The organism is Leptolyngbya subtilissima AS-A7 (assembly GCF_039962255.1).
GTDB lineage: Bacteria > Cyanobacteriota > Cyanobacteriia > Phormidesmidales > Phormidesmidaceae > Nodosilinea.
On the sequence record NZ_JAMPKY010000008.1, the window covers coordinates 1 to 230,686 of the forward strand.

Consider the following 230,686-nt stretch of genomic DNA (forward strand, 5'->3'; position numbering starts at 1 on the left):
ATCAGGATGTTGTGCTCAGCCTGGAACACCAGCATGAAGTTGAAGGTACCGGAGATACCCAGAGGCATGCCGTCGGAGAAGGAGCCTTGACCCAAGGGGTAGATCAAGAACACTGCGGTTGCAGCCGCCACAGGGGCGCTGTAAGCGACGCAGATCCAGGGGCGCATGCCCAGACGGTAGGAGAGTTCCCACTCACGACCCATGTAGCAGAAGACGCCGATGAGGAAGTGGAAAATCACTAGCTGGTAAGGGCCACCGTTGTACAGCCACTCATCGAGGGAAGCCGCTTCCCAGATGGGGTAGAAGTGCAGGCCGATGGCGTTTGACGAAGGCACAACGGCACCAGAGATGATGTTGTTGCCATACATCAGCGAGCCAGCAACGGGCTCACGGATGCCGTCGATGTCAACGGGGGGTGCTGCGATGAACGCAACGACGAAGCAGGCGGTGGCAGCTAGCAGGGTAGGGATCATCAGCACGCCGAACCAGCCCACATACAGGCGGTTCTCGGTGCTGGTCACCCACTGGCAAAACTGCTCCCACAGGGAGGCAGTTTGTTGTCTCTGTAACGTCGTAGTCATAATAAAAATAAGTGCAGTTAGGTTTGCTTTGTGCCCGTCCGCAAAGGACAAGCGAGTTATGTATGTACTTACATTAACTAAAATGTTGCAGATTGTAAACAACCTTGGGTAGATAACTCCCCAGCAAAGCCTGGTAATTGCGCTACTTCCGACTTAGCTCGGTTGGCGTATGGCCTTAGTTCGGTACTGGCTGTTGCATCCAAGCTTGTTTGGCCCTGGCGATCTGCTGGGGCGCAGGGATGGCTTGAAACAAGTTAAGGGCTTTGTATAAGTGGGCCTCAGCTTCGGCAAGTTGCGTAGGCAGGCAGGCCAAGGTGAGGGCGTACTGGAGGTGGGCAGCGGCAAGATCGCAGTGGGCACCGACTTCGTCAAGCAAGGCGAGCGCCCCGCGACAATCTTCCACGGCTCCTGCTACATTTTCCCGTTGATGATTTAGCCTAGCCAGCCCAATTAGCGCATTGGCCTTGATTTGCAGGTAGTGACCGGCCTCTGCCGCCTGAATGGCAGCAGTAAACAGCGATTCTGCCCTATCGAGATCGCCCAGGTTGAGATAGGTGTGGCCTAAGAGTTGGACAAAGAAGGCGTGGCGACCGCTTTGGCCTCGGCCCCGCACCTGCTCGATAATGGAATCGGCTAGGGTTTGTGCAGAGGCGAGATCGCCCTGATATGACAGCACCAGAGCCAAACAGGTTGTGGCTTTGTCGGCCCAGGGCTGGTGGCGAGTGCCGGTGGCCGTGGCGATTACCTGGCTGAACCAGGTGGCGGCGGCCTCAAGATTCCATAGATCTAAGTGATAGAGACCGAGGCTGAGTTGGGAGTCGACCACCAGCATGGTGAGGTAGTACCAGCGGTGGGTGGCGGAGTCGGGGGCTTCGGTATGCAAGCAAGTTTGGGCGATCGCGATCGCATTCTGCTGACAGGCGATCGCTTGCTTCAAACGCCCCTGTATCCAATACAGATCGCCCAAGATGTTTGACAGCTCGCTGGCATCGGCATTCTCGGTGGGAATGTGGTCAATGATGGCGTTGATCGCATCGGTGACCGGCTGCACCAGGCCCATACGGTAGAGGGTGCTGCCCAAGGGCAAAAACTGCTGCCACTGATTGTCGCGGCTGTGGAGAATGACCCGCGCCGCCGCACCATAGTCACCAATGGCAACGTAGTGGTAGTAGGCTTCTAGCGCTTGAATGGCATCGTCGAGGGTGCAGATGCGCTGGATGCGATCGCTCCAGCAGCGGGCGGCGGCGCGGTGGGCAGATTCCCACTCGGAGGAATCCTGAGCATTGGCGGCGAGCTGAGCTAAGGCCCCTGCTCGCACTACGGGATGCAGCCAGTATTGACCCTGGCGGCACTCCAACAGCGATCGATTCCGTAGGGAAGTCACGATCGCCTGGTGGCGCGCAGCAGGAATATCGACCATCAGGCACTGCACCGATTGCCAAGGAATAGTGGGCACGTCTTGGTAGCGGTAGACGCCCAGACGGCAGAACAGGCGGTGGGCATCTAGGTCAAGGTCACGCAGGCGGTAAATTTGGCTTTCGACCAGGTTTTTGAGATCTACCGGGCCGAGCAGATCTTGACTGTGGGCCTGCCAGTAGAGCGCGAGGCTGCCTTCGAAGTCGGCCTGTACCGCCCCAGCCAAAATTTCCATCGCCTTGGCATTGCCGCCGTAGGCACTGTGCATCGCGGCCAACACCTCTTCATTGGCAGGGATGCCTCGGTGGGCGAAGTAAGTCGCCCAAGCGGGAAGCTCTAACCCTGGCAGACGGTAGTGGGTGATGGGAATGCCGGGTTCGCAGAGGCGATCGCGGCTCGTCATGAGGGTTAGCGTTTGGCCTCGACTGTCAGCTAAAACTCTGAGCAATTCGCTGTAGCGGCGGTGGGGCGCAATGAACTGGCCCTGGGCATTCAACGCGGGTTCTAGGTTGTCGATGAGCACGGCGACGCGCTGTTGGCGCAGGTGTCGACGCAAGCGATCGAGCGTCACCCCAAACTCGCGCCCTGGCTCGACGCCAAAATCCTGCCGCAGCCATTCCTCCACCACCCATTCAACTGGAGTAATGTCAGCGGGATCCTTGGCCATCAGCAATTCCAGCGTCAGATCTACTGACTGCTCGGCGACGAAATGCTGGGCTAGGGTGGTTTTGCCGAGGCCACCTTCTCCCTGGATGAGAATGGTGCGGTGACCTTGATTAATCAGAGCGGTGAGGCGGGCGACCGCCTCCTGCCGCCCCACAAAGTTAGGATTTTTTGGGGTTGTAGGCGCAGACTGTGCACTGTCACAAGAGGCGACCTGAGACTCTAGATTCCCCAAAGTTTGAGGAGCTTGGGAAACCAAAGGCAACGCCTCCCGCTGTCCCACCAAATCTGCAAAGCCAAGGGCAGCGCTGGCTCCTGAGACATCAATGCCCATTTTGAGCAGCGATCGCTTCAGCGCCGACTTTAGAGTAGATTTCGTTACTTTCTCACCAGTCACCCGTGACAGCAGCCGCCACATTTGGTAGGCCACGTCTTTGATGTGGCCCTCGGTGTAGCCAGCAGTGTTAGCAATGTCGAGATACTTTTGGCCATGCCACACCTGGTGCAAGATGGTGCGCTGCAAATCGTTCAGATGCCGTCCGGTAACGGTGAAGACAAGTCGATCTGCCAGTTCTACCGCATCTGAAGCCATAGCTGCTGGTATCCTCCACGGCCACAACTCTAGCCGAGATTTAGATTTCTTTCATCCCCGGTGGACGGTTTCCGCCTTTTTCCGCCTCTGGTCTATTGGCCACTGAGTGAATGGCCGACCCTAGCCGACCGACGACAGCAATCCCTAGAGCTACGGTGAACTTACCCAACCATAGCTCACGCAAAGGGTATCAAATATGACCGCCACACTTTTATCACCGCTAACTGCCTCGGCGGACGATTTAGCTGGCCCCTGGCAGCTGCCTCTTAGCTCCAGGCTAGCAAACCAACGCATTGCGACCCTAACTCGGCGGTATGTGACGGTGGAGCATCTGTGCGATCGCCTCGCCGACCTACCGCACCAGTTTCAAGATCCCCAGCCGCGCCGATGGAATCCGGTCAATTGGGCCGCTATTTCTCCCGATCAGATCAGCGGCATTGGCCTCGACACCTTCTGCGCCATTCTATTGGGCACGATCAATACCGAAGCCCCGATTCGTGGCTACACCCAGGCCAGCCGTCAATACCTGGAGCAGTTCTATCCTCAGATGGCCGAGTTTGTCGGCGGCACCGTGGATGCTGCCGGAGTGATCAAGCCAGGGCTATGGGAACGAGAAGAGAAGCGTCACACCCCTATCTTGACCATGCTCTACCATCGTCTTTCTGGGAAACGCCCCCATTCTGTTCCGCACAGCGCGCGGCCCTACACTCCCAGCGGCAACCCCCGCGCCGATCTCTACCGCCACGGGCTGCACCGCATCGCCACCGAGTACGGGGCCGCCTGCCTCTACCTGTGGATGATGGCCTACACCACCGGCCCCCTTCAGGCGGCACTAGGGGAGTTGCTCATTGACGAGATCAACCACATGACTAAGTTCTGGGGTTTTGGGCGCTGGGCCTACCCTGACACTGGTTTGGGAATGATTGCGGGTACCCTAACCCACGCGATGGTGAAAAAGTGGCAACAGCCTTGCCTTCAGGGCAGCCTCATTCACACTCTGCGCCGCATGACCGCTGAACTTGCCTGGAGGCAGTGGAGCCTCAGCCACCGGCTCACCTTTCTCTATACCTTTGACCAGGTGATGCGGGTGCTGTGGCAGTGGGATCGATCGCTAACTCAGCCCTATTTAGAGGAGCTATTTGGTCAACATCCCAGCCATGGTTAGAGAGAGTTGAGGGCTAGAAAACCCAAATTTTGCTCAGCTCAGACAGAAGCTAACAGCGATCGCAAAGGACTGTTCCCCCCGACAAGAACCGTTGGTTGTTTGAACTCATATTGTTTAGCGACTTATGTATAAGGAGTATTTGAAATGGCCCAGATCATTGATTTTGCGACACTGCCAGCGGACCTTTATGCCGAAGCGCTGCCTCAGCACATAGCAGTGATTATGGATGGTAACGGTCGTTGGGCTACCCAAAGGGGCATGCCGCGCATCGCGGGTCACCGCCAAGGGGCCAAAACGGTAAAAGACCTGCTGCGCTGTTGCAAAGACTGGGGCATTGGGGCACTGACGGTTTATGCCTTTTCGACCGAGAACTGGCAGCGACCGATGGAGGAGGTGAACTTTCTCATGCGGTTGTTTGACCGGCTGCTGCGCCGCGAGCTGGCCGAAATGCAGCGAGAGGGCGTGAGAATTCATTTTTTGGGGGACCTGTCGCCGCTGCCGGAGCGGCTGCGATCGCTGATGACAGAGGCTATGGCCCTGACCCACGACAATCAGCGAGTGCGATTTAACGTAGCGGTGAACTACGGCGGACGGCAAGAGCTCGTAATGGCCACGCGCCACATCGCTCAGCAGGTGGCCTGCGGGGCTCTATCCCTAGAGCAGGTCGACGAGGAAGCTCTGGGCCGCGCCCTGCTGACCTACCCACTGCCCGACCCCGACTTGCTGATTCGCACCAGCGGCGAACAGCGGCTGAGCAACTTTTTGCCCTGGCAGATGGCCTATACCGAGCTGTATTTTACCGATCTGCTGTGGCCTGAGTTCGATCGCACCGCCTTTCACCAGGCCCTGCACTGGTACCAAAGCCGCCAGCGCCGCTTTGGGGGACTGGCTACACCGCCCCTTGCCCAAGGACTTTAAAGCAGGAACTTTTAGAACCGGGCGCACTGGTCTTCTTTGTTGCCCCGCACCATGTTGCCGTTGCCGCTGGGAACAGGGCGATTTTCTTTGCACTGCAAGTTGCCGTCAATGCGATTGCTAGAAACGCGCAGGCCGCCCTCATTCTTAAAGGCCTGTAGGTTGCCGCCGATGGTATTGCCCTGGCTGAGCAGCGATCGCCGGTTCTCCTCAAGTTGCAGGTCGCCGCCAATGCGGGTGTCGGCTACCATCACGCCGCCCGACTGTTTAATCTGAATGTCGCCACCGACCATAGAGCGGGTGGTCACTGTCACCTGGTCAGCGTCTTCGGCCTGAATATTGCCCTCAACGCGCACGCTGCGGGCGATGAGCACAGCCCCCGATTCCACTGTGATGTTGCCTTCGACGCGGGTGCCGTTAAGAGTGCAGGTGGCATCTTCGGGCACCCGCAGGTTATCCACAGTGGTGTTGCCCAGATTGCCCTGGCAAGTCAACTCATCGGCATAGCTAGGGAGGGGAAGGGCAGCCGCGCTAGACAGCCCAATTAACCCCGCCAAAAGAATCTTTGCGGCTTTCATCAGTGCGCTTCCTAGTTGTAGTGGGGCAATGCAAACTACACCGAAAGACGCCGATGGGGACCCGTTTGTTGCTGAGCAAAAAAGTGAGCCAAATCTGGTTAAAGATCTTGGCTCACCGGCAGGAGAATCGCTTAGAAAAAGTTGTTAGCCCACGTAGTCTGAGCCCAGCCTACGCAGCCTCAGCCAGGGTAGGATAGTCGATGTACCCTTCTCCCCCACCGCCGTAGAATGTGTCGGGGTTGGGCTCATTCAGCGGCGCATTTTTCGCGAAGCGCTCGGGCAGATCGGGGTTGGCGATGAACAGCTTGCCGTAGGAGACTAGGTCGGCGTCGCCGCTGGCGATCGCCGCATTACCCGCCGCCTGGTCATAGTCCCAGTTCACCATTAGCAGACCGTCATACAGAGGCCGAAACTCTTTGGTGGGGATGGGGGTGCCGCCGTAGCGCAGATCGGCCTCGCTGGGTTCGAGCAGATGCAGGTAGGCCAGGTTAAATCGGTTGAGCGCCTGAATGGCATAGCCGAAGGTAGCTCTGGGGTCAGAGTCGGTCATGTCGTTGAAGGTGCTACTGGGGGAAAGGCGAACGCCGACGCGATCGCTTCCCCAAACTCCCACCACAGCCTCGGTCACTTCCAGCAGCAGGCGGGCGCGGTTTTCGACCGGGCCGCCGTAGGCATCGGTGCGGTGATTGCTGCCATCGCGCAAAAACTGGTCGAGCAGATAGCCGTTGGCTCCATGCACCTCTACTCCGTCAAAACCCGCTTCTAGGGCATGCTTGGCGGCATGGCGATATTGATCGACAATGCCGGGAATTTTATCCAGCTCTAGGGCTCTGGGCGTGACAAAGCGCTGCATACCCTCGTAGGTCATGGCGTCGCCCTTCGGCTGAATGGCGCTAGGGGCGACTGGCGTTGCCCCATCGGGCTGTAGCGACGGATGGGAAATGCGGCCTACGTGCCACAGCTGCAAGAAGATCCGACCGCCCTTGGCATGGACGGCTTGAGTAATCTTCTGCCATCCAGCAATCTGTTCAGCACTGTGGATGCCGGGGGTAGCAGGATAGCCCTGCCCCTGGGGTGAGACCTGACTCGCTTCGGTGATGATCAAACCCGCCGAAGCCCGCTGCTCGTAATAGGTCACATTTAGCGCCTGGGGCACGTTGCCTTCCCCGGCCCGGTTGCGGGTGAGGGGAGCCATCACAATGCGGTTGGGGAGGTCGTAAGCGCCGAGCTTGATGGGGGTAAACAGGCTTTTTTCAGTGGACATAAGGATCTCCTTTGAGATAGTTAGCGCTAAAGAATTCCGCAGAATCGCATGAGGTTCCGAAACGGGACAATGGGTTCAAGATGCTCTAGGCTTGGCATCTAGTGATGTAAAGACTGGCTTAGAGGGCGATCGCCCTTACTGAATTGAGGCTAGGGGAGGTCTAATAGCGGCATAGCTTGAGTAGGGGCAAACGGTTGTTTGCCCCTACGAGCGGCTGTGACCGGTTAGCTCAGAAACGGCTCAACAGCTTTATCTAGGGTGGCTTTGGACACGGCTCCGACCACCTGCTCCATCTTTTCGCCGCCCATGAACACCATGAGTGTGGGAATGCTGCGAATGCCGTAGTGGGAGGCAATGCCCGGCTGCTCGTCGGTGTTGACCTTAACCACCTTGAGCTGCCCTTCGTACTGCTCGGCCACCTCATCGACAACTCTCGCCACCATACGGCAGGGGCCACACCACGGTGCCCAAAAGTCGACTAGCACCGGCACGTCACTTTTCAGCACTTCGGTTTGAAACGTATCTTGGGTAATGCTTGCAACTGCGGACATAGAATACCTCCGCCAACTAGGCGAATTTCAGTTATTCGAAAACTTCGAACAATCAAACTATAGCGCCTGCCGTGGCATAATGCAACTATGCGACCCATTAACCATCCCAACTGCCAAGACATCGCCCTCGAAGGGGTTTTGTACGCCCTCGGCGACCCCGTGCGACTCGAAATTGTGCAGCGCCTTGCCAGCAATGACGAGCTCTGCTGCTCTGATTTAGATTTGGGAGTGGCAAAGTCAACCCTCTCCCACCACTTCAAGATTTTGCGCGAGGCCGGGGTGCTGCACTGCCGCAAACAGGGCACTCAGCACATGAATTCTCTGCGCCGCGACGATTTAGAAGCAGCGTTCCCAGGCCTGCTGGACAGCATATTGAAAGCGGCTCGCAAAAGTTAAAGGCTAAGGCAGAGGATTGGACAGCCGAGACGGCTATCTCACAAGAATTCTTTTAGAGCCCCTAAGACTTGAAAGACTGCCCTTTTGTGAGATGGGCCTCTGGCCCGTCCTGGCATAGTTGGCTTAGGATCATGAACAATTCAGGTGTTCCTAAAGTGGCTTAGATTCCAGAACACCGCTTTGAAGGGGTTCTATCTCTGGCTCGCATCTCGGATCGCGCACCGCATCAACAATCTTTTTGATGAAGCTGGCGGTGGGTACGGCCAGCAGCAGCCCTAAAAATCCGGCAAATTTTGACCCGATTAATAGTGCCACGATAATCACCGCTGGGTTGAGCCCGGTAATGCCGCCCATTAGGCGCGGGGCCACCAAGTTGTCGTTAACTTGCCCCAGCAAAAACGCTACCCCCAGCACTTTTAGGGCCAGCCATACATTTTGAAAGGCTAGCAGCGTGCTGATTCCCACGACCGCTACCGTGCCACCAAAGGGAATGACGCTGACCAGGCCAATCACTAGGCCAAACAGCAGACCAAAGGGCACATTGAGCAGAATGAGGGCCGTTGACTGGGCCACAGCCAAAATCAGCGCCAGGGTAGCCTGCCCTGAAAAATAGCCCTGAAAGCTGGGCCGTAGCGCATTGCGAATTTGCGATCGCCAAGGAGCAGGCAACCAGCTGAGCAGACCTTCCCAAAGCGAGTCGCCGTTGATCACCAGCAGCAGGGCCAAGACAGCAGTGATCAGCAAGTTTAGGGCACTGTCGAGGGTGCTGAGGGTGACGCTAATGGCTTGGGTGGTGGTCGCTTGCAGCGTGTTGGTGAGCTGATTGGCAGCTTGCTCCGTCAGCTGGTCAAGGTTGACAGGTAGAGTTTGAAAAATCGCCCGGTCTTCTAACAGCAGCAGCTGAGTTTTACCTTGATCAATCCAGCCTGGTAACCGTAGGGCAAACTCGTTGAGCTGCTGCCACACCTGCGGCCCCAAAAAGACGACCAGAATGGTGGTGAGCAGAACGGCCAGTAGCACTACCAGAGCCACCGCCAACCCTCGGGCCAGCCCTCGCTTTTCGAGCCAGTCGATGGGGTAGTCGAGTAGAAAGGCTATCAGGCTAGCGGTGATGACGATGCTGGGAATGGGGTGCAACACTCCCCCCAGTTTGTAGAGCAGCCAGCCATTGAGACAGATTATGGGGAAGGCTAGGCCGGCGATCGCCCATTTGGGCAGCTGAGACAAAGAGACCATAGGTTACCGTTCTAATGCCGAAATATCTAGCTCAGCCAGGGAAGAGAAAAACGCCTGAAGGCGCTGCGCTATTTTAGCCACTCCTTCTGGCACATTCGACTCAATATTCAGCACCATCACCGGGTCGTGGAGCGACATGCGTACCATGAACCAACCATGCTCGGCGGGCAATTGGCAAGCGACCCGCACTCCCTCGTAGGTGTTGGGCACCACTGCCCAATCGGCCTGGGCAGCGACAAACGCTTGCAGCTGGTTCATCACCTCCGCGCCGTAGGCTTGGGCGTTGGGGGCCAGAATTGTGAGCCGATACTCTTGGCTGTCGTGGGGGTCTTGTAGGGTGGCGATCAGGTCGGTGAGGCGTCTGCCGGTGAGGCGAGCTTTGGCCAGTTCGACGAGCAGCTTGCTGACAAGGTAGGCCCCATCATCTAAGAAGTAGTTCTCTTTCATTGCTCCGTGGCCCGAGGCCTCAATGGCGAGCCAGCTGGGTTGACCGATCGCATTGAGCCGGATGGCCTCATTGATCACATTCTTGTAGCCTCGCTTAAAGCGATGGTGAATGCCCCCCAGATCGCCTTCGATGAACTGGGTGAGCCCGTCGGAGGTGGTGGAGTCGGTGACGATGGTGGTGCCGGGGTGCTCTTGCAGCACGATCGCAGAAATTAGCGCGATCAGGCGGTTGCGGTTGAGTTCACGGCCGTCGGCGTCGACCGCTGCACCGCGATCGACATCGGTGTCAAAGATCAGGCCAAAGTCGGCCCCCTGAGTGACTACCGCTTGGCAAATCGAGGCGATCGCCGCTGCATCCTCGGGGTTGGGCACGTGGTTGGGAAAGGTGCCATCAGGGTCAAGGAATTGGCTACCGGTGGTGTCAGCGCCCAAAGGTTCGAGCACCTGGCTGGCGAAAAAGCCGCCCGCCCCATTGCCTGCATCGACAATGATTTTGAGCCCTTGCAGCGGTTGGTCAAAGTTGTCGGGATGGTTCACCGATTGGCGAATCTGCTGCACCAAGCCCGCTGCATAGGCACCGATTAAGTCGCGGCTTTCTACCGAGCCAAGAGCTGTCGCAATCGGGAAATTGCCCTGCTCAGCCAACTCTAAAATGCGCGAGATATCCTTTTTGCCGAGGCCGCCCTGGCGGGTGAAAAACTTGAGGCCGTTGCGGTTGAAGGGCAGATGGCTGGCGGTCATCATAATCGCGCCGTGGCAGCTAAACTCGGGCAGCACGGTGGCCATAAACATGGCCGGAGTCGAGGCCATAGCCACATCCAGTACCCGACAGCCCAGGGAAGCCATGCCGTCGATCACCGCCTGCATTAGGATGGGGCCAGAGAGGCGGCTGTCGCGACCTACGGCGATCGCTAATTCTGCCACTGGAATGCTCAACTCGGCAGAAAGCCAAGTGGCAAAGGCTTTGCCCAAGGTGGTGGCTACCTCAGGGGTGAGGTTAACTGCCTGACCCGCAACCCCCTCCAGGGCCACGCCGCGAATATCGGAGCCGTTTTGCAGTGTGGCCCAGTTGATGGATGTGGTGGATGGGGGCATGGGGGGCGATCGCTCCTGCTGTCGTCCCCTTCACCATAGAAGCAGCCCCCGGTTTCTGCCGATTTCTTCAGCTTTTTTGCACTTGAGAACGCAAACCCCAGCCTATTGAAGCAGCTTCCCCCAAGGAACCCTAAACTTAAAACAAGCCCATCGGTACCTGCTATGGTCGCTTACTCCCAACCTTGGACTACCCGCGATCTAGCCGCCATGCCCGACGACGGCGGCTGGAAGCGCTACGAAATCATCGACGGAGAACTCTACGTGACCCGTGCTCCCCACATTCGCCACCAAGGTGCCGCCGGAAAGCTGCATGTGCGTTTAGAAAACTGGTCTGAGCAGACAGGGTTAGGCTCCGCATTTCAAGCCCCAGGGGTCGTTTTTACCCCTACAGACGCTGTGATTCCCGACGTGGTGTGGATTAGCCAGGCGCGCTTAGCTGATGGTGTAGACGATGCAGGGCACCTCATCGTAGCTCCAGAGCTGATGGTGGAGGTGCTGTCTCCTGGCGACCTCAACGAGCAGCGCGATCGAGAAGTTAAGCTCAAACTCTATTCTCGCTACGGGGTGCAGGAATATTGGATTGTCAACTGGCAGCTCAAAACCGTGGAAATTTATCGCCGCGCTGAAGCCCAGCTCCAGTTGGTCGGTACGCTCTTAGTTAACGACTCTCTCTCGTCTCCGCTGCTTCCAGGATTCAGTACTCCCATGGCTGAAATCTTCCGCTAACCCAGCACGGCCTCAGTGAATCGAAAGCAAACCCTCGCAATGGGATCTGGCCCACCCTGCAGGAAGCAAGCTACACCCTCAATCCCTCTACCCAGTTGGGAGAGGGACCTTGAACAGAAAGTGTGTGTTTTAGGAGTCTATTGAATGATTTTGGGTGACAGCATGGTTTGGCTTAGTGCCTGCTACGGTCATCAAAGTTCGAACTAAGCGTTCTGGCTCCAGCGGTTTGGCGACATGGTTGGCAAAACCACTCTTGATGGAGCGCTGGCAATCTTCCTCTCTGGCATAGGCAGTGAGGCAGATCGCGGGAATCTGTCCCCCTTTTGCAGCCGGTAAAGCTCGCACCTGCTGGATCAGAGCATAACCATCTACGTCAGGCATCGCAATATCACTGACTAACACATCCGGTTGAAACGACTCTAAATTAACTAGCACTTCTGATGCGGAGGCCACCGCTAGAACTTCTGCTCCATATTCAGTCAGTAATACCGTTAATAGCTCACGGGCATCGGGTTCATCATCGACGGCCAGCACTCGAATCCCTGTGAGATTAAGTTCCTGTTGTGGCCCTCCATCTACCTGTTGAATTGCCGGGGTGACGTTCAGGAGAGGCAATCTAACGGTAAAGGTAGCTCCAAACCCGTCACCGGGGCTGGCGGCCGTGATTGTGCCATTGTGAGCCTCGACCAACTGACGAACTATAGCCAAACCTAGACCTAACCCGCCATATTGGCGCGTGATCGAGGCGTCCTCTTGCCGGAAGGTCTCAAAGATATGGGGAAGAAACTCTAGGTTAATCCCTTTGCCGGTGTCTTTTACAATGATTTCTGCTTGATGGCCAACCCTTTCCATGTAAATGTCAACCTGGCCACCCTTGGGAGTAAATTTGACAGCGTTGGACAACAGGTTCCAGACAACTTGCTGCAAGCGAGCACCATCACCCAACACTTGCCCAATGTTGGGCAACGTGGAATGTAGCGAAATTGATTTAGCGGCAGCGTTTGAGCTAACTGTTTCGATCGCCGATTTAACTACAAAAGATAAATTGACAGAATCAACATTTAAGCTGAGTTTGCCGCGCAGGATTTTGGCAATATCCAGCAGATCGTCAATCAACTCTGTCTGCAACTTCGCATTGCGTTCGATCGTAGCCAGCGCTTCAACCGTTTTGGCGTCATCAAGCTTCCGTATTTGCAATAGCTTGGCCCAACCCAGGATGGGATTTAGCGGCGATCGCAGCTCGTGGAAAAGCACGGCCAGAAACTCATCTTTGATCCGGTTGGCGCGTTCAGCTGCTTCCCGCGCGGCCTGCTCTTGGTGAAAGAGCTGTTCGCGGGCGGCTTCGGCTCGCTTGCGATCTGTAATATCGGTCAACGTACCCAGGTAGCCCGACACCTCACCTGTTTCGCGCTGTAGGGCGGTCGCAGTTCCTTGAATCCAGGTCACTTTGCCTTGCGACGTTTGAAAGCGGTATTCAGCCGCGAAAACTTGTCCATCTCGACTAGCTTGATACCAAACATCAGCAACCCGCTCGCGATCGTCAGGGTGGAGGGCAGACACCCATCCTGTGCCTTGAGCTGCCTCGAGTGACATGCCTGCCATCTCACACCAGCGTTCGTTGACATAGAGGCAGTTGCCGTCTGGATCGGTCATAAAGATGCCGACAGGGGCGTGACTGGTGAGGGTGCGGAACCGGTTTTCACTCTCGCGTCGCGCTTCTTCCGCCTGTTTGCGAGCGGTGATATCCATCACCGTGCCAATGAACCGCAGCGGCTTCCCGTCCACCTCAAAATAGGTTTGCCCTTTGGCGGCAATCCAGCGCTCAATACCATCTTGAATGCCAATCGTTCGATATTCTGTGTCATAGCTGCCGCCGCTGGCTGGGTTGAAGGACCACTGCACGACCTGTTCTAAGCGTTGACGATCAACAGGATGCAGTCCCTCAAAAAAGACCTCTACGCTGCTCTCTGCCTCGGTTGGCAACCCAAACATCGCTTTGCAACCCGCATCCCAGGTGAGTTTGTTGGTGATCAAATTCCAGTCCCAGGTGCCTAGCTGAGCAGACTCGATTGCCATGCGGAGGCGGTCTTCACTCCGGCGCAGAGCGGCTTCGGCCTGCTTGCGCTCGGTCGTATCGCTATGGACACCGACCCATTCTCGAATCGCGCCATTCTCCTCAAACACGGGCACGGCTCGCACAGTCATATGACGATACACGCCATCGTGCCGCCGCAAGCGATGCTCAAATTCATACAGGGCCCGGTTCTCTAAGGCAATTAACCAGGCTTGAGTGGTGGCCGTGCGATCGTCGGGATGCACTGCATCGAGCCAGCCCCAGCCTTTCAATTCGTCAAAAGTTTGTCCGGTGAAGGCGCTCCAGGCAGGCTGCGGGGTCTTAAACTCGCCCCGATCGCCTAGCTCATTCCAAATGATTTGAGCGGTAGCTTCGATCAGCGATCGGTAACGCTCCTCACTGGCTTGCAAGGCGGCTTCTGTTTGTTTCCGCTGACTGACATCCTCAAACAAAATGGCAACTTTGCGGCTTTCGGGTTGCTCAATGCGGAAGGCAGACACACCAAACCACCGACCTAACGCTTCCGAATAGTTTTCATAACGGACCGGTTCACCTGTTAGGGCGACCCTGCCATAAAGGTCGATCCAGTACTGTTCCAGTTCTGGGTGCAGCTCGCGGGCTGTTTTGCCCCTGGCGTCTTTCAAACCCGAGTGCTTTTCAAAGACTGAGTTAATTTCTAAGAACCGGTAATCGATCGGCTGATTGTCTACGTCAAACAGCACTTCAGCCAGGCAGAAGCCTTGATTCATGTTCTCAAACAGGGCGCGATAGCGCTCCTCCGAGAGCCGCAATGCGTCCTCGGCCTGTTTGCGCTCTTCTTCAACGCGCACGCGATCGCTAATGTCAATCACAGAGCCGATATAGCCCTTAAACTCCCCGTCCTCGCCAAACCAGGGATTTGCTGCATCGATCGCCCAGCAATATTCTCCATCTTTGCGCCGCAGGCGATACTCCAACCGAAAAGCTGCGTGACGTTCGTTGGCCTGCAAGAAAACGTGTTTGGCAGATTCGCTGTCGTCGGGATGCACGACATCGAGCCAGCCCAGCCCCAAACCGGTTTGCTCCGTTTGCCCGGTGAAGTCATACCAACCCCGGTTGAGATAGGTGCAGCAGCCCGTGGAGTCTGTCACCCAAATCGTCACTGGCGCATGGTCTTCCATGTGACGAAGCTGATTCCGATAAGCGTTCTTCACTTTGACGCAGGACTGCTTCTGCCTCAATTCGTTCCGTAATTTCTTCGCAAACGGTGCTGATGCCAACGACTTCTCCGTTCACCTTTAGGGGCAGAAAATGTTCTAGCCAGGTGCGCTGTACGCCAGGTTGCGCCGGAGTTTCACCCTGAATTTTGACATTGAGCAGCGGTTCTCCCGTTCTCAAAATCGGGCGTAGCAGTGGCTCGATCGTGTCTCCCAGATCGGGGAACAGTTCTCGCACCGTGTGCCCAATATGGGCTTCGGCGGGTAGTCCGTTGATGTCTGCTAGCCGTTGGTTAATCCGCACAAAGCGGAAGTCTGTATCTAGAACATTCAGGCCAATGGGGGCAGACTGATAAATCGCTTCGATTTCTGCCAGCTGTCGCTGCAACAGTGCCTTGCTGCACTTGATGTCATCAATGTTTGTCAGGGTGCCAATCCAGCTGGTGATTTGGTTTTGACTATCACGGGTTGGGTTGGCCCGACAGATAAACCACTGATACTCCCCATCCCAACGGCGAAAGCGGCACTCAGTCTCAAAGGGCTCTTCATTGGCGATCGCCTCTTGCCACTGTGTCAAGGCGCGATCGCGATCGCTGGGGTGAACGATATGGGCCGTCGGGATGCCCATCGACTCCGCTTCACTCAACCCGGTGTATTCGTACCAGCGCTGATTCCGATAGTTGACCACTCCGGCTGCATCAGCAGTCCAGATCATTTGCGGCATAGCTTCCGCTAGCTCTTGATAGCGCTGCTGGCTGGCTTTGAGCGCCGTGGCATCGCGGCTGCGCTCGGTGATGTCTAAAAAGGCTCCGACAACCCCTCTAATTTGGTTCTGCTCATCTCGCAGGGGGGTGGCATAGGAAAGTAGCTGGTGTACCTTGCCATTCGACAGCAGAATGTCAAACTCTGCGTCTCGCACCTCTACCCCGAGTCGGGCAGCCATCTGCATCGGCAAATCAGCCGCAGGGATTTCCTGACCGTTTTGAAGCACCCGATAGGCAGGTTGCTCGGCGGCGGGGGCGCTCTTGGAGATATTGCTGTCAGGGCTAACGCCGAGCAGCTGCCGCAGGTAGGCGTTGTTGTGCATCTGGGCACAGGTGGGGTCTGTGGCGATCGCAATCCCCACCGGAAGGATGTCTAACAGGCTGTGTAGTTCAGCAACCCGATTGGTCAAATCTTGGTTGAGCTGTTGAATCGCTGTCTCTTGTTGCTGAAAATTGGCGATGGTCTGGCCCAACTGCAGCTCTAGCCGCCTGTGCTCCGTCACATCTCGCCAGGAGGCAACAAAGCCATCCTTCAATTTGGCGGCGCGAATGTCAAACGCCCGCACTAAATGCTGTTTATCGCCATCGCCATAACTATCCTCGTAGACGAGGGCGTCTTTAATCAACGGTTCAGCCGTCTCGACGACCTGGCAATACTCCCCAAACAACCCCGATTCGCGATGGGCGGGCAGTATCTCGCATAACCCTCGACCAAGCTGCATCTCTTTGGTCATCCGGTTGTTTTCACAGGCGGCTTGGTTGAGATAGTCGATGCGAAAGTCTGCAATCTGCCCCGACTCGTCTCGCAGGGCTGAAAAGATGCCGAAGCAGTCCAGCATGTTTTCAACCGAGGTCTGAAACTGCTCCTGGCTGCGCTGTAGTTCCCGGCGTAGTTCAGCGTTTTCGATCGCATCTCGCATGGCCAGGCGCAGGTCCTCGGGCGTCATGCGGTCTTGCACCAAATAGTCGGCAGCCCCGTGCTTGAATGCCCGCACGGCTAGCTCAGCATCGTCGCGGTCTACTACGACGATAGGGGGGCAGCGATCGCCCATTTGCTCCTGCAAGAGCTGCAGTACCGTGACGCTACTAGATTGAGGCTGGTGAAGGCCCAGCAAAATGCCATCAACCGGCTGCGATGACAGCATCCACGCTGAGGGCTGATACGGCTCTGACAAGATGCTGTACTCAACACTCCTATCCTGCTGTAATTGCTGCCTGTAACCTCGGTCCCCTTCCTCTGAGTCAGCAATTACGCGAAGTGTTCGGTGAGTGGGCATGTAGAAACCTGACCTGCAAAGTACCGTGAAACGAAGCTACAGAGCTTGAAAATATTTTGAGTAGAGAAAATATTCTAAATATGAAAAGTATTATCAAACATGGCAATTTTAGGGGAGAACCTGCTCAGACCTTGTCAGTGCGATCGCTTCCCTAGTCCCCCTCCAATGGAACCCTGAAGCGCGGGGGTCTTAAGATTATAATCATTAGGCTGTAGGAATAGGTGAGTAACGCCTATAAAACGCTCCCGCTGTCGTCCCCTTCACCATAGAAGCAGCCCCCGGCTTCTGTCGATTTCTTCAACTTTTTCGCACCTGATCGCGCCAATACTGCTAGGCCTTAATACTTCCCATGTCTGAGATTTTTTGCTAAGCCAACACAGCCTCAATTGTTGTACAATTCAGGGCAATCGGACGCAGTAACTTTTTTAGTCCAGCAATTTTCGCTTTGAAAACCAGGCGTGAATAAAAAGGGTTTGAAAAAACAGTACCGGAGTATCAAAACCGCCCGCTGCAATGATGGCTTCAATTTCAGACGGGATTAAAGCCGTGATATGCAGACGCCAGGCAGCGCGAACCTTCTCAATGTCGTCTTCACCCCAACCGGAGCCTCCGAGCATTCGCAGCCAAACTTCAAACAAGCTTTGATGAACCACAGGCGACAGGCCTAAAACTAGATCAGGACTGATCAGAATTCCGCCTGGGCAAAGGCGTTGGGCTATTTGACTGAAAAAGTGGCTCCGCTCGTCCGCTTCTTTAAAGAATTGAGACACCAACAGGCAAGTCGCCGCATCGAACGGGCCAGAAGCGGGCAACGAGTCAAGATAGCCTTCGTGGAACGTGCAACGCGAAACGATGCCGTTTTCTTCAGCCTTTTGACAGCAGATGTCCAACATCGCAGGCGCAGGCTCGACCGCCGTGAATTGACACTGCGGAAAGGCTTGTGCCAAAGCAATGATCTCCGTTCCAGTTCCGACGCCGACACACAAAATCCGCGCCTCAGCCGGAAGCTCAGCGAAAATCAGGCGTATTAACGAAAAGAGTGCATCGCGTCCCGATACCCAAAGAGCGGTTTTCCCGTCGTAGGAAGCCGCAACCTTTTGGTCAAACAGAATGGGTGACTGTTGATCTTCCATGATGAAAGCGAAGAAGGCCGCAGTAGCTGAGACGCGTCACGCAAAGCAATGACAGTACATTATCACTTTGCTTTCGCCTCCAAGGTTTCTAGGCGACTTTTGAGGTCCTGGTTAGACTTTTTCAGGTCGTCGAGCTCTTGGCGCAGTTTTTCCACCGCTTTGTCTTTGCCGATCGCTTTCTGAACATCCTGCACAGCTTCCTGGGCACGGCGACGCACCCGGCCATCGGGGGTGTGCTCGGCCAGGTTTTGCAGAATGCCCATCGATCGCCCAGTTTCAATGCCGCTCAAGCCCGATACCGCAGACACTTGGGTGAGAAAGAATGGTTCGCTGGCAATAGTTTCTAGTCGATCCAGAATGCGCTCTACGTTGGGTTTGCTCTGGCCTTTAGAGATCGCCCCGAGAGAGCGAATTGCAGCTAGTCGTAAGGCTTGGGGGGTGCCGGGTTCGGTGTATTTGAGCAACAGATCCAGCGCTTCTTCGGAGGATTTGAACTGGCTGAGGGCGGCGATCGCCCCCGATCTCACCGTCTCATTCCACCCCTGGCGCTCTTTGAGAATGGTGTCTAGCAGCTTGAGGGTTTTCTTATCTTTAGTTTTGCCCTCCAGATCAGCCGCACCAACTTTGCCAAGGGAGCGAATGGCGGCGGCTTCAACGTAATAGCTGAGGTCGCCTTTTTCCGCGATCGCCTTCAATGCCTTGAAGCTATCAGCAGTTTTAATGTCGCCGAGGGCTTCCACCACGGCTCGGCGCACACGGGCTTCAGGGTCTTGCAATCCTTTTAACAGGCCCTCGACGGCTTGGTCGAGCTTTACGGAGGCAAGCTGTTCAGCCACTTCGGCGCGAACGCCCCAGAAGGGTTCGTCGGTGAGGGCGGCGCTCAAGGCGGTAACGGCTTCAAGGTTGCCTTTTTTAGCCAAGGCGATCGCCGCCTCAATCCGCGATAGGGGGTCGGGGTCATGCTTGAGCTGCGCCTTGAGTTCTGCCACCGGATACTCCAGCTCTACGGTCTTGAGGTAGTGGTTGCCGATGTCAAAGCTAATAAAGTCGGGCTTTTTGTCGAGGGGGAAGAACAGCGCCTGCTCCCGCTCGTGGATGCGCACGGTGAACGGCTTGACCTCAACTTTGGCAGACTTCCCTTTGCCCAAAAACCCGAAGCCGATAGGAATTTTCAGATCGAACAAGCCGCTGGTGCTGCTGGTATCGCCGTCTTTGGCCTGGGTTTGGGTGATGGTGATTTTGGCCAGGTTGCTGTCGCCATCCCAGCTGTAGGCTACTTTGTAGTCGGGGTGACCACCGCGCAGCACGTACTGATCGAACAGGGGACGCAGGTTGCGGCCGGTGGCTTTGTCGATCGCTCGCAGCAGGTCGATGGTTTCCACTGTCTGGTGGGCGTTGTTCTGCACAAAGGTGTGGATTGCCTTCCAGAACAGGGTATCGCTCAGCTCGGCGCGAATCATGTGGTAGACGCAGGCCCCTTTCTCATAAATGTGGCGGTCATACAGCTCGATCGCCTCCCGATAGACATGGGTAACCATGGGGCGGCGGTAGCGGCTCTTGTCTTCGCTCAGATAGCTGCGGGCCTCGCCCAGGCGGTAGTAGGCGGCATCGTCGGGGCCATATTCCTGCTCGGTCCACATTACTTCGGAGTAGGTGGCCATGCCCTCTTTGACCCAGGCATGGCTCCAGTGGTTGATTACCAGCAGATCGCCAAACCACTGGTGGGCCAACTCATGGACGACCAGGGATTCAGAGTTGCGATTGTCGATCGCAGCGCGTTCATCCAGCAGGCAGCGATCGGTGAGAATGGTCACCGACGTGTTTTCCATGCCGCCAAAGATGAAGTCGGCGGCGCACACCTGGGCGTACTTGGGGAAGGCGTAGCGGTAGCCGTACTTTTCGCTTAAGAATTCCACCATGCGGGGCGTTTTGCCCATGGTGATTTGGCCCTGGTCTTTGCGGCCCTTCTCGACGTAGTAGGTGACCGGAATATCTTGCCACTGGTCTTGAATGACATCGAACTCGCCTACGGCCAAGGCCATCAGGTAGGTGGGATGCACCTGCTGCTGGTGCCAGTGGTAAATCTTGTGGTCACCATCTTCGGTCGTGCTCACCAGTTCGCCATTGGAAACGACCTGGTAGGCGGCGGGGACTCGCACTTTAATCTCTGAGGTCGAGAGCATGCCCGGATAGTCGAAGCAGGGAAACCAGAAGCGCGAGTCCTCGTCTTCGCCTTGGGTCCACACCTGCACGGGTTTGTCGGGGTAGTGCCGGTCAGGACCAATGAAATAGATGCCGCGCTCGGGCTGAGTGAGGCGGTAGGCGATCGCTACCGTAAAGCTTTCCCCGGCGATCGTGGGTTTCTTGAGCCGCACTATTAACTGTTCGCCATCGTAGTCAAAATCTTGCTTGGCGCTGCCCACCTTTACCGATTCGATCTGCTGATTCACTGCATCCAGTGTCAAACTGTCGACGCCGTCGCGCACGGGGTTGATGCGAATTTTGCAGGTGCCTGCGCAGACCTTTTGCTCCAGGTCGAGGCTGAGGTCTAGGGCAATATGCTCGACCTGACCAGGGCGATCGGGGTTGTAGTGGGGTTTGGCCCCCGGCATTTCAAACGATTTGTAGCCGTTGTTGTCGGTCTGCAAGCTTTCGATCTGAAACGTGCGGCGGGCGGTTGACATGGGCGCAATAAACCTTTTGGTGACGTTAAAGCTTCAGGGCCAAGGCACCGTGCTACCGAGCTGCACACACCTTGGGCCAAACAGTCTAACCCTGACTGGCATAAAGCCATCCTACTCTGAAACGTCTAAAACGTAGTCAGATTGACATTGCTTAAGCAATGTCAATCTACGAGCAGCAGTTAGGTAAGGGACGAGACATTTAACCCGAAACGTCAAGCGTTTGCTCCAAGCATTGAGTAATTTACTCGGAACGTTGAGTCTTTTGCTCTCAGAGCCGAGTAATTTTCTCGGAACACCGAGCAATTCACTCTAGCTTCTGAGTAATTTTCTCTAAACGTTGACTGATTCACTCTGGGTCTCAAGTAATTTGCTCGAAACGCCGTGTTTTTGATCCAACGTTCGAGCTGCTGACTGCGATCGCCAGTGCACAACCGCTCATCTCACAAAGCCCTGTTTCGAGACCGATATTGTGTAGGGGCATTGCACTGCAATGCCCCTACCGCTGAGTCGATCAGCCGTTCGACACAGAAGATGGCTCTGCCCAAAGTGGGATTTATGTCATGAATCGCCATCACCGCTGACAAAGTTTCTTACTATCAAAGAGCAAGCCCAGAAGAGTAAAAACTTAAATCAAAAACCTCGATCTAAGCAGCGCTGTAGGTTGTGTTTTAGCAATAGCCCAACGCGCCATCGGGGTTGGTTTTAGTATGTCAAGCTGCTTTGCAAAAGCAGCCTACGATCGACCTCGTTACAGTACTGTTTGGACTCCAAAACCATGCCTACCTTAAATTCTCAACAAGAAAAAACGCTGACAGCTTTTATCACCGCCCTGGGTCAGCAAGACGACGCATTGCCAGAGGGATTGCAAAAACAAATTCACGCCATTGGTCAAAATCTTGAGGCTCGCATTTTAGAACTGCCTACGATCGCGGCCAGCTTGCCGCATTTAAACCAGGCCTACCAAACGGCTCTGTCTGATACCCAAGCCGACGCACCGGCTGCCACCTTTGCGTCTAGCACCAGTCAATCTGACAGCGACAAACGGTTCGATCGCGCCGTTGACATTCTCACCGCTGATGACCCCGTTCAGGCGGCCAAGCGCAGTCGCACCCCGCTGGGACAGATTGCCTCAAATCCGCTGAAGCGGCTCTTTGGCAGAGGCTAAATCTGTTGGCACGCTGCCCCACGATTGCCGGTCCCCAGCGATAGACTCAAACTATTGATGGGTAATCACCATGGCTCACCTCACCGCCCGCCGCCCCCAAAACGTAGAGGGCGATCTCTACGTCGATAGTTCCTGCATTGACTGCGACACCTGCCGCTGGATGGCCCCCGATGTGTTTACCCGCGAGGCTGGACAGTCGGCGGTAGTGCATCAGCCCGAGACAGCGGCAGAACGGTTGGCTGCTTTGCAAGCCGTTCTGGCCTGCCCCACGGCCTCCATCGGCACCGTTGCCCCACCCAAAGATATGAAGGCGGCGCAGGCCAGCTTTCCCATCCCCGTCACCGAAAACGTTTACCACTGCGGCTACCACTCCGAAAAGTCCTACGGGGCGGCCAGCTATCTTATTCAGCGGCTTGAGGGCAACGTGTTGGTCGATTCGCCCCGCTTTGCCGCGCCCCTGGTGAAGCAGCTCGAAGCTTTGGGCGGCGTGCGCTACCTCTACCTCACCCACCAGGATGATGTGGCCGACCACCAGCAGTTTCATGAGCGGTTTGGCTGCGATCGCATTCTCCATGCCGACGATGTCAGCTCCAGCACCACATCAGTAGAGATTCAGCTTCAAGGCACTGACCCGGTAGAGCTAGCGCCCGACCTGACGGTTATTCCAGTGCCGGGGCACACCAAGGGGCATACGGTGCTCCTGTACGACAACCGGGTTTTGTTTACTGGCGATCACCTGGCTTGGTCTGTGCGGCTCCATCAGCTCCACGCCTTTCGCTCTGTCTGCTGGTATTCCTGGCCTGAGCAAATCAAGTCGATGGAAAGGCTGGCCGCCTACGACTTTGAGTGGGTGCTGCCCGGCCACGGTCGCCGCCACCACGCCGACAAAGCCACCATGCGCCAGCACATGCAAAAGTGCCTCGACTGGATGAAGGCGCAGTAGGGTTGGGGGTGCCGTAGGGAGAAAAGAGCCGACCGCGATCGCAGTCTCAGTAAATCGCAAAGTCCCTGATAGCCCTCTCCCCCAGCCCCTCTCCCAGGAAGGCGAGGGGAGTTGGATAGCCTTTCGAAGTTCCTCTCTCGGTTTGGGAGATGGCTAAAGCTCGTCATGAGAGATTGTTTTCAATCTACTGAGTCTCTATAGATCGAAGACGTAGCGCACTGCTCCAGAGTCTGGATCGTTGGTGACGTCGGCGTAGCCGCAGCGCAGCGCCTCATGAATTAGGGCGTCTACGCGATCGGTGCTCAGGCCGGTGTGGAGCGCTACCTGTGCCTTTGAAAGCTTGCCTCCGTTGGCGTAGGCTACTCTTAGCAGCTGCTGCATCGAGTCAGTTTGAAGCTGGGCAACGCCCTGGGCCGCAACCAAGTTTCGCTCCATCGGCACTGGCATTACTAGACCTTCTTCGCCCCACTCGGTTAAATATTGTCGCCGCAGTTGATCGTTGCGGTTTTTGACCATACCAGGCACCAGCACCAGATCGATGAGTTGGCCCATGCCAAACAAGCCAAAGGTACACAGGTAGACGATTCCCAATACAATCTGCCCGGTATAAAACCGATGTAACCCGCAGATACCGAAGAAACCCAATGTCCAGAGCATGTAGGCTGTTTCAGTTTTTGCTCGTGCCATGGTGTGTCTCGAAAAGACCAATTGTGGGGGCAGCAAACCTGAGATTGGCTCGCAGCAGTTACCTAGAGCCCATTATAAACAGCCGATTTTTGAGAGTGCTGCCCCTGTAACCGTCCCGTAATACCGTTGCTCTCGGTCAACAGCACTGTAGGGTGGGCACTGCCCACCTTCCCACCCCGTTATCACCAACCCATCGGGAACACTACCTTAGAGCCTTTTCCCCTACCCCAAATGCCCGATTATCGACGCGCCTATACTCCCGGCGGGGCAATCTTTCTCACTCTGGTCACCTTCAACTGCAGACCAGTCTTTGCAGAAGCCGATAACGTAAAACACCTGCGCCAGGCAGCAGCCGCTGTTAAAGCTGAAATACCCTTCGATATTACAGCCGCCGTTGTGCTTCCTGACCACATTCATTTTGTGTGGACCTTGCCCCAAGGCGATGATGATTACTCAAAGCGAGTCGGACGGCTAAAGGTGTTGTTTACGCGATCGCTGAAGGGAAGTTATGCGCTACCACAGGATGTTTGTATTTCTCGTCAACGGCGACGGGAAAGCGATGTATGGCAACGACGATTTTGGGAGCACACCATTCGCGATGAGGCTGATTGGGCAGGGCACATCAATTATTTGCATTACAACCCGGTGAAGCATGGGTTGGTAAAGTGCCCCCATCAGTGGGAGTTTTCAAGTTTTCGGCGGTTTGTTAGGAATGGGTTTTATGGAGAGGATTGGGGATGCACGTGCGGAGGGAAGGAGGCCGCGTTTAAGTTTGAGGGGGAGGAGTTGGTGGTGAGTGAATAGATGGGGTGGTGGGCAGTACCTACTCTACTCGGCTAGAAATAGAAACATTAGCTAAAATTCAGTGAGCAATAAGGCTACAACAGTATAAGGCCGGAAACAATGATGGAAAACTCAAGTGCATTGCAAAGGCTCACTCTAATACTGGAAGAAGCAGTAGAAGAATGCAAAAGGGACGCACCAATGGGTCCGCTCTTATTGAAAGTCATGGGATATGATCAAAATGAATCTAATAAACTTTCTCTATTTTTCACGTTACTTGATTCAGCAGAAAGAGAGGCAGAAAAGCTAAAAAACATAAGAAAAAAGGAAGATTTTTTAGAAGTTCTAAAAGATATAAAGACTGTTTTCATAAACAATCATGCTTGGGCAGATAATTGTAGCGTATTTGCAAGCCATCTGAGGAATAAAAACTCCCTGATCGTGCTCAATTCATTGGTTTCCTTTCATTCAGATCAATATCCTAACCTAAAAATAGAAAAAGAATACTTAGATAGTTTCAAATCAATATTTGAAAATCTTCAAAAAGAAGTTGGAAGCTCAGATCTGTCACGAGAGTTAAGAGATTTTATCTTAGATAAAATTAAAGAAGTATTGACAACAATCGAAAGATATAACACAGACGGAACTGAAGGACTAGAGAGAACAGCAAAGGACTTTATAGGCGATTGGATAATTATTGAGAACAAAATCAGCCAAGAAGACAGAAGAAAACCGATTGTTGAAAGGGTTAAAACCCATTTTGGAACCTTGAACGCATATATCGGATTAAATCTTCTTGTTCTGATAGGGTTAGTGCCTGATATATACAATTTCTGGGTACCTTCAATTGATGATTGGAAATCTACTCAAGAGAGTATTGAGTTAAAGAGCATCAATCAGCCAATGACAATACAAGAAATTTTAGAAGAAGCATCAGCACAGTTTGCTCTAAAAGAAATGAAAGCGATAGAGGGAAAAGAAGAACCTAAAAGATTACTACCTGCTTTGGAAGAAGAAAAAGCTAACTAATTTTTTCAGAAAGTAATTGTAGGGTGGGCACTGCCCACCTTCTCAACCAGTTATCACCAGCTAATCGAGAACACTAACTTAGAGTGTCTTCCAAAGTTCCCAAATGCCCGATTATAGATGCGCCTGCATTCCTGGTAGGGCAATCTTTCTCACCCTAGCTACCTTCAACCGCAGACCCATCTTTGCAGAACCCGACAACGTAAAACGCCTACGTCAGGCTGTAAACGCTGTTGAAACTGAGGTGCCCTTGAGTTTAAGAGGAAGGAGGTGGTGGTGGGTGAATTGATGGGGTGGTGGGCAGTGCCCACCCTACTTGGCTACTTGACGCCAAACAGGGCAATCGTCCCAGTGATCGCGCCATTATTCATATACTCCAGCGTTGTGTTGGCGAAGCCTCCCGGAACAGGAATCGCCGCCGTGCCGGTCATTCAGTTGTGAACCAAGCCGCTCTAAACCAAGGAATTGAGGAAATCAAGTTTCACTCAGGCGTTACCTGATTAGCAAGACCCATTCATAAGTAACACTATAACGAAATCAAGTTTCGCTTAGGCGTTACTTAACTATGGCATCCCATAGATAAGTAACCTTGCCGGAGAATCAAGTTTTCTGCGAGCGTTACTTATCTATCGCCTGTCGTAATTGAGTAACGCAGCTCAATAATCAAGTTTTGTGCCCAGGTTACTCGATGCGCCCCCTGAGTTTATCGATGCTCCAGGGCGCTAAACCCTCGTCCCCCTTGCAGTAGTTGAATGAGTAGACAGACTACTCAATGCTCAGCATGAGTCATCAAGCTAGCTGAACCCTAAACGCCTACCGCTCGTTCTGCTACTTAAAAATACGCAGAATCCTTGTTTATTTGTGCTGAACAGAATCCGTATTGCTTAGGAGTTCACGAATTAAGCCCATTTGCCATAGTCGAAAGGTAAACCGTTAGGGGGTATTTTACCAATGGGCAGACCAAAAAGAAGTTCGAAAGCAGTGGAGCAGGCCCAACGTCGCGCTGCCGCCCTGCGATCGCTTGGGGCCAATTTAGATTTGGGTAATGGCCTCACCCTGGCCGAGTATAACCAGTTGATTGAGGCTGTGCGAGCCGATATCGCCTCCTACAACGAAGTCCTATCTCAAGTAGACAACGCCTCAAATAGCGTGCAGGCAGGCGAGAAAAAACTGCGAGATTTGTCTGAGTTGATGCTGATGGCCGTTGCCGCCAAGTATGGCAAAGACAGCTCTGAATACGAAATGGCAGGCGGCACCCGCAAGAGCGATCGCAAAAAGCCAAAACCCCGACAAGTTCAAGCCGCTTAGCTTATTTGGAATTCTTGAAAATCGCTGCAACTCAAACCCCTTTTGTCTCAACCACATTGCGAAGACAGAAGGGGTTTAGCTTTGGAAATAAGCAACACGCTAACCGATGGTTGTGATACCAAATGGGATTTGGTATCACCCGATTTGTAGGGGCATTGCAGTGCAATGACCCTACCATTGGGGCAGCTCTCTAGGCCTGCGATCGCCAAGGTCCCGTGTCATTCAAAAAGGGCGAAAGCTCTGGGGTTAACCAGGCGAGAGGCAAACTACCCTCAACGCGGTAGCCCTGCTTTACATAGAAACGCAGCAGACGTTCAGCCCCTTCGTAAGTCACGACTTCAGGACCATCCCAAATCACTTCGGCGGTGCCCGTGAGGTAGAGCAAGTCACCCCGGTCAAAATCGATGAAGATCAGTCCAGCGTGCGGGTTGAGTTCTAGATTGCCAAAGGTGTTGAAGTGAAAGTTGCCCAAAAAATCAGGAATAGTGAGCGTCTGCGAGTCGTCCATGCGAACAAAGCCCGGTTTGCCGCCTCGGTGCGACACATCCACACCGCTGGCTGATCCCGCTGCGGCATCTTGGTAGGCAGTAGCGATAAAGAAGGTATCGGCAGCGGCGATCAGCGCCTTCTCGGCAGCTCCCAGCACCGTGAGGGCATGTACGGATTTAGACGTCGCTGCATCAAAAGATTGCAGATCAAACCGCCGCGCCTGAATGTATTGGGGGCAGTTGCCAAAACTCTGGCCCACCGCTACCGTAAATCCTTCGGGCTGAATGGCCGTTATGGTGCCGTTCAGGCGGTTGCGGCGGCGGGTGTGCAGCTCAATGCCTAGCAAACCAATGTCAGCTCCCACCACTAGGGTAGTATGCAGCGGGTCGGCAAACAGGGGGTGAGCAGCAATGTGCAAGGTGTGGCGATCGGGGGAAGTAATGAACCCCGGTTTCCCGACCAAAATTGAGGCCCAGGGCTGACCGTCGCTAGCCACTGTGCCAACCAAAATGTAAGACAGCTGGGCAAAAAATTCGCGGTGCTGGTCAGGCAAGTAATTACGAATAATCCGCCGCCCTTGTCTGTCCATGCGCTCTTGCACCCCCAGCCGGGTCTGAATCGCCAGCTCCCCGACATGGAAAGGGGAGTCATCCTGAGGCCAGCCTAGATTTGTCATGGCGTTTTATACCCCAGCCATAGCGATGAAGCCAGGCAGCTGCTTGACGCGCTCAATCCAGGCGAGCAGGTTAGGGTAGTCATCGAGGTCAATGTTGCCGTCGCGAGCCAGGGCCACATAGGGGAACACCGCTATATCGGCGATCGTGGGGCGCTCAAACTCTAACCACAAGCGGCTGTGGAGGTGCTTGTCGAGCTGGGTGAGAATGTGCTCGGCTTTTTGATGCGATCGCTCAATGTTGATATTGGCCACCTTAAATAGATAGAAAAGCCGCGCATTCTCAGGCCCCTGGCGCACTTCTCCAGCAGCGGTTGAGAGCCAGCGCACTACCTGAGCCAGGGGCAGCGCCTCGGTGGGCAACCAGGTGTCACCCCCAAACTGCCGCGCCAGGTAAACCAAAATCGCCTGAGCATCAGCCAGAATGACCTCGCCATCCACTAGCACTGGCACCTGGCCAAAGGGGTTGAGGGCAAGAAATTCGGGAGCTTTGTGGGCGCCCTGCATCAGGTCAACCTTGACCCATTCGTAGTCGAGGCCGAGCAGTTCTAGAAAGAGACGAACCTTATAGCTGTTGCCAGAGACTTCGTGACCGTAGAGCTGAATCATGGTGAGTTCCTTAGGAAAGGGGAGCGGGGGAGATCAAAAGACTGAAGGACTCATGCCCTCACGATTTTGCTGGTGAGCAGCAGAGCGACGTTTGCCCTGAACTAGATACCGAACGTTCGGTACATGGTTACTGTACTGATCGTTCGGTATAATGTCAACAGGTGAAAACTACTTTCTTGGAGACGCGCGGTAATGGTTAAGCCAACTGCGGCTAAGCAGACCTATGTGCCGCCCCTACTTGACCTATTTCGGCAGTACGGCTACGACGGGGTTAGTTTGTCAAAAATTTCCCAGGCAACGGGTTTGGGCAAGGCCAGTCTCTATCACCACTTTCCGGGCGGCAAAGATGACATGGTGACGACGGTGCTAGACACCCTCGATCAGTGGCTGCAAGCAACGGCGCTAGATGCTTTGGAAAGTGAAGGAGATGCGCTGGCCCGGTTGACGCATATGGGCGATCGCATCTGTGAGGCCTACAGCCACGGCCAAAAGCCCTGCATGCTCGCCTCGCTAATGCTGGGCTCTGCCAAGGATGACTTTCAGCCCCAGGTGCAGGGCATGCTGCAACGGTGGATGGGGGCGATCGCCACCGTTCTAACCCAAGCTGGTATGGCAGAATCTTTGGCCCAGGAACGTAGCGAAGAGGCTCTAATCGCCATTCAGGGCGCACTGATCATGGCGCGGGCTATGAACGATGCCGCCATCTTTGAGCGCACCATGCAGCACTTGCCCCAGCAGCTCTGCCGCTAGACTTCTGCAAACTGTACCGGCTTGCCGTCTACAGAAATCAGGCGATCGAGGCGAATTTCGGTGCCGTCCTTTAGCCGCAGGTATTCAGCTTTCTCAACCACAAAAAAATCAACAATTTGGCCTTCAGTGCGCGCCTCATCACCGCCCTCGGTGCGGTAGTGAATTGGGCAAGTGCAATGCAGGGTGGCTAGGGCCTCTAGCTCATCGTAGAAATCGCAGCTAACCGACTGATACTCGTTCATGGGTCAAAACCTCTGAATGAATGTGCGGTAAAACCTCTCGACCAATTTCTTCCAGCACGTCACCTGCCGATCGCTCACCATACTTGAGGTTGAGGCCTACGTGGTTAACACCGATGTCGCGCAAGTGCAGCAGCAGGTCGAGCAGGCGATCGCGCCCCAGCCGATAGCCCAGATGAATTGGCGTCGCCGCAGCGGTGGGGTCATCCACCAGATCGACATAGAGCGACTGGGCATAGGGTTTGAATCGGCCGGGGGCAACGCGATCGACTAGGGCACGCCAGTCTTGAATCATGCGGGCCTGCATGTGGGGATGGCGCGGGTAATAGAGCCAGCCGTCGGCGTGCTCGGCGATCCATTCGGGGGTTTGGCGGCTGTGGCCCGTCACCAGCAGGGGAATGCTGCCGTGGACGGGCTTGGGCAGCAGATCGGCCCCCTCTAGCTGGGTAAGGGAGGAACGAATTACAGGAAATTCTGATGCCAGCGCCTGTCTGAAGTCGGCAAAGGTCTGGCGAAAGCGATCGCCTCGCGTCTCAAAGTCAACCCCAAAGGCAGGAAACTCCACCGGGCGATCGCCCGAGGCCACCCCCATCACCAAGCGCCCTCCGGAAAGCTGATCGACCGAAGCCGCTGCCTTAGCCAAGTGTAGCGGGTGGCTTTGGCTAAAGATAATGCTGCCTGTGGCCAGGGCAATGAGATCGGTCTGGGCCGCCATGTAGCCCAAATACACCCAGGGGTCAAAAATCTGCCCTACATCCCCAAAGGTGGGATCGTAGAGCGGCACATCTCGCACCCAGAGGGCGGCGTATCCTAGGGCCTCGGCCCGCTGAGCCAGCTCCACCTGATACTGCATAGTGGGAATGCTGCCCCTGTAGGCTTCGATGGGAAAAAACACGCCGACCGTCAGCTGATCGGGCTGGAACATGCGATCGAACCCGGTCTGGCTGGGGGATGGGTTCATGGCTTATAACGACGGGATAGCGGCAGGGGTCAAGACGGTCTGAATGGGGGTGCTGGTGCTGAGCAAGCGGTGCACGGGGCAGCGATCGCTAATCTCCAGCAGGCGATCGCGCTGTTCAGCAGTCAGGTCGCCCACTAAAGTTAGGTAGACCACAATTACTGTCTGTTTCTCCACGGTTTGCAGCTCCGCCGCGACGTAGACATTCTCAACCGGCCAGCTCTTGCGCTCGGCATACATTTTGATGGTGATCGCTTTGCAACTACCCAACCCCGCTAAAACTAGCTCCGTTGGGGTCGGCCCCTGGTCGCTGCCGCCGAGGTGGGTTGGCTCGTCGGCAACCAGCTGAAACTTGCGGATAGCCACGTCTTGGCCATAGCGCGATGCGTTCGACGAAACCTGAACTGAGGCCATGGCGATTTCTCCATAGTGCGACTGAGACTTACGGCTAGGAACCGGGTTGCCAGGGTGGCGTTTAGAGCTGCTGCTCTCCAACCCGATTCCTGCACCGTTAAACCTACTGATTACACCGGCTGGGATACCGTCGCCTACATGCCACGCCGCTTACACCAGCGCTGCGGTAGGTGTCACCACTCCCGAGACAATCCGCACGGAGTCTGGGTCGGCCCAAAGCACCAGTTTGGGGTCGTATGGGCTGTTGAGGTATCGGTGGCGGGGCAAGATACGCAGCGACAGGCCCTGCAACCCGCTGGCGGTATACTCCATCTCTAAGGCGTAGATGCTCCTGCCGTTGGCATCCGGCCCCTGGTGGGCCATGGGCACCGCCACCCCCGCGTGAATTTCGCCATCCACTGAGACTGTGCCTTGGTAGAGTTCGACCTGTACATCGTCAGGGGTGAGGGCACCAAGTTGAATGGCGGCGGTCACCTTAAAGGGCTGGTTCACCTGGAGGTTGGTCGTGTCAGAGATCGCCACTTCTTCAAAGCGTACGTCGTACCAGTGGTCAGCCATGCGGGCCTGCCAGGTGGCCAGCTCTTTGCCGGGGCTGTAGCTGGCCGAAGCCAGGGTAGAGGCGCGATCGCTGGCGGCAAAGTACCCTAAATTCGCGTAGTCCTTCACCATGCGAGCGGTGTTGAACTGGGGCGTGTTGAAGTAGATCGCCTCCTTCATTTTAGCCACCCAGCCCCGAGGAATTTCGTCTTTGTCGCGATCGTAGAAGAGCGGCACCACCTCTTTCTCCAGAATGTCGTAGAGGGCGTTGGCCTCCACGTCGTCTTGGTAGTTGGGATCGTCGTAGTCTTCGCCGTGGCCGATGGGCCAGCCGGTACGAATGTAGTCGGCCTCATCCCACCAGCCGTCGAGCACGCTGAGGTTGGGCAGGCCGTTCATCGCCGCCTTCATGCCGCTAGTGCCGCTGGCTTCGCGGGGGCGGCGGGGGTTGTTGAGCCACACATCGCAGCCGGCCACCATGTCCCGCGACAGGTGAATGTCGTAGTTGGGCACAAACACAATGGATTTACTCAACCCCTGATCGCGAGTGAAGTGAATGATGCTGCGAATCAGCTCCTTGCCGGGAATATCTTTGGGGTGGGCTTTGCCCGCAATCACAAACTGCACCGGGCGATCGCCGCCACTGCCATTAATGATATTGCGGATGCGTTCGAGGTCGTGGAGGAACAGGGTGGCGCGCTTATAGGTGGCAAAGCGGCGGGCAAAGCCAATGGTGAGCACAAAGGGATCGAGGCACTCCTGGGCTTCGGTTAGCTCGCGGGTTGAGCCGCCGCGATCGCGCGTGCTCTTGGCCAGGCGATCGCGCACCGTCACCACCAGGTGCGATCGGCACTGTTCGTGATTGCGCCACAGCTCATCATCGGGGATGGCATGCACCCGTTCCCACAGCGATGCGCCGGGGCTGGCTTCGGCCCAGTTGGGACCGAGGTAGCGATCGTAGAGTGCCTGGGTCGATCTAGCCACGCAGCTGCGGGCGTGCACTCCATTGGTGATGGCGTAGATCGGCACCTCGCCCAGGGGCAACCCCGTCCACAGCTCGCCAAACATGTCGCGCGACACCTCCGCGTGGAGCTTACTCACCCCGTTGATAAAGGTCGCCGTCTTAATCGCCAGCACCGCCATGCTGAAAGGGGCCGAAAAATCTCCTGTATCGGTGCGGCCTAGGGCTAGAAACTCAGCATCGCCCAGGCCAAATCGCTCACGGTAGGGACGCAGGTAGTGCAGCACCTTCTCCGGCGGAAACAGGTCGATGCCGGCGGGCACTGGGGTGTGGGTGGTAAACATTTGGCTGGCTTGGGCCACCTGGAGGGCTTCAGCAAAGGTCAGGCCCTGTTCTTCCACCAGCACCCGCATGCGCTCTAGAGCCATAAAGGCCGAGTGGCCCTCGTTCATGTGGTAGGCGGTCGGCATCAGCCCTAGCGCCTTCAGCATGCGAATGCCGCCAATGCCCAGCATCACCTCCTGGTGAATGCGCATGTCGATGTCGCCGCCGTAGAGGCGATCGCAAATATCCTGGTCGTACTGATTGTTGGGTTCGATATTGGTGTCGAGTAGGTACAACGGTACCGTGCCCACCTGCACTCGCCACACCCGCGCGTACACCACGCGTCCCGGGTACTCCACCTCAATTCTAATCTCCTGACCCTTGGCATCCCGCTCTAGGTGCAGGGGCATGTTGTAAAAGTCATTGATCGGGTAGCGCTCCTGCTGCCAGCCGTCGGCGTTTAGATACTGGGCAAAGTAGCCCTCCTGGTAGAGCAGGCCCACCGCCACCAGGGGCAGGCCCAGGTCGCTAGCCGACTTGAGGTGATCGCCCGCCAGCACCCCCAATCCCCCCGAGTACACCGGCATGCAGGTGGTGAGGCCAAACTCCATGGAAAAGTAGGCGTAGCATTCCCCCGAGACAGGCGACTTGCGGTGTTTTTTGTACCAGGTGCGATCGCGTAGATAGTCCTCTAGCCGCTGGGCCGCCCGGTCCATCTGAGCCAAAAACCCCTCGTCTTCAGCAATCTCATTCAACCGTGCTTGGCTGATGGTGCCCAGCATCAGCACCGGGTTGTAGCGGCTCGACTCCCACAGATCGCCATCCAGTCGCCGAAACAGGTCTACCATCTCCACATCCCAGTCCCAGTGAAGGTTGTAGGCCAGGGTGCGCAGCGCCTCTAGCCGCTGGGGCAAGGCCGGAGTCACATTAAACGTACGAATGGGGCGCATAGGAGAGAGTTTGCAAAGATTTCATATAGAGCCATTCTGCCCTCTATCGTCCTGGGGCGGTCGTGAAACCATGGCTTTTCATACTCTTTTAGCCCTCAACCCGGCCTACAGCAGCGATCCTACCGCCGCAGTTATCGCTTCTCCCCCAACTCCAGGTTATGAAATCCCTACCCGGGGGCATAGCCTAGGGAACTGACCTCAGGGAATAATGGTCTAGGTCAGAAAAATAAACCTAACTTCTATAAAGACAACAAGGACAAGGCTATGACGCAGGACAGGAATAACCAGGGATTTGGAGCCACCCTCGACCAAGACGCTCGCCCCGCAGTTGAGTTTGACCAATGGGCTAGGGCCGTGCGCCAGCAGATGGTTGCTGCCCTCAAGCGTCGCGGCAACAGCTAAAACTGCGGTGGTCAAAGACCGGCCCTAGGGCAGTCTTAAACTACCAAAGCTAGTGGGTGCAAGGTTTAAGTTGTCAGATCCTGTGGTCAAACCTTGCACCCTTAACCTTAACTCTTGCGCTCAACTCTCCATCTCCACAAATTCCCGTCCATAGTCTTGGTAGACTACTGGTGCAATCCCCCTCACAGCACCTGTACCCCTCATCGCCAACTCTGTGGCCACCAAAAAAACCACCGGCAAAAGCAGCGGCCAACCCAGCGAAAGCCCCATCTCGACTCCTACCAATGCGGGCCAGGGGTTTAAGGTTCAGGTGTTTTATCTGGCAGCTAGCAGCAACAGCCCCAGCGCCCCCACCAAAGACGCCCTGTGGTTTGCCACTTACCCCATTATTCCGCGCATCGGTGACTGCGTATTTAGGGATGGCGTGTACTACCGAGTAGAGCGCGTCTTTTTGTACGAAAATTTGGCCGCCGGTTGGTGTGCTGACGTTGAGGTTACCTTCTACGGCAGACGCTAATCGAGCCCTAGCAAGCGCTCTGAACAGCGTGTTACAAAACTTATGAGAGACCCCGGTCTCAATGGCTGTAACGACTGCTGTCACAGTGTTACAGAACGATTAATCTCCAGAAACCTTATGCTAAAGTAGGCGGGTAACATGTTTTGCTTTCGGTAGGCTGGCAATCACAGTCTGATTTCAGTTTTCGGGTAATCGATGTGTACCACTCCGAATCGAACTTGTCTACATTACATGTCAATTTTGGAGTTGTGCCATGTCGATCTATGTAGGAAACCTCGCCTACAATGCTACGGAAGGAGACATCACTGAAGTCTTTTCCGAGTACGGGGCCGTTAGCCGAGTAACGGTGCCCACCGATCGCGAAACCGGTCGCCCCCGGGGCTTCGCGTTTGTCGAGATGGAGAAGGAAGCTGACGAAGACGCTGCCATTGAGGCTCTCGACGGAGCTGAGTGGATGGGTCGCGAGCTGCGCGTTAACAAAGCTCGTCCCAAAGAAAAGCGCGCCGGTGGTGGTGCTCCCCGCGGCAACTTCGGCGGTGGCGGCGGCGGCCGAGATGGTGGCAACCGCGAGTTTTCCCGCTGGTAAATCGCCTAGACACAACTAATTTTAGTTGCAATGGCAGAAGATGATGATCTTCTGCCATTGCAGTTTATGGGGGTAGGGTTAGGGGTCACCGAGTTAAGCGAGCTAAGCGCAGGCAGGAAACGGTTTACTACAACAGCCCTAGCGCTTGGCCAACGGCACGGATTGCTGCCAAACAACGGAATTGTCGCGACTCAATCCTGAGAAGACCAGGGTATCTATTTCGGGGAGACCTAGGGAGGCCAAGGTTTGAGGCATCAGCAGTGCGTGAACCTGCTGAGCCGCATCTTCAGGATTGATCACACGAACCGCTAGCCAGGCGATCTGGAGCTGATTCTCGACCGTGTTCACCTGGGCTGAAACTCCCCGTTCTTTCAGCAGTGCTTCAACCCGCTCCACTGCAGGAAGAGATTCGTCCTGGGAGGCCAAAACAGGGGCCTCGATGTTAGCAGAAGCCTTTTCTGCTTGTTGCCGGGGGGGATTTTCTATGTACTCTTTGAGCTGGCGGAACGCCTGTTTTAAGTCTTCTACCTTAGCGCGATCGCCCTCGCGTAGGGTCTGGGCCTTGAGCTTAAAGTAAGTGTCCTCGACTTTCTTTAGCGAGTCCCCCTGCTCTAGGCCAAGCAGGGCATAGGCATGGGCAATAGTGCCTGGAGCTAGCGATTCAGAACCGGCGACGTCGGGCTCTGTCAGCTCTTCAGACGCTTCAGGCTGACGATCAAACTCGCTCTCTAGCGTTAAAGGCCGAACCTCATCCGTAGCCGCACTAAGGTCAACTTCGACTCCCCAGCCAGGCTCTCGCTGATCGGCCTGTTCTGCGTAAATTTGAAGGACCGTAATTGAGGTGACCTGTAACCGCTCTAGCCCCCGTCGCACATAGGAAACAGTTGCTGTTTGGGGAGGTAAGGTTTGACCCGTGAGCCATAGCTGTAGGTAACCATCTTGGCGATCGCAGCGCACTGTAACACCCTTGGGCTGTAGGGCTTGATTCATCAGCGTGGCGATCGCGGCGGCGTTGCCGTCTTTGGCCTGTTCTAGCAGCGAGGGGGGTGCCATAGGCAATCTCCAAACCAGCTTGTCTAGTCTAGGTTACTCAATTTACCCCTCTTCGGTGTTTAGGATCCATAAGCAATCTCAACAACTCGGGTAGTTGGTTTAGGACTCTAGAGGATTAGTTTGGGGCCACTCCAGCACCCATGGCCCCAGTAGCCCAGTGCGAAAGTCGTTGAGAATGCGCTTAGCCGTACGTTCTACATTATCCTGAAATTTCTGGGTCGCCACCTGAATCACAAAGTCTTCCCCGGTGCAGTCATCCAGCGTCAGGCCATAGCGAGCCTGCAAACCATCGCGGTAATCGTCTAGGTAGCCCGTCTGCTGCAAGCCCTTGATCACATCCAGAAACGCGGCGGCGGTGCGTTGGGTATCGTAGGAGGCTTCGCCAATGTCGTCACAGATGGCCAGCTTTAGGGCGGCGGCCTGGTCATCCATGCGGGAGGGGATAACGCCCGGTGCGTCGAGCAGGTCGAGATCGCCCGACAGACGCACCCACCGCAGCTGGCGAGTAACTCCGGCTTTGCGGGCGCTCGCTACTACCTTGCGATTTAGCAGTCGGTTAATCAACGCCGACTTGCCCACGTTGGGAAAGCCGATCACCACGGCGCGGATAGGGCGGGGCTTCATGCCGCGAGCCTGGCGGCGCTGGTTAACGGCCTCGCCAGCGGTTTGAGCGGCTTTTGCGATCGCCTTCACCCCCTTACCCTGCTGCCCATCGGTGAAGTAGGGCACCTCTCCCTGCTGACGAAACCAGGTCTCCCAAGCGGTGCGGGCCTCGGTTGAAATCATATCGACCCGATTGATCACTAGCACGCGAGGTTTCTCACCCACCCAGGTATCAACCTTGGGGTGCCGCGTCGATACCGGAATGCGGGCATCTCGCACCTCGAGCACCACATCCACGCGGTTGAGCTGATCGACCAAGGCTTTTTCTGCCTTGGCGATATGGCCGGGATACCACTGGATTTCGGGGGTGGACATGGGGTAAGGGGGTAAGGGAGATGAGGAGGATGAGGGAGATGGAGGAGTGAGGGAGTAATGGGGTGTGAGTGAGGACAGCTCTTGGCGATCGCTGAGTACATCACGCCAAAAGGTGAGGCGAGGCCAATATGTAGCTATGCAACTAATCCCACGGCGACGCACCTATTGAGAATAAACCTATTTTGGGAAACGGCTTCCCTTACCTAATATCGCTCTTTTGGGGAAGGGGTTCTTCGCAGGGTTCTGCCGAGGGCGCAGAGGCGTCCTGGGTGGGAAGAGTGCTGAGGGTGGCCAATGTTTCGTCGCACCAGGTGAGCCAGCTGGTTTCGTAGTGGATGCCGTTGCGCAGAGTGATGTACTGGAAGCGCGCCGCTAGGGGCATGGCCTCGGGATGGGAAAAATATTTTTGCTCAATATCTCGATAGGCTTTCAGCGTCGCCACATGCTGGGCGCGCTCATGCTTAAGGGTAGCCTCCATGGTTTCGGGCGGCACCAGGTAGCCCACAAAGAGCTTAACCAGCAGGTCATCTTTGGTCGGCACACATTTGGCAGGCTGGGCGATCCACTCTTTGAGTTGGGTTTTGCCCACTGTGGTGACGCAGTAGATTTTTTTGTCGGGCTTGCCCGCCTGGGCGATCGCTTCGGCAGTGACCAACCCCTGCTGCTCTAGCTTGGTCAGCTCGCGGTAGATCTGCTGGTGGCTGGCGTGCCAGAAGAAGCCCACTGAGCCATCAAACTGCTTGGCCAGATCGTAGCCGCTACAAGGGCGATCGGTGAGGGCCGAGAGAATTGCGTGGGAAAGAGCCATAGAGCAAGTCGCAAAACTAAATATGCAAAATATTGACTATGCATTTAAGTGCATATAGTATTGGGTTTATTGGGAATGCAGAAAATTGCATATTCACTCAATTGCATTTTCATTATGTCTGTTTTGGGCGATCGCCCCTATCTGCGATCGCATTTGTTCACATCCTTTCCTCACTGGAGAAACGCCGTGGTTAGCCAAATTCAGCCATCTTTCTATTATCGACGCACGCGATTGCCCCTAGCTGGCATCAACTGGCCAGAGTTAAGGGCTGCCTACCGGGCTTTTTTGAGCAATCCTGCCACCGGTATTCGACACATTCTCGCCGCTGGACGCCGCAGCCAGTGGCAGCGCTGGGTCGAGCAGCGCCTGGAACGACAAGCATCTCACCTAGCCCATCGCACAATTTCAGTCGATCTCAATGCCCTGGTGCAGCTACCGCCCGACACCTTAGGCGGTGCCTACGCCCGCCATATGATCCGCTACGGGTTTGACCCTGAAACGTTTATTGCCGATGAGGCCCAAAGCGAGTGGCTGCGCCAGCGCATCGCCATTAGCCACGATATCTACCACATCTACACTGGCTTCGATGCTGCCCCGATTGGTGAGTTTGGGGTAGCCGCCTACACCCTAGTGCAGTATCGGGACTTACTGAACGTGTTTGTGCTCTCCTTTGTGCCATTGAGTTTGACCAACCCGCTGTGGACGATGCCACTGCTGCGGGCGCTGTGGCGCGGCTTTCGCATGGGAATAAGGGGGCGGGCCGCGATCGCCTACCCACCCGAGCTCAACTGGAACAAACCGCTAGCGACCGTCCGCCAAGAACTGGGACTGGGAAAGTTCTTCGACAACGATTAGCAGCAAAAGGTGAAAGGCATTCTAGCCTCAGACAGCTCAGCCCAGGTGCTGGGAGAGGCGCAGGGCCAAGGCGGCGAGCGTACGCACTGGGTTAGCGGCAGAGCTAAAGGGCATCACCGACATATCGCAGACGTATAGGCCCTGGGTGCCGTTGACGCGCAAGTCTTCATCCACTACCGAGTTGGCTGCAAAAGGAGCGTTGAATTGGGGTCTGTAGGGCATGCGCAGAGTGCCGGCGGCATGGTGCACGGTGCCCCAGCCAAACCCCTTACCGCCCTGGCCATACCAGACCTCGTTGACGGGACGAGCCGGTTGGCCATTGTCGTTAAACTGCGAAAAGAGTTGAAAGGTGACCTGGTTGAGCACGGCCCAGATCTCCGGCGTGCTCTTGTTCCACCCCGCTAGGGCCGAGAAGCGCGACTCGGCCAGGCGGTCGGCCCAGCTCAGGTTACCGAACTGGACCTCTGGCACGTAGCCAAAGGGAGGCGCAGGCTTGACCTCGTTGGCGTCATCAAGGCAGTTGCCAAAGCTGAACTTGATGTCGATGCGGGCTGGGCCAGCGGGGGTGATAGCGGAGGAAGTGGTGGGGTCATTTTCCCGCAGGTGCCAGTATTCGTGGTTGATGTTCATTTCAACGTTGAACGGATAGCGAATCTGGCCGTTGGCGTCGCGCAACCCGCGGGAGTAGAGCACGATTTTGGCGTGGTGGTCGGAGTTAAGACTGACGTTGCCGATGCCCGTGGCGAAGGTAGTAATCTCGCTAGAGGTGGGGTGATCGGTTAGCCCGCGCCCCACTAGAGCCTGGGTTTCAGCGGGCAGCGATGGGTAGAGGCTAGATCGGCGCAGCAGCTTCGGGCTCTCAATCGACCCAGCAGCGAGCACTACCTTACCCGCGTTAAAGACGCGCACCTGCCCGGTCAGGGTATTGCGGGCCACCAGGACAATTTGGTTGCCCTGCTGCTGAATGTCTTCAACAAAGTGGTTAAGCAGCAGGTGCAGCCCTGGCCCATCGCTGTCCCTGACCCCAGGGGTGAGGCCCATTTCGTTAATCAGCAGCTCCGCCGTGTTGAAAACCCCGGTGGGCTCGGTGAAAAACTGGTCTTTTGGGGTGCCGTCGGACTCCAGATAGGGCTGGTGCAGTGCCCGAGGGGTTTCTTGAATAGAGAAGTCGAGAGCCAGGGGCGATCGCCGCAGCTGGGTGACGATCGCCTGGGCAGTGGCCCCCATCGATCGCGACTCGTTCATGAGTTCGCCCGCCTGGTTGAGCAGCCCTCCAGCCAGGGCCTGACGCACGCGATCAGGGAAAAAGTCTAGCTCCCACTCCTGGACGCTGGGAATCAGGCCCGACCAAAAGATTGAGCGCCCACCGAAGTTGAGCTGAGGCTTTTCGCCGATGAAGTTTTGGGAGTTGGAGTTACCGTTTTGCCAAAAGGTGTCGCAGGCAAAGTGTTTGGCTACGCTGGCGTTGGGAAATCGGCAGAGGTTATAGGTGTGAGTCGGGTAGATGAACGACCCGGCTTCTAAAACAAGAATGCGCTTTTGCCGGCCGAAGCGATCGGCCAGGTCGTCGGCCAGCAGGCCGCCGCCGATACCAGAACCCACCACGATGATATCGAAGTCGTTGCGCGAACCCGTGTACTGCAAAAAGAGGCGCTCCTGCGCCGGGGTTGCAGCGGCGACAAAGTTGGCGTAGGTAGAGGCTGTGAAAGTCATAGGTTGCCCTTGGGGTTGAGGCCAGCGGTGCCCAGCAGATATTTGCCAAACTCCAAGGAAGTTTGGCAAATATCTGCTGGCGAGCCTATTACCCAAGCGGGTACTTTTGTGGGTCAGGGCAACCATCTAGGGGCAATCGCCTACCCACCCGAACTCAGCCAGGAGAAGTTGCTCGCGATCGTCCGTCAAGATCTAGGGCTGGGAATTTTTCTAAGGCCTATGGAGATAGGTGGGCCAAGATGATCTGAATGACGATAAAGAGTCTGATGGGCATTGCCCACCCTACAGGCTGACAATGCCCCTATGTGCTGTCCTTCTCTAGGGATTGTGGCGCCTACCGCCCATCTACCCATCTACCCATCCACCCGCCTACCCATCCACCTCTTCCCCTACGGAATAATCAGCACCGGGCAGGGCGATAGATTAATCACCCGCGTAGTGACGCTTTCGTCTTGCACGTCTTCGATCAGGCCTACGCCGCGGCAGCCCATCACAATTAGGTCGGCATTGAGCTCGTCAGCTACATCGCAGATGACAAAGGCCGGTTGACCTTCTCGCTCAAGCACTTCGGTGTCAATCGATTGGGCTGCGAACAGGGCTTTGGCCTGCCCTAGCAACTTAGCCACCGCCTCGGGGGATGACTGAGCCGAAGGCTGACTCGCCTCCCTCGGTTCGACGACCGACAGCAAAACCAGCCGACTCTGGTGAGCCTTGACCAGTTCTGCCACTTTGGGAGCCGCCTGCTGCGCCTCAGAACTCATGTCGATGGGAAATAAAACCGTCTTGAACATGGCGTATCGAAGGGAACTCACACTCCGGTAAAATGAGGGCGGCAATAGGTAAATATTACGACAGACACAGCACCTGGGCTGGGCTGCACCGCTCCCTCAAATCTACCTTAGTCAAGGTTGGGGCCGCCGCCACCCGCGCGCTGCATAACGTAATAAATGCAGAGTCTTAAACCGTTTTAGGAGGTATATAGCGTGGTTAAAAAATCGGTAGCGAGCCTGACGGCAGCCGACCTTTCGGGTAAGCGGGTACTGGTGCGGGCCGACTTCAACGTGCCCCTCGACGACCAGGGTGCGATCACTGACGACACCCGCATTCGGGCTGCTCTACCCACGATTCAAGATCTCACCGGCAAAGGGGCTAAGGTAATTCTCACCAGCCACTTCGGTCGCCCTAAGGCCCAGGTGGTAGAGAGCATGCGTCTCACCCCGGTTGCCACTCGCCTGAGCGAGCTGCTGGGTCAAGAGGTCATCAAGTGCGACGACTGCATTGGTGACGAAGTTGCCGCCGCCGTAGGCGCGATGGAAAATGGCCAGGTGGCCCTGCTCGAAAACGTGCGCTTCTACGCGGGCGAAGAGGCCAACGACCCTGAGTTTGCCAAGCAGCTCGCCGCCAACGCTGACCTCTATGTGAACGACGCCTTTGGCACCGCCCACCGGGCCCACGCTTCCACTGAGGGTGTGACCAAATACCTCAGCCCCTCTGTGGCCGGCTACCTGATTGAGAAAGAGCTTCAGTATTTGCAGGCGGCGATCGAAAACCCCCAGAAGCCGTTGGCAGCAATCATCGGTGGCTCTAAGGTCTCCAGCAAAATCGGCGTGATTGAGACCCTGCTCGACAAGGTCGACAAGCTGCTGATCGGTGGCGGCATGATCTTCACCTTCTACAAAGCGCGCGGCCTCAACGTGGGTAAATCCCTCGTTGAAGAAGACAAGCTAGAGCTGGCCAAAGCTCTCGAAGCCAAGGCCAAAGAAAAGGGCGTTGACCTGCTGCTGCCTACCGACGTGGTGCTAGCCGACAACTTTGCCCCCGACGCCAACGCCCAAACCGTCAGTGTTGACGCGATTCCTGACGGCTGGATGGGTCTCGACATTGGCCCCGACTCGATCAAAGTGTTCCAGGACGCGCTGAAGCAGTGCAAGTCGGTGATCTGGAACGGCCCCATGGGCGTGTTTGAGTTCGACAAGTTTGCCGCTGGGACCGAGGCGATCGCCCATACCCTAGCCGAACTCACCGGCCAGGGCGTCACCACCATCATTGGCGGCGGCGACTCAGTGGCGGCGGTCGAGAAGGTGGGCGTGGCCGAGAAAATGAGCCACATCTCCACCGGCGGCGGTGCGAGCCTGGAGCTGCTCGAAGGCAAAGAGCTGCCCGGCATCGCTGCCCTAGACGACGCCTAGGCCCCAGATTTGCTAGCTGAGGTCTAAACAAAAAGGGATTGGGGTTCGACAACACCCCAATCCCTTTTTGCTGAATAACGGTCCTTAGCCCGCCGACAGCTTCGGATCGGCCTTACCACGACCGAGCTGCGCCACCACGGCCTCCTTCGCCATGTCAAGCCAGCTGTGCCAGTAGCCTAGGCTCCAGCCCAGATTGAGAAACCAAAGGAAAAGCGTGGGGCGATCGCGCACCCGCACCACAAACTTCACCGGCACTAGCGGCAGCGACAGAAAACACTTGAACAGCATCCCCTTGGGAAAGCCATAGGCCCAGTGCTTACGGTATAGCCGGGCAGAGTAGTAGCCAAACTTCTTCAGCCGCCGAAAGTTAGACCTGACATCGCCCCGAAAGCGAAAATTCACCACCGCATCTTTGACTTCGTGCAGCGTCACCCCCAGCGCCTGAATGCGCCAGCAGTAGTCAATGTCTTGCAAGGCCAAAAACTGCCCATCAAACCCGCCCACCGCCTCATGGTGCACCCGCTTAACCGCTAGGTTGCTGGCTGAGCCAAAGGGTCGAAACGGATGGTAAAGCTTCCCGGTGCCCTCAATGCTGGTCAGTGCGGCAGAAAATTCGTTGCGATCGTTAAGCTGCGCCATCTCGCGCCGGCCGCAGACCAGGTCGTGCTGTTCTAGAGCAGCAGCCATTGCCGCCAGCCAGCCCGGAGCTACCGCATCGTCAGCATCACAGAACAGTAGCGCGTCGCCCTGGGCCTGGGCACAGGCCATGTTGCGGGCGTGGGCAGCCCCCCGGCGGGCCGAAGCATCCACCACCTTGAGGTGGGGCATTGTCTGCTGATAGCGCCGCACCACATCTAAGGTGCCGTCGGTCGAGCCATTGTCGCCAACTACAATCTCCCAAGGTCCAGCGAATACTTGCTGATATAGGGCATCTAGCTGGTCTGCGATCGTGGTTGCAGCGTTGTAGGCCGGGATAATAACGCTCAGCATAGGGCTGTCGATATGACTTTATATAGATCTTAAGGAAGCAGGTATAGCCATAGACCAAGCCTGCTTGTCTACGTACACCCGTCAATGGCGAGACGTAGGTCTCTCCGCAGCAGTTCCTAGCTAGTCTATGAAGATCCCCTCAGGCTGACAAGTCTCTACCGTTGTCAGTAGCAGGCGATCGGCCTTGATGTCTTAAATTATACTTCTCACAGCAACTGCGGCCTCCCCAACACTTAAGGCGGCTTGGTCTGGGGTTAAAAGTCTGAAATCTGAAAAATGTCAGGTCGGGCTATGGGAAACTTGAGGCGGGAGGATGGGTATAAAAACACCTAGTTGAGCCCAAGCTCAAGTTGCCTCGAGTTAGCTGACCTAGACATCCTCAGAGGTCAAAGGTTCCGCAATCGGTTCCAGGCCTTCGGGCGACTTAGATAGGGGCTCAGCCGCACTGCCTCTGGGGCGATCGAGCACGTCGATAATCCAGGCTTCTTCAATCCAGGTTTTGCAGACCACCGCCAGGGGCAGAGCTAACACCAGCCCCACGGGGCCTAGGAAAGTAGCAAAAAAGATTTGAGACACCAGGGTAGCGGCGGGCAGTAGTGACACCTGCTTCTGCATCACCATTGGCGAAAACCAGTAGCTCTCAACGTTTTGAATCAGCACGTAGAGCACAACAACGGCTAGCGCTTTACCCGGCGACTGGAGAAGCGCCACAAACACCGGAAACACCGCGCTTAGGGTCGGCCCTAGGTTAGGAATAAAGTTAAACACCCCAGCCAGCACCGCGTGGGCAAAGGCGTAGGGCACTCCCAGCAGCACCAGACCGGTGAAGCTGATTGTGGCCACAAAGATTGAGCTCAGCGCCACCCCACCCAGCCAGAACATCAGAGAATGCTCGCACTTCGTCAAGATTTCGTCGGCCCGGTGACGGTAACTCGATGGAAACAGGCGCAGTAGCAGTCTGCGGTAGGCCGGGGGGTTAGCCAGCATCATCAACGTCAGCACGGCCAGGAGCAGCAGCTGGAGCAAAATCGCCATCGAGCTAGAGAAAAACGTCAGAAAGTTGCCAAATACCGTGGAGCCAATGGAAGCCACCTGACGCAGCAGGTCGGGCAGGGGCGGCAACACCCGCAAATCTTGCTCAGGGAACCATTCAGGCGGGTTCTCCTGGAAGGCATCGAACCAGCCCCCCAGTTGCTCAAACCCTTTAGGTGTCAGCAGCAGCAATTCTTGAAACTGGTTGATAAATAAAGGCAGCACCAAACCCAAAAAAACCACGCCGCCCAACAGCACCAGCGCCCCAGTGACCAGCACGGCGCGATCGCGCGGCCAGCCGTACACCCGCGATAGAAGTCGCACCAGGCTGTTGAGCGCGATGGTAATCACCACCGCGGCAAACATCAGTAAAACGATCTGGCGAAACTGCCAAATAATGACGAGGACAATGCCCAGAGCAACCAGGTTGATCCAATCAATGAGCTTCACGGCAATGGCACCTTATGCAGTTAACGACGCCCGTGGCCAAATTGTAGCTGGCTGTAGTGACAGAGAGCTCTAGTATCTATCCTGACTGCGACTGGTATGCTGAATACTTATCGCTCTTTCTTCGGGTGTCATGGTAGCCCCAACTCCAACCTCCCTGCGCGATCAGCAGCACCCGATGATTCGGGGCCTAGCCGATCGCATTGAAGCCACCTGGCGGCAATATCTCGACCTATCGCCCTACCACCTGCCAGAGGATCTCGGCTACATCGAGGGCCGCCTGGAGGGCGAACGGCTCACCATTGAAAACCAGTGCTACCAGACCCCCCAGTTTCGTAAGCTGCACCTGGAGCTAGCCCGCGTGGGCAAGAACTTGGACATTTTGCACTGCGTGATGTTTCCCCGCCCCGAGTACGCCCTGCCCATGTTTGGCTGCGATCTGGTAGGCGGACGCGGGCAAATTAGCGCCGCGATTGTCGATTTGTCGCCTGTGGGCAACGTTCTACCGGCGGGCTACACCGCTGTTTTGGAGGCTCTGCCGGCTCAGAGCTTTAGCGAGGAGCGCGACCTGCCGGGGTGGGGCACCATTTTTTCGCCCTACTGTCGGTTTATTCGCCCAGCCAGCCCTGAGGAAGAGACGGCGTTTGTCGATCTGATTGCCACCTACTTGGCTCTGCACTGCCAGCAGGCGATCGCCACCCCAGCGACTCCGGCTCAGCTAGAGAGCATTCTGGCTGGCCAGCGCAATTACTGCGAGCAGCAGCAGAAGAACGACAAAACCCGGCGAGTGCTTGAAAAAGCCTTTGGCGACGCCTGGGCCGAGCGCTATATGACCACCGTGCTGTTTGATTTACCGACGGTATAAAGTCATCTGGAATTTAGCCCTTCCATAGGCTCTGGGTTCACTAGAATAAGAAATCTTAGCCATACAGCCGTCGCCATGACCGTCAGCACTCCAGCACCCCTAGAGACCCTCAGCCCAGAGGCCCTTAGCCTAACCACCGAGACCGACCTCGCCCCGCGCCGGGGTCGGCTGATCGTGTTTACCGGCCCCAGCGGGGTGGGCAAGGGGACACTGCTGCGGGCGCTGCGCCACCGCTATCCGGCGCTGAAACTATCGGTGTCGGCCACCACGCGATCGCCCCGCCCCGGCGAGGTCAACGGCCAAGACTACTACTTCGTCAGCCGCGACGAATTTCGCACCATGGTCGAGCAGGGAGAACTGCTGGAGTGGGCCGAGTTTGCGGGCAACCTCTACGGCACTCCCAAGACCCCGGTGCTGAAGGAGATTGAAGCTGGCCAGTGGGTGATTTTAGAGATTGAGCTAGAGGGTGCTCGCCAGGTGCGTACCACCTTTCCCCATGCGCTCCAGCTGTTTGTGCTGCCCCCCTCGTTAGAAGAGCTAGAAAGCCGCATTCGTCTGCGGGGGAAGGATGCTGACGATGCCATTCAGCGACGTCTCCAGCGGGCACTGGTCGAGATCGATGCCGCCTCAGAGTTCGATGAGCAAATCGTCAACGACGACCTAGAAGTGGCCCTTCAGCAGCTAGAGAACGCGATCTTTAGAGACTAAATCCAGCCTTCTCTAACTCTTCAACCTGAAAGAGATACCAAAAAGGTTCCCCTAACCTTATCGAGGTCAGGGGAATCTTTTTGGCAAGTGTTAGAACGGATCTGGTCTATTCAACGACCGACGCTGAGGCTAGGGCCTGGCGAATAGCTTCTATGCGCTTGCGGTTTACGCCCCCATCAGACTGGCCGAGGCGCGACGCCGATCGCACTTGAATGACGGGCGTTGATGGGTCGAGGTAAAACTCCACATCGTCCACAAAACCCATCAGCTTGCTAGTGAACTCGGCGTAGAGGTAGCGATCGGTTTTCTCAATGATTTTAGTGCGAGACATGGCGTTGACCACGGCCTCTAGCAGAGCCATAGCCTGAGCGGGGTCGCCACTATAGGCCAAGGGTGCGATCGCATGTTTTGGATCGGCATCACTCTCGCTGATCACACAGTTAGAGGTGTTGGGGCAGGGAGACAGCTTACCGTCTTTGACGCCTAAGTTTGTGGGGCGCTTACCTGCCAAACTGCCCATAAACGGTAGTACTCCCATCGAGCCATCATCCAAAGAAACAGCAGCGCTGGGGTATGCATTGCCCAGCAGAGTAATCATAACCAGAGCAACCCCAAAGACAAGGCGAAAAACTGATTTCAACATGATGAAACGTCCAAATCCTTAGGTAGCTCTTTAGTAGGATAGAGCAGATGAGTTAGCTCCGAAACCAGCCCCCCTGCCAGAGGTTAACCATGACTACCGTTGCCGCTACCGCTCCCATCGCCGACCTGCTGCAACGCCAGCGAGCCTACTGGGCCACCGGGGCCACTCGTGGCCTCGACTTTCGTCTCGCTCAGCTCAAAGCGCTGCGAGCAGCGATCGTCAACTATCAGGCAGACATTATTGATGCGGCTAGGCAAGACCTGGGACGCCCTGAGTTTGAGGGCTACTTTGAGGTTGGCACCATCAGCGAGTTGGACTATGCGATCAAACATCTGCACCGCTGGGTCAAACCTCGTAAGACCTCGCTGCCCCTGAGCCAGCTGCCCGGCTCTGCCTGGGTTCAGCCCGAACCTCTGGGAGTAGTGCTGATTATCGGTCCCTGGAATTACCCCTTTCAACTGATCGTGTCGCCGCTGATGGGAGCGATCGCCGCTGGCAACTGCGCCATGCTCAAACCCTCGGAGCTGGCCCCAACGACCTCTAAAGTGCTGGCTCGGCTGATAGCAGACACCTTTGACCCAGCCTACGTGGCTCTAGTGGAAGGCGGCGTAGACACCGCCCAAGCGTTGCTAGCCGAAAAATTTAATCACATCTTTTTTACCGGCGGCGAGCGGATCGGCAAGATCGTGATGCAGGCAGCGGCCCAGCACCTAACGCCAGTCACCCTAGAGTTAGGCGGCAAAAGCCCCTGCATTATTGATACCGATGTCAACTTGGAGGTGGCGGCCCGGCGCATTGTCTGGGGCAAATTTCTCAATGCGGGGCAGACCTGCGTGGCTCCCGACTATCTGCTGGTCGATGAGCGGGTTAAAGACGGTCTGGTGACCGCACTTCAGCAGCGCATTCAGGTCTGCTATGGGGAAGACCCCGCCACCAGCCCTGACCTCTCGCGGGTGGTGAACGATCGCCAGTTCGACCGCCTAGTGGGCCTACTGAACCAGGGCAACATTCTGGCGGGGGGCCAGCACGATCGGAGCGATCGCTACATCGCCCCCACCCTGATCGACGGCATCGGCTGGGATGCCTCGATTATGCAGGAGGAGATCTTTGGCCCCATTCTGCCAATTCTCACTTACAAGGATTTAGGGGATGCGATCGCCGCTGTTAACCAGCGGCCCAAGCCTCTGGCGCTTTATGTGTTCACGCGCGATCGCCAAGTGCAGGAACGGGTGCTCGATCGCACCACGGCGGGCTCAGTATGTATTAACGACGTAATTTTGCAGATTGCCATTTGGGATTTGCCCTTTGGCGGCGTCGGCAGCAGCGGCGTCGGCAGCTACCACGGTCAACACAGCTTCAATACCTTCTCCCACCTCAAGAGTGTGCTCAAAAAGCCCTTCTGGATGGATATGGACTGGCGCTAACCCCCCCTACAGCGACAAGGTAAAGCTATTTCAAAAATTTATCGGGCTGTCCTAAGCTGGGGCCATCGGTCCTGCCATAACAGGTCAAAGTCTAACTTTGCATGGGGGAAAACATTAGCTTGAGCGAGCGACCTGCTATAGTCCGCTGCTAATGCTGTGCTGCGAGGCCCTCACCGTGCCAACCCTTCTGGTCAAGAACATTCACACCCTGGTCACCATAGATGACCAGCGGCAGGAGATTCGCTCGGGGGCGCTGTTCATTCGCGACCACGTGATTGAGCAGGTGGGCACTACTGAAGAACTTCCCCGGACGGCTGACCGGGTGCTCGATTTAGGCGATCGCCACCTAGTGCTGCCCGGCTTGGTCAACACTCACCACCACTTTTTTCAGACCCTCACCCGGGTGGTGCCGGGGGCACAAAATTCATCGCTGTTTGACTGGCTCAGCACCCTCTACCCGCTGTGGCAGCAGCTCACCCCCGAGGCGATCGCCCTCAGCGCCCAGGTCGCCGCCGCCGAGCTGATCTACTCGGGCTGCACCACCGCCAGCGACCACCTCTACCTCTTCCCCAACGACTGCACCCTGGATGACGAAATCGAGGCGGTGCGTCAAACCGGACTGCGGTTTCACGCCAGCCGAGGCAGTATGAGCGTGGGCGAAAGCAAAGGCGGCCTGCCTCCTGACTCAATTGTGGAAGCCGAAGCCGACATTCTCAAAGACTCCCGGCGGCTGATCGAGCAGTACCACAACAACGACCCCTACGCCCTGGTGCGCATTACCCTGGCCCCCTGCTCCCCCTTCAGCGTCTCGACCGACCTGATGCGAGAGTCGGCAGCTCTGGCCCGCAGCTACCCAGGCGTGCGGCTGCACACCCACCTGGCCGAAAACAAATCTGACGTCACCTACAGCCTCGATACCTTTGGCCTCACCCCTGGCGACTACGCCGCCTCTGTGGGCTGGCTAGGAGAAGATGTGTGGCACGCCCACTGCGTCAAGCTCGACGACAAAGCCATCCACAGCTTTGGTCAGACCGGTACCGGGGTGGCCCACTGTCCCTGTAGCAACATGCGCTTGGCCAGTGGCATGGCCCCAATTCGGAAAATGCTGGATCACAACGTGCCCGTGGGACTGGGGGTGGATGGGTCGGCCTCTAACGACGGCAGCCACCTGCTGGCCGAGGCTCGCCAGGCCTTTCTCATGGCTCGTGTGCGGGAAGAAAATGCCGGGGCACTGACCGCCCGTGAAGCTCTAGAAATCGCCACTCGCGGCGGTGCTAAAGTGCTGGGTCGCACCGATATTGGCTACCTAGCCCCCGGTATGGCGGCGGATTTTGTCACTGTGAATCTCGATCGCCTGGCGTTGGCGGGCACCGCCTACGACCCCGTCGCTGCACTAATTTTCTGCACTATCGATCGCGTCGACTACAGCTTCATCCATGGCAGAGAAGTGCTCAATCCCGAGGGTTTACTGACGCTCGATTTGCCGGTGGTGCTGGAAAAGCACGGGGCAGTGGTGCGATCGCTGGCCGCCTAATACTGGGCAATAGAAATCTGCCAACTATCGCCGCCCAGGCGAGACGCCTGCGGCAAGCCAGGGCTGGCGTGACAATGGATGCATTTCCGCCGTGAAGTGCTAGGGCAGCGTCAGATATTGGCACAAGCAAGGGGCATATACACTTTGCAATATGCTTCTGCCGTCAACAAATGCAGGGGATAAGCTGTGGGTAATACCTATAGCCTTTCACTAATTATGGTTACGGCCCCGCAGGTATCCTCTGCCGCGTCCCTAGTTCATGCAGCTACCCTGGCCGACCTGGCTCAAGAGGGTAGCCTTCGGGTTCAGTTGCAGGGGCACGCTATTGCCCTGTTTTATACCGACGGTCAGGTTTACGCCATTGACAACCGCTGCCCCCACATGGGGTTTCCGTTGCAGGGCAGTGTTTGCAAAGATGGCATTCTCACCTGTCCGTGGCACTATGCTCGCTTTGATCTGGCCAGCGGTGGCACCTTCGATGCCTGGGCTGATGATGTGCGGGCCTTTCCGGTGCACCTTCAAGACGGAGAGATTTGGCTGGATTTGTCGCCCCGGGTGGATGGGCGATCGCACCAACGGCAGCGTCTCCAGGACGGTCTGGAGCAGACCCTGTCGCTGGTGATTGCCAAATCGGTAATTGCCCTGCTGGCGGATGAGGTTTCCGCCCGTGAGCCCTTTCGAGTGGGGCTAGCATTTGGCACTCGCCACCTCAAATCTGGCTGGGATACGGGGTTAACCATCCTGACAGCCCTGATGAATCTGCTGCCCACCCTGGAGGAGAGCGATCGCCCCCGAGCGTTGTATCAAGGATTATCTGCCGTAGCCCGAGACAGTGCTGGAGCCCCGCCCCACTTTCCTGTGCATCCCCTACCCCAAACGCAGCCAGACTTTGCCACCCTCAAAGCTTGGTTTCGACAGTTCATTGAACGGCGCGACAGCGAGGCGGCAGAACGCTGTGTATTAACCGCCGTCCGGGCTAAACTTTCCCCCGCCCAAATTGCCGAGATGCTGTTTGCTGCCGCCACTGACCATCGCTACCTCGACGAGGGCCATACGCTAGATTTCATCAATAAGGCCCTGGAGGCGTTAGATCAAGTGCAGTGGCAGGAGGCCGAGTCCGTGCTCGCCAGCCTGATGCCGAGCTTAGCCCAGGCTACTCGCATGGAAGAGGCCAACGCCTGGCGCTACCCGGTAGATTTGGTCGCCATGGTAGAGGCCGCCTTTGCCGACCTACCCGCTGCCCTAGAGACTGGCCAGGCTCAACGGGGGCAATGGTCAGGGGTATCTGAGCTGCTGCCTCTGCTCCTGGGGGATGACCCTCAGGCCACCGTAACCGCTCTGGTCGACGCCCTCCGCCAGGGCTGCACCGAACCCCAACTGGCCAGCCTCGTCACCTACGCGGCGGCCCTGCGGGTGGCCCAGTTCAACACCAACAACGACCACGGCGACTGGAACGCGGCCCATCACCCCTTCACCTACGCTAATGCGGTACTCCAGGGGCTGACGCGCTGCCCTAGCCCCGAGCTGCTACGGGGGGTCTTTGATGCCGCCGTGGCGGTATACCTAAACCGTTTCCTCAACGTGCCCCCGGCCCGCCTACCCGACGGTGACGACACCGTAGACGATCCCGAGGCGTTGCTCACGCAACTGTCAGATTTGTTGGATCGGCAACAGCAGGTGCAGGCTATGGGCAAGTTGGTGGCCCAATACCTCTACAGCGGTGGCAATCCGCAGCGGTTGATGGCGCAGCTGGGTCAGTTGATGCTGCGAGAAGATCGCAATTTCCACGTGATTCAATCCCTAGAAGCCGCCTTTCAGCTCTATGCGGTCCTGGGTCATGGCCCTGAGGGCATCAATGCCCTGGTAGCTGCGGCTCGGTACTTGGCGGCCCACTCGCCAACGACGCGATCGCAGGCTCAAACCTACGACATTGCCTACCGTCTGCACCGGGGCGATCGCCTGTTTGAGGTCTGACCTATCGGTCTACACCAACTCGGGCAGGGCCAACGATGGTTGGATTGGAAGCCTGAAATAGTTAGCTACCGCGCCTGCACCAGCAAAAACCCCCGCGTCTTGCCCGACACCGAATCTACTGTGTTGGTGGACTGCCACAGTCTCTCTGCCTGCACCCACACGGGCGGATATTTGTAGCGCGACACGTCCAAAATCAAAAACTGGTCAGTATCAGCATCGTAGGCGGCAACGGGCGAAATGTGGCCACCGCTTTCCTGGCCGATCGCCCGGCGCAGGTAGTTGATCAGCACGTAGCTGTTGGAAGTCTCTAGGTTGGTGCGAATCAAGCTGCGAAACTCCTCTAGGCTTACATCGCCGCCGTGGTGAGTTTCAGCCTGCACGGGGTAGGTTTCGAGAATCCCTTCCAGCTCTGACAAGGTGAGGCCCTGACGGGCGATCGCATCTTTAGCAATAATCGCCTCGGTCTGCTCGTTAAACACATTCTCCTGGGTGAAGTAGTTGCGCTCCCACTCCGGGGCCAAGGGGGCCGGAACCCCCAGCGCGTTGAGCACCATCACCGTGCTAGCCACCCCGCAAAACGCCTGGTTCACCTGAGTGACAAACTGGCTCGTGAGCGGCACATAATCCGCCAGAGCTTCGCTGTCTCGCAACAGCATCTGCCCCTCTGCTGAGGTTAGCGGAACCAGGTGGTCGGGCAGGGGCAAGGTTTGAGAAGCCAACGGTCGGGCTATTAGGGTTACGCCCAGGGCCGTTAGCAGAGCCATGATTTTGCGTTGGCGGCGGGCGATCGCCAGCGATCGACGCGGGAAATTAGTTGCAGGTCTCATCGGGGCTGCTCCTGGGTCAATGTTGTCATTTGCTGACTGAACCAAGCTGCTGCGCTGGTATTAGTGCCCTGGGCCAGCCGTTGCAGGGTTTCATCCAGCAGGGCAATGGGCAGACCTGCCAGCGCCTGAGAGGTTTCGCAGGGCAAGTACTCACCATTCTCCTGCCGCAAAAAGGCAAACACCCGCTGCCCCCGCACATCTACTACCCAATATTCCGGAATGCCGAGGGCGGCATAGAGGTGCTTCTTCTCATCAAGATCGCTGGCCAGGGTGGTGTCAGAGATTTCGCCCACCAGATTAGGCACTCGGATTTGGTTCAAATCAATTCGACGCGGCTCCCCCGGCTGCCACTGAGGATAGTCAGCGCCGACATACAGGACAAGATCGGGCGCACTGGCCCTCACCTCTGCCCGTTCCAACAAGCACCGTCCCAGAGAGCTGAAAACCTCTTCTGGGTGCTGAATAGCCCACAGAAAAAGCAAGCTGGTGAACAAATCGCTGACTGCCGCGTGGCTAATGCCTTCTGCACCCATCGTGACCCACAGCCATCCTTCGTTAAAAGCCAGTTTTGTGTGCTCTCCGCTCGGGTCATCCCGCAGCGCTACATAGTCGGCCCAGGTTGCTCGATGCCACTGGTTTTGGGGAATTGTGCGCGGAGCAGTTTTTGCCGGAGACGTTGCGGTCATAGGTTTAGCCCAATCCTTAATGACCAATGTAAGTCATAGACAGATAGTTATCTTTCAACGCTCTCATTCATCAAAAACAGGTGTTATTCGAGCAATTTCAGTACCAGTCAGACAACCTGTGGATTTCCTACAATTATCAAGAGGGGAGCACAGTCGAATTTGCCAGTATTGGGTTTACCTGTGCGATCGCAACCCTCTACAAAAATATCAGCCAACTCCTGTAACCGTCCTCAGCCAAGCAAGGCCGCCATTATGCCGACCCTCAACCAGCCCAGCACCGCTAAAACCCTGCGCAGCATTCAGCGATCCCAAGGTCGCCACTGGGTGATGGTTTTCCGGTACGGACGCTAATGGCCTACAACGGTCTGGGCCAAACCATTAGCCCCTTTCTGCTGCTCGACTATGCCGGGCCAGCCGATTTTTCGCCGACCACTGCCCGGCGCGGCGTGGGCGAACACCCCCATCGGGGCTTTGAGACCGTCACCATCGTCTACGACGGCGAGGTCGAGCACCGCGACTCGGCCGGGGGCGGCGGCATCATCGGCCCTGGGGATGTGCAGTGGATGACGGCAGCGGCGGGCTTGGTTCACGAAGAATTTCACGGGCCGAACTTCGCGCAGCATGGCGGCCCCTTTGAGATGGTGCAGCTGTGGGTGAATCTGCCTGCCAAAGACAAAATGTCTGCGCCCCGGTACCAAGGCATTACGAGCGATCGCATTCCCACCATCGAGCTGCCCGAGGGCCAGGGTAGCCTGCGGGTAATTGCTGGAGAGTTCCAGAACACCCAGGGGCCAGCCCAGACCTTTACCTCGATCAATATGTGGGATTTGCGGCTGAGCGCTGGTAAACAGGCGACTCTTGAACTGCCCGAGGGCCACACTACCCTGCTGGTGGTGCTGAAGGGCTCGGTGCGCGTCGACGGATCGCAGCCAATTTCTGAAGCGGAGATTGGCATCTGCGATCGCGCTCACACCACCCTCATCCTCGACTGCCTGCAAGACACCAAGGCCCTGCTGCTCTCGGGTGCCCCCATCGACGAGCCCATCGTCGGCCACGGCCCCTTTGTGATGAACACCTCTGCAGAAATCTACCAGGCTGTAACCGACTACCAAAGCGGCAAAATGGGGGCATTGACAGCTCAGTAGCCCGGCACAAAAGGTTTAACTTTTGTAAGATCCCCAAAGCACCCTTAGCGCAGCGGGAGATTTTGCACCGGCATGGAACGATTTAACCTAAAGGGGTTCAGACGGTTTTGGGCGATCGCCAAGTCCTACTGGTTTGGCGACGAAAAGTGGAAAGCCGGGGGCCTGCTGCTGCTGATTGCGGTGTTTTTGCTGGGCTACACCGGCCTCAGCGTGGTGCTCAACAACAAGCGCGGCGTGCTGATCTCGGCCCTCTCCGCCAAAGACGAAGCCCGATTTTGGGAGACGGTGCTGGTGTTTGTCGGCGTGCTGGTGGCCTACGCGCCGCTAATGGCGGGCTACGACTACCTGCAAAAGCGCCTGGGGCTAGAGTGGCGGCGCTGGCTGACCGGGCGGTTTGTGGCCGACTACTTTGGCGATCGCGCCTTCTACGACATTCAGCAGTTCCACCCCGATATCGACAACCCCGACCAGCGCATTGCTGAGGACGTGAAGAACTTCACCCAGCAATCTTTGGCGCTGCTGTTAGTCGTAGTCAGCTCTGTCTTGCAGGTAATCGCCTTCAGCGGCGTGCTGTGGGGTATTTCCAAAAATCTGGTGGGATTTCTGGTGCTCTACGCCGTTTTAGGAACGCTAGTGACGGTAGGGATCTTTGGTCAGCCCCTGGTACGCCTCAACTTTGAGCAGCTTAAGCGCGAGGCCAACTTTCGCTTTAGCCTGGTGCGCATTCGTGAAAATGCCGAGGCGATAGCGTTTTACCGAGGCGAAGCCCAAGAGGCCAGCCAGGTAAATAACCGCTTCATGGCCGCCTTTGAGAATTTCAAAAAGCTAATCATCTGGGAACTCAACCTTAACGCCCTGACCAACGCCTACGAGTTCATTCCCTTTGTGCTGCCGGCCATCGTGGTGGCCCCGGCAGTGTTTTCTGGCGATCTCGAAGTGGGCAAGGTCTCCGAGGCCCAGGGAGCCTTCGTGCGGGTGTTCTTTTCTCTCAACGTTGTGGTGGCGCGGTTCTCAGAACTGACCTCCTTTGGAGCGGGCATCGACCGTCTCTACAGCTTTGCCGAAGCCCTCAACCACTTAGAGCCCGAGGTTGAAGCGGTAGCAGAGCCATCAGCATCCATAGACGGTTCCACAGCGGAAGACTCTCCAAAATCCATAGACCATCCCACGATCGCCATTGAGACCTCAGCTTCCCTAGCGCTGAAGCAGTTCACTCTGCAAACCCCCAACTACCAGCGCACCCTAGTCGAAAATCTCTCTATCGATATTCCTGACAAAACCGGGTTGCTAATTGTGGGGCCGAGCGGCTGCGGCAAAAGTTCGCTATTGAGGGCGATCGCAGGCCTGTGGCATTCCGGCAGTGGCACCATTTACCGCCCCGAGCTAGACAACATTCTCTTTTTGCCCCAAAAGCCCTACATGATTCTCGGCACGCTGCGAGATCAGCTGCTCTACCCCAACACCAGCCAAGCGGTAGACGATGCTAGCCTTCAAACTGCCCTAGAAAAGGTTAACTTGGCGAACTTAGCCGAGCGCTTTGGCGGCTTTGATGCCGTAGAAGAATGGGGCGACGTGCTCTCCCTAGGTGAGCAGCAGCGACTTACCTTTGCCCGAATTCTAGTCAGCCAGCCCGAATTTGCCATTCTCGACGAGGCCACCAGCGCCCTCGATTTGGCCAACGAGGCCAAACTTTACGACCACCTGCATCACACCGGCACCACCTTTGTCAGCGTGGGGCACCGCGAATCGCTAGTCGACTATCACCAAGTCACCCTAGAGCTTGCAGAAGACCACTCCTGGGCTATCAAACCCGCAAGCCTAGCCACCGCAGATCTATAACATTGCATGACATTGTGGCCATAAACCGCCATTTAGTTGTGACGGCTACCATGGGGTCTCAATTTACTGTCTAACCTATGCAATGTGCATTTTCAGATTCCGCTAAAGCCCACCTTCACGCTAAACGCACAAGTTCTCAAGTTTTCACAATCTACACAATGCTTTCACAGCTTACGTCTGCGGGGGCGTGACAACCAGTGAAGGATAGATTTAGCTTTGGAGAGGGCAGATCTGCGCCAGGGTAGCTAAGATGGATGGATTGCTTAACCAAAAGGTGAGCAACATATTTAGTATCTTAAGAATTAATTAATTTTTGGGCTACAATTTCTATGGGTAACGAGGAGTGTCGTTATGTTTGTCAGACTAGCCGAGCAGCACCGTCAATTTGTTAGAGACCTGGTTATGAACCTGCAAGCACTGGCCACCGTGCTTGAGGAAATGGGCTATCTAGCCTCCTGCTACACCTGTGGCGGCCAAATGAATAGTGCTTCCTTCATGGTGAGCCTGGGTGATGACCACCTGATTCGCTTTTTGGTGTCCGACTACGGTATCACGTGGACCGAAATGCGCGACGATCGCGAGCTGATGAAGCTGGAAGGCGCCGAGGCTATTCATCAACTGCAAGAGTTGGCCAACCTGGTCAAGTTTCGCGTTCAGCCTGCTGGGGCTAAGAAAGTGGTTCCTAGCAAGGTTTAGCACCCCTCGGTCGTGTAGAGCCTTTTGTGAAAGTTATACTTTTGCCCCCCTTAGGGGACTAGCACCGCTGTGAGCATCGGTGTTTTTTAGTATTTAGGCCAAGCAACCCTTCAGAAGGGTTGCCGAATTTGCGCTGAAATTTCCAAGGAGCAACGGCCTTTCTTTGGACGACGCTGCCTGCGAAGCCTTCTGCAAGGCAAAGATGCCCCTCAGCCCAGCTATCTATAACCTGAAGGGTGCTGCCAAGTGTAGACAGATGGGATTAGGCCTATCTTCTCAAGCGGACACCACTGTGCGCTCTAGCCCCGCTAGGCCAAAGGCGTTGTGCACAGCCCGCAGAGCCGTAACGCCCTCATCTTCGGTCACTACGCAGCTAATTTTAATCTCTGAAGTGGCAATCATTTGCAGGTTAATGCCCTGCTCTGAAAGCGCTTTGAACATGCGCGCGGCCACGCCGGGAGCATAGATCATGCCGGTGCCGACAACGCTAACCTTGGCGATCGCCTCATCCACCGCCACATCCCCCAAGCCCAGCTCGGCGGCGGCAGACTCCACTACGGCTTTGGCGGTTTGGGCATCGCCCTGGGCCACAGTAAAGGCAATATCGCGGGTGGCATGGCCATTCACCAGCCGGCAGCGCTGTGACTGAATAATCATGTCTACGCTGACCCCGTGGGTGGCTAGCAGCTGAAAAATGTGGGCCGCCATACCAGGGCGATCGGGCACGTGGCGAATGGCTACCCGAGCCTGCTTGGTGTCTAGGGCCGCGCCGCGCACCACTGGGGCTGCAGCGGCCGTGGGCGATGCGCCCTGGGGCATGGGAGACGAGGTGACCTCAAAGGCACCACAGAGGACCGCAATGGCGCGATCGCAGTCGGCCACATCAATGGTGCAGCTAACCTTCACCTCTGATGTCGAAATTAGCTGAATGTTGATCCCCGCCGCTGCTAGGGAGGAGAACATCTTGGCAGCCACCCCAGGGCGACCAATCATGCCCGCTCCAGCGATGCTAATTTTGGCCATGCGCTGGTCAATCATCACCTCCGCCTGCGTGGTGTCGGTGGGGTTGCTGCGCAGCGCTGGGGCAATGGCCTCGGCCACCGCCTCCGCTCGGTTGAGGTTCGCCCTGACCATGGTGAAGGCGATGTCGTTGGTATTGCCCTCATGAATCGACTGAATGATCAAATCGACGTTTAGCGCCTGAGTGGCCAGTTCGCCAAACAAGCGGGCGGCAATACCGGGGCGATCGGGAATGCGCAGCAGCGCCACCTTGGCCTGGTCGGTGTCAAACTCTACAGCATCCACCGGCTGGGCCAGTTCTAGCCCCTCCAGGGGTCGAGGTTGAGGCCGCGGAGAAACTACGCGGGTGCCGGGCTCGTCGGTCCAGCTCGATCGCACCACCAGGGTAACGCCGTAGTTGCGGGCAATCTCCACCGCCCGGGGGTGCAGCACCTTGGCTCCCAGGCTAGCCAGCTCCAGCATTTCATCGCTGGTGATCTCATCCATCAGCTGGGCCTCGGGCACCAGGCGCGGGTCGGTAGTGAGAATGCCCGGTACGTCAGTATAGATTTCGCACTTTTCGGCCTGGAGTGCCGCCGCCAGGGCCACCGCTGAGGTATCAGACCCGCCTCGGCCCAGGGTGGTGATCTCTAGATCGGAGGTTTGGCTTATTCCTTGAAAGCCAGCCACCACAATCACTTTGCCTTCGTTAATGTGGCGCTGAAGGCGATCGGTTTTGATTTTTAGAATGCGGGCGCGGGTGTGCTCGGCCTCGGTGACAATGCCCACCTGGGCACCGGTCAGGGAAATAGCCTCTTGCCCCAGGGCGTGCAGGGCCATGGTCAGCAGGGCAATGGTCACCTGCTCGCCGGTAGAAAGCAGCATATCCATCTCGCGGCGGCTGGGCTGATCGGTGATGTCGTTGGCGAGCTTCACCAGGCCGTCAGTGGTTTTGCCCATGGCCGACACCACCACCACTACCGAGTGCCCGGCCTCTACTGTGGCTTTCACCCGCTGGGCTACCGCCTGAATGCGCTCCACGGTGCCTACGGAGGTGCCGCCATATTTCTGTACGATCAGCGTCATAGCCCTATTTCTTGTCTCCCTGCGATCGCGAGGTCGGCCCTTCTCACCCCATCGTCGAGGCGCAGAAAAGCTCCCCAAATTTTAGCCCCCTTACCGCAGCCCAAACGCGATATTGTCCAGATTGATCGAGTAAGGCCTACAAAAATCAGATCTTTTAATTTATTAGCCCGGCCCCTGCGATCGAAACCCCTCAGACTCAACTTGTCATAATCTTGGGCAGGCTGCATGAAGCTGCACGGATATAGCACAGCGCACAGTATTTAGCGGTATCCTGCTTTATAACGAAAAGTAACGACCTGCTTCCCTGGTATTGCCATGCAGACTGTCTCACGCTCCGACCAAGCCGCTAGGGCCCAAGATACAGCCCGTGAAGACGCCTCCCCCACCGTTGAGGTGCCGCCCGTCACCTCCGGCAAACATCAGGTGGTAATTATTGGCGGCGGCTTTGGTGGTCTCTACGCCGCCCAGCAGCTCGGTCGCGCTGACGTGGAAGTCACCCTAATCGACAAGCGCAATTTCCATCTGTTTCAGCCGCTGCTGTACCAGGTAGCCACCGGTGGCCTCTCCCCCGGCGACATTGCCTCTCCTCTGCGCGGCATCCTCAGCGCCCAAAAGAATACCCGGGTGCTGATGGGGGAAGTCACCAATGTCGACCCTGGCCAGCAGGCGGTCAGCCTCGCCGATGGCCGCGTTGTGCCTTACGACAGTCTGATTGTGGCCACGGGTATGAGCCACTTCTACTTTGGCCGCGACGACTGGGCCGAGGTGGCCCCCGGTCTCAAAACCGTAGAAGACGCTTTGGAAATGCGGCGACGCATCTTTGCCGCCTTTGAAAAAGCCGAGAACACGGCTGATCCCGAGCTTAGACAAACCTTGCTCACCTTTGTGATTGTGGGCGGCGGCCCCACTGGGGTAGAGCTGGCTGGAGCGCTGGCTGAGCTGGCTTTTCATACCCTACCCAACGACTTTCGCCACATTGACACCACCGATAGCCGCATTCTACTGATTGAGGGCATGGATCGGGTGCTGCCGCCCTTCCCACCCGAGCTATCGACCCGTGCCAACACTGACCTCGAAAAAATGGGTGTCGAGGTGCTGACCCAGTCTTTGGTAACGGATATTTCGGGTCACCAAATCACCCTCAAGCAGGGGGATGAGGTCACTACATTGCAGGCGGGCACTGTGCTTTGGGCGGCCGGAGTGCGCGACCCTGGCATGGGCGGCATTTTGGCTGAGAGCACTGGGGCAGAGCGCGATCGCTCAGGCCGAGTTATCGTTGGCAACGACCTCAGCCTGCCCACCCACCCGAATATTTTTGTGGTCGGTGACCTGGCCCACTTTGCCCACCAGGGCGATCGCCCCCTGCCCGGAGTGGCCCCCGTCGCCATGCAGGAAGGCAAATACGTAGCCAAGCTCATTCAAAAGCAGCTCAAAAACGATACCCTGCCCCCATTTGAGTACAAAGACACTGGTAGCCTGGCGGTTATCGGTCGTCACGCCGCCGTCGTCAACCTACCCTGGGCCAAGCTCACCGGCTTCTTTGCCTGGTTTGTATGGCTGTTTGTGCACATCTTTTACCTAATTGAGTTTGACAACAAGCTCGTGGTAATGACCCAGTGGGTAGCCAACTACTTCACCCGCAAGCAGGGGTCACGCCTGATTACCGAGAAGGTGTTTGAGAAAGGTGAAGCCCGCGCTCCAGCAACCCCTGGCTAGGAATTCGGGGCTAGCAAGTGATGCAAAGAAGCACCGGACAGCTTGTCGGGTGCTTCTTTGCATCACCCTACTCTGAAGGACTAGGTGGCAATGAGGCGATCGCCTTCTGGACCGCTTTACGGGCGAACGGGTAGTATCAGAGGCCAACGCCAACCCTCAGCGGTTTCTGTCCTAAGCCATTCCTATTCACCTCGCCATGCCCATCGATCCCCAAACCCTGCCTGACTACGAGCGCGATCTGCTAGCTGCCCTAGCCTACTTTTTGGGGCGCGATTCAGAGGCCCAGGCGCGGGCCTGCCTCTGCATGTATCTACGCCAGGCCGAACCGCGCATTATGGCCCAGTTGCGCTACTACGCCCATCGACTATCGGCACAAACTGGCAAGCCCATGGATGCCTACGACTTATTGACGATGATTGCCGAGTCACCCAATGATGTCAGCGCTCTGCTGCCCAACCTGGGCCAGGTGCATGACCCCGATCGGCCCGATGTGTTCAGCTAGCTTTCTGGCGAGTTAAGTTTCGCAATCTATGCTGAATTTGGGATGTTGCCTGTGTATAGATCCTATCTAGGCAACTCAGTGGAATTTATGATGGCGTCTTTTAGGTTATCGGGGCTCAGACTACAGTCCAGCACAAGCTGGGGACGTTTTGCACGACTTATGGGGGCGGCGCTAGTGGGCAGTAGCCTGCTAGCCATACCGGGGCAGCGGGCCCATGGCCAGTCGATTTCTGCTGCTACCGTGACCGAAATTTTAGACAGCAACCAGGTCTACATTCAAAACCGTGCAGCCCAGGTCAACAGTGTGGCCCAGCAGCGCCAGCAGGTCAGAACTAGGGATGCCCGAGCATCGCTGCGGTTCAACACTGGGGCCGTAGCGCGCCTGGCCCACAACTCTAGTTTGGTGGTGGGGCAATGTGCCCAGCTCACCCGAGGCACGCTACTAGTTAACGGCAACCTCAACGGCTGCTCGACCTCAGTCGTCGCTGGAGTGCGAGGCACAATTTATACCATCGAAGTCACCGAGACTGGGGAAACTATTGTTCAGGTGTTCGAGGGGGAAGTGGTGGTAGCGCGCAACCCCGAACCCATTGAACCAATGGCCGACGACTTTGACCCACGCAACCCATCCCTAGACCCGGCGGTGCCCTCTACCGACCCGGTAGTACCCTTCGTTAATCCTATGGAGCCATCTACGTCTCCGGCTGAGCCATCACCTGTAGGCTCCCCTGACCCTGTCGTTACCCCTGACCCTGTCGTTACCCCTGACCCTGTCGTTACCCCTGACCCCGTCGTCACCCCTGACCCTGTCGTTACCCCTGACCCCGTCGTCATCCCTGAACCAACTACGCCAACAACTACGCCAACTACACCGACCGGCGGGCCATTCACTGGACCGTCTCTTTTCCTCACTGCCCCTAAGCAGAGCAACTCTTCACCGGTCGATAGCGAAGACGCTAAACCAACTGATGAAACCCAGTCAGAAACCGTAGACTTTGCGCCAGCGGATTCGATTACCCTGGCAGAGGGGCAGCAGGTCATCGTGGATGCCGAAGATGACGAGGCGGTGATTACACCCCTAAGCCCAGAGGATTTTATTGACCTTTTAGAAGGTCCGCTGATTGACGGTTTTGCGGTAGAAATACCTGGCATGGCTAACCTGCGCCGCTCCTTTGAGCAACTGTTTCCAGGAATACCATTGCCCTACTATTGGGTGCCCGCTATTCCCACCCCGCCAATCCGATTTCCCTTTCCGTTCTAGAGGTAAGCTTCCAGCATGGGAAGCTTGCAGACAGTGGGGAATAGGGGTGCTGCCAGGCTCTGGGATGTGCCAGGGCCACTCATTCAGCGTTGGCGTCTTAGGGAGCGGTTGCCATGGTTAAATCCTATCGACGTATCTTTCAGATTGGGCATGGGCTGATGGTGAGCTGGGCGGTGTTTGGGGCGATCGCCCTCACCTCCCAGCACCCGTGGATTGTGCTGATTGAGGGCCAGGCTCAGTCGTTTTTGCTGCGGCTGCGGGGGCCGGTGTCCCCACCCGAGGAAATTGTGATTGTGGGCATTGACGAATATTCGCTGACCCAGGGCGATCTGTACCAGGCCGATCCAGAACGCTATCCGTTTTTGGAACCCCTGGCGATCTGGCCCTGGCAGCGCCAAGCCTATGCCCAAGCTATCGAGCAGCTGATGGCTGCTGGAGCTAAGGCCGTAGCCCTTGATGTGCTACTGGTTGACCCCAGCGGCTACGGCCCCGACGATGATGCGGCTTTAGACGCAACCCTAGCTCGATGGGGCGATCGCGTGGCTTTGGCCGCCGCCTACGACGTGTCGAGCAGCGACTTTGGTCTATTTACCAACCTGTTAGAGCCCGTCTATAGCAGCCAGACCCAGGTAGGCCTCATTAACCTAGAGGTCGATGTTGATGGCAAGCATCGCGCCTTTCCCGATCGCGGCATTGAAACCCTGCGGCAGGCCCACCAATTCTCAGATGATCTACCGTCTCTGGCACGAGCCACTCTGGCAGCAGCCAACTACCCCAGCCCTGAGCGCCAGAGCCAACAGCTCTTCTTTTACGGCCCGGCGGGCAGTTTTCCGGTGGTGTCGTTTGTGCAGTTGCTTGACCCCACTAACTGGCCCCTAATCGCCGATCAGTTTGAAGGCAAAATCGTGCTAATTGGCCCCATGGCCACGTCGTTTCAAGACCGCAAGCGCACCCCCAGCGATGAGGCTATGCCGGGGGTTGAAATCCATGCCCACGCCCTAGCCGCACTGATGGAGGATCGGGTGGTCAACGCGGCGATCGCCAACCCTCTAGCCCAAGGCTTGCTAACGGCGATCGCCATCGGCGCCATCGGCCTAGGGCTTGGCTACCGCTTGACGCAGCCCGTGCCTAGGCTGGTGGGCTTTTTGGGTGCGATCGCCTCCTGGGGCGCGCTGGCCTATCTGCTGATGGTGCATGGCGATCGCCTCATGCCAGTCGCCATCCCCGTCGCCTGTCTGGGCATGGGCGGTGTCACCTATATAGCCACCGGGGCGGTCAGCAACCGGCTCGAAGAACAGCGCCTGCGCCGCACCCTAGAGCGCTATGTGGCCCCGTCGGTGGCCCAAGAAATTCTCAACCAGCCCGAAGACTTTACCAGCCTCACCGTGGGGCAAAAGTTTCAGGCGGCGGTGCTGTTCTCAGATATTCGCGGATTTAGCCGCATCTCGTTTCAGCTAGGGGCGATCGAAACCGTCAGCTTGCTCAATACCTACCTCGATGTGATGGTGGACGCCATTCTGAAGCACCGAGGCACCATCGACAAATTCATTGGCGATGCGGTGATGGCCGAGTTTGGCGCTCCCAAATCTCTTGGCCCAGAGCAGGATGCTCTAGGGGCTGTCTCCGCCGCCCTGGCCATGCGGGAAGCGCTCGTCACCCTGCGCCTCTCCCTCAAAGCCAAAGGACTGCCGCCGCTCTACAACGGCATCGGTATCAGCTATGGCGAGTTGGTAGTGGGCAATGTAGGGTCGATACAGCGGCTAGAATATACCGCTATTGGCGACACCGTAAACGTGGCCAGCCGCATTGAGGGGCTCACCAAGATGATTGGCACCGATCTGCTCATTACCCAGCCCTGCTACGACCTGGTGAAAGACCACATCATCGCCGTCGACCACGGCACACACTTTTTGGCCGGGCGCGAGCAAGAATCGGTTCAGGTGTACGGCGTCGTGGCTCTCAAAGGGGAAAGCGATGATCTCTACCAGCAGGTTCAAAAAGACCTGATTCAACACCTAAGCCAGCCAAAAGCCATAACCTTAACCAGCAGAAAAAACCCAACCTGATGTAGCCACTGCCAGATCGGACAAGAGATGTAGCAAAAGAACAAAAGGGAAAAACATACCTAACAGGATTCAATCTTGGCCGTTTGAGCGCTGTTCTAATTAGAGTTCGCTTGCTACAGACTTGAGTTCTAGAAGCTCTTAATTGTCTCAACCATGCTGCCTCTACAACAGCACCAAAAAGGGTGAGTCAGCTTAAAGCTAATCTCACCCTCAGAGTCTACGGACCAAGGAAGTAGACGGTGTTAAATTTCACCCTTCACTGACTAAACGGCAGCTAGTTCGGGGGCGGGGCGCTTGCTGTTGCGAATGCCTTCGATCGCCGCCGCATAGTCGGGCGCATTAAACACCGCTGAACCAGCCACGATCGCATTGGCTCCAGCCTCTAGCACCTGCCAGGTGTTGTTGGCCTTCAAACCACCATCTACTTCGATCCAGGGGTCTAGACCGCGCTCGTCGCACATGGTGCGCAGGGCGCGAATTTTGTCGACCATGGTGGGGATGAAGCTTTGGCCGCCAAAGCCGGGGTTAACGCTCATGATCAGCACCAGGTCGCAGAGATCGAGCACATTCTCGATCAGCGACAGCGGGGTACCGGGGTTGAGCACCACGCCCGCCTCTTTGCCCAGCTCCTTGATCTGGCCCAGGGTGCGGTGCAGGTGGGGTGAGGCGTTGTGCTCGCAATGAACAGTGATGATATCAGCGCCAGCCTTGGCAAAATCGGCCACATACTTTTCAGGCTCGACGATCATCAGGTGCACGTCGAGGGGCTTTTGGGTTACGGGGCGAATCGCCTCGACGATCAGGGGGCCAATTGTAATGTTGGGCACAAAGCGACCATCCATTACATCCACATGAATCCAGTCGGCACCGGCTTCATCAGCGGCCTTGATCTCTTCGCCCAAGCGGCTAAAATCCGCCGAGAGAATGGAGGGAGAGATAACAACGGACTTTTGAGAAGAGGTGTGAGGCATGGGGAATGGTTCTCCTGTGCGTTTGTGTTTATCGTAACAAAGTCTTAAAATCTCTTCTCACAAAAGTTCTGAATTTGAGAGAATTCACCATCAATATATGATGAAGCCCTGGCATGGCCTATGGGGCAGGGATTTCATAAAGTTAAAAATCAGCTCCTCATAGGTTGGTGAAATGCAGTAAAGTCCAGCGCCGGACTGGGTTTTGTTGAATTCTGCGATCGCGCCATTCGACTTCAGTAGATTGCAAAGTCTCCGCAGGCCTCACCCCCGGCCCCTCTCTCAGGGAGGAGAGGGGAGCCGGAATCAGACTTCAAAGTCCCTCTCCCAGCTTGGGAGAGGGATTTAGGGCGAGGGAGGGCTAGATGACGGCAAGAGAGCGTGTCTGTAATCTACTGAACCTACATATTCAATTGCGACCAGCCATTAGGCATTCGACAGTCGAGCCATCGCTTGACCGGCCAATGCGGCATGGGTCTCGGCCAGCAAATGCGGAATTTTCTCGGCGTGGGGGCTGCGGCGTAGGCATTCGGTTAGATCTACCTGACTCAGGTTCTCGGCCTTTTCGCCGGGGAACCAGTGGCCCGCGTTGCCTAGCATGTTGTAGCGGGCCTTGGCGTAATCTTCCATATCAAACGCGAGCAGCAAGTTGCGCAGCCGCAAAATAGCGGGGATATTGATGTTGCCAGGGGTGTCGTCGGGGCTGGGCAGACCAATTTTCCAGGTGCGCAGCCAGTCTTCGCCCAGTACGGTTTGGGCGTGGCGGTGCAGGCAATCGAGCACTGGTTTGAGGTACAAATCTGCGTCCTCTAGCAGTGGCAAGGTCTTGAGGTGTTCGTCAAAATCGGTAGGGCGCGCCGCTCCGATGCTAAGGGTGTGCACCTGGGGATGGCTGAGGCAAAACAGATCGTTGAACACCATCGGGCTGAGCGGATTGCACAATTCCACTAGCTTTGCGGGGGGGCTGTAGAGGTGGCCCCCTTTATCGGACGGGCTAATGATGAAGACGCCGACATCGTGGCGTTGGGCGGTGTCGATCGCAGCCCAATTATCCTGGTTGACGTAGTACCAGTGCAGGTTCACGTAGTCAAACTCACCGGAGGCGATCGCCTGCTGAATCACCGCTGTCGGTGCATGGGTCGAAAAGCCAATAAACCGCACCCGCCCCTGCCGCTGAAACTCGCGGGCCACATCCATGCAGCCGCCGGGGCGCAGAGTCCAGTCTAAAATTTCGGCGGTGTTGATGCCATGGAGGCCGAGCAAATCAACGGTGTCCAACCGCAGGTTAGCCAGCGATTGAGTCAGGTTTTGGCGAAACTCGGTGGGGTCAGCCGTGGGGGAGACTTTGGTCTGCACAATCAGGCTCTCTCGCTCTAACCCCGGCAAAATCTGGCCCAACTGAATTTCAGATGTGCCGTAGCCCCGCGCGGTTTCAATATGGTTAATGCCTACTTCCAGCGCCCGGCGAATTGTGGCCTCTAGATTCTCCTGATTCTGGCGAGGAATATCGGTTGGCGGTACATCTTTCCATGAGTGCTGATACCGCATGCCACCGCAGGAAAATACGGGCATCTGAAGCTCAGTGCGACCAAAGCGGCGGTACTGCATAGGAGAATTCACAAAAGAGCAAAGGGCTATCCCTCACGGTAGTCAAGGGATTGCTGGTTGTAAAGGTTCGCTTGAGGCAGGGGTGAGAAGAGAGGAGGTTGTAGGAATGCTCAGCCCGTTGAACGATAACGTAACTACAGCAACTAAAGCGTTCTACTAATTTAGCAGGAGGAGCAGATAGACCTTTAGCACGAGCCTCTCTACAGCTATGGGGGCAGATTGATCAAGAGTGCATTTTAATGACCCCTTTGAGAGATAAGAAACCATTTTCATTTCGCAACCATGTGTGCAGTAGAGGAGCAGACTTCTAATGCTCTTTCCAATGCTGTTCACCAAAAGAAATTCATGTTTTACCACAAGAAGCGCCTGCAATATTTCACTAAGCCTGAAAAGCCCGATCCAGTTTATGCAAAACAGTTACAAGAGCTGATTGGCGGGCCTTTTGGCGAAATGTCGGTGATGATGCAATACCTATTTCAAGGCTGGAACTGCCGAGGTCCTGCAAAATACAAAGACATGATGCTCGACATCGGCACCGAGGAAATTGGCCACGTTGAGATGTTGGCCAATATGATTGCTCATTTAGTTGACAAAGCCCCTGCGGATGTTCAAGAAAAATCCGCTTTGGACCCCATTGTAGAAGGGGTAATGGGTGGTATGAAAACCGAAGATATCATCATGTCTAGCATGAACCCCAAACATGCCATCGTGGCTGGCGGTGGTGCGCTGCCCGCCGACAGCACAGGCTATCCCTGGAACGGAAACTACATCGTGGCCTCGGGCAACCTGATGGCTGACTTTTACTCCAACGTGCAGGCTGAAGCTCAGGGCCGTCTCCAGGCCGTGCGCCTGTATGAAATGTCTACCGACCCCGGCGTCAAAGACACCTTGAGCTACATGATTGCCCGCGATACCATGCACCAAAATCAGTGGCTAGCGGCGATCGAAGAACTCAAGGCCGATGGCTTAGAAGACGTGCCGGTACCCAGCCGATTCTCGCGATCGCAGGAGAAGCAGGACGTCTCTTACCAATTCTGGAATTTGTCAGAAGGCACCGAAAGCGAGCAGGGGCGTTGGGCCAAAGGCCCCAGCCCTGACGGCAAAGGTGAGTTTGAGTATCTGGAAAATCCAGAACCCCAAGGTCCTGAGGGTGAGGCTCCGATTCCCAATCCCAAACTTTACTCCACGCCTAAAAAGTAGGGTTTCTTAAAGTAGGGTTTCTTGACGCTCAATCGTAAGTATTGCTGAACGTTGCACCCTGCGGCGCGCCGACGCGCCGCAGGGTGCAACTGTGCTGTTAGATTGTGCAATTGAAGACTCTGGCAATACCTACCTAAATCCGGCAGGCGAACGGAACAAAGCACCAGGATAATCAGCAACATACTCTGCATTGCCTCAATCGAAGCTGTTTGCAAAATGCCTACGAGCCCAAGGTGAGGTTTGAGGTAGTGGGCACGCCGTTTTTGGAACAGTTCTATGCGATCGCCATGTCCGAGGGTAGCCCCTTACCGCACCCCAGCCAATCAGACATTCTGACCCTGCGCAAGAACGGCACTACAACGAAACCTATGGCAGGTGGTTTGGCCTGAGGGATGCTAAGCCACTGCTGCTTAAGCTCTGTGGACGTTAGCGGCGATTTTTTGAGATTTATCGTTTGCTCTTGAGTTAGGGATGCTGGGCGATCGCCCAGCATCCCTGACCTCAGTCGGAACCCGCAAACAGAAGCCCTAGGTTCGCTTTACAGCTTGCGAACGCTAGCCTGACCGTCTTTGACTTCGCCCACCAACACTTCGGTGGCCACGCCCACAAAAAGGCCGTTGTCGAGCACTCCGGGGATGTTGTTGATGGTCTTTTCTAACCCTGCAGGGTCGTCGATCGCATCAAATTTCACGTCTAAAATCATGTTGCCCTGGTCGGTGATGACGGGACCGTCTTTTTTAATGCCCATGCGCAAGTCGGGCTTGCCGCCGAGGGCTTCCAAAGCCTTAGAGACAGGGGTAACGGCCAACGGCATGACTTCAACGGGCAGCGCGAAGGTTGTGCCCAGTTTATCCACTAGCTTCGAGCTATCGACAACGACGATAAATTCTTTGGCGAGGGAATCAACGATTTTCTCGCGGGTGTGGGCAGCGCCACCTCCCTTCACCAGGTTCATTTGAGGGTCAACTTCGTCGGCCCCATCAATAGCCAAAGCAATCTCGTCGCCTTCGTCAAGCGTGGTGAGGGGAATGCCGTACTGCTTAGCCAGCACCGACGCCTGAAAGGAGGTGGGCACGCCCTTGATGTTGCTAATTTCGCCGCTGGCCAGCCGCTCGCCAATGAACTGGATGGCATAGGCGGTAGTTGACCCAGTACCTAGGCCTACCACGGTGTTTGACTGCACCCGCGCTGCCGCCTGGCGCCCCACTTCCTGCTTCATCAACTTGACAGGATCCATCTCGGTCATGGCTCTAGTTCCTCTTGCAAATCACTGCGTTTTCGGGATCTAGCATGACCTAAAGCGGGGCGGCTGCATAGGGAGGGTGGGTGGGTGGGTAGAGGGGTAGATGGGTGGGGGATGTTCCAATTTGTTGGGGTTCTTGATGCTTGGAAGGGGGTGATCCGCTTTGAAGCGGGAGCCTCTAGCTCGCTAACATCGTAGAGTGGGTAGTGCCCACCATCCTCAATTGGGCTTTGTGCTGTGCCTCAACCTCCGACGTTACTCAGCAGTTTGTCTTCTGGCCTCAGCGAGGCGGGCTACCAGCGCTTTTGGCACTGGCGGGGCTGGCGCATTCGCTACTGGTTTCACCCTGGGCCAGGAGATGCAGCGGTGCCGCCAGTGTTGTTAATTCACGGGTTTGGGGCCAACCTTAACCAGTGGCGACACAACCTGCCGGCCCTGAGACGGGTGGCTCCGGTGTATGCCATTGACCTGCTGGGTTTTGGCGATTCTGAGAAGGCGGCGACGCTCTACGGCGCAGAGCTGTGGGCGGCGCAGGTGGCAGATTTCATTCGTCAGGTAATTGGTCAGCCAGTGGCGCTGTTGGGCCATTCACTCGGGGCATTGATAGCGCTGACGGCTGCCCACAACCATCCCGACTGGGTGAAGCAGCTGGCGCTGATTACCCTGCCGCTGGAGGCCAACCGCGAGGATCTGGTGGCGGGCTGGGTAGCGACTCTGGCACTGCGGGTCGAGAGTTGGGTGGCCAACCCGCTGCTGATGCGATCGCTCTTTGCTCTGGTACGTCGCCCTAGCATTTTGCGGCGAGCGCTGGCGGGCATCTACACAGTGGCTGAACGGGTGGACGATGACCTAGTGAATTTATTTGCGCTGCCCCCCAACGATCGCGGTGCGGCCCGAACGCTGTGTTATCTGGTGCGATCGCGCACCGATTCCAGCTTTAGCCCCTCGGTCAAAGACATGGTCGCCACGCTGCCGGTACCCACGCTGCTGCTTTGGGGCGACCAAGACCGCGTCATTCCTGTAGCGCTGGCCGTAGGGTTAACGGCCCTAAACCCGCAGCTTTCCCTAGAGGTGGTGCCTGACGGTGGCCACTGCCTCTATGACGAATCCGACGTTGACTTCAACGCCCGCATACAGGCGTGGCTGAGGGAAGCAGGCCCATCTTTGCAGCAGTCCTAAGATTACCTAGGGCAGCGACACCGGCCCTGCCGAACGCCCCTGCTCTTGGGGCAGCGCTCGCTTTTTGCGCCACTTACGAATCGCCTGGGCCTCTCGTTGAATGGGGGTTAGGTAGGCATCGCTGGACAGATCAGCAGACTGATCGCCAAATTCGTCAGGCGGGTGCTGACGCGTATTCATGCAGCCAGCCAGCACGTCGAGGTGGGGCTCTAGTTCTAGGGCGCGCTCTAGCTCGTCGACGGTGGTGTAGCGATCCTGGGAGTCGGGCAGCAGCATGCGATCGAGCACCATGGTCAAGTGGGGGCTGACGGTGACCGTGTGGTGCCAGCGAATCACCCCGCTGTGGGGATCTTGGTCAAACTCGATAGGGGTGCGGGCGGTGAGCAGATACAGGCAAGTCATGCCCAGGGCGTAGACGTCGCTGGCGTAGCAGGGGCGCAGGGCTAGCTGCTCGGGCGGGGCAAAGCCAGGGGTGCCGACAAACTGGGTGGCCGGAGCCTGCATCGAGCCTTGCTCCTCCACGTCGGAAAGGAATTCGCGCACGGCCCCAAAGTCAATCAGCACCAGGCGGCGATCGCGCTCACTGCGAATAATATTGGGGGGCTTAATGTCGCGGTGAATGATGCGATTGCGGTGAATGAACTTCACCACCGGAATAATTTCGCGCAGAAAATATTTGACCTGGGCCTCGGTCAGCCGTCCGGCGCGACGTACCTCTTGGGCCAGGGTTTCGCCGTGCACGTACTCCTGCACCAGGTAAAACTCGCCCCCGGTGGTGAAGTAGTCAAGCAGCTGTGGAATCTGCGAATGGCTGCCAAGATTAGCCAAAGCCCGAGCCTCGCGGCGAAACCGCACCTTGGCGCGCTCTAGGGATAGCTCACTGCCCGCCTTGGGGCAGAGTTGCTTAATCACGCAGTAGGGTTCCCCCGGCAGGGTGGCGTTTTGAGCGAGATAGGTAACGCCAAAGCCGCCCTGACCCAGCTTTTTCAGCACGCGGTAGCGATCGCGAAACAGCCGATGCGACTGGTAATAGTGGCGAATTTCAGAATTGGCTGCCCGGTCGAGGGCTTGGCCCGGTGAATTGACCATATATGCTTGTCCTGGCCTCAAAAGAGGGGAAGATGCCTGTTTCCCGGTTCAATAATGAGCCAACCGAGCCGTAGCCCAATGGCAGCTAAAAATGCGCAGGAACACAAAACGCTAGTACATCCAGAGCTAACCGCAGTGCAGGGTTATCCACTACCTTAGCAATTCTCCCAACAATACTTAGAAACTTAATAGTTGAGTGGCGGCAATACTACATTAGTAGCAACGATTAAAAATTAGGGTATCACGACAGGCCAGCTCTACTCAGCTATAGGTCTCATCTCTATCCAAAGGCGGATTTTTCCTCCGGAAGGATTTGGCTCCTGTATTAATTTGGGCGATGCAAGGACATTTTTTTACGCATTGTCCTTTAGGTGCATGCCCCAAAGCGGCCTCGCCGCAACGGTTGTAGCACTTCCAGAGATCTGACGCCAACGGACCCCTCTCCTGCCTAGCCTCTAAAGTTTTCTTAAAACCCCAAGTCGGCGCGGGCCATTTCTGAGGCTTTAAACACCACCTCGTCAGGCAGCTCTTCCCAGGCAGTAGCTCCTACTTGAGTATAAAAAGTGCTGTCATAGGGACGGGTGCGCACCACCACGGGCATGGGCACCGCATGGCCCAGCACCAGCGCCTGCTGCTTAGAGTCGAGCTTGGCCAGCACCGATCGCAGGCTCTGTCCCCCCGACACGCCGGTAAAGATGGCGTCGATATCTTTCTCGTCGTTGAGCAGGGCGGTAATGCGGGTGCCGATCTGCGACATCACCTCGTTGTCAATGCCCGAGGGCCGCTGGTCAACCACTAGCAAGGTGACAAAATATTTGCGCATTTCCCGAGCGATGGTGCCAAAGATGGTCTGTCGGGCGGTGGCCGGGTCGAGAAAGCGGTGAGCCTCTTCGATAGTGATCATCAGCTGGCGGGGTCGGTCCACCACGTTCTTAGTCTGCAAGAAGCGATCGGCCTTTTTGACGTAGCTGGCGTGAATGCGCCGGGCGATTACGTTGGTGGCCAGCATGTAAGCTAGCATGTTCGACTGAGAGCCAAACTCCACCACCACATGCTTGCCCTCGTCGATGGCCGCGAGAATCTGGGTGATGTAGTTGGTGCCGCTGGCCGCCTTCATATATTTAATGTCGGCCAGCCGCGTCAGCTTGCGCTGCAGCGCCATGATCGACGACTTGCTACCCATCTTGGTCTCGCAGAATTCCTGAATTTCCTCGTTGGTCATGGTCAGCAGACGGTTGATCCAGGCCTTGCCAAACTCGTTGCGCAGAATGATGGCGTTTTCCAGGCTGGCCTCCGATAGATTCAGCTCGCCCCGCACCAGATTCAGGTCTTCCACATCGATCTGGTCAAAGCTGATGTATAGCTCCTGGGCATCGCGCACGCCGCGTCGCTGGGTAGCCTCGGGATCGAGGGTAAACATCTGCACCTGGCCGGGAAACAGCTGCCTTAACCCCTTGACAGTGCTAAACTGCTTGCCCTCGCTAACGGCCTCCCAGCCGTACTCTGAGTGCATATCAAAGATTAAATTCACTGCCGCCTGCCGCTGAATAATGCCCGCTAGCAGCAGCCGGGTGAGAAACGATTTGCCCGTGCCCGACTTACCAAAGATGCCGTTGCTGCGCTCCACAAAGCGATCGAGATCCAGACAGACTGGCACCTCCATATCGATGGGTTGACCGATCGCAAAGTTCCGCCGATGGGGGTCGTCTTCCCAGCCAAAGATGATGCGAAAGTCGCGATCGCTGGCGTCATACACCTGACTAAAGTGGGCCGGAATCGTCTTTACCGGCAGCAGTTCCACGTCAGCGCTACTCTGCACCTCCATCGACCCGTAGCTGCTGTCAACCCCTTTTTTCTTTGCTTTCCCCTTACTCCCTACTCCTTCACCCTCCTGCTGCGTAAACATCAGCATCGGTGTCAGGTTGATCGTGCCGTAAGTGCCCGTCCCGGCCAGCACCTCCTGCAAAAACAGGTTTGACGGCTCCGGCGGGTGGGCCAGAATGCGCTGGCTCCCGGTGCCTAGGGTGACGTCGGTGAGCATGCAAAAGAACTGCGATCGCTGCCCCTGCACCACCAGAAACTTGCCCACCCGCATGTCTTCTACCGAAATATCGGGGTGCAGGCGCACCTCTAGCCCCTGGCTCAGCGAACCTTGGATGACCGACCCCAGCGGCTGACTCATCCCCATCAGGCAGTCCTCGTACGGTATGGTGTTGGCCCTAAGGGCCTAGAGTAGAGCGCCAGCGGCACACAACATGCCTTAGAGTTGGGTTCCACTTTGTTTCACCCAACCTACGCAAGCCTTCAGTTTTCTGTTGACAGCGCTTTCGCCCCGTCAACTCCGCCAATTCTAATACACTTGTCCTGGTTGGCTCAACTTTGATCAAAAATGTCCTGGGCTACCGAGTTCGATAGCTCAGGACAAAATCGCAACCAAGACACGGCAAGTCCAAAGAGTAGAGTCAAACCTAAATCAAGCCTTTAAAACTGGATGCCGACGCCGCCCTGCACCGAGATAGCCATATTGTTACCTTGGCGGTAGGCATCAAAGGCAAAAATAGCGTTGCCAAAGGCGACTAAGTTGCTATTGGGAAACAGATGGTCAATGCCCGGCTGAACGACAAAAGCTGTCTTGTCACCCACAATAGAGGGGTCATCGCCGCCGCCGCCGACAAACGAGGCCCCGGCTCCCACATACACATCGGTATTCCAGCTCAGCGGCACGTCGTAGGAAACGGTGGGCACAAACGCAAAGTCACCGCCAAAAATAAAGCCCTGGGCCCGCAGCGAAACCGGATATTGCAACAGGCGATAGCGGCCAGAGATTACGCCTTGTACACCGCCACCTTGACCGGTAGCCGCGTCGCTGGTTAAGCCTATGCCGGCCCCGATGCCGACATAGCTACCGTAGGCTACCTGGGCCTCGGCGGCCTCTGGAGCGATCGCCGCACCCGTAGCGGTAGTGGTCACTGCTAGCAGAGCAGCCCCTGCCGTACGCCCCATCCAACGCCCTAAGCTTTTCATGGAGTTACTCCTCAACCCTTCAAACGATTGTGTGTTGGCTGACTGTGCGGGCTTACCGATGCCGACCCGAACCCATGGCTGTAGGGCGATTTTGGCCCTTATACCCTTAGTCTGCCGATAAGCTTACTGCATGGTTCAGATTTCGACACACCAAATTTTCCTAGTCGGTAAGATTGTTAAGGAGAAATCCGAGGCCAGGGGCAGAGGTCTCCGCTAGAGAAGCAGCACATCGACGAAAATGGCGTGTCCATCTACCGCAAATGGCTTGTTTGAGCACCAAGTCTATATAGCTTAAGTGAAGGAACCAACGGGAGGACTCAGGCTCAATGGCAGACGGGTATTCTGAGGTTAACTAGCTGACAACTAACACTGCGATCGCTGTGATGAACGATTCCAAAGCCCTCTTTGACTACTGGCACAGCAAAGTACGCCTCAAAAATCTGAGCATTGTCTCTTCCCCTGGCCATGTTGAAACCCATCGTCTGCGCCACGATTGCACCAACTACGACAACCTCCGCGCCAGCCGCGAAGTCGCGCTGCTAGACGAGCTAGAACGCAGTCAGGTCATTGCCGTCATCAAATACCAGTGCACAGCCCAGGTGCTTCAACGGCGGGCAGGCTTTCTCAACAGCCACATCGCAGAGCTTCAGAGCGAAGTTCAAGATCTCGCCCATACCAAGGGCAAGTTTCAAAAGATTATCCAAGCGCTGCAGGAAATCATCTTCGGTAAGGATCAAGATATTCAGGCGCTGCAAAACCGCATCTCTATTCTGGAGACAGAAAACGAGACCTTAAGAGCCGAAACTGAGCAGGCCAAAGCGTATAGCGAGCTTCTCCAAGAGTTTGAAACCCTCAAGAAAGAATTTGGGAAAGTCGCTAAGCGCAAGCAAGAACTTGCCAAAAACAATCAGAGTCTTGGCGGTCGAGTAAGCCATACCAACCGCTTCCGGAACGAGCGCGACGCAGCGCGGGCGGCGGCAGAAGAGCTGCGCCAAAAGCTGGCTCAGGTTACAGACCAGAACCAACAACTCCACAGCGAAAACGAGGCGCTAAAGTCAGAACTCTCTCAGCTCCGTCAGCAGACCAAGCTAGGCATTGTAGAAATTAGCCGCAATGGGAATTAACGACTTAAAGGCTAGAACCTATGAGTTAGCCGGTGTGACTACTACCCGGCAGCTCAAAGCTAAATACGCGGCGATTGCTCAACTCAACCTCCGCCTCAAAGCCTCCTGGAAAGAAGCGATCGCCGTTCTACAGACGAACCCAGCCAGCAATAGCACCCCAGCCAAAGCCATCGCCGAGTTAAGAGCTGAGGTTTATACGCTGGCCCAGGTCTCCACAACTCAGCAGCTCAAAACTAAGTACGAGCATCTAAGGGCACTTAACTTCAGCTTCAAAACGTCCTGGGAAAAGGCTCTCATCCTCTTGAGTGCCAACCAACAGGACTTTCGAGCCTGGCTGGCCAGCCCGCCCGAAGAGTATAAGGCCCTATTTGCCGAAATTGAAACAGTTTCCGATGGCTTTAACTCCAAGCTGGAGAAGGCCAAACAGTTGGGACAAGAAGCTCGGGCGATGGCCATCAGCCTTGAACAGCTAGCTGAGGAATCCCAAGAGGAAGCAGAACAGCTGCGGCAAGAGGCCGAAACTGCCCACCAGATTGCTCAGCAGGCGAATCTCAACTAGCTGAAACCCGCAATCAGCCCGTATTGCGCATCCCTGCTGCGATGCCGTTGATGGTGAGCAGCGCCCCTCGCAGCAGTTCGCCCTGGCTGTAGCGCGATCGAATCACCCCCGTTGCCGCCTGGTCTTTGTACTGGCGCAGGCGTTTTAGCAGGGCCACCTGCAAAAAGCCCAGAGGCACGATGGTGCCGTTGCGCAAGTAGACCGATCGCTGCAAATCGGGGTCACCGTCGAGCAGGCGCTCGCAGTCAGTAATCCGTAGCACCATGTCACGGGTCAAGTAAAACTCTTGGGAAATGGTGCTAAACAGATCCAAAAACCGCTCTTTGTCTTCGGGGGTGGTGAGTTCGCGCACGTAGTGCTCAGCAATTTGTAGATCGACCTTAGCCAGGGTCATCTCCACCTTGGAGATCACCATCTTAAAGAAGGGCCACTTGCTGTAGAAGTAGCGCAGCACCTTGAGGTGTTCTTCCGGCGCTTCATCCACAAACTCTTGCAGAGCCGTGCCTACCCCGTACCAGGAAGGCAGCAAAAACCGGGCTTGGGTCCAGCTAAACACCCAGGGAATTGCCCGCAGACTGCCGAGGTCTTTTTTGCCTCCCCGGCGAGACGGACGCGAGCTGATCTGGAGCTGGCTAATTTCCTGAATGGGAGTGACTTGGTGGAAGAAGTTGACCAGATCGGGCTGTTCGTAGATCAGCTGACGGTAGTGGCTGCGGGAGCGAGTGGCCAGCTCCTCCATGGTCTCGTTCCAGGGCTGAATGTCGTCAACGCTGTTGCTCAGCAGGCTGGCCTGAATGACGGCAGTGGTCACCGTCTCCAGGTTGTAGAGAGCCAGGTCAGAGAGGTTGTACTTAGAAGCCAGCACCTCGCCCTGCTCGGTGATTTTAATGCGGCCTTTGATGCTGCGGCCCGGCTGGGCCAAAATCGCCTCGTAGGCGGGGCCGCCGCCGCGCCCTACCGAGCCGCCGCGTCCGTGGAAGATCCGCAGGGAAACGCCGTAGCGATCGGCGGTGGTCTGAAGCGCTTGCTGGGCCTTATGAATTTCCCAGTTGCTGCTGAGAAAGCCGGAGTCTTTGTTGCTGTCGGAGTAGCCCAGCATCACCTCTTGCAGGGGCACCGCCCGAGGGGTGGCCACGCTGCCGGGGCCTTCGTCGGCGGGCTGCTTGGCTTGGCCTTCTAGCAGGTTGCGATACAGCGACAACTGAAACAGCTCCTCCATCACCGCCGGGGCGCGCTGGAGGTCTTCGACGGTCTCAAACAGGGGCACTGGCTGAAGACTGCTCAGCTCAGCGCTGGGGTCGTAGAGACCCGCCTCCTTGGCCAACAGCAGCACCTCTAGCAGGTCGCTGACGGTGTGGCTCATGCTGATTACGTAGCTGCCGCAAATATCGGGGCCAAACTCCTGGTGAAGCTGGCGCACCATGTGCAGAGTAGCGATGGTCTCGCGAGTTTTGGCAGAGAAGGGCAGCTCGCGGGGGGTGAGGGGGCGGCGGGTGGTGAGTTCGCTGACCAGCCAGGCAATTTTGTCGGCCTCGGGCAGCTCGCTATAGGGCTGAGGCAAAACTTGCAGGTACTCGGCGATCTCGTCGAGGGCGTCGGAGTGGCGGGTGCTCTCTTGCCGCAGGTCAAGCTGGGCCAGGTTAAAGCCAAAGATTTCGACTTGGCAGATCAAGGTGTTGAGGTCTTGGCAATTAAGGCCAGTGGCTTCTAAGTTGCGCTGAATCAGCCGCAGCTCGGCCAGAAACTCGTGGCCGTAGCGGTAGATTGGCAAGCCGCTGGAGTCGTTGGAGTGGTCAGCAAAGGGGTCGCTTTGGTAGAGGCGCTGACTGCGATCGCAGGTATTCTTCAGCCGCTGTTTGATGTAGGCCAGCTTGAGGCGGTAGGGCTCTTGACGGTAGCGAATGGCCAGCTCGTCGTAGATGTCAGCCATTTTGACCTGATCTTGCTCCAGCGATTCGAGCAGCTCAGGCAGAACCTCACTCCAGTGCAGGGAGAGGCTGAGCAGTTCGACCAGGCGATCGACGGAGGCCATGTACTTGTTGAGCACCAGGTTGCGCTGGTAGCAGGCAGTCTTCCAAGTAACCTCGGGGGTAACGGAGGGGTTGCCGTCGCGATCGGCCCCTACCCAGGAGCCAAACCGGCAAAAGCGGTGGCGGGGCGGGTCGAGCTCCGGGAAGGTAGTGGCGATCGCCCGCTCAAACCGCTGGTATAGCTGAGGCAGGGCATCAAACAGCACCACGTTGAAGTAGTGCAGGGTGTAGTCAACTTCGTCGAGCACCGAGGGCTTAAACTGGTGCAGCTCGTCGGTGCGCCACCAGAGGCGAATTTCTTCGGTGAGCTGTTCTTTGAGTTCTTCGATCTCCCAAGAAGAGGTCAAGCCCAGGGTTTGGGCGCTCTCTTCGGCCTGATCCATCTGACGCAAAATGCTGGCAATCCGCCGCTGCTTGTCGCGGATCGTGTGGCGCACAATTTCGGTGGGGTGGGCGGTAAACACCAGCCGCACATCGAGCTGATCGATCAGGTTTTGGATTACCTGGGGCGGCACGTTCAACCGCTTGAGGGTGGGGAACAGCCAGTGGAAGGTGCCCGCCTCTTTGCGGCTGCTGGGGGGGTCGGCAATGCTGCGGGTCAGCAGGTCAGCCTGGAAGAGGTTGTTCGACTCGCTGTCGCTGCCGCTATTGCCGAAAATTGACTGACCAATGCGCTGGGCCAGCTCCGAGGTTTCGTAGGCGGCCCGATACTGCTGCTGCTGATCGCGCTGCTCGTAGTGCTGCTCAACGATGTTAATCAGCTGAAAGTAGAGGGCAAAGGCTCGCGAGGCCCGAATGGCGTCTTCAAGATCGAGGGCTTCAACCACATCGACGACGGCTTTAACCCGAGCCTCGGCGGCAGTGGGGGCCTGCCCATCAGGGGAGCACATGCGCCGCAGCTGCTGGAGTAGTTTTAGGAGTTCAGGGCCACAGGCGTGCTCCAGGACGTTTTCCCATAGGTCTTCGACCACGCGCAGCCGGTGGCGCAGCAGCAAATCTTGCCACGAGGACTGATCATCCACCGCTGCGGGCAAGCTAGCCGAGTCAGTCTGAGCTGCGGGCCGGGCATCCCCGGAGGAGTGGAGCGTTGAACTCATGGGTATGACAGCAGAGAGAACGGGGATATCGCAAAGATTCTATAGGATTACCCTGACCGGAAGAAGTTTGTCCAGATGAACAAATTGAAATCGTTACAGCGTTATCAGCGCTTACCAAAGCTGTCAAACCCTTCTCTGGCAAGGGTTTTCGAGAGAGCAAAAACCCTGGCAAAACAGACCTAACTCTCCGATGCGGGGGTTGCGATATCGGGTGCACCTAGCGGCATTTTTAAGTTGGGCAGGCGATCGCCCGCGAAGAGCTGCTCGCTGACTAGACCCAGCTGGGTCAGCCCATCGGCCAGGGCACGGGTCACCAAAATACCGAGCAGCACCGGGGGCACCAGCAGACCCACCGCCACCTCGGCAGACTGACGGTTAACTGGGGCAGAATCAGAACGGCGCGACGAGGTCATAGGATAATCACAAGTTGGGGCACAAATGGGGAAAAAATCTAGGGTCAAAGCCGACTCTGAAAGCGCCGCTAGAGGGGTCTTGGGAAGCGATCGCCCAAGCGTACCGTCGGCGCAATTGATCACTAATATATTAGACAAGGGGCCTTACGCTTGACTAGGCAGCCTTGGCCAGGGCGTCCCTGTCATCTCCCCATTGTTGAACCAGGTTGTTGAGCAGGTAGGATGGGGCAAGTAGGATGGGGTCAATGGCTGAGCACCCCTGGGCTGACCCAGTTTTGAAATTGCCCTAAAAGAAATCGGCTGATTGGCGCTGGAGTTGGTATAAATTAAACCGACTGCGCCACGGCCAGGCGCTGTCTCACAATTCGGGAGTGTGGCCCTAGCCTAGCCGTTACCCTGACCCCCTATGCCTGTGTCTTTATCCAACCCCACCCTTAGCCCCAACTCACCAACAGCCACCGTGTTGGGCTGGCTGAAGCAGGCCATGGGGTTGCCCACGGCGGAGCTGCACATCAAGCTGCGGGGCAACATTCTCCACGTACTCTGCGAGACCCCGGCGGCGCTAGATCAGTCGGCGGTGCTGCTCAAGCTGGTGCGATCGCTGATTGAGGGCGGCGACGACCTGGTGCGCCAGCACTACCCCCAGGTGTATCAGCTTTACGTCTACAGTCGGCTAGAGGGCAACCCCACCCCTGAATGGACGGCCCCCATCTATCTCAACCGGTTAGAGCGCCACCTAGCCCAGCTGGTGCTCGAAAACCAGGACGAGGCCGATATCAAGGCCACCCACTCGCTGCTGGAGAAATATAACCAGGGTCAGTCGGCCCGAGGGGTTGAGGGCGGCAGTGGGGCGATCGTACTGTCGAACCTGAGCCTGGCCCGCAAGGGCGACCCCGAGGCGATCGCCTGGTATCTGAGCGAGACCCTCAGCAGCCTCGACGTTGGGGTGTGGGTCAGCATTAAGGCCATACCCGGCACCGCCCACCTGCACCGGATGGCGATTCCCGTCGGACTGGCGTCGCGCATCGCTGGCGACGATGGCGAAACCACGGCAGACGACCCAGCGGGCACCGACACGACTATCTCTCGGCTGTGGATTCTCTGCGAAGCTACTTATAGTCCCGACCCCTCGCTGATTGCCCACCCCACGGCGGAACGGCTGCGGCAGCTTCAGCTCACCCAGTTTAAGGATGCGGTGCTGCTGCTCCAGGTGCGGGGCGAAACCAAGCCCGACTGGAGCCTGCGCATCGACCTCACCCCGCCCGAGGAAATGCTGCGGGAGTGGGGCCGCTGGGGCGACACTGATGCGATCGCGCGTCTGCTTTCAGCGGCGGTGGCCAGCTGGCATCTGGGCGTCACCGCCGAGCTGACCAACGGCACCCTGCACCTGATCTGCTCACCCCAAAGCGGTGACCACGATACCCAGCAGGCCGAGGGGCTAGCGGCCCAGGAGGCCGTGCTCGAAGCCCTAACAACGCCCCTCAACGACCTCGCTCCCCAAGGCATTCCCCGGGCCGTGATCTACGGCCAAGCCGGGGCCAACGCTACCCCCGCCTGGGTGCAGTACCTCGACCTGCCCGCCGCCGAGCACAGCGCCCTGGCTGACACCCCCGAGTACTTGGGCCAGACCGGCGACCTGCCCGCGATCGCCTTCCTGCTCACCCGGCTGCTCAATCCCAGCCTCGACGACCGCCTGGCCACGGGCGGCCAGCGGGTGCAGCTGCTGCGCCGCGATGGGCTGCTGCACGTCATGGTCGACGGCCCGGTGGCCCCTCGCCGCCGTTTGGTGGCCCCACCCATCAACGACTACTTGCACTCCCTCAGCCCCATGGGCATCGAGGGAGTGCGGATTTATGGGCGGCGATCGGGGCAGTCGCAGCCCGCCTGGACCTTTGGCCAAGACTTTTTGGCCCGCCGCCGCTTGGTGCCCGAGGCCACCCCAGAGTTCACCGCCTCTGACTCCTACGTCAACGAGCTGCTGGTGCGGCCCGACGGCCCCGTCACCGCCGCCGAAGTCGAAGCCGAGCTAGAGGAAGACGTTGCCCTCAGCCAGTGGGTGCAAGACGTGTTGGCCCAAGGCCGCCACCTGCTGCTGCGATCGCAGCTGCTGACCAGCGCCACCCCCGACTTGGGCGACGGTGTTGAGAGCCTAGACAACCTGGGCCGCTCCGACGGGTTCAAAATTGCCGTCGTGTGGGCGGCAGTAGGGGTCCTCGTCGCCCTTCAGGTGGACTGGCTGCTGGGGCAGATTATCACCCCGCCGAGCCAGCAGGCCAAGGCCGAAGACATCGCCCCCGCTTTAACCGAGGCTCCTCCGGCGGGTGACCCCTTGGCGGAAGATCTGGCCGAGCTTGACTGGCCCGGTTCTCAAAACAGCGACAACGGCTGGGGCGAAGGGGGCTTTACCAGCGATTCCAACGGCGACACCGCTGGGGCGCTCGACACCAGCCCCAGCCAGCCCATCGTCGCCATCAATGACCTGGTCGAGCAGGCGTCGTTCTCCAGTTTTAACAGCGACCAGATGAACGAAAAGCTAGCGCTTTACTACCAGCGCCTAGAGCAGTCTGGCCCTCCCGACGTGATGATCGTGGGTAGCTCCCGCGCCCTGCGGGGGGTTGACCCCGTAGCCCTGCGCCAGGAGCTAGCCACCATCGGCTATGACAATGTCAGCATCTTCAACTTCGGCATTAACGGGGCCACCGCCCAGGTGGTTGACCTGGTGATTCGCCAGGTGCTAGAGCCTGACCAGCTGCCCCAGCTGATTATCTGGGCCGACGGGGCGCGGGCCTTTAACAGTGGCCGAGTCGATGCCACCTACAATGCCATTGCAGCCTCCCCCGGCTACCGCGAGGTGGCCAACCGGCGAGCCGAGGAGCTGGAGGCCGTCGCCACCCCCGGTGACCCCACGGCCCCGGGTAGCCCCGAAACTTCAGCTGGGTCGTTGCCCAAGAGCTACGCCGCTATGGATGAGTGGCTCAGCGGTCGGCTGGCTACGGTCTCGGCGGTGTATGCCGATCGCGAGCGGCTCAAGGGCTGGTTTCAGCAGCGGCTGATGGTCGCCACCCCCACCCCCCCTGGCTCCAGCGAAGAGGGCCTTGATGCCGCCATGCCCGAGGGCAGCACCATCGACTTCGACGGCTTTTTGGCCCTCTCGGTGCGGTTTAACCCCGCCACCTACTACCAAGACTTCGCTCGAGTTTCGGGTCGCTACGACGGCGACTACGACAGCTTTCGCCTCGAGGGCCAGCAGGTCGATGCCTTTGCCAATCTGCTCAGCTTTACCCAGGAGCAGGATATTCCCATCGTGTTCATCAACACCCCGCTCACCGATGAATACCTTGACGACTACCGGCGAGATGCCGAGGCCGAGTTCTTGCAGCACATGCTCAAGCTCTCCACCACCGAGACCGGGTTTCTCTTTCGCGACTTTGCCCAGCTCTGGCCCGATCGCTACGACTACTTCTCAGACCCCAGCCACCTGAACCGCTACGGCGCCTATCAGGTCTCTAGCCAGCTGGGCCAAGACCCGCTAATTGCCTGGCCCCGACCCGCCGCTCCCCCTGCTCCCCCCGCCCTGCCATGACCCTGCCCTCCCTGGTCTACGCCCTGTTTTTGCTCAGCGTCGTCGGCGTGTTTTGGACGCTGGAGTCATTGCAGGCGCGGTTGTGGCTGCTGGTGGTGGCCAGCCTAATCTTCTACGCCTCGATTCAGGTGCAGTATCTGCTGCTGATGGTGGCGGTGCTAATCGTGACGTTTTTGGTGGGCAATGCGATCGCCGCTCCCCTCGACTGGCGCATTCCCAACCCCCGATGGCAACTGGCTGAACGGGGCTGGAACCAGCGCCGCACTCAGCTGCTGTGGCTGGGAGTGGGCATCAACGTGGCGCTGCTGCTGGGGTTTAAGTATGCCGAAGGGCTGTTTCGCTGGCTGGGCATTGAGCTGGGCACTGCCCCCGACGACACCCTTACCCGCATCATCATGCCCCTGGGGTTGAGCTTCTTTGTCTTTGAGTGCATTGCCTACCTGGTGGACGTGTATCGGGGCTCGCCAGCGGCGCTCAACTTCTCTGACTTTGCCGCCTACAAGCTCTACTTCCCGAAGCTGATCTCTGGCCCCATCACCCGGTTTCACCCCTTTATCGACCAGGTCGAGCAGCAGAAGCCGCCGGGCCTCAACACCGCCGTCGAGGGGCTGTGGCTGATCGCCTATGGGGCGATGAAAAAGCTGCTGATTGCCGACCACATCGCCATTTTGGTCAACCTCAGCTTTGACAACCTGGAGCGGGCGGGTAGCGCCGACATCTGGCTGGCCACGTTTGCCTACGGTCTTCAGCTCTACCTTGACTTCAGCGCCTACGTCAACATTGCCCGCGGTAGCGCCCTGCTGATGGGCATCAACCTGCCCCAAAACTTCGACGCCCCCTACTTCACCACCAGCCTGGCCGACTTTTGGCGGCGCTGGCACATCACCCTGGGCGACTGGCTGCGCAATTACCTCTACTTTCCCCTGGGCGGGTCGCGGCGGGGGCTGGTGCGCACCTGCATCAACCTGATGGCGGTGATGCTAATTGCGGGGGTCTGGCACGGCAACAACTGGGGCTTTTTAATCTGGGGCGGCCTGCATGGGGCGGGTCTGGTGATCCACCGGCTGAGCCTAGCCTGGGGCAAAGCGGTACCCAAACTCAAGGCGTTTTGGGGCACGCTGCCGGGGACGGGGCTGGGCTGGCTGCTCACCCAGGGGCTAGTGTTCTTTAGCTGGCTGTTCTTTCGGCTGCCCGAGCCCGATCGCTACACTTTGGCACTACAGCGGCTCTGGGGCACTCCGTCAGACGCGCAGTTTAGTCAGCTGGTCTATTTAGAATCGCTGGGCTTTACCTTTACGCAACTGCTGCTGCTGCTCTGTAGCGTGGTGGTGCTGATGGCGGGGGCCTACGTGGTCAAGCGGGGGCTCAAGCTAGAGCTGAGCTGGCCGGTAAAGCTGCTACTGGTGCCGTTGTTTAGCGTGCTGGCCTGGCTGCTGGCCCCGGCGGAGACGTTGCCGTATATTTATTTCGACTTCTAGGCTGGTGGGGAGTGGAGAGGTTGGAGGGTGGGAGAGTTGGATGGTGGGAGGGTGAAGTTGATGCCACTCGCCAAGGTTGAGAGGAGTTGGAACTGTCCTACCCAGAGCTGATGGATTTACCGGCTGATCAGCCAATTTTGTATACGTCGCGGTTGGTGCTGCGGCCGTTTGCGCTGGCGGATGTGGCGGCGGTGGTGGCGCTGGCGGGCGATCGCGCCGTTGCTGAATACACGCTCTCGATTCCTCACCCCTACAGCGAGGCCGAGGCGGAGGAGTGGATTAACCAGCGGCCAGCGGCTTGGGCAGAGAAGAAAGCGATCAACTACGCTGTTGTGCTGCCTGACGGCGATCTCTGCGGTTCGGTGGGGTTGGGCTTATACCCGGCTTACAACATGGCAGAGCTGGGCTATTGGATAGGAAAGCCTTACTGGGGTCAGGGCTATGCAACGGAAGCTGGGGCTGCTGTTGTGGATTTTGGGTTTAGCGCCCTGGGGCTGAACCGCATTAATGCTATACGTTTTGGCGACAACCTGGCCTCGGGCCGGGTGCTGGAAAAGCTGGGGATGGCGCAGGAGGGCTATCGGCGGCGGCAAACGCCGAAGTGGGGGGTGTATCGCGATGTGGCTCTCTACGGTCTGCTACGAGAGGATTGGGAGAAAGGCAGGGATAGTTGACGCGAACGTAGGGGCGAATGGCATTCGCCCTGCAGGGTATCTGGTTGGGTGGCCCTAGACTGGGTGGGGCAAACGGCGTTTGCCCCTACGGGGTGGCGGTTGATGAATTCAGGTGGATTTGCCACTACATTGCGGCTTCGGCGGGGGCTTTTTTGCGGGGCTGGCGATCGAATCGCTGGCCCAATTCTTCAACCAGGGTGTCAAGGCCGCTGCCGTCGCCGTGGGCTTTGGCGTGGCGGTAGACCTGAAGGGCGGCGGTAAAGGCGTCGCTGCCGACGGCGGCGAGGGTATCGTCGAGGTCGGCCTGGAGCTGGGCGATCGCCATGGCTAGCGGGTAGATAGTCTCAAACAGATCTACGTCGCGCTGGAGTTCGGCGATGTCGAAGGAGCGGGGCAAGAAGTCGGGGTGCTGAACGGCGACATCGAGGGCTTTTTGCACGAAGGCGCGGCTTTTGTCGCCCATTTTGGGCATGGAGCGTTTGACTTTGGGGGCGACGTCGATGATGAAGGGGAGCTTGGCGCGGATGGCTGAAATCGCGCCCATGATCTCGTCGCGGGCTTGCGGGGAGAGGGTGGCGCTAATGTAGTTGCTGGTCATAAGGTAGGTGCCTCTCAAGATGGTTTTCCCAAGATTCCCAGCCGCAAATACAAAATCTTTATAGAGATTAGAATTTCTTCTGCACTCGGAGTGAATTTAAGTTTTTCTGGTAGCGCAAGTTGCCGTTGGTCACGATCAAAAGCTTATAACCCTCTTACTTTGCGGTAGATAAGTGCCTCTACCTGAGCGTAGGTGACACCAAGAAACCACTCCAAAAACTGATCGAGTGAGGCACCATCCTTGAGATTTTCAAAGAGGGCAGCTACGGAAACGCGAGTGTCGAGCAAGACCCAGGCATCGCTCACCTTATCTGGGCTGTCTTCCAACATGTGGCTTAGTGGTCGTATCCATTCGGATTACCTTTTGTCTATTGTAAGTGGGGATGCGGGGCGGCCTGTTATTGCCTTTGAACCTGGCGCAACAAATCCTGAGTAATGGGGTGGTCAGAGAGGATATGAATTTGCCCAGCGACAATAACAATGCCAACGAAGTCACCTAGGCGGTTGATGGCTTCAATGGTGTAGGGATGCTCAGCGCCTGAAGTGTGGGCAAAGATCCTAAGCGCCTGCAGAAGCATAGCCTCTACATCAGCGAAGTTATCTTGAGCTACTCTCAACCGCGCCAGATTGCACAAGCAGATGCCCACAGTAGGATGCTCCTGTCCAAGAACACTTATGCTGATCTGCAACGACTTAGTAGCTAGGGGTTCCGCCTCACCATAGCGTCCTTGCGACCGATATAGTTCTGCAAGATTGTTCATGCTAATGGCGACATCGGGATGGTCGTCGCCCAAGCGCCGTTGACACAGCATAAGCGCCTTATGGAAAAGGGATTCGGCCTCTCTGTAGCGCTCTTGCAACCGATATAGATTCGCGAGATTGTTCATGCTGGAAGCGACATTGGGATGGTCGTCGCCCAGGCGCCATTGGAGCAGTGTCAGTGCCTTTCGGAAGAGGGGTTCGGCTTCGCTGTAGCGCCCCTGCGACCGATATAGTTCTGCAAGATTGTTCATGCTGGAGGCAACATCGGGATGGTTGTCACCTAAGCGCTGTTGGCGTAGCGTCAGCGCATCGCGGAGGAGGGGTTCGGCCTCGCTGTAGCGCCCTTGCAACTCATATAGACCCGCGAGATTGTTCATGCTGGTGGCAACATCGGGATGGTCGTCATCCAAAAACCGTTGGCGCAGCATCAGCGCATCGCGGAAGAAAAGTTCGGCCTCACTGTAGCGCCCTTGAGATTCACACAAATACGCGAGATTGTTCATGCTGGTGGCGACAGTGGGATGGTCGTCGTCCAAGAGTCGTTGGTGCAGCATCAGCGCGTCGCGGAAGAAGGGTTCAGCCTCGCTGTAGCGCCCTTGAGATTGATATAGAGCCGCAAGATTGTTCATACTGGCGGCGACAGCGAGATGGTCATCGCCAAGACGATCGCGCGTTACCATCAAACAATCTTGTAACCAGGGTTCTGCCTGCCCGTAAGCTCCCTGTCCTTGATAAAACCGCCCTAGTCCAATAAATGGCCATCCTAACGACTCATCGTCTAGCCAATGCTGCCAAGTAGTAGCCGCTTCTGCCAGGTGGGGGATCGCCGCTGTCACTGCCAAGATTTGGTCACGGGTGGGGATATCGGGTATCTGCCGAGCCACTTGCACCGTCGCCTGACAATAGCCCTGCTTTAACGCCTCAGCCCCAGACCACAGCTCCAGCTTGCTGCGAAAAAATTCTCGAATCAGCTGGTGCAGTTGCAGCTCTACCGGGGCACCACTGGCGCTAGCCACCGTGATCAAACTGCGGTTGATCAACCCCTCATCTCGCCAGTCTTCTATCTCATAGGGGTCGGTACCCTCGTACCAGTTCTCTATCCACTCCCAAGGTATAGGGGCCAGGGCAAATAGACAAAGGCGATAGGCGAGTTCTTGGGCTTCTAGCTCCAGGTCTTGCCAGCTCAGCTCAAAGGCAGCAGCTAGGCTTTCGTGGGCGGCAGTCATGTCTGCCTGGGCCTGAGTTAGGGCTTTGGCATCTAGGCGCTTGGCATGGAGTTGCTGCTGCATTTTGGCTAGAGTCCACCCCGGCTTGCGGGCCAAAAAACGGCCCACCAGTTCCAAGCCCAGTGGCAGGTAGCCCAGCCACTCGCACAGGGCTTTGGCGATATCGGGTTCTTGGTCTACGCGTTCATCCCTCACCAACGACCTCAGCAGATCTAGCGATGCCGCCTCACTCAGCACATCGAGCAGCACCATTTGGATGGATGCGCCCAGTTGTAAGCGGGTAGTTAGCAGCACCCGAAAGCGAGATTTCTGCGGCGGCAGGTAGGGTTTAATGGCGATGTAAGCAGCATTGTCGTCGGGGCCACTGACGTCATCAATTACTACCAGCACATCGCCATCGCCGGGCCAGTTGCGCCAGCAAAACTGCGCTTGTCGAGGCAAATCGATATCCGTAGGCATGTTTAGCCCCAGTTGGTCGATTGCATAGTTCACGATTTCGGTGCCAACGTCTTGCTCTTTGGCTTGTAGCCAGCAAATGCCACCAGGGTAGATGCCTCGATCGCGCTGTTGCAGGGCGTATCGCAGGGCTAGCTCGGTTTTACCAATGCCCCCCATGCCACGAACAGCGGTAATGGCAATGCGATCCGACTGATGGAGCTGGATATGAAGGTTGGTGAGGTCCGTTTCACGACCCACAAACTCTACCGCACCGCTGTGGGGTAGGTTATTGGGGCAAACCTTTAGTGGTGAGGGCAGCGTATCGAGATGGTCTAAGAAACGTTGCCACCGTCCATCTTGCTGGTGAAACGCTTGCTGCCAATCGGCTAATACGGGCAACCGCTGCATTATTACCGCCGTCTTGACGCCACCACCGCCAAGGCTGCTGTACTCATCTAGCGTAAACTTGGCCATGCCGCAGACCTTTCCGGTTCTGCGGTTGAGCAGGGCTGCGCCGCTCATCCCCGGCTGCACCTGCCCCTGCTCAAGCATAATGAACGGCGGCTCATCGCCCGTAAAGCCTTCGCACTCTGGCGTTACAGGGCGACCATTCTCAAACTCTCTAGCGGGGTAGCCAAACAAATAGAGCTGATCCCCCACCCGTACATCTTCATCATCTAAATAGACACAGGGCAAATTGTTTTGGGGTGGCTCAATAAAGGTGAGCAATGCCAAGTCAATCTCTGCCCACACCTGCTCTACCTGCGCCTCAGCAAAGTCCTGTATTTGCCGCCAGCGCATGGCTATCGGGGCACCCCCCGCCCGACGCACCACATGCTCACAGGTCAGCACCCGGCCCGGTGCCACAAAAAAGCCCGTGCCACATTCACCATTGGCCAGGGTGAGCTTAACAGTGCAGTCGTGCAGTAGGTCGTAAAGGGTGTCGACCACGGGCTATGCCTTTGGCTCCCATTCAAGGGTGATTTCGAGCGTTGCGTTGCCGCCGCCTTTAACCAACAACGCCGTTAGCTGGCCCGGCTCTACCGCTATATCTACGCCAAATTTCACCGTTGCCTTTGAGGGCATTGCTTTTTGAATGGGGGCAGCCACCGCCTCTACAATGCCTTCGATCGCCTTACCCACATCTTTCAAGTTAGGAATTTGCCCCCCAGCTACATCTTGCCGCCCGCCGGTTGCGGCTACCTCCACTTTTACAATCGTGCCGTCTTCTAGCCTGGCCTGAATAGTGTCTGTGCGATCGGGGGTCATAGCGCGGCAACTCAGTTTTTAGTAGGGGAAATAGTCAAGGGTATCTGCTCCTTCAGCCAACCCGCAGAGGGCATAAAACTGGCGAAGGGCGAGCACCACAATCCTAACTTCAGTCTTCAGCCTCAGAAAGCAAGATTCCGAGCGGTTTGCCCCAGGTTTCGAGTAATTTTCTCGGAACGTCGAGTAGTTTTCTCCAGATGCCGAGCAATTTTCTCAAAGCACCGAGTTATTTTCTTGGCACGCCGAGCGATCTGCTTCATCTTCCGAATAATTTTCTTGGAATGCCGGGTAATTTTCTCGGTGCACTGAGTTATCTACCCCAAACGCCGAGTAATTTTCTCGGAAGGTAGAGTCTTTTTACTGAAACGCCTTAAAACAGCCCGTCGGGTGGGCACTGCCCACCACTTAAACCTGCCTCAAACAGCCAATCTCGAAAGAGCCCCTTTGCCTAGGCTACAAAGGCACCCCTTCACTGCCCGCAAAATCGTTGGGAATTTCATCGACCGATTGAACGTTCAAAACAATCATCAACGCTTTCCACTGCTGGGGCGTTAACTTGGCCTCAGTTGCCCCGGCAATCCAGCGTTGATAAGTCCGCAGCGGAATCCCACAGTGAACAGCAAACTCAGCTTGGGACAGATTCGTCCGCTGAATCCTGAGTTCTTCAATAGGGGAATCACTTTCCTGGGGACGCCGATCTTTTTTCATTTAACACAGATGACACGCCATATTGACGTATTGATGATTGGCACGTCATAATGGCGTATGTAAGTCGATGGCAGCACCAGCCTTACCTGTAAGGACATGCCTACTGTCGTGCCCCATTCTACCGTTACCCATCATGTTCTTTTGCCATCTGCGATCGCGGGGGCTAGTTTTTGCTGCCCATGCGCTCTGTTAAAAGGTTTTGACCTTGGGTGGTGGGCAGTGCCCACCCTACGCTTTGTTCTGCTGTTGAGGACTTTCTAAATGCTGCAAGCTCAATCTTTTTTGCCGCCCTACCTGTGTGGGGCAGCACAGACCCCGCTGCCTACAATTCCTTTAGCTGTGGTGCCACACCGCCGCCTGCGGCACTACCTAGTCGGCTCCCCCGATGACACCCAGCACGCCATCGATCGCCTGCACCTGCTCGGCTACCTAGAGCGCGTCAGCTGGAGCCATGCTATCGACATCTCCGCCAACGGCCTGCTCATTCGCCCCGATGCGGGTGATGTGTTGCGCTACAGCCAGCGCGATCGGGTGACGGGGTGATCCGGTGATGAGGCAAGCGGCTCTGCATCAAGGTAGGGTGGGCAGTGCCCACCACTAGGAAAACTGTTTTCTAAAAGCTGCTTCGGCTAAAACGGCACGGCGGAATCAAGAAAGATTGCATCCTTTCTATGGGGATGAACAAATTGCAGCGATTGGGCGTGCAGGTGCAGCCGCTGCCCCGGTTCGCTCTGGCCATAGAGGCGATCGCCCCAAATCGGTGCATTCAGCCCATGGGCCGCATGCACCCGCAGCTGGTGAGTGCGCCCCGTCAACGGGTAAAAGGCGATTCGCGTTAGCTCTCCCTCACGGCCCAGCACCTCAAACTTGGTTTGACTGGGTTTGCCGTGCTGCCAGTTCACCGATTGCCGCGGTCGCTGCATCGGGTCACCCCACAGCGGCAGGTCAATGATCCCCGACGCTTCGGCAACATCCCCCACCACGATCGCCTGGTAGGTTTTGGCCACCTGGCGCTGCTCAAACTGCTGGCAGAGCTGGCGGTGGGTCTCGGCATCCAGCGCCAGCAGCAGCACCCCAGAGGTGTCTTGGTCAAGCCGATGCACGGGTTGCAAAAACGCTCCGTCAGGCAGGGCCGATTCGCGAATCGTTCGGGAACCGACTCGGAACGAGTATCCCAAGGGGAATCGCAGGCGGGTGAGCACGCTATCTTGGCGATCGCTGTAGCGCCCCGGTACCGACAGCAGCCCCGCAGGCTTATCCACCGCAATCATCCACGAGTCTTGATAGAGAACAGGAATCCCCAACTCTAGTTGAATGCCCTCGATCTGTGAGGGTTGTAGGGGCGCAGCATGCTGCGCCCCTACGGGGATATCGCTTGAGCCCAAAACCTGAGCCGACAACCCCGACAGCAGAAATCCCATAATCGGCTGACAGCGCTCAGCGCAGGCCCCATAAAATTCTCCCGGCTGCTTGTCGCCCTGGGGTGGCCCCCACCAAAACTCGGCCATCGCCAGGGGCTCAAGGCCGAGCTGAGCCGCCGCGTGCAACAGCTTAGGAGCGCAGCAGTCGCCCGTGCCCGTAGGCAGATTGCCCTGCCCCGCTAAATTCTGGATGGCCAGAGATTCGCCCGCAAAGTTGGTGAGGGTATAGGCGGCGTGCATCTCGGCCTGGAGCTGGCGGGAGAGATCTCGTCGCCGCTGCCTGAGAATGACGATTTCGGCATCGGCAGATTGAATGGTGGCTTCTAGAGGGGCAATGCGATCGCGCCACCGTTGCTTAAACTGCCGCAGCTCGGCCTTGTCGCCCCGACTCTCCTGCTCCAGAGCTGCTAGGGCTGCCGTGAGGGATTCTCCTGCTAGGGTGCAGACTAGGGTTTGGCGTTGGCGATCGCGGCAATGTTTGCGATCGCGGTGCCTTTGATTGAACTGGGTGCGATCGCAGGCCTGCTCCTCCTGCAAGCGAGCGTAGGTCTCTCGCTCTGGCAACTGTTGCAACCCCAGCAAACGGTCTTTAATTGCCCCCAGCGCATCGAGGGTGCGGGCCTCTTGCAGCGCCACCTGCGATCGCCCCGGTATCGGCGGCACCCAGCCAGGCAACCGTTCTTGCCCCTGCCACAGCCCCGAAAATGCCTTGAGCACTCCCATTTCCCGAGATGGCGATGGCCCTCCCGGACCGGTCTTCGACCATCGCACCACCAGCACCCCAAACATCTTGCCCTCAAGCGAGTGAGGGTCGCCAAGCTGGGTCATGAGCGCCTGGGCGCTCGCCCGAGCCATTGCCGTGCGGGGCAGTTGGTAATGCTTCCCCGTGCGGGGACAGTAGCCTTGGTAATAGTAATCAACTGCCTCTAGAGCAGGCAGCCGCACTCCGTCTAAAAAGGCATTGAGGGAATGAAAGGGTAGGTCAGACACAGCCAGAGAAGTCTCTAATCCTTCTGACTATAGAGCTCTTACTCAAGGCCATGATTTCCGTCGAAGTGAAGAGCAAGATCTATCTAAGAGGAGATTGGGGATCAATTCGGCGCTGATAAAGTAGCGGAGCGTGATGCTTCCCTTAAAGCATTGCCCCCTACTTCAGCCACTAAATATTATTCCCCATGAGATCAGACCTCAAAGTTGGAGCCATTCTCCAAGACAATGGACAGTGCCATTTTACACTTTGGGGGCCTGAGCTAGACTCTGTCGAGCTGCGGCTTCTCTCGCCTAAAAAAGCCTCTTTTCCAATGCAGAAAAGTGAGGAAGGCTATTGGACAATTTCGGTCGATGACGTAGCCGAAGGCACACAGTATCAATACTGCATAAACGAGGCCGATGTGCGGCCCGATCCGGCTTCGTTTTATCAGCCCGAGGGAGTGCATGGCCCCTCGGCAGTAGTTGACCTCAATACTTACAAATGGAACGACGACGGCTGGCAAAATATTCTCTGGTCAGACTACGTCATCTACGAACTGCACATCGGCACGTTTACGGCTGAGGGCACCTTTGACTCGGCGATCGCCCAGCTAGCCGACCTCAAAGCCCTCGGCATCACCGCCGTCGAAATTTTGCCGGTGTCGCAGTTTCCTGGCGAGCGCAACTGGGGCTACGACGGCGTGTTTCCCTTCGCCACCCAAAATTCCTACGGCGGCCCCAACGGGCTCAAGCGCCTGGTCGATGCCTGCCACCGCGAAGGGCTGGCGGTGATTCTCGACGTGGTCTACAACCACCTGGGGCCAGAGGGCAATTACACCGGCAGCTACGGCCCCTACACCACCGACAAATACAACACGCCTTGGGGCAACGCCATTAACTTTGACGACACCTGGTCTGATGGGGTGCGGCACTACTGCATTCAAAATGCGCTCTACTGGCTGCGCGAGTTTCACATCGACGGGCTGCGGCTCGACGCCATTCACGCCATCTACGACTTCAGCGCCAAGCACCTGCTAGCCGAGATGGCCGAGGCCGTGGCAGAGCTATCTGAGCAGGTCGGCAAGCCGCTGTACGTCACCGCCGAAAGCGACCTCAACGACACCCGTATCATTCGCCCCGCCGAGCAGGGGGGCTTTGCCCTGCGCGCCCAGTGGAGCGACGATTTTCACCATGCGTTGCACACGATGATTACCGGCGAACGCTACGGCTACTACCAAGACTTTGGCACCTGCGAGGCCCTGGCAACGGCAATTCGCGATCGCTTTGTCTATAGCGGCACCTATTCACCGTTTCGGCATCGGCGGCACGGCAACTCAGCCACCGACTTGCCCTCCGATCAATTTATTGTTTGTGCCCAAAACCACGACCAAATTGGCAATGCGAAGGGCTGCGATCGCCTCACTAAACTTGTGCCCTTTGAGGCCCTCAAGCTGACGGCTGGGGTACTGTTGACTTCACCCTACATTCCCCTGATTTTCATGGGCGAAGAATACGGTGAAGAAGCTCCCTTCAACTACTTTATTGATCACAGCGATCCCGATTTAATTGAGGCCGTCTATGAGGGGCGCAAACGCGAATTTAAAGAAGCTCACGGCTTTGGTGAACCTGCCCCCGCCCACGAAATTGCTACCTATGAAGCGTCTAAGCTGAACTGGCATCTGCGCGGCGAAGGCAAGCACAAAACAATGTTGAACTACTACCAACGCTTGCTAGAGCTGCGGCGACAGCTCAAGCTCAATGCGCCGTCCTATTCCAAAGATATGGAGATCAGTGGCGACGAAGACACCAAGGTGATCGTCTATCGCCGGGCGATCGCCGATGGACAACTGCTCTGCCTAATGAACTTCAACCCAAACGCTAGCGTAATTGAGCTAGCGCCGCCCGAGCAGCCCTGGATGCTGACCTTTGACTCGGCCGCCGCCGAGTGGGCTGGGCCAGGCTCATCCCTTCCTGAAAAAATCACTGAGGCCCAGTCTTTAGAAGTGCCACCCCTTGGGTTTGTGCTCTATACAACAACGTAGGAACGGTTGTTTTTCTAAACGCTCTAGTTGATGCTAGAGCGTTTAGAAAGCTATGGGCCCCACGGCAATTTCGGCCTGACACAGGTTATTTAATCCTTCATCTTTTCTGAGTTCGCTATGCGTATCCCTACCGCGACCTACCGGCTTCAGTTCAACTCAGAGTTTGGGTTTGCTGCGGCCCAAGACATTGTGGAGTATCTCAAAAACCTTGGGGTTTCAGATATCTACGCCTCGCCGATTTTCAAAGCGCGAAAGGGCAGCACCCACGGCTACGATGTGGTTGACCCCACCCAGCTCAACCCCGAGCTCGGGGGCGAAGCAGCGTTTCAGCCGCTGATTGATACGGTGCACCACCACAGTTTGGGCTGGCTGCAAGATATTGTGCCCAACCACATGGCCTACGACGGCCAAAACCCGTACCTCATGGACATCATGGAGTACGGCCCCGACTCGGAATATTTCAACTTCTTCGACATTGAGTGGGAAGGGCCCGAGGAGCTGGGGGGACGAGTTTTGGCCCCCATGCTGGGAGATTTTTACGATCGCTGCCTAGAGCGGGGCGAAATTCAGCTCAGTTACGACGAGACTGGGCTGAGCGTTAACTACTACGGTCTGCGGTTTCCGGTGCGCATCGAGTCCTACGGGCGGTTTTTGAGCTACCAATCGGGGCGGCTAGCCCAGCAGCTTGACACCAGCGATCGCACCTTCGTCAAGATCTCAGGCATTCTCTACCTGGTCAAAAATGCGATCGTCGATCTCAAGGGCCGTGAATATCGCGACCAGGCTCAGTTTGCCAAAGGGCTGCTGTGGGATGTCTACCAAGAAAGCGACGCCGTTCGCGAGTTCATCGACCAAAACCTAGTGATCTTCAACGGCACCCCCGACCAGCCCAGCAGCTTTGATCTCCTCGACGAACTCCTCTCAGAACAGTTTTACCGCCTGTCATTTTGGAAAGTGGGAGCCGAGGAACTCAACTACCGCCGCTTCTTCACTGTCAACGAGCTGATCTGCCTCAAGATCGACAACCAGGAAGTCTTCGATCAAACCCACGACCTGATCTGCAAACTGGTCAAAAATGACCAATTCAACGGTGTCAGAATCGACCACATCGACGGGCTCTACGACCCCACTCGCTATCTAGAGCGGCTGCGCGATCGCCTGGGCGACACCTACATCGTCATCGAAAAAATTCTTGAAGACGAAGAAACCATACCTCCCGAATGGCCAATTCAAGGCACCTCGGGCTACGACTCGCTGATTCAGCTCAACGGCGTCTTTTGTCAGCAGGACAACCAAGACGCCTTCACCCACATCTACCAACAGCTGACCGGCGAAAACACCCCCTACCCCGAGCTAGTGGCCGCCAAGAAACGGCTGATCGCCGAGACTAACCTAGTCGGCGACATTAACAACCTGGCCCGGTTTCTCAAGCGCGTCTGTCAGCAATATCGCTACGGGCGCGACCTCACCCTCTACGGCCTGCGCACCGCCATTGAAGAGGTGCTGATTGCCTTCCCGATCTATTGCACCTACGTCAACCAGGAGAAGATCTCCGAGCGCGATCTGGCCTACGTGCAGGAGGCGATCGAGGCCGCCCGCAAGCGCATTCCCCAGCTGATCAACGAGCTAAATTTAATCGAGCGATTCCTATCGCTCAACTTTGAAGGCTCGCTGCCCGAGGAAGAAAAGGCCCAGTGGCTGCACTTCGTCATGCGCCTCCAACAGTTTACCGGCCCGCTGATGGCCAAAGGCCTAGAAGACACCCTCTTCTACGGCTACAACCGCTTTATCAGCCTGAATGAGGTGGGTGGCACACCGGGGCATTTTGGCCTTTCGATGCGGCAGTTTCACCAGCGGCAGCAGCAGCGACAGCAGCAGTGGCCCCATGCCATGAACGCCAGCTCAACCCACGATACCAAGCGCAGCGAAGACGTGCGCGCCCGGCTCAATGTGCTCTCTGAAATCCCCAGCGAATGGGAAACAGCCGTCAACCTCTGGCGCAGCCTCAACGGCAGCCACAAAACGGTGGTGCGCGACCAGGTGGTACCCGACGCCAACGACGAATATTTTCTCTACCAAACCCTGGTGGGAGCGTTTCCGTTTGAGGATAGCGAGCTGGCTAGCTTTAGCGATCGCGTTGCCGACTACGTGGTCAAAGCCGTGCGCGAAGCCAAGGTGCACACCGCCTGGCTGCGCCCCGACGCCGACTACGAAGACGGCTATGTAGCCTTTGCCCGCGCCATTTTGACCCCCGGTGAAAAGAACAATTTTCTCCCCGAGTTTCGCAAGTTCCAGCAGCGCATTGCCGAATATGGCATCTACAACTCGCTCTCCCAGGTGGTGCTCAAGCTGATGCTGCCAGGGGTACCCGACATCTACCAGGGTCAAGAACTGTGGGATTTTAGCCTGGTTGACCCCGACAACCGCCGCCCCGTTGACTACAACCTGCGGCGCCACTGGCTGCAAGAGTTGCAGCAGTGGGGCGACGATCGCGCTGCCCTGCTCCAAAACCTGCTGGAGTACCGCCAAGACGGACGCATTAAACTGTGGGTGACCCACTGCGGGCTGGCGGTGCGGCAGGCCTACCCCGAGCTGTTTGAGCAGGGCGACTACCAGCCGCTGTTTGCGCGTGGTGATGCAGAGGAGCACATTTTGGCCTTTGCTCGCCAGTGGGGCAATCAGTGGGTGGTGGCGATCGCCCCCCGTTTTCTCACCAGCCGCATTGAACCGGGCGAATACCCCATCGGCAAGGTGTGGGGCGACACCACCCTGGCCCTGCCCAGCGGCGCTCAGCACTGGCAAAACTGGATCACAGGCGAATCGGTTACTACCACCACCGAAGATGCCGCCCTGTCGGACCTGTTGGCCACATTTCCGTACGCTATCTTGGTTGGCACAGCAGCCGACCAGCCAGCCCTAGAAGCTACCACCGAATCCTAAAGCGAGCCGCTCCCCGTTCAAATAGGAGTGTTTAGGCCTTGTGGGACAGCCGTCTTGGCTGTCCCACAAGGCCTACAATTTTGGCTGATCGGCTGATAACTCACGCAAGAGTCTAGTCAACCTCTTCAAAAGCCTCTTTGCCAATCGCGGAGATATTGCCTAGGGCCAGACCCTTCGTTACAGCAGGGCTTCTAGCTACCCACGAAACTGGAGAGTAGAAATTGGGCACTGTATTAAGCGAAAGCCCTAAATCTACTATTCATGATTGTTAAAGAGTTAGATCCTCTCGCCCCTAACGCCAGTAAGCAGATGCAGGCGGGGCACAGGGCTGAAGAACAAATGGCGTTTTACCTGCGCAGGGCATTCAGCGAAGATCCCAAAATCAAGGTACTAAACGGATTGCGGCTAGAGCGCCGGGGAGAGGTAGCCCAAATTGACCACCTGCTGATTAGCACCCACGGCTTTATTTTGATCGAGAGTAAGAGCGTCACCACGCAAATCCGGGTCAATGAGCAAGGGGAGTGGTCACGCCAGGTGGGGTCAGTTTGGCAGGGCATGCCATCTCCCCTACTGCAAGTTGAGCGCCAGGCAGAGTTGCTCAAGACCTTACTAAACGACCACGTTGATCAGTTCTTCCGCAAGGTGCTAACGCTTCAGCTCACCTTTGCTTCAGTTCCCTTTGATGGGCTGGTGGCTATTTCTGACATCGGGGTGGTTCAGCGCCCTCCCGGTTTTGCCACGCAGCAGGTGCTCAAAGCCGATCAGATCACTAAACGAATTCAGGAAATGCATGCCGCCTATCGTCGGGCCAGCAGTTTATTCTCCCTCAACGTGAGGGATGCTGGGGCCGAATTTAACGACAGGAAAGTAACCAACCTAGCGGAGTTTTTGCTGCAACAGCACAGTCCTCAAACCCAGCTGCCTCCTCTAGAGATTCCTACAGCGCTGCCCAATTCTGTGAAAACGCCCTCTATTTCGAGATCTAAGCAGGTTGTTCTTCCTGTTGCCAAACCTCAGTCTGATCGGCCACCCTTACCCCGACGTCAAGTGGCACCAGCTCCAAATACCCTCAAGGGCTCTGCCCCGGCTACCGTTAAACCCCAGCCACGGCCAGTTCCCTCACCTCAATCTCAGGTCGTTTCAGCAGGGGCGGTTTCACCCTCTGCTGGGAACGCTTTGGCTCCCGCCTGTCGCACCTGTGGTAGCAGCCACTTGACCATTGTGTATGGCAAATATGGCTACTATTTCAAGTGTGCTGATTGTGAGGGCAACACGCCAATTAAAGTAACCTGTGCCAATGGCGAAAAAGCCAAAATTTCAAAGCAAGGACGGGAGTTTTATCTAGTGTGCCAGGACGCACCACAACCCCAACTCTTTTACATCAATCCGACTTAATGAACGAGGCGCATAATCAATACGCAGTGCAATGACACTTGCAATCAGTTGCTTAGCCTAGCGATCGCCATATAGGTGTCTCCCCGCAGAAGGATGGCAAAGCTAGATCCCGTACCTAAGCTTAAGGCATTGTATGGGAGGCATTATGGGCGTTCGCAAACGGATATTTATACTGAGTTCTGCGATCGGCGCTGGTATTGTCACCATTGCCATTGGGCTCATTCTTTGGAGCACTACCCTATCCCCAGCCAGCCAAGCCAAGGGTGTCGGGGTTGAGCCCGCACCTATTCAGCTTGAGCAGGCTGCCAACCAAGCAGAGGACCTCTCAAAGGACGTCTACGGCGGGCTAGACACTACCAAGGAGATTATTGGTAAGACTGAACCCCGCAACCAAGCTATTGAGCGTGGCCGAGACGCCGCTAGCCAAAAAATGAAGGAACTGAGCGATCGCGCCCGTCAAGCACAACAGTCTGGGGAAGACGTACTGTCTGCTACTGACAAGCGAGTACTCAAGCACATCACAGAGTAAGTCAGCAAACCCCAATGCCAAAACTACGTTTCCTAAAAGACCATCTAGTTGGATGCTGGCAAGAGAAATTCAAGCGATTGGGGGACAACGCTTACGTCAATAACGATAGAGCCATCTAGCGAAGCTAAATCGCTCTTGGACAGAATTTTGTCATCAGCGTGAATATCAAACCCTTCTCCCTGAATCTGTAAGTGTCGGCCCTGATACTGCGTGAACGGGGCTAGATCGCATTTGCCAGCTAAGCAGTCAGATAGGTAATTGATAATCTTATCTTGCTCGCCCTCTCGCACCAGCACAACGGTCAACAGCCCGTCATTGAGGCTTATATTTGGGGCCAGGTGTAGGTTAGGTCCAACATATTCAATATTCATAACCTCCAGCAAAACATATTCGCCTGAAATATCTTGACCATCCAAAGAAAGGGTTAAAGATCGGACAGGGCATCGGGAAACCCGCTGTTTTAGCAGGTCTAAGACAGTTGCAATTTCCTCTTCAGCGGTTGCCACATGCTTTAGATGACCACTATGCTCAACCTTAGACATGGTTCGAGCAAATAGACCCATACCTAAACTTTCAATCAGTTGAGTTGTGCCCCAGGCTCCGCTGGCGATCGCACTATCAAACTTAATGTGTTGTGCAGTGGCCCATCCTTCAACAAGCTGCTCCAGAGGAATGTCCATCAAGCCCAGCGTTTTGGCGATATTATTGGCTGTCCCCATGGGCAAGACAGCCATCGGAATATCTTGCCCGACCAAGCGTTGGGCCACCTGACCAACAGTGCCATCCCCCCCGGCAGCGACTACTAAGTCGCCGGGATTTTCCAAGGCAGCAACCCATTTGTCGTGTTTGGTCGACTGATAGTTAACCTCATAACCAGACTGTTCAATTAGAGATAAAAGTACATCTTTGGAAGGGTGTTTATCATCGCCTGCCTTGGAATTATGAATCAGCGTAACTTTCATAAAAATTCTCTAAAAAGCCCAAAAACAAGATTTGAACAGTTTAGAACCTGTGGTTTTGCCATCCCTCGGCACAGAGGCAGATGGTAATAACCCTAGAGGAGGAAAAGAGGTTTAGATGCGGATACTTATTGCTAACGACGACGGAATTTACAGCCCTGGTATTGCAGCCCTGGCAGAGGTAGCCGCAACCTTTGGCCAAGTGCGTATCGTCGCACCCGATGTAGAAATGTCTTCGGCGGGGCACTCCATTACGGCTTCGCGCCCCCTCTCCTACAAGCGCACACCCCTGCGAGATTTTGAGGCCTACCGCGTCAACGGTACCCCCGCCGATTGCGTAGCACTAGGTGCTTACAACTGGGACAAAGTGAATGTAGTGCTGTCGGGTATCAATTTAGGCAGCAACTTAGGCAATGCAATGTGGCATTCAGGCACTCTTGCGGCGGCCAAGCAAGCAGTTCTGTTGGGGATGCGCGGCATTGCCCTCAGTGCGCCCGCGACTGAGAGTGAGCCCGATTTTGACCTACTAAAGCCCTACCTGGCAAAGGTTCTAGAGTTACTCTTGCCAGATCCAGACCTAGCCTTAGTCAACGTCAATTTTCCTAACCAGGCTCCTCAGGGCTTGCGCTGGACTCGCCAGTCGGTGCGACAGTACGACGGCCAGGTCATGCCTAGTAAGGATCCGATGGGGCGGCAGCACTTCTGGTTCACAGTGATACCGCTGGAGGCTCCTGAGGCTGGGACTGATCGCTGGGCTGTAGACCAAGGCTATGTCTCGATGACACCCCTGCGCCTTGACCTAACCAATGAAGATGCCCTAGCTCAAGCACAGTTGAAGCATTCTTGCAATTGAGCACCAACCTCAATTTGAACTGCTAGGGCGAATAAAGCCCTTGTCCAGCTACGTTCATCGACAACTATCTGGACCTAATTTGACAGCACCAGGCGGACAAGAACGGAGCAAATTCTAGCCCTGATTATTTACCATCTGACGCGGCGCTACGGCCCGGCAAGGATTGCCATAGCAAATCTGCCCCGACGGCAGCGATTTTAATACGCTGCTGCGGGCTCCTACAACGCTATTGGCTCCCACCGTCACCCCAGGGGCCACAAAGCAGTCGGTCGCCACCCAAGCGCCGTTCTCAACGGTCACTGGTGCAACTATCAAGCCAAAGCGTGGGTCGTGAATGTCGTGGCTGCCAGTGCACAGGTAGCTTTTTTGCGAAATTACGCAGTGTTGGCCAATGGTAATTTGGGCCAGGCTATAGAGCACTACGTCATCGCCAATCCAGCTGTGGTCGCCGATACTCACATTCCACGGGTAGGTGAACCGAGCGGTAGGGCGAATCACCACACCCTGGCCAACAGTGGCCCCAAACTGACGCAGCAGCCAGCGCCTCGGCCCGTGGGAGGCGTGGGGCGTGAGGGGAAATAGCACCGCCTGCAACAGCCACCACAGCAGAATGACGACCTTCGATCGCCCCGGTTTATACCACGACTGGTCGTAGGCATCGAGCCGCACCCAGGGGCGCTCGCCGCCACTATCCAAAGGGCTGTGACTAGAATCGGGGGGAGCCGTCATATTCAGCCGCCATCAAGAGGTATTAAGGGGCTGATTCTACCGAAATAATCGATGGCTGAACTACTGGCTGTGGTAGGGTCGCATTTTCTTTGGGGGTGACATTGAGCTGCCCACCAAACTGCCTAAGCTCGAACAGTTTCACCCCAATCTGGTACTCATACTGGCTCAGCAGCCGTCCATAGATATAGCCCGCTCGCCCGTCTAGAAAGCCTAGCCGCAGCACATAAAACAGCACAAACCGCAGCAGCGGTTTAAAGGGCAGCCGCACCCAAATTTTCTTGAGAAATCGCTTGCGCTGCACCGCATCGCCAAACAGATTTGCGCCGATGGTGCCGCCGTCGCCCATGCCGGTGAGCAGGTTGTAGTAGACCTGGGCCTCCCAGTTAGAGTAGCGGTTGTGGCGGGCTAGCCAGTGGTACAAGTCACGAAAGTCTTCGTGGAGCATATCGTGCTTTAGGTAGCCTACGGCACCTTCGACCATGACGTGCTCGTGCACTTCGTTATCGCCAGTGTTAGGAATATCGGCGGTTTGCAGATTTTCGTAGCGGCCCTTTTGGTGGCGAAACAGGCGCAGGTTCCAGTCGGGGTATTTACCGCCGTGGCGAATCCAAGTGCCAAGAAAGAATACCCGGCGGTTTAAGTAGTAACCGTCAAACTCGTTCTGCTGAATAGCGTTAGTAATCTCATCCCACAGTTCTGGGGTAATGCGCTCGTCACAGTCGACAATCAGCACCCACTCGTGGCTAAAGGGCAAGTTGTCTAAGGCCCAGTTTTTCTTTTTGGGCCAGTGGCCGTTGAAGTCAAACTGCACCACCTTAGCCCCAGCAGCGGTGGCAATCTCGATACTGCGATCGCTGCTGTTTGAATCCACTACAAAAATCTCCGCCGCCCGCTCTAGGCTGGCCAGACAGGCGGGTAGATTTTGCTCCTCATCCTTAGCCGGAATTAGCACAGAGATGGGGACTTTGGGGGTCGTCTTAACCATGGTGAATTCCATACTTGAGAGGTTTACTCAACAAACGTCGGTTGGTGCTTAGGGGCAGACCTTCGCCCCAGGGCGAGGCAGTAGGTGGCGCAGACCGCCCACCACATAGCCCAGTTGCCCGTAGGCGTAGACCAAATTTTCAAACCGCAGTGCTGGGTCAGACCAGTAGCGCAGAGTCTTAACCAGGCCTCGCAGCAAACACAAGCTTCGCACCCGCACCCGCTCTAGGGTTAGGGTGTGGCTAAGCTGCTCGCGGTAGCATTCGCTAATGCCCTGCCACCAGCTGCGGCGCAAAAACCAGCCCCGACGCAGTCGTTCGGGAGCCACGTTGTGGGCTACCTGGGCCTGGGGTACAAACAAAACCTCATGCCCAGCGGCCAGGGCCAGTTGAGTCAGGTGCAGTTCTTCATTCGAGAGCAGATTTTTGCCCACTCGACCGAGTTGTGGGTCAAAGCCACCTGCAGCATCGAGAAAGCTTTTTTTGACGCCGTAGTTGAGCCCTCGGGGGGTTTGCCCTGGGTTAGTGATGAGTCGCGTCGTAGTGCCCAAATCGTAGGCACCCAGGCTCTCAGAAAGCGTAGACGACAGCCAGCGAGGCGGAGTCATATTCTGTGGCCAAATCAGGCTGACGTAGCCGCCCGCGATCGCCGCCTTGGGGTGCTGCTCAAAGGCCGCCGCTAGGGCGACCAGCCAGTGGGGAGAGGCTTCGGCATCGTCGTCGAGGTAAGCGAGAATAGTACCCTTGGCGATCGCAGCACCCCGGTTGCGTGCCGCCGACAGCCCCAGGGTGCTCTCGTACACGTAGGTCAGTGTGGGGTTGGACAGATACGTTTCAACTACGGCCTTGGTGTCATCCGTCGAAGCGTTATCCACCACAATAATTTCGTAGGCGGCGTAGGTTTGCTCAAGCAGGCTGGCGATCGCTGCCCCTAGATAGCAAGCCCGGTTGTGGGTACAAATAATTGCTGAAATCAGGGGTTGAGTCATCACCAACACTATTGCCGTAGGGCTGCTAAACCAACATCTTCCGCCCTGTTCAAACACCACAATGGGCAGCCTAGAACCGCGCTGATTCTAAACTGCCCATTTCAGTCTATAGACTACCGAAGCTTCCCGTCTGTGATGCGACGGACATTGCCAACTGGTTACTGGCGGTAGCTAGGGTGGGGTTGGTAATAGACCTTCGCCCCTTGATCCGCCACATAGTGGCAGGCCCAAAACGATCGGGCAAAGCTTCTCCACACCGGCTCTTCAGAGCGACGGTAATAATCGCCCAAAATTGGCTTAATGGCCTCGGTTGCCGTCTTCAGGTGATAGTGGGGAATAGCCAAGAAAATGTGGTGGGCCACGTGGGTGCCGATGTTGTGGTGAATGGGATTGATAAACCCATAGTCACGGTCAATGGTCGACAGCGCCCCCTTGAGGAAATACCACTCATCCCCCCGATACCAAGGGATATCTGGCTCGGTGTGGTGCAAAAACGTCACCAAATCAAGCCACACAATGAACACCAGGTAGGGTGCTACATAGTAGGTCGCCAAAAACAACAGCCCCTGAGTTAATCCTACCCAGGCCAAAAACACGACCATAGCCGACCAGCACAGAGTGCTCACCAGCACGTCACGCCGCTCAGAGGGACGAAACAGCGGACTGCTGGGCATGAAGTGAGAGCCACTGCGCCCCGACGACCGAAAGAACAGATAGAACGGATAAGCAAACAACGCTCCGTAGAAACGCACCATCTTTTGCGCCCAAGGCATAGCTTGATAGGTCGACTCATCTATTGGGTACCAACTTTCGTCAGTGTCGATGTTGCCGGTGTTGGCGTGATGGGTGCGGTGGCTAATTCGCCAGCCGTGGTAAGGCACCAAAATGGGCGTGTGGGACAGATGACCGACCAGGCTGTTGAGCCACTTGTAGCGAGAAAATGAGCCATGGCCGCAGTCGTGGCCGACCACAAAAATAGCCCAGAACATCGTGCCCTGAGCCAGCCAAAATATTGGGAAAAACAGCCAAGAATTGACTGCGTGGGCCACGGCATATAGCGCCGCGATAATCCCTAAATCTAAAAAGAAGTAGGCCAGCGACTTAAGCACGGAAGGCTGAAAACAATGGGCCGGAATCGCCGCCCTGAGATCTTGAAGGGTAAAGTCTAGCTCCTGGGCTGAGCGAACGTAGGCCGAAAATTCTGCATCTGTAGCTCCTGGAGGAACACGATCTACTTGCACGAAAGTACCAATTTAACCATAGAGACGAACGCCCAGCTACTTCAAAAAAAATGAGCGGGCGTTACACAGCTTAACTTTTCGCGGCATAAAATTCTATCCCGCGATGGAGGAGCATAGTTAGTGAGTTAAAGCAATCTTTCTAGTTAGCCAGAGAAGAAGGAGTAGGTTGGGGGCTTTGAGCCTGTCTGTTGGGACTACAGATAAATGGGCTTTATTGACGCGATCGCAGAGCGAGTGCTATGCCTTCAACCTCTCCAATCGGGGCGATCGCCGATCTCAACCCGGCAGCAGTCCCTACTTAGGGCGCTCCTCTACCCATACCGACACCGAGCCACCATTGCAGCGAAACTCCGCCCAGCCGTCGCCATTGGTTGTGATAGTTTGAGAAATATGCCCAGTCAAGTCGTAGAACGTGGTGTTGGGCTTACCCACCTCCATCCACTTGGTGCCCTCTGATCCATTGCTCAGCAGCACCGCCATGGCGTGGGGGTGGCCATCAGAGCCGAGCCGCGTCCAGCCCACCACATTGGGATGGTCAAAATAGTCATACTGAGGGCCGTAGGCAAAATGCTGGCGGCCAATCAGCAACCGGTCCAAAATTTCCCGATGCGAGTCCATCCAGATCTCGTACTCGTTGCCATCGCGGCCCTTGTCTACATAGTGAGCACCGTAATAGTCGCAGTAGAAAATACAGGGATAGCCTTCTTCTCGCAGCAAAATCATGGCGTAGGCCAGGGGCTTAAACCACGATTCCACCACAGACTCCAGGGCTTGCAAGGGCTGGGTATCGTGATTTTCGACTAGGGTAACGGCCAGCAGCGGCATCTCTTTGACCACGGTGTTGTCAAAAATGGTGCGCAGGTCATAGTTATTGCCCGCCTTACTGGCCTGGTAAAAGTTGTTGTGTAGCGGCGCGTCAAATAGGTCGAGCTGCCCGCCCGAGTTACCGGCATACCAGCTCAGCGCCCCTAGGTCGTAGGTCCAGTATTCGCCCACGCAAAACAGATCGCGCTGGGCATAGTGTTCCAAGTGGGCCAGCCAATCCACAAAGAAGTCACCACAGATATGCTTGATAGCGTCTAAGCGAAACCCATCTACCCCGACGTGGTCGAGCATCCACTCGCCCCAGTATTTCAACTCGCCGCTCACTTCAGGATGGTCGATATCTAGATCACAGCCCATCAGGTAGTCGAAACTGCCCCGTTCCCAACTCACCTTGTCTTCAAAGGTTTTGCCCTCAATTAGCCATACGGCTTTGTAGTCGGGTTCATAGCTGTTGTAGTCAACGCCGTCAAAGTGGTACCAATGCCACTTCATGCTTGAATATTTATCGCCTCGTCCGGGAAAGGTGAACTCTGTCCATGACTTGATTTGGCGCATTTCTCCTAAAGGACGGTGGCGATCGCTTGGATCCATCGGAATTGCCTTGAATTCCTCTTCACCATCGGCTGCCATTTTGTGGTTAAACACCACATCGGCGTAGACGTTAATTCCTAAATCGCGGCAGGCTTTGACCGCTGCAACGTACTCATCCTTAGTGCCGTACTTCGTTCGCACTGTGCCTTTTTGGTCAAATTCTCCCAGATCAAACAGGTCGTAAACTCCGTAGCCAACGTCGTAGCCTCCGCCAATGCCTTTGTAAGCAGGCGGTAGCCACAGAGCGGTAATGCCGGCGTTGGCGAGGGCCTCGGCCTCCTCCTTAACGCGATTCCAGTGGCTACCATCAGCGGGGGTATACCAGTGGAAGTACTGCATCATAGTGCCGTTAAACTCCCCCCGCTTACGCCGACTCCGCAAGGTGTCGGCGTTAGCCTGCAGCCACTCCTGTAAAGACGCTTTAGCGGTTTCTGCTCCCTCTGGAGTGAGATTAGGGCCAATCGCCTTAAACCTATCCTTAAGCTGCTGAAAGGGATTAGACATAGCGACCCCCAGGGGAATAATTTCCACCAGAATAGGGGCAAACCCTAAGAGTTTGGTAAAAATTAGGGTTTAATTCTAGAAACTCACGTCTCTTTAGACTAATTACTAAGACCTCATCCCACTGCCTCTAACCCCTATGCAAACTACCTAGCCAAACACTAGGAGCCACAGCGGAATAGTGAGCAGCAGGCCTCCTGTAGATAGGGCAATGCTGGCAGCGGCCAGTTCTCGGTCGAGATCGTACTCTTCGGCCAAAATTAGTCCCGCGAACGCGCTTGGCATACCCGACATCAGCACTAGCACTAGCACCCCATCCCTAGGCAGCCCTGCGCTCAAGGTCACCGCCCCTACCATCACGGGCAGCACCAGCACCTTGAGCATCGCTGGTACCAGCGCTGGCTGTAGACTACTCCACCCCTGCAGTTGACTCAACCGCAGCCCCATCAGCACCAGCGCTACCGGAATCACCAACCACACCGACTGATGCAAAGTATCGTCAACCAGGGGCGGCCAGGTCCAAACTTGGGAGACTGAGCCTAATGCAAAGGCCCATAGCGACGGTACGGTCACCACGTCACGTAGCTGCTGCCAACGCGATTGGGCGTGGGCACCGCGTCCAAACCAGCTGGCGATAAACACTCCTAGTCCATAGGTGCCGACCACGTTTTGGGTCACGCTATAGAACACAGCCCAGCCTAGGTAAGGACCATTGACCAGGGTGGGCACGATGGCTAGCCCGACAAACCCCGTATTACCCAACATAGAGGCCAGCACAAAGCTACCCTGACGGGGTTTATCAACCCAGGTCATCGTGGCGGTGTCAGGCCACAAAGCCAATTCCACCGGCTGTGGGGGCAGCAGCTCTGACCCTGGGGCGACCCCGATTTCAATAGCGGCGGCCTCAACCGGGATGGTAGTGGCCAGCGATCGCACCACCGCTAACCCCACCAGCCCCAACCCCAGTCCTAGCCCTAGCGAGACAACGGTATACAACGGTGCTAGACCTGTGTCTTCCGCAAAGTGAGTTTGACGCGCCAGGGTAAAAATTTCGAGGGGAATGCCAATCCAATACAACCCTCGTCCCAGCAATCGAGGTAACGCCGCCGGCAAAAACCGGCCCAGCCCAGCCCCCAGCCCTACCCAAATAACCAGCGGCAAATAGGCTTGAATCAGAGAATTACGCATTTTGGCAGTTCGCTATGGCACTTACCCCACTCAGTAATCTACGGAGTTTTGGTCAAGTTGACGTTTATTTAGTGCGATCGCAGCTCTAGCCGTAGACCCAACTTCAATGCCAACTACCAATCGCTCAATATGTCTTTAAAGAGAATCATTGATCCATTAAACCTCAGTTTCTTGCCTATCTTAAAAAAGCTGAAGTGACCCTACAACAGACCTTTAGACGACAACTTAGCTCTAAAAAGGGCGTTGAAATACAACCAACTACAACATCCAGACGAGCTTAAAGTATAAAAAAATTAGCCTCTTCTGAAATTGTACGGACGAGTTTCAATACTATTAATCTTGGCCTCACAAAACTGTATCAATCCTGTAAAAACAGGCTAGAAAACCCAGGGTTAGCTGTTTTTTTTGATTTGATGATATCAGGTGGTTCAATCTGCGCGATCGCTGCCTAGTAACAGGCAACATCACTTTGGCTCAAAGCCACCTCATCGTCATCAATAGGGATTGCATCACCGCTACAACTGTGAAATTCTCCACAGCCTACAACGCTTCGATGCCCCTGCCAGCCCCCAGCAGGACAAACACCCTAGCCCCCGGTCTCCTTTGATGACTCCTTTCATGCTTAGTTAGGGAGTACATATTTGACTATGGCTACGTCTGCACCCCGTTCGTCGGTTGAGCCTCAGGTTGGCATTTATGAGTGCGCCATTACTCTCAAGTTTCGTATTTTAGAAGACAGCCACGTCATGGCCGATCGCGAACATCTGCTGGAACAGCTAATCGATGCCTTTTCCTATGGCAGTGACGAGTTCGTTGAGCAGCTTGACGCCCAGGTAGAGGTTGCCGAGGTTGCCGAACTCCAAGCATCACCACTGATGCGGCGACAGCTAATTCGGCTACGCAATTTGCCCTCGGCCTAAGAATACACCCTTCAGTTGACTGACCTTTAAGGGGCAAACAAAACGACCTAGTTCCCTCGGGGCTCTTAGCCCCGTATATTGGTTAATAGGCCAGGGTAGAACCCAGTTAGTTCCTTCTGGCTCAGCCGTTGTTGTAGCTTAGGCCCATGAATAGTTACCCCTCCCAACGAACGCATAGTCGCTGGATTCAGGTCTGCTGGAGCGCGCTCTTGGGCCTAGTTTTACCCCTGTTCATGCTAGGGCTATTCGCCGAGCCTGCTGAGGCCGTAGCCGTATTCCAAGTTCCAACAGTGGCGGCGGGCGAGTCTACCTGGGTGGTTGACGAAGCCAATATCATCAGCCGCATCAATGAAAACAAAATTTCTAGTCGTTTCAGCGAGCTGGCGGCCGCTACCGGCAACGAGGTGCGCCTCGTAACTATCCACCACTTTGACTACGGCGATACCATTCAAAGCTTCACCGATAAGTTATTTGAGCGCTGGTACTCTACCCCAGAAGAGCAAGCCAACCAAACTTTGCTGGTCCTCGACGAAGTCACTAAAACCGTAGGCATTCGCGTTGGCGCTCAAGCTGCGATCCTACTCACCGACGACATTGCTAACAGTGTTGCCCAGGAAACAGTGCTGTTTCCCCTGCTGGAAGGCGACAAATACAACCAGTCGTTTTTGGCCGCCAGCGATCGCCTCGGGGCAGTACTAGGCGGTCAAGCAGATCCCGGCCCGCCCAACTTTGACGACTCCTTTGACAGCGAAAGTACCTTTGCCTCCGCCGAAGAAACCGCCGAAAACCGCGGCAACAGCACAGTGGTTCTAATTGTTTTGCTAGTGCTTGCCACCGTTATCCCGATGGCAACCTATTTTTGGTACGTTGGATTCGGCAACTAAATCAGACAACACTCGCTGCCAAACCTGAGTTCAAGATAAGCAAGTGGCTTGAGTTACTGCTCAGTTTTTCAGACCGAACAGCCTAAGCGCTCAACCTGAAAACGAGTTATCTGGCCCCTACCTTGCTTCAAGTCATACACACGGCCATGGAAAACTTAGGTTGACTGGTTTTAAGCCCAGGACAGCAGTGTCCTGGGCTTAAAACCATAAGCGTTCTATCGCTTCATAGTGGTTGGGTTATCTTGATCCAATACCAAAGGACAGGGACTACCGTCGTTGGCTTCAGGAGGCACCAGTCCTAGAACGTGGGGTACCGGACGCGGAATATAGCCCACTAGGGAATCTCCTTGATAGGCCAGCGAAGTGCTGGCCCCAGAGTCAAGCATGACAGCATCACGCAGACCGGCCTGGTGCAGCAGTTCGCCTAGCTGTACCGAATCAACCATGGTGTGGGTCACGCCAACCACCGGCTGCCCAGCCGTGTTAATACCCCAGAAGGCCCGATGGCGACGGGCATCGTAGTCAAACAGGGTGCCAAAACTACTAGCGGGTTGGGGTGAACCGTCTTTAACTAACCAGCCAGCCGCCACAAAGGCATCGGTTACCCCAGGTAGCTGCTGAGCCAAGCCTGCCAGCGTATTGTGACGAGTAGCATCAAAGGGCACAAACTGAACCTTGTTAGGAGCAATTAGCACCAGAGGGCGGCTGTTGAGCTTGGGCGTTTCTCCCGGATAGCCTGGAACAAACTGCCGTGTGCTTTGGCTCAGGACCGGACCGATCATGACGTTGGAGTCCAGGTACTTGAGGGAGAAAAAGCCCCCGTCAACAGCTCCGGCAACGTTGCTGCCCGCTAGCATTTCTGGCAACTGGTAGCGACTGTTGGCGTGGATAGTAACCGGATGCCCGCCGCTGATCAGCGAAAATGACTGGTCCTCCCAATCTATCTTTTGCACAGCGACGGGAGTAGCGAAATTAAACGCGGAATCGGCGACAACGGGCATCGCGCCAGCCGTAGTAGGGCCACCCCAGGCCACCTCAAGCAACGACTGAAGATTGGATTGACCAAACCGCTCGATGGCTAGCAGCGATTCTGAGGCACCGGCAAATTTTTCGTCACTCTCGCGCATTGTGAACCCCGCCAGATAGCCGGCATCGGCCACGGCCTGGGCAACCCGCTCATCATAGTGACCAGTGGGATAGCCAAAGTACTCGATAGGAATACCTAGTTGAGCCTCTAGTTGCCGCTTCGACTCAACCACTTCATAGACTAGGTCCTCATCGCTGAGGGCTCTCAGGTCAGGAGGGTGAGTCACGCTATGGGAGGCAATGGTTACTAAGGGGTCAGCAGCCATAGTCTTAAGCTGATCCCACGTCAGGGTTGAGCGCCCAGCGACGGTACCATCGACCTTACCCGGGAAGACGAAGAAGGTAGCTGGTACCTGATACTTTTGCAGCAGCGGATAAACATGTTCGTAGTGGCCTAGATAGCCATCATCAAAGGTGATGAGCACAGGCTTTTCGGGCAGTGCCACACCGGTACGTAGGTGCTGCACCAGCTGGTCAGGGCTAATTGGCGTTAAGCCATTGTCCAGTATGGTTTTTAGGTGAGCCTCAAAATCTGCGGGGGTAAGATCAAAAAAGACTTCCGGTGGATCGAGGACATCGTGGTACATCAACACCGGCACCCGAGCTTCGGCTGCTAGAGGATGAATACTGGGCCAGGGTGCAGCCCCCAGCTGAGCGATCGCCTCAATAGCCTGAGTTACAGCAGTACTAGGGCTAGAACCATGAAAGAGGCTTTCGCCCGCTGTAGCGCTACTAATCTCTGCCTGATTCAGACCCGCAGGGCGACGGCACAGCCTCTCACTGCTGACTACAGTAGGAAACGCATCTACCCCAGGGGCATCGGCTAGAGTCAGGAAATTTGGGTTGAGGGCTTGGGGCTGGTCAAGGGCCGCAGGGGCGGCAAGCCCCACGCTGCCAATGCTGATTAAGCCAGTACTGAGGGCGCCGGCCAAAGGCACAGCGGCCCCAAGCAAAAATGCTCCCGACCCTAACGTAACCAGTGTTCGCACCTTAGACGGCTTAGCGCCGTCTGTCTTCTTTTCGCCCTTGACCATTGCTGCTACTCCCCACCAAGTTAGGCCCCGCCTAAGACCCATTACATATTACTGGGCAATGCCGACTTTGTTTGCCCAGAGTGGGCCGCATTTCGGTTAAGGAGCTGTTAATTTAGGCCGGTCAGAGATCGGTGGTCAGAGGGCGCGATCGCGACAGCCTCGTCTTACTATGAAACAAGCCCGCTATTGCAAGTCCTCATGACCGTTACCATTGCCTACCTAGGGCCTGAGGGCACCTATACCCAGCTTGCTGCCCTAGCCTATAGCCTTAATCTAGAGCAGCACACCAGCCCACCGGTCAACCTAGTGGCCTTCCCAAGCATTCCCAAAGCCATGCAGGCCACTGCTGAAGGCATGACAACCTTGACGATTGTGCCGGTCGAAAATTCTACCGAAGGGGGAGTTACTACAACCCTAGATACTCTCTGGCAGCTTCAGCAACTTAAAATTCACCACGCTGTGGTCATGCCCATTCGCCACGGGTTGCTATCTCAGGCAACTTGCCTCAGCGTCATAGAAACAGTTTTCTCCCATCCCCAAGCGCTGTCTCAATGTCAGCGGTGGCTCGAGCACAACCTGCCCCAGGCAAACCTGGTTGCCACCCGTTCTACCACAGAAGCCCTCGACCACCTGACCGATAACAGCACAGTAGCCGCCATTTCTTCGGAATGGGCAGCCCAGCTCTACAACCTACCGATCTTGGTCCACAACATCAACGACCATTCCGACAATTGCACGAAGTTTTGGGTGCTTAAAGATGACAATAGGGAAGCAGGTCCGGTCAAAGGCCGGTACACCTCTCTAGCCTTCAGTCTGCCGGTGAACAGTCCTGGAGCGCTGCTTAAACCACTGGACGTATTTGCTCGTTCCGGCATCAATCTCAGCCGCATCGAGTCGCGTCCCACCAAGCGATCGCTGGGAGAATACCTGTTCTTTGTCGATTTAGAGACTGATGCTCATAGCCAAACGGGACAGCAGGCTCTTAACGAACTCCTGTACTGCACCGAATCCTTGGTTAATTTTGGCACCTATGACGTGGTTACCGCAGACCCCAGCCTAGCTGCCGCCAAGGCTAAAACTCAGTCTACTCAAGCACTTCCTTAAGAGCAGTACGGGCTGCTAGGTGATTGCGGGTAGAGGTTAGAATCTCAGCCTCACGCTCTAGCCTCACGCTGGTATCGTCCATCTCGAGCAGTGCTTGCTGCTCAAGGGCCACCCCGTGCAGGTTACTAGCTACCCAATACGACAGCTCAATGGGAATATCGGGGATATTATCGGGTAGATCAATATCTTGATTGGTCAGCTTGGCTGATAGATGAACCACGTCCCGCAGCAGCTGGTCCACGTCAGAAGCAAGCGGGCTGAGATCTTGGTTGGTGGGTTTATCTTCAACCCATTCTACTAGCCCAACTCGATAGGGCTTATCGCGCACGTAGCTCAACACCCGAAACCGCTGCTGGCCTAAAGTGAGAATTTTGAGACGATCATCAGGCAGTCGCTGGTAGTGAAGAATTTCAGCGCAACAACCGACATTAGCCGGCTGCCCCGTGGCAGGGTCTAGCATCAGAACTCCAAAACGGCGATCGCTTTGGAGAACAGTATTCATCATGATCCGGTAGCGAGGCTCAAACACATGAAGTGGCAGATGTCTTCCCGGAAATAAGACCAACTCAGGCAACGGAAAAAGCGGTAGTTCTCGCACAGATAAGGACTCGGAGAATGACATCATCGCCTCTTGCGAATTCAAGCGCACCGCACTCTGGCACGGCAGCTGTAACACTTGTTTACATAGAGGTATTCTAACCCAACTCCCTAACGGAATGCTGCGGTTCAGAACATAGTCTCTTCGTAACTCAATCTAGCCGGCACAAAGAACCCGCCAAATATGTAAGCATTCAGCGGGTTCAGCATCAGGACTTAGAGCTTAACTTCGATATCAACCCCGGCAGGGAGGTCCAGCTTCATCAAAGCATCGATGGTTTTAGAAGAAGGCTGGTAGATATCAATAATTCTGCGGTGGGTACGGCTTTCGAAATGCTCCCGAGAGTCTTTATCCACGTGGGGAGAACGCAGGACGCAATAGATACGTCGTTTAGTCGGCAAGGGGATAGGGCCAATAGCTGTGGCGTTGGTGCGATTAGCAGTATCTACAATCTTTTCGCAGGAGGTGTCAAGCAGTCTGCGGTCAAAGGCTTTGAGGCGAATTCGAATTTTTTGTTGCTGAATAGTAGCCATAAGTTTTAGAAGAATGAGTTGTCAAGGTACAGCGGCAAAAGCTCTGGAAACAAAAGACAGGAGCAAACCCTGGAGGCTTACTCCTGCCCTTAATAAAGTAGTCCAGAAACTACTTCAGGATTTTAGAAACCACACCAGCGCCTACAGTGCGGCCGCCTTCGCGGATTGCAAAGCGCATGCCCTGCTCAATAGCGATGGGGTTGATGAGTTCGACAGTCATCTTGATGCGATCACCGGGCATAACCATTTCAGCAGCGCTGCCATCGTCAGAGGTAAAGGCGATAATGCTACCGGTTACGTCGGTCGTACGCACGTAGAACTGAGGCTTGTAGCCGGGGAAGAAGGGAGTGTGACGACCGCCCTCTTCCTTCTTGAGAATGTAAACCTCAGACTCAAACTGGGTGTGAGGGGTGATGCTGCCGGGCTTAGCCAACACCATGCCGCGCTCGATGTCCTCTTTTTGAAGACCTCTTAGTAGGAGCCCAGCATTGTCACCGGCCATGCCTTCCTCAAGGCTCTTCTTGAACATCTCAACCCCAGTAACAGTGGTGCTACGGGTGTCGCGAATACCGACCAACTCAACGGTTTCGCCAACCTTGACCTTGCCGCGCTCAATTCGCCCGGTGGCTACGGTACCCCGACCCGTGATCGAGAACACGTCCTCAACAGCCATTAGGAAAGGCTTGTCGATATCGCGCTCAGGGGTGGGAATGTAATCATCAACGCTGTCCATCAGCGCTAGGATTTTGTCGACCCACTCGTTTTCACCGCGGCTAATTTTGGGAGTAGCCGTTAGGGCTTCCACAGCCAGCAGGGCAGAACCAGAAGTGATGGGAATATCATCACCGGGGAAATCGTAGGAGCTGAGTAGTTCGCGCACCTCTAGCTCAACCAGCTCCAGCAGCTCTTCGTCATCAACCTGATCTTGCTTGTTCAGGAAGACCACAATGCTAGGTACACCTACCTGCTTGGCTAGCAGAATGTGCTCCCGGGTTTGGGGCATAGGGCCGTCAGCAGCGGAGCACACTAGGATGGCACCATCCATCTGAGCTGCGCCAGTGATCATGTTTTTCACGTAGTCAGCGTGCCCAGGGCAGTCCACGTGGGCGTAGTGGCGAGTCTCAGTCTCGTACTCCACGTGGGCCGTATTGATGGTGATACCACGAGCCTTTTCTTCGGGTGCCGCATCGATCTCGTCATATTTGCGAGCTTTAGCGCCACCGGCTGCCGCCAGTGTCATGGTGATGGCGGCCGTCAGAGTGGTTTTGCCATGGTCAACGTGACCGATAGTGCCGATGTTGACGTGGGGTTTATTGCGTTGAAACTTTTCGCGTGCCATTTACGTTACGTGTCCTTTCCTTTCTAAGCGTTCCCAGTGTTTTTAGAGATAATGGCCTCAGCCACGTTCCGAGGAACCTCACCATAGTGGCTAAACTCCATCGAAAAAATGCCCCGACCCTGCGTTTTAGAGCGGATGTCGGTAGCATAACCAAACATCTCAGCTAGGGGAACATGGGCTGTAACCTTTGCAACGTCAACCTCTGTTCCCATACCCTCGATCTGGCCACGGCGGGAGTTTAAATCTCCCATGACGTCACCCAGAAAATTTTCTGGAACTTCAACCTCGACCTTCATGATCGGCTCTAGAAGGACGGGAGACGCCTGCATGACGGCTTCCTTCATCGCCATTGACCCGGCAATTTTAAAGGCCATCTCTGATGAGTCTACATCGTGGTAAGACCCATCGACCAGAGTAACCTTTAAATCAATTACGGGGTACCCAGCTAGGATACCAGATTCGCAGGCCTCTTTCATGCCCTGTTCAGCTGGGGAAACATATTCTTTAGGAATTGTCCCTCCAACAATCTTAGACACAAACTCGAAACCGCTACTTTCTTCAGAGGGTTCTACCTCGACTACTACGTGACCATACTGGCCTTTACCGCCGCTCTGGCGAATAAATTTGCCTTCGGCTCTCGTAGCTTTACGAATGGTTTCCCGATAGGCCACTTGAGGAGCGCCGATGTTGGCCTCTACCTTAAACTCGCGCAGCATACGGTCAACCAGAATATCGAGGTGAAGCTCCCCCATACCGGCGATCACGGTCTGGTTAGTCTCTGGATTAGTGCTGACTCGGAAGGTGGGGTCTTCCTCAGATAGAGATTGCAGAGCCTTGGACAGCTTGTCCATATCCTGCTTGGTTTTAGGCTCTACCGCCACGGAGATCACCGGCTCGGGCACGAAGAGCGATTCAAGCACGATTGGAGCCGCAGGATCGCAGATGGTGTCACCAGTAAAGGTTTCTCTGAGGCCAATGGCAGCCCCCAGATCCCCAGCTCGTAATTCGTCGACCTCAATGCGATCGTCAGCTTTCAACACAATAAGGCGAGAAATCCGCTCTTTTTTGTCTTTAGTGGCGTTGTAGATATAGCTACCCTTCTTGAGCACCCCAGAGTAGACCCGCACAAAAGTGAGCCTTCCGTAGGGATCGGCCATGATCTTAAACGCTAGGGCAGCTAGAGGAGCGTCGTCATCGGCAGGTCGCTCGCCTAGCTCGCCATTGGGCAAATGCCCTTGAATCGGCGGCACCTCAATAGGAGAAGGTAGATAATCCACAACCGCATCTAACAGCAACTGCACCCCTTTGTTTTTAAAGGCAGAGCCACACAGAACCGGTACGATAGTGCCCTGAACTGTTCCTTTACGCAAGGCAGCAGCGATTTCGGCTGAAGAGAGCGGTTGCCCTTCAAAGTATTTTTCCATCAGGGAATCGTCGGTCTCAGCCACTGCTTCAACCAGCTTGGCTCGATACTCCTCCGCCACATCCTGGACATCAGTCGGTATCTCTGTGTCGTCGAAGTTTTGACCTAGATCGTCGTGATAGATGCGGGCACGCATGGCAACTAGGTCAACAACGCCCTGGAAGTCGCCCTCAGCCCCAACGGGAATTTGAATTGGTACGGCATTTGCCCCCAAGCGATCGCGCAGCTGACCGCAGACTTTCAAGAAATCGGCCCCAGTGCGGTCCATCTTATTGACAAAGGCAATGCGAGGAACGCTATAGCGATTGGCTTGACGCCAAACGGTTTCTGATTGAGGTTGTACCCCTCCCACCGAATCAAATACAGCAATCACCCCGTCCAAAACGCGCATAGAGCGCTCGACCTCAATGGTGAAGTCGACGTGACCAGGGGTATCGATAATATTGATTTGGTGGTCGCGCCAGCTAGTGGTAATAGCCGCAGCCGTGATGGTGATTCCGCGTTCCCGCTCCTGCTCCATCCAGTCGGTGACGGCAGTACCCTCGTGAACCTCACCAATTTTGTGCACCATGCCTGAGTAGAACAGGATGCGCTCTGTGGTGGTGGTTTTGCCAGCGTCAATGTGGGCCGCAATCCCAATATTTCTAACCCGCTCTAGGGGCGTTGTCCGTACCACAGCTCCCTCCTCGTGACTCTATCGATCGCTTCGGCAAACCCGAACAAACAAATTTATTCTAGGAAATAGAAACAGCGATCGCCAATCGAGCAGAAGCTCTGCGGCCACAATCACCGTTTCAACTTAATACCGGTAGTGAGCAAAGGCCTTGTTCGCTTCTGCCATCCGGTGAGTTTCTTCACGCTTGCGGACTGCACCACCTGTCTCATTGGCGGCATCCATCAGCTCATTAGCCAACCTAATGGCCATCGACTTACCAGGGCGCTGACGAGCGAACTGGGTCAACCATCGCAATGCCAAGGCAACGCTACGCTCGGAGCGAACTTCCATAGGCACTTGGTAGGTAGCACCCCCCACTCGGCGGGCCTTTACCTCAACCAGAGGAGAAGCATTACGCACCGCCCGTTCAAAGACATCCAAGGGATCGCCACCACTACGCTCCTTAATAATTGTGAAGGAGTTATAGATGATTTTGTCAGCCAAAGACTTTTTGCCACTGGTCATGAGGCGACGGCTCATCATAGTAATGAGCCGGCTGTTGTAGACAGAATCGGGTGGAATTGGGCGCTTTTGGATAACGGTACGGCGAGACATGATTCAAATTCCAGTGATTGAAGGCTAGCTGAATGGGCAAAAAAGATTCGTTAGCTTAGCTGAGACGGATTGAAAGGTTGAGCCAGAACAGCCTATAGCTCAAAACAGAGTTTAATGACAGGCTTAACTTATAAGCCTAAGCATGCAACCCCATATGAAATTTAGGCCATCCTGGCGTTTTATCCAGCTTAGGCTTTAGGACGCTTGGCGCCATACTTAGAACGGCCCTGGCGACGGTCTTTTACGCCAGCGGTGTCAAGGGTGCCACGAATGATGTGGTAGCGAACACCGGGAAGGTCTTTGACCCGGCCGCCACGAATCATGACTACGGAGTGTTCTTGCAGGTTGTGACCAATGCCGGGAATGTAGGCAGTGACCTCAAATCCGGAGGTCAAGCGCACCCTAGCCACCTTCCGCAGAGCCGAGTTGGGCTTCTTAGGAGTTGTGGTATAGACACGGGTACAAACCCCCCGACGCTGCGGACAGCTCTTTAGAGCAGGGGATTTGGTTTTTTTGTCGGCTTTTTGGCGCTCACTCCGAATGAGTTGCTGAATCGTGGGCATAGGACGCTTCTGCTGCTACGGCTGATAATACTCGAGTTTTCACAAGATCCAATGCTAGCACTCTGACGAAGCTTTGGTCAAACGCCGTAATTTAACCAATCTGGAGCGTTGCCCGCTTGAGATTCGGATCTTATGGCGTTGGCAAATGTGCGGCAGTGCAGTCTTGAGTAACTGGGGTATCAGCGCTCAAAGCGAAGGCATTGCCGCAGCCGCAGGTGCGCTGGGCCAGCGGGTTCGTAAAGCGAAACCCGCCGCCCATCAAATCTTCGGCGTAGTCGATGGTGAGGTCTTCGATTAACTCCACCTGATCGACAGGCACTGCCAGGCTGATCTCACCGCAGGTCAGTGTTGCTAGCGGCCTCTGAGGCGTAATATTTGAGGTTAGTTGGTAGGTCCAATCGGCACAGCCACCCGGCTCGAGGGTGAGATAGATCTGAGACGCAGATCTGGTGTGGGCAGTATGCCGATGCAGCAGTCGTTTGAGTTCTTGAGCAGCGGCGGGACGAATTTGAACCATAGGAACTTTGCAGTAACGGTCAAAAAACGGCGGTAATGCTGAGCTTAGCATCACCGCCGTTTTTCATTGTGCTGATTTAGTCAGGACAATAGCTTAGATATTTTCGGCCCGAGAATAGTCGTCTTGAAAGCGAACAATGTCGTCTTCGCCTAGGTACTCGCCATTTTGGACTTCAATCAGCACCAGGGGAATAACGCCTACATTCTCTAGACGGTGCTGGGTGCAGGGCGGTACGTAGGTAGATTGGTTGGTAGACAGAAGAATCTCGTTTTCGCCGCAAACCACTTTGGCAGTGCCGGACACCACAATCCAGTGCTCACTGCGATGGTGATGCATCTGTAGGCTCAGGCGATGCCCAGGCTTGACTTCAATACGCTTAATTTTGTAGCCTCGGCCCTCTTCGAGCACTGTATAAGAACCCCAGGGGCGCAACCCTGTTTCAGCAATTTCTTTGCCGTTGCTGGTGGCCAGGGCCAACGCGGTGGGCTGAATCGACTCTTGTAGTTTTGGCATACCGAATAATTCTCCTAGAACCTGAATGTATAAGACTGTGGCGGAATAAGCGACTCGGGAGAATCGCGTTGTCCTATGGTGCCCATTGCGATCAGACTTTTGTTTTGGCCCAAGAGTTTCAGATGCACAAGGCTCGGGCAAGGTTTTCAGGCAATAGTCTAACAAGCGCACATTGGCAGAGCGGAGTATCTGGGCAGAGCAAGACACAAAAACACAAATTCTTTATACCTACTTTGAGGTTTTAAAGAATTTGGGGCAGATACTGTGGCGATGCGACTCCAAAAGCTACGGGAAAAACAAGCCGATGCCGTTATTGACCCTAGCTGCCGTGCGGGGAGAACGATTGATCAGCCGACCGCCTAGATAAAGACTGGCGGAGCTACCGCCGTCTAAATTAAGGGCGTTGGTGCTGCCCAACTGAAGCATGATTTGAGCCAGCTGATCGAGGGTGGGGCCTGAACCTTGAGGGCTATTGTGAACGGCTACTAGCAGAATTTCGCCGGTGGCGGTGAGGCCAATGGCGCTGCGAGGAGCAGCCTGGGTGCTAAAAGCTGTGCCGAACTGCTCTAACTTGGCATCGAGGACGAGGGCGCGATCGCGAATCAGCAACGGTCCACCGCCAATCAAGTTAGGAAAGGGAGCCATCGTCGCGGGTAGGAGATCAGAGGCGATGGTAACCCGCTGCCCCGGTGGCAGGGCTTGGGCAGCGGTAGCGTAGGAGCGCAGGGCCAGCAGATAGCCATTGGGAGGGATTGGAAGTCCTCCAGGGGCAATAGTGGCCGCAGGCTGCTGGGCCGTAACCACGTCATCCACCACCGTAACCACCGTTTCACTTTCAATCACAGGGCGGTAGGTTGCCCCCCATGCAGGGGTATAGAGGCCGATGCCTGCCTGCACATAGCCGCTGTTGATCGCCAGTACTGGATAGCTCTGACCGCTGGCGGTGGTAAGGGTCTGCTGCAAAGCAAGGCGCTCCATGCGCACCTGACCCTGATCGTTCCACCCCACGACACCACGGCTGAGAATAGGGCCTGAGATCCAGGTGTTGTTGGCCCGTACAGCCCCGAGGGGATATTGGTTATTGCGATTGAAGAACCCGGCGTTGATGGCAGCGGCCGCTTGCCACCGTTGGGCAATGGTCGTCAACGGGGCAGTGCCCGCCGCCGTAGTGGGGTCAGTCCAAATGGGGCGCAGGCTGGTTTGGGTAGGGTCGATTTGTAAGTAATAGACGGGAAACGGCCGACCGGCTACAGAGACGTACCGCTGCTGCCAGCGCACTCCAGGGGCCCAAGCAATGCTGTGGGGTTGGAGATTGTCGGCACGAATGTCGATCACGATCTGGTTAGGATTGGCTTGGGTAACCAGTCGGGGTGGGTAACTGGTACTAGCCTGGAGGCGAATACCTCCATTTGTGGGAGAAACGGTGAGCGATCCCAAATAAGATCCGGCGGGGGCGGCGATCGCATCCCCAACTACTCGACTATCGGCGGTAGCCCCTAGAGTGAGGGTTAGGGCATCGGCACTATCGGCTAGGGCAGCGGGCACTGGGCCTGACAACTCTACGATTAAGCGCTCACCGCCGGGTTGAGTAACGCGACGCAACGCTATCACTTGGGCCGGAGCAGTGGTAATTTGCAACGTGCCCCCCTGGGGCTGCACCTGCCAGCCATATCGGGCAGCTAGAGGCATGATGTCAAGAAACCTATAGCCGCCCTGAACCCAGGCGGAGAGTTCCACGGAGCTACCAGGCGCAGAGAACCACTGTACAGGCTGTCGACTGGGATCACTATTGTTGAGGAGGGTAGCCCCTAGGTACGCAGTCAAGCCGTAGTCGGCTAAGCCAATTTGACCATTGACCATCATCCAGGGAACGGCGACGGGACTGCCATTAATGGTCAGAGTTTGGCCTTGGGCGGCAGGGTTTACAGCTGCATCGGCTATGACTGTTTCAGCAGGTGGCGAGGCAGGGGGGACAGCTAGAATGGGAGCAGGGGCGATCGCAGCTACAACACTTAGCCCCAACCAGCCAACCCAGCCTCCCACGACCCAGCGGTGTTTCAGGCGAAAGTGAAAGAGTAATAGCGTCAAGGCTGGCCATTTAACCATAAAAACCATCGCCGTATGAAGGTCTAATGCTGACTGGGTAAACGGCAAACCACTAAGCAATCAAACGCTGTTTAGGAGGATTTTGAAACAACCGTTACCGCTACTGCCGCTTAATTCTAAGAAGCTGTGGCTACATGCTGAGTCTAAGGTTTGTAAACTACTGATAAAGTCTGTAAATTACAGATAAAGCGCCGATCGCGCCAATGCTTTATGACTAGGACCATTGCCCCTAGTTCCCTCCGACAGACCAAGATAATTGACTGAGTCGCGGGCACTAACCCCTAAGCCTGCCCGAGGTTGCCTGAATCGAAGCGGGATTGGCTTCCCGTTCTAGCCCGTTCTAGGACTGTGCCTAGCAATTTGATTTCAAAGGCTCAGCCATTCTGCTATGGGATGTGTGCTGCTAGGCTAGTTCTCCCAGCTAAATTCGTTGCTCTGCTTTTACCACACCTTATCTTCCTCTTCCATGGGACGTACACCTGTGAATCACCCCTACCAACCTCGGCAGCACACCCGTTCTGAATGGCCAAATTGGGGGCCAAAGTCGCTAGTTGAAGAACGCGATGCTTGTGGCGTAGGCTTTTTGGCCGATCGCCAGAATCGCGCTAGCCACGATCTAGTGGCCAAGGCCCTAGCGGCCCTCGACTGCATGGAGCACCGAGGGGGGTGCTGCGCCGACCAGGCTTCCGGTGACGGAGCCGGGGTGATGACGGCAATTCCCTGGGCGGTGCTAAATCGCTGGGCAGAGGAGCAGGGGTATGCGGCACTGGAGAGCGATCGCACCGGCGTGGCGATGATTTTTCTGCCCAACCACAGTGAGACTGCGGCCTTTGTGCGCGACACCTTTAACCAGGTAGTCAAAGACGAAGGGCTAAGCGTGGTGGGATGGCGACCTGTGCCTGTACACCCTGATGTGCTGGGGCCACTAGCGAAGCAGTACCAGCCTCACATTGAGCAGCTAGTGATCGCTTCAGCGACAGAAACCGGCGAAGACCTGGAGCGGCGGCTTTACCTAGTGCGTCGTCAGGCGCTGCATTTGGTTGCCAAGGCGGCCGCCAATCCTGACGAGCGGGCAGCGGTCTCTGTAGCTGATCTGAAGGAGTTCTATGTGTGCTCCTGCTCTTGCCGGACGATTGTGTACAAGGGCATGGTGCGATCGCCGGTACTGGCCGCCTTTTACGACGACCTCCGCGATCCCGACTACATCAGTTCGTTTGCTGTGTATCACCGTCGGTTTAGCACCAACACTATGCCTAAGTGGCCCCTGGCCCACCCCATGCGGCTGCTGGGTCACAATGGCGAGATTAATACCCTGGTAGGCAACATCAACTGGATGGTGGCACGCCAGGCCGATCTCCACCATCCGGTGTGGGGCGATCGCGTGGATCTGCTCAAGCCCATTGTCAACGCCGAGAACAGCGATTCTGCCAACCTCGACAACGTCATGGAGCTGCTAGTGCGATCGGGCCGTTCTCCCCAGGAAGCCCTGATGATGATGGTGCCTGAGGCCTACAACAACCAGCCCGAGCTAGACGCCTATCCTGAAATCACCGATTTCTATGAGTACTACAGCGGCCTGCAAGAACCCTGGGATGGCCCGGCGCTGATTGTCTTTAGTGACGGCACTCAGGTGGGAGCAACCCTCGATCGCAATGGCCTGCGTCCGGCCCGCTACGTGATCACCAAAGACGATCTGCTAATGGTGTCGTCGGAGGCAGGAGTGCTCGATGTAGCTCCCGCAGACATCGTAGAGAAGGGTCGTCTTGGCCCTGGCCAGATGATTGCGGTCAATCTACAGAGTCAGGAAATTCTCAAAAATTGGGCCATCAAGCAGCGGGTTGCCACTCGGCACCCCTACGGCCAGTGGCTCAAGGATAACCGAGCCGAGATCCAGCCCCAGCTGTTTGCGGAGGCGACCCTCTACCCCGCTGCCGACCTGCTGCCCCAGCAGAGCGCCTTTGGCTATACCGTCGAAGACGTAGACATGATCATTCAAGACATGGCGGCCCAGGGCAAAGAGCCCACTTTCTGTATGGGCGACGACACGCCCCACGCCGTGCTGTCAGAGAAGCCTCACCTGCTCTACGACTACTTCAAGCAGCGCTTTGCCCAGGTCACTAACCCAGCCATTGACCCCTTGCGCGAGCGGTTGGTGATGTCGCTCGCCACCCAGCTTGGCGGCCAGGGCAACCTGCTGGATGAGCAGCCCGAGTACGCCCACCTGCTCAAGCTGGAAAGCCCGGTGATCAATGAGGTAGAGCTAGAGCAAATCCACGGGTCGGGCTTTGCCACCGCCACCCTGTCAACGCTGTATGTTACTGGGGATGGCCCTACGGGTTTGGCTAAAGCTGTGGCGGCGTTGTGCGATCGCGCCGATGCCGCCGTTAAAGCCGGCAAGACAATTTTAGTGCTGAGCGATCGCGTCGATACCGAAGGAAAACCTACTTGGCTGAGCGCGGACGTCAGCTATATTCCCCCCCTGCTGGCGGTGGGCGCGGTGCATCACCATCTGATTCGCGACGGGTTGCGCATGCGTGCTTCCCTGGTGGTCGATACAGCTCAGTGCTGGAGCACTCACCACTTTGCCTGCCTAATTGGCTATGGGGCCAGTGCCGTGTGTCCTTACCTAGCACTAGAGTCGGTGCGCCACTGGTGGGCCGACAGCCGCACCCAAAAGCTGATGGAAACCGGTAAGCTGCCGGTGATCACCCTCAACGGCGCTCAAGACAATTACCGCAAGGCAGTGGATGCGGGCCTGCTGAAAATTCTCTCGAAGATGGGTATCTCGCTGATTACCAGCTACCGAGGCGCGCAGATCTTTGAAGCCATTGGCATCGGCCCCGACCTGCTAGATCTGGCCTTCCGGGGCACCACCTCTCGGTTGGGGGGCCTTTCCATCATAGATTTGGCCCAAGAGACAATTCAATTCCACCAGCGGGCGTTTCCTGAGCTGTCGGCCAAGCGCCTGCAAAACATGGGCTTTGTGCAGTCGCGGCCCAGTGGCGAGTACCACATGAACAACCCCGCCATGTCGAAGCTGCTGCACAAGGCAGTGGCCGATCGCCAGTACGACCACTACGAGCTGTACCGCGCCCAGCTCGAAAATCGTCCGCTCAGTGCCCTGCGGGATCTGCTGGATTTTGAGAGCGATCGCCAGCCTATTGCCATCGATCAGGTGGAATCGGCAGAGGCCATTATGCGCCGCTTCTGCACCGGAGGCATGTCGTTAGGAGCACTGTCGCGCGAGGCCCATGAGGTGCTGGCAGTGGCAATGAACCGCATCGGCGGCAAGTCGAACTCCGGCGAAGGGGGCGAAGACCCGGTGCGCTTCAAGGTGCTCTCCGACGTGGATGGTGAGGGCAATTCGCCCACCTTCCCCCACCTGCGGGGTCTAAAGAATGGCGACACCGCCAGTTCTGCCATTAAGCAGGTGGCCTCAGGGCGGTTTGGGGTTACTCCCGAGTACCTGATGCACGCTGATCAAATTGAGATCAAGCTGGCTCAGGGGGCTAAACCCGGTGAGGGGGGCCAACTGCCCGGCAAAAAGGTGAGCCCCTACATTGCCATGCTGCGTCGCTCAAAGCCTGGGGTAGCACTGATCTCACCGCCGCCCCACCACGACATCTACTCCATTGAGGACCTGGCCCAGCTGATTTTTGACCTGCACCAGATCAACCCCAAGGCCGGAGTATCGGTGAAGCTGGTATCTGAAGTGGGCATCGGCACCATCGCTGCCGGAGTTGCCAAGGCCAACGCCGATGTGATTCAGGTGTCGGGCCATGACGGCGGCACCGGAGCCTCCCCCCTCAGCTCGATCAAGCACGCTGGCGTGCCTTGGGAATTGGGCCTGACCGAGGTGCACAAAGTGCTGATGGACAACGAGCTGCGCGATCGCGTCACCCTGCGCGTTGATGGCGGCTTCAAGACCGGTTGGGACGTGGTGATGGGTGCCCTAATGGGAGCCGAAGAATTTGGCTTTGGCTCCATTGCCATGATCGCTGAGGGCTGCATTATGGCGCGGGTTTGCCACACCAACAACTGCCCAGTGGGGGTGGCCACCCAAAAAGAAGAGCTGCGCCAGCGGTTTACTGGCATACCCGAGCACGTGGTGAATTTCTTCTTTTATATCGCTGAAGAGGTGCGATCGCTGCTGGCTCGCCTAGGCTACATCTCCCTGATCGACATCGTGGGCCGGGCCGATCTGCTCAGACCCCGCACGGATGTCTCCCTGGCTAAAACCAATGCCCTCGATCTCACCACCCTGATGGATCTGCCCGACGGGCGGGGTGATCGCACTTGGCTGAACCACCAAGCCGTCCACAGCAATGGCCCAGTGCTCGACGACGATATGCTGGCCGACGCTGATATTCAGCATGCCATTCAGAACCAGGGAACGGTGACTAGAGCCTATAGCGTGGTCACCACCGATCGAACCATTGGGGCTCGAGTTGCTGGGGCGATCGCCGAAAAGTACGGCAATAACGGCTTCGAAGGGCAGCTCAACCTAAACTTTGAGGGCAGTGCCGGTCAGAGTTTTGGGGCATTTAACCTACCGGGTATGACCCTAACCCTAGTAGGCGAGTCCAACGACTACGTTGGCAAGGGCATGCACGGCGGCGAAATTGTGATCAAGCCCCCCGTTGACATTACCTACGATCCATCGACCAACGTGATTGTTGGCAACACCTGTCTCTACGGAGCCACCGGCGGTACCCTCTATGCATTGGGCACCGCTGGCGAACGCTTTGCCGTGCGCAATTCAAAGGGGCAAGCGGTGATTGAGGGCGCTGGGGATCACTGCTGTGAATACATGACCGGTGGTGTGGTTGTCGTGCTGGGGCCGGTGGGCCGTAACGTCGGTGCCGGCATGACCGGTGGCTTAGCCTACTTTCTAGATGAAACCGGCGGTTTTCCAGTGCGAGTCAATCCCGAAATCGTTAAGGTTCAGCGGGTTATCACCCCGGCTGGGGAAGCACAGCTTAAAGCGCTGATTGAGGCCCACCTGGCCCACACCGGCAGCCCCAAGGCCAAAGCAGTTCTAGCCAACTGGAACGACTATTTGCCTCAATTCTGGCAGGTGGTACCGCCCTCTGAGGCTGATACACCAGAGGCCAATCCCGAGACTACCGGAGCGGAGAAGGTACTGAGTTCCAGCCAGTCGTAGGGCTTTAGGGAAACGATAGTCGACAGCTGCCCGCCCCTACTATCGTTTCCCTTTTAACCCATGTTGCTCACCCCTTTGTTCCGGCAACATCAAAATAGGGACCTGCCCTGGTATCCCTTTGTGTTACAGTAAATCTCTAGTTTTGGCATGTCGTAAGTTGACGAATGCCGGTGCGGGCAGATCGTCCGGCTTGAGATTTTTGTTGGCCTTGAGTGCCTTCTTAAGCCTAAGATCGGGGTTATATCCCTGCTGTAGGTGCCGTGTCCTTGTTTGCTGATCTCGTCTGCCCTGTTGTCTGAGGTTATTTAATGTCTAAGCGTCGCAACCCGAAAAAAGAAAAAGCTCTACGTAACCAGGCCTATGCCCGCAAATTCCGCAAAAAGCGGACGGGTAATCAGCGCTTCTTCCGCCGCAACAACACTGGCGCAACGGATGATGACAACAGCGAAGACAAAGAGAATAGCGAATATTCCAACAACAACGCTTAGGCCAACGCTATTTTAGGGTTGTGGCGATGAGTTCAGCAGCGCGGTAGCCTGAGGCGATCGCGCCCTCAACATTTCCCCCACTGCACCAGTCGCCGCAACCCACTAGAGTCGGCACCGCTGGGGAATGCAGCACAGGAGAGCCTAGAGGCTGTCGCACAAAGCCGTAGCGCCAGCGATGAACCTGCATCCAAGTTGGGGAGCCGAGCCAAGATGCTAAGCTCCCTGCAGCAGCAGCGAGTAGTTCCTGACCAACAGCCTCTAGATCGCTGCGATCGATATTGTTGGCCGCGAAGACTGTGCTGCTGTGCACCACCGCCACCGGCTCTTGAGAGTCGGTGCGCTTGCTACTGTCTAAGGCAGCCCAGCGCAAGATTGGGTGGCTGTTGCCACCCACCATCCAACCGCCCCGAGAGGTTTGACTCGGAAGGCTGGCAGATTCATCAGAGCTGTACCCAGCCATTGCGGTAATAACGGCGTCAAACTCTACGTTCTGAAGCTGGTGCATGAGCTTGGATAGGCCTTCGTTTTGAGGCGCAGCCCTATCTATTAGAGCGGCGGCTTGCGGAGCAGGAATGGCTACAACCACAGCCTTTGCCTCTATCGAGCTAGGTTGTTCCTGGCGATCGCTGCTCAAGGTCTCTCCTTCAATTCGCCAGCCCTCAGGTAGCGGAGTTAGCGCTGTAGCGCGCCAGTGGTGGTGAATAGTCAGGCTTGAAGCCAGAGCCTTAGCAACAGCACTCATGCCCTGGGGCGCTGTGTAGAGTGTCCCCGGCAACCCTGCCGTTAAAGAACCATCGGCCTCTAGAGTAAATGCTTCTGGCTCCCAAGTCTGTAGTACACCAGCCTCCAGCAACGCAGGCACAAAACTGAGTGTGGAGTCAGAAAAAGGCTGTAGATACCGACAACCGTGATCTATAGCAGTAAAACCACGGCGGCGAGTGGCTAAGCGCCCCCCAAGCCCGCGAGACTTATCGATCACTATCACCTGGTGGCCAACTTGCTGGAGCTGACGGGCCGCCGTCAGCCCACTAAGACCAGCTCCGATGACCACGACATCTTCCATACCCGTTTCTTCCAAATTTTGGTGTGTAGCCGTTGCTCAACATCCTATCTTGGGGAAATGTGTAAAAATGTAAGACAGTCTTTAAATATGGTGATGCCCAGTGGATGAGCTGCGGTCTGCCCTGGAGCTAGCAACAGACGAAGAACTCGAGGCCTTAACAGAAATGCTGTTTCGGCCGCGCTTCAACCCATTAGATTATCTGCAAAAAGCTGACCCACTGACGGTCAAGAGCGGCACGCGGCAGCAGTGGCTCGATCAATTAGAGCAGCGCTTTCGGTTTTTGGCAGCGGATGGGCTGACGGTAATCAATGGCCAGAGCCAGCGGGTCAGCTATCGTCAAGCGCTGATTCAGATTTGCCATTACCTCAAGGTGCCTTACCTAGCCGCTTGGTCTACCGATGATCTAGAGGCAGAGGTGTTTTTACACCTGCTTCGCAGCAATCTCAAGAAGCTGCCAAAAGCAGAGCGCGATCGCCTTCAGCAGTCGGTGCAAAAGTCTCTACAGGGGTCAGCCCAGTTTCAATCCTTGCCCCTGGCCTTGCAGGCTAACCCTTTAAGTCTATTGGCCAAGGGCAGCAGTGCTGTAGCAATTAGCACAGTCCTACAGCCTTGGCTGCTTCAGCATATTGCTCAGCAGATGGCCTTCCACATGGCCCGCTACGAAATAACCCGGCAGGCAGTGATCAAAGGGGGTGGCACAATGTTGACCCAAGTACACCGGCAGTTTGCTCTACGCATGGCCTCCCGGGGGGTGGCCACTAGTGCCGCTCGTTACGGAGCTACTCGAGCCGTATTTTCGGTGCTAGGGCCGGCGCTGTGGGGCTGGTTTTTAGCCGATTTGGGCTGGCGCGCGATCGCAACCAACTACGGTCGGGTGATTCCTGTCGTATTCACCCTGGCTCAAATTCGCTTAACCCGCTCCTTTGACGATTGGGACTTAGCTCCGGGATAGGAGCCAACAGCCTATATCCCTTGCTAATTGCCCTACCAGTGGGACGCCATGCCTGACGTAAACCCAAGACCCAAAACCCACTACGACCAACTAGGGGTCAAGCCTACTGCTAGCCCTCAACAGATACGGCGTGCCTTTCGCGACCTCAGCAAGCTCTACCACCCCGACACCACTAATTTGCCCGCCACCGAAGCAACTGAAAAGTTTCAGCAACTCAATGAAGCCTACGCCATTCTCAGTAGCCCCGATCGGCGCTGGACCTACGATCAAAAAGTAGGCTACTCTCGCATATCAGTCATGCAGCCTCTGGAGCCACTAAGTCGTCCAGCCTCCTTTCAGCGACGAGAGCCTGCCAATATGTATCTCGACCCCACTGATCGCCCCCTATCAGCTGGAGAAATTTTTGCCCTCTTTATTTTAGGGCTCACGTTTGTGGCTTGCCTGGCCTTGGTGGTGACCGTGAGTTTGACCCGAGGAGATTACGCTGCCAACCTAGAGATATTGCCCACAGAGGCTAGCCCTGACATTGAAGTGACTTTAGACCAACAGCCAGAGGCAGAACCTCCGGTAGGGGATACCTCCCTGAGGGCTCCTTCTTTGCCAAAGGCGCGACATAGTCCAAAATCCCTAACATCTGCACCACCGACCTGGCTTTAGATACGGTATTTCTGTCTACTCTTTGTTTCTATAACTCATAGCCATGGCACTTCCCTCCGCAACCACACCTCTTTATAACTACCCGCTGCCCGACATCGAAGCTTGGCTACAACAACAGGGCTGTACCCAAGACGACGCTCTCCACTGTTGGCACGTGATTCGTCCCCGATGGGAAGCTGAAATTTTGCTTGAGACCGACTGTATTGTGGTGCGCTATATCAGCGCCGGGTCAGACAATAAAGACATTCAGCGAGTGTTTAAATACTCTCTCAGTCGCCAAGATTTAGAAGAAGCCATTTTTTCTGGCCCTTAAGTCTAAAACCGGCTTTTTAGCGTAGTTGTATTAAGTCAATACTTTCGACCTATAGGGCCTAGTCAAGGTCGATTCTGAGAGGTTGTTTGAAAAGAGTTCTATCATAGCATAAGACACCTTCAACGTCCTACCTCTTCTAAACAGAGGGCCTGAACCAGTTCAATGCTCTTTTTGAATTTCCTTTAAAGAATTCAAAAAGAGCATTGAACTTTGCTACCAAAGCTACGAGCTTTCAAGCAGTCTCTTACAGTCTTTCGCCGTAGAGACTAAGCAAAGATATTTTTGAAACTTCCTAACCCCGATTGGGCAGCAGCTACAAGCCCAATCAGGTTAACTCTGGCGCAATTTATTAGATCGTAAGTACTGGCAGAAAACATTAAGAAAGGGTCATTCTCTGCATCACCCTTCATTAGTTAATTCTTAGTCATAGGGCTGTGCTGAGAGAAGCGCATCGTTCTTGATACTTAGGGCAAAAATTGTCCTGAGTATTTTTGCTATATTTCCAAATCAAGTTTATAAAGACATTCTATTTATGCCCGTTGGCAAGCAGCCATTTCCAAAAAACTCTATGTCGATGTAGGTATTTTCACAAAAAACCTACGTTTACCAGGATGTTGTTCGCAAGCGCTTTATAAAGTCGAGGCGAAACTATGGTTAAATCTAGGTTAACCGAGAGCGAAGAGAAGTTCATGTTTAGGTTATGAAAAGCGGCTTAAGGAGCACTTTGGTTTATGGAACTGCTTCTCGTAGTTCGTTTGCATACTCTAACCTGCTCTTCTTCACTGTGCGATCAGTGATTTTTTAGCTGCTACCTAAACCTGCTTCAACACGCATATGCGCCTTCCAGAAGGCGGTGTTTCCTGAAAAAGCGTTCGTGTATTTACCATTTAGAACACCTGTCTAAAAATACCTTTTACACTTTTTGAGGAGGCGTTATGACGACTTTGAATGAAACCCAGGCTAAAGTTCGACAACAGGGCGAACAACCTAGATACGACATTTGGCTAAACTGTTTCATTACGCTATTAGCGACCAACCTACTTAGCATTTATATTGCTACCAATGGTACCTCTGACTTAGGCTTCGTGTTTCAAGAAGACGGTGTGCTCGAGAGTCTAAGCGCTGTATTCTATTTTTCTGCCGCGGGCATTTTTGCCTTTGGCTTTAAAAATAAATCCGCTCCTCTAAGGTTTTGGTGTTTATTTTTCGCAGTTTTAATGTTTATGGTAGGTGGTGAAGAAATTAGCTGGGGACAGCGCATCTTCGGTATTGCTACACCAGCATCTTTAGACTCTGTCAATGTTCAGAATGAATTCAACATTCATAATATTGATGGAATCCATCAGCATGTTCGTATGGCTGGAGTTGCCTTTGTAGGCGTTTTCTGTTTTCTTATTCCTATCTCTAACCGATTCAGTCAGCAGATGAGGCAGTTTTATACCCAGTGGGGTGTACCTCTATTTCCCTTAAACACAGCTTGGCTAGTCGTGCTATCTACGCTGTTTATGGTTATTCCACGAGCTATTAACCTGCCAGCTCTCTTTGTTCCAGATGAAATTGGGGAGTTCCTGCTTTCCTTTGCCTGGATTCCTTTTGCCCTTAATAATTCCTTAGAAAGCCGCTTTGGCAAGCTCGAGCACTACCACTAGATTCTATTCTTTCAATTACGAGCCCAAAAGCCGCCACGGTCTCAGACTGTGGCGGTTCTTCAAGCTACCTATAGCTGTTATGGGCCATCCAAGTCCTGCTACAGCCATTGCTAAAACGGTTAAGACATTCAACCAGCCCCGAAGCGATGACTATAGATGACTATATGCCAGTTCGCTATCTCAATTCCTGCCATTAAGGGTTACTTATGTTCGAAGTGAACTGCTTAACGCTATAGTTTTAGCCCTCAATCAGGTTAGGGAGTGTAGCCACAACCGAAGACTCTTCGCCACGACTACAAGTCTCGCATTCACTTCAAAAGTGTGTCTCTCCTTAGAGGGCATCTGTGTGGCAAGCTTAGAAGAATTTTGGCTAGTCAGTCAAAGCAGTATGTGAAGCGGCTAGCTGCTTCACATACTGCTTTACCAAAAATGCGGATGAAAGGACTTGAACCTTCACGTCCGAAGACACTAGAACCTAAATCTAGCGCGTCTACCAATTCCGCCACATCCGCGTTCGGTGATTTAGCATAGCAAACAACGGCGGACTGTGGGAACCTTTTGACCCGTTCTTTTTAAATTAAATTCCTTGGTTCAGGTGGAAATGTACGAGTTGAGCTGATTCACTAATTCTGGGGGAAGATTGCTGGGACGGTAGCCAGCACCTAGTGCTTGCCAGCGCTGGAACACGCTGGGGCGGAGAACTGCCTCTGAGGAATGCTACGGGGCTGGAGGCCTGTCAGTCGAAACAGCCAAGAAATGGGTTCTAAAGGTACTGGAGCGGTTGGGTCAGGGCGAATGTTGGGCGTCTGAAATGAGTTTGGAGACGTTGAAGCAGGCTGTAGTAGACTCAGGTCGAACTTTAGACCTAGGCCAAGGGTGGTTTGTATGGTGTCAATCATCCACAGCAAAGCACCATCTGCGAGGGGCAAGGACCCCAACTCACCGCCGCCAACGGCCCTATGGTCGCCTGGGAACCAAACTTGTTGAAGGGTTTGACCCGCATCAATGTTCTTCTGACTTTGCTGCATGGGGGTAAAGTCAAAAACTTTGCGCATTTCATCGATAGCAACGGTATGGAAAGCATGATCGATGATGTTGCTGAGCTGGTAGTCGTAGAATTCATACTTTTTGTTGAGCAGTTGGCTAAGCAGCGGAATAGTGCGAGGCACTCCAAGGGCGCCTACTGTCTCCCAGCAGCCCAGTACAGTGACTCTGGCGGGGCGCACGCTGGTGCTAAGAGACTGCATGGCCCTCTTTTTGCGCTCTAGCTCGCGAAGGTTAAAGTCGTCTTTGCTGGTCCGGCGTTCGTCATTGTAGTGGCCTTGATTGCGGTAGATGTCGTAGACAGCTGGTACCTTTAGCACTTCGGCGTTGGGCAACAAACCGCCAGCAATGCGCATTAGCCCAGCTAAGCTGCGCACAGTATAGGCTCCACGGCTAAGCCAAACAGGTAGATTTCGTCGCCATCATCGTAGTTGAGGCAGAGAAAGCGATAGGCTGCCTTGATGTTTTCGTCAATGCTCCAACCAAAGGCTCTGCCAGCGAGGCGATTGAGCAGCTCACCACCAGAACCAATGCCGGGGCTGTATTCCACTAGCTGAGGCTGTTGCAGATTTTTATCGTTAGTTTGAATAGTTTGGACTAGCTTGACCACGTTGGTAGGAAATTTTTGGCTAGCTTTTTGCCAGGTGCCATCGCAGCAGACTACAAAACGTTTCATGGCAGGTTCCTCTGGAGCGGGTTGAGGGCAATCCATGCTTCGATGGCTTGCGACTTAGGGTGCATCGCTATTGAAGGTTCTGTTGAGCGCTGGTAACGGTAGCTCTAGTCTGATGCGAGCCACACCCCTTGAAGGAGCGGCGGTGCTGGGGCGTTGGTCCTAGCGTTTGCAGAGCTAGACGATGAGCCGCGCTGCCGTAACCTTTGTTGCGCGCCAGGTGATAACCGGGGTAGCGACGATCGAGGCGCACAATGAGGCGATCGCGCCATACCTTAGCTAAGATGCTGGCGGCGGCAATCTCAATGTGGATGCGATCGCCTTGCACCACCGTTCGCTGAGGCAGGTGCAAGTGAGGAATGAGCTGGTTGCCATCCACTAGGCAAAGGTCTGGCAGAGTAGACAGGCGGCGCAACGCCCGGCTCATCGCCAAAAGACTGGCGTAGAGAATATTAAGTCGCTCAATGTCGTGGACGGTGGCTAAGCCCAGGGCATAGTCCGTAGCCAGCCGTTGAATGGGCTCTACCAAGCTTTCGCGGCGGGCTTCGCTCAGGCACTTGCTATCGGTCACCCCCAGCGACTGAAGTTGCGCGCAGGCTTGGGGCGACAGCACAACCGCCGCCGCTACCACGGGCCCAAATAGACACCCTCGCCCCACCTCATCAACCCCAGCGATCTCAGCTACCGGGTGATACTCCCAAGCCTCAGGGGTCAGTAACCTACTCGTCGCCACCATCGCCAGCCGAGGAGGAACGACGGCGGCGGCGACGGCGCACGCTGCTAGACGATTCTTCTGGCTCGGCTTCGGGGGTAACCTCTATGGAGTTCAGTTCGGCAATGGGAGCAGGTTCAGCAACGGGGGTGGGTTCGATCGTCGGCTCTGAAATTGGGGCGATCGCTTCAGGAGACATGACATCTGCCTCCTGGGCTTGAGCACGGGCCGAGCGCGTGCGCACCACGCGGCTAGGAGACGGCTTTGGCAATGCAGGCTCTGGTTCTGTCATATCTACCAGCGGCATCTCAACGGGCTCCTCAGCCGGAACTTCCATTGGGGTCAGTGACACAATCTCTGGTGGGGCCTGCCCAGGCAACACCACTGACACTACTACGTTGCGGGGGTCAGCCACCTCTTGGGTCGACAGAACCATGGGTGAAATGCCCATCATGGCGTAGATACGCTGCTCGTCGGCGGTCATTTCCACAGTTACCACCTGGGGAGGCACAACGGACTTCCGATTCCGAGACGGCTCGTTCTGCGAATCAATGCGTCCCCCAGTTCGTCCGCGCCCTCGGGGCGCAACCTTTTCGTCTTCAGCTTTGGGGGTTACCAGCGGTGGCAATGTCTCAACCGGCTCTTTAAAGTCAACCGGGGCCGGCCCGTTGTCTTTCACCACAGGTGCTTCCTTGCCGTTGCTTCGGGTCGGCAGAGGGTCGCGGCGGCGACGGCGGCGATTGTTGCCGCGGCCCGCTTTATCTTGATAGCTAGGGTGGTTGCCCAAATCCAGCTCTTGCAGGTCAGGACGACTATCAAAATCGCCTGCATCACCAAGGGGAAGTGGTGGCGCCACCTGAGGAGCCGGACTTCCCCCAGAGACCAAAGCACGAGGGGCAACTTCATTGCCATTGTCTATAAGCACCTCACCGGGCAGATGCACCAGATGGCCCAAACCGCCACAGGTTGGACAAGGTCGCCCAAACAGCTCGTAAATGTTTTGACCCTGGCGCTTACGGGTCAGCTCTACTAGGCCTAGCTCAGACAGCTGAGAGATCTGGGGACGAGCTTTGTCAGAACGTAGGGCTTTGGTGAAATGCTCAAGGACTTGCAGCTTGTCACGCCGCGTGTCCATATCAATGAAGTCAACGACAATCACCCCGGCGATGTTGCGCAGGCGTAGCTGCCGGGCAATTTCAGCAGCGGCTTCGCAGTTGGTCCACAGGACGGTTTCGCGAGCCGTGGCAGAACGCGTAAAAGAGCCAGAGTTGACGTCAATCACCGTCAGCGCCTCGGTGCGCTCAATGATGATATAGCCACCAGAGGGCAGGTCTACCCTTGGCTTCAAGGCCTCGCGAATTGCCGCGTTAACTCGAAAATACTCCAGAATGGGAATGCGCTCGCGGTGGTGGTCGATCAGCACTCCGGCAGGCACTTGGCCATCGCTCCAGTTAGCCAGGTGTTGTTTCACCCGCTTCATGCCGGTGCTGGAGTCGGTGACAATGCGGTTGACTTCTGCGTTGTAGGCGTCGCGCAGCACCCGTTGAATAAAGTCGTCATCGCGATTGAGCAGAGCCGGGGGTCGAGTGCTTAGGGCCTGCTGCTGAATGCTTTCCCACTGCTTTTGCAGGGTTTCTAAGTCTTCAATGATGGCATTTTCGCTAATGCCCTCGGCTTCGGTACGCACCAGCAGCCCCATGCCCGCTGGCTTGATTAAAATGGCTAAAGCCCGCAGGCGGTTGCGCTCGCTCTCGCTGCGAATGCGCCGTGATAGGTTGACCCCGCGCCCTGAGGGCATCAGGACTAGATATCGCCCCGGCAAGCTGATGTTGCCAGTCAGACGAGGCCCTTTGTTGCCCGTAGGCTCTTTCATGATCTGCACCAGCACTTTTTGCTGGGGCACGACTAATTCGGTGATAGAGCCAGCGCTGCGCTTCAGCTTCAGAGGACCCAAGTCCGTGACGTGCATAAAGCCGTTGCGCTCGCTGTCGCCAATATTGACGAAGGCGGCATCGATGCCAGGCAGCACGTTTTCTACGGTGCCCAAATAAATGTCGCTAACCTGGTGGCTACCGGTGGCCACAATTAGCTCTTGAATCTGATCTTCAGAAAAAACCGCAGCGATCCGGTTTTGCTCAGCAATAACAATCTGCTTCGGCATTCAAATTCCTCATACGACGCTCACCAGGGCGAATAAAGTCTGCTTTTCCCGCCCTAAGTGGGTGATTTGGCCATTCACAAGCCACGTCAACACCGCTACTGAGCGATCGGAAAACTCGTTTGCAAAGGTTTCGCAATAGAACTCACTGCAATACCGCAATGAATCCTGCTTCCTAAGGGCATGCACAGATCACCTAACTCGCTGGGCGACTCTGAGAATTCTTGTTCGTACTGGATCTCGTTTGCGCTAGATCTGCTTGGGATAAACCGCACAAGCTGAACAAAAACTCTGACAGAAGCACTTAGCGCTAAGGATGTGTAGCTGCTTAAGACACTTGCTATGCACCTTTGCTCAGGTACATCAGCTCCTGCTGAGTGCATTATAGCGCCAAGCAGCGGCAGCAACACAATATTGCCTATTTTTCTACCACAGGTAGAGCAAATTTGCACCTGTGATATTGAGCTAAGTGGCTTGCAACATTGCACTGAGAACCCACAATAAAAAGGGCGGGGCGATCGCAGCCCTAACTGTGCCTGCGATCGCCCCGCCCTCTAGTTCTTCAGTTCTTCAAATTGATTAGGAAGCGGAAGCCGCCGTAGTCCGAGTCCGGGTGCGGCGCTCGGTGACCACGCCTTGGAGCTCGGGTTGGGGCTCGGGCTCAATCTTCGGCGGTGATTTTTTCTGGGTCTTAGGCTCAACCTTAGGTTTGGGGTCAGCTGGAGCCTGGGACTGAGGCTGTGCCACAGTCGCCACACCAGACCCCTGGATTAGCAGGATCAACATGGGGTCGCGCTTGTCAAACTCGCGTCGGACCAAGCGGCGCAGATCTTGGTCAAGGGCTGCTTTAAGCGCATCCAGGTCAAGGGCAGATTTACCGTTGCCGTTAGACACTACCAGCTCTGCGCCACGACTTGAGAGCACCTGAGTGATCACCTGCTTCACCTGGGCCTGGAAGCGTTCTTGGGAGATCGACTGAGCCACTCCACGAATTTGCACGGTGGGGTCGGCTACTAGTTTGCCGTTGCTGCCCACAGTGGCCGCAATAGTGACCAGGCCATCTTCAGCTAGCTGCTGCCGCTCCTTAAGCACATCACGGCCCACCACTCCAACGCGGGAGGCATCGACCAGCTCAATGCCCGAGGGCACTTGACCAGCAATGCGAATGCCAGCGGGATTGACTTCGACAATGTCGCCGTTGTTGATGATCACCATATTTTCGGCGGGTACACCCATGCTTTGGGCGGTTTCAGAGTGCTTCACCAGCATGCGGTGCTCACCGTGAACGGGCAGAAAATACTTAGGCCGGGTGAGGGCCAGCATCAACTTTTGGTCTTCCTGGGCACCGTGGCCAGAGACGTGGATGCCTTTATCTTTGCCGTAGACCACGGTGGCCCCGCGCATCATCAGCTTGTCGATGGTGTTGACAACCGAAATGGTGTTGCCAGGGATGGGGTTGGCGGAGAACACTACGGTATCGCCCTGCTTGATCTTGATCTGCCGGTGGGAGTCTTCGGCGATGCGGGTCAGGGCCGCTAGTGGTTCGCCTTGGGAGCCAGTTGTGAGAATCAGCACGTTCTCATCAGCGGTGTGGCCCAGGGATTTGAGAGGTAAAAACAGGCTTTCTGGGCACTTGATGTAGCCCAGATCGCGGGCATGGGCAATCACGTTGAGCATCGAGCGGCCCACCACAAACACCTTACGGTTGTGCTTTTGGGCTAGCTCCAAAATCATGTTGACGCGGTGGACTGACGATGAGAAAGTCGTCACCATCAGTCGTCCTTTGGCCTTGCCAAACTCACGGTCAAGGTTGGGGAAGACCGATCGCTCCGAGGGGGTGTGCCCCGGCACCTCAGAGTTGGTGGAGTCACTCACCAGGCACAGTACGCCCTTTTCACCAGCCTCCGCCAACTTCTGAATATCGAAGGTTTCGCCATCGACGGGGGTGTGGTCAAACTTAAAGTCGCCCGTGTGAATGACAATGCCCACAGGAGTGTGGATGATTACCGAGCAGCTGTCGGCGATGGAGTGGGTGTTGCGGATGTATTCCACTAGAAAAGAGTTGCCCACTCGCACGGTTTCGCGGGGGCGCACGGGACGTAGCTCGGTGCGATCGCTCATCCCAGCCTCTTCCAGCTTGCCCTCTAAAAGGGCCATCGCTAAACGAGGACCGTAGATTACCGGAATGTCAAATTGCTTGAGGTGAAAGGCAATGCCGCCAATGTGGTCTTCGTGACCGTGGGTGACAATCATGCCCTTGATCTTGTGGCGATTTTCCCGCAGATAGGTGACATCGGGCAGCACAATATTGACCCCATGCATACCGTCGGTGGGGAAGGCTAGCCCTGCGTCGAGCAGCATAATTTCGTCATTAATCTCGAAAACGCAAGTGTTCTTGCCGATCTCGTGCAGTCCCCCCAGTGGGATAATTTTCAGGGCAGTATTGGCAGATTTTGAAGTCATAAACAATCTCGTCAGTAAATAATTGAGATGAAAAATTGAACAGTTAAACAAAGAATTGCTGGCAACTACGGCCCAACCGCATCGGCGTTTTTGAGCCGTGCCATACCCCAACGGGTGCGGCCGTTTGCTTGCCAAGATCCAGCACGATCAGAGTGCTAGCTGTTGAGAGTAGCCACTATAAAAGGAAGTTGAGGCCCAGTTCGATGTCGCAACATCGACAGGTAGAGCAGCTAGGGCCATGGACAGTACAGATAGAGCCATAAATACGGTTCACACAGAACGAAAGGATAAACGGACTATTCAGTTGTTAGAAAGCTAGAGAAGTAAGCAGCTCTTGCCAGAGAGGCGAGCCGGAACCAGTTTGGAAGTAAACGAAGCGATGATCCGACCACTCACGGCCTAACGGCACTGCTAACCTATGCTTTGGTGGCTAGAGTACCCTGGGCAGAGAGTTGCTGGAGCACCTCTGCGATCGCAACACCCACAGACTCATCATCGGGCATACACAGGGGCGATCGCACTGCCCCTACCGGCCATCCCTGCTGTGCTAGAGCTACTTTTAAGGGCACTGGGTTTGTGGTGACAAACAAGACCTTGAACAAAGGCAACAGCTGCAAATGTATTTTGGTGGCCAACCGGGTCTCTCCGGCTTCGTAGGCCTGCACCATAGCTTGAATCTGAGGGCCAACTAGGTGACTGGCTACGCTCACAACCCCGCAGCCACCGACCGAGAGCATCGGCAGAGTCAATGAGTCGTCCCCAGAGTAGATGCCGAACTCGGCGGGGGTAGAGTAACGAATTTGACTGGCCTGGTCTAAACTTCCACTAGCCTCCTTGATAGCTACTATATTCGATATTTCTGACAGGCGGGCAGTGGTTTCAATTGCCAACGCACAACCCGTACGTCCCGGAATGTTGTACAGCATGATGGGCAGCTCGGGCACCGCTGCCGAAATCTGGCTAAAGTGCTGATAAAGCCCCTGTTGGGATGGCTTGTTGTAGTAGGGCACCACCTGTAGGGACCCATCTAGTCCCAGCTCACAGGCATGGCGAGTAGCCTCAATGGCCTCAGAGGTTGAGTTAGACCCAGTACCTGCGATCACCTTAGCACGGCCAGCCACCGCTTCGCGAACCGTCTTGTATAGCTGATACTCTTCTTGCCAGCTCAGAGTGGGCGACTCGCCTGTAGTGCCACACACTACGAGCCCGTCGCTGCCATTGTTTACCAAGTAGTCGGCTAGGCGCTCAGCCACGGCATAGTCAACGGAGCCTTCTTCAGAGAATGGCGTCACCATTGCCGTTAGCACTCTGCCAAAATACGTCACCCGAAATGCCTTGTGTCCTACGAAGTTTAATGACCCTGAGATTATACCAAGTTCGCCCCTAGCGGGTCGGTCCTGGGAAAGATTCTAGGATGGGAAGCCCAATGGGGTAGGCACACCATATCGATAATTCGAGCGGCGATCGCAACCTGGGAAACTGGTTTAACCCAAAGCGTCTATAAGATGTCACCACCACCCATCCTGTAGCTGCCTACTAACTGCTAAGCATGACCGAGAAAGCGATCGGTGTCCATCTTAGGTAACCTAACCCTTAAAAATCACCTAAAGCTCTTTGGCTCGGCTCAATGCCAGTCTTAATGGCTAGCCCCAACGGCTTGGGGAACTTGCAGCAGTTCAGCAATCTGCACCGCGTTTAGGGCTGCCCCCTTGCGAATTTGATCGCCGCTGAGCCAAAGTTCCAAGGCATTGGCGTTCGAAATATCCTGACGGATGCGGCCCACTAGCACGTTGTCTTGGCCACTGGCTTCCACAGGCATAGGAAAGTAGTTCCGCGCCCAATCCTCAACTACCTTGACTCCAGGAGCCTTAGCCAGTAACGCCTTAGCTTCCTGAGGAGAGAACGGTGCCGCAAACTCAATATTAACCGCTTCGGAGTGAGCCCGCAGTACGGGAACCCTCACACAGGTAGCCGAAATTCTCAGGCTGTCGGCCCCAAAAATCTTGCGGGTTTCATTCACCATCTTCATTTCTTCTTGACAGTAGCCCTGCTCGTTGAGGGGCGAGTTGTGGGGAAACAGGTTAAACGCCAAGGGATAGGGAAACGCCTCAGCCATCGGCTCTTCTCCGGCCAAAATGGCGCGAGCCTGCTGCTTCACCTCTTCCATCGCCCGCGCTCCGGCCCCGCTGGCCGACTGATAGGTCGCCACAACTAAGCGCTGTACAGGATTCACCTGGTGCAGCGGCCACACCGCTAGGGCCATAAGAATCGTGGTGCAGTTGGGGTTGGCAATAATGCCTTGATGGGTACGGGCCGCATCAGGATTCACCTCAGGCACTACCAGGGGCACAGAGGGATCCATTCGGTAGGCGCTAGAGTTGTCGATGCATACCGCACCCGCCGCCACAGCCTTGGGCAACCATTCCTCAGACACGGAGCCGCCCGCCGACGCCAGCACCAGGTCAATGCCGTCAAAAGAACCGTCGCCCAGCACCTGAACAGGAATCTCTTCGCCCTTGAAAGTCAAGGTGGTGCCCGCCGACCGGGGAGACGCCAGCAGAGTTAAATCTTTTAGAGGGAATGATCGCTCATCGAGCAGCGATAGCAACTCTGCCCCTACTGCCCCAGTGGCCCCCATGATTGCAACTCTTAGCCCGTTCGACACAGCGCCACCTCCACCTACTCATAACAACGCATTGCATCAGCCGATACTAACATTTCGCCTTGGGCTAACAAACAGCTCCACCGCTGGCCAGACAGGACTCCTTAATATAGGGAAACAACAAAACCTGCTAACTGCGTCGTTGATGGGCTAACGCCCTCAAGAGCAAGGCCTAAAGGCTCAAAATTGTGGACTAAAGCCAAGGAATGACTGCCACGCTGTGACGATAGAGTATGCTTATTAATTGCGCCAAAAGTTCCTTACTGGTTTGGAGCGCGCGCAGCCGCCGTCTAGTTAGCCAAAAGACCCCATGAAAGTTACTCAGGAAGTACTGCCCGACAGCCAGGTAGGACTAGAGATCGAGATTCCCGCTGATCTGTCCCAAAAGACCTACGATCAGGTGCTAAATAAGATGATGCGGACGGTCAATGTGCCGGGTTTTCGCAAGGGCAAGGTGCCTAAGCAGGTCTTTTTGCAACGGGTTGGGTTGACCCAGTTTAAGGCAGCGGTCATCGAAGAGCTGGTGCAGAATGCGGTCGATAAGGCCATCAAGCAAGAAGAAATTGATGCGATCGGCAACTACCAGCTGAAAAGTGGCTTTGAAGAGCTGATCAGCCAGTACGAACCCGGTCAGCCCATCACCATTCAAGCCTCCGTAGACGTTCCCCCCCGAGTCACCCTAAAAACCTACAAAGGGTTGTCCGTACAGGCGGAAGAAGTTCTCCCTGACCCCGAGCGAGTCGACAGCACCTTAGCCCAGTACCAGAGCAATCTAGCTACTCTAGTGCCCATCGAAGATCGCCCCGCTCAAGCTGGCGATGTAGCGGTGATTGACTTTGTTGGCAAAGTCCAAACCGACAGCGGTGAGTTTGAGGAGTTTCAGGGCGGCTCAGGCACCGACTTCCAGGTAGAGCTAGAGGAAGGGCGGTTTATCCCTGGTTTTGTGGAGGGCATCGTCGGCATGGCCCTAGAAGAGGCCAAAGATGTCGGGATTCCCTTCCCCGACGACTACTCTCAGGCCGAACTAGCAGGCAAGCCAGCAGTATTCTCTATCACCCTGAAGGAAATTAAAGAGAAAGAGCTGCCCGAACTCGACGATGACTTTGCTCAAGAAATTAGCGAATTCGAGACCATCGAAGCCCTACGCACTTCGCTAATCGAGCGGTACCAGGAAGAGGCCGATGAAAAGACTAAGGCCAATAAAGATGCGGCCTTGGTCAAGGCTCTAGTGGAGCACCTGGAGGCCGAAATTCCTAACACCTTGGTGCAGAAAGAGGTGGACTTCCTGCTCACCCAAACCATCATGCAGCTCAGCCGCCAGGGCATTGACGTCAACAAAATGCTGTCCCGGGAGCTGGTTGACGGCATGCGCCAGCGCACTCGTCCTGAGGCGATCGATCGCCTACGCCGCACTCTAGCTTTAGGGGAAGTGGCAAAGCAAGAGGGCATTAAGATCGAAGAAGAGGCTTTGCAAGAAAAGATTAAGGAGGCCATGGCCGAGGTAGAAGACCCCAGCCAGATCGACCCCGATCGCCTCAAACAGGTGTTGACTGAGGAACTGCTCCAGGAAAAAATTCTGGCTTGGCTAGAGGAAGCCAACACCGTTGAGCTGGTGCCCGAAGGCACTCTGCAAGAAGCGGCCGTTGACCAAGCCGATGCTCTTGAAGCCACCGTGGTCGAGACCGACGATTCTGAGAGCGATGCCATTGAGGTCGAGGCGACCGCGGTAGCGGACGATGCCGGGGAGACTACCGAAGCTGATGATGAGGGTGAGCCCGAGGCCGGCAAGACCAAAAAAGCAGCTAAAGACGCTTGATCCGGTTATAGATTTCGGTAAACCGTCGGTTAGCCCGCCCCGTGAACCTAATTTTTTGGGGCATAATGTCGGGTAGGCTAACCGGTGGCTTGTTAGTTTACCCGCCTGGTTTAGCTGGTTGTGACCTTGGCGCTCCGCTAGTAACACAATATTCTTAAGCCCTTGAAATCTCGCGCAAACCCACTATGATTGCATCGAACCCATTGAGTAGCCCTATCTTGAGCTTGAGCCAGTCTGCCCTTAGCGCTAACCAGGTTCGCAGCATGCTGCCCGTTGTTGTAGAGCAATCGGGGCGGGGGGAACGGGCGTTTGACATCTACTCTCGCCTGCTGCGGGAGCGCATCGTGTTCTTGGGCACTCCGGTGATGGATGAGGTAGCCGACTCCATCGTTGCCCAGCTTCTTTACCTGGATGCTGAAGACCCTGAGAAGGATGTACAGCTTTACATCAACTCTCCAGGCGGTTCTGTGACAGCGGGTATGGCGATCTATGACACCATGCAGCAAATTCGCCCCGATGTGGTGACGATTTGCTTTGGGCTAGCGGCCAGTATGGGAGCGTTTCTGCTCTGTGCCGGCGCTAAAGGCAAGCGCCTCTCCCTGCCAAGCTCGCGGATTATGATTCACCAGCCTCTGGGGGGTGCCCAGGGCCAGGCCGTGGATATCGAGATTCAGGCGAGAGAGATTCTCTACCACAAGAACCGGCTGAATGAGCTGATCGCTCATCACACCGGGCAGCCAATAGAGCGTATCGAGAGTGACACCGAGCGCGACTTTTACATGTCTGCCGCCGAATCAAAGGCCTACGGGCTAATTGACGATGTTGTTGAGCAGCAATATCTTCCCGCCGCCCCCACTATGACTGCACTAAATTAGGGTCATTATTTTATGTCTAAGTACGACTCCCATCTTAAGTGCTCGTTTTGCGGCAAGTCTCAGGAGCAGGTGCGCAAGTTGATTGCGGGGCCGGGGGTCTACATCTGTGACGAGTGCGTTGACCTATGCAACGAAATCTTAGACGAAGAGCTGTTTGATTCGGGCACTGCGATCGCCCAGCCTGTGCCTCGACGCGATACCCCTGCAGCCGATCGCCCGCGTACCGCTCCAGCAATCGCCCTCAACCAAATTCCCAAGCCGCGGGAAATCAAGAATTACCTCGATGATCACGTCATTGGCCAGAATGAGGCCAAAAAAGTTCTGTCGGTGGCGGTCTATAACCACTACAAGCGCCTCAGCTACCTGCAAGGCTCTGAGGGAGAAGCAGCCGACGATGTCGTTGAGTTACAGAAGTCAAACATCTTGCTGATTGGCCCCACGGGCTGCGGTAAGACGCTGCTGGCTCAGACCCTGGCTCGCATTCTCGAAGTGCCCTTTGCAGTAGCTGATGCCACTACCCTCACCGAGGCGGGCTATGTGGGCGAAGATGTGGAAAACATTCTGCTGCGGCTGCTCCAGGTAGCCGACCTGGATGTGGAAGAAGCCCAGCGCGGCATCATCTACATCGACGAGATCGACAAAATTGCCCGCAAGAGCGAGAACCCTTCTATTACCCGCGATGTGTCTGGCGAAGGCGTACAGCAGGCGTTGCTAAAGATGCTGGAGGGCACCGTAGCCAACGTGCCGCCCCAGGGGGGTCGTAAGCACCCTTACCAAGACTGCATCCAGATCGACACCAGCAACATTTTGTTTATCTGTGGCGGTGCCTTTGTCGGACTAGAAAAAATTGTTGAACAGCGGATTGGCAAAAAATCGATTGGCTTTGTGCAGCCGGGCGAAGGGCAGTTCTCCCGCGAAAAGCGTACCGCGGACGTGCTGCGCAATTTGGAGCCTGACGATCTGGTGAAGTTTGGCTTAATACCTGAGTTTATTGGCCGAATTCCGGCAACCTCGGTGCTAGAGCCATTGGACGAAGAATCGCTGATGGCGATTTTAACTGAGCCAAAGAACGCATTGGTGAAGCAGTTCCAAAAGCTGATGCTGATGGACAACGTGCAGCTTGAGTTTAAGCCAGATGCACTGCGGGCGATCGCCCGTGAGGCCTATCGTCGCAAGACTGGTGCCCGCGCCCTACGCGGCATCATCGAAGAGCTGATGCTCGACATTATGTATGAGCTGCCCTCGCGCAAAGACCTGAAGCGCTGCACGATCACCCGAGAGATGGTGGAGCAGCGGTCTACTGCGGATTTGCTGCTGCATCCCTCGTCTATGCCTAAGCCCGAGTCTGCTTAGCCATGCCCTATATTGACGTTAACCAGGTTAACCACTACTACGAGTGGGTCGGCACCAATACGCCGCGCGATCCCAGTTCCTCAAAGCCGGTGATGGTCTTCATCCACGGCTGGGCTGGGTCGGCTCGCTACTGGCAGAGTACGGCGGCGGCACTGAGCGATCGCTATGACTGCCTGCTCTACGACATGCGTGGGTTTGGGCGATCGCGTCTGTCTCCCGATCAGCAAGCGGAAGCTGCAGCACGAGGTTATGAGCTAGACACCTACGCAGACGATTTAGTCGAGCTGTTGAGGGCGCTGAATCTGCCCAAGGTGTCGATCAACGCCCATTCCATGGGGGCGTCGGTGGCGGTGTACTTTTTGAATCAGTACCCGGAGCTGTGCGATCGCGCCATTCTCACCTGCAACGGCATTTTTGAGTACGACAAAGCTGCCTTTGAGGCGTTCTACAAGTTTGGCGGCTACGTGGTGGCCTTTCGGCCCAAGTGGCTGGGGAAAATCCCTCTGGCACCGCGCTTCTTTATGGCCCGCTTCCTCAGCCGCCCCATTCCCGCTGCGGAAAAAATTGCGTTTTTAGACGATTTCTTAAACGCGGACTACGCCACGGCGTTAGGCACAATCTTCACTTCGGTCAGCAAAAAGGCGACCGAGGTGATGCCTGTGGAGTTTGCCAAAATTACCGTGCCGACGTTGTTGGTGTCGGGAGAGTTTGACAAAATCACTCCAGCGGAGCTGGGGCGAACAGCAGCGGCTTTGAACCCAAAAGTCGAGTATGCCTTGGTAAAGAATACCGGGCATTTTCCTATGCTCGAAGACCCAGAGACCTACCTCAGGTACGTCAACGAATTCCTAGGTTAAATCCTTTAGCTGAACTGCTTCGCGTTGGCAGAATTTAGCCTTCGCTTTTTACCCTACGTCTTATGGATGCGCTGCCGATTGATCAACTGATGGCGCTGGATCGTCGCCATGTGTGGCATCCCTACGCGGCAATGCCCAACAATGGGCCATTGTTTGCGGTGCGATCGGCCCAGGGAGTTTATCTAGAGCTAGAAACTGGGGAACGCCTAGTGGATGGCATGTCGTCGTGGTGGACCTGCATTCACGGCTACAACCACCCTCGGCTGAACCAGGCTGCCCAAGAACAAATGGGCTGCATGAGCCACGTCATGTTTGGCGGGCTAACACACCAACCAGCAGTGCAGCTGGCTCAAAAGCTGGTGGCAATGACGCCAGAGCCGTTGCAGCAGGTGTTTTTCTGCGATTCCGGCTCGGTGGCAGTCGAAATAGCCATGAAGCTGGCGATTCAGTACTGGCACAACCAGGGAGAGCCGCAGAAGCAGCACTTTCTGACGATTCGCAACGGCTACCACGGCGACACCTTTGCAGCTATGGCAGTATGCGACCCAGTAAATGGCATGCACCACCTATTTCGCAATAGCTTGGTGGAGCAGTACTTTGCCGATGCGCCCCAAATTCCCTTTGAGGGAGTGTGGGATGAGCAAGACCTGGCCAGCTTTGAGGCGATTTTGCAGCGCCACCACGGGGAGATTGCCGCCGCGATTTTTGAGCCGGTGGTGCAGGGGGCGGGGGGCATGCGGTTTTATAGCCCGCAGTATGTGCGCCGGGCAAGGGAACTGTGCGATCGCTACAACATCCTCCTCATTCTCGATGAAATAGCTACGGGCTTTGGCCGCACGGGCAAACTGTTTGCCTGCGAATACGCAGGCGTCGCGCCGGATATTCTCTGCGTCGGCAAAGCGCTGACAGGCGGGTTCATGTCCCTAGCGGCCACCCTGACTACCGAGCACATTAGCGAAACCTTTGCCCAGGGGGAAGTGGGAGTTTTTATGCACGGCCCCACCTTTATGGGCAACCCCCTCGCCTGCGCGGTGGCTCTGGAAAACTTGAACTTGCTGGAAAGCTACGACTGGGCCGCAAGGATACGCGCTATAGAAACCCAGCTTAAGCAGGAGCTAACCCCCTGTCGCGACCTGCCAGCGGTGAAGGATGTGCGGGTTTTGGGAGCGATCGGAGTGGTAGAGCTGCATGAACCGGTGGATATGGATGTGGTACAGCCCCGCTTTGTCGCCCAGGGAGTATGGCTGCGCCCCTTTGGTCGTCTGGTTTACACCATGCCGCCCTACATTGTTGAGCCTCAGCAACTCGCCCAGATCACAACGGCCATCTATGAGGTGTTAAACGCTTAGGTCATACCCTTTGCAGGCCTTGGGATTTACGAGGGGTGGATAGCTACTGCACGACCCCAACAACCGCATGACGGAAGAGTTTGGTTTGATTGTAGTGGCAATCGCCCGTCACCCTGGCCAGGCGGTTCCCTAGCTCATGGTTTGGCAATGCGGGGACTACCTGGGTATGGAGGTATCGGTAGCGGTGCACAAGCTAGAGGCAACGCCAGAGTTGAAGTTTTGAACTTTGAGTTGTGTACTAAAGCCCCACTGCAAAAACTCAAAATTCAAAACTAATCCATTCCCCTTCATCCTAACGTCCCAATCGGTTAGGAATATCATCACAGCCGCCGGGAACAGTGGCGCGGGTAGCCTCGCCACCCCAGGCTCCGATGTAGCGGCGCTGTTCCTCAGACAGGCGGTACACGCCGCTAAAATTAGCCCCTTCAACTACGGCCCCGGTGTTGGCTCCGGTGATGTAGTCGGGTGCGCCGGTGCGAGTGCGGGGAGTGGCGGTGGCAGCATCTCCGTAAAAAAGTCGCGCCTCCATTAGATCGGCTCCAGACAGATTGGCTTGGTACAAGATAGAGCGGGCAAAATTGGTTCTTACCAAGTCGGCCCGACGCAGATCGGCGCGAATCAGGTTGGTTTCGCTGAGGTCGGCCCAGCGCAGGTCGGTACCCGACAGATCGGCGGCGGCCAGCATAGCTCCCATGTCGATGACGCGGGTGCCGTTCAGCCGGTCTTCTTCGTAGCCGCCTCGACCATCTAGGATGGGGCGGCCGAGGCGATTGTCGCGGCGCAGGGGGGTGAGCAGCTTAGACCGCGAGAGAAAGCGGATGACCTTGGCCTTGCCGCCGGCATCGACGCTGCTGAGAATGGCGGCGGTGCGGGCTTCGGCGATGATGCGCTCCTGGGGCCAGTCTTCGAGCAGTCCTTCGTCATCTAGCACCAGTTCTGAGATGCCCTGAAAGTAGGAGTCGATGGTCTGCTGCTGGGTAATCAGGTTTTGCTGCTTGGTTAGGTCGCGGGAAATAACGTACTGCCGCCAGGCCACAAATAGGGCCAAAAAGGCGATGAAAATTTGCCCGATCGCCCCCAAAAAGTCTCCCAAGGCCCCCAAAATATCCCACCGTAGAGTCAGCCCCCAGGTCAAAATGGCCCGGTTAATGCCCGTGATATTCGTTAGCCCTGCCAGACCGACTAAAACCCCAGGGATAGCAATCAGCAGCGACTGTTGCCGGGCAGACAGCTCCCCCAGCACCTCTTGCAGAAAGGGCCACATGAGCCGAATCGACACCAGGGTAGCCACCAGAGACCCAGCTAGGGTGAGCCAAAAACTGCCGGTGATTAGCCCCAGCCCAATCACTGCGACCGCCACGATAGTAATCGCGCTGGCCGAGGTGACCGTAGAGTCAACCAGCAGAGGCTCAACATTCGTCGGGTCGGAGGGGTCTAAGTCGAGCCGAGTGGCACCCGGCACAGGCTCCGCTGCGCTGTCGCCAAGGATCGGCCGGATCAGCTGGTCTGGGGTAGCGCCTGTGCCGTCATCTGGGGTAGCGGTGGGTAGCGGCGGCTGGGCAGGGTCAGGGGTCGAGGGAGTCATGGTCGCGCAACAATGAGCAAAATCAAAACTAGGCCCCTGGGATATGGCGACAAAGGGCAAATTGTCTGGCTATATTTAAGCACCTTAACCTTGGAACTATAGCCGTTGGGCCGGGTTTGCCCCGTCGATAGGCTAAGACGGCTAACCTCGACTAGGCGGCTCCGGCCCATCGACGGTAGACTGATGGGGATTTTGCCCGCTAAAACGGGCGTTTCAGCACATATTAAGGAGGGTAGGGGCAGCGGCATTATGGTGATTACTGGGTTGATTTTGCTGGCCGCGATCGCGATTTTAGTGTGGGGCTACCGCCGAGCACAGCCCTACGGCACTGTGGGCATCTTGGCCTGGCTGCAATCGGTGGTGCTAATGGCCCCGTGGCTGCTGTTCTTTGGGCTGTTTGCCCTGGGTGTTTACGTCAACCTGGCGGGGGTGCTGCTGCTGTTGCTAGGGTCCACAGGCCTCTACATATATCTGGGGCGACGGTTGCGAGCCCTGGGGCAGGATAGCCTATCGACCCAGCGACGCGCGGCGGTACCGGACATAAACTCTATTCCAGAGAATGCCGATCGCCTAGAGCCCCTCGATCAACCGACTCCAGCCCCAGCTATCACTCCAGAGGGGATCGCCCTACCTGCAGAAGATTTGGCGCAGATCGAAGGCATCTTTGGCCTCGACACCTACTTTCGCACCGAGACGATTCCCTACGACCAGGGGGCCATTTTTCGCGGCAACCTGCGGGGCGAACCGGCGGCTACCCAGACCAAGCTGGCAGAGCGATTGCAGGAGCGACTGGGCGATCGCTACCGCCTGTTTTTAGTCGAAAACCTGGAGCAAAAGCCCACGGTAGTGGTGCTGCCCGCCACCGCCGACCCGGTCAAAACCACCCCAGCCCAGTGGGCACTGGCCGGGGTGCTGGCGATCGCCACCCTTTTCACCGGCCTAGAGGCTGGAGCGATTTTGCAGGGCTTTGACCTGCTGCAAGACTTCTCTCGCTGGCGGGCTGCCCTGCCTTTTTTGGTAGCCTTACTGGTCATCCTGCTCAGCCACGAAGCCGGCCACTGGATTGCCGCCCGACGCCACGGAGTACGCCTCAGCCCACCCTTCCTCATCCCCGCCTGGCAAATTGGAGCCTTTGGCAGTCTCACTCGATTTGAGTCCCTGCTGCCCAACCGCAGCGTGTTGTTTGACATCTCCCTAGCCGGGCCTGCTGCTGGAGGCATCGTTTCCTTGGCCATGCTGGTGGGCGGGCTGTTGTTGTCGCACCCCGGCAGTGTCTTTCAAATTCCCTCCGAGTTCTTTCAAGGGTCGGTGCTGATCGGGGCCTTGGCTAAGGTAGTGTTGGGTTCAGCGCTGCGAGAGCCCTTGGTGGATATTCACCCGCTCACCATCATGGGCTGGCTAGGACTGGTAATTACCGCCCTCAATTTAATGCCAGCCGGGCAGCTCGATGGTGGTCGCATGGTGCAGGCCATCTACGGCCGCAAAACCGCCAATCGCACGACGGTGTTTACCCTGGTAGTGCTGGCCCTGGTAGCGTTGGCCAACCCCCTAGCCCTCTACTGGGCTGGGGTGATTGTGATCTTGCAGCGCACCCTAGAGCGCCCCTGCCTCAACGATATTTCTGAACCCAACGACGCCCGCGCCGCCCTCGGTCTGCTGGCCTTGTTTTTAGCCCTGACGGTGCTGCTGCCTCTCACCCCCAGCCTGGCCGGTCGCTTAGGAATTGGAGCGTGATGGAGTGGGGAGTAAGGGGTAAGGGGGTAGATTGTTCAGCCATCAGCCACTTACCCACCCATCCACTCCCTACTCCCCACCCCTTACACCACCGGCTCCACCTGAATTTCCCCCAGTCGTTGGGCTAGATAGGCAGCGGCAGTGATCGGAGGAAATTGAGGCGTTCCCCCAGTGCGATCGATCAAACTACCTACCGGGGTCAGGTCAATCTCGGGACGGGGATGGACAAAGAACGGCATTGATAGGCGGGCCTGGTTGCTGGGTTGAGGATTGACCACCCGATGGGTAGTGCTTCTAAACAGGCCATTGGTGAGGTTTTGCAGCATGTCGCCAGTATCCACCACGATCTGACCGGGGGTGGTTTTGACGGGCAGCCAATGCCCATCCTGGGTAAGAATTTCGAGCCCTGGGGCGGTAGCCTCGCAAAGCAGGGTAATGAGATTGATATCCTCGTGGGGGGCGGCTCGCAGACTACCGGCGGCAGGTTGGCCCACGGGCGGGTAATGGGCCAAGCGCAGCACTGTGTTGCCCCCACGGGCCATGTCCACTAACCAGTTGCTGGGCTGGTCTAGATAGTCGCTGCAGGCTGCCAGCAGGACTTCTGCGCAGGCCATGAGCTGCTCATATAGGCGGGTAATCACTGGGCGAAAGGAGGGCACCTCCTGGGGCCAGGGCGAATCGGTAGCAGTGAGACTGTAGCGGTTGACGTGCCAAAATTCTTTGAGATCGGGTGAGGTGTAGCCCTTAGCCTGCTCACTGCCAAAGCTTGAGAAGCCCCCGCCGCCATGCTGGGTTAGGGAGTACTGGGTTTTAGCAGCATCGGGTAGGGCAAAGAACTCAGCAGCTACTTGGTAAGCTCGCCGCACCACCTCCGGCGACACCGGGTGGGGCTCCAAAATAAAGAAGCCAATGTCCTCTAGGGCCTGGCCCAGGGTTGCGATCGCCCGCTGTCGCACCGCCGTAGGGCCAATTAAATCTGCGTAAGACACCACAGGAATGGGCGGCGGGGTCATGGTGTGATCCTTGAAGAGGAAAAATAGGTTGGCTGGATTGTAGCAGCCCAGTCAAGGGTCTATAACTGACCCAAAATTGCTGTTTCTCAGCGAGTGGACGACTGCGGATAGCAACCCAAAATTTCGCCAAACTCGGCGATCGAGCGGTTTAATCGACCGAGATGCCCTGGCATAATGCGATAAGGTTGGGCTACATAGCTTGCTAACGCGTTATTGTCTGTGAACAGTCCTGCTAACCCAGAGCCCAGTCCAATGCTGCACATCGGCGACCAGGTATTGACTCCCGCCGATGCTGTGCTCCGGCTACAGCGCTACGGGATGTTGCCCGCGCTGATCAAAGAACTGGTGATTGACCAAGCGATCGCCGCCACCACTCTCACCCCAGAGCAAAGCGCCCAGGCCCTAGACCAGTTTTTGCAGGCCAACCAGGTGACGACCCCAGAGCAGCAGCAGGGGTTTTTAGCCCAGCGGGGGCTGACCGAAGGCGATCTTTTAGCGTTAGCTCAGCGGGCTCGAAAGCTTCAGCAGTATAAGCTCGACACCTGGGGACACCAGGTTGAGTCTTACTTCTTGCAGCGCAAGGGACACCTCGATCGGGTTCTGTACTCCCTGATTCGCACCCGCGATGCGGGCTTGGCTCAAGAGCTTTACTTTCGCATCAAAGATGACGGCCAACCCTTAGCCGATCTGGCCCGCCAGTATTCTGAAGGGCAAGAGGCCCAAACCGGTGGCCTCATCGGCCCCGTAGAGCTCTCGGTGCCCCACCCGGCCCTAGCCCGGATTCTCTCCATTAGCCAACCTGAGCAGCTCTGGCCCCCGACCCGCGTCGGCGAGTGGTTTGTGGTGGTGCGCCTAGAGAAATTTTTGCCGGCCCGCTTGGATGATGGCACTCGCCAACGTCTAATCGACGAGCTGTTTAACACCTGGTTAGTTGAGCAAGTGCAGCGGGAGCTTCAGGCCAACGCTATCTTAGGAGCGAGTTCTCTGCCGACAAAGAACGACTAGCGATCGCATCTTTAACTTAGCGAAGGTAAACCTTTGCTAACTACGGAGGTCAAACTTAAGTCGATCGCCCATCATGAACTCGGGGCGCACCTGTAACATTTTGATACGATTGTCCAGACAGCCTAAGGAGGTCAACCATGACCCGCTTTCGACCGATGGACTGGGGAATGGGGGTGCTAATGGCCGCCGCCACCTTCAGTGGTTTAGCTGGTAGAGCCTTGGCAGAAACTCTGCCCCTAAACAATCCGGCAGAGCCTGAAGAGGCTGCTCCGTCAATTATTCAAAGGTTACGAGAGCCTGGACTAGGCACAGCTGAGGAAAGTTTTCCTGAGGCCTATGTGCTGGGACCAGGCGATCGCATCCGCATCGATATTTTCAACATTCCAGAGTTCAGCGGCCCCGAAAACGGCATTCACGAGGTGCTGGTCGATGGCACATTGTCCCTTCCCATGGCTGGGGTAGTAGCCGTGCAAGGGCTGACCTTAGCCGAAACTCAAGCGGCCTTAGTCGACAGCTATGCCCCATTGCTGACCCGGCCGCCCCAGCTCACTGTCACACTGCTGTCGGTCCGCCCGGTGCGGGTGGTGGTGGCTGGCGAAGTCAACCGCCCTGGTACCTACACCATTGAGCTAGAGGCCGAAGCCAGCGGGGGCAGCGCCGGGGCCGGTCGCCAGTGGCCCACCCTCACCCAGGTGATTCAGGAAGCGGGGGGCATTACCCAGCAGGCCAACATTAAAGATATTCAGGTGCGGCGGCCCCAGCGCCAGGGTGAGGCCGTTCTCACTACCAGTCTGTGGGAGCTAATTCGCACCGGCGACATTAGCCAAGATGTGCGTCTGCGCGACGGCGACACCATTGTGATTCCCAAAGCCGTAGCGATCGTGCCCGAGGAGTCAGTGGCGATTTCTAGCGCCAACTTTTCTCCAGAGGAAATACCAGTGCAGGTAGTTGGTGAAGTAGCACGCCCCGGCGGGGTAACGCTGCCCGCTAACTCCACCCTGAATCAGGCCATTCTGGCCGCAGGCGGATTTCAGCGCAGTCGGGCCCGGAATTCCACGGTAGAGCTAGTCCGGCTCAACCCCGATGGCAGCGTTGACCAACGCACCGTGAACGTCGATCTATCTGCGGCTGCTAACGACACCACTAACCCGATATTGCGTCCCAACGACGTAGTGATTGTGGACCGCAATATCGCCGCCGCCGCTGGCGACACCCTAGGACTCTTTCTGAGCCCTTTTACGTCTCTGACTACTGTCTTGCGGATACTCGGCTTTTAACACCGCGTCCCGGCGGCAGTCTAAACCCGCATCAAAACTTGTGGTTTAGGTTCAATCAGATCTGAATCTAGGTCAGTTTTGAAGTTTTGAGCTATAAATTAACGAACTCTTGGGAGTATTCCCAGATATACCCTATGCCTTTTCCCCCTTCCTCCACCCATGAAACCAACGGCAACGGTCACGGCCATGCCAAGCCTGGTTTTATGACTGTTATGGCGCCGCCATCCCTGGTGGAGCAGAGAGATGAGGTAGACTTCAATCGGATCGCAGGGGTGTTTAAGCGTCGAGCGGGCATTTTTTTGGGTGTGGCGGCTCTTTCCTTAGCAGGGTTCACCCTCTGGAACCTCAGCCGTCCACCAGCCTACAGCGGTAATGCTAGCCTGCTGGTAGAGCCCGTGACTGCCATTAATACTCCGGGCCTAGACACAGTTACCGGAGTCCCTAGCCCATTAGTCTCTACTAGCCTTGATTACACCAGCCAAATTCGAGTGCTGCGCGGTCCGGCGGTGATCAATCCTATTTTGGATAAGATCCAGCAGCGATACCCTGACATCAGCTACAACTCCCTACTCAACGGCCTGGACATTACCCAAGAAGGGGAATCTAAGGTGCTGCGCATTACCTACAGTAACGCTGACCCAGCGGTAGTAGGGTTTGTGCTCAACCAGGTAGTCGAAGGTTTTGTCAACTACAGCGTGCAAGACCGTCAGGGAGAGCTGCGCCGAGGTCTAACGTTTTTAGATGAACAGCTGCAGGAAAAATGGCAGGAAGTTGCGGCTATTGAGGGGGAGCTCAGCGAGTTTCAAAAGCGCTATGACCTAGTCGATGTCAACGCCACTAGCGAGAGCGTTACCCAACGGCTCAACCAAATGCTGGCTGACCAGGAACAGCTACGGGTGGAGCTTACCGCCCTAGATCCCCTCTACGAAAATCTGCGGAACCAGGTAGGCTTTGACCCCAATACCGCCATTCGGGTGGCAAACCTCAACGAGTCACCGACCTACCAGTCGCTACTGGAAGATTTGCGTGAGATCGAACAGACCATTGCCGCGGAGTCAGCCCGGTTTCAGGCTGACACTCCTATGATTGAAGCGCTGACAGACGAGCGGGAGAAGCTTTTACCGCTGCTGGAGGCGGAAGCCCAGCGCCTCGTGGGGTCGGCGGTAGAAGCCGAAACTTTGGGCTACCAAGGATCGGTAAGTCGAGATTTGATGCAGCAGCTGGTTGATACCGCCAACCAAATGCAGGTATTGCAAACCCAGGATCAAGCGATTGGCCAAGCTGTGCAGCAGCTGCGGGCAGAGATTCAGCGGTTAGCAGACCTCTCCCGGTCGTATCAGCAGATTAGCCGCGAGCTGACCGTAGCGGAGACTAGCCTCGATCAGCTTTTGGCAAGTCGGCAAGATCTGCGGTTTCAAATGGCGCGGCAGGCGTCGCCGTGGGAGCTGATTTCTCCCCTAAATGAGACGAGCATTGCGGAAACGAGCAACCTGCCCCGCAAACTGCTGCTCAGCACGGTGTTGAGCCTGATGCTGGGAGGAACTGCGGCGTTGCTGCGCGATCGCCTCGACCAAGCCTTTCATAGCACTGACGAACTGATCAAAGCGACTCAATTGCCCAACTTGGCTGGGGTACCCAATGCCTCAGCCTTGCAAAAGCAGCCCCTGCTGATGGTGCCCAATCTATCTGCCACTATGGCCGATGTGCTTACCCAAAACCAGAGCCCCCACAAGCTATACACCTCCTTTAGCTTTGCCGAGGCATTCTACTCACTAGAGGCCAACTTGCGCATGCTCAGCTCTGATACCCCTATACAGGTGGTAGCGCTGACCTCCTCAGAGCCCGGTGAGGGTAAATCAACCATATGCGCCCACTTGGCTATTGCTGCCGCTAACATGGGCCGCCGCGTACTGTTAATTGACGGTGATCTGCGCAAGCCCAGTCAGCATCTGATTTTTGGCCAACCAAACCGTCAGGGGTTGAGTGATCTGATTACTCAACCGCTCGATGACCCCATGGATCTAGTTCAGGTGATACCGGGTAATCCCAACCTACACTTGCTAACGGCAGGGGCACGGCCCCCCGCCCCTGGTCGCCTGCTGTCATCGCGCAAAATGCAGCAGATTACTGAGCAGTACCGCCGCCACTTTGACCTAATGATTTTTGATACCCCACCCCTAGCAGGCGGGATGGTTGATGCCAAGCTGGCCGCAGCCCACGCCGATGGGCTACTGCTAGTGGTGCGACTCAATCGGTCTGAGCGAGCGGAGATCCAAAGGGTGCTAGCCGACCTGGGCAACACAGTCCAGGCTCCGCTGCTGGGTCTGGTGGTCAATGGTGTGCCCCACAGCCGTCAGAGTGGCTACGACTATTACTACGGTTACTACGGTCGCCCTAGAGTGGCCGCAGGGATCAATGACGGTTAGTCGATGGTTGCCCTGTGAACAGCAGGTGTGGTGATAACAACGGGATGTGAGGAGCAATAGGGAATGAAGCGCAAATCAAGACCACTAATTACTGGCGGACTATTGGGGCTAGCTGGACTAGGGTTGCTGCCATCACAGGCTGAAGCCACCCTTGACAACTTGGCTGTAGCCCCTGATCCTAATTTGGGCACGGCTCTAGGTGTAGATCCGCACCCGGTGATGGAGCCCGAACCGTCGGCCCAGACCACCGAACCTCAAATCGACGAGCAGGGGGTGCCCCAACCTGCTTGGACTCCAGATGGAAATCACCCTGTTGTGGCCGCAGCGGCGACTGCTGCTCAGCAACCAGCGCTAGCAGCAGCGGTCGTCATCCCTCAGACAGAGCTATCGGCTCCGGCCACTGCTGCCGTAGAAAGCAGTATTTCAGAAATCTCAGAAATCTCAGAACCCGCCGTCATAGCTGCCCCGACAGCAGTGCCAGAGGCCATCGCGATCGCCCCTGCTGCCGCACCAAACCCAGCATTGGTGAGTCCAGAACCCTCAGTCAATACTCTGGCAGATCTGCCAGTCACCCCTGCGCCAACGCTAGAGGTGACTCAAGCTGAAATGCCAGAGGCCGCAGACAGTAACCAGGCTGCGATCGCCAGTCCTTCCATCGACACGCCTGCTACCCCGGTAGTTATTGAGAACATTGCTGACAGCACCGAGGCTGCGCCAACCGTTACTCCAGCTGAAGTTAGCACCAAACCCACAGCCAGTAAACCCGCCCAGGTTCTTCAGCTACCTGGGGTAGCGCCTCGCCCCGCAATTCCTACAGCAGTAGAGCGTTTAGCTGCCACCCCAACGCCGATCGCGCTCCCCCCAGCCCCAGAGGCCACCCTTGATCGCCCTGCCTCTGAGGCAGTGACATCCGCCTCTAGTACCGGGTTGCGGCAGCCCCCTAATGTGGCAGCCCTGCGATCGCGGTCAACAGCGGTTCAAGCGTTGCTGCGCGACCTGCGCACCGCCTACGGCCTGGAGATCCAGGGTGACCCTGCCCAACCAGTCTCTCAGTCTGAAACCGTAAGCCGGGAGCCACAGCTGCCGCCGCTGCCCTCACGAGCCAACCGTAGCACTTCGTCTGAAAACACCGCCGCTAATCAAATTCCTGTAGCTGCCCCATTGCCTGCCCCGGCGATAGCTCGTCAGACCGCTGAGCGAGAGCCACAGTTACCGTCATTCGCCGGACAGAGTTCCAACGTCGCTCTAGCCTTACCGTCCCCTCGACCCACCCTGTCGACTGGTCGGACCGCCCTAGCCTCGCCGCCAGTAGAGCTATCCGCAGCCCCGCTCTCTGCCGATACTGTTCCCGTCACCACCGCTCAAGCCACACCACCGTCTTCCGATGCGACCCAGCTGCGCGACAGTCTGCGCGTTCCACCGCTCACGACCGCCGCTGGAGCTACACGCTCTTTTCCCCCCTCGCCTAATGCCGGCATTCCATCGGCCTTTGGGGCCAACTGGGGAGATGTGTTTTTTAGCGCCTCGCTAGCTGGAGCCGATCGCATTCGCCCTGAGGCCGATGGTAGTCTCTCTATGGGCTTTGGGTTAGGCGACTCGCGCCGGGCCGTAGGGGTTGAGCTAGCCTACAACCTACAGAGCGTGCGACGGTTTGGCGAAAACGGCGGCTTCGACGCCAAAATTCATCGTCAGGTCTACAGCAATGAAGAAACCCAGGTGGCCGCCGCCGTGGGGATCAATAATTTTGCGTCCTATGGTGCCAATACCAACGGCAGCGAGTCCAGTCCCTACGGTGTGGTCACGGCGGCTTATCTACTCCAGCCAGAACATCCCAGTAACCGTCTGCCCATTACCGCCTCCCTAGGGCTAGGGGGCGGTGCTTTCAGCGGTGAAAGTAGCGATGTAGGAGTGTTTGCCGGCGTTGGGCTCCAAGTGCATCCACAATTTTCTATCAATACTGCCTGGAGTGGTGTGGGTCTAAATGTGGGAGCTTCCATTGTGCCAGTGACCACGGTACCCCTTACCCTCAACTTGCTCTATGGCGACGTCGGCAACAATACGCGGGCGGGTTCCGTCGCAGTGTTGAGTATCGGCTACGGCTTTAACTTCAGTCCCCGATTTTAAGCCCCTTTCATCTGCTACTGCTCCCTTCGACATCAACTGCACTTCATTCCTAGTTAGGAGAATCCCCGTGGACAAACTGGCGCGCCCGCTACGGCAAACATGGCTCATGCTAATTCTGGTAAGCGGCAGCTTGGCGATCGCCCTGCCCGGCCACAGTGGTTCGGTCCCCACGGGGCTGACCAGCGGCGTCAGCGTCGGCGGCTCAAACTTGTTGCCGATTGGGGCATCAACCCTATGCGGTCACCAAGAGGTGGATCAAGGGGTGGAGCCACCCCTATGCGGGGAACAGCTACTAGAGTCAGCCTCTGCCAACGCCACCGTAGACCCGATCACCGGCGATATCACCCTAACCACCACCGCTCAGCAGGCGCTCAATACTTCGGCCAATCAAATTGCTCAGGGGCTCCAGAGCACTAACCCCGTCCTGGCCGTTCTCCTGACCACGCCAGGAGAAATTAGCTTAACCAGCCCTAGCCCTGTAGGAGCTAGCGGCCCCAGCGAGGACGAAGATGGTGTCGAGACAGTGGATGACATGGCGGCGGCCGCAGCTGCGGCGATCGCCAATGGCGAAAGCGTCTCACTTACTAGCAGTCGGGGAACCCTCGGGATTGCTGCCCCCACCGTTGCCGAAGCCGGCGGCAGCGGTTCTATCCTGGTCACCTCGGCGGTATTCACGCTCCAGGGTGGCACCCCTATGGTGGCACCCCTACGGGGCACCTTGGCGCAAATTGCCAATACTACCGGCTTTTTAGCCGCCGCCTTTGCGACTGGCCTGACCCCCAGTCAGGTAGCGCCTTTCACTGAAATGGCCCTAGCCGGAGCAGACTACCGCGAGCTAGTGACGCTGTTCAACGCGGTTAGTGGGCTGATTCCCCCCCAGCCTCGGCCTCGCTCTACGGTCATAGCCGTTGACCCCACCCTGCTAGAGCAAGCTATTCAAGCCTACAACCGCATTGTTGATAACAGCGCTCCGGAGACCTTGGCGACCTTAAACCAAAACTCAGATTTTGTCGCCCTGGGGCGATCGCTACAACAGTTGCGGACAGCCATTGAGGTTAGTTAATATCTCAGGTCCATCAATTACAAGTAAGATGTCTATTCCTGCGCCTCAATGTGAGGAGTAAAGCTCAGTCGGAGAAGTATATTTAGTCGAGCTTGACTTTATCAAAAAGACTTGCACTGAACCGCTGTTTTGTTTACAGCGGATAGGAGTTTATTGAGCAAATCTAACTCAATAATTTCAGTTTATGGTGGTTGATTGCGATTTTTCTTGAGTAAAAGTGAATCCACCATAGAAAGTTGCTTGAAGTTCATCCCTAAGATAGATTCCGAAAACTTTGCTCCTAGACTTATATAAGGTCGGCAAAGACTCAAGCTTTGCTTTTACACTGGCATCTTAACTAACACTTAGATAAGCATTTTTTAGAAGCGGTTGTCTTAACGATTTAGTCGAGTAGGTCAGATGCTGAGCCCAAAAATTTAGTGCTATTCGTCCCTAAACCTTTCCAAAAAGTGAGGGCTAACTTTGAATTTTAAAGGCCCGAATTCGCAATCATGAGGTAAATTGTAAAAAATAATATTTTCAGGGCCTCTCTCATCAACCCTCAAGAAATACTCTGACCACAAAGAATAGATTTTGAAATTTAGTGACAACCTCGAAAATGTTGCCCCCAATACATACTTTGAGCTCTAGTTAAGGGCAATATCACGTCTAATTGAGGTGATTTTTTAACTGATAGACCTGCAGCCATCTAGAAACTAAAGCTCAAAACAGAGTATTTGGTTGTCATCCGTGTTGCATCGCACAATGAGTGGATCCTATGAGAGCAAACCACAGCCGGCCTAGCCTTCCCTTGCAGGTCTCAATTCTGACTCAGTTTTTTCCACCCGACTACGCCGCTACCGGGCAGCTTGTGGAAGAACTAGCCCAGAGCTTTAGTCGACAGGGGGTAGGGGTGCAGGTGTTTGCAGGACAGCCCGGCTACGCCTACGATCGCAGGCTCGCTCCCAAGCAGGAGGAGGCCCAGGGAGTAACTATTCGCCGCACACGCACCTCGCGGCTCTGGCCCAAGCGAATTCGAGGGCGCGCAGTGGGCGGGTTGCTCTACTGTTTGCGATCGCTCATCAAGCTCCTTCACCCAGCCCGCCGCGGCCAGCTGTTGATAGTCACCACCGAACCTCCCTATCTGCCGGTACTGGCTTATCTAATGTATTGCCTGTTTGGCCAACCCTATCTGTGCGTGGTGTACGACCTTTACCCCGAAGTGGCCTTGGCCCTGGGAGTGGTCTCAAAACGTCACTGGCTGGTGCGCCTGTGGCGCTGGCTCAACTGTCGCACCTGGCAGCGAGCTGAGGCCATTGTGGTGCTGAGCCAAACCATGAAGCAGCGCATTGTCGATCACTGCCCCGAAGCCGCCGACAAAATAGCGGTGATTCACAACTGGGCTGACCCCAGCCTGATTGTTCCATTGCCAAAAGCGAACAACTGGTTCGCTTTACACCATCAGCTCGATCAAGTCTTTACGGTTCTCTACTCCGGCAATATGGGGCGCTGTCACGACATGGACACTATCTTGGCAGCAGCCTTTGCTCTGCGCCACGAGCCCGTTAGGTTTGTGTTTATCGGTGCCGGGGCCAAGCGCCAGCTCTGTATAGACCGTACGGCCCGCGCAGCGCTGACCAATTGCTTGTTTCTGCCCTACCAAGCAAAAGAAACCCTGCCCTTTTCTCTCACCGCCTGTGACCTCAGCTTGGTCAGCCTGGTAGAAGGGGTAGAAGGGCTAGTGGCCCCCAGCAAACTGTACGGCAGCCTAGCTGCAGGCCGACCTGTGGCTGCTATTTGCGAACCCCATTCCTACCTGCGATCGCTGCTGGCCGAAGGGGGATTTGGTCGTGCCTTTAGCAATGGCGATGGTGCGGGGCTAGCCAATTTCATTCGAACACTGGTGGCCAACCCGGCTCTAGTTCAACAGATGGGTAGCCGAGGTCGTCGCTACATGCAGCAAAAGTTTACCCCCGAGCAGGGTACCAACCGCTATTTTGAGGTTGTAAAAGCTTGCCTGCAAACTCCAGTAGCGCCTCCGCTGGCTGAGGTGCCCAAGGCTACTGTCTCTCGCCTCTGACCGCACCAACCATGGCAAAAGAATCTTAAAAAACTGGCTTTAGCCCTTGCCTAATTCAATAAATCCTGTACCCTTCTGGCATGGAGTGGGCTTTGATGGTCACTGCGATCTCAGTCTCTCCCCCGCAACCTCGGCATCCGCCGAGGCCGTAGTCCAGGACGGGTGTGGCTATCTTTATCCAATGCCTTTTAGTTATTAGTTAGCCCTGTGCTCTTTGCCATTTTTCCAATATGACTCAGCCCCGCCGCAATCGTAGCCGATCTAAACGACGCGCCATTTACTGCCCCGACCACGGCACCTACCTCGACAGCGTTAGCCAAAAGTATCCGCTCTACACAACTGAGCCCGAGCATCTCCAGCAGCGAGGGTTGAGCCGACTGCGATCGCTCACCGTCATCGCCGGTTACGGCACCGTTCCCTTAACCGGTGAATGGCTCGAGGCCTTTTGGTGCGATCACTGCCAAGAAACCCGCTGGTACCATGTCCATAGAACCGTCGCTAATCGCTACATGGTTGTAGCCGCGCCAGAACACCTCTGGCTGCAAGCCAGCGGCGTAATTCTTCCCACCGGCAACCCCAGCGTTAGCGAATTTACCCGCCGCCAGGCTCGCCAAACCCAGTACCAGGGCATCAAAGACTTTCGCCGCATTGGTTAAGCTAGCGGTTAATTCCGACTTAGGTAACTCTCAATGACCAAGCTGAAGATTAAGCGGCGCCGGCCATCAAGTGATCCCAGCGAAGCCGAGCTGATTATTGAAGCGGGTCGCACAGAGAAAAACTACTGGCAAGATATCTGGCGCTACCGAGAGCTGTTTTATTTTTTAGCTTGGCGCGATATTTTAGTGCGCTACAAGCAAACTGCTATCGGAGTGGCATGGGCGCTCATTCGGCCATTTCTGACGATGGTGGTGTTTACAGTAGTGTTTGGTCGTCTAGCCAACTTGCCATCGAACGGGGTGCCCTACCCCATCCTGGTATTTTCAGCCATGCTTCCCTGGCAGCTATTTTCTACGGCTTTATCAGAGTGCAGCAACAGTCTGATTGCTAATGCCAACCTACTATCAAAGGTATATTTTCCTCGCCTGGTAGTACCTACTAGCGCTGTAGTAGTTAGCTTTGTAGACTTCGCCATCTCTGGCATCATTTTGGTAGCGCTCATGGTGTGGTTCACCTACGTACCCAGTTGGCGAATCGTTACCTTACCGCTGTTTACCCTAATTGCGCTAGCCGCTTCTATGGGTGTAGGACTATGGATGGCTTCTCTCAATGTGCAGTACCGCGATTTTCGCTATATCGTGCCGTTTTTAGTTCAGTTTGGCCTATACATTTCTCCAGTAGGGTTTAGCAGCAGCATTGTGCCTGATCGGTGGCGGTTGTTGTACTCGTTAAACCCTATGGTCGGAGTAATTGACGGCTTTCGCTGGGCCATTTTGGGGAACGAGGCCAGCATCTACTGGCCGGGGTTTGCCCTATCGACGAGTCTAGTCATGCTGCTGCTGGTGTCTGGCATCTGGTATTTCCGCAAAATGGAGCGCACCTTTGCAGACGTGATTTAGCAGCCGATGCTTTTACACCACGACCTTCACGGACGGCTAGCATGTCTGACACCGTAATTCGCGTTGAAAATCTAGGCAAAAAATATATCATTGGCCAGCAGCAGCAAGAGCGCTACACGGCTCTGCGAGATGTATTGGCTAACAAAGCCAAAAATATCACCCAAGTTTTCAACCCAAAAGCTAAACACCAAAAACCAAACTCAGAGGAGTTTTGGGCTCTCAAAGATGTCTCATTTGAGGTAAAGCGGGGCGATCGCATCGGCATCATCGGCCGCAACGGCGCAGGCAAATCTACACTGCTTAAGATTCTCAGCCGCATTACTGAGCCGACAGAGGGGCGCATTAGCATTAAGGGGCGGGTGGCCAGCCTGCTAGAGGTAGGCACGGGGTTTCACCCAGAGTTGACGGGGCGCGAGAATATTTACCTGAACGGTGCCATCTTGGGCATGAGCAAGGTAGATATTCGCCGTAAGTTTGATGAGATTGTGGCGTTTGCGGAGGTAGAGAGGTTTTTAGATACGCCGGTTAAGCGCTACAGCAGTGGCATGTATGTGCGCCTAGCGTTTGCGGTGGCGGCGCATTTGGAGCCAGAAATTTTAGTGGTGGATGAAGTGCTGGCGGTAGGAGATTTAAATTTTCAAAAAAAATGCTTAGGCAAAATGAATGCTGTTGCTAGTGAAGGCAGAACAGTTATATTTGTTAGTCATAATATTGCAGCTATTCGTAAGCTTTGTGAAAGGGCAGTTCTTCTAGATAGAGGAAGCATGATGAAACTGGGTGATACCGATTCAGTATTGAAAACTTATACTGAAACCGGAATGAATGCACAATATACTTATGAACTACCTCCACCTAAAGACAAAAATGCACCTGGCTATGCTCATAAGCTCGCTGTGGAGGATGAGAATGGTAATCCAGTATGTTCTGTTCCTGTCGGCAAACCTTGGCAAGTTCGGATCAACTTTACCATTGTAAAAAATATAGACCACTTTGTAATTGGCTTAGGAATGTTAACAAGTGAGGAGGTTTCTTTGCGGACAGCTTGGAGTAAGCCTTACTCTTTAGTAATTGGTGAATATCAAGCAGTTTTTCGTGAAGATAAAATAATACTAGGAACGGGTAGGTATCCTCTGGTGGTTGGCCTTTCTAAAGATCTTCAAACAATTCATTACATTGAGAATGCTGGAATATTAGATATTGCAGATTTTAGCGAAAGTATCGACCTAGTGAAAGTGTCATCTGTTGGTAGCATTCTTAATCCTATGGATGTAGAAATATTGAATTCTAATATCGCAGTACGTCTTTAATAGATCAATACACATCTTTATTTTGAGAGGTTTTTAACTTTTGACTTTCACAAGAGATACTTACATTAACAGTCCATCCCCAATTGAATACGAACTCAGATTGATTTTTGATATTCAAAAGCCTCTAGTAATATTTGATATCGGCAGTTGTGAAGGCGAAGACTCAATTAAATACTCTAAAGTTTTTCCTAGCGCTAGGATTTTTGCTGTAGAAGCGTTGCCTAGTAATTTATCCCTATTGAAAGAAAATCTAAATAAGTACTCTGTGAAAAATGTTGAGATTTTACCTTTTGCTTTGTCGGATGAGGCAGGTATTTGTAATTTCCATGTCTCTTCAGGACAGTTAGAGGATAAGAAAGAAGATTGGGACTACGGTAATAAATCAAGTTCACTACTTGCCCCTACTGAGAATTTAGATATTTTCCCTTGGCTGAAGTTTTCTAATATTATCAGTGTTGAGACTAACACTCTCTATAATGTTTGCATTGAAAAAGATATAAGTTCTATTGACTTTGTACACATGGATGTGCAAGGTGCGGAACTCAAAATTCTGAAAGGAGCTGGAAAATTCATCAAAAAAATTAAATTAATTTGGCTTGAAGTAGAAGCATTAGAGCTGTACAAAGATCAGCCTCTAAAGAAAGAAATTGAAGAATTTATGCGAGAAAATGCATTCATAAAAGTCAAAGATACTGTGGGAGATGTTTCTGGAGATCAGCTATATATTAATTCAGAATCCAGTTTAAGTAAGATTACCTTAATGCAATTACTTTTGAATTTATATTCTCAAAAAATAAGAAACCACATCAATAGATCAATTAAACCCAAAATTGAGGAGTTTTTATTAATAATTAAATCAAATTTATCCTATATAAAAAGAGAAATTAAGCAGTGGTTTTATCCCGCATCTCAAATCAGGAAATACAGTCAAATAAGTCATTCTCAATGTGGAGAGGACTTAATAGTTAAATTTATTTTTGATAATTTAGGAATTCAACACCCTTCATATATTGATATTGGCGCCCACGATCCAGAGTATCTGAATAACACTGCTACTTTTTACTTGAGTGGATCGATAGGAATTAATATTGAACCCGATCCTATTTTATTTAAGAAGTTTCTCAATACGAGAAAGCGTGATCTAAACTTGAACATTGGGGTAGCTGACACAGTTGATGTAATAGATTTTTATTTTATGTCTTCCCCTACACTCAACACGTTTTCGAAGATTGAAGCAGATAAATATGTTGAGTTTGGCTATCCTATTGTTTCAATTGGGAAAATAAAAGTTGACAAATTGCATAATATTATAAAGACTCAATGGAACAATAGTTTTCCTGACTTTTTGTCTCTGGATGTTGAGGGATTAGATGAAACAATACTGAAATCAATTGATTATGAAAAAAATTATCCAATTGTTATTTGCGTAGAGACTATGAGTTTCTCCAAGAATGGCAATGGGGTTAAGAATAAATCAATAATAGAGTTTTTAGAAAATAACGGATATTTAGTTTATGCAGATACCTATATAAATACAATATTTGTAAGGAAAGACAGATGGATTCGAACATAAGATAATTTGAACAACAAATATTTTTAAAGACCTTTAAGTTAATATTATGTTTGAAGCGAAAGTTGGCACAAGAAATGAAGAAGCTCGGATACTTTGGTTAGAGCAAGCTCTGACTAAAATTCCAAAAGGGTCACGTATTTTAGATGCAGGAGCAGGGGAACAACAATTCAAAAGGTTCTGTTCCCACTTCAATTACGTCTCTCAAGATTTTGCTAAATATGACGGTAGTGGAGATAGCAAAGGCTTACAGATGGGAAGTTGGGATCAAAATAATTTAGATATTATTTGTGATATTACATCAATTCCCGAACCTGATTCTTCATTTGATGCAATTTTATGTACAGAAGTATTTGAACACTTACCAGATCCTTTATTGGCTTTAAAGGAATTCACTAGATTATTAAGACCTAATGGGTATCTAATCATTACTGCTCCTTTCTGTAGTCTTACTCACTTTTCTCCATATCATTACTACAGTGGGTTCAATCGCTACTTTTATGAATTTCATTTAGCTCAAGATGGATTTGAGATTGTTGATTTACAAGCTAACGGTAACTTCTTTGAATATCTAGCCCAAGAAATTCGGCGTATTCCTTACGTGGCAAGCACTTATTCAAATAATTATTTGAGAATATGGGAGCGATTGGCGTTAAAACTACTGCTAAATGCTCTAGAGCGATTTTCTGACAAAGATAAAGGATCGTCAGCTTTATTAAGCTTCGGTTTTCATGTAATGGCTGTTAAAAAGAAGAACTAATTATGATTATCATGAAACTTCAGGGTGGCTTGGGAAATCAAATGTTTCAATATGCTCTGGGAAGAGCGTTGTCTGAGCATCTTAATACAAAATTAAAATTAGATCTAAGCTTCCTATTAAACAGAACATCAACAGAAAGTCACCTATTTAGGGATTATGAACTAAGCATTTTTAATATAGATATTAAATTTGCTAGTCCCAAAGAGAAAAATAAATACATATGTCCCCACGATAGCAAGCCTAAATTGATTCTTTGGAAGCTGCAACGAAAAGTCATGGGCTATCATTTTCATAAAGAGAAATCTTTTTTTTTGACCCAGGAATATTTGACCTTAAAAGCAATACTTATTTAGATGGCTTTTGGCAAAGCCCAAAATATTTTAACAAAATCAAAAATACAATATTAAAAGATTTTTCATTTCAAGATAATTTACCAGACGCTCTTACAACATTAGCTAATGAAATTGAAAATTCTAATTCGATATGCTTACATGTAAGAAGAGGAGATTATGTTTCACATCCTAATGCAAATAAATTTCATGGTGTAAAAGGAATTGATTATTTTGACACAGCTATTTCACTTATAGCCCAAACTCTAACAGACATTAAAATATATGTATTTTCAGATGATATAACATGGTGTATTCAAAATTTAAAACTTGAATTTATAACTACTTTTGTAGAATATGAATATCCTCATAGAAAGCCGAATGAATATTTTAGGCTGATGATACTGTGTAAACACTTTATTATCTCTAATAGTAGCTTTTCTTGGTGGGCTGCTTGGCTCAATCAAGATCCTCAGAAAATAGTCATAGCTCCTAAAAAATGGTTTAACGATCCGATGATTGACACCTCAGATTTGATACCTGACAACTGGATAGCAATATGAGCGATGATCGCATTACGTGGCTACTTCCTGTCAAAAACGGGATGCCTTATCTGCCTGAAACATTAGCATCTATAGAAGCTCAAACTTATAAAAACTGGGAGATTTTAGCTTGGGATAATGGATCAACAGATAACACCGTAGAAGAGTTAAAAAAGTGGATACCTGATAAGTTTTCAGGTAGAGTGATCACTGAAGAACCATTAACATTAGGTGGTTCTTTAGCCCGAATGGTAGAAATCTGTGAGACAGAACTCTGCGCCCGAATTGATGCCGATGATATTAATTTACCAGAAAGACTAGAAAAACAACTAGAATTTTTATCCAATCACCCCGATATTTCAGTTCTAGGTAGTTGGATGTATCTTATTGATGAGCAAGCGATACAAAAAAAAGATTTATATACTATTCCTTTGGAGCATGATGACATCGTTCATGAAATGCTTACTAGAAATCCGATCGCGCATCCGTCAGCTATATTTAGGCGGTCAGCTATTTTAAATGTAGGCAACTATCGAGATCGAGTTATTGAAGATTTTGATCTCTGGTTAAGAGTTTCACAACAACATCAATTAGCTAATCTTGACATTCCACTTGTAAAATATCGAATTCACGGAAATAGTTACACACAACAAGCAATTCGAGAAGAGCGATTAAATCAAGCTATGAATGATTGCATTTGTGAAAATGCTCCTCTCACCTTTGGTTGTTCAGAAAGCGACATGAGACTCTTACGAGAAAGAAAGCATTCTTTTGCATTTCAACCAATTTTACAAATTGCGAAACACTTAAAAAAAACAAGTAAATCAAAAAGCATATTATTTTCTCAATCTTTTATTAATAACACAAAAAATCTTATTTCCCCCAAAGATATCTTATCTCGTTTGTTATTAAGCGCTTACCATCCCAATAAATCTGTTTTGTATCAAGAAATTAAGAGCATAGTAAAATCTAGCCTTAGGAAAACAATAGGTGTAAATCGAGTAATAGATAGGTTTAATTGGCATCGTAATAAAAAAAAATGGGAACCCCGATTTAACAAATGGCTTAGAGAATGTGAGGCACAGGGTTCTACAATTCATCCATCAATCACTTTTACAGGCGTCAACAATCCCTTTGATTATATAAATATTGGACAGTGCATCATTGAACCTGAGTTAACACTATGGCTATCCCCAGATCAAGGCGCTGAAGTAAAGTTTACTATGGGCAATAGGTCTTATATTGGCAGAAATACTTATATTGGTGTGTTTAAGCCTATTTCAATTGGTGAATGTGTCTTAATAGGCTCATACTGCTATATAATCTCCGCGAATCATAACTATGAAACTTGCAGTATCCCCATAATTGATCAAGGGTATGTAGGAGCACCAATAACCATAGAAGATGATGTTTGGATTGGCACACACGTTGTAGTCTTACCAAACGTCACTATTGGTAAAGGTGCAGTTATCGCAGCCCATAGTCTAGTGAATAAAAGTATTCCCCCCTACGAAGTTTGGGGCGGCATACCTGCAAAATTTTTAAAAAAGCGCACTTAAATTAAGAGAATAATATTCATAAATTAATGATTAAATCGGTTTGTCTTGGACGATGACCACCCACTCCGACGATCCTATTTATTAGGCGATCGTCGAGGTCACATCTCCCCAAGTGAGTGGCGTATTAAGAAACCAGTGCCATGAGATTTTCATTTTATAGCAGTTTAAGTTATTGCCCCTGGGGAGGATCCGAAGAACTCTGGGGGCGTACCGCAATGTATTTGGCTTCTAATGGCCATTCTGTCACAGCATCAGTCAAAAAATGGCCTACTCCCGCCTGGCAAATCCAAAAGTTACGACAAGCAGGTGTTTCCTTAACCGAGAGAGATGAGTCATCGCCCCCACTGTTTGAGCGAATAGCTCAAAAAATACTTCAACGAGCAGGCTGTCAAAATCCCTTTTCTACTCAAACTAAACTCCAAGATTACTTTCATGAACTTGCTCCTCAATTGGTGATAATTTCGCAAGGCCATATTAGTGATGGTTTGCCTGCTATGGAGGCTGCTAGAGATTCTGGTCTACCCTATGTCGTAATCGTACAAGCTAATAGCGAATCATGGTGGCCTAGTGACGACATGGCAGACCGCATGATAGCTGCCTACACCCCTGCTCAAAAGGTTTACTTTGTTGCCGAGGCAAACCGAATTCTTTTCTGCCGACAGGTTGGACGTGAGTTTCAGAACAGTATTGTGGTCTGCAATCCTGCTCATGCCACAGTAATAAAGCCGCTCGAATGGCCGAATCTTGACACTGAGCTGTCTTTAGCTTGCGTCGCCCGGCTAGATCCTATCGCCAAAGGACAGGATTTACTTTTAGAAGTGCTGGCTCAACCGCAATGGAAAGAACGATCCGTAAGCTTGTACCTTTATGGCACTGGTATGAACGAACGCAGTCTAAGGAGACAGGCAAAAACATTAGGGATTGAAGACAAGATTTATTTTGTAGGACACGCAGAAAACATTGCACAGGTATGGAGCCAACATCATGCTTTAGTTCTATCATCAAGATATGAAGGTACTCCCTTGTCTTTAATTGAGGCTATGCGCTGCGGTAGACCAGCAATTTGTACAGAAGTTGGAGGCATGCCAGAGTTAGTAGAGGATGGCCAAACTGGTTTCTTAGCCTCTGCACCAACTGAAACGCACATAGCAAGGGTTTTGGAACATGTGTGGGAAACTCGCCACCAGTTGCAGTCCATGGGAGAAGCAGCAAGCAAATCCATTGCGGCAAAATTACCTGGTGACCCAATCAAAACCTTTGCCGTTGAACTGATGCAGCTTATTTCCACCAATGAAGATTTCAATAACTCCATGGGCCTAATTCAGTAATCGCTCATGAAAGTTCTACATATTAATCAGTCAGATATTGGTGGTGGGGCTGCGATCGCAGGCTATCGGTTCCGCTAGGGCCTATTAAAGCAAGATATTGACTCCAAACTTTTGGTTGGTTGGGCAAAGATAAACGTATGACTTACAGGCTGCCCAAGTTAGTCGCCATTACAGACTTGATAATCAACTTTATTGATTCACCTATAGAGGAGGCTTTAACTATATTGACTATATGAGCAGTTTCGATACTTCTAAACACTCCTTTTTCTCTGCTTCAGACATCCTGAATTTTCACAACTTACACAATAACTATTTCAACTACTTAAATACTGAACTCGATAGCAGCAGTTATAAATCTGATTCACTTTTTATGGAAGCCGTCAAACCTTACCTTTCTTCCCCTTCTTCAAGCCCCCTTTTGGCTTTATGACTAAGACCGTATAGAGAAATACACTTTGCTTCTAATAGAGATGCTGAAACCATTGTTGGACTTAATAAAGTCGCACTTATCACTAGACACCTAGAAAAGCCTCCTAAAGCTGATTTTTATGAATGCTTGAAAAATCTCCCAAAATCTCAATTGTTACTCCTTCCTACAATCAAGTTCAGTTTCTAGAAGCCACTATTCAAAGTGTGCTGGACCAAAATTACCCAAACCTAGAATATATAATTATTGATGGCGGCTCTACAGATGGCAGTCTTGATATTATCAAGCAATATCAAGACCGCTTGCATTATTGGTGTAGTGAGCCTGATGCTGGTCAATATGATGCTATTAATAAAGGCTTTGCTAAGTCAACTGGTGACATTCTGGCTTGGCTAAACAGTGATGATATGTATTACCCCTGGGCATTTAAGACAGTTGCTAGCATTATGTCTGAGTTACCTGAAGTGAACTGGCTAACAACGTTACAGCCAGGGCTTTGGGATTATGACGGATTTTGTCGTGGTTTTTTGCATCTTCCTGGAATATCAAAAGAAGCTTTTCTAGACGGCTGCAATCTCCCTTCTCGCATTTATAACACCGGTTTTATTCAGCAAGAGTCTACCTTCTGGAAAAGAAATTTATGGGAAGAAGTAGGTGGGTCCATACCGCTTGATTTTAACCTTGCTGGTGATTTTAATCTTTGGGCAAATTTCTTTAAACATGCAGATCTATACACAACTCCTTCTCCTCTCGCGGGTTTTCGAATTCAAGAGAACCAGAGAAGTCGAGAGGTTGAATTCTATTTGTCTGAAGCAAAAGAATCTCTTGCAGAGTTGAGAAAGTCGGTGCGCTGGAAGCATAATTTTGTTCGTTTTACTCTGTTCGGACTCCGTATCCATAGGATTCCAAAATTGAAATATCTTGTCAAATCATCTTCATACTCTTACAAAGGGAAGGTTATAAACAGGGAAAGCTATGACTCCCCAAAAAGTTTCTGGAGCGTAAATGAGCATTACTTTATCCCTTATTAAAAACGTGAAGATTCTTCAAATTAATTCCAGCGACTACGGTGATGGCGGCGGCGGCGCAATTGCTATGTATAGGCTAGCTCAAGGATTAAGAGCATCTGGGCTAGACTGCAAAATATTAAGCGGGATTAAAACTACAGATTTAGATTGGTCTCGACAGATTCACCGAAAACCTAAGATTGAAGCAAGGATTAGAAAATGGACATCAAGACTAGGTCTTAACGATCTACACTGCGTTAGCTCATTTGAGTTAACTACAGAGAAGTTTTATCTCGATGCTGATATTATTAATTTCCATGTCATTCACAGCAACTTTTTCAATTACTTAGCGCTCTCTAAGTTAACCCAATCTAGGCCCGGTATCTTCACTCTTCACGACATGTGGAGTTTTACTGGCCACTGTGCCTATAGTTACGACTGTACTCGCTGGAAAACCGGTTGTGGTCAGTGCCCTTACCCTAACACCTACCCTCTAATCCACCATGACGGCACTTCTTGGGAATGGAAACTCAAGAACTGGACTTACAGTCGATCTGATTTAACAATAGTTACGCCTAGCCATTGGCTAACGGAGCAAGCCAAGTCCAGCATGTTAAATCGTTTTGATATTCATCACATACCATATGGTATTAGCACGAGTGATTACCAACCTCTTGATCCAGAGCTTTGCCGCGTCGCCTTGGGTATTTCACAAAAGAAAAAAGTTTTGCTTTTCAGTGCTGTTGACCTCAAAGATGCTCGCAAAGGCGGTGACTTGTTAGTCAAAGCGCTAACTCAACTGCCAAACACAATCAAGCAAGACTGCGTATTATTAACTTTAGGTAGCACAACTCATCAACTAGCTTCGGCGGTCGATCTGCCTGTAATAAATTTGGGCTATGTAAGCAGCGATCGGCTCAAGTCAGTAGTTTATTCTGCAGCAGATCTCTTTCTCTTGCCTACCCGTGCTGACAACTTACCGTTAGTGCTACAAGAAAGTATGGCCTGTGGTACTCCTATGGTTTCTTTTGATATTGGTGGAGTGTCTGACTTAGTGCGTCCCGGAATTACAGGCTATCTAGCCCAAGCTGAAAACGTAGACGATTTCTGTAAAGGTATAATAGATTTGCTAGATGATGATGTGAAGCGGCAAGCTATGGGCAAAAATTGCCGTCACATTGCCTTAGAAGAGTATTCTCTCGACTTACAAGCCAAACGTTATTCGCATCTTTATCAGCAAGTACTAAAAGAAAGAGTTGACAAATAGTAATTGATCCCTCTGGCCATAAATCCGACATTTTTTAGCAGTTTTCAGACAAAGCTTAAGTTTTTTAGAATTCTAAATAAACTTTTTTCAGTCAATTATTCAAGAATAGAATTCAAGCTGCCCAAGATTTCACATAATATTTTTAGATTTATCTGCTTAATCCATAAATAAGACCTAACTTCTTAGCATTTGGCAAGCATTTTTTTAGATTCTTATTTATTTTCAAGCAAAGCTTAATTAGAAGGAAAGCTGGTTTAAGCTTTACTGTTTTTACAATTAGTCTCATCGTTAATGAAAGCAAACCACGACACTCTGACGTTGACAGATTTTCCTCAACCTCCTAAGGGTAAAACAGGGTGGCCTTGGACTAAAGGCAGTAAACCATTCTCTAAATACATGCCTGATGGCTCAGATTGGCCACGTGTTAGTGTTATAACCCCAAGCTACAACCAAGGACAATTCCTAGAAGAAACGATTCGCTCGGTCTTGCTTCAGGGCTATCCAAACCTCGAATACATAATCATTGATGGAGGTAGCACCGATAATTCAATTGAGATAATTAAAAAATACCAATCTCGTATTACCTATTGGCTCAGTGAAAAAGATAAAGGACAGGCTCATGCAATTAACAAAGGATTGAAAATCAGTACTGGCTCTATCCTGGGTTGGATAAATAGCGATGACTTATATACAAAAGATGCTCTAAAAAAAGTTATTCAAGCATTTTATCAAAACCAGCTATACACATTGGTGCATGGCAATAGAATCTTAATTAATGAAAATAGTGAAGTTACAGGTTGCTCTCCTCTTTCACCTTTTATACCTGAAACAACTTCCTATAATATATCGTCAGAAACCGTTTTTTGGAAGAGAAGTATTATGGAGAAAGCTGGGCTATTAAAGGAAAGCCTACAATTTGCAATGGATCTTGAGTTTTTTTGTCGATTATACTTGTGTGGCAAATTTCTCAAGTTAGATGAGTATCTAGGATATTTTCGATGTTACAGTTTCAACAAAAGCTCGACTATACCACATATAGGGATAGAGGAGGCTTCTAGAGAATGGGAAAGTATTTTCGGAAGTAAATTTACAGTCAAAAGAAATAAAGTAGGCAAAATAACTTTACTAAGATCATTTATTACCAATCCACAATTGATAGGTTTGCCCTACGCAAAATACAAGATTTCAAAATATCTTGGAAATTAAATTTTTACTCCGAAAATAACAAGTTAATGTTTGATATCATTAAATAATTAAAATTGAAGTATTAGAATGAATGAGCCAAGCCATTATCTTATTCACTCACATCCCTAAAACTGGAGGTACTTCTATCAAAAAAAGTTTAATTAGTGGTAGAAATGTCAAAGAGGTAAAATTCAGCGGACTCAAAAAATTTTTTCTCGAAGATCATGATGAAATAGAGTTCTTAAATGGCCATTATCCTTACGGAGTCCACCATTTTCTTAGAGCAAGAAGGAAAAAATACTATTTTGTGATTTTGCGTGAGCCTCTTGACCAAGCTATTTCGTATTATTATTTCGTCAAGCAATGCGACCACTCATCATACCGTCACCCCCACCTCGAAGATGTGAAAAAGTATCCCATAGGTGAATTTTACAAAATAAAAGAATATCAGAATATTCAAACAAAATATATAGCAGGCTTTCCTTGCCATCCTTTTTCAAAACTTTTACCTGAAATGTTTGGTTCAAAGCTTCTTCTCCGATACGCCAAAAATAATTTAGAACACAATTACAACTTTTTTGGGCTTTTAGAAAATATAGATGCCTGTCAAGAGATTTTAGCTATGGAACTAGGACTATCCAATCTCAAAATAAAAGATATTTCAAAAATTACTCGAGACAGACCTAGTGCGGAAGAGCTAGATAAAGAAAGTAAAAAATCTATTTTTGAGGCTAACGCTTTGGATTTTAAGCTCTATGAACATTCCAAAAAAGTATTTCATGACCGCTATTTTGGTTAAACGCCTTATCCTCTTTGTAAGGTTTAAAGACGATTTGATTTTTCTAAATTAAATCTTAATGTTATTAAAGACATCTTTCCATATTTCTTCCTTAATGTTGACCCAAAATACGGAGTGCTGTATTTGCTTTAGATTAACCTCTAAAGCTGCTGTTTTTGACAATTGTAGGATTTTTCATTAATTAGTAGTGAGTTACAAAGTTGAAGTACTGCATTATTTTGGGTTGCCCTCGATCAGGAACAACCTTTTTGATGAATTGTTTAGAAGCGCTTTCTTACACTGAATGCCTATCAGGCATTTCTTACCCTGTTCCTATAGCGCATCTTGCAGCACAGCAATTACCTGAGCAAATACATCAATGCTTAGAGTACTCTTTAGAGTCCACCTTAAACGTGTATCTTGATTCTATTCCAAACTCTCGATTCAGAGCCTTTGGTCGTTTACTAACTGGTTCTATAAACCTATACGAAGCTAAAGATTTATTTCAAAGAAAGCGGCAGCTAAAGAACTTTGTATATAAAGAGCCTTTCTTTAGTTTTGCCCCTGATTTTGTTTATAGAGCTTTGCCTGGCTGCAAAATAATATATCTGTATCGTGACGGCCGCGACTGTGCTAACTCATTGGTTAGAGAGTACGACGTACTAACGAACGACAAGTTAAAAACTCTTAGAACATCAGAGTCAACGCTAGGCTATAGATACGGAAATTTTTGGGTCCCTTGGTGGGTTATAACTGATCAAGCCAATGATTTCATTCAGGCTTCTCCCTATGTCCGAGCCATTTGGATGTGGAAAGAAATGGTAAACCGCTGCGAATCATTTTTTTCTCAACCCGACGTTGCAAAAAGTGGGCGAATTTTAAAAGTAAAGTATGAAGATCTAGTTCATGAGCCTATGGTTTATGGAGAGAAAATCGTTAACTATATTGATGCAGATTTTAATAGTCGAATCCAAAAGCGGTTTAAGCAAGCTTCAGTTAAAGCTATTGGAAAGTACAAGAAGCGAGATGCTTTAGATATCAAATTAGCGGAACAATTGGCACATCGTGAATTGAGCTTATACGGTTACATTGCATAGCTCAGCATCTCTATTTTCAGTTAATAGGCAAAGTGAAAGTTCATACAAGTTCTTTTTTCGGCTTTGACTAGAAAACAAGTATGATCGAGCAAATAGCTATATTGAAGTCAGCAATTAAGACATCAAGCTGAAGAGTCACTTCTGGATGGATGGTCAAATAAATAAAGAAATTTGCCAGATTGTCCCGAGTCTTCCTCCGGATATTAATGGGGTAGGTGATTATGCTCTCAATTTAGCAAATCAGCTTAGATTAGATTTCGGCATCAACACGCATTTTATAATTTGTGACCCGGCTTGGGTAGGATCTGATAAGTTAGAGGGATTTCCAGTTAATCAAATTAGTTATCGATCAGCAAAATCTCTTATTGCTCAATTAGTTAACATTGAGCCTAAAAGTTCTATTCTGCTTCATTATGTTGGTTACGGTTACGCCAAACGAGGGTGTCCAACTTGGCTAATAAATGGATTGAAAATTTGGAATCATCAATGCCAACAGGTACACCTGGTGACAATGTTTCACGAGACTTCCGCCTTTGGCCCGATTTGGACAAGTGCTTTCTGGTTCTCTGCAACACAGAAATTTTTAGTAAAACAGTTAATCAGGCTAAGCGATCGCATCTTCACCAGCAAGCGTTCCTACGCGGAGCTACTGCAGAGCTATGCCCCAAGAAAGTTCACAACTATTCCATCAATTCCTGTCTTCTCAACCGTAGGCGAGCCAAAGAATCCTTCCAGCTTATCTGAACGTACCCGTCGCCTCGTCATCTTTGGAGGGCGCAGCCAACGCATCAAAGTCTACGAAGATTCCTTAGAACAACTTCTCCAAATTTGCCGATATTTGGACATTCAACAGATTTGTGACATCGGACCAGTTCTCGACACACTTCCTGCTGAAATAGATAACATATCGATTACCGCCGCGGGTTGCCTTCCCAGTGAAAAGATCTCTACCATTCTCTCCAACTCGATCGCAGGTTTTTTCAGTTACCACCCTGCATTCCTTGGCAAATCCACGATTTTCGCAGCGTACTGTGCCCACCGGGTCATACCTATCAGTGCGACTATGACCGATCTCCCTGAAGAGGGGTTGCAACCTGGCAAGCATTACGCCCTTCCAGATCAATACAACACCGAGAGAAGAGATATGGCATTGATGCAGACGATCGCAGACCATGCTTATGCCTGGTATCAAGTGCACAATTTATCGGCACAGGCCAAAGCCTACTACACGCTTCTGTCAGATTTGGACGTCCCACAACCATGAGCCAGTCAGCCTTAACCCCTACAGCACTGCACCAATATCGGCAGCAGGCTGCCGAAGCTAGCGCCGGCATCAGCAGCGAAGCCATCTATACCTGTTTCGAGAGGGAACTACTGCACCGTTCAGCTAGTGGATCTGTGCTGGACTGGGGATCTGGACAGGGATTGCTAACCCAGCGGTTGTTGAACTTAAAGCAATTCCAATCCATTACTGCCGCAGATATACAGCCTCGTCCTAAAACTATTGATGCGGCCATTCAATGGAGGCAGGCTGATCTTAACAACCCGATGAACCTGGAAGCCGAAGTCTTTGATGTAATTGTCTCCGCAGAAGTTATCGAGCATCTCGAAAATCCCAGGGCTATTGCTCGGGAATGGTTTCGATTGCTTAAACCCGGCGGTCTCCTTATATTTAGCACTCCTAATAACGAGAGTTGGCGGGCAATTCTAGCTTTGCTTCTGCAAGGACATTTTGTTGAATTCGGTGATTCGTCCTACCCTGCACACATCACCGCTCTGGTGCGAAAAGATATCACTCACATCTTGAGCGAAGCAGGCTTCTGCTTACCCGAATTTTTGTTTACTAATGTTGGGAAAATTCCTAAACTCCCTCGCTATCACTGGCAAAAGCTATCGTTGGGTTTCTTGAAAGGACTACGCTTTAGCGATAACGTTCTGGCTATTACTTATAAGCCTCAATAAACTTTCAAAACTACGAAATTCGAATTGCAGAAGCACTTCCGATAAAAGATTAAATTACAAACATCAGCCACCTTAAAGTATGGGAGTCATTAGCTTCATTAATCGCCCAGAATATTTCTTTCAACCCAATCAGATAGTTAAACGATTTAGGTTGAACTTTAAAGCTTCTCCCGTTTCGGAAACTTTCAGCTTACCCTGGGGAGTTGAAATTAACGCTTTTCCTGGAGAAGTTGTTGGCCGCTCTATCGCTGCCATGGGAATCTACGATTTATGTGTATCAGAAACACTTTGGCGGATTATTGACGAGGGTGAAACTTGCGTTGATGTAGGAGCAAACATTGGTTACATGACCAGTTTGATGGCACATCGCGTTGGTTTGGAAGGAAAAGTTAGCGCCTTTGAACCTCATCCAAGCATTTACCAACGCCTCTCTGATAATGTCCGGAATTGGAGTACAGAAAAGAACTGGACTCAGGTTGAGGTTAGCAACCTGGCTATTTCTGATCAACCGGGTGAAGCCCAGTTGTTTGTACCTACGAACTTTGACCTGAATCAAGGCACAGCTTCTCTTACATTTGCCTCAAGCGAGGCTGATTATTCAACAGACCAGAAACTTGTAGTTGAAACTGATACTTTAGACAATCTATTTGATAATTTTACAATTGGGCTCTTAAAAATCGACGTTGAGGGGCATGAAATAAACGTGCTGTCAGGTGCGGAAGAACTGCTAATAAAAAATCGAATTCGTGACATTATTTTTGAGGAGCACAGACCCTATCCAAATCCTGTTTCCGAATTTTTGAAAGAAAAAGGATATTCCATATATAGGGTTACAAAAGGATTATGCAAACCTAATTTAGTGCCACCCCAAGCAGCAAGTTTTCATCCCTGGGATCCTCCTTGCTACCTAGCCACAAAAGACATTGATCGTGTGGCTAATCGTTTTAAACCGTTGGGTTGGAAATGTCTTAAAAATACGACGCCATAATACCAGCACGAGCTACTTTGCTGACGCAATATTTCCCATGAAAATTCTTCTATCCTCAACTTATTTCTATCCGAATTTAGGGGGTAGTGAAACTGATGCTGAAATTTTTGCCAGAGAATTTGTTAAATTAGGACATACTGTCAAAGTTGTAACCCAAACTCCAGGGAGTAATTTCGATGATAGGGGCGCAACCTTCCCCTTCGAAGTTATGCGACAGCCTAGTGCCTTGCATTTGCTCAAACTCACACGCTGGAGTGATGTTTGTTTCCAGAATGGCATCATTCTCAAACAAGCTTGGGCAATGTGGCTCACCCAAACCCCTTGGGTCATTCGTCACCAAACCTGGATTCAGCATCCTGGCCAACAGCCTACTTGGTTAACTCAGCTGAAACTTCGAATGGTTAAGCTTGCCACGTCGATCGCTATCAGTAAACCTATTGCTGATCACCTCAATCATCCATCCACCTTAATTCCTAACCCTTATCGTGAAGACTTGTTTCGCCATCTTCCAGAGATTCCACGCATTAAAGAATTGGTGTTTCTGGGGCGTTTGGTATCTGATAAAGGCTTAGATTTGCTGCTAAGCGCCATAGCAAAGCTTAAGAATGACAACTTATACCCTCGACTAACTGTGATTGGCACTGGTGAAGAAGGTGAAGTCTTACGTCAACAAGCCGAGGATCTCAAGATCAATGAACAGGTTCATTTTGTCGGAGCAAAGGTTGGCGAGGAGTTAGTTCACTTACTTAATGCACACCAAATTTTGGTTGTTCCCTCTCGTTGGCACGAGCCGTTTGGGGTTGTAGCCTTAGAAGGCATTGCCTGTGGTTGCGTCGTTGTTGGGTCATCGGGAGGCGGGCTAAAAGACGCTATTGGTGATTGCGGTACTACATTTCCCAATGGTGATGAGGCCTCTCTGAAGCAGGTGCTTTACCAACTGCTTACTCAGCCCGAGTTACTAATTCGCTATCGGTCTAATGCGACTAGTCATTTAGCGAAGCACCAACAGACGGCCGTAGCTAAAGCCTATCTTCAAGTTTTAGAGACTGCTTGCCAATGAGCAATCTTCTTGTAGGTTTGTTGGCCATTGGTTTGATAGTGCTGCTCTCTGCCCAAAACTGGCAGCGGTCTGTAAAAGTAGTTCTGGTTTTAGTAGTGCTCGAAGGGGCATTACGAAAGTGGGCGCTCCCCCAAGCAAGCCAGTTCATCTACTTCCTAAAAGATTTCGTTTTAATTGGCGCTTATCTGCGATACTTTTTGCTGTCCCCGGTTCAAACCCGATTATTCATTCAGAAACCTATTGTTTTGATACTGATCGGGTGTATGGCAGTTTGGGGAGGGGTACAAGCTTTCAATCCAAGCCTAGGCTCACCAGTAATTGGTCTATTTGGCTTCAAAAGTTATTTTCTATACGTGCCTCTGGTTTGGCTAGTGTCCCAAATGTTTAGCACTGAGGAAAAGCTATATCAATTTATTCGTAACTATCTGCTGCTACTGATTCCAGTATGCGTTTTGGCTATTGCTCAATTTTTCAGCCCGCCTACTAGTCCTCTCAACGTATACGCCTGGGGTGAAGATGGCCCTGCTGTAGTAAGTTCAGGCTTAGGTACAGTAAGAGTGACAGGTACTTTTTCTTATTTGACGGGTTATGCAACTTACTTGTTGACCTGTCTATGTCTGCTATTGCCCGTAATCTCTCGACCTCAGCCTCGTCTATGGCAAGTTTTAACTCTGACTGAAGGCGGGCTGATTGCGGTAACCGCGTTTATGACCGGGTCTCGTGGCCTTGTCTTTGGTTCTGTGCTGCTGATAGCTGGCTACGGGCTCCTGCTAGCTCTAACTAGTTTCTCTAATTTCTCCGTTAGCGCACGTAAATTGGTTTTGCCAGGCATAATAGGTTTTTTAGCAGTTTCACAAGGCGGACGACTGGCCTTTGAGTCATTTTGGAACCGCGTCGAAAATGCCAACGACAGTCTTATTGCTCGAGTCTTAAGCCCTTTTACTGAGCCTTTTAACAACTTTTATCTTAAGGGTTTAGACGGCTACGGTTTAGGCGCTACGTTTCAGGCTAATGCCACTATCCGTCAAGCGTTTCAGCTTCCTCCAGGGGAAATTATTCCAGTATATTTTGAAAATGAAATGGGTCGAATTGGCCTAGAGGTCGGGCCTGTAGGCTTCTTCCTCTGGTATGGCTTACGGCTAGTGCTGCTTTTCACCCTATTTAAAGTTTCTCTCCAGCTTACTCATCCGTTTTTGCGTCAGCTTGCCCTGAGTGTCTTTGTCTATCAGGGCGTAACTTTTATTGCTCAAATGGTCTATAACCATACTGCTAATGCGTATCACTGGTTTTTTTACGGTTTTATCTTTCTGCTTCCTTATTTAGAGCGGGTAGACCAATGGCAGCAAGCTCAACAACCTAATTTTTTACATGGTCAACCGACGCATTTCTCTGGTGCATCCCACTAGCAACCCTAACTCTCGCAATGCGGCGATCGCATTAGCTGAGGCCAACCTGCTGCACGAAGTTATTACTGCTGTCGCTTATGATCCCAAAAGTCAATTAGCCCGGACCATTCGACAGCTGCCTAGGTCTATCGGACTGCCCCTTAGCCAAGAGTTGGAAAGACGTACTTGGGTTGCACCAGGAAGTTCAACCATACGCACTCATCCTTGGAGAGAAGCCCTGAGAGTTGCTTTAGTAAAGTCAGGAGTAAGCACCAAGGTGGGGTTAGGGCAACAAGGACCTATTAATTGGGTATATAAGTCCCTGGATCGCCATGTGGCCCGGTGCCACCTCAACGAAATCGATGCCGTTTATGCCTATGAAGATGGCGCAGCCTATACATTTGAAGCTGCTAAACAACGAGGTATACGCTGCTTCTATGAACTACCCATTGCTTTTCACCATACTAGCCGACAGATTCAGCAGGATGAGGCTAGGCGGTTCCCAGAGTTTGCTTCTGCTCTTCAAGCTGCCCATGAACCTTTATGGAAATTAGAACGCAAGGATCAAGAAGCTGCGTTAGCAGATCATATTTTTGTAGCCTCTTCCATGACGCGTCAATCGCTTTTAGATGCGGGTATAGCTTCTGAGCGCATCTCAGTAATTCCCTACGGCGCGCCGGTTGACTACTTTCGGCCACAACCTAAGCTTGACAAAAAATTTCGAGCGCTATTTGTGGGTCGAGTTGGCCCTCGAAAAGGTGTTCACTACTTACTACAGGCTTGGAAAAAGCTTAGGCTGAGCGATGCCGAGCTTAAGCTAGTGGGTGTCAACGAATTTCCAACGGGTTGGCTGGAGTCGTTTCAAGATTGCATTCACTACTTGCCTAGTGTTCCGCACACTACTTTGAGGCAGCACTACTGCAATGCCAGCGTTTTAGTTTTTCCCTCTTTAGTCGAGGGTTTTGGTCTGGTTATGCTTGAAGCTATGGCTTGTGGAATTCCGGTTATAACCACTCCTAATGCCGCAGGTCCTGACATTATTACTGATGGAGTCGAAGGGTTTATAGTTCCTATTCGTGACCCTGAAATAATTCAAGAAAAGCTAGAGTGGTGCTATGAAAATCCCGATAAGCTGGCTCAAATGGGACGTTCCGCTCGAAAAAAAGCTGAACTCTCAACCTGGTTCGGCTATCGTCAGAAGCTGGCCTCTAAAATCCAAACGTTACTTTCTGAGTAGCGAGAAATAAGTAATAACATGAGCAAGAGACTTGAGAAAAGAGATTTAGTTCATTTTTGGGTGCCTAATCTGTTCGAATTCAAAGGTGGGATTCAAGTCTACCTATGTGATATTTTATCGGCGATTAGCTATCTTCAGTCTCAAGGAAGTTTTTTGTTAAGTACCGATATAGTTATTATCGACAAACTCGACTCTGACAAGCCAGAAGTTGTATCTAAGGCAAACGAATTTACAGGCAACTTTTCGTTTACCTTTATGGGTAATGTCCCTAGAGTATTGCGAACTTTTGCTTTTAGCTTAAAAATTTTAATTGCTTCTTTTCAACAGCACCCAAATTTGATTTTATGCGGGCACTTAAACTTTACCCCCGTAGCTTATCTACTTCACTTATTGTTAGGTACTCCATACTGGATTCTAGTGTATGGCGTTGATGCTTGGGATATTAAGCACCCTCTTAGGCGTCAGGCTTTGCAAGCGGCTGAAAAAGTAATCTCGATCAGTGATTATACCCGTAGCCGCTTGGTGGAAGAGGAGAATCTGCACCCTGATAAAATCTCGCTTCTTCCGGTCACCTTTAATGTTGAACGTTTTCAAGTAAAGCCCAAGCCAACCTATTTGCTCAATAGGTACAAGCTTCAGGAGAACCAACCTGTGGTGCTGACGGTCGCTCGTTTAGCTGACGATGAACAGTATAAGGGCTATGACCAAGTCATTCGGGCGATGTGCCTTGTACGTCAAAAAATGCCTGACGCACATTACGTCTTAGTAGGGAAGGGTAGCGATCGCCCCCGAGTTGAGCAGCTAATTGAGTCTCTTGGTCTAAAGGATTGTGTAACATTAGCTGGATTTGTGCCTGATGAAGAAATCTGTGATTACTACAATTTGTGTGATGTGTTCATAATGCCGAGTAAGGGTGAAGGCTTTGGTATTGTTTACCTCGAAGCTCTGGCCTGTGGCAAGCCCACTGTCGGAGGCAATCAGGATGGTGCCATTGATGCTTTGTGCAGTGGCGAACTAGGCATTTTGGTCGATCCTGATAACGTGGACGAAATAGCTAGCACCTTAGCAGAAATTCTTCAAGGTAAGTCAACTCATCCAATTATTTATCAGCCAAAGATATTGCGCCAGAGAGTTGACGAAATTTATGGTTTTAGTAGATTTCAGTCCAATCTTTTAGGGCTACTTAAAGAAACCAGCTTCGCAACACCATAGTATGAAAGTTCTTCACGTGTTGCCATCTCTGAGCTACAAACTAGGTGGGCCAACTCAGGTAGCCCTCAACATTATTCGTACCCTACGAGAGGTAGGAATTGATGCCGAAATAGCAACTACCAATGACGATGAAGCTGAATTACTAGATGTACCCATCGGTCAGCGAGTTAACTATGAAGGCGTACCGGTTTGGTTTTTTTCGCGTCTAGCCCGGTTCAAAGCATTCATCCCATCTATTGGGTTGACCCAGTGGATGGTTAACCATTTGCGCCAATATGACATCGTTCACAATCATTACCTATTCTGCTACGCTCCCACGGTGGGGGCAAGGTTAGCCCAGCATTATCAAATACCTTATGTCTCAAGTACGATTGGTCAACTAACTCCCTGGGCCCTTCAGCAAAGCAGGCTTAAAAAACAAATCTACGGCCGCTACATAGAGCGTTCCACACTCAACCGAGCTGCTGCTATTCATTGCACTACTCCTGCTGAAGCCGAGGATGCGCAGCGGTTTGGGATCAGCGCGCCTGCCTTGGTTTTACCGTTAGGAGTTAATCCGACAGTCGCGATCGCTAGTGCTGCAGCAAAACTGCGCGATCGCTATGACTTACCTTCCGACTGCGCAATAGTTCTGTTTTTGTCGCGCCTGCACGAAAAAAAGCGACCTGATTTTCTGCTGCGCGCGTTTGCTCAGCTTTCTCCCAAATCTCACGGCTATCATCTTTTATTAGCTGGTTCTGGGGACGCAGATTATTGCCACTACCTCAAGAATTTGGCCAGCACCCTAAATATTACCGACAGCGTTACCTTCACTGGCTTTGTCTCTGGTTCAGACAAAGATTTGCTGCTCCAGGGTTCCAATCTCTTTGCTCTGCCGTCTTATTCAGAAAACTTCGGCATTGCTGTAGCGGAGGCCCTAGCCGCTGGTCTCCCCGTTGTGATTACCCCTGATGTTCAAATCGCTCCCGACATCTCAGCTGCCCAAGCGGGGTTAGTAGTTTCTGATGGTTTAGAAGCGTGGAGTAATGCTCTATCTCAGCTGCTTTGTTCTCCTGATTTAAGAAACCAGCTAGGTCATAATGGTCAACAGCTGGCTGCAACAAAGTACAGCTGGCCCAAGATCGCGCAAAACCTGAGCCAGTCCTATGATGAAATTCTTACTGGTCAACCCCTATCGTTTGCATATAGGTCTTGACTCAGTGAGTAACGCGATCGCAAGTAAATTGCCGTAAAGCAGCCTCAGAATGGGGTGTAACTAACTCTCGATCAGCGCCGGTATTCCGCCGGCAATCGTAGCGTTTAACGGGTCGGCTTTTGCCATCAATGCTGACAACCACCCGATACTCCCAAGCATATTTGGCACTGCGCTTGATCGTTTCAATACAGACTTGCTGCCCCTCTAAGTCGCGGCAGAAAACGCTGGCTGAGGACTTAGGGCTCCAAACCAACAGGACTCCCCACAGCCCAAGCCCGAGCAGCACCGCAATTAAAGCGCGCATCATACCGTTGCTCTTTCGTTCGTTAGCGCAGGTCATAGCCAAACAAATTTGGATCTACATCGCCCAGATTTAAATCGCTTAGACCATACTCAGTCCAACGGCTATCAACTAGTGCAGCGGTGTTTGGGTCGGGGGTAAGTTCTTCACTCCAGGGACGATCGGTTTCGGGGTAGACCTTGGTGGTGGCGTCAATGCCCATACGGCTGCCGAGGCCAGGCTTTTCGGTAGCAAAGTCGAGACTATCAAAGGGGTTGTCGGGCAGGATAAATACATCACGCACGGGGTCGACCTTAGAGGTCACGGCCCACATCACCTGGCGCGGGTCGCGGATGTTGATCGACTTATCGACAACGATCACAAACTTGGTATAGCTGAACTGGGGTAGGGCCGACCAAAAGGCGAGGGCAGCGCGCTTAGCCTGGCCTGGGTACGACTTTTCAATGGAGAGTACGGCGGCTTTGTAGCTCAGCCCTTCCATCGGCAAAAAGAAGTCCTGAATTTCGGGCACCTGCTGGCGCAGGATGGGGTTGTAAATGCGGTTGAGGGCGATCGCCATCATGGCATCTTCCTTAGGCGGGCGACCGCTAAAGGTGGTCATGTAGATCGGATTTTTGCGGTGGGTGAGGCAGTGGAAGCGCAGCAGAGGCGCGGCTTCGTTGACGCCGCCGTAGTAGCCAATGTGGTCACCCGCCGGGCCATCAACGGCAGTTTCACCGGGGGTGATGGTGCCCTCTAGCACGATCTCAGACTGGGCTGGAACTTCTAAGTCAACGGTTTTGCATTTGGCTAGGCTGAGCCCTTTGCCGGCGTAGAGCCCGGCAAACAGCCACTCCGAGAGGTCGATAGGCAGCGGCGTGGCGGCGGCGAGAATCACTAGGGGATGGACACCGATCGCGATCGCCACCTCCAAATTTTTGCCCATCTCAGCGGCCTTGCGCAGGTGGCGGCTACAACCTCGCACCGAGAGCCATTGCACCGTCGCGGTATTTTTTGACTGAAGCTGGAGGCGATAGACCCCCACGTTGGGAATGTGGGTCTCTGGGTCTTTAGTAATCATTAGCCCTAGGGTAATAACCTTGTCGGCGTCGCCAGGGTAGACCCGCAGCAGGGGAATTTTGTTAAGATCCACAGCGTCGTCTTTGAGCACCACCTGCTGGCAGGGGGGCAGCAGGTCGCGCATGGGCTTGGCTTTGACCACATCAAACAGCGCTTTGCCAAGGTCAATCGCTTGGGAAAACTGCTTGGGGGGCCGAGGCTGGTAGAGCAGCGCCAGCTTTTCGCCCAGGGTTTCGAGTTCGGCGGGGTGTTCCATGCCCATAGCCCAGCACACCCGTTCGACGGTGCCCAGCACGTTGATGGCTAGAGGCATGGTGGCACCTTGGACATTCTCAAACAGCAGGGCCGGGCCACCACCCAGCAACAGGCGGTTGGCGATCTCGGCAATCTCTAATTCTGGGCTGACGGAGGCCGTAATGCGGCGCAGCTGACCTCGCTGTTCCAGAAGGGTGAGAAACTGCTGTAGATCGTTTGCCATAGGAAAGGATTTGTGAACGAGTGTTAAGGCCACTTTCATTATGGTAGAGCGGGGCACCAGTCTGGAGACCTCTGCCCAATTCTTTGCTCGGCTGAGGTAGTGGAGACAGCATGCGATCGCGCCGACTTCCTGGCACAATCGGGGTATTGCCATCGGCAATGAAGCTGCTCAAGGAATCCTCTGGCTCAATGCAAAGGCACATGCTGAGATCGTCTAAGTACTTGATCTGGCCGTTAGTTTTGGGGCTGGCGGCCTGTGGCAACCGCCTCGACACCGCTGAGGTAGAGAGCGCCATTCAGGCTGATATTGAGCGCCAGGGTCGCCGACTCTCGCTCAAGGCTGTGCTCTGCCCTAAAGATGTCTCACGCCAGGCGGAGGCTTATTTTCGCTGTGTGGGAGAGGTGGATGGTGGCGGCACCTTTACGATTAACGTGATTCAGCAAGACAACCAGGGCAATGTCACCTGGGAAATACCCAATTCTAAAGCGCTGCTCAATCTGCCCAAGGTTGAAGACAGCATTCAGCAAGAACTCTCGCAGGCCTACAGCCAGCGCGCCCAAATTGACTGCGGCAGCGCTACCTACCGAGTAAATCAGCCAGGCGATCGCTTTGAGTGCCAGGTTGTGGGGGGAGTGACTACCGACACCAGCACCATCACCGCTGTTTTAGTCAGCATCGACCCCGACAGCGACCTCAACTGGCAGGAGCAGACAGCTGCTCCTAGGGCCTCCCTCCAAGCGATCGCAGCCCCAGGCAGTTCATCACCCACTGGCACCGCCGCACCCCAGGCCAAACCTTCAGCCGCCCCTACGACTATGCCTAAATCTACTGCGGTGACAGGCCCCACTGGGCGTACCGTCAATCGCCCCTACGTTCGCGGCGATGATAATTAGGTGGGCCGCTTAATCTTTTTTTAAGTAGCCAACGTCTATTCTTTAATTTCTGGGACAACCGCTTTCGGTAGGCTTATCGTGGTAGAAACACGAATGAGCAAACCCATTCAAGGTTAGAGCTGGGCTATGGCAACTGTTCTCGACGTTTTGGTCAAGGGTGGACCCGTAATGGTGCCCATTATGGGGTGCTCAGTACTCACCATTGCCACGGCCCTGGAGCGTGCCCTGTTTTGGACAAAGCTCCTGCGGCGAGAAGACCAGGTCGTATCTGAGGTGCTTGATGCTTCCCGGCGGGACCTGAGCAAGGCTGCTGAGATTGCAGCCCAGTCCCAAGATTTGCCCATCGGCCGGTTTTTGCTCGCTCCCCTGCGGCTCAAGCAGCCCTCTCCCGAAACCTTTCGTCTGGCGATGGAAACCGTGGGCGATCGCGAACTGGTCAAAATGCGCAAGGGCGACAAGCTTCTAGAAACCGTCGTGGCAATCGCGCCGCTGCTGGGCCTGTTGGGAACGGTAACCGGCCTGATCGCCACCTTCAGCAACCTCAACATTGGCGGCGGCGGCTCAGGAGAGCAGGCGAGCGCCGCCGCCGCTGGTATCGGCGAAGCGCTGATTACCACGGCAGCGGGCATGGTCGTCGCCATCTTAGCGCTGCTAATCTTTCGCGTTCTGGTGACCCTGCAAGCTCAGCAGGTTGACTATTTCTCCGATGCTGGCAACGAGCTAGAACTCATTTACCGCCAGTATTGGCACGAGCCCACCACTCTGGCCAACGACCCCACCCACCGGGGAGAGTTTATCGGCAGCAGCGATCGCCTTTAATCTCCTACGCGCTGCAGACCTAAGGCAACGCTGATTGCCTCACAGCTCTGCTAAGCAGCCTGGTCGATCCTTATGGCACCGAGCTGCCGACGGAGCAATTATCGTCGCTAATCTCATCAGCACAGAGATTGTGGTTCACCCATGCCCTTACTTTTGCGCCGGCTGTAGCGCCAGCACCACATCGCCCTCTAACGGCCATCTCTGGGGTGCCACCAAGGCATAGAACAACGCTTCGTAGCGATCGATCGCCCGTTTGGCTGAATAATGCTCCAAAGCATACTGCCGTCCGCGACGAGCTAGCAGCGCTGCCGTTTCGGGCTGATGGTACAGCGTGAGAATGCCCTTGGCTAAGGCGGTAGGGTTCTCGGGTTCGACCACCAGACCGCCACCGCTGGCCAGCACCGCCTGGGCCGCTGTGCCGTGGGCCGGCACAGAAGCCAGAATCGGTCGTCCACTAGCTAGCAGCACCTGAGTCTTAGACGGCATGTTGAAGCCTACTACACCGTGCTTCTGCAAGATCAGCCCTACATCAGCCGCCGCCAGCATATCAGGCAATTCAGCGCGGGGCACAAAGGGCAACAGCGACACGTTCGTCAGCCCCAGCTGTTGGCAAAAGCGATCTAACGCCTCTAGTTGCTTGCCTTCGCCCACAATCACCATTTGAATGTCTGGGTAAGCTCTCAGCGCCTGGGCCGCTCGAATCGCCGTTCGAATTCCCTGGGTTTCAGCGATGTTGCCGGTGTAGAGCACCACAAACTTGTTTTGCAGCCCGTGGCGGCGGCGAAACTCACTGCTGGCCTGGGGCCGAGGGGCAATAAAGTCGACATCCACCCAGTTAGAAACCGGCACCATCTTGGCGTCGGGCACGCCCTTAGCCAGGAGATTGTCACGAAAACCCTGGGCAATGACGGTAATGCGAGTGGCGTTTTGGTAGGCAAACTTTTCTAGCACCTCAAACAGGCGAATTGCCCAGGCATTAGTTAGCAGCCCCGTCTGGACAGCGGCTTCCGGCAAAATGTCTTGCAGGTTCAGCACACTGGGGCACTGAAACAGCAGCTTGAGGGCGGCCACCGGCAGACAAGCCGGCAAAGAAGGGCTAGCGTTGAGAATGACATCGGGTCGCCAGCCTCGTAGGGCGGGCCAGAGGCTGAGGGTAATAAAGCTCGATTCCAGCAGCAACCGCCCCACCAGACCCCGCCTGGCATTAGCTAGCACAAAGCAGCGCTGAATAAGGACGCCATTGCGCTCTTCAGTGGCGTAGAGCCGCCCACGATATTGAGGATAAATGCTGCGCTCGGGGTAGTTGGGCATAGCGGTTACCACCCGCACCTGGTGCCCTCTAGCAACCAGCCCCTCTGCCAACTCCGTCATCAGGGGCGCAATGCCGATGGGTTCAGGATAGTAATTATAGGAATAAATTAGAATTCGCATCGACAACGCCTGCTCCAGAAAACCACGGACACAACAGCTGTGTTGGGGCAAAAGATCACTAGGGTGGGTCTGAGTGAAAGCGGGTCTACACCCTAACCTGGGATGGCTTGCTTCTACTAGACTGAGGGCAAGCGCCGCTATCCGGAAGCATTGAGGCTTTGTTCATCAAATATTGATACATCGCCCAATTTCGCCCCATGGAAACTTTAGCCTGTAAGTCTGGCCCCATATGGTCAACGATGGCCAAAATTGCTGACCGATCGCTAATTTGAGCGCCTAGTTATCAATAGATCCAGCATACCCAGAGGAACTGGGCTGGTTAATGAGTAAATTCACAGAAAAGATGGCGCTTGGCGTAACCAGCCAGGCCAGACTGAGCGGTTTGCGAATATTGTTCTGCTAGGTCTTCCGATGGTTTGGAACCCCCTCAGGTTGTTAAAAACCCTGATTCACTTTGAGGTCGTTGGGCCTTTGAGTAAAGGACTGCGCAACTTACCCGGCATGACGGACTCAGGTATCCCTATGACCCAAGCTTTAGACGCCAACAATTTAGTTCCAGTAACAGGGAAACAGATGCTGTGGCTGCCAGGAGCCGCCGTGGAAACCGCCGATGCTCTCACTAAGTCGGTAGCCTCCCTCAACTACGGGGTCACCACCGAGTCGGAGCCCTCACTGGTGAATACACCTATGGTCATTTGGCCAGGGCCGGAAGCTAGTTTAGAGCTTGGCCCCCTGCTCGAACAGTTAGGGCAACAGGTCGCCTATCAGGAAGCCACCCTGATCGATTTTCGTCAGCCCGACCCGGCGATCGCGGCTCTCTGGGGCAGTTTAGACGATGGCGTCATGGGTGGAGTCAGCGCTAGCCAGGTGCAGTGGCGGGAGGGGCTGAGGCTTGTGGGGGAGGTGTCTACGGCCAATAGCGGTGGGTTTGCCTCGATTCGCACTCGCAACCTTGAGCCGCCGCTGAATCTGGGGCAATGGCAGGGTACAGTGCTCTCTGCCCAAGGCGACGGCCAACGCTATAAGTGGATTTTGCGCGACACCTCTGGCTGGGATAGCCTGGCCTACTGCCGATCTTTTGATACTGAGGCAGACCGACTGAGCACGGTAAGGACGCCGTTTTTGGAAATGGTTGCTACTCGCCGCGCTCGCACAGTGCCGGAGGCTAGCTCTCTTAACCCGGCTCAGCTGTATTCTATGCAGCTGATGCTGAGCAAGTTTGAGTACGACGGTGAATTAAACCCGGCGTTTCAACCCGGTGCCTTTGAGCTAACGGTGCAGAGTCTTGGGGTCTATCGACAGGGTCCAAAGCCGGTAATCGTGCTGCCAGGAGAAAATGCGGCTGAATCCGCTCAACTGATAACAGCGGCGGGGCTGACAGGAGTGGTCCGCCAGGGGAAAAGCTTTGCGGTAATTGGCACCAGTGACAAATTGCCGCCAGAGGTTGAGCCAGCCATAATAGGGGCAATCTTTGAGTTTTTTAGGTAAAAAGCGAGAAGCCTGTGGCTTAACGGAAATCTTCGTTAAGCCACAGGCTTCTGAACAGTACGAGAGGGGTTAGTAGGCCGATCGCATGTCGCCGCGTTCAGCTCGAGCGCTCTCTTTGGCTTTAGCGGCGCTCTTTTTGAGGGCTTCGAGACGCTTGATGTAGCGATCGCGCTGACGCTTTTTGGGAGTTTGCTCAATTAAGGTTTTGAGGGCGCTACCCAGGCTCTTATAGGCGTTGGGTAGGGTGTAGCCAAAGCGTGTGGCAATGGCAATCGCTCGCTCATCAGCGGTGATGCTTTCTTGCAGCGTCTTCTGGTTGTTGTTGCGCTTATAGAGCCGCCAGCTAGAAAACCCGCATAGCCCCAGAGCCAGCGTGAGCAGCAGCCCATCCTGCACCCACAGTTCCCCCACAGCGCCGCCAAGACCAATAGCTAGAGCCGCCATCTCCCAACCGTCGCGGGGAATGGTGTCGTTTTGAATGCGGCCAACCTCGTGCCAAAACAGCAGGTTGCGCTGATCCAGAGCCAGCTGCTCCCACTTGATCAGATCGACTTGAATTTCGACCTGGTCTTTGCCCAGCTCCTCGCAGGTGATCAGCGGTGGGGTGACATCAATGGCTGACTCCACCGTCACCCAGCTCTGAAGCTCTGGGGGCAGCAGACTTCTCAGACGGCGAAGCTCACCCATATCGGCGCGGGCAGTGGCGGTGGCGTACGAGGTCATGGAGATTACGGGAGTGACAACAAATCAAATTTATTAATAGATCCTACCTTAAACCTTTTTAGTCAAGGGGCGGTTATCCGCTCTCGGGATTGGTGGGGAGGAAAGCGTTGGGCTAGGCTAATAGCTGGCTGACATCAAAATCTGATCCACGGAAAGGTTGAGGCACGGGAAAGTGCTTGATTCGAGCGCTTGGTTGCTGACAAATCGCTGCATTTGGTATTCGCCCTCAATGAGCTGGCAAAGGGTGATGGTGGGTTGTTTGGGCTGACCGATATAGCGAACGGCTCCCAAAGCCCGATAGTCCACAATCCAGTATTCCTGAACGCCCATGGCTTCGTACTCCACGAGTTTGTGGCCATAATCGTCGCGCCAGTTGGTGCTGACCACTTCAATCAGCAGGGGTACCGTTTTGCCCAACTGCACAGTGGAAGCACTTTCCCAGAGGGGTTCGTTCGCTAGCTCCCGCTTATCGAGCACAATCACATCGGGGCGATAGCCCGACTCGGGCTGCTGAGGCTTGATTAACCCGCTTTTAGGAATGGTGTAGGGCAGGTTTTGTTGCCGAAAGTGCAGGGTTAATTCTTCGGCCAAAAAGGCACCGATAAGTTCGTGGGCCCCGGTAGGCTGCATTTTAACAACGTACCCGCTGTAGAGTTCGTACTGACCACCGCTTTCAGGAATCCATTCGATAAATTCCTCGAAACTCATGGCGCTGGTATTGAGGGCTTGAACCATGATGATTCCACTAAAAGATCACATTAAAGGAGCCAATGTCTCGGGGTCTACGAGGGCAGTCGCCTCTCGCTGCTCTATTATGCTGTCGAGCTGAGCGATCGCCCTATCCAACAGATCATAGCCAGCTTCCACCGCATCAATTTGGCAGAGCTGTTGGCGGAGGGGAGCAGCTCCTTCAAAACCTTTGACATACCAAGCCATGTGCTTGCGGGCCTGGTGAATGCCCTTCTGACCTTTGTACTGCCACAGCAGCCCCAGATGCTCGCGGGCGCAACGCAGCCGCTCCACTGAGGTATGCGCCGCAGGGATGATGCCGGTTTTTAAGAATCCGTCGATTTCACCCACCAAAAAGGGGTAGCCCAGAGTCCCCCGTGAGCACATCACCCCATCGGCCCCAGTTTCTTTTAGGCAGCGCACCGCTGACTCCACTGAGACAATGTCGCCGTTAGCAATCACTGGAATCGAGAGGGAGGCCTTGACTCGGGCAATCCAATCCCAGCGGGCGGGGCCGTGGTAGCCCTGGCTGCGGGTGCGACCGTGGAGGGTGAGCATTTGAGCCCCAGCCGCCTCCATGCGACGGGCAAATTCGACCGCATTGATGTGGTCATCATCCCAGCCCAGGCGAGTTTTGATGGTGACGGGCACGGGCACCGCCTCAGCCACAGTGCGCACAATCGCTTCAGCTATTTCGGGCTGGCGCAGCAGTGACGACCCGCCGCCCTTTTTGGTGATTTTATTCACCGGGCAGCCCATGTTGATATCGATGGTTTTGGCCCCCTCGGCGACAGCTTTGCTAGCGGCAGCGGCCATAAAGTCAGGGCGACAGTCAAACAGCTGAATAGATATGGGCTGCTCGCGATCGCCAATATCCATAATCTTCTCCAGCTGCTGGGCGTGGCAAACTCCAGTAGCCTGCACCATCTCGGTGTAAAGCATCGAGACTGGCGCGTAGCGACGCACTAGCTGGCGAAAGGCGCGATCGGTCACGCCCGAGAGGGGGGCCTGGAGCACCCGGCTCTGAATAGTTACCGAGCCGATCACCAGGGGCGATCGCAGCCGCTGCAGGAGCGTGGAGGAGAGAGAAACCATGACCATCCGAATACTTGACTAGAGCTTGCCCACCAGCCAATAGGTGAGCATTTGGCCACGGCCCTTAACCGCCACGTAGCCGCGCTGCTCAAACTGAAACTGGTCCTTCAGTCTTTCGTACAGGTCGGGGGTGACCTGAATGCGCTGGGCTTCTCCAGTAGCTTCCATGCGGCTGGCAATGTTGACGGTGTCACCCCACAGATCGTAGGCGAATTTACGCCGCCCGATTACCCCGGCCACTACCGGACCAGTATTAATGCCTACTCGAATCTGAAAGGTCTTGCCGTCGGGGCGGGGAAACTGCTTGATGGCATCGCAGATGTCGAGGGCAAACTGGGCGATCGCAGCGGCATGGTCGTCGTTGGGAGAGGGCAGGCCCCCAGCCACCATGTAGGCATCGCCAATGGTTTTAATTTTTTCTAGCCGATGAAACTCAGCTAGCTGATCAAACATCGAAAACACTTCGTTGAGCAGCTTGACCAGCTCGCGCGGCGTCATCTCGCTAGAGGCGGCGGTAAAGTCAACTAGATCGGCGAACAGTACGCTGATCTGATCGAGGCTCTCAGCAATGGTGCGCGCTCCGCCCTTGAGGCGCTGAGCAATGCGATAGGGCAGAATGTTGACCAGCAGGCGATCGGCCTGCTGCCGCTGCTGGCGCAGCTCAGTCTCCATTTGGCGACGTTCGCTGATGTCATGGACAATGCCTTCATAGTGCAGGAAGGTGCCCGCTTTGTCCCACACCTTCCAAATATCCTCGCTCACCCAAAAGGTCGTGCCGTCTTTGCGAAACACCTCCGACTCGGCGTCGGTAATTTTGTCAAAGCGATCGAGATATACCGTCAGTTCATCGCGGCGCTTGGGCTGGAGATAGATTTGGCGACTGATATCTTCGACGGTGGCCACCATCTCCGGGGCCGACTCATAGCCATAGAGGCGAGCCATGGAGGGGTTGACGCTGAGCAGCTGCCCTGTAGCCGAGGCCTTAAAAATACCCACCGTCGCATTCTCAAAAATGCTGCGGTAGTTCATCTCGGCCGAAATCAGCGCCTGCTCCATCTGGGTGCGTTCCTGCACCTCTTGGATCAGGAGCGCGTTTTGCTGGCTGAGCTGCTGCCGCTGCTGGGCCAGCCGCAGTTGGTTTTGCACTCGCACCAGCACTTCCTGCACCGCAAAGGGCTTGGTGATGTAGTCAGTAGCCCCAACTTGAAACGCTTTGACCTTGTCTACCGAATCTATTAAAGAACTCAAAACAATCACCGGTATCTCGGCGGTGAGGGGGTTGTGCTTGAGCTGCTGGCACAGAGAGTAACCATCCATGTCGGGCAGCAGAATATCGAGCAGCACCAGCCCTGGGCGTCCTGCCGAGATCAGCGCGATCGCCTGCTGCCCACTTTCAGCCACCTGAATTCGGTACCCCTGCTGGCTCAGAAGCCGCTGCAGCAGGCACGATGTCTCAGCATCGTCGTCGACGATGACTAAATCAATGGCAATGGGGGCATCATCCACAGCACGGGGGCAGGGCAGACTAGGGGATTGGTCTAAGCATACGGGTATTGAGCCGAAACGATGCACCGGATCTACACCCTGGGCACTAGGGTAACGCCATCGTGCCAGAGGGTGTGCTCAAAGGAGAATGATTGATGGCTAGCTACCGCACCTTAAGTGCGCCACCACGGTTGCGGTAGCCCGTCACCAACCCCTGGCGAAAGGTAACTTCGCCGTCTGAAAAGTGAAACACTTCTTCGCAGCTGTTGTCGTTGCGGCTGATGGCCACCGGGGTTTGCCCCTCAGCCCGCAGCACTTCAGTCCGGCTGGAGCCCATGGTCCAAAACTCAGCAGCAGTTTGACCGGGCAGCAGGGCCGGGGGTTGCGCCGACACCTTGAGGTTCTGGTCAGAGTTGAGGTAGCCAATCACCTGGCCATTTTCAAACAGCACCGAGCTTTTGCCGTAGTACAGGGTGGTAAAACCGTTCGAGGTGTATTGCTCTTGGCGAGTGGGTGTGCCCTGGAGTTGCAACACGTCGGTTTCGGTAGATCCTAATGTCCAGTGGTCTTGAGGTGCGCTCACTGAAACCACCACGTCGCCGTCGGCTAGGACCTGGAGGTTGCCGTCGGGGTTGTCGTACTGCTTCACGTAGCCGTTGTGCAGCTCAACGATGCTGTTGCCGTAGCGCAGGGTTTGCTGACAGGCCCCTTGATACTGCATGGTTTGGGAAGGCGCTCCCTGAATTGCTGTTACCAGATCGCGATCGGAGCCTAAGGTCCAGTAGGTTTTGTGGTCGGGGGCGCGGCTGGCCCGGTTACCCACATTGCTTTGGGCATACTGCAAGTTGCGCTCGTACTCGACGACTTTTTGTTTGGCTAAAGCCGCATTGGTGTGGCCATTGGGTACCGCTCGCATGTAGGCGATCGCCCGCTGCCAGAGAATGACCACCTCAGCCCACTCTTCGCTAAACTCTGCGCTTTGGGTGAGCTGTGCCGCTTTCATGGCCTGCTCAGATCCCTGACGAAACGCATCGTTGTTGACGGACACAGCAGCACGAGCGGGCAGCCACGACCAGGTGCGATCTTGGGGATTAAGAAATATGAAACCAGCGGCGATGCCGAGGCCTACCGATAGCCCAACCGCACTCCAAGTCAGTCGTTCTCGCAGGGTTTGCCCCGGTCGCTTGAGTACAAAACTGTACAGGGTTTGAGGATTTTGCCCGTCTAGCTCAGGATGGCTACGTTTAGTCATAGGGATTAAGGAGGAGTGAACAACCCCAGTACCAGTCTGTGGGCTAAGGGCCACAGCAGAGCTCGTCTGGAGCTTCCGTTAAGGATCAAAACCTAAGGAGATATGCAGAGAATAGGAGAGGATAAAGCCCCAGGATAACGCCGGAGAGCGCAGAATTAGTATGGGTATATTTAGCCAAACGGCGGAACCTTTAGTCCTCGCCCAAGCTATCTCACAAAACTAGACTATGATTTTAGGCTTTCTTTAGTTTACGGAAGCTTCTTTAAATTGCCCGTCTGAGTCAATCTCCCACCACCTCCACCTCACTATTTCCTGATCCCCCATGGATGCCCTACCGCTACGCTGGAACCTGCCCAAGGCGGATGCCGCCCCTGAAAGCTGGGTAGCGACAGTAGCTCGGGCAGTTCCGGGAACAACGCCGCCCCGCTGGCTGGCCCAGGTGCTGTGGCAGCGACAGCTAGGTTTTACAGAACCGCTAGAGGGCTGGCTAAATCCGGCTCTCTACCAGCCCACCCCCGCTAGCGTCCTGGGGCCAGCAATGGCGATCGCTGTCAGCCGCCTCAAGCAGGCGATCGCTACTGAGGAAAAAGTTGCGATCTGGGGAGACTTTGACGCCGATGGGGTAACCTCTACCGCCGTACTGTGGGATGGGCTGGGGCAGCTGATCCCAAAGGGCGATCGCCTCACCTATTTCATCCCCAACCGCCTCAGTGAATCCCACGGGCTGTCGCAGCGGGGCCTCGACCATTTGGCTGCGTGGGGCGCAACCCTGCTGGTGACCTGCGACACCGGCAGCACCAGCGGCGCTGAAATTGCCTACGCCAAGACTCTGGGTCTGGAGGTGATTGTCACTGACCACCACACCCTGCCAGAAGACGACATTGGCGCGATCGCGCTAATCAACCCCCGCAGCCTGCCCCCCGAGCATCCCCTGTCCACGCTGTCGGGGGTGGCGGTAGCCTACAAGCTGCTAGAGGGGCTGTACGAAGCGATGGATACGCCACCACCGCTACCGCTCGATCACGTACTTGATCTAGTAGCCATTGGCCTGATTGCCGACCTAGTAGAGCTGCGGGGCGACTGCCGCTACTTAGCGCAGATCGGGCTTCAACGATTGCAAACCCAAACCCAGCCCAACTCACCCTACCCACGACCAGGGCTAGCCGAGCTGCTGGCGTTGTGCAAGCGTACGGGCGATCGCCCCACCGATATTTCCTTTGGGCTGGGGCCGCGCATCAATGCTGTCAGCCGCATCCACGGGGACGCTAGCTTTTGTGTGGAACTACTGACCAGTCGCGATCGCGATCGCACCAAAACCCTAGCCTACGAGGCCGAACTGGCCAACACCCGGCGCAAAGCCCTGCAGCGCGATCTTTACAGTCAGGTGATGGCGCGCCTGGCTCAGGTCGATTTGGCCACCACCCGCTGCCTAGTGCTGGCTGACGAGTCTTGGCCCACCGGCATTTTGGGATTAGTGGCAGGGCAAGTCACCCAAGCTCTCGGACGCCCAACCATTCTGCTGCGCATCGACCCGCCCTCGGAGGACGGTAGCCCTCGGCTGGCACGGGGGTCGGCCCGTTCGGTGGCAGGGCTCGATCTCTATCAGCTATTTCAGGCGCAATCGGCGTTACTAACCGGCTTTGGTGGACACCCGTTAGCAGCGGGGCTGACGCTGCCAGTGGAACATATTGAGGTGCTGGCGGCGGCGCTCAACCGTATGGTGCGCGAGCAGTTGGGCTGCGACGGTGCGCCGCAGCCCCTGCTTCAAGTCGATCTCACGGTGACGGTGGCAGATCTGGGTCAACCCCTGTTTCGCGAACTCAAGTGGCTAGAGCCCTGCGGCATGGGCAACCCGGTGCCGAAGCTGCTGCTTGGCAATGTCTGGTTTCGGAATGTCTTTCACAAGAAATTGCGCGATCGCCAAAACAAGGCGGTGAGCTTCATCAAAACCGAGTTTGAGCTGTGGGATGACGCAGCCGAGACAGGCTTTCCCGGCGAGTGGTGGGGCCACTACCGCGACGAACTTCCCCCAGGCCGCTGTGATGTGGTGGTCGAACTCGATTTCAACAGCAACACCGGCTACCACGTCAAGCTCATAGACGTGCGCCCCACTACCGTAGGCGAGCCGGGGGCAGAACCAGGGCCGTCCAACTCCGTTCTCGACTGGCGGCAGCATACTCCTGAGGATCAGGAGCAAGCTCTGGTAGTCAACCAGATACCGATGCAGTGGAGCGACTGGCAGGCATGGCAGCGGCAGGCCGCCCAGGCAAAGCTGCCCCTAGCCCTAGCCTTTTCTCCGGCGATCGATGACCTGTCGCCGGGGGAGGTCTGGCAAGAGCTGGTGGGCTTAGCCAAGTACCTGGTTCGCACCCAAACTCCGGTGACGCAATTGCAGCTGAGCGATCGCCTGCGCCTCTCGCCCACCAGCCTTTCCCTTGGCTTAGCTGCCCTGGCAACCGCCGGGTTTAAGATTGCCGCCCCAGACACCTCCACCCTTGAGGCAGACACAATCACCGTTCAGGTTGACCCTACCCCGGTTTCGCCTGACCCAGCAGCCGTACAACATTTTCTCGAAGTGGTGCAAGAGGAGCAATTTCGCCGCCGCTATTTTGCCCAGGTGCCGGTGGCTGCCCTTTCCTGGTAGGGTGGGCACTGCGCAACATCTTCCGCCGCCATGACCGCCGACTGGTTCTATCCTTTTCCGCCCCTGATTGAGGGCACAGTACTCAAGCGCTACAAGCGATTTTTTGTCGATATTGAGCTAGAAACCGGTCAGGTGATCGTTGCCCACTGCCCTAATACCGGACCCATGACCGGGGTTTACCATGTCGGCGGACGCGCACTGGTTTCCTACAACTCCAACCCTAAACGGAAGCTGGCCTACACCTGGGAACTGGCAGAGGTGCGCGACACTGTGCCCACCTGGGCCGGAGTCAACACAGCGCTGCCCAATCGCGTGGTGAAGTCACTGCTGGAGGCGCGACAAATTCCAGAGCTAGGCGACTACACCTCCATTCGCCCAGAGGTTCGCTACGGCGGCGACGGCAAAAGCCGAATCGACTTTGTCATTTCTGGAGAGGATGAAGCCTTAACAACCTACGTTGAGGTCAAAAATACTACCTGGGCCAAGGGCACCCTAGCCCTGTTTCCCGATACGGTGACCACCCGCGGCCAAAAGCATTTACGGGAACTGGCGGCGCTGGTTCCTGAAACCCAGGCGGCGATGCTGTACTTCATCAACCGAGGCGACTGTACCGACTTTGCCCCTGGAGACGAGACCGACCCTACCTATGGCCTGCTGCTGCGCGAAGCCATAGCCAAGGGTGTCCAGGTTCTGCCCTGCCGGTTTGAGGTGACTCCCGCTGGGCTGCGGTACTTGGGATTGGCAAATTTGAGGCTGAATTGAGGAAGGTGTAAGGTGCAGGGTCCAAGGTTCAAGGGTGTGCCTTATACCCTGCACCCTATACCCTGTTTTTTAGCGGGCGGAGTAGGTGAGCGATCGCCACGCAAAGTGAGGCAACGCCAGCATTCGCCGCCAGCGCCAGGGCTCTTTGTAGAGGCGGTAGAGCCATTCCAGGTGATTGTTGCACATCCACTCGGGGGCACGAGACTTGACCCCGGCCCAAATATCAAAGCTGCCGCCAACGCCAATCCACACGCTGTTGGGGCAGAGGTAGCGGTGGTCGCGAATCCACAGTTCTTGGCGGGGCACGCCCATACCCACCAAAATCACGCTGGGCTGGAGCTGCTCTAGATGGCGCAAAAACTCGGGCTGATCGGTTGGCCCTAGGTAGCCGTGCTGGGTGCCCACTACCTTAAGCCCGGCTATCTGGCGCTGCCAATACATAGCGGCACGATCGGCCACGCCGGGTACACCGCCATACATAAAGACTGTTTCTTGGGGGGAGATGCGCTTGAGTACTGTGGCAGCCAGCTCAATACCTGGCGCGCGCGCTATCCGCTGCCCTTTAGTGCGAAAGTACAGCACGACCCCCGCCCCGTCGGGAATCACAAGTTCGGCATTGACGATGACCTGGCGCAGGTCGGGGTTTTGGTCGGCCTGCATGGCCATTTCGGCATTCAGAGTGACCACATGGGCCCCATACCCTCGGCGATACTGATCGACGAGCCAGTTTGCATAGTTGGTCCGCCAGTGAACAGGCAGCCCCATCACCTGCAAAACTTCTGGTGCATTTGACTGTGCCAACACCATGAACACCTTCCCCAACTGAATTGTGGGCGCTAAACCGCTGAGTGTGTGTCTTCAGCGCTCGGGCTTGGGCCCCTGTGCGCATTAACCATAGAAGACCATACCTCGAAACTGAATCAATGTGTTGCATTTCTCAACGTCAAGGCGGAGGCTTTAATTTATAGCGTCGGCCAGTTCGCCCAAGGTCTCTAAGGCTTTACCAGCCCGGGCCTGCACAGCAGGAGTTTCGTCGTGGTGAAAGACCTGCTGAAGACAGGCAAGAATTGGTGGCTTTTGAGTTTCAGGCGCCGCTAGAGCTTTTGCTAGGCCTTCGAGAGCAGCCATTGCTGCATAGCGCACTACCCATTCTGGGTCCTGGGCAGCTCCAATTAGTACGCTAAGCACCTCTTGTTGAGATGAAGGCGCTTGGTCGGAAGGCAGCTTAGCCCAATCGATGGTGCCCAACCCCCGTGCCGCGGCGCGGCGTACGCTCAGGGCAAAATCCCCTTTGGCCGTTTCTAGCAGCACGGGCAGGGCGCGCGGGTCGCCGATCAGGGCTACGGCCCGGATGGCCCAGGCTCTAGCGCCGTAGTTATAACCATCAATTTGTTCCAACAGCGCAGGCACAGCGTCTTGGCCCAGGGCCACCAGCCCATCCACGGCGGCCACCGCAGCACCAGGGTTGTTATACCCCAAAACGGTTATGAGAGTAGGAATGGCGGCGACATCTTGAGCGGCTGCTAAATGATGGACCGCAACAACCATTGCGCCCTTAGAATCAGCGGCTTCGACCGCCCGAACTAGCTCTGCTACTGTCGCGCCCACAACTAACCGTTCTCCAGCCCTACTTGATACCCAATTAATTCGTTTGTGCTGCCAGCCCTCAGCCCTTACAGCAGCTCATCCATTAGTAACAATACCTGGCGGGCTTCATCCGTCAGGCCGCGCTGGGGAAACCCAATCTGCCGCAGGTGAGCGTCTAAAACTCCCTGAAGGGCAATCAGCTTAAGGCTGTTTTCGGCCAGGGTGGCGGCAATGGGTTGGGCGGCGGGCAAATAGCCAATCGCCCCTAAATCCATCATGGCCGATCGCCGCAGCTGCAGGTTGGGCTCTTGCAGGCGCTCTACTAGGCGATCGCAGTAGGTTGCCTGCCCCGTCAGCTGGTAGAGGGCACGGGTGGCGGCATTTTGCACTTGGGCCACCTCATGCTCTAAAAACGGGGTGATTTCGTCTACCGCATCGGTAGCACCCAGGGTGCCCAAGGCCTCTAGCACAGCGTTATAGGGCTGCACCAGGTGAGGTTTATCGGGCACCGCAACCGCAGCAGCAACCCCTCCAGCCAGCAGCGATCGCAGCGCTGGAATCGCCTGAGGATCGCCCAGAGACTCTAGCGCTTGGGCAGCGGACTCACGCACGTAGTAGTCCTCGCACTCTAGACATTGAATCAGCGCCGGAACAACGGTGCGATCGCCCAGTTTTCCCAGTGCTCGAGCAGCATTGCGACGCAGCGGGTACCCCCCATCGGGGGCACGATCGCCCTCATCCTCCAAAGCCGACACCAGACCAGCAATCGCCTCGGGTTGGGCCACGCGAAAGCGCCCCAGCCACCAGGCAGCGTAGTAGCGCAGGCCGGTATCAGCGGTTTGGCGCAGGTTTTCGATGGCCTGCTCCACCGTCAGGGATTCTCCCTCGGCGTTGACCAACTGCTGCGGATTTTGTCCCATACCTTAGTATGTCTCCAGCATTTGCAGACCCGTCTTAGCTTAGTCGGCCGACAAAGGCTGAATGCTGACGATTTTGCCGCCCATACGGGTAATGCGCTGCATTTCTTCGTTCATGCGGCTGTAGGGCACCTTGATAAAGGTGCTGCCGCTGTGACGAATGGGGTAGTTGTTTTGATCGGTGGCGTCGTTTTGACGCAGCCCCTCAACCTCGTAGAGAAAAATGCGGTTAGTAGTCTGACTGCCAAAGGCGTTTTGAGCGAGCATAGGAAACTCTCCTGGTCGTTGCGAGATCTCGACGAATACGGCGTTTCAAGCATCCCTGGCGCATTCTTTAGAGAATACGCCAGGGATAGCATCTGGTTTAGAGGCTAGCAGCGGTAACGTTGGTTACCCTACCACCCTGCTTATGAATCTGCTGAAGCTTGGCAGACAGCTGTTCGTAGGGCACCAGGTAGGCAGTATTGATGCGCCGTACCTTGGGATAGCGAGGCAGGTTAGCCCCAGACACCTCAATCCGGTAGACCTTGCCAGCACCAACACCGTAGGGGGTAGACCCACCTAGGGCCTGGCTGGGAGTATTCAGCTTGTTCGCCTGGGATGACCAGCCGGCAGCAGCACTGGTGGGGCTGATGATCGAAGACGAGGTGTTGCGGCCCAGTTCCCCAGCTAGGCGCGACTTTTTGCCGCCCGCCTGGGAAGTATCACTGGTGGCGTAGCCCCGATACATTTGGAACATCCGGGTAAAGCCTACCGAACGCTGCCCCGCTTGATAAACAAAGCTGCGGTAGTAGGGCACTACGTTGTCGCCAAAGTTAGCCTGGTATTCTTCGCTGTCGATGAACGAGTCAACATCGGCATCGTAGCCCTGGGTCTCGTAGCGATCGAGGTGATCAACCACCTCAGACTCGTCATAGACGGCGCGACCGAGCAGGTGCTTGGTGTGCAGCTCAATCACACGGGTTTGGAAATTGCCGTAGAAGAATTTTTCTTTGTAGAGCTCAGACTTGGCCACAGCCCGCACAAAATCGCGCACGCTGATGTAGCCATTCTTGAGCAGCGACTCGGCACCGACTAGGCGCTCAGATTTCATCAGGTAATCGTTACCCAACAGCTGGCGATACACGGCTCGGATGACCACATCGGCATCGTCGGGAGTCCAGTTGGCACGCAGCTCTACGGGCAGGGTTTCATCAAATGCAGCGGTTCCCAAACGGGATGCTGCCGTTGTAATAGGCACAGGATTATCCTCCTTATCAACACAGTGAGCGTGAGCTCAATCTACACAGGCAGAATAAAAAAGGCGCAGTACTCAAGTTAGGTCTCCTTGAAGTGAGCGAGCTAAGGCCTAAACCCTAGATGACTCATTCCCAGGTGATCACCAACACGGTCTGCAAAAGCAAGACCAAGCACTCCGCCATATGAGGTATTAAAGCCGCAGCCTAGGCCAGGTCGACTTTAGTTACCCGACCGCCGGAGCGGTTAACTTGTTGAAGTTTGCGAGACAGCTGCTCGTAGGGCACCAAAAACTCGGTGCAGGTGCGACGCACCTGGGGACGACCCGGCACAGTGGCCTGGGTAACCCGCACCCGATAGAGCTTCTCGCGATCGCCTCCAGACCCGCCGACAATAGCGGCTCCGGTAGCTCCGCGGCCTACAGGCGACGAAGAGTTTTTAGCAATTTCAGACACGAGCTGTGAACGAACGCCCCCCTGGGCACGATCGCTGGTGCCGTAGCCCCGATAGAGCTGAAAGAAGCGGGTAAACCCGACCGTCTTTTGGCTCCGCTGGGTTAGGTGGCCGCGATAGTAGGGCACCACATTGTCACCAAAGTTATCGCGGTACTCTTGGGAATCAATATAGGAATTGATTTCCGCAGCGTAGCCATCGGTGTTATAAAGGTCGGTGTGAAAGGCGATTTCGTCTTGGCCGTAGGGTGCCCGACCCAGCAGGTGCTTGTAGTTCAGCTCGATAAAGCGATTCTGTGGCCCGCTCAGGAAAAACTTATCCCGATATAGGTCAGACAGGGCCAAAGCCCGCACAAAATCTCGAACTGAAATAGCTCCCTGCCGTAGCAAAGACTCGGCGTTGGTATTACGCTCGCTGGCCATGATGTACTGGTTGCCAAAGACCTGACGGTAAGCAGCACGAATTGCTGCCTCCACATCGCCTTCGATCCAGTTAGGCCGCAGCTCTACCCGCATCGACTCGTCGTAGGGCGAAACGCCAAGGCGTCCCGCCGCAGTGGTTACTGCCATGGTTGCCTCCTTGAGCGTATATAGATACAACAATGCCCGGAGCAGCAAACAATCGCTAACAATGCGCTAACAACTGTCTGCCCCTCCGGGCAAATGGCCAACCTAGCTTAGAGCGTTGATGGCGTAGTCGATGTAGGAGTTGGCTTCGGTGGCTGCGTCGCCAGAGAGACCGTGGTTAGCTTTGATGTACTTCAGAGCTTCCACGTACCAGCTGGGGGATAGTTCGAAGGTGCTGTTGATTTCGTCGAGGCCAGCAACCAGGTACTCATCCATGGGGCCAGTACCGCCAGCTACGCAGCAGTAGGTGACCATGCGGAGGTAGTAGCCGATGTCGCGGGCGCACTTGCCTTTGCCACGCTCATCAGAAGCGTAGTTAGCTCCCTGCATTTGGGTGGTGTAGGGAAACTTGTTGTACACAGCTTGAGCAGCGCCGCTGACTAGAGAATCAGCTTTGTTGGTCAGAGCTTTAGCAGCTTCCAGACCAGCGGTGGCTTGACGTAGACGGCCAAAAGCAACTTGCAGTTCAGAAGCGCTCAGAAAGCGACCTTGAGAATCGGCTGCTGCAACAGCTTCGGTTAATGGGGTTTTCATAGTCTAAGATTCTCCTTAAATTGTCTTCACAGCAAACGAACAGGCAGTGAGAATTAAGCCAAATTGGCTCAACTCAAGTGAGGTTCAATTTAGGCTGAACCTAGGCAACAGCTGCAGCAGCCAGGTCGAAGTAGCTACCGATCTCAGAGTAGAGGGAGCTGCAATCGCCTTGGGTGATGCCGTTGGTGTCAGAGACGATACCGATAGCGGCAGCCTTCATTTTCTCAACGCCAGCGGCTACGGAAGCACCGGGGGTACCCAGAGCAACGTAGGTCTCGCGCAGGCCGTTCAGGCAGCGATCGTTGAGGACGCTAGCATCGCCAGTGAAGGTAGCGTAGGTCACATAGCGCAGGATGATTTCCATGTCGCGCAGGCAAGCAGCCATACGGCGGTTGGTGTAAGCGTTGCCGCCGGGAGCGATGAGCTGGGGCTGTTCGGCAAACAGAGCGCGAGCGGCATCAGACACGATCTTGGAAGCGCTACCGGTCATGCGGTTAACAGCATCGATCCGCTTGAGACCGTCGCCGGTAACACGGGATAGAGCATCTAGCTGATCGCTAGACAGAAAATCTCCTCGTGCATCAGCCTGAGAAACAACCTTAGTATATGCGTCAAACATCGACTCAAATCTCCTAATTTTTGTCGCTGAGTTGCTTGAAAAAGGTCCGAGGACCAAGTTAATCATTAGTTCAGCCGGAGCTGTCTAACCAATCTATAGGAAGGATCTTAAAGATCAGCGTGCTCGGTTTTCTCATCTAGTTTACATTTCTTCAAGGTTGTTCAAGCTTCTACACATTCGGCTCAACAGTCTCAAAGGGAAGGCAGATGAGATAAGGAAAGGCGTCTCTGTAAGAGATCCGCAACATTCCTCGAAACCGTTGCCTGAATTGGCTTTCGCTAATTCAATTAACCCTCCAAAGATGTTTATACACCGCTGGTGTGTCTTTGTCTTTTACAAGTTATTAAGAGAAAGTGACCCTTACGATGGGGGCAAAGCGAAAGAATTCTGCTATTTCAAGCACTCTAGGGGCTTTGAATTGGGTTCAAGTCTTCTCAGATAACGTAACATTCCGCAACATTGCGACTAGGAATGGAGCTAGATTTGCAGGGGTTAAAGACTTTCATCGGGAGCGCGATCGCCATTCCCTACCCCAATTGTGATGCTCAGTAGACACTCTGCTGGCGGCGACTAGCCCAAGCCGCCTCTGACCTAGCCGCTGCAATGGCCCGCAGACAGCGGTAAGATCCAGATAGGTCGACCCGGTGTCGGCTGTATTAGATTGCTAATCCTGAGCACGCCAGTTAGTAACAGTTAAGACAGTAGAGACCTGCCCCATGGACGTAATGGACTTTTTCCGCATGAGTGCGGGCCAGTGGAATTCTCAACGCACTACCCACCACCTGCCCTTTCGCCGGGCTGAGCTGGGCGGGTCCACTATTGCCGTGGAGGCATTGGACGCCGGACATCCCAGCGTGATAGAAATTTGTAACCTGCATGAGGTCGACCCCACCCTTGCCGTCGGCGGTGCGCTTGTTACCTGGCAAGGGGCAATGGCTTGGGATAAAGAGGACGAGAACCACGAAGGCAGCACTGTGTTTGCCCTAGTGCCCGATGCTGACGACCCCAGCCGCGGCCAGCTGCTGCGCGAGCGAGGCTATGCCGAAATTGTGCCTGTGATTGGCCGTTACGAAATCGACGGCGACGAAGGATTGCTGCTGATTACTGAGTACGAAACTATGAGCTCGGTAGAACGCTTTTGGTTTGCCAACCCCAACCTGCGCCTGCGCACTAGCGTGGTGAAGCGGTTTGGCGGCTTTAGTACCGCCTCGTTCTGCGCCGAATCTCGGCTAGCTGCACCAGCTGCCGAAGCCGAGGGCGCAAAAGAACAAGCGTTGGCGCCTGTGTCGGCCTTTGGTTGGTAAGAAGCTGAGTCGGTCACACAGCTCGGTAGCCCCTATAGCTTGAATGAAAAACCCCTCTTCAAATCTGTGAAGAGGGGTTTTATGTAGGCATGTGGATTTAAAGGGGCTAAATCCCTGCTCTCATCGTCAAGTCTGATGCTGCATCAATAAGCTGACCTCGCTTCGGTGGATTGAGGCTGAGGACTCGATCAGAAATTTACTCTATCACTCCAATGGCGCATTCAATTCTTTTTTGAGAAGAAAATAACTGAACCTTTCTTATTTGAAGAAACATAACTGATTGTTACTCTCTCTATCGAAATAAGAATACTTAATCACCCTATCCCGTAGGCTAAGCCTTAACCATTCCCGACCATTTTCAAACTTAAAAATCAAAGCTTTTTAAGCAGCGAGAACGGTAGTAGGTCGTCTATTTTCTGCGGCCTCAAATTGAGATAGAGATTCTGTTTTATTTTCCACGTGGAGGAAAAATAGTTGTGACTTTGCCACTATTAGCCTATGCCCCCAGCAGTCAAAACCAGCGCGTTGAGGGCTATGAGGTGCCAGGAGACGAGCATTCTAGGATTTTTACCCTAGATAAAACTTCTTCCCCCACCGATGTGGATGTGCTCGATATGGATGCCTTAATTTCGGCAGCCTATCGGCAGATATTCCATGAGCAACAAATGCTAAAAAGCAATCGCCAAATCCTGCTGGAATCGCAGCTGCGCGGCGGTTTGATTTCAGTAAAAGACTTTGTACGCGGGCTAGCGACATCTGATGCCTTTCGCACCTGGAACTACGAGGTCAACAACAACTATCGCTTTGTAGAATTGTGTGTGCAGCGGTTGCTGGGTCGCCAAGTCTACGACGACAAAGAAACCCTGGCTTGGTCAATTGTGTTGGCCACTAAGGGGGTTGAAGGGCTGGTAGATGCCCTGATGGGCAGCGAAGAGTACACCACAAATTTCGGGGAAGGTACAGTTCCTTACCAGCGGCGGCGGGTATTGCCTCAGCATGCTCAGGGCGATCTGCCCTTTGAGCGGATGCCCCGCTACGCCCACGATCACCTAACTCAGCTAGAGTCGTTGGGCTATGACTTCTCAGCCGATCGCCGCCTAGCTCAGAGCGACTGGATGGAGACTCCTGACGCGGTACGCAAAGTTGCTGGGGCAATTACCGCTGGGCTGGCCATCTTCCTGAGTTTGGTTGCGATCGCAACCATCTTTTCGTGGTTCGGCTGGATTTCTCTCTAAACCACCGGCTCTGTTGGCCAAAAGTTTGTCCGCGCCTGTAGCTGAAGCCCTCCGTAACTATCGGGGGGCTTTTTTTGCGTCGGGCGCGGGCGATGACCACAACCAAAACAAATTGCTGATTACAAAGCAATATCTAAGAACATCATGATCACAAAGCCACCCATGAGGCCGAGGGTGCCCCGCTGGCCAAAAGCCTTTTGATCAATATCGGGGATAATTTCGTCGACAATGACGAACAGCATGGCTCCGGCGGCAAAGCCCATGGCCCAAGGCAGAGCAGCCTGGGCAAAGGTAATAACAGCGGCACCAAACAGGCCACCAATCGGCTCAATTAAGCCCGTCAATGACGAAACCGCAAAGGCCTGACGAGGGGCATAGCCAATGTCGCGCAGGGCGATCGCCACCACCAGCCCCTCCGGAATATTCTGCAGCGCAATGCCTAAAGCCAGCGCGATCGCCCCGGCCTGCTCACCACCGCCAAAGCCTACGCCTACCGCTAGGCCTTCGGGGAAATTGTGCAGGGCGATCGCGATCACAAACAGCCAGATGCGCTTGATGTTTTGAGCCTCTGGCCCCTCTGGCCCCTTAAAAAAATGCTCGTGGGGAAAAACATTGTGGGCTCCCCACAAAAACGCGCCGCCAAGCAGAACCCCAGTGACCATGACTAGGGCGGCGATCGGGCCGGGATAGCCTAGGGCGATCGCCGCATCGGTACCGGGCAAAATCAGCGAAAAGGACGTGGCCGCCAGCATCATGCCGCCGCCAATGCCCAGCAAAATACCCTGGGTACGCTCTGACGGGTCGAAGGGCAGCAGCACCGGCAGCGCGCCAATGCTTGTACTCATGCCGGCAAAGAGACTCGCGAGGAATCCAGAGGCTAGGGGGTTCATGGGGTGGATGGGTGGATGGGTAGAGGGAGTAGGTCACTCAGAGTTAGACGGCGGTAGGCTGCTAGGCCCAGCGAGGTTACTATACTAGTCTCACTATCTTTAGTAGAGCAGTAGAACGAACTACACCCAGGGCACCCATCCACCCCTTACCCATCCACCTCTCACCCCTCACTCCCTATGACCCCTGAACTCACCCGCTTTGGCGAGGAAATGTCTCACCTCACCGGCGTGCGCGCCATTATGAAAGACATAGTCGAAACGCTGCGCGCGGGTCAGGGGCAGCATTTCATTAACCTCAGCGCGGGTAACCCGGTGATCTTGCCTGAGATTGAGCAGCTCTGGCGCGACTGCACCCAGGAGCTATTGGCCAGCCCTGAGTACGGCAATGTGGTGTGTCGCTACGGCACCAGCCAGGGCTACGAGCCGCTGATTGAGGCCATCAAGAATGACTTTAACCAGCGCTATGGGCTGGAGTTGAGCGATCGACATATTCTGATCACCCCCGGTAGTCAAGCGCTGTATTTTCTAGCTGCTAACGCCTTTGGCGGCCACAACGCCACCGGCCGCATGAAAGATATTGTGCTGCCCCTCAGCCCCGACTACACCGGCTACGGCGGCATTTCCCTGGTGCCCGAGGCGGTACGGGCCTACCGACCCACGATTGATGTGGATGAAGCGGCCCATCGGTTCCGCTACCGGCCCGACTTTAGCCAGCTCAGCATTACCGACGACACGGGGTTTGTGCTGTTTTCGCGCCCCTGCAACCCCACGGGCAACGTGTTGAGTGGTGAGGATGTGCAGCAGATCGCCAGCCTGGCCGCGGCCCACAACGTGCCGGTATTGGTTGATTCAGCCTACGCACCGCCTTACCCGGCACTCAACTTTACTGATATGGAGCCTGTGTTTGGCGAGAACATTCTCCACTGCATGAGTCTGTCGAAGGCGGGGCTGCCGGGCGAGCGACTGGGGGTGGCGATCGGCGATCCGGCAATTATCAATGTGCTGGAGTGTTTTCAGACGAATTTTTGCATTCACTCGTCGCGCTACGGGCAGGCGATCGCAGCTCGTGCCATTGCCTCCGGCGAGCTGGCCCGCCTGGCTGAACAGGTGATTCGACCCTACTACCAAGACAAATTTGCGGTGCTCGCAGCGGCCCTAGACCAGGCCATGCCCAACGACCTGCCCTGGTACCTACACAACGGTGAAGGGGCCATTTTTGCCTGGCTGTGGTTTGATCAACTCCCCATTACTGACCAGAACCTGTATGAGCAGCTCAAGCAGCGGGGGGTGATCGTGGTGCCGGGCAATCCCTTCTTCCCGGGTCTGCGCGAAGACTGGCCCCACACTCGCCAGTGCGTGCGCCTTAGCCTAACCGCCAGCCGCGAAGATTTGGCGGAGGCCGCGACCCGTTTAGGTGCCCTCGTGAGCGAGGTCTATCAAGCCCAGCCTAGCCCTGTAGCGGTGCCCGCCTAATGGCTTCCCCTGCGTCTAATGCCATGACTTCCGAAGACTGGGTTGAAATTGGCCGCATTGTTGCCCCCCAGGGCGTGAAGGGCGAAGTGCGCGTCTACCCCAGCAGCGATTTTCCAGAGCGGTTTTTGGAACCGGGAGAGCGCTGGCTCAAGCGCCCCCGCAGCCTCACACCGGAGACCGTAGAACTGGTGCGCGGACGGCATATCGACGGCAAAGGGCTATATGTGGTGCAGATTGCGGGCGTCAACAGCCGCGATGATGCCGAAGCGCTGCGGGATGCGGTGCTGCTGGTGCCCGCGGGCGATCGCCCCCAGCTCGATGACGACGAGTTTTATGTGGCTGACCTGGTGGGCCTACGGGTGATCGTGCAGGCTACGGGCGACGAAATCGGCACCGTGACTGATATATTTGCCGCCGGCAACGACCTCTTAGAAGTTACTTATTATCCTGCCGCCGAGAAGAACTCGCAGCCAGCTAAACCTCGCAAGGTGCTGGTGCCCTTCGTTACCGCCATCGTACCGGTCGTGAATCTAGCTGAGAAATACCTTGAAATTAGCCCTCCGGTAGGGCTTTTAGACCCTTAGCCTTATAGATTCCTTATCTTTGGGCCCTATTGTGGCTATCAACGACCATAAATGGAACGACCAACTCGCCCCAGTCCTCTATAGAGGGCTGGGGTTTGCTTATGCAACTGAGTCATCGACAGGGTTCAGCCAATAGTGGCTGCAACACCAGTTTATTTACAGCGCTTGCGATCGCACCTCTTTCCAGAGATAGACCTACAGGCCTCAGGTACAAACTTTGCCGAAGGGTTTCTATCCATTGCTAACAGCGAATTACACCCACAACATTGGCAGGAAACAGACGTTGTAATTCGGTACCCTAAGGCATAGCTACCAGTGCCTAGCAAAACGAGGTGAACGATGAAGTGGCAATCGAGTCGGCGCAGCATCAATATTGACGATCGTCGGGGCATGCCCGGTGGCGGTGCGGCCATAGGGGGGATAGGGTCAATTCTGCTGGCACTGGTGGTGGCCCTGCTGGGCGGCGATCCATCGGTGGTGCTTGAGCGTGGGGTAGAGGTTGGCCCCAACGACGGTGCGCCCCAGGCATCCTCAGAGGAGAGCGATCGCTCGGCTGAGTTTGTGGCTGCCGTGCTGGGCGAAACCGAAGACACCTGGCACAGCATCTTTCAATCTGAGTTCGGTGCCCCCTACCAGGACCCCAGCCTGGTGCTCTACTCTGGGGCCACTCAGTCAGCCTGCGGTAGGGGGCAAGCGGCCATGGGGCCGTTTTACTGCCCGGCCGACCAAAAGGTGTATCTCGACACCAGCTTCTTTCGCGACTTGCAGGTGCGGCTTGGGGCCCCGGGCGATTTTGCCCAGGCCTATGTGATTGCCCACGAAGTAGGGCATCACGTCCAGAACCTGCTGGGGGTGTCTAGTCAGGTGCAGCGCGCTCAGCAGCAAGCGAGCGAGACTCAGGCCAACGAGCTATCGGTGCGACTAGAGCTGCAAGCCGACTGTTTTGCCGGGGTGTGGGCTAACCGGGCGCAGAGGTCGCGGGAAATTTTAGAGGAAGGTGACATCGAAGAAGCCCTCAACGCCGCCAGCCAAATCGGCGACGATCGCCTGCAAATGGAGGCCCAGGGCTACGTTACCCCCGACTCGTTTACCCACGGGTCGTCAGAGCAGCGGGCTGAATGGTTCTATCGCGGCATTGAAACAGGCGACATCAACCAGTGCAACACCTTTGATGTAGACCGTATATAGCCAACGTTTATGAATTTCTTATGGTTGTGATCTAAGCTCTGATGCCAAGAATGGCTGAGTTTAGCGAGCAAATTCATGGGCTGTTTTAGATCCCTTGGCTTTTGTCTTTTAATCAACCTTGAAGTTGTGACAGGCAAAAAGAACTAGTCAGTCACAGAGAATTGTCACCTTGACGGGTCAATTCTCTAGCTTTTAGAAGCTCTTTAAAGCGGTTTAACTCGGGGTTAAATTTCGCTCAAACTGCTGGGCCGTAGTGTCTTTAACGACCTAGAATTCATGTTCTATAGGTTTAGCAATCCTCTTTACTTAAATTGGGAATCTTTTGGTGCCTGCTTATGTTCAAACGCCACAGTGCTAATGCCCAAAGCGCTATTGCAGTGGGGGGGCGATCGCTGCTTTGGATGACTGCAGCACCCCTACTGATTGCCACTACCGTTGGGCTAGAGCGAGGGAGCGAGCTTTGGGCTCAAACCCCTAATCCTCTTGAGGGCGTTGAAATTCCCACTTCGTTAGAGCGGAACAGTAAGCTAACCATTGAGAGTTCGGAGGCAATGCGCTTGGTAAACGAGGCGCTGCGATCGCGCTTCTCTAGCCAATACGGCGATGCCGATATAACCGTAGACTACGACAGCGCCAATAACGCCCTACAAGCGCTGCTCGATGGCGAAGCCGACCTCGCCGCCATTGGCCGTAGCCTCACCGAGGAAGAGGTCAGTGCTGGACTACGGGAAGTGCCGGTTTCGCGCCCCAAAATCGCCATTCTGGTCAGCCCCAGCAACCCCTTTACCGGCAGTCTCACCATTGAGCAGTTTGCCCAAATCTTTCGCGGTGAAATTAGCAACTGGTCTGAGGTCGGTGGCCAAGACGCCCCCATCGTGCTGGTCGACCAACCCGCCAACAGCGATACCCGCCAAGCCTTTCGCAACTATCCGGTATTTGAGAGCGGCGTGTTTGAGTCCGACCCAGGGGCCACCGTGCTATTAGAGGCCAACGCGGCAACCATCGCCGAAAATCTCGACGAAAACAGCATTAGCTATGTCGTTGCCGAACAGGCGCTCAACAACCCAGCAGTGAAAATTGTGCCCATGCACGACACCCTGCCCGACGACGAGCGCTATCCCTTTTCTCAACCCCTCTCTTATGTTTACAATCCCGAGACGGCCAGCCCAGCGGCCCTCGCTTTCCTCGGATTTGCCGTCAGCCCCGCTAGTGAGGCGCTGATCGAGGGGGCCCAAGACGCAGCGATCGCCGATGGTGACACCACCGAGGCAGAAACCGACCCCATTGCCGAAGCTACCCCAGAAACAACCCTCGAAGAAACCGACCCCGTGCCCCCCGCTTCAGCCCCGGCGCGAGGTCTGCCCTGGTGGCCTTGGCTGCTGGCGCTGCCCGTCCTGGGTGGCCTACTCTGGTGGCTGCTCAAGGATAGTGCGCCGGTAGCAGCACCGATCGCCGCTCCCCTAGCCGCTCCCCTGGCGGCCGCCGATCGCCGCATTATTCTCACGCCGCGCAACTGCCACGACGCCTACGCCTACTGGGAACTGCCCGAAGGCGAAGTCGAGGCGCTGCGCCAGCAAAATTGCTCTTTAGCACTTAAGCTTCACGATGTCACCGACATTGCCGATGTCGATCGACAGTCGCCCCACAACACCTACCCATTTGACTGCGACACCGTAGCCGTGGGCGATCGCCACCTGCCCGTGGCCGTCGACGACCGCGACTATCTAGTCGAACTGGGTTACCTGAGCACCAACAATACCTGGCATGCCCTGGCCCGCTCAGCCCCCGTGCGCGTACCCGCCTGCTCCAGCAGCATCACCCCCAGCACTGTGGGGGTAGGCACGGCAGCTACAGCTGCCGCTGGTTTGGGTGCCCTAGGGGTGGGTGCAGCCGCGATCGCCCGCCCGCCCAAAACCGCTGCCCCGGCAAGAGTCACACTCACCCCGCGCGATTGCAGAACCGCCGATGCCTACTGGGAACTGCCCGCCTCAACCGTAGAAGACCTCAAGGCTGGCTCTCGCAGCCTCAAAGCTCGGCTGTACGACGTTACCGAACTGCCCGGCCACGGCAGCCGCCTCAACAGCCTGCAAGAGTTTAACGCCGAGCTGGTGGCCCAGGGCGAGCTGCAACTGCCCATTGCCATTGACGATCGCGACTACCTGGTAGAGGTAGGTTATGTCGACAGCAACTACCAGTGGCAAGCCCTGGCTAAGTCTCAGCCGGTGCGCGTACCCCTCTGCCCGTCGAATGGTGCCGCTACTTTCCCTGGCACCACCCTCGGCGGGGCTGTTGGCCCGAACGACAGCCTACAGACTAGCCCCAGCGAAGTGGACGCGATCGCAGAGACGCCCCTCACCGGTCATACCGGTGGAGTCACCGCCGCCGGACTAGGCGCTAGCTTGGGGAGCCGTCCTTCTGATACCGCCCCAGGGCAAGAAACTGCTGCTGGCGTCGGTCAACGCACTGACATGGGGGTCGAGAGCAAAATTGTTCTGGTGCCCCGCAGTTCTACTACTGCCTATGTCTACTGGGAAGCTGCCCCGGCCCACAAGGAAGCTCTACAGCAGGAAGGGGGCCGAGTCATGGCCCTGCGCATTCACGATGCCACCAACTTAGACCTTGACAGCCAGCCACCCCACGCCACCCAGGAATACATTTTGACGGACGGCGACCAAGATCACCCCGTGTCGATCTGGACAGCCGATCGCGACTACGTGGCCGAACTGGGCTACCTCACCGACGCCGGTCAGTGGCTCCAGCTAGTGCGATCGCTTCCCGTGCGCGTGCCCGCCTAGGTCGCTCCGGCATTAACCTCCCATGCTTTGACCGCATCTGCTCTACGACTGCACTTCAGTTGAAAGGAACGATCATGTCTCTGTTTTTTGATGTCCTGAGCTCTATCAACAACCCCAACCAGCGGGGCAGCGTCGATCAGCTCAGCTCGGTGATGACCTCTGTACAGCAGCTCGCCGCAAGCCAGGGCATGAGCACCGACCAAATGGGGGGTGTTCTCAACGCTCTGGGGGCCGCTCTACAGCCCACCCTCAAACAGCAGGCCGCTACCATGGGTACCGGTCAGCTCGAAGGCATGCTCGGCAAGCTGTCTGGGGCTGGGGGTGCAGCCGCCCTAGCCGCTGCCATTCCGCCTCAGATGCAGCAGCAGCTGATTGAGGCTGTGGCCCAAAAGAGTGGTCTAAATACGGGCATGATTCAAGCCATGCTGCCCAAGTTGTTGCCCGTGGTGATTGGGCTGCTGGGCATGGGAGCCGCTAAGCCCGGTGCAGTCAGCGGCGGCAACCCACTGCTCAAAACGTTCCTCGATTCTGGCGTTCCCAACTCCACCGACCTAGGCACCGTAGTGAAGTTTGCCGAACGCTTTCTGAACCCACCCCAGTAGATTGAGTTGGCGTTGGTGACAACTGCTGCTGAGCATTTTTTGGGAAGAGATGAGGAAGGTGAGAAGGGTGGCAGGCTGGCACCGCCTCCAATCCTCCATCCCTCCATCCCCCTCACCTTCCTTATCCTCTTCACCGCCGCTGTAGCGTCCAAAACGTTGGCGCTTGCTCAGCAAAGGGGCCGGTCTTATACCAATTACATATGAGTGTGCGCCAAAATGGGAGGTACTGCTAGCCCTTGAGGGAAAACGCATGGGACGCCCGTTCATCGTTGAGATTGCAGAAAGCGAAGCGCAGTTGAAGAAGTCGCTTCAACAGGCCCGTAGTGCTAGCCAAAAGGAACGACTGCAGATGCTCTACTGGCTTAAATGCAACCAAGTGAGCAGCCGCAACGAACTGGCAGAGCGACTGGGCCGTGATAAAGCAACCTTAACCCGGTGGCTTAACCGGTACAAACGGGGTGGTCTTGAGTCTCTGCTAGAAGTCGGTAAAGCTTCTGGCAAAGCTCCGGCCGTGAGTGGTCAAGCGCTAGCTCAACTGAAGCAACGCTTAGCCCAACGGCACGGCTTCGGGAGTTATGGTGAAGTGCAGCAGTGGCTCTGTGACGAGTTCGGCTTGAACTTGAAGTACAGCACGGTGCATCAACTGGTGCGCTACCGACTCAACGCCAAACTGAAGGTGCCTAGACCCAAAAGCATCCAGCAATCCCCCCAGAACCAAGCGCACTTCAAAAAAAATATCGCTGGCGACGAAGGTGTTGCAGCAACTATTCGGCCAGGGCAAGCGGTTGCGTTATCTGTGCCAGGATGAAACGCGTTTGGGTCTCAAAACCATAGCGGGTCGTTTGCTAACGGCTTGCGGGGTTAAACCCTGTGGTCCTAGCCAGTGGCAACGCGAAGCCTTCTATCTCTATGGTGTTGTTGAGCCCTTGAGCGGCTTTAGCTTCTATTACGAGTTCTCCCACCTAGACAGTCTCTGCTTCCAGCATTTCCTAGATCTGCTCTCGACCGAACTCGGCGATGACATTGCCCTGCTTCAACTCGACCGTTGTGCGGCGCATCGCGCGGGAACGCTGCACTGGCCGGAGAACATCATTCCCGTTTTTCAGCCCGCGCATTCCCCTGAGTTAAATCCAATCGAGCGAGTCTGGCAGGCGCTCAAGCGGCAATTACGCTGGCAGAATTGCCAGTCCCTTGATGAGTTACGCGAACGTGTTGCGGTTGCCCTCGACGCCTTGACGCCAGAGCACATCATCTCCTTGACCTCCTATGACTTCATCCTAGAAGTCCTGTTTAGCGCAGCTTTATAAGTAATTGGTATTAACAATTTCAAAGCCGTGGCGCTGGTAAAAGTGCACCGCGCCCTCAGTGGAGGTTTCGACGTAGCAGGGGTGATGGGTTCGGGTACTTTCATCTAGGCCTGGCTGCATGAGCTGGTGGCCAACGCCCTGACGTTGGCAGCTGGGGCTAACCGCCAGCAACATCAAATACCAGTGGGGCTGGGGCATGGCCTGGTGGCGATAATGGTCGAGGGCCAGGGCGGCCTGCCAGCGAGGTAAATACTGTAGGGGCAGACGAAAGGGCAGCTCGTATAACCCTGCCCGCAGCAGGTCTATGAGATCGACTGACTGCTCTGGCGGCATCCAAATCACCACGCCCTTGAGGGTCTGGCCATCGCTCAGACAATAGCTATGTCCGCCCCCAGCACCGCAGATTAGCAGCATGCGAAATAGGTAGGCCATCACCGTTTGGCGATCGCACACATCGGCAGGTACGAGGTAGTGCAACAGCGGGTCATCGGCGAAGGAGGCTGTCAACAGCTCGGTAGCCGCATCGAACTGGGTGGGTTGTAGGGAGGTTAGGGCCAGGGTTTCTATGGGGTTCACCAGAGTTCACCAAATTAAGTCGTTGAGAAACGTGGTCAACTTAACGCCGTCAATTTTCACCAGGGTGGACATCCAGCGAATGGCAGCGCGATCGCGATCGACTCCGCACAACAGCAGCCACTGCCACCCCGCCCGCGCTAGCACTAGCCAGGGATAGATCTGGCGGCGACCATAGCGCAGCCACACCCAAAGCGAACGCAGAGTCATCGCTTTCCTCCAGGGAATTTCTCCAAGTAGGCGGTGAGTAAGTCAGCCAAAAGCTCAGCCTGCTGGCGGTAGGACACCATTGCTGGGTCCACCATGCGCTCTGAGATCAGGCCGTCGCAGAGGCAGAGCACATGGGTAGCTACGATTGGATCGTCAATTTGAAGGGCAATCATGATTTCGTCGCGCGATCGCACCGAGACCCGCTGCACCGCTTCATTCACCCGCGACTGCCCCACCCCTGCCTGCTGATAAAAATCCATCATCAGCAAGGTCTGCTTGATGAAGTAGTCTTCGTTGGCTTCCAAAAAATCGCCTAGGGCTAAAATGCGCTCCCTCAAGGTGCTCAACCCTTGAATCTGAGCGGTGGCCCGCAGCAAATCTTGAGTAGTCAGCTCTTCGATCAGCTGCATAAATAGATCTTCCTTACTGGGGAAGTAGTAATACAGCGTGCCGGTGGAGACCCCTAGCGCTTTGGCAATTTGCCGGGTAGTTAGGCTGGCGTAGCCGTGGTCGGCAAACAGGTCAAAGCACTGACTTAGAAGCTCTTTGCGATACTCGTCGTGGTCGACAACCTTCGGCATTCTTTTTTAACTGAGCGCTCGTTATTTTTAAGAGTAGCACAGGTTTTTCGCCTGTCAATTCTGCTGAGCGGGTGGGCTGTTTAGCCAATGGGAATAATCGTTGGAGCCGTATCGTCCAGCTCTACGTCCCTGAGAATTTGCCAAACCGTCTGTAATTCCTTAGGTTAGGAACCCAGCGCGAAAACTGACGGTAATTTGTACGCTCCGCAGGCTATAGATGCAGAAATTTTTCTAGGGCGGCAACCATAGCGGGGGGCCAGCGGCGCACGGTGCTGACCCAGTCCAGGTCTCTGTAGCGGTGATCGAGGCCCATGACGGCGACCCAGTTGCTCTCGGCTTCGCCACTTTGGCCCTGGCCCCAGAGTGCGGCGGTGAGAGCAGCGCGAGCATCGGCAAAGTTGGGGTAGCGGCGGGTAAGACTGCGGAACTGACGAATGGCTTCTTCGGCGTTGCCCAGTTGATATTCGGCCAGGGCGGCGTTGACCCGGGCAAAGGCAAATTTGGGGTCGAGATCAACGGCTTTTTGGTAGTCAGCTAGGGCCGTTTCCCAATTGCCCAGACCGGCTTGGGCGTTGCCCCGGTTGTTGTAGGCGGCAGCATCGTCAGGGTTGAGGGCAAGCACTTGGCTGTAGTCGGCGATCGCATCTTCCCATCGCCCCAAGCCTTCTAAAGCCGCTCCCCGATTGAGGTAAGGGTCAGGCTGATCTGGGGCCAGCGTCACCGCCTGGTTATAGTCTTCTAGCGCTTCTGCCAACTTATTTTGGCTCACCCGCACGTTACCCCGGTTGCTCCACAGGGCGGCTTCGTTGGGCAGGTAGTCGATCAACTGGCTCCAGTAGTTTTCAGCCTCGACGAACTGGCCCTTTTGGGAAGCGGTAAAAGCCTTTTGGCGCAGGTCAGAAATCTCCTGCACTACCTGGGGGGAAAGGTCTACCGGGGCAGATTGTGCTCGGGCGGGAAGGACCCAACCCGTCCAGAGGAGCAGGCAGACGATAACAGCGATCAATCGCCCTTTCCATGGCATAGGTGTGCGAGGCTGAGGGGTGATGTCCTGGGTGGGTTGGGGCCAAAACGTCATAGATGTCCTACACGGTTGGGGGATAGATCACTACCTTCACTACACCATAGCGATACTGTTTAAATAAACCCTAGGTCGTTGCTGCGCCCGGCGTGGGCCAGGGCGAGCTGGTGATACTTCTGGGCGTGCTCTAGCAGTTCTAGGGCCTGCTGGTCGGAGACGTGGCGCACCACTTTGCCGGGGACGCCCATAACGAGCGATCGCTTCGGCACATCCTTAGTCACCACCGCCCCGGCCCCGACGATGCTGCCGGTGCCCACCCGCACACCGTCCAGCACAATCGCCCCAATGCCGATTAAGCAGCCTCGCTCAATGTGAGCGCTGTGGATGACGGCCCGGTGGCCGACGGTGACATAGTCTTCAAGCACTGTAGGCTGGCCGGGGTCACCGTGAAGAATTGCGCCATCCTGCACGTTGCTGTAGGCCCCAACTTCAATGCGTTCAACATCGCCGCGCAGCACGGCACTGTACCAAATGTTGCAGCCTTCGTGGAGCGTGATTTGGCCCATCACCGTGGCATTGGGGGCCACAAACGCCGCCTGAGACAGGTCGGGGCGAGGCCAGAGGGAGCTAGGGGAAGCCATAGCCAGAAGAGTCTCCAGGAAGATTCTCAAAAAAATCGGCGGTTTCAGACAATGGGATGCCCCGACTACGGAGACAGCCGAGTTCCCACAGGTATAATACGGCTATAGCCCATGCCCCTATCTGTTTCTCGCCCTCAAGAGGACACGTCTGGTTTCAGCCCAATGGTCAACTCCGCCTTGCAGTATCCCATCTATGGGCCAGAAATCCAGTGCCCTCACTGTCGCCAAACGATTCCGGCCTTGACGCTGACCGACACCTATCTGTGCACCCGCCACGGTGCCTTTGAGGCCAATCCCGATTCCAAAGAATTGGTGCATCTCCAGTCGGGTCGGCACTGGCGTCAGTGGGAGGGCGAATGGTATCGCCAGCACACCCACCCCGACGGCATTCGCTTTGAGATTCACGAGGCCCTCGATCGCCTCTACACCCAGGGCTACCGGGCCACGCGGGTGATTATTGCCGAGCGCTACCAAGAGCTGGTCAATTCTTACCTAGAGCGCAATAACCCCTGGCGCGGGCAGGTCGAAACCTCCACAGCACCCAAGCTCTACGGCTTGCCGGTGGAGTTTAGCCCCCCCGCTGAGGTCGACTCGCGTTGGGCGGTGATCAACTTCAGCCTCGAAAAAGAGCCCGGCGTGCCGGTGCGCTATCCCTATTTCCGTCTCTTTGAGTAGCGCTCTGAGCCGCCCGCCCGATGCTTCACCACGCGTCCATTCGCACCCAGGATATTCACCGCGCGATCGCCTTCTACGAAGCCTTAGGGTTTACTGTCCACGAACGCTTTACCGCTGGCATCACCCTGGCCTGCTGGATGGAGGGTCTGGGGGGCCGCATTGAGCTAATTCAGGTGCCGGAGCCCCGCCCCGCCGCCGATGCCTTTGGCGATGAGCACTACAGTGGCTATTATCATCTATCCTTTGATCTCACCGAGGCGACCTCTAGCCTGCCTTTGTGGCTAGAGGAGCTGCGCCAGCGGTTTGAGCAAGCGGCGGCGGCGATGCCCAAGGTGCTGCTGGAACCCCAGCAGCAAATCATTGGCGATCGCGTCTATGAGGTGGCCTTTCTCGCCGATGCCGACGGACTGCCTTTGGAATTTATTCGAGTGCTGGGCTATGTCCAACCCTGAGGGGCCTAATTTTGAGAGAATGACCCCATTTACCGACAACTGGGCCTATCTAAAAACCGAGCTGGCCTGGCTCGATCGCCTGCTGATGGTGGCCGTATCGCGGCAAAAGCGCGAGCTGCAAGAGCTGGACGACTTTGCCTTGTCTGGCGAAGATCGGGTCACCCGCCACTGGTGGAAGGGCATCATTAGCCTCAATGGCCAGCCTAACTACGACAATGCTCGCCCGCCTAAGACCCAGCGCCCCAGCGGCAGCTATGCCCAACAGCTAGAGGCCCGCATTCTGGCCAGCCAGCGGCAGGGAGTGGTGCTGGCCCTGCCTCAGTTGCGCGATCGACTCCAGCTCACCATGTTTGAAAAAAACGTGCTGCTGCTGGCCCTGGCTCCTGAGGTCAACCAACGGTTTGGGCGGCTCTACAGCTATCTGCACTACCAGCACGACGAGTCTGACTGGGATTTGCCCACGGTCGACCTGTGCATGCGGCTGCTGTGCAGAAATGACCAGGAATGGAGGCGATCGCGCCCCCTGATCGCCCCCAACAGTCGCCTGTCAAACCTGGGTCTGGTGGAGTGGCTCAACGCCGAAGACACTACCCTGCTCAGCCGCCACCTGCGCCTGACCGAAGATCTCACCACCTATCTACTCTCCGAAGAACCCGACCCCGCCACCCTTAATGCCTGGGCCATGGCCCCCGCCCTAGAGGCGGAGGAAGCCTCAGAAGTTCCGGCTGAAAGCTGGAATAGCCTAGTGCTGCCCGACCCTCAGCTGGCCCAGCTAAAAACCGTGGCCGCCGCCGCCCGCGCCACCGACGGCACTATGGTGCTACTGGCTGGCCCCAACGGCACCGGCAAAACCCTCGCCGCCAAGGTGCTAGCCGCCGAGCTAGAACTGCTGCTGGTGATGGTTGATCTGGCGGCGATCGCCCCCGACGAAGAGGGCAACATTCCCGAACTCGAAGACCTGGTTAACCTGCCGCCCTGCGTGTTGCTGCTCAAAAATGCGCCCCACTGGTTTGGTCGCAACCCCACCATCGAAGCCGCTTTGGTGCAGTCGTGGGGCATTCAGCGTCGCCGCCAGCCGGGGTTGACGCTCCTAGCCAGCCCCTACCTGCAAAGCATCAAACCCTCTTGGCGACAGGCCATGACCGGGGTAATCGAGTTTCCTCGACCCGATGCTGCCGCCCGCGAACTGTTGTGGAAGCGAGCTATCCCTAGGGGTGTCAAAAAAGAACGTACCCTGCGATGGCCGCAGATTGCTCAGCAGCTGCCGCTAACCGGCGGTGAAATTGTTACCCTAGCTCAGACTGCCGTTGCTTTAGCCCAGCAAGCTGACCCTCCAGTGCTGACGGTAGAGGGGCTGCACCAGAGCCTAGCCTTGCACCACCCAAGCATGAACCTGCCCAAAACAAAGGCGGCGCGATCGCCCAAGACTGATCCCAAAAAGCCAGCGCAACAAACCAAATCCAAAAAAGCGTAGCGTCCGGCTAAAGCCTGCCTGTGAAACCGCTACAGTTCGCTGGGGCTATCGGGCGCAACGACCTCGCCAGGTTCTGGTATCAGCACCGTCGGCTTGTTATCCACTAAATCTGAGAGGCCATCGATCGCTATATTCATGTCGCCACAGGCCGCCTTCAGCGCCGCTTGAAACTGAGCGGTGTCATTGCCGTAGCCACAGCGCTCGGTGGCGATCGCCAGCCCTTCATTGGCATTCGCCTTGGCGCAGTCTACTAAAATTACTCCCGTTAGCGGAGATGAGCTAGCCATAGCAAGATTATGTCTAAACGGCGATCGATCGTTCGATTTCTAAACTAGGCCCGTTACTAGCCTCCAACATCTAACCTGCGAAGGACTTACTACTCCAAAACATCCTCAAGTTAGGGACTTTTGAGGCGCAATGTCCCACATTAGGCAGATGAGACTATTGGGCTACTGCGGTTAGATGTAGGGGAACGGACTCCGAAGAGACATAACTATGAGCATTAACATTGGCCTTTCTGAACAAGAACGCCAGGGTGTAACCGAAATTCTCAATAAGGTTTTGGCCGACGCCTACCTGTTACTGATTAAAACTAAGAAGTACCACTGGGATGTAGTTGGTCCTCAATTCCGCACCCTCCACGAACTGTGGAAAGAGCATTACGAAGCCCTCACCATTAGCATTGACTCCGTAGCCGAGCGGGTGCGCCAGCTCAATGGCTACCCCCTGGGCACTGCCGAAGGATTTCTCAAGAATGCTTCTCTGAAAGAGCATCCTGGCGATCTGCCCTCTGCCCAAGAAATGGTTAAGCGCCTGGTCAACGATCACGAGCAGATCATTCGCAACCTGCGCGGTTTTGTTGACCAAACCTCCGAAGAGTTCCATGACGAGGGCACCTCAGACTTTCTGACCGGCCTAATGGAAGCGCACGAAGAAATGGCTTGGATGCTGCGCTCCTTCTTGGATGGCGAAGCCTTTGAATCGAGCGGCACCCGCGATCAAGAGCTAGCGACGAGCAACCTAGCGTAAGTTGCTTCAATCCAGCACTGGCCACTTTAGGTTAGTACAGTCGTAAATTCTTGAAGTTGGTCTGGTAACGCCAGTCACCAACCCAATCGAGCTTCATTAAGCACCCCGCCTGTAGGCTTCTCAAAGTAGCCTACAGGCGGGGTGCTTTTTGCGCCCATCTGCACCTAACTCCCCATAACCTATGGGAGGATCAACTCACCCATCTCCCCAACCCGCCATCTCCCTCACCCTCACCCATGCCCACCGTCACCTTTCCCCTCACCTACCTGCAACGGCTCACCTCCACCGCCCCAGAGCAGCTAGCCCAGCAGGCCTTTGATTATGGCCTAGATGCCACCCTAGGCGACCAGACCCTAGAGGTTGAAGTCACCGCCGAGCGGCCCGACCTGCTAGCGGCAGAAGGGTTTACTCGCGCAATTAACATCTACAACGGCCTATCCCGAACTGTCCCCAATCAGCTGCTCGCTTCGGGTCGTCGGGTCACCGTACAACCTGAGGTGTTGCCCCTACGGCCCCACATTGCTGCCTTAGTTGTGAGAGGGGCTGACCTGCAAGGCGGCGGGCTAGAGGTGCTAGTGCAGTTTCAGGAGAAGGTGACCCAAACCTTTGGCCGCCAGCGCAAGAAAATTGCGATCGGCGTCTACGACCTCGACAAAATCAGTGGCGACCTAACCTACGCAGCAGAATCGCTAGATCAGCTGACCTTTGTGCCCCTACACAGCACCCAACCCATGACGGCCCGGCAAATTCTGCGCGAGCACCCGGCGGGTAAGACCTATGGCCATACCCTGTCGGGAAATGACTATGCCCTTGTGCTGCGTGATGCCAACGGCACCGTACTCTCCATGCCGCCCATCATCAATGCAGCGGGGGTAGGAGAAGTGGATGCCAACACCCGCAATCTATTCATTGACGTCACCGGCATTTTGGCTCAAACGGTGCTGGAGACCGCCAATATCCTGACCCACAACTTTTTAGACACCGGGGCTGAGGTGCAGACGGTGGAGATTGTCACTCCCCAGGGCACTCTCACCACCCCAAGCTTGGCCCGCCGCTCCGTTCAGTTTTCGGCCAAATACCTCAACGAAATTATGGGCACCGCTATTCCTAAGAGCGGCCTGGGTCAAGTACTCTCTCGCATGGATCTGGAGGTGAGCGGTACCGATGTGGTGCATGTACCTACCTACCGCACCGACATCTTTAGCCAGGTCGACCTGGCGGGGGATCTGCTAGTGGCCTTGGGCATTGGTACACTCCAAGCCGAACCCCTGGCGGTCAAATTTCATCTGGGGGAAGCCGACCCTTTACGCCAGGCAATGTTTAAGGTGGGCGACTTAGCCCAGCGCATGGGGCTGATGGAGGTGAAGAGTTTTGTGCTCACCGATCCTGAAATTCTCGATTTGTTTGGGGCTTCTTATGTGCAGACGGGCAATGCCAAAAGCCGAACGTTCAGCGCCACTCGCACTACCCTGCAAGCGGGGCTGCTAGATATTCTGGCCCGCAACATTAACGCGCCCAAACCTATCAATATTTATGAAACCGGGGAAGTGCTGCGGTTCAAGACGGCAAATGCCCCTGACGAAAGCCAGCACTGGAGCTTTGCCAGCCTAGATGCCCGCGCCTCGTTTACTACCGCCAAAGCCTACATGCAGACCATGCTCAAAGCCCTAGGGTTGAGCTATGAATTGACTACCTGCCACGCCCCCTATTACCTCCCCGGGCGGGCAGCGACGGTACTGATTAATGGCCAACCCGTCGGGGAGTTTGGCGAAATTCATCCCCAGGTGCTTGAGCACTTTTCGTTCCCTGAGCCGGTCTGCGCTGGGGAGCTAGACTGTACCGCTAGCCTGCTCGCGGCTTCTGAGCGGCGGCGTTGATCTAGTATTTGACCAGGCTAGTTGCAGAAGGCTCTAACAGCTTGGGGTTTTGGGTTTTGAGTTCAAGGCAGAGGGTGAACCTTGAACTCCGATTAACCTATCACCGTCAGGCTGATCGAGGGCTAATGCTCCGGGTTTTAGTTTGTCGTGGTATTCCAGCTCCAGCGACAGCTTGCCGCATGATGAAATGCCGCGTTGGGCTGAGGCATTCGGAAGGCTTAGCCTGGGGAAACGCCATAACTAAATATTACGGTTGCCACCAAAATTGTGATGCAACCCTTATGCACCCTTACCTGTTGGCTAATCTGGTCGTCATCCTTCAGCGGGAATGCCATGAGCGACTCTTCTATTGACGGACCCAGCCGGGTCTACGCCAAACCGACCGAAGGCCACGTCTCCCTGGGGCGAGGGGTGCGTCAGGTGCTATTTTTGGTGCCCATGGCGGTGTTGTTTGCCCTGCTCTTCTTTGGGCTACCTCAGCGGCAGCGCACGGTGGGGCTGACCGCTGGGGCCATTGTCGCCGTGCTGTGGAATGTGGTGGTGAGCGGGGTGCGGGTGGCCGCCCAGTGGGAGCGGGGAGTGATCTTGCAGCTGGGCAAAATTCAGGACGTGCGGGGGCCGGGGCTGCTATACGTCGTGCCGATACTGGAGTCGGTGCAATTTATTGACACTCGCACCCTGGTGATCAATATTCCGCGCCAGAAGGTGATTACCCGCGATAACGTGCCCGCCGAAATCGACAGCGCTCTGTTTTTTCAGGTGAACGATGCCCAGAAGGCGGTGATTTCGATTCAAGACTTTCGATTTGCGGTGTCGCAGTATGCCCAAGCGGCGCTCCGGGATGTAGTGGGTGGCCTTTCGCTCGATGATCTGCTGTCGGAGCGAGAGCAGATCCAGGCCCAGATTGGGGCGATCGTGGAAGCCCAGGTACGGGAATGGGGCATGCACATCGACTCCATTCGTCTGCAAGACATTGAGCTGCCGGAGGATCTAAAGCGGATGATGTCGCGCCAGGCTTCGGCAGAGCGAGAAAAGCGGGCAACAATTACGAAAGCGGATGGCGATCGCCTAGCCGCCCAGAGCCTCGCCGCCGCCGCCCAAATTATGGAGGCCAACCCCATCGCTCTGGAGCTACGCACTCTGCAAAGCATTGATGGTCTGGGGGCTAGTCCGTCGAATACGGTGATATTGTTTCCGCTAGAGCTATCCAAAGTTTTGGGCAACCTGCAGGCTAAACCTACAGCCGAGGAGTAGTCACCACGCTGCTGGGTGTCATGGTCATAATGGTAAAGATCAATTACGACAGCGAACTTACCATGCGACTACTACACACCATGCTGCGGGTCGGCGACTTGGATCGTTCTCTCAAGTTTTACTGCGACGTGCTGGGTATGCAGCTGCTGCGCAAAAAAGATTACCCCGGCGGCGAGTTTACCCTAGCTTTTGTGGGCTACGGCGATGAGGCCGATCACTCCGTGCTAGAGCTGACCTACAACTGGGGCGTAGAGTCCTACGAGCTGGGCACCGCCTATGGCCACATTGCTTTAGGCGTAGACGACATCTACGGGACGTGCGATCGCATCAAAGCCCAGGGCGGCGAGGTAGTGCGCGAGCCTGGCCCCATGAAGCACGGTTCGACGGTAATCGCCTTTGTCCAGGACCCCGACGGCTACAAGGTCGAGCTGATTCAGCTGGGCAGCTCTGAGGGGCACCGCAGAGCCGCAGAGCCAGAGATGGCGGTTAGTTAGGAAAAATAGACAGAGTGTAGGGTTTCAGGTGCAAGGTTCGGCCCTGCACCTGAAACCCTATACCTTATACCCCTAGCGATCCTTAAAAGGCATAGTTAACTGTAGCCGTGATCTCAGTGTCAGTATCGCTAGGCTTAAACAGGACGCTGCCGTTGATATCGATAACTACGCTGCGGGTGATGCCCCAG

The 230,686-nt window shown here is 54.7% G+C and carries 197 protein-coding genes, 1 tRNA gene and 1 pseudogene (1 of these 199 cut by a window edge); 105 read left to right on the forward strand and 94 right to left on the reverse strand.

Annotated elements, in window-relative coordinates:
- Both NC979_RS17040 and NC979_RS17045 read right to left on the reverse strand, forming a co-directional pair.
- On the reverse strand, positions 1-581 hold a 581-nt coding region (locus tag NC979_RS17040), incomplete at its 3' end, for a photosynthetic reaction center family protein (protein WP_488656488.1).
- Between the two features lie 175 nt (positions 582-756).
- Entirely contained in the window at positions 757-3,252 is a 2,496-nt protein-coding gene (locus NC979_RS17045; protein ID WP_190519051.1) for a tetratricopeptide repeat protein, read from the reverse strand.
- Between the two features lie 196 nt (positions 3,253-3,448).
- On the opposite strand from NC979_RS17045, the gene NC979_RS17050 reads away from it, so the two are divergent.
- Positions 3,449-4,417 (forward strand): ferritin-like domain-containing protein, encoded by a 969-nt coding sequence (locus NC979_RS17050; RefSeq protein ID WP_190519053.1) that lies wholly within the window; start codon positions 3,449-3,451, stop codon positions 4,415-4,417.
- Positions 4,418-4,561: 144 nt separating this feature from the next.
- Positions 4,562-5,335, forward strand: a complete 774-nt coding sequence (gene uppS / locus NC979_RS17055; protein WP_190519056.1) for an undecaprenyl pyrophosphate synthase — start codon at positions 4,562-4,564, stop codon at positions 5,333-5,335.
- Positions 5,336-5,346: 11 nt separating this feature from the next.
- Here the strand turns inward: uppS and NC979_RS17060 are convergent, their stop codons facing one another.
- The 3 genes from NC979_RS17060 to trxA all read right to left on the reverse strand — a co-directional run bounded on the left by NC979_RS17060 (position 5,347) and on the right by trxA (position 7,725).
- Positions 5,347-5,910: a bactofilin family protein gene (locus NC979_RS17060; protein WP_190519058.1), complete on the reverse strand. Its 564-nt coding sequence runs from the start codon at positions 5,908-5,910 to the stop codon at positions 5,347-5,349.
- 169 nt (positions 5,911-6,079) lie between these two features.
- Positions 6,080-7,174: an alkene reductase gene (locus tag NC979_RS17065; RefSeq protein ID WP_190519060.1), complete on the reverse strand. Its 1,095-nt coding sequence runs from the start codon at positions 7,172-7,174 to the stop codon at positions 6,080-6,082.
- 224 nt (positions 7,175-7,398) lie between these two features.
- On the reverse strand, positions 7,399-7,725 hold the full coding sequence (gene trxA, locus NC979_RS17070) for a thioredoxin (protein WP_190519063.1): 327 nt from the start codon (positions 7,723-7,725) through the stop codon (positions 7,399-7,401).
- Between the two features lie 87 nt (positions 7,726-7,812).
- Here trxA and NC979_RS17075 point away from each other — a divergent pair, with 87 nt between their 5' ends.
- Positions 7,813-8,121 (forward strand): ArsR/SmtB family transcription factor, encoded by a 309-nt coding sequence (locus tag NC979_RS17075; RefSeq protein WP_190519065.1) that lies wholly within the window; start codon positions 7,813-7,815, stop codon positions 8,119-8,121.
- Between the two features lie 150 nt (positions 8,122-8,271).
- Here the strand turns inward: NC979_RS17075 and NC979_RS17080 are convergent, their stop codons facing one another.
- Together NC979_RS17080 and NC979_RS17085 are read right to left on the reverse strand one after the other, a co-directional pair.
- Positions 8,272-9,357: an AI-2E family transporter gene (locus tag NC979_RS17080; RefSeq protein ID WP_190519067.1), complete on the reverse strand. Its 1,086-nt coding sequence runs from the start codon at positions 9,355-9,357 to the stop codon at positions 8,272-8,274.
- 3 nt (positions 9,358-9,360) lie between these two features.
- On the reverse strand, positions 9,361-10,899 hold the full coding sequence (locus NC979_RS17085) for a phosphohexomutase domain-containing protein (RefSeq protein ID WP_190519069.1): 1,539 nt from the start codon (positions 10,897-10,899) through the stop codon (positions 9,361-9,363).
- Positions 10,900-11,061: 162 nt separating this feature from the next.
- Here NC979_RS17085 and NC979_RS17090 point away from each other — a divergent pair, with 162 nt between their 5' ends.
- The gene (locus tag NC979_RS17090; protein ID WP_190519071.1) at positions 11,062-11,625 is read left to right on the forward strand and encodes a Uma2 family endonuclease; all 564 of its coding nucleotides are present in this window, start codon (positions 11,062-11,064) and stop codon (positions 11,623-11,625) included.
- A 129-nt stretch (positions 11,626-11,754) separates the two neighbouring features.
- On the opposite strand, the gene NC979_RS17095 is transcribed toward NC979_RS17090, so the two are convergent.
- The 4 genes from NC979_RS17095 to NC979_RS17110 all read right to left on the reverse strand — a co-directional run bounded on the left by NC979_RS17095 (position 11,755) and on the right by NC979_RS17110 (position 20,753).
- On the reverse strand, positions 11,755-14,859 hold the full coding sequence (locus tag NC979_RS17095) for a PAS domain S-box protein (protein ID WP_190519073.1): 3,105 nt from the start codon (positions 14,857-14,859) through the stop codon (positions 11,755-11,757).
- Complete coding sequence (locus NC979_RS17100; protein ID WP_190519075.1) at positions 14,780-16,834, reverse strand: PAS domain-containing protein; 2,055 nt, start codon at positions 16,832-16,834, stop codon at positions 14,780-14,782. The genes NC979_RS17095 and NC979_RS17100 overlap by 80 nt, the downstream gene beginning before the upstream one ends.
- A gap of 527 nt (positions 16,835-17,361) precedes the next feature.
- Positions 17,362-18,069: a class I SAM-dependent methyltransferase gene (locus NC979_RS17105; RefSeq protein WP_190519077.1), complete on the reverse strand. Its 708-nt coding sequence runs from the start codon at positions 18,067-18,069 to the stop codon at positions 17,362-17,364.
- A gap of 62 nt (positions 18,070-18,131) precedes the next feature.
- Positions 18,132-20,753 carry a M1 family metallopeptidase gene (locus tag NC979_RS17110; RefSeq protein WP_190519079.1) on the reverse strand — a complete coding sequence of 874 codons (2,622 nt, stop codon included), beginning with the start codon at positions 20,751-20,753 and terminating at the stop codon, positions 18,132-18,134.
- Between the two features lie 775 nt (positions 20,754-21,528).
- On the opposite strand from NC979_RS17110, the gene NC979_RS17115 reads away from it, so the two are divergent.
- The gene (locus NC979_RS17115) at positions 21,529-21,918 is read left to right on the forward strand and encodes a hypothetical protein (RefSeq protein WP_190519081.1); all 390 of its coding nucleotides are present in this window, start codon (positions 21,529-21,531) and stop codon (positions 21,916-21,918) included.
- A gap of 70 nt (positions 21,919-21,988) precedes the next feature.
- Positions 21,989-22,861, forward strand: coding sequence for an MBL fold metallo-hydrolase (locus NC979_RS17120; protein WP_190519083.1), 873 nt, complete (start codon positions 21,989-21,991; stop codon positions 22,859-22,861).
- A 195-nt stretch (positions 22,862-23,056) separates the two neighbouring features.
- On the opposite strand, the gene NC979_RS17125 is transcribed toward NC979_RS17120, so the two are convergent.
- A complete protein-coding gene (locus tag NC979_RS17125; RefSeq protein WP_190519085.1) occupies positions 23,057-23,548 on the reverse strand; it encodes a TM2 domain-containing protein in 492 nt (163 codons plus the stop codon).
- 231 nt (positions 23,549-23,779) lie between these two features.
- Between NC979_RS17125 and NC979_RS17130 the strand changes: the two genes are divergently transcribed.
- From NC979_RS17130 to NC979_RS17140, 3 genes are all read left to right on the forward strand, one after another.
- Complete coding sequence (locus NC979_RS17130; protein WP_190519087.1) at positions 23,780-24,352, forward strand: REP-associated tyrosine transposase; 573 nt, start codon at positions 23,780-23,782, stop codon at positions 24,350-24,352.
- Positions 24,353-24,454: 102 nt separating this feature from the next.
- Complete coding sequence (locus NC979_RS17135; RefSeq protein WP_206755253.1) at positions 24,455-25,360, forward strand: hypothetical protein; 906 nt, start codon at positions 24,455-24,457, stop codon at positions 25,358-25,360.
- A 948-nt stretch (positions 25,361-26,308) separates the two neighbouring features.
- On the forward strand, positions 26,309-26,665 hold the full coding sequence (locus NC979_RS17140) for a hypothetical protein (protein WP_190519092.1): 357 nt from the start codon (positions 26,309-26,311) through the stop codon (positions 26,663-26,665).
- A 190-nt stretch (positions 26,666-26,855) separates the two neighbouring features.
- Here the strand turns inward: NC979_RS17140 and NC979_RS17145 are convergent, their stop codons facing one another.
- Both NC979_RS17145 and NC979_RS17150 read right to left on the reverse strand, forming a co-directional pair.
- Positions 26,856-27,830, reverse strand: coding sequence for a pyridoxamine 5'-phosphate oxidase family protein (locus NC979_RS17145; RefSeq protein ID WP_190519098.1), 975 nt, complete (start codon positions 27,828-27,830; stop codon positions 26,856-26,858).
- Between the two features lie 6 nt (positions 27,831-27,836).
- Positions 27,837-28,436, reverse strand: coding sequence for a glutathione S-transferase family protein (locus NC979_RS17150; protein WP_190519100.1), 600 nt, complete (start codon positions 28,434-28,436; stop codon positions 27,837-27,839).
- Between the two features lie 192 nt (positions 28,437-28,628).
- Here NC979_RS17150 and NC979_RS17155 point away from each other — a divergent pair, with 192 nt between their 5' ends.
- Positions 28,629-29,186, forward strand: a complete 558-nt coding sequence (locus NC979_RS17155) for a TetR/AcrR family transcriptional regulator (RefSeq protein ID WP_190519102.1) — start codon at positions 28,629-28,631, stop codon at positions 29,184-29,186.
- Here NC979_RS17155 and NC979_RS17160 read toward each other — a convergent pair.
- The 4 genes from NC979_RS17160 to glgP form a co-directional block, all read right to left on the reverse strand.
- Entirely contained in the window at positions 29,183-29,428 is a 246-nt protein-coding gene (locus tag NC979_RS17160) for a hypothetical protein (RefSeq protein ID WP_190519104.1), read from the reverse strand. The two genes, NC979_RS17155 and NC979_RS17160, sit on opposite strands and share 4 nt — an antisense overlap.
- Positions 29,406-30,386: an LLM class oxidoreductase gene (locus NC979_RS17165; protein WP_199308838.1), complete on the reverse strand. Its 981-nt coding sequence runs from the start codon at positions 30,384-30,386 to the stop codon at positions 29,406-29,408. The genes NC979_RS17160 and NC979_RS17165 overlap by 23 nt, the downstream gene beginning before the upstream one ends.
- 3 nt (positions 30,387-30,389) lie before the next feature.
- Positions 30,390-30,797, reverse strand: a complete 408-nt coding sequence (locus tag NC979_RS17170) for an OsmC family protein (protein ID WP_190519106.1) — start codon at positions 30,795-30,797, stop codon at positions 30,390-30,392.
- Between the two features lie 150 nt (positions 30,798-30,947).
- Positions 30,948-33,569, reverse strand: coding sequence for an alpha-glucan family phosphorylase (gene glgP, locus NC979_RS17175; RefSeq protein ID WP_190519108.1), 2,622 nt, complete (start codon positions 33,567-33,569; stop codon positions 30,948-30,950).
- Between the two features lie 264 nt (positions 33,570-33,833).
- Between glgP and NC979_RS17180 the strand changes: the two genes are divergently transcribed.
- The 3 genes from NC979_RS17180 (at position 33,834) to rbp (ending at position 35,074) form a co-directional block, all read left to right on the forward strand.
- Positions 33,834-33,971, forward strand: a complete 138-nt coding sequence (locus NC979_RS17180) for a hypothetical protein (protein WP_190519110.1) — start codon at positions 33,834-33,836, stop codon at positions 33,969-33,971.
- Between the two features lie 214 nt (positions 33,972-34,185).
- Positions 34,186-34,488: a hypothetical protein gene (locus NC979_RS17185; RefSeq protein WP_190519112.1), complete on the forward strand. Its 303-nt coding sequence runs from the start codon at positions 34,186-34,188 to the stop codon at positions 34,486-34,488.
- 253 nt (positions 34,489-34,741) lie between these two features.
- Positions 34,742-35,074, forward strand: coding sequence for an RNA-binding regulator (gene rbp, locus NC979_RS17190; protein ID WP_190519114.1), 333 nt, complete (start codon positions 34,742-34,744; stop codon positions 35,072-35,074).
- Between the two features lie 138 nt (positions 35,075-35,212).
- Here rbp and NC979_RS17195 read toward each other — a convergent pair whose 3' ends face one another.
- The 3 genes from NC979_RS17195 to NC979_RS17205 form a co-directional block, all read right to left on the reverse strand.
- Complete coding sequence (locus NC979_RS17195; RefSeq protein WP_190519116.1) at positions 35,213-36,127, reverse strand: hypothetical protein; 915 nt, start codon at positions 36,125-36,127, stop codon at positions 35,213-35,215.
- Positions 36,128-36,226: 99 nt separating this feature from the next.
- Positions 36,227-37,105, reverse strand: a complete 879-nt coding sequence (ylqF, locus tag NC979_RS17200; RefSeq protein WP_190519118.1) for a ribosome biogenesis GTPase YlqF — start codon at positions 37,103-37,105, stop codon at positions 36,227-36,229.
- A gap of 199 nt (positions 37,106-37,304) precedes the next feature.
- Positions 37,305-37,913, reverse strand: a complete 609-nt coding sequence (locus NC979_RS17205) for a PadR family transcriptional regulator (RefSeq protein WP_190519120.1) — start codon at positions 37,911-37,913, stop codon at positions 37,305-37,307.
- A 114-nt stretch (positions 37,914-38,027) separates the two neighbouring features.
- Here NC979_RS17205 and NC979_RS17210 point away from each other — a divergent pair, with 114 nt between their 5' ends.
- Positions 38,028-38,768, forward strand: a complete 741-nt coding sequence (locus NC979_RS17210) for a Coq4 family protein (protein ID WP_199308839.1) — start codon at positions 38,028-38,030, stop codon at positions 38,766-38,768.
- Positions 38,769-38,804: 36 nt separating this feature from the next.
- Here NC979_RS17210 and NC979_RS17215 read toward each other — a convergent pair whose 3' ends face one another.
- Both NC979_RS17215 and NC979_RS17220 read right to left on the reverse strand, forming a co-directional pair.
- Entirely contained in the window at positions 38,805-40,481 is a 1,677-nt protein-coding gene (locus NC979_RS17215; RefSeq protein ID WP_190519122.1) for a GMC oxidoreductase, read from the reverse strand.
- 389 nt (positions 40,482-40,870) lie between these two features.
- Positions 40,871-41,293: a universal stress protein gene (locus NC979_RS17220; protein ID WP_431191076.1), complete on the reverse strand. Its 423-nt coding sequence runs from the start codon at positions 41,291-41,293 to the stop codon at positions 40,871-40,873.
- 171 nt (positions 41,294-41,464) lie between these two features.
- On the opposite strand from NC979_RS17220, the gene NC979_RS17225 reads away from it, so the two are divergent.
- On the forward strand, positions 41,465-42,670 hold the full coding sequence (locus tag NC979_RS17225; protein WP_190519124.1) for a phosphoglycerate kinase: 1,206 nt from the start codon (positions 41,465-41,467) through the stop codon (positions 42,668-42,670).
- 84 nt (positions 42,671-42,754) lie between these two features.
- Here NC979_RS17225 and NC979_RS17230 read toward each other — a convergent pair whose 3' ends face one another.
- Together NC979_RS17230 and NC979_RS17235 are read right to left on the reverse strand one after the other, a co-directional pair.
- Complete coding sequence (locus tag NC979_RS17230) at positions 42,755-43,660, reverse strand: glycosyltransferase family 2 protein (protein ID WP_190519127.1); 906 nt, start codon at positions 43,658-43,660, stop codon at positions 42,755-42,757.
- 369 nt (positions 43,661-44,029) lie between these two features.
- Positions 44,030-45,142: an AI-2E family transporter gene (locus NC979_RS17235; protein WP_190519129.1), complete on the reverse strand. Its 1,113-nt coding sequence runs from the start codon at positions 45,140-45,142 to the stop codon at positions 44,030-44,032.
- Positions 45,143-45,272: 130 nt separating this feature from the next.
- Between NC979_RS17235 and NC979_RS17240 the strand changes: the two genes are divergently transcribed.
- The gene (locus tag NC979_RS17240; RefSeq protein ID WP_190519131.1) at positions 45,273-46,004 is read left to right on the forward strand and encodes a phycocyanobilin:ferredoxin oxidoreductase; all 732 of its coding nucleotides are present in this window, start codon (positions 45,273-45,275) and stop codon (positions 46,002-46,004) included.
- 75 nt (positions 46,005-46,079) lie between these two features.
- Complete coding sequence (gene gmk, locus NC979_RS17245) at positions 46,080-46,712, forward strand: guanylate kinase (RefSeq protein ID WP_190519133.1); 633 nt, start codon at positions 46,080-46,082, stop codon at positions 46,710-46,712.
- Positions 46,713-46,818: 106 nt separating this feature from the next.
- Here gmk and NC979_RS17250 read toward each other — a convergent pair whose 3' ends face one another.
- On the reverse strand, positions 46,819-47,355 hold the full coding sequence (locus NC979_RS17250) for a DUF1499 domain-containing protein (RefSeq protein ID WP_190519134.1): 537 nt from the start codon (positions 47,353-47,355) through the stop codon (positions 46,819-46,821).
- A gap of 89 nt (positions 47,356-47,444) precedes the next feature.
- On the opposite strand from NC979_RS17250, the gene NC979_RS17255 reads away from it, so the two are divergent.
- The 3 genes from NC979_RS17255 (at position 47,445) to NC979_RS17265 (ending at position 52,287) form a co-directional block, all read left to right on the forward strand.
- Positions 47,445-48,779 carry an aldehyde dehydrogenase family protein gene (locus tag NC979_RS17255; RefSeq protein WP_190519137.1) on the forward strand — a complete coding sequence of 445 codons (1,335 nt, stop codon included), beginning with the start codon at positions 47,445-47,447 and terminating at the stop codon, positions 48,777-48,779.
- 175 nt (positions 48,780-48,954) lie between these two features.
- Complete coding sequence (locus tag NC979_RS17260) at positions 48,955-50,313, forward strand: 8-oxoguanine deaminase (protein WP_190519139.1); 1,359 nt, start codon at positions 48,955-48,957, stop codon at positions 50,311-50,313.
- Positions 50,314-50,529: 216 nt separating this feature from the next.
- Positions 50,530-52,287 carry a Rieske (2Fe-2S) protein gene (locus tag NC979_RS17265; protein WP_190519141.1) on the forward strand — a complete coding sequence of 586 codons (1,758 nt, stop codon included), beginning with the start codon at positions 50,530-50,532 and terminating at the stop codon, positions 52,285-52,287.
- Positions 52,288-52,352: 65 nt separating this feature from the next.
- Here the strand turns inward: NC979_RS17265 and NC979_RS17270 are convergent, their stop codons facing one another.
- Entirely contained in the window at positions 52,353-53,114 is a 762-nt protein-coding gene (locus NC979_RS17270) for a phytochelatin synthase family protein (RefSeq protein ID WP_242021614.1), read from the reverse strand.
- A complete protein-coding gene (locus NC979_RS17275) occupies positions 53,111-53,800 on the reverse strand; it encodes a Uma2 family endonuclease (protein WP_190519144.1) in 690 nt (229 codons plus the stop codon). Before NC979_RS17275 ends, NC979_RS17270 begins: the two co-directional genes overlap by 4 nt.
- A gap of 350 nt (positions 53,801-54,150) precedes the next feature.
- Between NC979_RS17275 and NC979_RS17280 the strand changes: the two genes are divergently transcribed.
- From NC979_RS17280 to NC979_RS17290, 3 genes are all read left to right on the forward strand, one after another.
- Positions 54,151-54,945 carry a pirin family protein gene (locus tag NC979_RS17280; RefSeq protein WP_190519146.1) on the forward strand — a complete coding sequence of 265 codons (795 nt, stop codon included), beginning with the start codon at positions 54,151-54,153 and terminating at the stop codon, positions 54,943-54,945.
- Between the two features lie 72 nt (positions 54,946-55,017).
- Positions 55,018-56,784, forward strand: coding sequence for an ABC transporter ATP-binding protein/permease (locus NC979_RS17285; RefSeq protein ID WP_190519148.1), 1,767 nt, complete (start codon positions 55,018-55,020; stop codon positions 56,782-56,784).
- Between the two features lie 351 nt (positions 56,785-57,135).
- Complete coding sequence (locus NC979_RS17290; protein ID WP_190519150.1) at positions 57,136-57,480, forward strand: DUF1815 family protein; 345 nt, start codon at positions 57,136-57,138, stop codon at positions 57,478-57,480.
- A gap of 276 nt (positions 57,481-57,756) precedes the next feature.
- On the opposite strand, the gene NC979_RS17295 is transcribed toward NC979_RS17290, so the two are convergent.
- Entirely contained in the window at positions 57,757-59,565 is a 1,809-nt protein-coding gene (locus NC979_RS17295; protein ID WP_190519152.1) for an aspartate kinase, read from the reverse strand.
- Between the two features lie 315 nt (positions 59,566-59,880).
- Between NC979_RS17295 and NC979_RS17300 the strand changes: the two genes are divergently transcribed.
- The 4 genes from NC979_RS17300 to NC979_RS17315 all read left to right on the forward strand — a co-directional run bounded on the left by NC979_RS17300 (position 59,881) and on the right by NC979_RS17315 (position 65,109).
- Complete coding sequence (locus tag NC979_RS17300; RefSeq protein WP_190519154.1) at positions 59,881-61,281, forward strand: NAD(P)/FAD-dependent oxidoreductase; 1,401 nt, start codon at positions 59,881-59,883, stop codon at positions 61,279-61,281.
- Between the two features lie 196 nt (positions 61,282-61,477).
- Positions 61,478-61,783, forward strand: a complete 306-nt coding sequence (locus NC979_RS17305) for a hypothetical protein (protein WP_190519156.1) — start codon at positions 61,478-61,480, stop codon at positions 61,781-61,783.
- A 159-nt stretch (positions 61,784-61,942) separates the two neighbouring features.
- Positions 61,943-63,043, forward strand: coding sequence for a FecR family protein (locus NC979_RS17310; RefSeq protein WP_190519158.1), 1,101 nt, complete (start codon positions 61,943-61,945; stop codon positions 63,041-63,043).
- 113 nt (positions 63,044-63,156) lie between these two features.
- Entirely contained in the window at positions 63,157-65,109 is a 1,953-nt protein-coding gene (locus NC979_RS17315; RefSeq protein WP_190519160.1) for a CHASE2 domain-containing protein, read from the forward strand.
- Between the two features lie 263 nt (positions 65,110-65,372).
- Here the strand turns inward: NC979_RS17315 and rpe are convergent, their stop codons facing one another.
- Both rpe and NC979_RS17325 read right to left on the reverse strand, forming a co-directional pair.
- Positions 65,373-66,080 (reverse strand): ribulose-phosphate 3-epimerase, encoded by a 708-nt coding sequence (gene rpe / locus NC979_RS17320; protein WP_190519162.1) that lies wholly within the window; start codon positions 66,078-66,080, stop codon positions 65,373-65,375.
- Positions 66,081-66,503: 423 nt separating this feature from the next.
- Positions 66,504-67,685 carry an aldo/keto reductase gene (locus NC979_RS17325; protein ID WP_190519631.1) on the reverse strand — a complete coding sequence of 394 codons (1,182 nt, stop codon included), beginning with the start codon at positions 67,683-67,685 and terminating at the stop codon, positions 66,504-66,506.
- A 282-nt stretch (positions 67,686-67,967) separates the two neighbouring features.
- On the opposite strand from NC979_RS17325, the gene NC979_RS17330 reads away from it, so the two are divergent.
- Both NC979_RS17330 and NC979_RS17335 read left to right on the forward strand, forming a co-directional pair.
- On the forward strand, positions 67,968-68,885 hold the full coding sequence (locus tag NC979_RS17330) for a manganese catalase (RefSeq protein ID WP_431191077.1): 918 nt from the start codon (positions 67,968-67,970) through the stop codon (positions 68,883-68,885).
- A gap of 209 nt (positions 68,886-69,094) precedes the next feature.
- The gene (locus NC979_RS17335) at positions 69,095-69,274 is read left to right on the forward strand and encodes a type 2 periplasmic-binding domain-containing protein (RefSeq protein ID WP_190519166.1); all 180 of its coding nucleotides are present in this window, start codon (positions 69,095-69,097) and stop codon (positions 69,272-69,274) included.
- 149 nt (positions 69,275-69,423) lie between these two features.
- Here the strand turns inward: NC979_RS17335 and rpiA are convergent, their stop codons facing one another.
- Positions 69,424-70,131, reverse strand: a complete 708-nt coding sequence (gene rpiA / locus NC979_RS17340) for a ribose-5-phosphate isomerase RpiA (protein ID WP_190519168.1) — start codon at positions 70,129-70,131, stop codon at positions 69,424-69,426.
- A gap of 234 nt (positions 70,132-70,365) precedes the next feature.
- On the opposite strand from rpiA, the gene NC979_RS17345 reads away from it, so the two are divergent.
- Positions 70,366-71,307: an alpha/beta fold hydrolase gene (locus NC979_RS17345; protein ID WP_347403933.1), complete on the forward strand. Its 942-nt coding sequence runs from the start codon at positions 70,366-70,368 to the stop codon at positions 71,305-71,307.
- A gap of 6 nt (positions 71,308-71,313) precedes the next feature.
- Here the strand turns inward: NC979_RS17345 and NC979_RS17350 are convergent, their stop codons facing one another.
- From NC979_RS17350 to NC979_RS17360, 3 genes are all read right to left on the reverse strand, one after another.
- Positions 71,314-72,396, reverse strand: coding sequence for a serine/threonine-protein kinase (locus tag NC979_RS17350; RefSeq protein ID WP_190519170.1), 1,083 nt, complete (start codon positions 72,394-72,396; stop codon positions 71,314-71,316).
- A 466-nt stretch (positions 72,397-72,862) separates the two neighbouring features.
- Positions 72,863-74,584: a helicase HerA domain-containing protein gene (locus NC979_RS17355; protein WP_190519179.1), complete on the reverse strand. Its 1,722-nt coding sequence runs from the start codon at positions 74,582-74,584 to the stop codon at positions 72,863-72,865.
- A 293-nt stretch (positions 74,585-74,877) separates the two neighbouring features.
- Complete coding sequence (locus tag NC979_RS17360) at positions 74,878-75,420, reverse strand: hypothetical protein (protein WP_242024020.1); 543 nt, start codon at positions 75,418-75,420, stop codon at positions 74,878-74,880.
- A gap of 383 nt (positions 75,421-75,803) precedes the next feature.
- Here NC979_RS17360 and NC979_RS17365 point away from each other — a divergent pair, with 383 nt between their 5' ends.
- Together NC979_RS17365 and NC979_RS17370 are read left to right on the forward strand one after the other, a co-directional pair.
- The gene (locus NC979_RS17365; protein WP_190519182.1) at positions 75,804-76,544 is read left to right on the forward strand and encodes a hypothetical protein; all 741 of its coding nucleotides are present in this window, start codon (positions 75,804-75,806) and stop codon (positions 76,542-76,544) included.
- On the forward strand, positions 76,534-77,103 hold the full coding sequence (locus NC979_RS17370) for a hypothetical protein (RefSeq protein ID WP_348253799.1): 570 nt from the start codon (positions 76,534-76,536) through the stop codon (positions 77,101-77,103). Before NC979_RS17365 ends, NC979_RS17370 begins: the two co-directional genes overlap by 11 nt.
- A gap of 13 nt (positions 77,104-77,116) precedes the next feature.
- Here NC979_RS17370 and ppc read toward each other — a convergent pair whose 3' ends face one another.
- A complete protein-coding gene (ppc, locus tag NC979_RS17375; protein WP_190519187.1) occupies positions 77,117-80,230 on the reverse strand; it encodes a phosphoenolpyruvate carboxylase in 3,114 nt (1,037 codons plus the stop codon).
- 179 nt (positions 80,231-80,409) lie between these two features.
- Complete coding sequence (locus NC979_RS17380; protein ID WP_190519189.1) at positions 80,410-80,781, reverse strand: hypothetical protein; 372 nt, start codon at positions 80,779-80,781, stop codon at positions 80,410-80,412.
- 268 nt (positions 80,782-81,049) lie between these two features.
- Between NC979_RS17380 and NC979_RS17385 the strand changes: the two genes are divergently transcribed.
- The 3 genes from NC979_RS17385 (at position 81,050) to NC979_RS17395 (ending at position 86,378) form a co-directional block, all read left to right on the forward strand.
- Positions 81,050-84,226: a DUF1574 domain-containing protein gene (locus tag NC979_RS17385; RefSeq protein ID WP_190519191.1), complete on the forward strand. Its 3,177-nt coding sequence runs from the start codon at positions 81,050-81,052 to the stop codon at positions 84,224-84,226.
- Positions 84,223-85,704 (forward strand): MBOAT family O-acyltransferase, encoded by a 1,482-nt coding sequence (locus NC979_RS17390; protein WP_190519193.1) that lies wholly within the window; start codon positions 84,223-84,225, stop codon positions 85,702-85,704. The genes NC979_RS17385 and NC979_RS17390 overlap by 4 nt, the downstream gene beginning before the upstream one ends.
- Before the next feature lie 86 nt (positions 85,705-85,790).
- Entirely contained in the window at positions 85,791-86,378 is a 588-nt protein-coding gene (locus tag NC979_RS17395) for a GNAT family N-acetyltransferase (RefSeq protein WP_199308841.1), read from the forward strand.
- A 124-nt stretch (positions 86,379-86,502) separates the two neighbouring features.
- Here NC979_RS17395 and NC979_RS17400 read toward each other — a convergent pair whose 3' ends face one another.
- The 5 genes from NC979_RS17400 to NC979_RS17420 all read right to left on the reverse strand — a co-directional run bounded on the left by NC979_RS17400 (position 86,503) and on the right by NC979_RS17420 (position 91,378).
- The gene (locus NC979_RS17400) at positions 86,503-86,976 is read right to left on the reverse strand and encodes a hypothetical protein (protein ID WP_190519195.1); all 474 of its coding nucleotides are present in this window, start codon (positions 86,974-86,976) and stop codon (positions 86,503-86,505) included.
- Positions 86,977-87,119: 143 nt separating this feature from the next.
- Complete coding sequence (locus NC979_RS17405; RefSeq protein ID WP_190519197.1) at positions 87,120-87,305, reverse strand: DUF433 domain-containing protein; 186 nt, start codon at positions 87,303-87,305, stop codon at positions 87,120-87,122.
- A gap of 68 nt (positions 87,306-87,373) precedes the next feature.
- The gene (locus NC979_RS17410) at positions 87,374-90,352 is read right to left on the reverse strand and encodes a tetratricopeptide repeat protein (RefSeq protein ID WP_190519199.1); all 2,979 of its coding nucleotides are present in this window, start codon (positions 90,350-90,352) and stop codon (positions 87,374-87,376) included.
- A gap of 3 nt (positions 90,353-90,355) precedes the next feature.
- Complete coding sequence (locus tag NC979_RS17415) at positions 90,356-90,670, reverse strand: CU044_2847 family protein (RefSeq protein ID WP_190519201.1); 315 nt, start codon at positions 90,668-90,670, stop codon at positions 90,356-90,358.
- Between the two features lie 453 nt (positions 90,671-91,123).
- On the reverse strand, positions 91,124-91,378 hold the full coding sequence (locus NC979_RS17420; protein WP_190519203.1) for a helix-turn-helix domain-containing protein: 255 nt from the start codon (positions 91,376-91,378) through the stop codon (positions 91,124-91,126).
- 261 nt (positions 91,379-91,639) lie between these two features.
- Between NC979_RS17420 and NC979_RS17425 the strand changes: the two genes are divergently transcribed.
- Entirely contained in the window at positions 91,640-91,921 is a 282-nt protein-coding gene (locus NC979_RS17425) for a hypothetical protein (RefSeq protein ID WP_190519205.1), read from the forward strand.
- 86 nt (positions 91,922-92,007) lie between these two features.
- Here NC979_RS17425 and NC979_RS17430 read toward each other — a convergent pair whose 3' ends face one another.
- On the reverse strand, positions 92,008-93,789 hold the full coding sequence (locus tag NC979_RS17430; RefSeq protein WP_347403934.1) for an RluA family pseudouridine synthase: 1,782 nt from the start codon (positions 93,787-93,789) through the stop codon (positions 92,008-92,010).
- Between the two features lie 185 nt (positions 93,790-93,974).
- Here NC979_RS17430 and treZ point away from each other — a divergent pair, with 185 nt between their 5' ends.
- The 4 genes from treZ to NC979_RS17450 all read left to right on the forward strand — a co-directional run bounded on the left by treZ (position 93,975) and on the right by NC979_RS17450 (position 100,674).
- The gene (gene treZ, locus NC979_RS17435; RefSeq protein ID WP_190519208.1) at positions 93,975-95,810 is read left to right on the forward strand and encodes a malto-oligosyltrehalose trehalohydrolase; all 1,836 of its coding nucleotides are present in this window, start codon (positions 93,975-93,977) and stop codon (positions 95,808-95,810) included.
- Positions 95,811-95,927: 117 nt separating this feature from the next.
- Positions 95,928-98,750, forward strand: coding sequence for a malto-oligosyltrehalose synthase (treY, locus tag NC979_RS17440; RefSeq protein WP_190519210.1), 2,823 nt, complete (start codon positions 95,928-95,930; stop codon positions 98,748-98,750).
- 261 nt (positions 98,751-99,011) lie between these two features.
- Positions 99,012-100,145, forward strand: a complete 1,134-nt coding sequence (locus NC979_RS17445) for a nuclease-related domain-containing protein (protein ID WP_190519212.1) — start codon at positions 99,012-99,014, stop codon at positions 100,143-100,145.
- 145 nt (positions 100,146-100,290) lie between these two features.
- A complete protein-coding gene (locus NC979_RS17450) occupies positions 100,291-100,674 on the forward strand; it encodes a hypothetical protein (protein WP_190519215.1) in 384 nt (127 codons plus the stop codon).
- Positions 100,675-100,718: 44 nt separating this feature from the next.
- Here the strand turns inward: NC979_RS17450 and NC979_RS17455 are convergent, their stop codons facing one another.
- The gene (locus NC979_RS17455; RefSeq protein ID WP_190519218.1) at positions 100,719-101,636 is read right to left on the reverse strand and encodes a diacylglycerol/lipid kinase family protein; all 918 of its coding nucleotides are present in this window, start codon (positions 101,634-101,636) and stop codon (positions 100,719-100,721) included.
- Between the two features lie 115 nt (positions 101,637-101,751).
- Between NC979_RS17455 and surE the strand changes: the two genes are divergently transcribed.
- Positions 101,752-102,486, forward strand: coding sequence for a 5'/3'-nucleotidase SurE (gene surE / locus NC979_RS17460; protein WP_190519224.1), 735 nt, complete (start codon positions 101,752-101,754; stop codon positions 102,484-102,486).
- 114 nt (positions 102,487-102,600) lie between these two features.
- Here the strand turns inward: surE and hpsU are convergent, their stop codons facing one another.
- The 6 genes from hpsU to NC979_RS17490 form a co-directional block, all read right to left on the reverse strand.
- On the reverse strand, positions 102,601-103,215 hold the full coding sequence (gene hpsU / locus NC979_RS17465; protein ID WP_190519227.1) for a hormogonium polysaccharide biosynthesis acetyltransferase HpsU: 615 nt from the start codon (positions 103,213-103,215) through the stop codon (positions 102,601-102,603).
- A gap of 22 nt (positions 103,216-103,237) precedes the next feature.
- Positions 103,238-104,200, reverse strand: coding sequence for a glycosyltransferase family 2 protein (locus NC979_RS17470; protein ID WP_190519229.1), 963 nt, complete (start codon positions 104,198-104,200; stop codon positions 103,238-103,240).
- Positions 104,201-104,248: 48 nt separating this feature from the next.
- Entirely contained in the window at positions 104,249-105,187 is a 939-nt protein-coding gene (locus NC979_RS17475) for a glycosyltransferase family 2 protein (protein ID WP_190519231.1), read from the reverse strand.
- A gap of 158 nt (positions 105,188-105,345) precedes the next feature.
- Positions 105,346-106,428: a fatty acid desaturase gene (locus NC979_RS17480; RefSeq protein WP_190519233.1), complete on the reverse strand. Its 1,083-nt coding sequence runs from the start codon at positions 106,426-106,428 to the stop codon at positions 105,346-105,348.
- 294 nt (positions 106,429-106,722) lie between these two features.
- Positions 106,723-108,348 (reverse strand): alpha-amylase, encoded by a 1,626-nt coding sequence (locus NC979_RS17485; RefSeq protein WP_190519235.1) that lies wholly within the window; start codon positions 108,346-108,348, stop codon positions 106,723-106,725.
- 147 nt (positions 108,349-108,495) lie between these two features.
- The gene (locus NC979_RS17490; protein ID WP_190519238.1) at positions 108,496-109,533 is read right to left on the reverse strand and encodes an AEC family transporter; all 1,038 of its coding nucleotides are present in this window, start codon (positions 109,531-109,533) and stop codon (positions 108,496-108,498) included.
- Positions 109,534-110,180: 647 nt separating this feature from the next.
- Here NC979_RS17490 and NC979_RS17495 point away from each other — a divergent pair.
- Both NC979_RS17495 and psb32 read left to right on the forward strand, forming a co-directional pair.
- Entirely contained in the window at positions 110,181-110,453 is a 273-nt protein-coding gene (locus NC979_RS17495; RefSeq protein ID WP_190519240.1) for an Npun_R1517 family heterocyst differentiation transcriptional regulator, read from the forward strand.
- A gap of 146 nt (positions 110,454-110,599) precedes the next feature.
- Positions 110,600-111,337 carry a photosystem II repair protein Psb32 gene (gene psb32, locus NC979_RS17500; RefSeq protein ID WP_190519242.1) on the forward strand — a complete coding sequence of 246 codons (738 nt, stop codon included), beginning with the start codon at positions 110,600-110,602 and terminating at the stop codon, positions 111,335-111,337.
- A 215-nt stretch (positions 111,338-111,552) separates the two neighbouring features.
- Here psb32 and NC979_RS17505 read toward each other — a convergent pair whose 3' ends face one another.
- Positions 111,553-113,457, reverse strand: coding sequence for a polysaccharide deacetylase family protein (locus NC979_RS17505; protein WP_190519244.1), 1,905 nt, complete (start codon positions 113,455-113,457; stop codon positions 111,553-111,555).
- A 198-nt stretch (positions 113,458-113,655) separates the two neighbouring features.
- On the opposite strand from NC979_RS17505, the gene pheA reads away from it, so the two are divergent.
- Positions 113,656-114,561, forward strand: coding sequence for a prephenate dehydratase (pheA, locus tag NC979_RS17510; RefSeq protein ID WP_190519245.1), 906 nt, complete (start codon positions 113,656-113,658; stop codon positions 114,559-114,561).
- Here the strand turns inward: pheA and NC979_RS17515 are convergent.
- The 9 genes from NC979_RS17515 to NC979_RS17555 all read right to left on the reverse strand — a co-directional run bounded on the left by NC979_RS17515 (position 114,542) and on the right by NC979_RS17555 (position 123,423).
- The gene (locus tag NC979_RS17515; protein WP_313887281.1) at positions 114,542-115,186 is read right to left on the reverse strand and encodes an LON peptidase substrate-binding domain-containing protein; all 645 of its coding nucleotides are present in this window, start codon (positions 115,184-115,186) and stop codon (positions 114,542-114,544) included. The two genes, pheA and NC979_RS17515, sit on opposite strands and share 20 nt — an antisense overlap.
- A gap of 188 nt (positions 115,187-115,374) precedes the next feature.
- On the reverse strand, positions 115,375-115,692 hold the full coding sequence (gene rpsJ / locus NC979_RS17520; protein ID WP_017300626.1) for a 30S ribosomal protein S10: 318 nt from the start codon (positions 115,690-115,692) through the stop codon (positions 115,375-115,377).
- Positions 115,693-115,801: 109 nt separating this feature from the next.
- Positions 115,802-117,031, reverse strand: a complete 1,230-nt coding sequence (gene tuf / locus NC979_RS17525; RefSeq protein WP_190519247.1) for an elongation factor Tu — start codon at positions 117,029-117,031, stop codon at positions 115,802-115,804.
- 23 nt (positions 117,032-117,054) lie between these two features.
- Positions 117,055-119,130, reverse strand: coding sequence for an elongation factor G (gene fusA, locus NC979_RS17530; protein WP_190519249.1), 2,076 nt, complete (start codon positions 119,128-119,130; stop codon positions 117,055-117,057).
- 123 nt (positions 119,131-119,253) lie between these two features.
- Entirely contained in the window at positions 119,254-119,724 is a 471-nt protein-coding gene (rpsG, locus tag NC979_RS17535) for a 30S ribosomal protein S7 (RefSeq protein ID WP_190519252.1), read from the reverse strand.
- Between the two features lie 188 nt (positions 119,725-119,912).
- On the reverse strand, positions 119,913-120,287 hold the full coding sequence (gene rpsL / locus NC979_RS17540) for a 30S ribosomal protein S12 (protein WP_190519254.1): 375 nt from the start codon (positions 120,285-120,287) through the stop codon (positions 119,913-119,915).
- A 130-nt stretch (positions 120,288-120,417) separates the two neighbouring features.
- Positions 120,418-120,804, reverse strand: a complete 387-nt coding sequence (locus NC979_RS17545; protein WP_190519256.1) for a HesB/IscA family protein — start codon at positions 120,802-120,804, stop codon at positions 120,418-120,420.
- Positions 120,805-120,897: 93 nt separating this feature from the next.
- A complete protein-coding gene (locus NC979_RS17550; RefSeq protein WP_190519258.1) occupies positions 120,898-121,317 on the reverse strand; it encodes a cupin domain-containing protein in 420 nt (139 codons plus the stop codon).
- Positions 121,318-121,602: 285 nt separating this feature from the next.
- Positions 121,603-123,423 (reverse strand): phosphodiester glycosidase family protein, encoded by a 1,821-nt coding sequence (locus tag NC979_RS17555; protein WP_190519260.1) that lies wholly within the window; start codon positions 123,421-123,423, stop codon positions 121,603-121,605.
- Positions 123,424-123,904: 481 nt separating this feature from the next.
- Between NC979_RS17555 and gltB the strand changes: the two genes are divergently transcribed.
- Positions 123,905-128,587, forward strand: coding sequence for a glutamate synthase large subunit (gene gltB, locus NC979_RS17560; protein WP_348253800.1), 4,683 nt, complete (start codon positions 123,905-123,907; stop codon positions 128,585-128,587).
- A gap of 308 nt (positions 128,588-128,895) precedes the next feature.
- The gene (locus NC979_RS17565) at positions 128,896-129,075 is read left to right on the forward strand and encodes a hypothetical protein (protein ID WP_190519264.1); all 180 of its coding nucleotides are present in this window, start codon (positions 128,896-128,898) and stop codon (positions 129,073-129,075) included.
- Positions 129,076-129,082: 7 nt separating this feature from the next.
- Here the strand turns inward: NC979_RS17565 and NC979_RS17570 are convergent, their stop codons facing one another.
- Positions 129,083-130,153, reverse strand: a complete 1,071-nt coding sequence (locus NC979_RS17570; protein ID WP_255524818.1) for an NAD(P)/FAD-dependent oxidoreductase — start codon at positions 130,151-130,153, stop codon at positions 129,083-129,085.
- An 85-nt stretch (positions 130,154-130,238) separates the two neighbouring features.
- Here NC979_RS17570 and NC979_RS17575 point away from each other — a divergent pair, with 85 nt between their 5' ends.
- From NC979_RS17575 to NC979_RS17590, 4 genes are all read left to right on the forward strand, one after another.
- On the forward strand, positions 130,239-131,090 hold the full coding sequence (locus NC979_RS17575) for a hypothetical protein (RefSeq protein ID WP_190519269.1): 852 nt from the start codon (positions 130,239-130,241) through the stop codon (positions 131,088-131,090).
- A gap of 48 nt (positions 131,091-131,138) precedes the next feature.
- A complete protein-coding gene (locus tag NC979_RS17580) occupies positions 131,139-131,747 on the forward strand; it encodes a J domain-containing protein (protein WP_190519272.1) in 609 nt (202 codons plus the stop codon).
- Positions 131,748-131,790: 43 nt separating this feature from the next.
- Positions 131,791-132,060: a DUF3143 domain-containing protein gene (locus NC979_RS17585; RefSeq protein ID WP_190519274.1), complete on the forward strand. Its 270-nt coding sequence runs from the start codon at positions 131,791-131,793 to the stop codon at positions 132,058-132,060.
- Between the two features lie 935 nt (positions 132,061-132,995).
- Positions 132,996-133,709, forward strand: coding sequence for a hypothetical protein (locus tag NC979_RS17590; protein WP_190519276.1), 714 nt, complete (start codon positions 132,996-132,998; stop codon positions 133,707-133,709).
- A 430-nt stretch (positions 133,710-134,139) separates the two neighbouring features.
- On the opposite strand, the gene NC979_RS17595 is transcribed toward NC979_RS17590, so the two are convergent.
- The 7 genes and pseudogenes from NC979_RS17595 to NC979_RS17630 form a co-directional block, all read right to left on the reverse strand.
- Positions 134,140-134,221: transfer RNA gene (locus NC979_RS17595), tRNA-Leu, on the reverse strand.
- 150 nt (positions 134,222-134,371) lie between these two features.
- Positions 134,372-135,465 (reverse strand): annotated as a pseudogene (locus NC979_RS17600) (T6SS phospholipase effector Tle1-like catalytic domain-containing protein).
- A 31-nt stretch (positions 135,466-135,496) separates the two neighbouring features.
- Positions 135,497-136,162: a ribonuclease HII gene (locus NC979_RS17610; RefSeq protein ID WP_190519281.1), complete on the reverse strand. Its 666-nt coding sequence runs from the start codon at positions 136,160-136,162 to the stop codon at positions 135,497-135,499.
- On the reverse strand, positions 136,146-138,299 hold the full coding sequence (rne, locus tag NC979_RS17615) for a ribonuclease E (protein ID WP_190519282.1): 2,154 nt from the start codon (positions 138,297-138,299) through the stop codon (positions 136,146-136,148). The genes NC979_RS17610 and rne overlap by 17 nt, the downstream gene beginning before the upstream one ends.
- Positions 138,300-138,875: 576 nt before the next feature.
- Positions 138,876-140,759: a ribonuclease J gene (locus NC979_RS17620; RefSeq protein WP_190519284.1), complete on the reverse strand. Its 1,884-nt coding sequence runs from the start codon at positions 140,757-140,759 to the stop codon at positions 138,876-138,878.
- A gap of 416 nt (positions 140,760-141,175) precedes the next feature.
- Positions 141,176-142,084 carry a 4-hydroxy-tetrahydrodipicolinate synthase gene (gene dapA, locus NC979_RS17625; protein ID WP_190519286.1) on the reverse strand — a complete coding sequence of 303 codons (909 nt, stop codon included), beginning with the start codon at positions 142,082-142,084 and terminating at the stop codon, positions 141,176-141,178.
- 311 nt (positions 142,085-142,395) lie between these two features.
- Positions 142,396-143,424, reverse strand: coding sequence for an aspartate-semialdehyde dehydrogenase (locus NC979_RS17630; protein WP_190519293.1), 1,029 nt, complete (start codon positions 143,422-143,424; stop codon positions 142,396-142,398).
- Positions 143,425-143,731: 307 nt separating this feature from the next.
- Between NC979_RS17630 and tig the strand changes: the two genes are divergently transcribed.
- The 5 genes from tig to bioA all read left to right on the forward strand — a co-directional run bounded on the left by tig (position 143,732) and on the right by bioA (position 149,671).
- Complete coding sequence (tig, locus tag NC979_RS17635; RefSeq protein ID WP_190519295.1) at positions 143,732-145,237, forward strand: trigger factor; 1,506 nt, start codon at positions 143,732-143,734, stop codon at positions 145,235-145,237.
- Between the two features lie 185 nt (positions 145,238-145,422).
- Positions 145,423-146,112, forward strand: coding sequence for an ATP-dependent Clp endopeptidase proteolytic subunit ClpP (clpP, locus tag NC979_RS17640; RefSeq protein ID WP_190519297.1), 690 nt, complete (start codon positions 145,423-145,425; stop codon positions 146,110-146,112).
- 12 nt (positions 146,113-146,124) lie between these two features.
- Complete coding sequence (clpX, locus tag NC979_RS17645; protein WP_190519299.1) at positions 146,125-147,465, forward strand: ATP-dependent protease ATP-binding subunit ClpX; 1,341 nt, start codon at positions 146,125-146,127, stop codon at positions 147,463-147,465.
- A gap of 2 nt (positions 147,466-147,467) precedes the next feature.
- Positions 147,468-148,322: an alpha/beta fold hydrolase gene (locus NC979_RS17650; RefSeq protein WP_190519301.1), complete on the forward strand. Its 855-nt coding sequence runs from the start codon at positions 147,468-147,470 to the stop codon at positions 148,320-148,322.
- A gap of 62 nt (positions 148,323-148,384) precedes the next feature.
- A complete protein-coding gene (gene bioA, locus NC979_RS17655) occupies positions 148,385-149,671 on the forward strand; it encodes an adenosylmethionine--8-amino-7-oxononanoate transaminase (RefSeq protein WP_190519303.1) in 1,287 nt (428 codons plus the stop codon).
- Between the two features lie 292 nt (positions 149,672-149,963).
- On the opposite strand, the gene NC979_RS17660 is transcribed toward bioA, so the two are convergent.
- Entirely contained in the window at positions 149,964-151,256 is a 1,293-nt protein-coding gene (locus NC979_RS17660) for a pentapeptide repeat-containing protein (RefSeq protein ID WP_242024021.1), read from the reverse strand.
- A 183-nt stretch (positions 151,257-151,439) separates the two neighbouring features.
- On the opposite strand from NC979_RS17660, the gene NC979_RS17665 reads away from it, so the two are divergent.
- Entirely contained in the window at positions 151,440-152,990 is a 1,551-nt protein-coding gene (locus tag NC979_RS17665; RefSeq protein ID WP_431191078.1) for a site-2 protease family protein, read from the forward strand.
- 83 nt (positions 152,991-153,073) lie between these two features.
- On the opposite strand, the gene NC979_RS17670 is transcribed toward NC979_RS17665, so the two are convergent.
- Complete coding sequence (locus NC979_RS17670) at positions 153,074-154,003, reverse strand: isopenicillin N synthase family dioxygenase (protein ID WP_190519307.1); 930 nt, start codon at positions 154,001-154,003, stop codon at positions 153,074-153,076.
- Positions 154,004-154,222: 219 nt separating this feature from the next.
- On the opposite strand from NC979_RS17670, the gene NC979_RS17675 reads away from it, so the two are divergent.
- The 28 genes from NC979_RS17675 to NC979_RS17805 all read left to right on the forward strand — a co-directional run bounded on the left by NC979_RS17675 (position 154,223) and on the right by NC979_RS17805 (position 187,708).
- Complete coding sequence (locus tag NC979_RS17675; protein WP_347403935.1) at positions 154,223-155,008, forward strand: peptidylprolyl isomerase; 786 nt, start codon at positions 154,223-154,225, stop codon at positions 155,006-155,008.
- A 137-nt stretch (positions 155,009-155,145) separates the two neighbouring features.
- The gene (locus NC979_RS17680; protein WP_190519309.1) at positions 155,146-156,285 is read left to right on the forward strand and encodes an SLBB domain-containing protein; all 1,140 of its coding nucleotides are present in this window, start codon (positions 155,146-155,148) and stop codon (positions 156,283-156,285) included.
- A 134-nt stretch (positions 156,286-156,419) separates the two neighbouring features.
- A complete protein-coding gene (locus tag NC979_RS17685) occupies positions 156,420-158,711 on the forward strand; it encodes a GumC family protein (RefSeq protein ID WP_190519311.1) in 2,292 nt (763 codons plus the stop codon).
- A gap of 63 nt (positions 158,712-158,774) precedes the next feature.
- A complete protein-coding gene (locus NC979_RS17690) occupies positions 158,775-160,835 on the forward strand; it encodes a hypothetical protein (RefSeq protein ID WP_190519313.1) in 2,061 nt (686 codons plus the stop codon).
- 67 nt (positions 160,836-160,902) lie between these two features.
- Positions 160,903-161,898, forward strand: a complete 996-nt coding sequence (locus NC979_RS17695) for a hypothetical protein (RefSeq protein ID WP_190519315.1) — start codon at positions 160,903-160,905, stop codon at positions 161,896-161,898.
- Between the two features lie 757 nt (positions 161,899-162,655).
- Positions 162,656-163,957: a glycosyltransferase family 4 protein gene (locus NC979_RS17700; protein WP_190519317.1), complete on the forward strand. Its 1,302-nt coding sequence runs from the start codon at positions 162,656-162,658 to the stop codon at positions 163,955-163,957.
- A gap of 230 nt (positions 163,958-164,187) precedes the next feature.
- A complete protein-coding gene (locus NC979_RS17705) occupies positions 164,188-164,613 on the forward strand; it encodes a hypothetical protein (protein ID WP_190519319.1) in 426 nt (141 codons plus the stop codon).
- A 33-nt stretch (positions 164,614-164,646) separates the two neighbouring features.
- Positions 164,647-165,513, forward strand: a complete 867-nt coding sequence (locus tag NC979_RS17710) for an ABC transporter permease (RefSeq protein WP_190519321.1) — start codon at positions 164,647-164,649, stop codon at positions 165,511-165,513.
- A gap of 41 nt (positions 165,514-165,554) precedes the next feature.
- Positions 165,555-166,820 carry an ABC transporter ATP-binding protein gene (locus NC979_RS17715; protein WP_190519323.1) on the forward strand — a complete coding sequence of 422 codons (1,266 nt, stop codon included), beginning with the start codon at positions 165,555-165,557 and terminating at the stop codon, positions 166,818-166,820.
- A gap of 100 nt (positions 166,821-166,920) precedes the next feature.
- The gene (locus tag NC979_RS17720) at positions 166,921-168,393 is read left to right on the forward strand and encodes an FkbM family methyltransferase (protein ID WP_190519325.1); all 1,473 of its coding nucleotides are present in this window, start codon (positions 166,921-166,923) and stop codon (positions 168,391-168,393) included.
- Between the two features lie 46 nt (positions 168,394-168,439).
- Positions 168,440-169,150, forward strand: coding sequence for a class I SAM-dependent methyltransferase (locus NC979_RS17725; protein ID WP_190519327.1), 711 nt, complete (start codon positions 168,440-168,442; stop codon positions 169,148-169,150).
- A gap of 2 nt (positions 169,151-169,152) precedes the next feature.
- Positions 169,153-169,503 carry an O-fucosyltransferase family protein gene (locus NC979_RS17730; protein ID WP_190519329.1) on the forward strand — a complete coding sequence of 117 codons (351 nt, stop codon included), beginning with the start codon at positions 169,153-169,155 and terminating at the stop codon, positions 169,501-169,503.
- A gap of 35 nt (positions 169,504-169,538) precedes the next feature.
- The gene (locus NC979_RS25400) at positions 169,539-170,042 is read left to right on the forward strand and encodes an alpha-1,2-fucosyltransferase (protein WP_431191084.1); all 504 of its coding nucleotides are present in this window, start codon (positions 169,539-169,541) and stop codon (positions 170,040-170,042) included.
- Positions 170,039-171,580 (forward strand): glycosyltransferase, encoded by a 1,542-nt coding sequence (locus NC979_RS17735; RefSeq protein WP_190519331.1) that lies wholly within the window; start codon positions 170,039-170,041, stop codon positions 171,578-171,580. The genes NC979_RS25400 and NC979_RS17735 overlap by 4 nt, the downstream gene beginning before the upstream one ends.
- Before the next feature lie 140 nt (positions 171,581-171,720).
- A complete protein-coding gene (locus tag NC979_RS17740) occupies positions 171,721-172,908 on the forward strand; it encodes a glycosyltransferase family 4 protein (RefSeq protein WP_190519333.1) in 1,188 nt (395 codons plus the stop codon).
- 552 nt (positions 172,909-173,460) lie between these two features.
- Positions 173,461-174,366, forward strand: coding sequence for a glycosyltransferase family 2 protein (locus NC979_RS17745; protein WP_190519335.1), 906 nt, complete (start codon positions 173,461-173,463; stop codon positions 174,364-174,366).
- On the forward strand, positions 174,341-175,609 hold the full coding sequence (locus tag NC979_RS17750; protein WP_199308843.1) for a glycosyltransferase: 1,269 nt from the start codon (positions 174,341-174,343) through the stop codon (positions 175,607-175,609). Before NC979_RS17745 ends, NC979_RS17750 begins: the two co-directional genes overlap by 26 nt.
- 291 nt (positions 175,610-175,900) lie before the next feature.
- Positions 175,901-176,815: a glycosyltransferase family 2 protein gene (locus NC979_RS17755; protein ID WP_190519337.1), complete on the forward strand. Its 915-nt coding sequence runs from the start codon at positions 175,901-175,903 to the stop codon at positions 176,813-176,815.
- A 70-nt stretch (positions 176,816-176,885) separates the two neighbouring features.
- On the forward strand, positions 176,886-177,593 hold the full coding sequence (locus tag NC979_RS17760; protein ID WP_190519339.1) for a sulfotransferase family 2 domain-containing protein: 708 nt from the start codon (positions 176,886-176,888) through the stop codon (positions 177,591-177,593).
- Between the two features lie 218 nt (positions 177,594-177,811).
- Positions 177,812-178,669 (forward strand): sulfotransferase, encoded by an 858-nt coding sequence (locus tag NC979_RS17765; RefSeq protein ID WP_255524821.1) that lies wholly within the window; start codon positions 177,812-177,814, stop codon positions 178,667-178,669.
- 145 nt (positions 178,670-178,814) lie between these two features.
- Positions 178,815-179,933, forward strand: coding sequence for a glycosyltransferase family protein (locus NC979_RS17770; RefSeq protein ID WP_190519344.1), 1,119 nt, complete (start codon positions 178,815-178,817; stop codon positions 179,931-179,933).
- On the forward strand, positions 179,930-180,631 hold the full coding sequence (locus tag NC979_RS17775; protein ID WP_190519346.1) for a class I SAM-dependent methyltransferase: 702 nt from the start codon (positions 179,930-179,932) through the stop codon (positions 180,629-180,631). The genes NC979_RS17770 and NC979_RS17775 overlap by 4 nt, the downstream gene beginning before the upstream one ends.
- Before the next feature lie 79 nt (positions 180,632-180,710).
- Complete coding sequence (locus NC979_RS17780; protein WP_190519348.1) at positions 180,711-181,619, forward strand: FkbM family methyltransferase; 909 nt, start codon at positions 180,711-180,713, stop codon at positions 181,617-181,619.
- A gap of 37 nt (positions 181,620-181,656) precedes the next feature.
- Entirely contained in the window at positions 181,657-182,679 is a 1,023-nt protein-coding gene (locus NC979_RS17785; protein ID WP_190519350.1) for a glycosyltransferase family 4 protein, read from the forward strand.
- Complete coding sequence (locus NC979_RS17790; RefSeq protein ID WP_190519353.1) at positions 182,676-184,085, forward strand: hypothetical protein; 1,410 nt, start codon at positions 182,676-182,678, stop codon at positions 184,083-184,085. Before NC979_RS17785 ends, NC979_RS17790 begins: the two co-directional genes overlap by 4 nt.
- Positions 184,048-185,301: a glycosyltransferase family 4 protein gene (locus NC979_RS17795; protein ID WP_190519355.1), complete on the forward strand. Its 1,254-nt coding sequence runs from the start codon at positions 184,048-184,050 to the stop codon at positions 185,299-185,301. The genes NC979_RS17790 and NC979_RS17795 overlap by 38 nt, the downstream gene beginning before the upstream one ends.
- An 18-nt stretch (positions 185,302-185,319) precedes the next feature.
- Positions 185,320-186,513: a glycosyltransferase gene (locus tag NC979_RS17800; protein WP_190519358.1), complete on the forward strand. Its 1,194-nt coding sequence runs from the start codon at positions 185,320-185,322 to the stop codon at positions 186,511-186,513.
- Between the two features lies 1 nt (position 186,514).
- Positions 186,515-187,708, forward strand: a complete 1,194-nt coding sequence (locus tag NC979_RS17805; protein WP_190519360.1) for a glycosyltransferase — start codon at positions 186,515-186,517, stop codon at positions 187,706-187,708.
- A gap of 1 nt (position 187,709) precedes the next feature.
- On the opposite strand, the gene NC979_RS17810 is transcribed toward NC979_RS17805, so the two are convergent.
- Both NC979_RS17810 and NC979_RS17815 read right to left on the reverse strand, forming a co-directional pair.
- Positions 187,710-188,015: a hypothetical protein gene (locus tag NC979_RS17810; RefSeq protein WP_190519362.1), complete on the reverse strand. Its 306-nt coding sequence runs from the start codon at positions 188,013-188,015 to the stop codon at positions 187,710-187,712.
- A gap of 19 nt (positions 188,016-188,034) precedes the next feature.
- Positions 188,035-189,546, reverse strand: coding sequence for a UbiD family decarboxylase (locus NC979_RS17815; protein ID WP_190519364.1), 1,512 nt, complete (start codon positions 189,544-189,546; stop codon positions 188,035-188,037).
- Between the two features lie 200 nt (positions 189,547-189,746).
- Between NC979_RS17815 and NC979_RS17820 the strand changes: the two genes are divergently transcribed.
- Positions 189,747-190,439 (forward strand): DUF4333 domain-containing protein, encoded by a 693-nt coding sequence (locus NC979_RS17820; protein WP_190519366.1) that lies wholly within the window; start codon positions 189,747-189,749, stop codon positions 190,437-190,439.
- A gap of 126 nt (positions 190,440-190,565) precedes the next feature.
- Positions 190,566-191,258, forward strand: coding sequence for a MotA/TolQ/ExbB proton channel family protein (locus NC979_RS17825; RefSeq protein ID WP_190519368.1), 693 nt, complete (start codon positions 190,566-190,568; stop codon positions 191,256-191,258).
- A 147-nt stretch (positions 191,259-191,405) separates the two neighbouring features.
- Here NC979_RS17825 and NC979_RS17830 read toward each other — a convergent pair whose 3' ends face one another.
- Complete coding sequence (locus tag NC979_RS17830; protein ID WP_190519370.1) at positions 191,406-192,689, reverse strand: glycosyltransferase family 4 protein; 1,284 nt, start codon at positions 192,687-192,689, stop codon at positions 191,406-191,408.
- Positions 192,690-193,211: 522 nt separating this feature from the next.
- Between NC979_RS17830 and NC979_RS17835 the strand changes: the two genes are divergently transcribed.
- The gene (locus tag NC979_RS17835) at positions 193,212-194,177 is read left to right on the forward strand and encodes a CIA30 family protein (protein ID WP_190519372.1); all 966 of its coding nucleotides are present in this window, start codon (positions 193,212-193,214) and stop codon (positions 194,175-194,177) included.
- Between the two features lie 69 nt (positions 194,178-194,246).
- Here NC979_RS17835 and NC979_RS17840 read toward each other — a convergent pair whose 3' ends face one another.
- From NC979_RS17840 to NC979_RS17860, 5 genes are all read right to left on the reverse strand, one after another.
- Positions 194,247-194,900 (reverse strand): DUF3318 domain-containing protein, encoded by a 654-nt coding sequence (locus NC979_RS17840; RefSeq protein WP_190519374.1) that lies wholly within the window; start codon positions 194,898-194,900, stop codon positions 194,247-194,249.
- A 117-nt stretch (positions 194,901-195,017) separates the two neighbouring features.
- A complete protein-coding gene (locus NC979_RS17845; protein WP_190519376.1) occupies positions 195,018-195,635 on the reverse strand; it encodes a Uma2 family endonuclease in 618 nt (205 codons plus the stop codon).
- Between the two features lie 18 nt (positions 195,636-195,653).
- Complete coding sequence (dusB, locus tag NC979_RS17850) at positions 195,654-196,724, reverse strand: tRNA dihydrouridine synthase DusB (protein ID WP_190519378.1); 1,071 nt, start codon at positions 196,722-196,724, stop codon at positions 195,654-195,656.
- An 18-nt stretch (positions 196,725-196,742) separates the two neighbouring features.
- The gene (locus NC979_RS17855) at positions 196,743-198,230 is read right to left on the reverse strand and encodes an adenylate/guanylate cyclase domain-containing protein (RefSeq protein ID WP_190519381.1); all 1,488 of its coding nucleotides are present in this window, start codon (positions 198,228-198,230) and stop codon (positions 196,743-196,745) included.
- 142 nt (positions 198,231-198,372) lie between these two features.
- A complete protein-coding gene (locus tag NC979_RS17860) occupies positions 198,373-199,461 on the reverse strand; it encodes a hypothetical protein (RefSeq protein WP_190519383.1) in 1,089 nt (362 codons plus the stop codon).
- A 322-nt stretch (positions 199,462-199,783) separates the two neighbouring features.
- Between NC979_RS17860 and recJ the strand changes: the two genes are divergently transcribed.
- Together recJ and sfsA are read left to right on the forward strand one after the other, a co-directional pair.
- On the forward strand, positions 199,784-202,105 hold the full coding sequence (gene recJ / locus NC979_RS17865) for a single-stranded-DNA-specific exonuclease RecJ (RefSeq protein ID WP_190519386.1): 2,322 nt from the start codon (positions 199,784-199,786) through the stop codon (positions 202,103-202,105).
- Between the two features lie 30 nt (positions 202,106-202,135).
- Positions 202,136-202,867, forward strand: coding sequence for a DNA/RNA nuclease SfsA (gene sfsA, locus NC979_RS17870; protein ID WP_190519388.1), 732 nt, complete (start codon positions 202,136-202,138; stop codon positions 202,865-202,867).
- 69 nt (positions 202,868-202,936) lie between these two features.
- Here the strand turns inward: sfsA and NC979_RS17875 are convergent, their stop codons facing one another.
- From NC979_RS17875 to cpcB, 8 genes are all read right to left on the reverse strand, one after another.
- The gene (locus NC979_RS17875) at positions 202,937-203,674 is read right to left on the reverse strand and encodes a WecB/TagA/CpsF family glycosyltransferase (protein WP_242024022.1); all 738 of its coding nucleotides are present in this window, start codon (positions 203,672-203,674) and stop codon (positions 202,937-202,939) included.
- A 150-nt stretch (positions 203,675-203,824) separates the two neighbouring features.
- Positions 203,825-204,475 (reverse strand): C-phycocyanin alpha-cysteine-84 phycocyanobilin lyase subunit CpcF, encoded by a 651-nt coding sequence (gene cpcF / locus NC979_RS17880; protein WP_431191079.1) that lies wholly within the window; start codon positions 204,473-204,475, stop codon positions 203,825-203,827.
- Between the two features lie 65 nt (positions 204,476-204,540).
- Positions 204,541-205,374 carry a C-phycocyanin alpha-cysteine-84 phycocyanobilin lyase subunit CpcE gene (gene cpcE, locus NC979_RS17885; protein WP_190519391.1) on the reverse strand — a complete coding sequence of 278 codons (834 nt, stop codon included), beginning with the start codon at positions 205,372-205,374 and terminating at the stop codon, positions 204,541-204,543.
- Between the two features lie 39 nt (positions 205,375-205,413).
- The gene (gene cpcD, locus NC979_RS17890) at positions 205,414-205,638 is read right to left on the reverse strand and encodes a rod-capping linker protein CpcD (RefSeq protein WP_190519393.1); all 225 of its coding nucleotides are present in this window, start codon (positions 205,636-205,638) and stop codon (positions 205,414-205,416) included.
- Positions 205,639-205,735: 97 nt separating this feature from the next.
- The gene (locus tag NC979_RS17895) at positions 205,736-206,611 is read right to left on the reverse strand and encodes a phycobilisome rod-core linker polypeptide (RefSeq protein ID WP_190519395.1); all 876 of its coding nucleotides are present in this window, start codon (positions 206,609-206,611) and stop codon (positions 205,736-205,738) included.
- A 202-nt stretch (positions 206,612-206,813) separates the two neighbouring features.
- The gene (locus tag NC979_RS17900; RefSeq protein WP_190519397.1) at positions 206,814-207,629 is read right to left on the reverse strand and encodes a phycobilisome linker polypeptide; all 816 of its coding nucleotides are present in this window, start codon (positions 207,627-207,629) and stop codon (positions 206,814-206,816) included.
- Between the two features lie 102 nt (positions 207,630-207,731).
- Complete coding sequence (cpcA, locus tag NC979_RS17905; RefSeq protein WP_190519399.1) at positions 207,732-208,220, reverse strand: C-phycocyanin subunit alpha; 489 nt, start codon at positions 208,218-208,220, stop codon at positions 207,732-207,734.
- Positions 208,221-208,320: 100 nt separating this feature from the next.
- Positions 208,321-208,839 carry a C-phycocyanin subunit beta gene (cpcB, locus tag NC979_RS17910; protein ID WP_073606857.1) on the reverse strand — a complete coding sequence of 173 codons (519 nt, stop codon included), beginning with the start codon at positions 208,837-208,839 and terminating at the stop codon, positions 208,321-208,323.
- 716 nt (positions 208,840-209,555) lie between these two features.
- Here cpcB and NC979_RS17915 point away from each other — a divergent pair.
- Both NC979_RS17915 and NC979_RS17920 read left to right on the forward strand, forming a co-directional pair.
- Entirely contained in the window at positions 209,556-210,143 is a 588-nt protein-coding gene (locus tag NC979_RS17915; protein ID WP_190519402.1) for a phycobiliprotein lyase, read from the forward strand.
- Positions 210,144-210,619: 476 nt separating this feature from the next.
- On the forward strand, positions 210,620-211,378 hold the full coding sequence (locus NC979_RS17920; protein WP_190519404.1) for a phycobilisome rod-core linker polypeptide: 759 nt from the start codon (positions 210,620-210,622) through the stop codon (positions 211,376-211,378).
- A gap of 119 nt (positions 211,379-211,497) precedes the next feature.
- On the opposite strand, the gene NC979_RS17925 is transcribed toward NC979_RS17920, so the two are convergent.
- Positions 211,498-212,223, reverse strand: coding sequence for a ZIP family metal transporter (locus NC979_RS17925; protein ID WP_242024023.1), 726 nt, complete (start codon positions 212,221-212,223; stop codon positions 211,498-211,500).
- Between the two features lie 222 nt (positions 212,224-212,445).
- Between NC979_RS17925 and NC979_RS17930 the strand changes: the two genes are divergently transcribed.
- The 7 genes from NC979_RS17930 to NC979_RS25410 all read left to right on the forward strand — a co-directional run bounded on the left by NC979_RS17930 (position 212,446) and on the right by NC979_RS25410 (position 220,217).
- On the forward strand, positions 212,446-213,741 hold the full coding sequence (locus tag NC979_RS17930) for a valine--pyruvate transaminase (RefSeq protein WP_190519408.1): 1,296 nt from the start codon (positions 212,446-212,448) through the stop codon (positions 213,739-213,741).
- 23 nt (positions 213,742-213,764) lie between these two features.
- Positions 213,765-214,325: a ribosome maturation factor RimM gene (gene rimM, locus NC979_RS17935; RefSeq protein ID WP_190519410.1), complete on the forward strand. Its 561-nt coding sequence runs from the start codon at positions 213,765-213,767 to the stop codon at positions 214,323-214,325.
- A 339-nt stretch (positions 214,326-214,664) separates the two neighbouring features.
- Positions 214,665-215,513, forward strand: coding sequence for a KPN_02809 family neutral zinc metallopeptidase (ypfJ, locus tag NC979_RS17940; RefSeq protein ID WP_190519412.1), 849 nt, complete (start codon positions 214,665-214,667; stop codon positions 215,511-215,513).
- A gap of 335 nt (positions 215,514-215,848) precedes the next feature.
- Entirely contained in the window at positions 215,849-218,308 is a 2,460-nt protein-coding gene (locus tag NC979_RS17945; protein WP_190519414.1) for a DUF4912 domain-containing protein, read from the forward strand.
- A 74-nt stretch (positions 218,309-218,382) separates the two neighbouring features.
- The gene (locus NC979_RS17950) at positions 218,383-218,910 is read left to right on the forward strand and encodes a DUF937 domain-containing protein (RefSeq protein WP_190519417.1); all 528 of its coding nucleotides are present in this window, start codon (positions 218,383-218,385) and stop codon (positions 218,908-218,910) included.
- Between the two features lie 250 nt (positions 218,911-219,160).
- Positions 219,161-219,718, forward strand: coding sequence for a helix-turn-helix domain-containing protein (locus tag NC979_RS25405; RefSeq protein ID WP_431191080.1), 558 nt, complete (start codon positions 219,161-219,163; stop codon positions 219,716-219,718).
- On the forward strand, positions 219,663-220,217 hold the full coding sequence (locus NC979_RS25410; RefSeq protein WP_431191081.1) for an IS630 family transposase: 555 nt from the start codon (positions 219,663-219,665) through the stop codon (positions 220,215-220,217). Before NC979_RS25405 ends, NC979_RS25410 begins: the two co-directional genes overlap by 56 nt.
- Here the strand turns inward: NC979_RS25410 and NC979_RS17960 are convergent.
- The 5 genes from NC979_RS17960 to NC979_RS17980 form a co-directional block, all read right to left on the reverse strand.
- Positions 220,212-220,793, reverse strand: a complete 582-nt coding sequence (locus NC979_RS17960) for a GNAT family N-acetyltransferase (RefSeq protein ID WP_190519419.1) — start codon at positions 220,791-220,793, stop codon at positions 220,212-220,214. The two genes, NC979_RS25410 and NC979_RS17960, sit on opposite strands and share 6 nt — an antisense overlap.
- A 6-nt stretch (positions 220,794-220,799) precedes the next feature.
- Positions 220,800-221,000, reverse strand: a complete 201-nt coding sequence (locus NC979_RS17965) for a hypothetical protein (protein WP_190519421.1) — start codon at positions 220,998-221,000, stop codon at positions 220,800-220,802.
- On the reverse strand, positions 220,997-221,581 hold the full coding sequence (locus NC979_RS17970) for a TetR/AcrR family transcriptional regulator (protein ID WP_190519423.1): 585 nt from the start codon (positions 221,579-221,581) through the stop codon (positions 220,997-220,999). Before NC979_RS17970 ends, NC979_RS17965 begins: the two co-directional genes overlap by 4 nt.
- Positions 221,582-221,792: 211 nt before the next feature.
- Complete coding sequence (locus tag NC979_RS17975; protein WP_242024024.1) at positions 221,793-222,659, reverse strand: tetratricopeptide repeat protein; 867 nt, start codon at positions 222,657-222,659, stop codon at positions 221,793-221,795.
- Between the two features lie 59 nt (positions 222,660-222,718).
- A complete protein-coding gene (locus NC979_RS17980) occupies positions 222,719-223,243 on the reverse strand; it encodes a gamma carbonic anhydrase family protein (RefSeq protein ID WP_190519425.1) in 525 nt (174 codons plus the stop codon).
- 162 nt (positions 223,244-223,405) lie between these two features.
- On the opposite strand from NC979_RS17980, the gene NC979_RS17985 reads away from it, so the two are divergent.
- From NC979_RS17985 to NC979_RS17995, 3 genes are read left to right on the forward strand one after another with little or no spacing between them, the layout of a single operon-like run.
- Entirely contained in the window at positions 223,406-223,918 is a 513-nt protein-coding gene (locus NC979_RS17985) for a TIGR02652 family protein (RefSeq protein WP_190519427.1), read from the forward strand.
- Positions 223,919-223,938: 20 nt separating this feature from the next.
- Complete coding sequence (locus tag NC979_RS17990) at positions 223,939-224,370, forward strand: VOC family protein (protein ID WP_190519429.1); 432 nt, start codon at positions 223,939-223,941, stop codon at positions 224,368-224,370.
- Positions 224,357-225,844: an AAA family ATPase gene (locus NC979_RS17995; protein ID WP_431191082.1), complete on the forward strand. Its 1,488-nt coding sequence runs from the start codon at positions 224,357-224,359 to the stop codon at positions 225,842-225,844. Before NC979_RS17990 ends, NC979_RS17995 begins: the two co-directional genes overlap by 14 nt.
- Before the next feature lie 29 nt (positions 225,845-225,873).
- On the opposite strand, the gene NC979_RS18000 is transcribed toward NC979_RS17995, so the two are convergent.
- Positions 225,874-226,131, reverse strand: coding sequence for a hypothetical protein (locus NC979_RS18000; protein ID WP_190519434.1), 258 nt, complete (start codon positions 226,129-226,131; stop codon positions 225,874-225,876).
- A gap of 208 nt (positions 226,132-226,339) precedes the next feature.
- On the opposite strand from NC979_RS18000, the gene NC979_RS18005 reads away from it, so the two are divergent.
- From NC979_RS18005 to gloA, 4 genes are all read left to right on the forward strand, one after another.
- The gene (locus tag NC979_RS18005; RefSeq protein ID WP_190519436.1) at positions 226,340-226,873 is read left to right on the forward strand and encodes a Dps family protein; all 534 of its coding nucleotides are present in this window, start codon (positions 226,340-226,342) and stop codon (positions 226,871-226,873) included.
- A 236-nt stretch (positions 226,874-227,109) separates the two neighbouring features.
- A complete protein-coding gene (gene pheT / locus NC979_RS18010; protein WP_190519438.1) occupies positions 227,110-228,750 on the forward strand; it encodes a phenylalanine--tRNA ligase subunit beta in 1,641 nt (546 codons plus the stop codon).
- A gap of 333 nt (positions 228,751-229,083) precedes the next feature.
- On the forward strand, positions 229,084-230,004 hold the full coding sequence (locus tag NC979_RS18015; protein ID WP_190519440.1) for an SPFH domain-containing protein: 921 nt from the start codon (positions 229,084-229,086) through the stop codon (positions 230,002-230,004).
- A 62-nt stretch (positions 230,005-230,066) separates the two neighbouring features.
- The gene (gene gloA, locus NC979_RS18020; protein ID WP_190519661.1) at positions 230,067-230,498 is read left to right on the forward strand and encodes a lactoylglutathione lyase; all 432 of its coding nucleotides are present in this window, start codon (positions 230,067-230,069) and stop codon (positions 230,496-230,498) included.
- Between the two features lie 82 nt (positions 230,499-230,580).
- Here the strand turns inward: gloA and NC979_RS18025 are convergent, their stop codons facing one another.
- On the reverse strand, positions 230,581-230,686 hold the final stretch of the coding sequence (locus tag NC979_RS18025) for a hypothetical protein (RefSeq protein WP_206755257.1). It continues 347 nt past the right edge of the window; the window shows 106 of its 453 coding nt (coding positions 348-453); its start codon lies off the right edge, out of view — the gene reads right to left on this strand; its stop codon occupies positions 230,581-230,583.

Coding starts and splice junctions, on each gene's coding strand:
- NC979_RS17505 (WP_190519244.1), bottom strand. CDS start 113,457: ATGGTCAAGGGCGAAAAGAAGACAGACGGCGCTAAGCCGTCTAAGGTG.
- NC979_RS17170 (WP_190519106.1), bottom strand. CDS start 30,797: ATGGCCTCAGTTCAGGTTTCGTCGAACGCATCGCGCTATGGCCAAGAC.
- NC979_RS17980 (WP_190519425.1), bottom strand. CDS start 223,243: ATGGCTTCCCCTAGCTCCCTCTGGCCTCGCCCCGACCTGTCTCAGGCG.
- NC979_RS17275 (WP_190519144.1), bottom strand. CDS start 53,800: ATGACCGCAACGTCTCCGGCAAAAACTGCTCCGCGCACAATTCCCCAA.
- NC979_RS17450 (WP_190519215.1), top strand. CDS start 100,291: ATGGGCGTTCGCAAACGGATATTTATACTGAGTTCTGCGATCGGCGCT.
- NC979_RS17785 (WP_190519350.1), top strand. CDS start 181,657: ATGAAAATTCTTCTATCCTCAACTTATTTCTATCCGAATTTAGGGGGT.
- NC979_RS17065 (WP_190519060.1), bottom strand. CDS start 7,174: ATGTCCACTGAAAAAAGCCTGTTTACCCCCATCAAGCTCGGCGCTTAC.
- NC979_RS17360 (WP_242024020.1), bottom strand. CDS start 75,420: ATGAAAAGCTTAGGGCGTTGGATGGGGCGTACGGCAGGGGCTGCTCTG.
- NC979_RS17775 (WP_190519346.1), top strand. CDS start 179,930: ATGAGCCAGTCAGCCTTAACCCCTACAGCACTGCACCAATATCGGCAG.
- NC979_RS17130 (WP_190519087.1), top strand. CDS start 23,780: ATGCCCGATTATCGACGCGCCTATACTCCCGGCGGGGCAATCTTTCTC.
- rpsG (WP_190519252.1), bottom strand. CDS start 119,724: ATGTCTCGCCGTACCGTTATCCAAAAGCGCCCAATTCCACCCGATTCT.
- NC979_RS17365 (WP_190519182.1), top strand. CDS start 75,804: ATGAACGATTCCAAAGCCCTCTTTGACTACTGGCACAGCAAAGTACGC.
- NC979_RS17095 (WP_190519073.1), bottom strand. CDS start 14,859: ATGGAAGACCATGCGCCAGTGACGATTTGGGTGACAGACTCCACGGGC.
- NC979_RS17795 (WP_190519355.1), top strand. CDS start 184,048: ATGGTCAACCGACGCATTTCTCTGGTGCATCCCACTAGCAACCCTAAC.
- NC979_RS17975 (WP_242024024.1), bottom strand. CDS start 222,659: ATGACGTTTTGGCCCCAACCCACCCAGGACATCACCCCTCAGCCTCGC.
- NC979_RS17325 (WP_190519631.1), bottom strand. CDS start 67,685: ATGCAGTACCGCCGCTTTGGTCGCACTGAGCTTCAGATGCCCGTATTT.
- dusB (WP_190519378.1), bottom strand. CDS start 196,724: ATGGTTTCTCTCTCCTCCACGCTCCTGCAGCGGCTGCGATCGCCCCTG.
- pheT (WP_190519438.1), top strand. CDS start 227,110: ATGCCCACCGTCACCTTTCCCCTCACCTACCTGCAACGGCTCACCTCC.
- NC979_RS17300 (WP_190519154.1), top strand. CDS start 59,881: ATGCAGACTGTCTCACGCTCCGACCAAGCCGCTAGGGCCCAAGATACA.
- NC979_RS17830 (WP_190519370.1), bottom strand. CDS start 192,689: ATGCGAATTCTAATTTATTCCTATAATTACTATCCTGAACCCATCGGC.
- treY (WP_190519210.1), top strand. CDS start 95,928: ATGCGTATCCCTACCGCGACCTACCGGCTTCAGTTCAACTCAGAGTTT.
- bioA (WP_190519303.1), top strand. CDS start 148,385: ATGGATGCGCTGCCGATTGATCAACTGATGGCGCTGGATCGTCGCCAT.
- NC979_RS17650 (WP_190519301.1), top strand. CDS start 147,468: ATGCCCTATATTGACGTTAACCAGGTTAACCACTACTACGAGTGGGTC.
- surE (WP_190519224.1), top strand. CDS start 101,752: ATGCGGATACTTATTGCTAACGACGACGGAATTTACAGCCCTGGTATT.
- NC979_RS17475 (WP_190519231.1), bottom strand. CDS start 105,187: ATGACTCAACCCCTGATTTCAGCAATTATTTGTACCCACAACCGGGCT.
- NC979_RS17835 (WP_190519372.1), top strand. CDS start 193,212: ATGACCCAAGCTTTAGACGCCAACAATTTAGTTCCAGTAACAGGGAAA.
- NC979_RS17125 (WP_190519085.1), bottom strand. CDS start 23,548: ATGGCACGAGCAAAAACTGAAACAGCCTACATGCTCTGGACATTGGGT.
- NC979_RS17255 (WP_190519137.1), top strand. CDS start 47,445: ATGACTACCGTTGCCGCTACCGCTCCCATCGCCGACCTGCTGCAACGC.
- NC979_RS17815 (WP_190519364.1), bottom strand. CDS start 189,546: ATGGCAAACGATCTACAGCAGTTTCTCACCCTTCTGGAACAGCGAGGT.
- NC979_RS17270 (WP_242021614.1), bottom strand. CDS start 53,114: ATGAGACCTGCAACTAATTTCCCGCGTCGATCGCTGGCGATCGCCCGC.
- NC979_RS17425 (WP_190519205.1), top strand. CDS start 91,640: ATGCTGCAAGCTCAATCTTTTTTGCCGCCCTACCTGTGTGGGGCAGCA.
- NC979_RS17135 (WP_206755253.1), top strand. CDS start 24,455: ATGGAAAACTCAAGTGCATTGCAAAGGCTCACTCTAATACTGGAAGAA.
- NC979_RS17875 (WP_242024022.1), bottom strand. CDS start 203,674: ATGGTGTTGGCACAGTCAAATGCACCAGAAGTTTTGCAGGTGATGGGG.
- NC979_RS17240 (WP_190519131.1), top strand. CDS start 45,273: ATGGTAGCCCCAACTCCAACCTCCCTGCGCGATCAGCAGCACCCGATG.
- NC979_RS17415 (WP_190519201.1), bottom strand. CDS start 90,670: ATGACCCCCGATCGCACAGACACTATTCAGGCCAGGCTAGAAGACGGC.
- NC979_RS17090 (WP_190519071.1), top strand. CDS start 11,062: ATGGTCGCTTACTCCCAACCTTGGACTACCCGCGATCTAGCCGCCATG.
- NC979_RS17105 (WP_190519077.1), bottom strand. CDS start 18,069: ATGGAAGATCAACAGTCACCCATTCTGTTTGACCAAAAGGTTGCGGCT.
- NC979_RS17610 (WP_190519281.1), bottom strand. CDS start 136,162: ATGGTGGCGACGAGTAGGTTACTGACCCCTGAGGCTTGGGAGTATCAC.
- cpcE (WP_190519391.1), bottom strand. CDS start 205,374: ATGGGACAAAATCCGCAGCAGTTGGTCAACGCCGAGGGAGAATCCCTG.
- rimM (WP_190519410.1), top strand. CDS start 213,765: ATGACTTCCGAAGACTGGGTTGAAATTGGCCGCATTGTTGCCCCCCAG.
- gmk (WP_190519133.1), top strand. CDS start 46,080: ATGACCGTCAGCACTCCAGCACCCCTAGAGACCCTCAGCCCAGAGGCC.
- NC979_RS17250 (WP_190519134.1), bottom strand. CDS start 47,355: ATGTTGAAATCAGTTTTTCGCCTTGTCTTTGGGGTTGCTCTGGTTATG.
- treZ (WP_190519208.1), top strand. CDS start 93,975: ATGAGATCAGACCTCAAAGTTGGAGCCATTCTCCAAGACAATGGACAG.
- rpiA (WP_190519168.1), bottom strand. CDS start 70,131: ATGACCGAGATGGATCCTGTCAAGTTGATGAAGCAGGAAGTGGGGCGC.
- NC979_RS17120 (WP_190519083.1), top strand. CDS start 21,989: ATGGCTCACCTCACCGCCCGCCGCCCCCAAAACGTAGAGGGCGATCTC.
- NC979_RS17165 (WP_199308838.1), bottom strand. CDS start 30,386: ATGAACCCATCCCCCAGCCAGACCGGGTTCGATCGCATGTTCCAGCCC.
- NC979_RS17565 (WP_190519264.1), top strand. CDS start 128,896: ATGTCTAAGCGTCGCAACCCGAAAAAAGAAAAAGCTCTACGTAACCAG.
- cpcB (WP_073606857.1), bottom strand. CDS start 208,839: ATGTTTGACGCATATACTAAGGTTGTTTCTCAGGCTGATGCACGAGGA.
- ylqF (WP_190519118.1), bottom strand. CDS start 37,105: ATGTCCACCCCCGAAATCCAGTGGTATCCCGGCCATATCGCCAAGGCA.
- NC979_RS17730 (WP_190519329.1), top strand. CDS start 169,153: ATGATTATCATGAAACTTCAGGGTGGCTTGGGAAATCAAATGTTTCAA.
- NC979_RS17285 (WP_190519148.1), top strand. CDS start 55,018: ATGGAACGATTTAACCTAAAGGGGTTCAGACGGTTTTGGGCGATCGCC.
- NC979_RS17140 (WP_190519092.1), top strand. CDS start 26,309: ATGGGCAGACCAAAAAGAAGTTCGAAAGCAGTGGAGCAGGCCCAACGT.
- NC979_RS17790 (WP_190519353.1), top strand. CDS start 182,676: ATGAGCAATCTTCTTGTAGGTTTGTTGGCCATTGGTTTGATAGTGCTG.
- NC979_RS17970 (WP_190519423.1), bottom strand. CDS start 221,581: ATGCCGAAGGTTGTCGACCACGACGAGTATCGCAAAGAGCTTCTAAGT.
- NC979_RS17550 (WP_190519258.1), bottom strand. CDS start 121,317: ATGCCAAAACTACAAGAGTCGATTCAGCCCACCGCGTTGGCCCTGGCC.
- NC979_RS18005 (WP_190519436.1), top strand. CDS start 226,340: ATGAGCATTAACATTGGCCTTTCTGAACAAGAACGCCAGGGTGTAACC.
- NC979_RS17060 (WP_190519058.1), bottom strand. CDS start 5,910: ATGAAAGCCGCAAAGATTCTTTTGGCGGGGTTAATTGGGCTGTCTAGC.
- rne (WP_190519282.1), bottom strand. CDS start 138,299: ATGCCGAAGCAGATTGTTATTGCTGAGCAAAACCGGATCGCTGCGGTT.
- NC979_RS17075 (WP_190519065.1), top strand. CDS start 7,813: ATGCGACCCATTAACCATCCCAACTGCCAAGACATCGCCCTCGAAGGG.
- NC979_RS17315 (WP_190519160.1), top strand. CDS start 63,157: ATGGTTAAATCCTATCGACGTATCTTTCAGATTGGGCATGGGCTGATG.
- NC979_RS17590 (WP_190519276.1), top strand. CDS start 132,996: ATGACGACTTTGAATGAAACCCAGGCTAAAGTTCGACAACAGGGCGAA.
- NC979_RS17050 (WP_190519053.1), top strand. CDS start 3,449: ATGACCGCCACACTTTTATCACCGCTAACTGCCTCGGCGGACGATTTA.
- NC979_RS17665 (WP_431191078.1), top strand. CDS start 151,440: ATGGGGATTTTGCCCGCTAAAACGGGCGTTTCAGCACATATTAAGGAG.
- gloA (WP_190519661.1), top strand. CDS start 230,067: ATGCGACTACTACACACCATGCTGCGGGTCGGCGACTTGGATCGTTCT.
- NC979_RS17845 (WP_190519376.1), bottom strand. CDS start 195,635: ATGGTTCAAGCCCTCAATACCAGCGCCATGAGTTTCGAGGAATTTATC.
- NC979_RS17965 (WP_190519421.1), bottom strand. CDS start 221,000: ATGACTCTGCGTTCGCTTTGGGTGTGGCTGCGCTATGGTCGCCGCCAG.
- NC979_RS17230 (WP_190519127.1), bottom strand. CDS start 43,660: ATGCTGAGCGTTATTATCCCGGCCTACAACGCTGCAACCACGATCGCA.
- NC979_RS17685 (WP_190519311.1), top strand. CDS start 156,420: ATGCCTTTTCCCCCTTCCTCCACCCATGAAACCAACGGCAACGGTCAC.
- NC979_RS17160 (WP_190519104.1), bottom strand. CDS start 29,428: ATGAACGAGTATCAGTCGGTTAGCTGCGATTTCTACGATGAGCTAGAG.
- NC979_RS17735 (WP_190519331.1), top strand. CDS start 170,039: ATGAGCGATGATCGCATTACGTGGCTACTTCCTGTCAAAAACGGGATG.
- psb32 (WP_190519242.1), top strand. CDS start 110,600: ATGAATAGTTACCCCTCCCAACGAACGCATAGTCGCTGGATTCAGGTC.
- NC979_RS17580 (WP_190519272.1), top strand. CDS start 131,139: ATGCCTGACGTAAACCCAAGACCCAAAACCCACTACGACCAACTAGGG.
- tig (WP_190519295.1), top strand. CDS start 143,732: ATGAAAGTTACTCAGGAAGTACTGCCCGACAGCCAGGTAGGACTAGAG.
- NC979_RS17700 (WP_190519317.1), top strand. CDS start 162,656: ATGAGAGCAAACCACAGCCGGCCTAGCCTTCCCTTGCAGGTCTCAATT.
- NC979_RS18015 (WP_190519440.1), top strand. CDS start 229,084: ATGAGCGACTCTTCTATTGACGGACCCAGCCGGGTCTACGCCAAACCG.
- NC979_RS17295 (WP_190519152.1), bottom strand. CDS start 59,565: ATGACGCTGATCGTACAGAAATATGGCGGCACCTCCGTAGGCACCGTG.
- NC979_RS18000 (WP_190519434.1), bottom strand. CDS start 226,131: ATGGCTAGCTCATCTCCGCTAACGGGAGTAATTTTAGTAGACTGCGCC.
- NC979_RS17760 (WP_190519339.1), top strand. CDS start 176,886: ATGAGCCAAGCCATTATCTTATTCACTCACATCCCTAAAACTGGAGGT.
- rpsJ (WP_017300626.1), bottom strand. CDS start 115,692: ATGGCTACTATTCAGCAACAAAAAATTCGAATTCGCCTCAAAGCCTTT.
- NC979_RS17670 (WP_190519307.1), bottom strand. CDS start 154,003: ATGACCCCGCCGCCCATTCCTGTGGTGTCTTACGCAGATTTAATTGGC.
- NC979_RS17900 (WP_190519397.1), bottom strand. CDS start 207,629: ATGGCAGTAACCACTGCGGCGGGACGCCTTGGCGTTTCGCCCTACGAC.
- hpsU (WP_190519227.1), bottom strand. CDS start 103,215: ATGACGGCTCCCCCCGATTCTAGTCACAGCCCTTTGGATAGTGGCGGC.
- NC979_RS17825 (WP_190519368.1), top strand. CDS start 190,566: ATGGCAACTGTTCTCGACGTTTTGGTCAAGGGTGGACCCGTAATGGTG.
- NC979_RS17745 (WP_190519335.1), top strand. CDS start 173,461: ATGCTTGAAAAATCTCCCAAAATCTCAATTGTTACTCCTTCCTACAAT.
- NC979_RS17455 (WP_190519218.1), bottom strand. CDS start 101,636: ATGAAAGTTACGCTGATTCATAATTCCAAGGCAGGCGATGATAAACAC.
- trxA (WP_190519063.1), bottom strand. CDS start 7,725: ATGTCCGCAGTTGCAAGCATTACCCAAGATACGTTTCAAACCGAAGTG.
- NC979_RS17495 (WP_190519240.1), top strand. CDS start 110,181: ATGGCTACGTCTGCACCCCGTTCGTCGGTTGAGCCTCAGGTTGGCATT.
- pheA (WP_190519245.1), top strand. CDS start 113,656: ATGACCGTTACCATTGCCTACCTAGGGCCTGAGGGCACCTATACCCAG.
- NC979_RS17995 (WP_431191082.1), top strand. CDS start 224,357: ATGTCCAACCCTGAGGGGCCTAATTTTGAGAGAATGACCCCATTTACC.
- NC979_RS17725 (WP_190519327.1), top strand. CDS start 168,440: ATGTTTGAAGCGAAAGTTGGCACAAGAAATGAAGAAGCTCGGATACTT.
- NC979_RS17290 (WP_190519150.1), top strand. CDS start 57,136: ATGTTTGTCAGACTAGCCGAGCAGCACCGTCAATTTGTTAGAGACCTG.
- NC979_RS25405 (WP_431191080.1), top strand. CDS start 219,161: ATGGGACGCCCGTTCATCGTTGAGATTGCAGAAAGCGAAGCGCAGTTG.
- NC979_RS17860 (WP_190519383.1), bottom strand. CDS start 199,461: ATGACTAAACGTAGCCATCCTGAGCTAGACGGGCAAAATCCTCAAACC.
- recJ (WP_190519386.1), top strand. CDS start 199,784: ATGGATGCCCTACCGCTACGCTGGAACCTGCCCAAGGCGGATGCCGCC.
- NC979_RS17115 (WP_190519081.1), top strand. CDS start 21,529: ATGCCTACCTTAAATTCTCAACAAGAAAAAACGCTGACAGCTTTTATC.
- NC979_RS17715 (WP_190519323.1), top strand. CDS start 165,555: ATGTCTGACACCGTAATTCGCGTTGAAAATCTAGGCAAAAAATATATC.
- NC979_RS17770 (WP_190519344.1), top strand. CDS start 178,815: ATGGATGGTCAAATAAATAAAGAAATTTGCCAGATTGTCCCGAGTCTT.
- NC979_RS17750 (WP_199308843.1), top strand. CDS start 174,341: ATGAGCATTACTTTATCCCTTATTAAAAACGTGAAGATTCTTCAAATT.
- NC979_RS17110 (WP_190519079.1), bottom strand. CDS start 20,753: ATGTCAACCGCCCGCCGCACGTTTCAGATCGAAAGCTTGCAGACCGAC.
- NC979_RS17195 (WP_190519116.1), bottom strand. CDS start 36,127: ATGGCACCCCCCTCGCTGCTAGAACAGGCCAAAGACGGCAACGCCGCC.
- NC979_RS17155 (WP_190519102.1), top strand. CDS start 28,629: ATGGTTAAGCCAACTGCGGCTAAGCAGACCTATGTGCCGCCCCTACTT.
- NC979_RS17405 (WP_190519197.1), bottom strand. CDS start 87,305: ATGTTGGAAGACAGCCCAGATAAGGTGAGCGATGCCTGGGTCTTGCTC.
- NC979_RS17930 (WP_190519408.1), top strand. CDS start 212,446: ATGACCCCTGAACTCACCCGCTTTGGCGAGGAAATGTCTCACCTCACC.
- NC979_RS17705 (WP_190519319.1), top strand. CDS start 164,188: ATGACTCAGCCCCGCCGCAATCGTAGCCGATCTAAACGACGCGCCATT.
- NC979_RS17210 (WP_199308839.1), top strand. CDS start 38,028: ATGTCTGTTTTGGGCGATCGCCCCTATCTGCGATCGCATTTGTTCACA.
- NC979_RS17385 (WP_190519191.1), top strand. CDS start 81,050: ATGCCTGTGTCTTTATCCAACCCCACCCTTAGCCCCAACTCACCAACA.
- NC979_RS17800 (WP_190519358.1), top strand. CDS start 185,320: ATGAGCAAGAGACTTGAGAAAAGAGATTTAGTTCATTTTTGGGTGCCT.
- rbp (WP_190519114.1), top strand. CDS start 34,742: ATGTCGATCTATGTAGGAAACCTCGCCTACAATGCTACGGAAGGAGAC.
- NC979_RS17080 (WP_190519067.1), bottom strand. CDS start 9,357: ATGGTCTCTTTGTCTCAGCTGCCCAAATGGGCGATCGCCGGCCTAGCC.
- NC979_RS17710 (WP_190519321.1), top strand. CDS start 164,647: ATGACCAAGCTGAAGATTAAGCGGCGCCGGCCATCAAGTGATCCCAGC.
- NC979_RS17205 (WP_190519120.1), bottom strand. CDS start 37,913: ATGGCTCTTTCCCACGCAATTCTCTCGGCCCTCACCGATCGCCCTTGT.
- NC979_RS17350 (WP_190519170.1), bottom strand. CDS start 72,396: ATGGTCAATTCACCGGGCCAAGCCCTCGACCGGGCAGCCAATTCTGAA.
- NC979_RS17280 (WP_190519146.1), top strand. CDS start 54,151: ATGGCCTACAACGGTCTGGGCCAAACCATTAGCCCCTTTCTGCTGCTC.
- NC979_RS17400 (WP_190519195.1), bottom strand. CDS start 86,976: ATGACCAGCAACTACATTAGCGCCACCCTCTCCCCGCAAGCCCGCGAC.
- NC979_RS17690 (WP_190519313.1), top strand. CDS start 158,775: ATGAAGCGCAAATCAAGACCACTAATTACTGGCGGACTATTGGGGCTA.
- NC979_RS17915 (WP_190519402.1), top strand. CDS start 209,556: ATGGACGTAATGGACTTTTTCCGCATGAGTGCGGGCCAGTGGAATTCT.
- ypfJ (WP_190519412.1), top strand. CDS start 214,665: ATGAAGTGGCAATCGAGTCGGCGCAGCATCAATATTGACGATCGTCGG.
- NC979_RS17370 (WP_348253799.1), top strand. CDS start 76,534: ATGGGAATTAACGACTTAAAGGCTAGAACCTATGAGTTAGCCGGTGTG.
- NC979_RS17145 (WP_190519098.1), bottom strand. CDS start 27,830: ATGACAAATCTAGGCTGGCCTCAGGATGACTCCCCTTTCCATGTCGGG.
- NC979_RS17990 (WP_190519429.1), top strand. CDS start 223,939: ATGCTTCACCACGCGTCCATTCGCACCCAGGATATTCACCGCGCGATC.
- NC979_RS17945 (WP_190519414.1), top strand. CDS start 215,849: ATGTTCAAACGCCACAGTGCTAATGCCCAAAGCGCTATTGCAGTGGGG.
- rpe (WP_190519162.1), bottom strand. CDS start 66,080: ATGCCTCACACCTCTTCTCAAAAGTCCGTTGTTATCTCTCCCTCCATT.
- NC979_RS17485 (WP_190519235.1), bottom strand. CDS start 108,348: ATGTCTAATCCCTTTCAGCAGCTTAAGGATAGGTTTAAGGCGATTGGC.
- NC979_RS17305 (WP_190519156.1), top strand. CDS start 61,478: ATGCCCATCGATCCCCAAACCCTGCCTGACTACGAGCGCGATCTGCTA.
- NC979_RS17470 (WP_190519229.1), bottom strand. CDS start 104,200: ATGGTTAAGACGACCCCCAAAGTCCCCATCTCTGTGCTAATTCCGGCT.
- glgP (WP_190519108.1), bottom strand. CDS start 33,569: ATGCGCCCCATTCGTACGTTTAATGTGACTCCGGCCTTGCCCCAGCGG.
- ppc (WP_190519187.1), bottom strand. CDS start 80,230: ATGAGTTCAACGCTCCACTCCTCCGGGGATGCCCGGCCCGCAGCTCAG.
- NC979_RS17515 (WP_313887281.1), bottom strand. CDS start 115,186: ATGATGTCATTCTCCGAGTCCTTATCTGTGCGAGAACTACCGCTTTTT.
- NC979_RS17840 (WP_190519374.1), bottom strand. CDS start 194,900: ATGACCTCGTACGCCACCGCCACTGCCCGCGCCGATATGGGTGAGCTT.
- NC979_RS17810 (WP_190519362.1), bottom strand. CDS start 188,015: ATGATGCGCGCTTTAATTGCGGTGCTGCTCGGGCTTGGGCTGTGGGGA.
- cpcA (WP_190519399.1), bottom strand. CDS start 208,220: ATGAAAACCCCATTAACCGAAGCTGTTGCAGCAGCCGATTCTCAAGGT.
- NC979_RS17585 (WP_190519274.1), top strand. CDS start 131,791: ATGGCACTTCCCTCCGCAACCACACCTCTTTATAACTACCCGCTGCCC.
- NC979_RS17150 (WP_190519100.1), bottom strand. CDS start 28,436: ATGATTCAGCTCTACGGTCACGAAGTCTCTGGCAACAGCTATAAGGTT.
- rpsL (WP_190519254.1), bottom strand. CDS start 120,287: ATGCCCACGATTCAGCAACTCATTCGGAGTGAGCGCCAAAAAGCCGAC.
- NC979_RS17755 (WP_190519337.1), top strand. CDS start 175,901: ATGAAAGCAAACCACGACACTCTGACGTTGACAGATTTTCCTCAACCT.
- NC979_RS17215 (WP_190519122.1), bottom strand. CDS start 40,481: ATGACTTTCACAGCCTCTACCTACGCCAACTTTGTCGCCGCTGCAACC.
- NC979_RS17310 (WP_190519158.1), top strand. CDS start 61,943: ATGGGGGCGGCGCTAGTGGGCAGTAGCCTGCTAGCCATACCGGGGCAG.
- NC979_RS17660 (WP_242024021.1), bottom strand. CDS start 151,256: ATGACTCCCTCGACCCCTGACCCTGCCCAGCCGCCGCTACCCACCGCT.
- NC979_RS17555 (WP_190519260.1), bottom strand. CDS start 123,423: ATGGTTAAATGGCCAGCCTTGACGCTATTACTCTTTCACTTTCGCCTG.
- NC979_RS17085 (WP_190519069.1), bottom strand. CDS start 10,899: ATGCCCCCATCCACCACATCCATCAACTGGGCCACACTGCAAAACGGC.
- NC979_RS17925 (WP_242024023.1), bottom strand. CDS start 212,223: ATGAGTACAAGCATTGGCGCGCTGCCGGTGCTGCTGCCCTTCGACCCG.
- NC979_RS17445 (WP_190519212.1), top strand. CDS start 99,012: ATGATTGTTAAAGAGTTAGATCCTCTCGCCCCTAACGCCAGTAAGCAG.
- cpcD (WP_190519393.1), bottom strand. CDS start 205,638: ATGCTCGCTCAAAACGCCTTTGGCAGTCAGACTACTAACCGCATTTTT.
- NC979_RS17545 (WP_190519256.1), bottom strand. CDS start 120,804: ATGGTTCAAATTCGTCCCGCCGCTGCTCAAGAACTCAAACGACTGCTG.
- NC979_RS17045 (WP_190519051.1), bottom strand. CDS start 3,252: ATGGCTTCAGATGCGGTAGAACTGGCAGATCGACTTGTCTTCACCGTT.
- NC979_RS17620 (WP_190519284.1), bottom strand. CDS start 140,759: ATGACTTCAAAATCTGCCAATACTGCCCTGAAAATTATCCCACTGGGG.
- NC979_RS17490 (WP_190519238.1), bottom strand. CDS start 109,533: ATGCGTAATTCTCTGATTCAAGCCTATTTGCCGCTGGTTATTTGGGTA.
- NC979_RS17780 (WP_190519348.1), top strand. CDS start 180,711: ATGGGAGTCATTAGCTTCATTAATCGCCCAGAATATTTCTTTCAACCC.
- NC979_RS17820 (WP_190519366.1), top strand. CDS start 189,747: ATGCTGAGATCGTCTAAGTACTTGATCTGGCCGTTAGTTTTGGGGCTG.
- NC979_RS17740 (WP_190519333.1), top strand. CDS start 171,721: ATGAGATTTTCATTTTATAGCAGTTTAAGTTATTGCCCCTGGGGAGGA.
- NC979_RS17265 (WP_190519141.1), top strand. CDS start 50,530: ATGGTTACGGCCCCGCAGGTATCCTCTGCCGCGTCCCTAGTTCATGCA.
- clpP (WP_190519297.1), top strand. CDS start 145,423: ATGATTGCATCGAACCCATTGAGTAGCCCTATCTTGAGCTTGAGCCAG.
- uppS (WP_190519056.1), top strand. CDS start 4,562: ATGGCCCAGATCATTGATTTTGCGACACTGCCAGCGGACCTTTATGCC.
- NC979_RS17985 (WP_190519427.1), top strand. CDS start 223,406: ATGGTCAACTCCGCCTTGCAGTATCCCATCTATGGGCCAGAAATCCAG.
- tuf (WP_190519247.1), bottom strand. CDS start 117,031: ATGGCACGCGAAAAGTTTCAACGCAATAAACCCCACGTCAACATCGGC.
- NC979_RS17950 (WP_190519417.1), top strand. CDS start 218,383: ATGTCTCTGTTTTTTGATGTCCTGAGCTCTATCAACAACCCCAACCAG.
- NC979_RS17330 (WP_431191077.1), top strand. CDS start 67,968: ATGTGTGCAGTAGAGGAGCAGACTTCTAATGCTCTTTCCAATGCTGTT.
- NC979_RS17390 (WP_190519193.1), top strand. CDS start 84,223: ATGACCCTGCCCTCCCTGGTCTACGCCCTGTTTTTGCTCAGCGTCGTC.
- NC979_RS17805 (WP_190519360.1), top strand. CDS start 186,515: ATGAAAGTTCTTCACGTGTTGCCATCTCTGAGCTACAAACTAGGTGGG.
- NC979_RS17680 (WP_190519309.1), top strand. CDS start 155,146: ATGACCCGCTTTCGACCGATGGACTGGGGAATGGGGGTGCTAATGGCC.
- clpX (WP_190519299.1), top strand. CDS start 146,125: ATGTCTAAGTACGACTCCCATCTTAAGTGCTCGTTTTGCGGCAAGTCT.
- NC979_RS17180 (WP_190519110.1), top strand. CDS start 33,834: ATGACGCAGGACAGGAATAACCAGGGATTTGGAGCCACCCTCGACCAA.
- NC979_RS17420 (WP_190519203.1), bottom strand. CDS start 91,378: ATGAAAAAAGATCGGCGTCCCCAGGAAAGTGATTCCCCTATTGAAGAA.
- sfsA (WP_190519388.1), top strand. CDS start 202,136: ATGACCGCCGACTGGTTCTATCCTTTTCCGCCCCTGATTGAGGGCACA.
- NC979_RS17355 (WP_190519179.1), bottom strand. CDS start 74,584: ATGGGGATGAGTCAGCCGCTGGGGTCGGTCATCCAAGGTTCGCTGAGC.